Raw genomic sequence first — 219,229 nt, forward strand, 5'->3', positions numbered from 1 at the left:
GAACAGACCGATCTGGACGCCGCCAATGGCAAGCTGACCACTCTGATTGGTGCTGATGCCGGTAAGTCTGCCCGTACCATCGCCAATGAGGAGCTGGCTGCCCAGCTGATCCCTGAGAGCGCCAAGGAGTCTCTGAATACTCTGGCCGAGATCGCCGCTTGGATTCAGTCTCACCCCGATGACGCCTCTGCGATGAATCAGGCTATCACCGCCCTGCGGAACCTGGTTGGCACTCTGCCCGAGGGAGCTGTCAGCGACACCGTGGTTGCCTACATCAAGGAGTATACTGACGGCGCTATCGCCGCTCTGAACATCGGTGACTATGCCAAGGCTGCTGACCTGACTGCTGCTATTGGCCGCATCGCTGCTCTGGAGAAGGATACCCACACCCACGCTAACAAGGCTCTGCTCGACACCTACGATCAGACCAACGAGGATCTGAAGGACGCTGTTGCCAAGAAGCACAGCCACGCCAACAAGACCGAACTGGATAAGATCGTTGAGGGCGACAAGGCTAAGTGGGATGCTGCGGCTGCAAAGGCTCACGAGCACGCCAACAAGACCGAGCTGGACAAGATCGCTGAGGGCGACAAGGCTAATCTGGACGCTGTTGTTGCAGCTCTGACTGTCGGTACGTTCTGATCAGGGAATCCGGTAAACTGACCGAGGAGGGAGCGGCTTAGATGCCGCCCCTCCTTTTTCAATTAAAGGAGGTGTACAAATTGTCCCTATTCAACGTAAACCAGACGGTTGCCAGTAAAGCGCGGAATACATCTACGGTTCCGATCAAGGACAAACAATTCCTTATCGTAACTGATTCAGGTGACATCTTTTACGATTCTGACGGAACACGTGTTCAGTTGACGGATATCATCGTCCTGGACACAGAGTCACAACGTCTTGCGCTGACCTCACCGTTCGAGAAGTTCTACTTCGTGAAGGGATCTGGCGCTCTTTGGAGATATAACAGCAGCTCATGGGTCAAATGTTCCGGTGGTGGAAGTATGTCGGTTGACAAGGTGCTGTCTGTTGCGTCTTGGTCAGACAATAAACAAAATATTGAGATTTCTGGACTGACGGCAGATCAAAACGGCATCGTGGGCTTGTCTCAGAGTGTGTCCATGGAGGAAAGAGAGGCGGCAGAAACCGCCAGCCTTTATGTTTGTGGGCAGCAGGACGGTTCCTTTACTGTCGCCATTGGTGGAGACAAACCTACGTGTGATATCCCGATCACGGTTATTCTGTTCGGTTAAGGAGGGATGAGCTGTGAGCCAAACAACGACGAACTATGGGCTTATCCTGGAAGACGATTCTTCGACAAAATTTAAGGACTGGCGTGAAGCAATCAACGGTGCATCTAACTCCAACTTCATTAAGGTTGATGAGATTTTGGCGGAGAAAGGCGGCAAGAGCGTGAGTATTGAATGTACGCTGATCGCCAGCTCATGGGCAGGGGTAGATGCTCCGTTTACGCAAGAACTGGCCGTCACTAATCTTGGTGCTGCGCAAAACGGTAATATCTCGGTCGCTCATAGCGCAACTTTTGAGCAACGTGAGATGGCACGAGATGCCAAACTCTGCGTAACCGGGCAGTCTGATGGAAAGCTCATTATCTCAGCAGACGGTGAAATGCCCGATATTGATATCCCTGTGGTAATCACTCTCCTGGGATAAAAGAAAAGGAGGATTCAATATGCCTATTCTTGGCAATTTCCCCTCTGGTGGTGGAGGCGGAACAGGCGGTCTGACCCTGGCCGCTGTGACAGATATTCAGACCTTGGCCGCTGCCGGCAAGGTTTATGTGAAGTGGACTGACCCTGACGATCTGGTTGTGGCCGGCTCCACACTGGCAGCATGGGGCGGCACTCTGCTGGTGCGTAAGGCAGGTAGTGCCCCTGTAAGCCGTCGTGATGGTACGGTAGTTTTGGATAGCAAGACTCGCAATGCGTATCAGAACGAATACTTTTGCGATTCTGGCCTGACAGACGGTGTAACCTACTACTACAAGTTCTTTCCCTACACTACGCAGAGTTCCTATACGGATAGTGCGGACGACGAGTTCAGTAAGACGCCCGCTCCTGTGGCAGTTGGCGATGTGTCCAGCATGAGTGCTGTTGCCGCTGGTAATGGCAAGCTGGCACTGAAATGGAATGATCCTTCGGCTACCGTGGTGAACGACGGTGTAACGCTGGCGACTTGGGCGAAGACTACTGTGGTAGTTAAGGCGGGCGGTTATGCTACTGATCCCGACGATGCAGATGCGGCGTATCGGTTGGCGGTAACGACCCGCAATCAGTATGCCAGTAGCCCGTTGACTGTTACCGGCCTGCAAAACGGAGTGACCTATTATGTGTCGTTCTTCCCGACTTCTACAGATGGAGCGGTAAACACGGGCACTGCCAATCGTGTCACTGGCGTACCTAATCGGCTTGCGATCTCTACGGTTCCCAGTCAGAGTGGTAGCCTGACATATTCGGGCAATTCTCAAAGCCCGTCATGGAGCAACTATGATAGCTCCAAAATGACATTGGGTGGAGTTACAAGTGGCATTAACGCTGGAAGCTATAACGCCACCTTGACTCCCAAAGACGATTATTGCTGGTCTGACGGTAGCACATCTGCTAAGACGGTAAGCTGGACTATCGGTAAAGCGGCAGGCTCTTTGAGCCTGAGCGCGACGAGCGTAGTTCTGAATAGTTCAACAAAAAGCAAAACAGTCATCGTTACCCGTGCCGGCGACGGCGCAATTTCCGCACAAACCAGTGACGCCAGTGTTGCTACGGCTTCTGTCAGCGGGAACGTGGTGACTATCCAAAGCGTGAACGATAAGACTGGTACGGCGAAAATCACTATCAGTGTAGCCGCTGGTACAAACCATACTGCCCCTGGCAGTAAGACGGTCGCGGTGTCTGCGGAGTTCCTTCCTGCTGTCGGAACTGCATTGAACGACTGCTCTTGGGAAGATATCAGCAAGATCGCTGCAGCTGGTTTGGCAAGCACATACTGGTCAGTCGGCGCAACAAAGACCATTACCATCAACGGTACAGTTGGAACACTTTCTCTTTCCAACCTGTCTGTTGATGTTTTTATTTTGGGCTTTGACCACAACAGCTCTGTCGAGGGCAGCAACAGGATTCACTTCCAGATCGGTAAGATCAGCAGTAAGTTGATTGGCCTGATTGACAGTGGCTACAGTAACTATTATACCAATGGTGCAAAGTATTTCAATATGAACCATTGGGGCAACTATAACTATGGTGGCTGGGCTGGTTGTGACCTGCGTTACGATGTTTTGGGTAGTACCGATGTGCCTCCTTCTGGCTACGGTTCTACTGTAACTACATCCAGAGTTGGTTATAACGCAAGTGCCACTTGTGCTACAAACCCTGTTGCGAATACGCTGATGGCTGCGCTTCCTGCTGACCTGAGAGCGGTTATGAAGGGCGTTACCAAATACGCCGATGCCGTTGGCAACAGCTCCAATGTGGCTGCGAATGTCAAGGCATTCACCGACTATCTGTTCCTGCTGGCTGAGTTCGAGGTACAGGGCACTCGTTATTATGCTAACCAGTATGAGCAGAACTACCAGAAGCAGTACGCCTATTACTCTTCCGGTAACAGCAGGGTCATGTATAGACACAACGCTACCGGCTCTACGGCGTGGTGGTGGCTCCGTTCTGCTTATTGCAGCAACCTTTACAATTTCTGCTATGTGAGCACTGATGGCAGCGCCCTCGCTAGCACTGCGAGGTATGCGGCTGCGCTCGCGCCCGGCTTTGCTGTCTAATCCTCCGCAGAGTATCCCAATCCATATCCCGCCCATGAAAATGGGCGGGTTCCCCGATAGGACAGATAAGGTAACAGATACGGAGACAAAAAAACAAAAGCTGAGGCGGCGCTTTGCGCCGCCGACGCGATTTTTAGAAAAATGCCCTATAAAATGCTATCACTTAACAGTCTAAATACTGCATACAAAAGCTGAAAATAGCACTAAAATATTTATGTGCAGGTAAGTGGGAGGTTGAGTATGGCATCAAACAAACGTGTTTTCACGCTGCGTCTATCTGATGAGGTGTTTGATAAGATTGGTGCGCTGGCGACAAAACAGCATCGCTCCATGACAAACTACATAGAGTTTGTGCTTTTGAAACATCTGGAAGAAGTCGAAAAAGCGGAGGGAGCGATTACTGCAAATCAAACTAAGTCAGATGAATAGGGCAAAAGACCATTCACCAGAGAGGTAAAAGAATGTCTGTATTGAAAGCAAGGCGGACTACGAGTAAGGCTGAGTATGTCAATACTGCTAACCAAATCTATGTAGAAACGCTGAATTTTCTCACAAGGATGTCTGCACGGTATTCCAGACTTTTGGCCGAACCTGTGGCTAAGTTGGCTGGAGAAGTAGTGGATCATGCTGAGAAAGCGAACAGTATTTTCCCATCAGACGCTCAGAGAATTGAGTTACGCAAAGCGCATTTGCTGGAAGCAAGAGCTTCCTTAAAAGCACTGGATGTCAGACTTACGCATTGCTATCTCGTGATAATGCAGAACCCCGAGGGAGGTTTTACAACTTCTAAGGGAAATTCAGTATCTCCGAAGGAGGCAACGGAAAAGTTAGACAGAATGGCTGCAAGTCTTGGGGAAATGATTGACAACGAAGATGAGTTGATCAAAGGGACTCTGAAATCGTTAGGGCAAATCAAAAAGAGCTAAATCTTTATTGGGTGTATTTCTGAAAACGTGTCCTTGGTGTTTTCGCCGCCTTTGGCGGCGTGGTGGTGGCTCCGTTCTGCTAATTACAACAACAATAACAATTTCTGCAATGTGAACACTGATGGCAGCGCCAACAATAACAATGCAAGGAATGCGGCTGCGCTCGCGCCCGGATTTTGCGATGCGGGGTCACATGGAGTAACCGATAGGTGAAAGACGACCCTCGCAAAAGGAGAGATACTTCCCTGGGTGAAAATCCCTAAAACTGCCCTTTGACGACCTTACACGGACGCTGCTTGCATGGCGGGGTACTTGCGCTATCCTCGTTTCATGTGTCGGGTCAAAGTAGTTTAGATGGGTACACTTCAAGATGTTTTCAACTATCACGATATGTTCTTCTATGGGAGAAAATGTTGTACGGGTGTCCGTTGGAAACAGAGTACGCAAAACTTTGAGCTTCACTTATTTTCTGGAACAGCCAAGAGACGGCGTGAAGTTTTGGACGGTAAGTGGAAACAAAAGAAATGCGCACATTTCACCATTTCTGAGCGTGGAAAAGTGCGACCGATTGATGCCCCGCACATCGACGATCGGCAGATTCATAAGGTTTTTACAAATGAAGTCCTCATTCCCCTTTATCATCCGGGTATGATTTGCGACAACGGAGCCAGTCAGAGAGGTAAGGGACTACATTGGCATTTCCGTAGGGTAACACAACAGCTTGCATGGCATTACCGACGCTATGGAAGAGAAGGGGGCATATTCCTTCTTGACTTGAAGAGCTTCTTTCCGAATGCTAACAGAGATATCATCTATCGTCGGCATCAGCAAGTAATGTTTGACCCGCAGATTCGGGCAGTAGCAGACGCGATTATTGACTATGCGCCTTATGGCAATGCGCCTGGTAGAGGTATGCCTTTGGGCGTGGAGCCGAGCCAGCAGGAGATGGTGTCTCTTCCAAGTGCGATTGACAACTATATCAAATGCCAGCTTGGTCTTCACTGTGCCGGTCACTATATGGATGACTACTATGTTATTTACCATGATATTGAAGAACTGAAACAGATAGCAAGAGATATTGTTAAAAAGTTTGAGTCTTTCGGTATTAGGGTGAATAAGAAAAAGTGCAAAATCATTCCGCTTACAAAGCCGTTTAGGTTTTGTAAGGCTCGTTTCACATTGACGGAAACCGGAGCAATCAAGATCAATGGTAGCCGTGATGGTGTGAAGCGTGCAAGGCGTAAGTTGAAAATGTTCCATAGGGAATATCTTGCTGGCAGGAAAACACTTTTCGAGATAGATCAATATATGGAATGCCAGACTGCGTACTACAGGCATTTTGACGATCACGGCAGGTTGTTACGGTTGAGGCGGCTGCACTATGCCATGTTTAATCGGTATAGAGAGCAAGAACAACTAAAGAAGTCCGCGTAAAAAATAACTAACAGATTACACTCGAAGCAAGTCTTCGGGTGTTTTCTTATTTGGAGGTATATCACGGTGAACCACAATAGCTATATCACAGTAAAAAGAGCAAAGTTCAAGACTATTAGCGGCGAAGTAAATATCCCATACGGCACGAAGCTGGAAGTGGGTGGAAATGTTTTGCTGCACAACGGGAAACCGGTATGTGCCGTGTTCAGTGATTGCGCATATGAGTTCTTTGCGCAAAACGACGATGGACAAGGGCTTCTGCGTGGAAAACTCATTCAAACCATCAAGTCTACACTTGCAAAGCATGATGAGGCACATCAGGACAGATGGGATAAGATTTGGGATGATCCTCGCTGCCAGCAGTACAAGTGCAGTGATCGTGATGATTTTTGGCTTTGGAACCACGATTTCTATAATGCTGAAATCGAAGATCTGAAACATATCGCCAAGTTGATTGGTGCAAAGGAGGTCAAGTAATGTATCGGATTATCAAAATTGACGGGACGGAATTGGGTATTACCGATTCTGTCAACTACATTCGTTATGGTGATGGGGGATGTTTTACTACAGCAACTCGTAAAGATGCTATCGGTGTGGCATTCAAGAGCGTGGCCTATAACCTGGTTGGGCATGAAGATATTGAGGGTGCCGATACTGTCGTTGTCTCAGAGATCGACGGTGGGCAAGAACTCAAAAGCCATCAGACTACCATCGAAGGTCTGATTCGGACAATTTTGGAGGGCTGAGAGATGAAGGATAAACTGAGAGAAATGTATGAAAATGGCCTGCGCGGAATCGAACCCTCCATTTCAGCGAACGGCCTTCTGAAGGCCGTTGCGAATGGTTGGATCACGACCGAAGATGCAGTGGAAATCCTTGGCAGTGACAATGCCTTGGAAACTGTACGTGCAGCGAAACTCTTGGAAATTTCCAAGGCTTGCAACGCGGTCATCGTAGCCGGCGTAGACGTACCTATCGGGGATCGCCGTGACCACTTCAATCTGAAACTGGAGGATCAGAGCAATATCAACAACCTATTCCGCGTGGTTGAGCTGGGGGGTACTGAGTTCCCCTATCAGGCCGATGATGGAACCTGCACGGTGTATTCTGCTACCGAGATTGCTCAGATTTACGTTGCGGCTCAGACGCTGATTACTGGTCAGACGGCATATCACAATGCTCTCAAGAGCTATGTCAATGCCATGACTGACGCTGAGGAGATCGCTGCTGTGCAGTATGGTATGGATCTGCCCGAACCCTATGCTGCGGCTTTGTCTGAGAAGATGGCAGTAGCCCAGGCTCAGATGGAAGCTATCATGCAAAAGCTGGGCGGTGCCGCATGAGCAGCGTTGAGCTGATTGCGGAACTAACCGACATCTGCATTCGTCAGGCTGAGATCATTAAGGCACAAGCCTTTATGTTGGCACAGTTTGGCGCTGAGGTCAAAGAGGAAGAGGCGCTGCGGGAACAAAACCGGCTGAAAGAAATTGCCGGAGAATGGGAGTAAGATAAGCATGGAGCGAAAACGAATTGGGAAGTGGGTGCTTTCTGTTCTGCTCTGGTTTTGGACTGGCGGTGTGTATTTCTTCGGCGAGGTCATCTGGAAGACTTCTCAGGGTAGGCCAGAAACGATCAGCTGGACGATGTTTGCGTTGGCGATTATTCTGGCCGTCCCCCTGGAACGCTTCGGAGCAGAGCTTCCCTGGGGAATGCCGCTGGTAGGGCAGGCGTGTATCTGTGCTGCCGCGATTACAGCGTTAGAGTTCGTTACCGGACTTGTTTTGAATGTGTGGCTTGGTTTGGGAGTGTGGGATTACTCGCACTTGGCCGGGAACATCCTGGGACAAATCTGCCCGCAGTTTACTTTGCTGTGGCTCGTCCTATCCGTTGTGGGTATTGTCATACTGGACTGGATGAGGTATGCGGTAGAGGGTGGAGAGAAGCCCCGCTACACATAACAGAATAAAACAGCTATTTGCTAACCATTTTTAAGAGCCGTACCTAAAAAAAGGTGCGGCTCTTTCTTCATACGAAAAAGGAGGTGAGAGTTATGGGACGGAAGACGAGACAAAACAAGATCACCAGCCCGGAATTGATCGCCCAGATCAATCCGAAGAACATTCGGCTGATGAACGATTTTCTGGAATACCTGCGGAGTATCGGCAAGGCGGATTCCACCGTTAAGGCATATACGAGCGATTTGTATATTTTCTTCGTGTGGGTACTCCAAAATGCGGACAACAAGTATTTCCCGGAGATTAGCAAGCGTGACATCATCTCGTACCAAAACTGGCTGTTGCGGAACAACGAGAACTCTCCCGCCCGTGTGCGCCGGCTGAAGAGTACGTTGTCATCTTTGAGCAACTACATCGAAGCAATCTTGGATGACGAGCTTCCCAACTTCCGGTCAATCGTCCGCAAGATCGAGAACCCGGTAAATGAGCCGACCAGAGAGAAGACGGTGCTGACCGACGAACAGGCCGATCAACTCTTGGACTATCTGATGGAGCGCGGGCAGTACGAGAAAGCCTGCTGCTTCGCTTTGGCGCGGTATTCTGGACGGCGCAAGTCTGAGCTGACGCGATTCAAAGTGTCGTACTTCGACGACGAGAACATCATCTATGGCACGTTTTACAAAACGCCTGAGAAAGTCAGAACGAAGGGCAAGGGCGTCAATGGAAAAATGCTTACCTGCTATGTGCTGGCAAAGCCTTTCAAGCCCTACTTCGATGCGTGGATGGCGAAGCGGGCAGATCTGGGTATCGAAAGTGAGTGGCTGTTCCCTGACAGGGACGATCCTACGAAGACGGTGCCTATCTCTACACTGAACAGCTGGGCGGAGACCTTCTCCAATATTCTGGGTATCCCTGTGTATTGGCATAGTCTCCGGCACTTCTTTACGACTTCACTTGCCAAGGCAAACCTGCCCGATTCTGTGATCAAGACCATCATTGGATGGGAGAGCTTGGAAATGGTGGATATCTACAAGGATATCGACGATGAGGACGAAATCGGCAAGTATTGCATGAACGGTGAAATCGTCGGGCAGAAGCAAGCCGCGCTTTCTGATCTGTAAGGAGGTGCGAGATGAACGAACTGACAATTCATGACTACCTTCAAAAGAAGGGATTGAGTGAGTATGGGATCGCTGGGTTGATGGGCAACTTGTTTGCCGAAAGCGGCCTTAATCCTCGAAATTTGCAGAACAGTTATGAAAACGTCCTTGGCATGAATGACAATGCTTATGTAGCTGCTGTGGATAACGGTACCTACACAAATTTCGTGCAGGACAAGGCTGGTTTTGGCCTTGCTCAGTGGACGTTTTGGACTCGGAAGCAAGCCCTGCTGGATTTTGCTAAGGCGTCTGGAAAATCTATCGGCGATCTCATTATGCAGCTGGATTTTCTTTGGAAAGAGCTGTCCGGGAGCTACCCCGGCGTGCTGGCGGTGCTGCGGGCGGCAACCTCTGTATTGGAGGCTTCCAATGCCGTGCTACTGAACTTTGAGAAGCCGGCAAACCAGAGTAAGGATGTTCAGAAGAAGCGTGCTGAGTATGGGCAGCGGTACTATGACCAGTTTGCCTCACAGACTGCTCCTGCGTCCGACTCTGATTTGGAACAGTTCAGAAAACTCTTTCAGGAAATGAGAGCTGAACTGCAGGACAACGACTGCGGCCAGTGGAGCGCTGAGGCGCGGCAGTGGGCGTTGGATATGGGTTTGATTACCGGCAACGGGACTGTCATCAATGGTGAACCCAACTATATGTGGCAAGACCTTGTTACCCGTGAACAGTTCGTGACGGTGCTCTACCGTCTTGCTCAAATCATGGGGTCGCCGGCATGAAAAGTATCTACGGTTAGTAACGAAAATATCTGACCGTTCGGAAATAAAGAGGTGAACTTCAATGGTCGATATCAACAACATTGTATCCCGTGGTGGGTACCTGGTGGATGGCGTGACAGGAGAGAAAGTCCTGTTCTATGAGTGCGATCCCAGAAAAAACACGGAATGTAATCGTGAAATGTGTCGGGGTGGCGGGGCAGAGGATGAGGGTGGCTTCGGGTTCTGCTCTAAGACACTCGATCCGCGTTTCCGTAAAGACGGCGGTAAGGCTTGGTATGCTGTGCTGAAGACATCAGAGGACGGCGGCGAGCCTTACTGGGGCAGAGAATACGTGGAGGTGGTTTGAAGTGATGACAGTTCAAGAATGTATCCAGTACGTTGAAAGCCATCTGGAGATCCGCCCTGCGACGGATAACGGAGCTTATACCAGCGGAAGAACGATCAAGCCTGCTGGCTGCGTAAACCATTCTGTTGGCTGCGCCCAACCTTCTGTCGATGTGTTTTTCAACACGATGAACAAGTCCAGTGCGGGCTGGGGTGTTAATGCTCTCCTTGGTGACTTCCATAAGGGCGAAGGACGAATTATTCTCGCTTTGCAATGGAATGGTCGCCCGTGGGGATGCGGTTCCGGCAGTAAGGGTTCGTGGAATAACACGAAGGTGCAGTGGGAGATTTGCGAACCCGCAGGCCACACCTATGCTGGCGGCACGATGGTCGGATACGACGTGGCGAAAAACCAGGGCTATTTCGACCGGATGTGGAAAATGGTCGTGGCATGGAATGTCTATATGGTCAAGAAATTCGGATATCCGATTTCTGGAATCAGCGATCATGCAGAGTCATATCGTGCCGGCTACGGCTCTAACCATGGCGACGTGGGGCAGTGGTGGCCGAAGCATGGCAAGAGCATGGATGCTCTGCGGAAGGAAGTTCAGGAAATTCTCAATGGCGAAACGGAGGATGATGACATGGATGTAACACGTTTCAAAGAACTCTGGAGCGAAATGCGTAAGGAACTCCAGGACAATGACGCAAGCGCATACAGCGCAGAAGCACGCGAGTGGGCAACGAAGAATGGTCTGATCGCCGGTAATGGTACGACCGTCAGCGGCGAGCCGAATTGTATGTGGGGCGACATTTTGACCCGCGAGCAGTTCGTCACCGTTCTTTATCGTTGGACTCAGATGATGGGCAAGGCGTAAAATGACCATCTCGATCGAGCGTGGTAAGAAGAAAAGCAAGCCGAAATCGAAGAGGCCACGCCTTGGATTTACCAACTGGCTTGCTGTATGTATCATGATTTTCCTTGCCGCTGGATTGGCCGGCGGCTTTTACCTTGCTCGACTGAGTATCGTATATGGGTATACTGGGGCACTGGCTTGCTACACGGCAGCTTTTGCTCCGATAGGAACTGCCTGCAGTATTGTGCTCAGTAAAATTGTACACAAGAGCGAGGTAGAAAACTCTGGTGCTGATGGAGAAGGAATTAAATTCGCAACTGCTAAAGCACACAATTTTTGTGAGGACGGCATAGAGGGCAGCAAAGAAAGCCCTGCAATATAAAAAAGGAGGATAGAGTGCTATGGATTCTGAATGGGTACGACTGATTGTATCGGTGTTGTCTGGTCTTGCCGCAACTATCCCGCTGGCAATCCAGCTGGTGAAGTATGTGCGGAAAACGATCCAGGACAAAAACTGGCCGGAAGTTGTTAAGCTCGTTACCAGTTACATGGAACGCGCCGAGACGATGTTCGAGAAGGGTGCAGATCGGAAGGAATGGGTCATGGCTATGGTTAAGGCTTCTGCCGATACTGTAAATTATGATCTCGATATGGACAAGATTTCCGATCTGATTGACAGTCTGTGCGATATGAGCAAGATTGTCAACGGTACCTCCAATACGGCGCGATAAGCACTTTGGAGGGACATGACATGAACATGGGAGAGATCTTGGGATGGAGCGGAGGAACGCTCCTTTTGCTTATGACCTTTGTTCAGATTGCCCCGATCAAGGTAAATCCTTGGTCATGGTTGTCAAAGAAGATTGGCAGAGCAATCAACGGTGAGGTGTTGAATGAGATCGCCGACATCAAAAAGGAACAACGTGAGACACATGACAAGCTCGAAAAACATATTCAGGACGATGATGAGCGAGATGCGAGTATGCACCGTCAGCGTATTCTGCGGTTCAACATTGAGCTTATGAGGGGCGAGGACTTTACACATGAGTGTTTTAATGATATGCTCCTTGACATCGACGAGTATGAGAGATTCTGTGAAACACACCCCGGATATAAGAACAACCGAGCGGTCATGGCTATTGCCAACATTAAGCGAGTATACCAAGACCATGAGGAAAACGGTGGGTTCCTTGTATGAATGAAGAGGGGTACATTTCTGTACCCCTCTTTTTTTGCTAATAGTCTCTATTTGACATGGGTGGTATTGGTGTGTATAATATATAAGGTGTACACAAACCACGAAGCCTATCTGAGGTTTTAAGGTGTTACCACAAATTTTACCACATTTGACTATCACAAGATAAAACAAGATAAAAGCAAAATGGGTAAAAAAGTTTTGGATTTCATGCGAAATGTGAGATAATAAAGCATGATAAGGCAAGATAGAGCATACCGTGAATTGTTCCCCACCATGAAGCCCCTCGAGTGATGCGTTGCCGAAAAAGTGCTGTAATATCAAGGGTTTCCGGGTTTGGCATTGACTGCCAAAAGGCCGTTTGACCACACTTTGACCACACTTTTTTCGGATGACACAAAATTGAACTGAAATAGAGGCTAAACGGGCCCGTGATTTTGGTAATCACGAGCCCGTTTTTTTATTTGAAAAGTGACATTGACTGCCCGATTCCCTGAACGGACTCTGCCATTTTTTCTTGTGTCACATGTGTATATATATCCATGGTAGTGGATATTTCAGCGTGCCCCATGATCTGCTGAATGATCTTGTGATTGGGTTCCACCTCAAACATACGGGTACAGAACGTGTGCCGTAGATTATGAACAGTAAAGCGGGGGAGTAGGAGTGGGTCTCGGCCCTCGTGCGCTGCAATTTTGCTTTCCAGTTCATTGTAATCCCTGCTGATGCGTTCAATGGCTCTGTTCAAGCAGTGGGGATTAAGAAGATCGCCGGTCCTGTTCCGAAAGACAAAGTCAGTATAACCTCCGATTGAGGGACTTTCCTTGGGGTATATTTCATCCCAGATTTCAAAGTGGTTGCGGAGATATTCCTCAACCTCGGGCAGCATGGGAACGATACGGTTGCCTTTTGCAGTTTTCGGTGTTGTGATGTGGAACTGGCATTTGCCATCAATCTGCCGATAGATCAGGCTGTGGTTGACAGAGATGGCTTTCTTATCAAACCAGATGTCGTTCTTAGTGAGACCAACACACTCCGCAACGCGCAGGCCTGTCCCAAGCAGCGTTACAAAAACAGTCGCCCAATGATAATATGTAGGACTTGTGATAATGTAATTGAGGAAGGCGTGCTGCTCAGCTTTGGTTAAAGCAATTCTGGGCTTCGCATCATCTTCTTTCAATGCTCGGTACACTCCTTTGCTTGGGTTTTTGCGAATCAGATCATCATCAACCGCCATCTCCAGTGTGGGATGGATGAGGTTGTTGATCCCGTCAAGTGAGTTGGTTTTGAAACCGTTGTCCAGAAGTGCTTTATAAAGCTTCTGGACATCGCTCTTTCGGATATTACCGATGGGCTTTCGTGCCATATCTGTTTGCTGGATGTACTTTTCCCACATATACAGATAGTTGGATCGGGTAGACTCCTTGAGTTTACTTTTCGTAGGTGTCCAGAGTAAAGGCCGACCTGGTGTGGCCCAGGATGCCGGACAAGGTCTTGACGTCTACGCCGCTGGTCAGGGCATGGGTGGCGAAGGTATGCCCTTATTCTCGCTCATGCCCACCGCTCGTCCAATCGTTTTGATGCTGGGCCAGCACTGATGTGTCTTTCGGTTTTCACACCGTTTCAGAAAGCTATAGACCGCCAACTCTCCGTAGTCCAAGCCCAGTTGGAAGACTTCGTTGGGCAGAGAGAAAAAATTTCCGCGCCCACTGTACTTGCTGTACCTCATACACCACCTCCCACACGCTCGTTCACCCACTGGATGAACTGCTCCTTGGGCACCACCATCCGGTTGCCGATATGCAGCACCGGGAAACCCGGCTCATGCATCAGTTCATATCCCGACGATGGAGATACGCCCAGGACTTTTGCCACCGTTGCCGAGTTCAGGAACAGCGGCAGGTCATCATAGGATCTGTATTCGGATTCTTTCAATCAGCATCCTCCTCTTGATCGTCATAGGCATCGTCTGGATGCACCAGATGCAGGAACTCCTCCACGGAGTTGACCACCCCGGCGTCCTTCAGTTGCTGGTAGCGGATCAGGTCGCAGAGCATTCGGAAATTGACTTCCGCGCACTCCAACAGCTTATCCATCGCCACGATCTGTTGCTCCGCGCTGAGTGTTGTTGCTTTTTCTGGGCCTTGCAGATAAGCCTGCACCGCGTCCTCCTCCGGCATATCCTCGCCTAAGATTTCTCGCATTCCCTGAAGGACATAGTCCAGTGTTTCTCTCTCCGCGTTGGCGGTCAGGAAACTCAGAAGCTGTTTTTGCCTTGCGCCAAATAAATCCATCGTCATTACTCCTCTGTATATTTTGATCTGGGTTCCCCTGACTACGGCCAAGGTCAGGTTTCCGAGTGCCGGAAAATCACCCGCTACTTATCAGGACACTCACAGGCGGTTTGTAAACCAAAGAATAAAAAATATTTTGAAAAATTCTGCTCCCATCCATCATGGACAGGAGCGGAGCCTGGGAACAGTATAATTCAGAGAACAAAAACATCTGAGGGACTCTGTCAAATGACAGAGCCCCTCAGATGTTCGTGGAGCTTTTTCAGCCGCTTCGATACCGCCGCCTTGGACACGCCGTAGATCGTTCCGATCTCCTCCATAGTCAATCCCTGGCCATATCGGAGTTCGACAAGATCCCGGCTCTGAGTGCCAAGACCATCGACGGCTTTCCGCAGACATTCCAGCTGGAGGTTCCGGAACACCGTATCCTCCACGGGACGCCTGACACATTCCGAGCCGGACAGCACCGTTTCAGACTCACTTTTACTCAGGTGCCTTTGGTCCCGCTTATCCTGCGCCTGTTCCCGCTTCCAATCCTGCTTCATTCAGGAAGTCTGCGACCTCCTTTGGCACTGATACGTGCTGGCCACTATAGGTAATCACGACAGAGTAGTTCATTTGCATCCTTTCCACTTTCCACGGAAAGGCGCACACCCGCGCTGCCGGCACAGCGCCAAATACTGAAGATCTTTATGGAAGTTCCCTTCGTTCAGGGTGGTTGTGGTGCCCTACGAGGCCCATGAATGTCTGAGGTCCCACCGGGGTGTGGACCTCACCGGAAAGCTGCGAGTTTTCGGCTTTCGCCTAATTCTAATATAGAACAGATGTTTGTAAATGTCAATGCTGCATAAGTTGCTGGAGCCAGTCTGTGGGGGGCTTTCTTGTTTCATTCCCCCGCAGAATTTGAGATTTTTACAAATTCGTCTCTGTGAATAGAGCGTTCCAACTGCAGGATCTTGACCGCGGCGCAGCCCGCCCAGAAAATCATGAGGGAAAGGACTTTTGTATGATAGGCCGCTGCCCCTGGAACTGATCGCCGATATCGCAGCGTGGTGCGTCAGACGCGAGAGATCGTGATATTCTTTTGCCTTGCTGATGGGCAGCGCTCGTCTGTCTGATCGCTTGGAAGTGTAGAGCAATCAACGTATGTATGCTATCATTTTCTTCGAAACGATATCATTATCATTAAACTGGTCAATGATAGGATTATCCAGCGGCCGGGGCTCCTGTCAGTCCCAAGAGTTAAATATGATCTCCCCTACCATCTGCGGGTTCCAATAGCGGATCTGCTCCAGTTCCTCCGAACTCAACTCCCCGCACAGGCTGCGCCAGTCCTGATTCAATTCATCAAAACTCAGAAACCGCACCGGGCTTTCCGGCAGTTGGAGCCATTCCGGTTGCTGGGTCAGAACAAATCTGCCGGAAGTATCCCGCTGAGCAAAGGCCGCATAGGGATAATGGATGTTCTGCAAAACAAAGACAGACTGGTCGTATCTGCTGAGTTTGGCAGTATAGAAGTTCCTTACGGCTGTGTCCGTATCCACTTCTGTCACAGCTCCGCCGTTTTCCCAGGCCAATGCATGGCACATCCGGCGGAACGTTTTTTCATCCAGGAACAGAGGCGGATTTGTGTTTATGCTCCCAAATCCTGTAATCCCTCTTGGAAGTATCATTTCATCGTCCTTTGTTCGCAGTTTCTATTTGAACGGACAGCATTCTGTATCACATAGAGCGTTATCACGAATACCCAACTTTTATCAGCTCATCAGATCATCAATGCAGTTGCCGTTAAGGTCAAAAATTGCGGTATAAATTGCCACATAATCATCCTCCTCATCATTGATGTCCATACTGAACGCAATGCAGAGCAAGGGCGCGTCATACATATAGTTTTTCTCAAATGCGGCAATTTTCTGCTTAAACTGATAGGTCTCTGCCACAGTCCGGTAATCTGCCCGCATTGCTCTCTGAAAATTCTTCGGATCATCATCGTACCAATTTTTCAGGTATTCCATCATGAACTTCGTGGTTTTCTCAAATATCTCATACTTTTCAAGGTAATCATCAAACGGCATCCCGTTCAGCAAAATCTCGCTCATAGATACGATCCTCCTTTACACAAGAAACATCCCCTGAGCCTCCACCAGCTTCCGCAGGAGTTTTATGGCGGTCTGGTTTTCTTCTGTAATTTTCTTCAGCGTGACGATATTGTATACTTCGCCGGTCTCAATATGAAACACCATATCCAGTGTTGGGAACAAAAATCTCATGGTCCCAAAGGTCTTTTGAAACACCAAGTCAGACAGTTCATCCAGGTCACTGATAGATTCAATTGGGAACTCAAGGTAATACTCCTTTCGCTGTATCTCTTCAGGCCCATTTAATCTCCCACGCCGGACAATCCGTATCCGTGCTCCATGGCTGCATCACATACATGACCCAATTCATCCGCAAAACGCCGAATCTTTTGGAAGGACACGCCATATTGCTCAATCACGCTGTTTTCTTCTGTGCCATGTTCCTCAAGCCATTTTACGATGGACTGCGAAAAAGTCTTGATTGCCGGAACCTGATCCGCTTCAAGTTGGGTTTCCCTGTATGGATCAAATTGGTAATATTGTGTATAGTTTGTGAGTTCGTTTCTGGCATCGTACAGGAAACCGTCTATTCCTTTCGGTTCTGATACCATGTGATGTTTCATCGTTTTTCTGGGGCTCACCGACACAATCTCAAACGCATGGTTAAGGTCTTTGGCTGCAACTATCTCAAGTGCCACCCTTTCACTATCCTTTCTTTTCGTTATTTTGCAGGGTATCCCTTATCGGTCTTCTTCCGGCCAAACCGGCTTTTCCGGAATGCCGTCCTCGTTGATATAGTAGCCGTCTACGATGGTTCGTACACCGCCACCAAAACTCCAGCCGTTTTCCTCGATGAACATCAGGAACCGATCCAGGAACTGGTCCTCTGAAAGCTCCACCGGCACTTCCACGCACCCTTGGAACTCAAACTCCTTGCGGTGCGCTGTATTCATACCGTTCCGAGGAGGATGCTTCTCCGCTTCTGGCTCCATTGCAGCTTTATATTTCCGGTGTTTCATCGTCGGTTGCCTCCGTTTCTTCAAATGGCAGATGGATGGGATAGAGATCCAACACAAAATGCTCCTCATCAATTTTTGTATTGGGATGGCAGTCCGAGCAGCCAAAGGTCACATCCCCGATCCGGTGGGTGAAGTCCTCCGGGCAGCTGCCAAAGATGATGTACTGGCAGATGGGGTACTCCAAGACTCCATCTGCCATCGGCTCCGGCAGAAAAATCTCAAAGGGTTTTTCAATGTCCACCCCCAGGGAGTCCAGATACCGGGCCACCTCCGGATAGGCCGCCTTGACCCTGGCGCAGTAGTTTTGGCAGTAGGCACAATCACAGATGCTCTCAGGGCTGAGATTACGGTAATAGGCCCTTGTTTTTTCAAGTTCAGGCTTCATCACGGCTTCTTCCTCCTCACGAGGGCCTTCAAAAACTTCAAATAGTCGGCAAGCACGATTATCCCCATGACCAGAAAGAACCCCCTTATGAAAAGGCCTTGGCCCTCTATCACAAACACCAGCAGGAAAAGGCATGCAAGGCCGATCAGGTACAGAAGGGATACAAGGATCGTACAGACAATTCGGATTGCCCTGGATGTCTGCTCCGACTGGGCCGCATCGATCAGCTCTTGCAGCAAGGGATTTACCCACATGGAAAGTAGCACCTCCTCACACCAGGATCCAGTTCTGGCCGTCCGGCATTCGGCGGAAATTTCCCGGTATCCGTTCCAACACTTCCCCGGTATTATAATCCCGCACCAAAAGTTCCTCCCGGTAGTCCGGGTCCTCATACCAAACCGAAGTATACAGCCTGTTCCCTTCCAGAAACTCAAAAAACTCATGGTCCCCTATTGCAAAGTCCCGGTGTTCCGGCCAGATAATCTGAAACTGATTGTCATGGGCTGACCGCGTCAGCATAAGCGGTGATGCCTCCAGCATGAGATTGTAGCAGTCCGGCACGATAGAGAGAGGCAACACCACCAGCAGCTCAGTGGTTTCCGTTGCTTCATAAAAGGTTAGAATACGAATCTCTTCCTTTGGAAAATCTACCATCAGCAGTACCACCCGCCCATCGTGATACACCGGTCTTCCAAGATATTGTCCCGACTTTGTGCGTACCGGCTCATAGATCGTGCCCTCCGGGCAGTGGACCAGGACAAGCCGGTTTTTGTCGATGGGATGGCCGCTGCGGAACAGTTCCTCGGCCTCATATAAATCGTTGCTGGCATAGTCGGCGCCCCAGTACCATTCGCTGCTGCCAGGCAGCGGCTCCAGATTGGTGATCCCGTTTGTGATGATGCGTTTCATACACTGTCCTCCCAGGCTATGTGGCCATGTTTTGCCTAAGTGCCGAGATTATACCATAGCGAATGGAGGAAGTTCATGAAGATTCTCTTAAAGTTTTCTTGATTTACTGGAAGCAAAACGCCTCTTTTGTTTACAGCCCCGTAAATTTTGAGTCTCGTGAAGGATGGAATTGGCTTGACATTCTCTTGGTCAGAACCGCAATGCAGCAAGTCGGAAACAGAAAAGCCTCCCGCCTTTTACTGACCTGAGCCGGTCAGTAAAAGACGGGAGGTGTTTTTGACCACATTTTTAGCCACAGAGCGGTGTGGAACACATGGAAACAATGGCTTTAGAGAGTGACGGAAAGCAAATGTAACGGAACGGAAAGAGTATAAAATGGGCGGAAATTATGCAAAAAATCTTTCGGTATTTTATTGTTTTTAGCGCATCAGAAAGTGCGCCAACCTGTCGCTGCAGCTGTCCGAGCCGGCAATTCCCCTGTAAGCACGCGCTTGGGTTGATGTTTGAGGTGTTGGAGGAAAAGAACTTTGCGGTTGCGGAGATCCCGGTGGATATTGCAGACAAGCGGGCAAAACAGGCGGCGCGTACTGCTAAGAAAGAGTCTGGTGAGCCCCAGCCAGCTAAGCCGAAAAAGACCAATACAGCGGCGCAGAAGAAAAAACTCCAGCAGCAGTTGGAAGGCCTGAATCTGGCGGAACGCATGGTGAATGACCTGCTTTCTTCTGGTATTGCAACCCTTGCCGGCACATCTGCGCAGTCCTTTGAGAAGCTGGCGAAGGAATTGGGAAACTATTACCTGACCGGACCTCAGACGGCATTCCTGCGCATTGCACTGGCTGTACATATGATCCAGACTCACCCGGAGCAGGCAGACGAATACTATGCGCAGGCGCTTCGTGTGCTGGTCTCCCTGCATTCAACCATCAAAAAGTCCCGTGAGTTTTTGAACAGCAAACTGGAGGCAGGGAACTACTCTGCTGAGGATTCCATTTTGTACGAGGCACTTGGCGGTATCTGGCGGCTGGAGGATCTGAAGGCCATCGGTTCTTACAGAGAGAATGTAAAGCTAATTCAGCTGTCATTTGACGTGGCCTATGATGACCCGAAACGGGAGTATGTGGAACGGGGGTTCTGGCTGGATCTGGAACGGGGTGAGCTCTTCCAGACGCTGAATTACCGCCCCATTAAGGCCCTGAAATACGTGAAGGGTGAGGACAGCTGCTTCGATGTGGTAGAAATCCCGGTGCTGTATGAGTATCCGGGGGAGGTCTGTCCCCGGGTTCGCTGGGAGGGCTGTACCACACGGCCGCTGAGCGATTTGGAGCGCCCTGGTATCCCGGCGCTTGCCAAGGGGGACATTCCCAGCACGGTGAAGCTGGCAAAGAATCAGATGAAGAATACCCTGCTGCCCAAGTACATTCCGGCCATGATCCCGGTGGGACGTGTTGGCAGGGTAGAAGACGCCCTTGTTCTGGAAGACCCGGCAGGCAACCGAATTTTGATGCGAGACCGATATGAGGAAGGAACCGATCACGGTACCATTGGAAAGCTCGCTGTCCTGCCCACGAACATACCGGAGGGCAGCGCCCTGTTCGGACTTGTGTTTTACGATGAGACTGATCACAGGATCTGTCTGCACCCGTACAGCGTAGTAACGCCGGAGCAGATCATCCGGCTCCAGTATTGAGGGGGGTGGCGAAATGAATCTGCAGGCATTATATGACCTGAAGGACCGGCTGGAGCACGCTGCCATTGCGGGTACAGGACTGCTTCAGGAGGACTTTCGCCTGAAGAGGTCTGTTGAGGCTCTGGCCCCTCTAGCCGCCGCCAGCCCAGTGTTTGCCAAAATCGCTGCCGCCACGCAGTCGTTACTTGCGGCACCGGCTGAGGAGCGGGGCAGGAAACTGCTGGATGTACTTAGCCTCATAAATGCGGTTGTCTATACCCAGGGTACGGTAACGGTTCCTGGTGAGCTGCAACCGCTGGAAATACAAGGCGGCGCCTATGTCCAGGCCTCTTATGGTCAACTGCAGCCACTGCTCGCTGCACTGGGTGGAACGGGAAGCGGCCGAATGGCACAGATCAAGCGGTACTGGGAGGATCATCCCGAATATTTCCGGGATTTTCGGGTGCTCCCCTACGTGATTCGGACGCTGGGCGATCCGTACGGTGAATTGTGCGATTTAATCTCCCACATCCTGCAAAGCATGGGCTCCGATGTGCTTCCACTGCTGAAAGAGGGCTTTGACGGTAAGGGCAAGCGTGAGATGGTGCGGCGTGTTCAGCTGATTGAGGCCATTGCAGGGGCGCGGGAGAATGATTTCTACCTTTCTGAATTGGAAAGCGCAGAAAAAGAGGTGCGCTGCGCGCTGATCTATGCGCTGCGCCATGAGGAATCCAATGCGCAGAAACTGGTGGAGCTGTGCCAAACGGAACGATCCGGCCCCAAGAAGTACGCCCACTGGGCCCTTGCCAAGCTGGAGTCCGATATTGCCTGGGAATACTGGGAGACTCTGGCCCAAAAGGACCTGAAGCAGGCTGCCTCCTATATGACCTTAGGGAATATCCTTGGGGGGATGCTTTGTTGCGTCGGTCTAACTTAAAAAATAAAAAAATTTCTTTGTAAGAAAAGGCCTCTTTTTTGCGTTGTAAGTGTAAGCAGATAACAGTACTTTTCTTCCGTTGCAGAAAGGAGGTGTTTCTTTGAAAAAAAGCATTATTTCGTTTTTGTTAATCTCTATGTTCGCATTTACAATCATGGCCCCAAGTGTATTTGCGGCAGACGTTGATACTTATGCAATATCGGGTCGACTTTCCCTAAGAATTGAAGGGACAACGGCATACTGTGCTGGAAAGTATAGTAGTGGAAACAAAAATGATTATATTGAGATAGTGATCACATTAAAACAGGGAGAAAGGGAAATTAAGTCCTGGAGCGCCTCAGGGAGAGGAACTGCTACAGTTTCAAAGACTTATACTGTGCAAGCAAAGAAATCATATCAGTTAGTTTTATCTGCGAAGGTTAATGGCAAAGAAAAACCAAGTGTAACAGTAACGGCAACAGGTAAGTAATCAGCAGAAACAAACTCGCACACATGCGAATCTCAAGAGAGAACTCATCTTGAGAGGGTAATCGTTATCTGAGGATCCGTCTGTTTACTAACATGGTTTAACTTTGTAAGGATAGGAGGGGAAAGTATGTAAAAAGAAAGGTGTAAAAGTAATTTCCAAACAATAAGGAGGTCATATCTATGAAGAAAATTTTATCTGCAATTTTGACGTTGGCAGTAGTGCTCAGTGTATCCACTGTAGCATTTGCGGCCAATAACTGCGACGCTACGACAATGGACAACACTCCGGTTGAAGAGGGAGAAACCGCATTTTGGGGGCCGGAAATCACTTACGATTGTCCGGCACCTTTGTCGGAAGAGGTTCCGGAAGGAGAGAGTCTGCTTATTTCCGCTGAGGAGATCAAAACCATGAGCGAAAGTGAATTAGCTAACGCTCTGCATGAGAAAGCCCCTCAACTGACAGAAGAAGAAATTTCCCAGATTGTAAGCTACTACACCAGTGAGGATTTTGAAGCTGGGATTGCTCCCGTGTATGGCCTTTATGACCACCCAGAGTGGTATATCAAGCCTTACATTAAAAGCACAAGGAGAATGGTACAGTATGCGACCCAGTGGATCGGCATTGATGCATATAGATCTTCTGTGGGAATGACTAAGGGCAGATCGGAGACCAAGAGTATCACATTTTCTTTGGGATATACGGGAAGTGCAGAAATTAAAAAGGTAAAAAATGAGCTAAAAGCAAGTTTCAGCCACACATCGAGTGTAACTGTATCGGAGAGCCAAACCTGCCCGGCTTGGACAACGATGAATTGGCGTCCGTATACACTGTTTGATGAACAGACCTATTATGGAAAAATGAAGATTACCACTATTATTCCGAACCCGGGCGGTGTATACAAGAATGTATGGTATGACGAACATGAAGGCGTAAATAAGAAGTTGGTTTTGGATACCCATGAGGTATGGTCCAGAGAAAATAAGGCGAAGGATGTAAACGCCAGAACACCGCAGCCTCCGACGGGAAAACCCAATGTGTAAATGTGTAACTGCGCAATAAATCATTATTGTATTGTAACCGTCAAATCTCCCTGCGCATAAAAAGGCCGCCATCTCAGTGCCTGTGCATTGAGATGGCGGCCTGCAGTTCTATTATGATTTAGGACTTCTGCATTCCTGGGGTGCGTTCACCGGGAGGAAAGATTCGGCCCAGGCTTCATCCGTCTGGCTCATGTCAGGCGCGTTGTGCAGGAGCCAAACCAGGTAGCGGTAGGGATTCAGGTCGTTCTCCTTTGCGGTCTCAATCAGGCTGTAGATCACAGCGCTGGACTGGGCGCCGGCCGGGGTGTTGGAAAAGAGCCAGTTCTTCCGGCCCATGACGAATGGCTTAATGCTGCGCTCGGCACGGTTGTTGGAGAGTTCCAGCCTGCCGTCCTCCAGATAGCGTACCAGATAGGGCCACTGCTCCCGCAGATAGTGCAGTGCCTTGCCCAAGGCGGACTTGGGCGCCGTCTTGGCGCTGGTCTCATTTGCCCATGCCAACAGAGCGTCCAGAACCGGTTTCTCCAGTTCCAGCCGCTTGGTATAGCGCTCTTCCGGCGTCAGTTCCACGAGAGCCTGCTCCAACTGAAACAGCCTGGTGCAGTAACACTCGCCGGTGGCCGCCAGAGATTCCTGCCGTTTCTCTTTGGGCAGCGTTTGCAGCGCCTCGTCAAATTTTCGCCTGGCATGAGCCCAGCAGCCAACCACCCGGATATTCTCGGGCAGCTTGTGGTAGCCCTGGTAGCCGTCCGCGTGCAGCCAGCCGGAAAAGTCCTTGAGGAAGGCCGCCGCGTGCTCCGCCTTCCGGCTGGTCTGGTACTCATACAGGACAATGGGATACTCGGCGCAGCCGCTGGTCCGGTAGACCCACATGTAGGACTTGCTTGTAGAAGTCCTGTCCGGTTCCTTCAGCACCTGTAGCGTGGTCTCATCCCCGTGCAGCACGGTTTCCCGGCACAGCTTCCGGTGCAGGGCGTCATACACCGGCCGCAGCCAGGTGTCTGAGGCCTGCAGGATCCAGTTGGCCATCGTCTGCCGGGACAGCTTCAGCCCCTGCCGCTGGAACTCCTGCTCCAGACGGTACAGCGGCGCGTACATGACGANTCAACCAATATTTTCAGCTGCTCCATCCCACACGACGGATAGATATCCATTCTCACATTCCCGACATACAGCGTAGCGGAATGTTCTGCTTCGTTGCGGCATTCCTGCCTTGGAATCGGCACTTTTGCAAAGGCAACCCTGTCCTGTCCTTCCTGCTGTGCCATGCTGCCAGCAACAGACAGTACTTCTCGCTCCCAGCGATAATATGTAGTTGGTGTGATTCCCTGTTGCCTGCACCATTCCCGAACCGATCGCCCGCTGCTCCGGCATTCCTTGATTGCTGAAGCCCATTCCTGTAACTGTGCCTGGTGTTTCAACTCGATAGATGTCACTGCAAGACCCCCCGTACAAAATAGTGCTGGAACGTTCCGCTACGTTCCAGCACTATTATCTCATACATGTCTATCCGCCTGCTCCTTTGACGGTTACATTGTATTGTGCAGGATGTAGGAAAGGGGGCCTCTTACGAGTCGGTAAGAGGCCCCCTTTCCTTTGAGATAATGGTTTACTCGTCACACCATGTGCGAACGAGTAAACCATTATCCACTTATTTTCCTGTGTATGTTGTTGACTTCTACTTAACTTTATCATAGCTTGTCCTGTCCACTGAGGTGTTGGCACTTTCCAGTGGACAGGTTTGCAGAGAGTGACAGTAACGATTTTTGCAGCTGAGCTTGGCCGTGAACCTTCCGGCATTTTGAGGGTAGTTACACCCGACCCGAACATTTAGAAACGCTGCATGCCATCTTCATCAACAAATCCTTTTCAAAAAATCCGTCTATAACGAATTGAATGTGTGCTTCGTCATCGTACCATGTTATACAACTACTCTGTTTCTCATCGGCTGAAATATATAAGTGTCCAGGACATCCATTAACCGTAACATTTTCGACTTCCATGTTTTCTGCATCGATTAAAATTGCAGATCCCTCTTCAACTCGCACATATTCAAATCGGAGTATATCTCCTTCTTCATTTTCATAATGGAAACTAACTACACTTTTACCTGCTTCTAAGTGCTGTTAACTGCTGTAATGCCAATGGTTTTTAGAACAGATAAGAGTAGTTAAAAGTGGGTAAGTGTAGGTAATTCGTATATTATTTCTGTACCATTCATACAACCATATTCCTACACTTCTTGATGTGGTTGATTTTATTTCTACACCTATACTCCTACACTGAAAGCGAGCTTGGCAAGGTCTATTTTATTTTCTCAATCTCCTCTCGAAGCCAAGTAAATTCGCGGCGCGTGTAGACCTTTTCTGTGATGTCGGAGATCTTGTGACCTACCATATATTTGATGGCATACTCATCCACCCCATAGCGTTTTGCCATGGTCACAAAGTGGGTGCGACCATCGTGAGGACGGTGCTCGGGGTTTAGTTTCAATTCATCACGGATACGCTCGAAGGCTTTCTGATACCGAGCATAGGTCAACTCAAAGTTCTTCTTGTTTCGGTTGTTGGGGTCTGCCCAGTTAAGCAGATACGGGCTTCCGATTGCTTCTGCTTCTCGATATTTTTTGAGTACCAGGTCCTGAATACGGGAATGAATGGGGACAACACGATTCTCACCGGCATCCGTCTTCATGCCGCCTTGAAATGTCCAGCTCTCTAAATCCACATCCTTTAGTTCCAGTAGTCCCAGTTCCTGAGGGCGCCAGCCGGAGTAGCACTGGATAAGCAGGATGTCGATACCATGTTTCTCATCGATATTATTCCAGAGCAATTCCATTTCATCATCTGTAAAAGCGATATGCCCCTTCTTTACTTTCTGGATCTCTTTGACGGTTTCTTCCGTGAGGTTGAAGGTTCTGGAATAGTTTCGATCCACTAACTCATATTCCAACGCATAGTCCAGCATCATGTTAAACATGGATTTGATTTGGTTCTTCATGGTGGCTGTTGGATGCTGCTCTCTGCCTCGAACAGTGGCCACGCCCTCTTCCATGCAGCCTTTTACATGACGGGCTCGAATGTCCATAACTCGCATCTTGTAAACTGCCGAACAGTAAGGCCAGGCACTGGTCACCGCCTTTGTACTCTTGACGGTCTTTTCGTATTCTGGAAGCCACTTGTCATAGAGCTCCTGCATGGTGATGGCTGTTCCAAGGTCATATGGATTCTTGTTATATTCCACCAGAGCGGCATAGGCATCGTTATAGGTGGCGAAGTATGATTCCGGCTTGAGCGGTTTGCAAATGGGTCTGCCATTAGAAGTTTTCCCCACAGTTACCATGGCTCGGAATGGATTTCTCAAATTACGATTTTTGATCTCACTGATCTGACCAAAGCCATTCGGCAATCGCCGTCGCTTGTTGGATTTGCGAGGTCTTTTTATTTTTTCAGAAGGTTTCAGAGGATATCCGCAATGAGGACAGGCATTTGCCTTATCGCTCACTGGCAATTCGCACTCTGGGCATTGGGTCAGCATAGGTCATCCCTCTTTTTCAAGGCTTTAATTTCTCGGCGTTCGATTTTGTCAACGATACGGCCGCCTACCGCATGGAGTAGAAAAACGCTGCCCGCAAATAGTAGCGCACCCCAGGCTCGCTGATTTTTGTTGTACTCTTTTACGCCGCCCTGCATAGTATAGACTTCATGCAAATGCTTGGCTGGGTTCACGTGTTTCTTCATTGGGTGTCTCCTTTCGCAAGATTTACAGTGGGTTTTATGGAGGTGTTCTATATGAAATACATGACGAATGCACAAATCGACGAGCTTAATTTGCTTTTGGATAAGCATGGGGCGGCTTTGACAGCATTTTATAACGAAGGAATGAGACAAGGCGCCAAAAATGTGATTCATGGTATGATGATTGGCGCGGCGATTATTGCTGGCGTTCAGATCACAAGGGCAATCATCAGAGCACACAAGCAAAAGAACTAAATAGGAATTGGGGTCGCTTAATCAGCGGCTCCTTTTCTTTTTGCCCCTTGCGCCGCCCGCTCTAATCATATATGATAAGTGTACGAATTGTCAAGCATATTCCTACACAATATTTTTGATTAAGATTTGAGGGCTGGATATGGTGATGAACGAGTGCTCCGCCTGTCCCCGGTGCGGCGGACGGTTGAAATACTACGACAGCGTGCCCAGACTGGTACGGACGAAAGGGCGGCAAACCTCCAGAGTTCCCATGCGCCGCCTGCGGTGCTCCGGCTGCGGGGCAATCCACCGGGAACTGGGCGGTCTGTTCTTCCCCTACAAGCAGTACGAGGCCGAAGTGATATTCGGCGTACTGGAGGGGCTTATCACCTGCGAGACACTGGGGTTCGAGGATTACCCCTGCGAGATGACCATGCTCCGGTGGCTTTCGCAGAAAGCACAGCTCCTATTATGGAGAAATCCATAAGCGAAAGGAGTAAATGAGCATGAAACTGACACCTGTGGACCAGATACCGAAGACGAACGGCTATCACAAGCTGCAAGAGCTGATCGAGGAGTTTACGAACGGCGACGCTAAAATCGTAAAGGTGGAATTTAGCGAGACCGATTATAAATCCCCGGCGGTCTGCCGGTCTTGTCTGGCCGCGGCCATCAAGCGGTCGAAGCGTCCGGTCAAGGTATGGCGTCGTGGAAATGAGATATTCCTGAGCAGGGATGTTTGACAAAGGATCGAGCCACCGTAACAGGCGGCTCTTTTCTTTTTCGGACGCAGGAATTGCACAGCCCTTTATGGAGGTGATTTCAATGGACAAAATCAAAGCACTCAACACCAAAGTCATGGCAAAAGACTTCGGACGGGTAGGCTTGGGCACACTGGCCATTGTAGCCGGAGCATTTCTGTGGGGCAAGTTTTTGTACGGCAGAGGTGTGCGCGGCTGCCAACGCTGGATGTGCGAGACGTTTCCGGACGAATACGAAAGCATGACGGAAAAGGTCGCTGATATGCTGGAACAGGACCATTGAACAGGCCAAAACAGATTGAGCCGCTCTCGCGGCGGCTCTTTCTTTTGTCTCCGGCGGTTATATTTCTAATTTAGATTAGCCCGATTTAACCTAAGTTAGAAAACGGGCCCCGCAGATTTTGCAATTCCTATTATGGAAAGGAAACGGATAGATGCTGGTGGAAATCCAGCGGTGAGACACGAAGGCGTGCCGCCAAGTAATAACTTAATCAAAGATGGCACCCACCGGGCAACGGTTTTCGTTGGGCCGACCCTGAAGTCGTTTCCTTTTCTTTTTTCGCGCCGATTCAACAGGGGCCTTTATGGAGGTGAAGGTTATGAACACCAGGAAAATTCTTAGCGCGATCGGAACATTCGCGGTTGTGGGCGCGGTATCCACGGCAGGCGCGGCACTATGGACGAAGGTTCTGAACAGGAAGTTTCAAATGGTACAGCTCAAACTGACACACCCGAAGTCAGACAAAATCATATTCGTCGACTTCAAGAAGGCAAAGAGGGGCCGCTGACGCAGCGGCTCTTCTTTTTTTTTCATCCGCACAAAAGGCCGTCTCCTTTATGGAGACAAAACTTTTTAGGAGGTAATCAAGGATGAACAAGCAGAAATGGACAGAGAAGCCGGTCACCTGGGGCGGATATCTCAAACTCAGCGGCATTGTGACAGTCATCGGCGCGATTTTCAGCGCGGTGTATATCATTGCCATGTTTGAGCCGGCCTGGTGGATCGGGATTCGGAAGACGGTTGGAAAGACGTTCAACCATTGGGCCCGGAAAAGGAATCGTTTCTAAAGGGCGGGAGCCGCTGCAACAGGCGGCTCCTTTTCTTTTTCTTTCCACCGAGGTTGTTTTTACGAAAACGGGGCTGCGCCCTTAGAATAGCCGTTGAAAGGAGGCAGACGCCGATGAATGAACAAGAGTTCCATCCGGGCTCCGTCCCTGTGGCGGTGGTGGCCCGTGTTTATGGAAAAGACGCGTCCTGGGTGAGGGCCGGAATTATCTCCGGCTGGCTGCCCATCGGCAAGGCGACCCGGAACGGCAATCTGGTGGCCAGCATTGAGGAGATGGATTCCCGGTATGGCCGGATCAATTTCTACATCTCGCCAAAACGATTGTACGAGGAAACCGGATATTTCTGGAGAGGAGAACGACGATGAGAAATGACATGCGCCCGGAGCTTTCGCAGAAGAACCCCTACTGGATCGGCAAGCACCGCTACTACGAGCTGAAGCATTTCTGCCTGCAATACCCCATTTGGAAAAAGGCCCGACTGGCCCTGGATGGGCTGAGCAGGCGGCCGGCCGACCTCCAGGTCTTTGTGAGCTGCGGGCAGGCGAAGGGCGACCCAACAGAGCGGTGCGCCCAGTCCCGGATATTCTTCGGGGAGCGCATGGAGATGGTGGAGCAGGCGGCCATCGAGGCGGAGCCCGACCTCTACTCCTATCTGCTGCGGGGCGTGACCGAGGGGCTGTCCTACGATGCGCTGAAGATGAAGTATGATATTCCCTGCTGCCGGGACGTCTATTACGCCGCGTACAGACGGTTCTTCTGGCTGCTGAGCAAGAGGAGGGATTGAGGTTGCGGGTTGTGGACGTGGCTGTCCGGCAATGCTACCGGTTCAACTGCCCGAACTGCGGGAGCAGGCTGGAGGCCGACTGCGGCGATCTGGTGGACATCGGCGGAAAGACAAGCCGGTTCTGGTGCCCGGTCTGCCGGAAGGAGCGGTATGTTCCATGGAGTGCCCTAAGGAAACGGGTTGTGTACGAGGACAAGTCCGCGGAATAGGCAGGCTCCTTTATGGAGGTGAAATGCCATGAAGAAAACGATTTTGGAAAAGGTGGCGGACAACAAGTTCAATGCTGTGAAACAGTTAGTCCGATTCATTCGGGAAAATGACAAGAACCCGGGTGGATTTGAAGACTTATGGGAAAACAGTTTTGCGCTTGAGGACGAATTAGATGAAATCATACTTCGGATAGCGCACATCATCGAATTGGAAAAAGCATTAGAAGAATACGAAGAGTAAGGATTGGGCCTGCGGAAACGCGGGCTCTTTCCTTTTTGTATTTCGCAGAAACGGCAGCGGCTATTATGGAGGTGATACCATTATGACTTACAAGCAAATCGAGGCAAGCCGGGAGCTGAGGCTTTGGATCGGACAGGTGATCGTGTCCGCCGTTACGATGGCGGTCGCGTTGGCGTCCATTCCGGAGGTCAGGAACGCGGCTTCCACAAAGCTGGAACAGCTGAAATGGAAACTCAAATCCAGGAGCAAGGGCTGAGCAGGCCCTTTGCTTTCTATTTTCCATACGCAGCCGGCCGGAAAGCGTGTTAGAGTGATATCCTGAAAAATTCCCGGGTGGAAAATTTGAGAAAACAGCATTAAAGGAGGAATTGAATTTGGCGATTATTGCAGCGATCGCGGCGCTTTGCATTGGAATTTTGATTGGCATGTATCTGTTCCAGGATCGTCCGGTCGGCGACCTGCGGGTGGACCATTCCGATTTCGCGGACGAAGGCCCTCATTTATATCTTGAGCTGGATACGGATATACGAACCGTTATGCGGAAGAAACGGGTGGTCTTCCGGGTCAAGGTGGAGGACTTCCTGCCGCACGAATGACATAGGCCTTTATGGAGGTGTATTGTAATGAAGAAATTGAAACTCTGGATGACACAGTGGCTGGTCGATATCGGCTCCTGCTTGACGGAACTGGGAGACCGTATGATTTGGAAAGGGGTCGATATGGGCGACGACCTTCTCAGAGATGACGATGAATTGTTGAAATACGCGAAAAAGAAGGGGATCGTCCGATAACGGACGCCCCTTTCTTTTCATTTCGATATATACTTGTGCAACCAATCCGGCAAATCAGGATCGTCAATGGTCCAGGAGGTCTTTCGCCGTTCGGAATGGACCCATTCGTTTTCCCGACCATCGAAAATCCTTTTCCGTCCACATCTGTAAAGGACAATTTGGCCATCTTCCAGGCGATACTCATTCCAATAATAACTATGCGTGACACAGCCAGGTCTCTCTTGCGTAGCATAAATCGTCATGGGTATAAGCCATCCTTTCCGAAGAATAATAGTTCTTTTTATGAGTATAGCACCACAGCCCTGCGGCCGCAAGAGACATCGAACGCCGGGTACGCACGAATAACATCGGCTATTATGGAGCCAATTCTGATTTTTGAAAGGAGAAAAAGCATATGGCAGAGATTAAAACGTTGTTGGATGATGTGATCGAGACGGAGCTCGCGAATCTGCGGACCCTTCCGTCCGGAAACGAGGAGAGAGCGAAAGCGATCCGGGATCTGGCGGCGCTGCACAAGCTGCGTATCGAGGAGATCAGGGCCCAGGCCGACGTGGATGAGAAGTCCGAGCGGCGGGAGATGGACGGCAGACAGCGCAGGGAGGAGCTTGCCTGCAAAGATGCCGACCGCGCCCGCGAGGAGGAGCTTCAGAACCGTCAGCTTCGGGAGCAGAAGATCGACCGGTATATGCGCATTGCGGTGGCCGGCGTGGAACTGGTGTTGCCGCTGATGTTCTATGGCATCTGGATGAGACGGGGATTCAAGTTTGAGGAGTCCGGAGTTTACTCGTCCACCACGTTCAGGAATCTGTTCAGCCGTTTTCGGCCGACAAAGTAACGAATAGGCTCGAAAAGAAAATGAAGAGGCCGTGCAGACAGCACAGTCTCTTCGTTTTATCCGCATATTCGGCATGGTGTTTTATGGAGAAATCTGAATTTAAGGAGGTTTCGCAAATGAAAATGACAGAAGAATTGAAACGTTCAAAATTGATTCTACGCATTGGGCGTGCACGCCGCTTATATGACGCTGGGAAAAATGCAGAAGAAATTGCGGCGGTTATGCGAGAGCCCATCGCGTTGATGGAAAAATGGATCAATAACTTCAAAATCATTGACGAGAAAAGACGCACTCCAAACGGATAACTCCGCAATAGCAAGGGTCTGACGAAGACTCTTGCTTTTTTAGTCAGGGTCCCAACCGGAGCCCATGTCTTTGATTTGGTCTTCTCCTGTCCCCCAACTGGCGCTGATGTCGGGAAGAGCGCAATCATAGCAAACATTGGCGTCTGGGTATTGATCGTCGTAAACACCCTTATAATATTCTCGACTGAGCTTTCGTCTCACGGCGGCAACATCAAACTCTTTGCCGCATTCTATACAAACAGCCATATTCGCCCCTCCATACATAAAGGATGTTTCCATTTTACCATAGTCCTCGCCAAATTTACAAGGCGTTTTATGAGGAGAGAGCGCTCTTTACCTCAATATCAGCCGGAGCCGCAAGGCCCGGACGACTTAGGAGGTAATGCAAATGCGTAAGAAGGGTAAAAAGGTCATTCGGCCGGCAGGAGACGAACTGATGGACTACCTGAACCGGGGGTTCGCGATCTGCAACCGGTGCGGGGCGGTGATGGACCGGAGAGAAGACCCAAGAGGAGGTTGTGATATTTACGCCTGCCCGTCCTGCGGATGGGAGATTGACGAGATGGAGTACGAGTATGAGAGCGGAGATCCGATGGAGCTCGTACAGGATGAAAGAGGCGATGACTACCTGGTCTTCCGGAACGACATGCCGCCCGCCGGGTGCAGAGCGTGCGGAGGCCCATACCCCTACTGCAAGCCGTCGTGCAGAATGTTCGACGACTAAGCATGACCAACGTAGAGGAGGAGCCCTGTAACAGGGGCTTTTCCTCTTTTATATTTGGAGGCAGACATGCGCTATCACTACGAGAAGCCGCCCATTTATCTTTCCATGTACGGACAGCGCTACTGCTGCGACCATCCGGTCTATAACCACTGCACCCTGTTCCTTGTCGGCGAACGGGGCCTGGCGGTGATTCAGCAGCGGTACGACCCGGAGACGAAGCACACCTTCTGGGCCGAGGTAGACGAGTGGCTGACGGACCCATTATATCTGCACCCCCGGTTTCGGGCGTTCTTTGACCGCCGGGCCGGGACGGGTACGGACGGCCTCTACCCCACCGTGACCATCCGGCAGATCATGTGGGCGCTGAAGATGAAGCCCCTGCCCAAGCAGCCCTGGGAGACGGTCTTCGACCATACGCCGATTTGACAACCTCCTTTATGAGAAACCAACTGATTTTGAAAGGGGTTGCGGTTTATGAAAACATTCAAGAACAAGCTGTACGCTGTGGGGCTGATGCTCTGCGGGAGTGTTCCGACATTCCTGGAGCAGGACGCCACGGCGCTGGTATTTATCGGGATGATTGCAGTTCCGCTGTTCTTTGCAAAAGAAAACTGGATTTATTAAAGGGAACGGCCCAGACAAGGGCTTTTCCTTTTATTTTTGCGCTTATTTCGCAGCTCCTATTACGGAGAACGATGCTCGTAAAAGGAGGTAAAGGGGCATGGACGAAATGAGACTGGAATCGAAATTTACAACAGGACTTGTATCAAAAATCGCAAGGACCGTTGTGCGTAAGAAGCTGGGCTACGATATGGATATTCGGCTCAACCGGCTGCGGACAACGGTGGTTGATGAAAAGACACACGTACATCTGGACGTCGATCTGGAGCTCACAAAGGAAGAGCTTGACAAATTATTGAAGAGCATCGGGCTCTGAGGCAGAGGCCCCATAACAGGGGCTTTTGTCTTTCTTCCGCAGATTCCGCAGGTTCTATTGTGGAGAGGCATACAGCGAGCTACGAAGCGAGGGTGGTAGTAGGCAACGCAAGACGGAAACCCACCTGCCTCTCTTAGGTTTTCGCAGATTTTGCAATTCCTATTATGGAGAGGAAGTTAGCTCAATGGTAGAGCGCAGGCTGAAATGCCTGAGGCCGCCGGTTCGAGTCCGGCACTTTCTCTTTCGCTTTTGCATGGAGAAAAAAAACAAGTTTGGAAAGGAGTTTACCATGGAGAAACGGCCGCTGGACACGGAGCTTGAAGTTCTTTGGAGCGAGCACCTCGAAGACGATGTGTTCTCAGTACGCGCTTACAATGTTCTGGCGCATCGTCTCGGTCTTCGCACGTTAGGGGATATTTTGAATTTGACCCGCGACGACATTGCAAAGGCGAGGGGCGCGGGGAAAAAGACCCTGGACGACATTGCGAAGCTGGTTCGGTCGTGCGGATACGAACTGAACGGATTCACGGACGCCGGTCCGAACTGCAAAAAGTGCAAACAGAGGGATTTCCTGCGGCCGGCGCATCAGCACTTTCTCAAATTGGCAAGGGAGTTCAACCGCTCGTATCATCATCCCAAGGACCGCGCCTTTGTGTTTCCAAACCGGATTTCCGGAGAGACGGGCTGGGATATTGTAAAGCGGGCCATATTCGCCACCTATAACGTGTCGAGCATTGCCTCTCTGCCAGACGGGGCGCAGGCGAAAATCAATGAATTTGCGATGGGTCTCACGGATATTCTGTTCCAACAGCTGCGGGACCGGGCAAAAGAATACAAACGGAGCAATATTTGAAAGGAGAAAATGAGCATGGAAGTTAAAATTGTGGGCGAGATCAAGTTCAAGACCTGTACCCTCCCGGTGTATCGGGATTTGGACGAGCCCCTGTTCAAGGCGGGGGACGTCGCCGAGCTGATGGACTATGGGCCGAACAATATTTGGAACCTGACCAACCTTTGCGAAGAGGACGAGAGGCTGGTGCTGTCATCGGAAGTGGCGGGTCAACACCGGCGGGTGACGTTCCTCACCGAGAGCGGACTCTACAGCGTCCTTGCCCAGAGTCGGAAGCCGGTTGCCAGGGCGTGGCGGCGGGTCATTGCCGAGGAGCTGATTGCCCTGCGGCGGTCCCGTGGCAAAAATATCTCGGAGCAGTTCGAGGACTGGGACCACATGGCGGACACCATCTACTTTGACGAGGTGACCGGGCGGCTGATGCGGTCGGTGACCGTTCCCGGCGGGGACGTGGAGCAGGTTCCCTACGAGCCCTGACGCCATGAAAGCGGAAATTGGATACCCCGATGTGGTCATGGGGGATTTTATACAGGACCTTATCGGCGACATCGAGCATAACATGCGGCTTGCTCCGCCCAACGACCAGTATTTCGAGGAGCTCAGCATTCAGAAATTTACCCTGCAACAGCTGCTCCGGGAGATTGGCAGGCATGAAGGAGACTCTCCCACCGCCGTAGTAGCGAGATTTGTGGAGAGGATGTCTGCCACAGCAAAAGAGGACGACCCACGGTTCGTCTTTTCTATCTCCAGGGACGCGGCCCAGTCCATCCTGGACGGATTATATTTTGACTAAACAGAAAAGGAGAAACAATGACTGGAGAAGTTTACATTCATTATGGCGCGGACGCCTTCGACCCGAGCCATGGGTTTCCGGTGGTAAACACGAAATACTCCTGGGTAAAGCCCCACGGAGGTCTATGGGCATCGAGAAAACGTGCGTCCTACGGCTGGGCCAAATGGTGCGAGGAGAATTCCTTTCGGGATTGCGCCGCAGAACCCTCATTTCAGTTTATCATGCGAAATCCGGAAAAAGTAGCGGTCATTCATAATTTGAACGATCTGCGACAGCTTCCGATGGTGAGAGACGTTCCGCCCGGCATGTGGGAGGAAATTGACTTTGTGGAATGTCTGCGGCGAGGAATTGACGCTGTTGAACTCTGCTGGTATGGGGAGGAATACCAAGACCAGCGGGCCGATGATTTATATCTCGCTTTGTATGGGTGGGACTGTGACTCCATTGTGGTCCTCAACCCCGACGCAGTGATTCAGATTTAATACTCGAAAGGAGAAAACATCATGGTTAAGACCTATCTTGATATTCTGAGCGAGCGCGGCATCCGCCCCTTCCTGACCGACGAGGCTTTTGAGGAGCTCCAGAAGTTTGACTACAAGAGCCAGTACGCCATTCCCGGCCAGGTAATGCCGGTCTTCAAGCACCCCAACCAGCACAAGATCGAGCTGGGCAAGACCACCAATCTGATCGGCGACATGTGCTGGTACGGAGCCAGCGTGGAGGAGCTGGTGCGGTCCATCAAGTATGGCATGGTGGTGCTCGACGCGGACAAACGCCATTTGGACTGGAAGAAGGCCGCCGAGGACTTCGGTATTCAGGAGCTTCTCAAGGAATACCGCCGGTTCCGCCGCAAGCCCAAGCTGACAGAGCGGGAAAAAGCTTGTCATTACCGCTTATACCGGCTATGTTCTGGAGGGTACGGCCGGAAAGGTAGTGGATTTCGTGGAACAGGAGCTGGGTCATTCCATTCAGACGCCGGAGCCGCCCGCAGTCCCGGTTGTTGTGGAGGTGCGCCGGGCTTTGCAGGAGGAATTCTGCGAGATCTGCCGGAAGCACCACATCTTTGATTATATTTAAGGAGGATACGGACGTGAACGCAAAAACGACCCTGCTCCACGGAGCCGGGAAAGCGGTCAAAAAGGCGGCGCCGACGATATTGACCGTTGTCAGCGCGGCGGGGGTGGTGGCCACGGCGGCTCTGGCGGTCAGGGCCACACCCAAGGCCCTCAAGCGCATTGAGGCGGCAAAAGCGGTCAAAAAGGCGGAAAATGGCGGAAATTTGACCCGAATGGAGACGATAGGAGCCTGCTGGCAATGCTATGTACCGGCGGCGGCCACGGGAATCGCTGTAATCGGGTGTATTTTCGGAGCAAATGCCCTCAACCGGCGTCAGCAGGCGGCTCTGGTCAGCGCCTACGCCCTGGTCAGCCGGTCCTACAACGATTACCAGCGCAAGGTCAAGGAGCTCCACGGCGTAGACGCCCACCGGAGGATCATGGAAGCCTTGGCTGCCGAAAAGAGCAAAAAGCAGCCCATCTACGCGGGCACCCTGATCGGGTCGTCCTCTCTGGACTTTGAGGACGCCGGCGAGGAAGAGCGGCTATTCTACGACGCCATCTCGGAGCGGTATTTTCAGGCCACCATCAGCCAGGTGCTCCAGGCCGAATACCACCTCAACCGGAACTTTGCCCTGGGCGGAGGATTCATTACCCTGAACCAGTTTTACGAGTTCCTGGGCATCGAGCCGGTACCCGGCGGGGACGAGGTGGGCTGGATGGTTTCGGACGGGCTCTACTGGGTGGACTTTGACCACCAAAAGACCGTGGTAGACGACGGGCTCAACGGCGAGGTGGAGTGCTACATCATCGACGCACCCTTCCCGCCGGTAAGCGAGCGTGAATACGAGGACATGGAGCTCTGAGGGCTCCGCAGAAATTGCATCTCCTATTATGGAGAATCTATATTTAACAGGAGGTTTGACTTTATGGACTCGAAAACGATATTTAAGGTATTGTCCTTTGTAGGTATGGCCCTGGGCGGGATCGGCACACTGCTGTCCGCCTGGGCTGACGGAAGGGAGCAGGACGCGATTATCGAGGAGAAAATAAATGAAGCACTGGCCGCCCGTGAACATGGAGAAAAGGAAAGCGAGGAGCCCTGACCGGGGCTCTTTGCTTTTGCAGGAGCCGCTGTCCATGAACGAACAGGCGATCCTCTTTCTCATGGAGGTCCTGAACGGCTTTGAGGAGCCGCCAAGGTCCGACTGGCCCAGGCACGAGGCGGAGGAAGTCAGCTTTTCCCGCTGGGCGGTGGAGGAGCTGCTGCAACAGGTCTGGGGCCACCCGTGGACACTGGCCTCTGAGACGGTAGAGCGTTTCGCCGCGAAGCTGGGGCTATACGCCGAGACCTGCGTCACGGACCAGCAGCACCGGATCTTTCGGATCGCGGCCGAAACCGTGAGGGGATTCCTCGATGAGATCGAGAAGCTGGAGCGATGAAAACATTGATATTTATGAGAGGAGATGGCGTATTGAACAAACAAGCAATTTCAAACGCCCTGAAAGCGTTGCAGAAAACCGTGAAAAAGCACAGCCCGGAGATTTTGACGGGCATCGGCATCGCCGGGATGACCGCCGCCGCTGTGATGGCGGTCAAGGCCACCCCCAAGGCCCTGCGGATGGTGGACGAAAAGGAAATCCGGGACGGAAAGCGCCTGACCACCGGCGAGATCGTCAAGACCACCTGGAAATGTTATATTCCCCCGGTCGTCACCGGCGTATGCTCCGCGGCCTGCATCATCGGGGCCAGTTCCATCAGCGCACGGCGCAACGCGGCCCTGGTCACGGCCTACACCATTTCGGAGACCGCGTTGAAGGAGTACCGGGACAAGGCGGTTGAGGTGGTCGGCGTGAAGAAGGAGCAGGCCATCCGGGACGCGGTGGCCAAGGACAAGCTGGAGAAGGCCAATGTCAAAGAGCGGGAATTCATTTCCACCGGACGGGGCGAGACCCCCTGTTTCGACCCGCTGACCAACACCTGCTTCAAGTCGGACATCGAGAGCCTCCGCCGGGCGGAAAACACGCTGAACAAGCGGATGCGGGACGAGGTGAAGATCACCGTCAATGAGTTTCTGATGGAGATAGGCCTGGAGCCCTGCGACGACTCTATCGGAGAGACCATGGGGTGGGACATCGACAAGGGCTACATTGAGCTGGACTTCAGCTCCCAGCTGGTGGACGGCGTCCCTTATCTGGTGCTGGGGCACCGGGTCCCGCCGGTCTATCTGGGCTGGTGACATCCGCAGAAATTGCATCTCCTATTATGGAGAACCATCCAATGAACCTAACTTTATAAGGAGGAACTTGACATGGAAGAGATGAACGCAAGAGTGATGGAGAACGAGGTTATGGACGAGACCGTGGAGGTCGATGAGGCCGTTGACAGCGGAAACGCTGGCGCGCTGGTCGCAGGAATCGTCGGAGGCTTCCTGGCTTACGCCGTGATTGGCGGGGCGAAGAAGCTCTGGGGGTTTGCGGGCGCCAAGCTGGCCGAGCGGAAGGCTGCCAGAAAGGCCGGGACCGACGCGGTAGACGTCGAGTACACCGATGTCGAAGAGACTGCGGAGGATTCCGACGAGGGGAACTCTGAAAAGTAAGCAGAAGAGAGGTTCGCCGGGGGAGAGTACCTGTTTCAGGTGCTTTCCCTTTTTTGCTTTTGAAAGGAGAAAATTGCATCATGAGAGGTATTTTGAAAAACACCCTGTTGTTATTGGGCGGTATGGCGCTGGGGAGCCTGGCGACACGGAGAGCGATCCGGTATGCCGTGGAAAACAGGTACGACCGTGTGAAGTACGAAGAGCCCATCTTTGGGACCGGGGAGGACGCCGAGCAGGTGCTGGACGGGCTCAAGACCCTCATCAGCACCTACGGCAACGCAACGGCGGCGGATTTGTATGAGCTGGCCGGCATCCACGATTTCAAATACGAGATGACAAGGATTGGCTGGACCTCCGTGGACGGGGTGGAGATCGTCCAGACGGACGACGGCTATATCATCACACTCCCCCAGCCCAAGCCCATCACTTACAAGGAGGAACCGTAATGGCAGAGTATCCCAACAACTCCCACAGCGCAAGGGAGAGAACGGATTCTACCGCACCGGGAAAAGCGGAAAAGAAGCTGGAAAAGGTGGTGACCGGAGCGGCCAAGACCCGGAAGAAGAGTGAGGCCCGGAAATTCGTCAACATCTTTGTCCCGGAGGACGGGGAGAACGTCAAGTCCTATATCATGATGGACGTGATTATCCCCGGCATCAAGAACGCCATCGCCGACGTGATCAGCATTGTGCTCTTCGGCGACTCCGGGCGCATCGGCGGAAGCAGGAGCAAGCGGGACGGACGCTCCCGGCTCACCTACTGGGACGACAGGCGGGATGACCGCAGAGAGTACGGACGGCCCAGAGCTGCCGCGGGCTTTGAATATGACGACATTATATTTGAGACCCGCGGGGACGCCGAGCTGGTGCTGGATCAGCTGGAATCGGCCATCGCCAACTACGGCATCGCGTCAGTGGCCGACCTCTACGACCTGGCGGGCATCACCTGCCGCAATTACACGGCCAACCGCTATGGCTGGACGGATATTCAGTCGGCAAAGGTCATCCGGACCCGGGAAGGCTACACCTTGCAGCTTCCGAGGACGGTTCAGATCAACTAAAAGGAGGCCACAGCCATGTATGGATATTTGACCTCCAGCGGCTACAAGGGTCTGGTATGCGGCCGGTGGATGCTGTTCGCCACGGACACCGAGTATTACGAGTACATGAGAGAGCATGAGGAGGAGCGCCATGCGGATTAACGCGGATTCATTTGTAGGCGTCGGCATCTGCATTTTGGGGCTTGTGGGCGTGGGCTACGCCATCGGCGTCCACTCCAAAATGAAGGTGATGTGCGACCGGCTGGACACCAGCATCGACAACCTGGCCAACAACACCGAAATCGATATTCCCGCAAAGGTCATCGACCAGGCGGTTCAGAAGGCCGTAGAGCGGGAGTCCTATTCTGCGGTCAAGCGGGCCACGGAGGAGGTCGTGGCCGACGCGAAGCGGGAGATCGAGAGCCGGGTGGGCACGGCGGTAAAGGCCCAGTATGACGCGATTTCGGACGGTGTGGCAGACCAGATCGCCAAGAACGTCGCCCGGATCGACGAGAGCAAGCTCAAGAAGGAGGTCGTGCAGAAGGCCAAGGAGCAGATCGCCGAGAAATTCGACGACAAGCTGGACGACCTGCTGGAGGAGTTCAACGGAAATCTCCAGAACGTGGGGAAAATCTATAAATCTATTGCGAGATCATTTTCTAAGGAGGATATTTGACGATGAAAACCAATGAAATCATGAAATCTGTGAGCCTGACCTTCAACAAGGTGGGGTTCCAGCTTCAGAAGAAGAGCCCTGAAATCCTGGTTGCCGCCGGCGTGGTCGGCGTGGTGGTGAGCGCCGTCATGGCCTGCCAAGCCACTCCCAAGGCCCTCAAGGTGGCAGAGAAGACCCAGGACGACGTCGAACGGATTCAGAGCGCCGAGGATTCCGGCGTTACCCAGGCCGGAGAGACCTACACCAAGGAGGACGCCCGCGGCGACCGTATGCAGGTCTACGCCCACACCGGCTTCCAGTACATCAGGCTGTATGCCCCCGCCGTTCTGCTGGGCGCGGCGTCCATCACCTGCATCCTCACCAGCCACAAGCTCATGAGAAAGCGCAACATGGCGCTGGCGGCGGCCTATGCCACCCTGGACAAACACTTTAAGGATTACCGCGGCCGTGTGCTGGAGCGGTTCGGCGAGCAGGTGGAGAAGGAGCTGCGCTACAATATCAAGGCCAAGGAGATCGAGACCACGGTGGTGGACGAGAATGGTAAGGAGAAGAAGGTCAAGGAGACGGTGGACGTAGCCGCCGAGGGCTGGGACCCCTCCAAGTACAGCCCCTATGCCCGTATCTTTGACGAGGGCCACCCCGCCTACATGAAGGATGCCGAGCAGAACAAATTTTACCTGCTGGCCCTTCAGGCCCAGGCCAACGACCGGCTCAAGTCCCGCGGCCACCTGTTCCTCAACGAGGTCTATGAGATGCTGGGCTTCCGCCTGACCAAGGCCGGCGCCGTGGTGGGCTGGATCTATGACCCCAGAGAGCCCATGGGGGACAACTTTGTGGACTTCGGCATGTTCGAGGTGTGCCGCGAGAAGGCGGTGGACTTCGTGAACGGCTACGAGCGGTCCTTTATCCTGGACTTCAACGTGGTGGGCGACATCACCGACGCGCTGGCCACCCACCAGACGCTGTGAGGGCTGAGCCATGAAGAAATTTTTGGCGACCCTGCTGCTTGCAGCCGTAATGCTCACCGGAGCGTCCTTCTGTGTGGAGTATGAGCCTGCCGCCGCTTTGGAGCCGGTTGCCACCCCGGTCCATGCGGTTGCGGAACAGGTCAACCTGACGGAGAAACGGGCTGATATTCCTCAGCCTGTGGTCTCCAAGGCCCCTGTCGTCCAGCCGGAGGAACCGATGGAAGAGCCCAACGCCGTCACGCTGACCCAGGAGGAGATCGACCTGATCGCCCTCTGCGTGATGGCGGAGGCGGAAGGCGAGCCGGAGGAGGGCCAGCGGCTGGTTATCGACACCATTTTGAACCGGGTGGACGACCCCCGGTTTCCCGGCAATGTCCACGACGTGATTTATCAGAAGAACCAGTTTGCCGGCATGTATGGAGAGCGTATCGAGCGCTGCTATGTGAAGGAAGAGCTGGTTCAGCTGGTCCGGGAGGAGCTGGAGAACCGCACGAACAGCGAGGTGGTCTTCTTCCGGACTGGCCACTATCATTCCTACGGCGTCCCCCTGTTCCAGGTGGGGGCGCATTATTTTTCCAGTTATGAGTAAAGGAGGCGCGCATTATGAAAACCTGCATCAAAGCCCTGCTGTCCTACGCCCTGGCCACCGTATCGGGGCTCTGCCTGGTCGGCGGCGTCACCATTTTGTCCAGGAGGTAAGCGGTATGGAGGGATTTGCAAATCTGGTGTCCATGCTGGACTACGCGGTCAACACCAGAAGAAAACGCCACATCACCGGCGGGCTCCTGATCAGCGCGGCGCTGCTGTTCGGGGGCCTTGCCATTACCGTCATGAGCACTAAAGACGAAGAGGAGGACTACAATGAGTAAACTTGGCACAGCGCTGGCCTTTCTCGCAGGCGCCGCACTGGGGGGCGTTTCCGCATGGTATGTCGCCAAGACGCGGTACGACGAGCTTTCCGAGCAGGAGATTGACTCCGCCAAGCAGGCCTTTTATGCCAGGGAGCAGCAGCTGAAGGAGGAGATCGCCGCTCTGAAGGAGCATCTGGCCAAAGAGGACGAGCCGGAGGAGGCGCCCAAAACCGTTTTGGCGGCCAACAAGAACCAGGAGAAGGGCGACATCAACGACTACGCCAAGATGGTCAGCCGGGTTGGATATTCCCGCACCTCGGTGCCCCCGAAGCCGGAGCATGAGGTGGAGGCCCCCTATGTCATCTCCCCGAAGGAATTTGGGGAGATGGATGGCTACACCCAGATCAGCCTGACCTATTTTGACGACGGCATCCTCTCCGATGAGAATGGGGTCATCATCGACGAGCCGGAGGATATTGTTGGGGACGCCCTGAACCACTTCGGGGAGTACGAGGAGGATTCCGTCTTTGTCAGGAGCGACCCCAAGCGGTGCGACTACGAGATCCTGCGGGATCTGCGCAGCTACGCGGAGTTCCGCTCCACCCTTCCTCCGAAAATTTGAAAGGGAGGTCTGACGCTTGACCCGGGATGAACTGATTGACCAGTATTTTGACTGGATGTATCAGCTCGTGGTCGACGACCGATATTCTAACAAGTCCTATCGCAAGCTGTTTGCGCGGCTTTACGATACGGAATTCACCTATACGATTCCGATGGACGGCAACCGGGCCGAAGACGGCATCGACCTTAGATATCGGTTCGGTCGCGAGCAACTATATTCTGACGCCATGGTCGCGTCCTGCCTGGACGACCGCCCGTGCAGCATTCTGGAAATGATGATCGCCCTCGCCATCCGCTGCGAGGAGCACATCATGGATGACCCCGACGCCGGAGACCGGACGGGGCAGTGGTTCTGGAGTATGCTGGTGAGCCTGGGGCTCGGCTCCATGGACGACCGGAAGTTTGACCGATATTTTGTTGATCAGACGCTGGAGCGGTTCCTGGAACGCGGGTACGGACGCAACGGCGAAGGCGGGCTCTTTACCGTGGACAACGGCCGCGACATGCGGAACACGGAAATCTGGTATCAGATGAACTATTACCTGCGCGAAATCATCAGGGAGGGAGGCATTTAGCATGAGTAAAAAGGGAAAATTCGTGGATATCTGCACGCTGGAGGACTTGACGGCCCTGGTAAACCACAACTTCCAGGCCTTTGAGAAGCGGGTGGCCAAGCTGAGCCGTAAAAGCAGCATGTTGACCGTGCTCGCCGTTGCCGCAGTTGTGGGCGTTTACGCCCTGGCGGCGGAGAACCGGAAGCGGGAGGAACAGGTCTACCAGCTTTCGGTCCGTGTGAAAAAGCTGGAGTATGATAAAGGAGAGTAAGTGACCCGATGCTGGACTTCTTGATGATTTCAACGCGCAGCGGGAAACGCGGCATCATCGAGATCTATCCCAAGTTTATCATCAAGAAAAGTAGCGACCTCATGATCAGAGGCGGCGACTTCTATGCAATCTGGATTGACGAACGGGGTATGTGGTCGACTGATGAACAGGACGCGGTCGACTTGATCGACCGTGAGCTGGACCGATACGCAGAAGAAAACCGCACGCGCTTTGACGGCAACATTCGCGTCCTCCATATGTGGGACGCGGAAACTGGCATGATCGACACCTGGCACAAGTATTGCCAGAAGCAGATGAAAGACCAGTTCCATATGCTCGATGAAAAGCTGATATTCTCCAACACGAAAGTGACCAAGCGCGACTACGCCAGCAAGTCCCTCCCCTACCCCCTGGAGCCGGGGGAGACTCCGGCGTGGGAGCGTCTGGTCTCCACATTATATTCTCCCGAGGAGCGGCACAAGATCGAGTGGTGCATCGGGGCTATCGTTACCGGGGAGTCCAAGAAGCTGCAAAAGTTTCTGGTCTTCTACGGAGCGGTGGGCACCGGAAAGAGCACCATCATCAATGTGATCATGCAGCTCTTCGAGGGATACCACACCAGCTTCAGCGCCAAGGACCTGGGCTCCTCCAGCAACGCCTTTGCTCTGGAGGCCTTCCGCGCCAATCCGCTGGTGGCCATTCAGCATGACGGCGACCTCTCCCGCATCGAGGACAACACCCGCATCAATTCGCTGGTGTCCCACGAGATGATGACTGTCAACGAAAAGTTCCGCTCCGCCTACTCCAACCGCTTTAAGACCTTCCTCATCATGGGAACCAACAAGCCGGTCAAGATTACGGACGCGAAATCCGGTGTCATCCGAAGGCTGATCGACGTGACGCCCACCGGGGACAAGGTTCCGCCGGACGAGTACCGGAGGCTGACCCGGCAAATCCCCTTTGAGCTGGGCGGCATTGCCTATCACTGTCAGGAGGTCTATCTGGAGGACCCGGACTACTACAACGATTATATTCCCATCGCCATGATGGGGGCCTCCAATGACTTTTATAACTTCATCGTGGACTCCTATCATGTGTTCAAACGGGACGATGGCGTGTCCCTGAAGTCGGCCTGGGAGATGTATAAGGTCTACTGCGAGGACGCCAAGGTGCCCTACCCCGTCTCCCGCATGATATTTAAGGAGGAGCTGAAGAACTACTTCCGGTGTTACGAGGAGCGGTTCAGCATGGGGGACGGGTCCCGCGTTCGGAACTATTACAGCGGGTTTCGGACGGAAAAATTTGAGGAACAGGCGCCGGAGGACAAGCCGGTGTCGCCCCCTCACCCCACCATCGACTTTGTGGAGGGGCAGGCTTCGGCGTTTGACAAGGACTGCGCCGACTGCCCCGCCCAGTATGCAGGCGGAGAAGGCACGCCCCGTAACAAATGGGAGCGTGTCCGGACAAAGCTGTCCGCCCTGGACACCAGCAAGCTGCACTACGTCAAGCTCCCGGAAAACCACATCGTCATCGACTTTGATATTCCGGACGAGCAGGGCCAGAAGTCCTTTGAGCGGAATCTGGCCGAGGCGAGCAAGTGGCCGGCCACTTATGCGGAGGTAAGCAAGAGTGGCTGCGGCATCCACCTGCATTATATTTATTCCGGAGACCCGACGCGGCTCAGCCGGATTTACGACGACCACATCGAGGTCAAGGTCTTTACCGGCAACAGCTCCCTGCGCCGCAAGCTCTCCAAATGCAACAACCTGCCTATCGCTACGATAAGCTCTGGATTACCGTTGAAAGGAGAAAACAATGTGGTAAATTCCAAAGTCATTCAAAGCGAAAAAGGGCTTAGAGTTCAGATCAAGCGAAACCTCAATAAGGAAATCCATCCGGCTACTAAGCCCTCTATCGACTTTATCCACAAGATTCTGACGGACGCCTATGAGAGCGGTATGCCCTACGACGTCACCGATATGCGCAACGCGGTCCTGGCCTTCGCCGCCAACAGCACCAACCAGGCGGAATACTGCATCAAGCTGGTGAATAAGATGCCCTTCAAATCCGCCGAGGACGGGCAGGGGGTGAAAAACGACGAGGCCAAGCTGGTCTTTTATGATGTAGAGGTATTCCCCAATCTGTTCCTGGTGAACTGGAAGATCGAAGGCCCCGGTCAAACCGTGGTCCGGATGATCAACCCCAAGCCCACGGAGATCGAGGAGCTGATGAAGTTCCGTTTGGTGGGGTTCAACTGCCGCCGGTACGACAATCATATGTTGTACGCTCGGCTGATAGGTTACACCAACGAGCAGCTCTACAACCTGTCCCAGAAGATCATCAACAGCGAGAAGAAGGCCCGAAGCACCAACTGCTTCTTTGGGGAGGCCTACAACGTCTCTTATACGGACGTGTATGACTTCTGCTCGGTCAAGCAGAGCCTGAAGAAATGGGAGATCGAGCTGGGTCTTCATCACCAGGAGCTGGGTCTTCCCTGGGACCAGCCGGTTCCGGAGGAGATGTGGCAGAAGGTCGCGGAATACTGCGACAACGATGTCATTGCTACCGAGGCCGTCTTTAATGCCCGGAAAGCCGACTTTGTGGCCCGGGAGATCCTGGCGGACGTGGCCGGGATGACGGTGAATGACACCACCAACTCCCTCACCACCAGAATTATATTTGGCGGAAACAAGCGCCCCCAGGACCAGTTCAATTACCGGAATATGGGCGACACGACGCAGATCTATGACCCGAACCGGGACCTGCCCTTTACCATGGGAGAACCTGAGTTCGACGAGTTCACCGCCTTTGACAAAAAGGGACGCCCCATCTTCCCCGGATACAAATTCGAGGGCGGGAAGTCCCTCTATCGCGGTGAGGAGGTTGGCGAGGGCGGCTACGTCTATGCCGAGCCGGGTATGTACGGCGACATCGCCCTGCTGGACATTGCCTCCATGCACCCCTCCAGCATCATCGCGGAGGAGCTGTTCGGCCCCGAGTACACCAAGCGGTTCCAGGAGATCAAGGACGCCCGTGTGGAGATCAAGCACAAGAACTTTGAGAAGGCCCGGAAGATGCTGAACGGCGCACTGGCCAAGTATCTGACGGATGAGGGTTCGGCAGACGCTCTGGCCCAGGCACTGAAAATCGCCATCAACTCGGTCTATGGCCTGACCTCGGCCAACTTCGAGAATCCCTTCCGGGACAACCGGAACAAAGACAATATCGTCGCCAAGCGCGGCGCCCTGTTTATGGTCAACCTCAAGCACGAGGTCCAGAAACGGGGCTTTACTGTTGCCCACATCAAGACGGACTCCATTAAAATCCCGGACGCAACGCCGGCCATCATCGACTTTGTGATGAAGTACGGTGAGAAGTACGGCTATACCTTTGAGCACGAGGCTACCTACGACCGGATGTGCCTGGTGAACAACGCCGTTTACATCGCCAAGTACGCCACGGCGGAGAAATGCCAGCTGGCTTACGGCTATGTGCCCGGTGATATTCGGAAACACCCCGGCGAATGGAACGCCACCGGCACCCAGTTCCAGATCCCCTACGTGTTCAAGAAGCTGTTCTCCAGGGAAGAGATCGTGTTCGAGGATATGTGCGAGACCAAGTCGGTCACCACCGCACTGTACCTGGATACGAACGAGACCCTGCCGGATGTATCCGAGTATGAGAAAGAGCTTGAAACACTGCGGAAAAAATGGCCGGACAAAGAGGGACAGTACCCCATGGATTATGACGAGGTCGTTGCGGATCTGAAAGCCAAAATCGAACCGGGCCACAATTATATTTTCATCGGCAAGGTTGGCTCCTTTTGTCCTATGAAACCCGGCTGCAACGGCGGTCTGCTGCTGCGGGAGGTCGTGGACAAAAAGACCGGCGAAAAGAGCTATGCCTCTGCTGGCGGGGCCAAGGGCTACCGTTGGCTGGAGTCCGAGATGGTCAAGCATCTGGGTAAGGAAGACGGCATCGACCGGGGGTACTACGATGCCATGGTGGACGCCGCCGTTGCGGATATTTCCCAATACGGAGACTTCGAGTGGTTCGTATCCGACGACCCCTATGTGAAAGCGGACGATGACACGCCACCCTGGTTCGGCCCCGGGGAGCCCTATGGCGATGACGCTACCGCCTTTGATGTGAGGTGAAGACGATGAGCATCGTGCTGATTATATTCTGGTTCGACGTTCTGGCCGCGTTCATCTGCGCCGCCACCGAACGGTTCTTCCTATGCGGCGTCAATGTTGTGTTGGCGGTTTTGCTGGCTTTCATGGCCATGGTTTATGAGGGACGTCTGCTGAACCGCGTCAAGAAGCTGGAAGAGGAAGTCGCACTGCTCCGCAGGGGCACGATTATCTGCGAACACCTTTCCCAAATCAACGATAAATGAAGGAGAGTTTTATTATGGCTAACCCCGGAGTGAATGAGAACCTTGTGATCGAGAACGCCCGCCTGCTCTTCCGGAACTTCTCCGGCAGAGAGAGCAAGTACAACCGCGCTGGACGGCGGAACTTCTGCGTCTACATCGAAGATGCCGCAGACGCCCAGAAGCTGATCGATGACGGCTGGAATGTCCGTGTTCGTCCGCCCCGTGAGGATGGCGAGGAACCCCGCTATTATATTCAGGTGGCGGTCAGCTTTGAGAACATTCCGCCCACGGTCTACATGATTACCAAGCGCAAGAAGGTAAAGCTGGATGAGGAGTCCATCGACACCCTCGACTTCGCGGAGATCCGCAATGTGGACCTGACCATCCGCCCCTACAACTGGGTGATTCAGGAGGGCACCAAGAACGAGAAGAGCGGCGTTAAGGCCTACCTGCGTTCGCTGTACGTGGTCATCGAAGAGGATGAGTTCGCCGAGAAGTACGCCGGCGACGAGTATCCGGAGGAGTAAGACCAATGTGGGGGCGTCGGTGAATAAGGAGATAGCCGGCGCCCTCTCCTATTTTTGAAAGGAGAAAAACCATGGCAAATGAGGTAAATTGCCGCATGATATTTAAGGAGGGTGTGGAATGAAGCCATTCTGGAAAAATTCCCGGAAGAAGAAAACGAAGAACCCTTCCACGCCTCCCCAGCAGAAACCGAGAACACGGGCAAAACCGAAGTCCATGGAGGAACCGTGGAAACCTCCCATGGCTGTTCCGCCCAAAGCGATGGGGCAAGAAAGAACACCCATCACACAGATGCTGGAATCGGCTCGTCCCGTCCGGAAAGAGTACATTCCAGCCAGGCCGTCGACGCGAAAGAGCGAGTATTATCACGAGTTTCGCTCCAATTTTCAGCAGCTGCTTTCTCCAAAATGTCGCCCGATTGATATTTGGAGGGATTTCATCGTCATGGTGGCCTGCGCAATGTCCAATACCGTGGATAAAGCCCATTATGATGAGCGGGAGAAACGGTATCTGGAAATCATCAACAAATACGAAGAATCTCAGCAGCATATTTTCCCCAAACTCTATGCCGCTGTGGTCCTGGCTCTGGATGAAAACCCGGAACAGGACTTTCTCGGCGAGATGTTTATGGATCTGCACCTCGACTATGAGGAGCTGAAACAGATATTTACGCCATACCACGTGTGCCAACTGATGGCGGACATCACGATGGACGACCTTGTTGAGCAGATTGACAAGCAGGGCTATGTTTCCATCAATGACTGCTGCTGTGGAGCAGGAGCAAATCTAATTGCCGCAATCAATTCCGCCCGACGCAAATTGGAAGATGCGGGCCTGAACTTTCAGAACCACATTCTGATCATCGGGCAGGACATCGAGGAACTGGTGGCGCTAATGTGTTATATTCAGATCTCCCTGCTCGGGGTCGCTGGCTATATCAAGGTCGGAAACGCCCTTACGGAGCCAATGACCCCTGGCGACAGCATGGAAAATTACTGGTTCACGCCTATGTATTTTTCTGACGTATGGCACACAAGAAGAACCATTCGGACGTTTATGGATTTATTTAAGGAGGATGCGACATGAATAAATGGCCAAGATGCGAGGACTGCGTGCGCGACAATTACCTTAGAGCGCCCGTCTGTCAAACCTGCGTTGCCGGAAGCAATTTTTTGCCCCGGGGACGCAGCAAGATTTACTACGAGTCTGTCCAGGAGATGAATCAGCCGCCGGCAGCTTATCGCGCTATAGTTCAGGCCTTGCGGAGGTTTGACGATAGCGCTCTTGTTCCGGAGATTCTGGACGTGATGTTCAACGAGCCAGCCACTATCGTCTTCTGGGCCGATGGCACCAAGACTGTGGTCAAAGCCGTTTACGACGAGTTCGATCCGGAGAAGGGGCTTGCTATGGCGATTGCGAAGAAAGCTCTCGGCAACAAGGGCAACTACTACAATGTCATTGCAAAGTGGACGGACGAGTATCTTGAGAAAGAGGACAAGTGATGCCCCGTGGCCATTCAGTTATATGACTACCAGCTCGAAGCTCTGAATCGGATGAAAAACGGCTGTATCCTCTGCGGCGGGGTTGGTTCGGGGAAGTCCCGGACCGGCCTCGCTTATTACTATGTGCAAGAGGGCGGCAAAGTGGGTACGGACGAGTATATTCCGATGAAGAATCCCAGAGACCTCTACATCATCACCACTGCACGAAAACGGGACACCTGTGAATGGCAGGGCGATTTGGCTCCGTTCCTGCTCTCCCCCACTCCGGAGGCCAACTACTACAAAAACAAAGTGGTCATCGACTCCTGGAACAACATTGGTAAGTACGTTGACGTCAAGGACGCCTTCTTTATCTTTGATGAACAGCGGGTGGTGGGGTATGGCGCCTGGACCAAGGCATTCCTCAAAATCGTAAAGTCGAATGACTGGCTTCTGCTCTCGGCCACGCCTGGCGATACCTGGCAGGATTATATTCCGGTCTTCATCGCCAACGGGTTCTACCGCAACAAGACCGACTTTGTGGACCAGCATGTGATCTACGATTGGAGGGCCAAATACCCGAAGGTTGACGGCTACCGCAATACCGGAAGGCTAATCCGGCTTCGGGACAGGATTCTGGTCAACATGGATTTCAAGCGGCAGACAGTATCCCATCATGAGGACATCCGGGTTTCGTATGATATTTCCAGGTATAAGGACATCATGCGGACGCGATGGAATCCCTGGGAGGACAGGCCCATTGAAACCGCAGCCGAACTCTGCATGGCGCTTCGCCGGGTGACCAATTCGGATGAATCCCGGTCTGTTGCGATACTGGAAATCATGGAGGACCATCCCAGGGCCATCATCTTTTATAGCTACGACTATGAGCTGGATATTTTGCGTTCACTGGGGTATCCGGAGGGTACGGAGGTTGCGGAGTGGAACGGTCACAAGCACCAGGAAATCCCTACCGGAAAAAAGTGGGTGTACCTCGTCCAGTACACCGCCGGCTGCGAGGGTTGGAACTGCATCACCACGGACACTATTATATTCTACTCGCAGCAGTATTCCTACAAGGTTGCTACGCAGGCGGCCGGACGGATTGACCGGCTGAATACGCCCTACCGGGATCTCAACTACTACCACCTGAAGAGCTTTTCCGGGATTGACCTCGCCATCAGCAAGGCTCTGTCCAAGAAGAAGAACTTCAACGAGGGCAAGTTTGTCGGTTGGGCCACAAAGCCGTTGGAGGTGAACCCCAAGAGTCATGAACAGGAAAGACGTCGCAGAGCTGCTTAACCGCAGGCGGAGACAAATTCTCGTTCACAGCATCATCTATTACAAAATGGACGATAACCTCATTTCGGATAGCGCTTGGTCGGCATGGGCTACGGAACTGGAAGAGCTTCAGAAGAAGTATCCCGACATCGCCGCCAAGGTTCCCTATGCAGAAGAATTCAAAGACTTCGACCACTCGACTGGTATGAACCTGCCTTTGGATGACCCCTGGGCCGTCAATAAGGCCCGACAGCTGCTTGCAATGAAGGACAGAGGATTCTGCATCCAATGTGAGCAGCTTGAAATTAAACTCTAAAAGGAGAAAGACGATGAATGACGAAAATAAATTTGCGTCAGACCATAGCGATGTTGAAAGTCGCGTTTTCGCTTTTCGCAGTTGCATGGAGCCTGCTCTGCATCTGTTTCCGGAGAACATCGTTGAGAGGTTGAAAAGCGACGGCTTCTTTACGGCCCCGGCCAGCACCAAATACCATGGAGCATACGAGGGCGGTCTATTCGAGCACAGTCTGAATGTGACCAACTCTCTGGTAGAACTCACAAAGCAGAATAGCCTGGCGTGGGGACGCCCGGAATCGCCTTACATCATCGGCATGTTCCATGATATTTGCAAGCAGGATCAATACCGGCATCCGGTTGACGCGACTTTCTATGGTGGCGGTGCCCCGATCCCTCTTGTTGATGAAAGCAAGTGGGAGTACGACCCCGATGCGGTTCTCAAAGGGCACGGGGAGAAGTCGGTGATGCTGCTTTCCCAGCATTTGTCCCTTACCATGGAAGAAATCCTGTGCATCCGTTATCACATGGGCGCCTTTGTAGACCAGAAAGAGTGGAACGACTACACAAGGGCAATTCATGCGTATCCGAACGTCCTCTGGACGCATACAGCAGACATGCTTGCGGCGCACATCCTGGAAGTTGACAAGTGACCATACCTTATTATATTCTGTCTCGAAAGAGGTGAAAGGAATGCTTGGTGCGATTATTGGGGACATTGTTGGCTCCAGATTTGAACGGCACAACCACAAGTCCAAGGACTTTGATCTATTCACAGACCGGTGCCGGTTTACAGATGATACAGCCATGACGGTGGCGGTCGCCAAAGCTCTGCTGGAGTGCAAAGGCGACTATACCGAGCTCAGTGATCATACGGTTCGGTGTATGCAGGAGATTGGGCGAAAGTACCCCAATGCCGGGTACGGACAGATATTCTACCTCTGGCTCCACCATAAGAACCCGGGGCCCTACCGGAGCTACGGAAACGGCTCCGCCATGCGGGTAAGCCCGGTGGCTTATGTTGCCAAAACGGAAAAAGAATGTATCCAACTTGCCAAGGCAGTAACGCAGGTCAGTCACGATCATCCAGAGGGGATAAAAGGCGCGGAGGCTGCGGCTTTGGCTACTTGGGGTGCGATGCGTGGAATTCCAAAAGGAGCAATCCGGGCGCACATCGAGGAGTGGTATTATATTTTGGATTTCACTATTGATGAGATCCGGCCTAAATACCGCTTTGACGCAAGCTGCCAGGGATCTGCCCCTCAAGCAATCGAGGCATTTTTGGAGTCGGAAAATTTTGAAGATACCATCCGCATCGCGGTCTCCCTCGGTGGGGACAGCGACACGATTGCGGCCATTGCCGGCGGGATCGCGGGAGCCTATTACGGCGTCCCGAACGACCTTAGACTGAAAGCAATAGAGTATCTGCCGGCAGAGTTCATTGATATTCTGGAAGACTTTGAGAAAAACTATTGTTGAAACGCAAATCGGGGCCACCCTCATCTTCGGAGGTGGCCTTTTCTTATTATTAGGAGGCACTGCCAATGGATAAAAAGCAGCTACAAGAGTTTATCAGCGCCATTGGGTCGATTGCGGAAACGGCCCTTCTCTTTTATCGGAGCACCCTGGCGGCGAAAGCAACCCCGGAAGAGGCTATGCGGTTGACCCAGGCCTTTATCGCGGCCATATTTTACGGCAACAAAAACAGCAGCTCCACTCCGGAGCAATGAAAGGAGAACATTATGACGATTCAGGGGTGGGTTTTCTTTGGGATTCTTGCTCTCTTTATTCTTTCGTTTGGCATCTTTGGCGCAATTATATTTGAAAAGATTGTCTGGAAGGTCCTCAGCGTTGTAGCAGCCATGCTCCTCATCATCGGACTCTTTGCCGGGATGCGCTGGTATTATCAGAATACCGCCAGCGGTCAACGGGCAATGACTGACCAGAAAAGTGAACTGGACAACGGGCTCGAACGGACGGTGACGATTTATACGGCAGATGGTGAGATCATTGCACAGTACACTGGGAAAATTGACATTGAGGGCAATGACGGCGGCTACGTCCTCTTTGACTATGAGGGGAAGCGCTACACCTACTATAACTGCTTTGTGGAGTCTATTGCGGACATTAAGTAGGGTACGGACGAAAAATTATATTTAAGAGGTAAGACTATGGCTGGATTGAATTGTGAAATCAGATGGGAAACCCGGCTCTGTGAGGTAGATGGCGAGCTTGGATATTTCCATTGCTGGGAGCATTGGTCCAATGTGATAGATGCGAGTCCGCTGCGGGGTGGTCATCCCGGAGGCCAGATTGGGCAAGTCTATGGAATTGTCGAGTTTAAGGACGGCGTCCGGCGGATCGACCCTGCAAAAATCAAGTTCTGCGACGACGAAAACGCTATTCTGGCGGAGATGGAGAAACACAATCGCGCCGGTAAATTGGAGGGTCAGTAATGAAAGTTTGTATTTTATCGAATGATGACCCCGCGGCCTTTCAAAGCTCGATCAATGCTTTTATCGCTGACAAAAAGGTCATCGACATCAAGTATCAGAGCATGAACCTGACGCTCAAGTTTACGAATGGGGTTCCTTCGGAATCAATCATCGTGGATCGTGCGCTCATCATCTATGAAGAATGAGCAGATAGCGGCAGTTCGTTGCAAATGCGGACGCCCGGCACATATTTGGCATTCACGGGATGGATATTTATGCGGGTGCATCAATCCGGACTGCGCCATCTCTTTAGAGAGGTCACAGAAGTCCAGAGCGGAATCGATCCAAAAGTGGAATGCAAAGATGAAAGGAGAATCTCATGAATAACGAACGGCATCCCTGCCGGTATATCGATTGTACGTTGGAACATGACGGCTCCTGGGTAGACGGAAAGTGGTATGAATGGGAAGATATTTACGGCAACCGTGAAGTCGCTCGAATGAAACTCGACGCCATGGACCACTTTTATCCTAATACCAAAATCATCAAGGAAGAAAATGTCCGTCGTTACAGAGAGATTATGGAAGGAGAAAACTGATGTTCGTTGTGAGAGACTGGACGCGAAACCCTTCTTACACCATGGTAAGCAACGACGTTAAAGACGTCCGCGATATTGTTATCGGCATTACCGGAGATGAAACGATTGGCGACCATGTGCTTCTTCATCTTGGACATATGATTTTTGGACAATTTTTAGTATGGGGTCCGCTTGTCATCAGGTGCGTTCCGGATGAAGATGCTCAGTCATTATATTTGAAAGGAGAAAACGATGCTGATCATTAAGACAGCGGAAGACCGAGAACGCTGCACGTCTTGTTATGGCAACATCATCGTTGAGTTGACCATGGAAGAAGTCGTTGCCCTGTTCTCAGGAGCAACGCTCGGCGATCCGAACTTTAATGAATATGGGATATTCATTCGATTAGAAGGCTCCACGCCTGTTTGAAAGGAGAAACTAATGGGTATTAAGTTTGAAGGTCAGGTCTTAAAATTTGGCACCGTGGATAAATGCAATAGAAAATTTGCCCCGGACTGCAAGATCACGTTCCCCGAGAAAATCCCGGTAGCCTACAACTTCGATATGGATGAAATAATCGGACATGCTGATATTTCCAAGGTGGAGGACGGACTCAAAGGCGTGGTATCATTGTTCGATACGAATATTCTCCCTGGAAACGAGTATTTCGTTGGCGGATATTATACCAGGATCAAGACGCATGTGGAGGATCGCATCACCGTCATCGATTCTGGTAGATTGGTCAGCATGAGTATCGTTCCAGAGCATAATGTCGCTGATGAAAATTTGAAAGTTAGGAGAGTTGGACCCAATGCTGAAAATTGAAAACACTGAGGTTCTGGGCTGGGAGCACGCCATTCGTGGAATGCGCAATCCTTTGAACAGTTGGGCAAAGAGTGATAGCGGCTCATGTGTGTCCACTCAGGCGGTGGAAGAAGGATGGTTTGAAGTCGGCCCGAACGACCTCGATTTGATGAAGCGCCTTCGTAACGCCGGCACAGACCACCGGAAGTTCATGCGGATGATAACGGTCTATGTAGACATGATTGGCCCTTTGTACTGGTGGAAGGAGTTCGATACCTACAAGGTGGGGACGGTGGCCAATTCCTGCTCCACAATGCACAAGATTACATCAAAAGAGTTTACACTGGATGATTTCAGCTGCGAGCATCTTTTTGATTCGGTCAACGGAGAAGACACCGATTGCTGGATTCGTTCTGGAGATATATCCGGCGTATTGGAGCCAATCAATGTTCTTGATGTCACCATTATGATGCTGAATAAAGCTCGAATTTTATATTTGTACTATCAAAAAAAGGCATTAAATGGGGATCAATTTGCTAAAGATCATGTCAAAGAGTATTGGTGGCAGATGATCCAGCTCCTCCCCTCCTCCTACAACCAGCGGCGGACAGTCATGCTCAACTATGAGGTGCTGGCCAACATCTACAAGAGCCGGCGGAACCACAAGCTGGATGAGTGGCACACCTTCTGCGACTGGATCGAGGGTTTGCCGTACAGTGAGCTGATTACTGGCCCCAGCTTGAAAGATATCCCCATTAGTAATGAGATCATGGAAGAGGCGAAACGAAGAGTCCATGAGGAACTGAATGCACAGTTCGATCATTTCTGTAAATTACATGAGGGTTGAATGATGAATAAGGAACAGAAGTGGGTCGAAAAGCACCCCATAACGTGGCTTTTGATGCAGAAAATAGGGGAGTTTCTGTGGTTCTTTGCCAAGTTCTCTGTCTGTATGCTTTTGTGGTGGGCGATACACCTCTGATTGACACTCTTCGGCCAAGCATGGTATGATGAACTTGGATAAGCCAAATCGACTATGCGCAAAAAGTGCAGCTCCTATTATGGAAGGAGGTTGTTAAGTTATGGCTGAACGCAACAATTCTCACCTTCTGGATGGTGGTGATGATCCCATGGGCATGACAGACAACCAGTATAAGGGTATGCTTCTGGACCAGTTGGAAGACTGGCAGGAAGTCCTGGATCTGGCAATCAAGGCCGGGAACACCGAAATCCAGGAAAAGGTCGAGAAACAGATTCGCAAAATCAATGAAAAGCTGAAGTTCTAAACCTCGACCAAAGGGAGAGCCTACGGAAATGTGGGCTCTCTTCTTTTATATTTGAAAGGGGTCGATCGGATGGAAAAAATACTTCGACTAAACGAACAAGATATTATCCAGGCACTTGCAGACCACTTCAATGTGGATCGCGCCAAAGTAAACCTGACGGTCAAAATTAGGACAGAGGGATATGGCCCGACCGAGCATCAGTTTCCGGAAGTGAGCGCTGTTATCAAGGAGGGTTGAGCATGGACATTCCAGGAATACGATGCTTGACCTGCATTCACATCAAAGTTTGCTCGCTGAAACCCACCCTGCTCATGTATGAAATGATGGCGAAAGAAATGGGCATATCTCTGCACTGTCCAAACTATATTGATATTTCACGGCTTCGCCCGGAGAAAGGACAAAAAGATGACGCTTCATGAAAAAGTAGTCCTATCGGCTTACACCGGCATTTTGATGTGCGACTTTTCCGAAGTGCACAAGTACATCGAAAAACTCCTCGGCAGGCCGGTCTGGACGCATGAACTGGCCAGCGAGGCTCTGTGGTCCGAAATTAAGGAGAAAGCGAAGCCTGATTTTCACAAAATCATCGAGCCATAGGAGGGGTTCCAATGCGAAAGCTCTATGTTTGCGATCGTAAGCGATGCGGCGACCGGTGTCACTATCCTGATTGCCGGCATACCACTGATATTTCCCATGCACTCAATGCTCCAACCTTCCCCAACGGCTTTGAGAAGGTGAAGCACAACGGCAACGTCTATTTTGTAGAGAGGGAGGATTGATATTTTGACCTTTAAGGAATTCACAGCCTGGTGCAATGAACGAGCCTGTGACGGACGGTGGGGCATGGTAGAGGCAATGGTCTGCATCGACCTGATGGCGGAAATCCGAAAACTATCCTTCTGGAAAAGGGAAAAATTTTGGCGGGAGCTGTATGAAAAGCGTATTTTGGATGAAATTGTCGAGCCAATCAACCAAAAGATCATCATCGACCAACTCGCCGCCAGAATACCGCATACTGACCAAGCAATCACACACGAAAAGGAGCATTCTACCATGACAATCAATGAATACCAGGCGCTTGCGCTGCGCACGGAGTCACGCATCACCACCGACCCCGTCCCTTATATTCGCGTTCTGGAAGGGCTTATGGGCCTGAACGGAGAGGCCGGCGAGGCCATTGACCTGATGAAGAAAGTGCAGTTCCAAGGCCACGAGTTCGACCGGGAGCACATGGCCAAAGAACTGGGCGACATTGCCTGGTATCTGGCTGTCAGCGCTGACGCCATTGGCTACGACCTGGAGAGCATCCTGCAAATGAATGTGGACAAACTCAGGACGCGGTATCCGGACGGTTTCAGCACGGAGCAGAGCCTGCATCGCAGCGCCAATGATATTTAGGAGGCACCGCCATGAGCATCCAAGATGACTACCTGTTTGTCCGGTTTGACAAATACTGCAAAACCTGCAAGCATGAGAAGCTGGAGGAAAACGAACCGCCCTGCGACGAGTGTCTGGAGCATCCAGTAAACCTGCACTCGCATAAACCCGTTTGCTACGAGGGTACGGATGAATGAGGAGGCTGTGCGCTATGAAACTGCGATTCATTGGGGAAGATGGTTCCATGGGTCTGAAAAACGGCGAAGCCTATGACGCCCGCATTTATATTCGAGGGAAGTTCCTTTGGGTGGAATGGAAGGTCGGGCGTTTCATGACTCGTTCCTGCCCTTACTCCTCTACGAAGGTATTTGCCCAGAATTGGGACCTGGCATACACCACTTAAAACACAGGAGGGCAATATGGCACAAAAGCGAATCAGGATGGTTCAGCGTGATATTTTGAACGATCGGCTGCGGCTTCTCTACGACGACGGAACGCAAGGTGTTCTGGAGTATGGGGAAGCCGTTTCCCGTTCCAAGGCGCCTGCCATCATCAAACCGAACGACTTTGTTGGGCTGACGCTCAAGCAGGCCAAACTGAAACTTGGCATCAAGAATTGAGGTGCGGCCCGTGAGTTACCAATACGATTTATATTTACAAAAGCACAAGGCCAACGTGAAAAAGGGTTTTGACTGGCTTCAGACTAACATGCCCTGGCTCTTTGAGGGGAAACCGGACGCTGCTTGGCAGACCGAGTTCGAGCATGATGCGTCCAAATCAAAGCCGGATGAGTACGAGGCCTATGACGCTTATTTCTATGGAGGCAACCGCTCCTATGCTGTTGTCCAGGCGTTCCAAAGAGCCTGGCTCCTGCACATCCACCGCAATCCCCATCACTGGCAGCACTGGGTTCTAATCAACGATGACCCCGGTGAAGGCGAAGTCCTGCTGGAGATGCCTTACAATTATATTATTGAGATGATCTGCGACTGGTGGGCCTTCAGCTGGGCGGAAGGTAATCTGAGCGAGATCTTCTCGTGGTATGATGAACATAAGGACTATATCAAACTGAACCCGAAGACCCGCGAAACCGTGGAAGATATTCTCTGGGAACTCCGGGGCCGGCTTGGATTTAATGTCCTTGCTCATCATGGCGTCAAAGGTCAGAAGTGGGGCGTTCGTAATGGGCCGCCGTATCCGCTTGATAAAACCGGGAAGTCTGATACAATAGTGACAAAAACCATCAAAGGACACACTGCTCCTTCTAAGCGAGATGAACCGGACAGTGTTGTCGACCATGTTACTTCTGACAGTAGCGTTAAAACTCGTGCCTTTTATGACGGCGATGGTTGGAAAGTAAAGGAGATACACACAACCGATCACGGAAACCCAAAACACCATTCGTATGGAAGTCATGGCGAGCACATTCATTATTATGAGTGGGATCGTGAAACCGGAAAACGAATTAGTAGCACTCAGGAAGAGATACCGGAGGATTTAAGGAAGGAGAATGATGATATTTTATGACTTTAGAAGAGTTTGTAGCGATTCTGAGCGATGAGTATGCCACGGCCGAGTTTGAGTATAATGGACAACAATGTGGCGTAGAGCCGCAAACTCAGGATTCAGAGACCACTTATACTATGTGGTATGGCGAGGTGTGGAAAGACTACGACAACATTGACGATCTTCTTTCGGACGACTTCTTCGATGGACGCCCCCTTCGTGATATTTTCGATTCGGTTGACGTGCAGTTCTAACTCATGATTTAACGAGCATTAGTCTGAACCGGAAGGTGAAAAGGAGTTCGCATGGTTAAAAAGTATGACAAAGTCCGCCTGAAGGACGGAAGGACAGCAACCATTGTCGAGGTCTTGGAGGAAGGCGTTGCCTATCTGGCCGATATTGACTTACCCGGTCCTGATTGGGATACGGAGGAGATTCGCCAGGAAGACATCGAAGAGGATTGATATTTGAACGCTATGAAAGTACGCTGGAAAGGCGAAACCGAGTTCCTGATGCTTACACACGATAAAGTTTATACCGTTCTTGGCATGGAAAAGGGTTGGTATAGGCTGGTCGACGACAGCGGTGAAGATTATCTGTACCCTCCTGAGAACTTCGAGATCGTGGAAGAGTAATTATATTTATGAGCCTTTAGAGTTCTAAGCCCACAGGAAAGGAGAAAAACTGTGATAACAATTCAAGGGCAATACAACACTGCTATTTGCTACACCAATGAGCTGGAAGGAGCGGCTCGGGAGCAGATTCAAGCTGTTTGTGACCGGCCTGAGTTTGCAGGCTGTAAAATCCGCATTATGCCCGATGTCCATGCGGGTAAAGGCTGTACCATCGGCACCACTATGACCATTCAGGACAAGATCGTCCCCGGTATGGTAGGCGTGGATATTGGCTGTGGTATGGAAACTGTGGAACTGGCCGAACGCGAGATTGACTTCGCCAAGCTGGATGCGCTGATTCGGGAGAAGATTCCCTACGGCCGAGAAATCCGCGATATTCCCCATCCTCTCAATTCGGAAATCGACTTGACCCAGCTCCGTTGTGCCGACCAGGTCAATCTTGACCGAGCAGTTCACAGCATCGGCTCTTTGGGAGGCGGTAACCACTTTATTGAGGTAGACCAAGCCGGGGACGGGCGGCTGTTTCTCGTGATTCACTCCGGGAGCCGACATCTCGGAACGGAAGTGGCCGACTATTATCAAAACGAAGGCCGCCTGGCACTCTGGGGCGGAGCCCGTCATCAGATTCAGGAGACCATTGCCCAGTTGAAAGCGGAGGGGCGTTTCCAGGAAATTCAGAAGACCATTACGGCGCTGAAGAAAGAGCACGTGTTGGATATTCCGAAAGACCTGGCCTATGTGGAGGGTAAGTTGTTCGACGACTACATCCACGACATGAAGTTGACCCAGCGCTTCGCCGTTCTGAACCGAAAAGCTATGGCGGACATCATCGTGTCCGGGATGGGATTCACGATTACGGACGAATTCACCACCATCCATAATTATATTGATACGGACGCCATGATCCTTCGCAAAGGCTCCGTTTCTGCCAAAGCTGGCGAAAAGCTGCTCATCCCCATCAACATGCGTGACGGAAGCCTGATCTGCATTGGCAAGGGAAATGAAGAGTGGAACTGCTCCGCTCCGCATGGCGCGGGAAGACTGATGAGCCGGCGAGCTGCGCTCAATACGTTGTCTATGGAAACCTTCCGGTCGGAAATGGAAGGCATCTATACGACCTGTGTGGTGCCGGATACGTTGGACGAATCTCCCATGGCGTATAAGGGCATGGATGAGATTATCGCACAAATCGGCCCCACAGCGGACATTGTGGAGCGTATTCGCCCGGTCTACAACTTCAAAGCCTCGGATTAAACAAAATACGAAAAAAAAGAATGCCTCGAATTGTGTAACAGCAGTTCGGGGCATTTATATTTTCTGGAAAGGAGCGACATGAAAGGGATTTATCAGAGTGTGCCCGACTGCATCGCTTGTATGAATTTGGGGTGGGCTCCCGAAGGAGCCTGTTCGGGATGCCTCAGATTGGCAAAAGAGCGCGCCGAAGAGGTTGATATTTTACAGCTCGGCGTTGGTCTCTTCGCAGACAAGGCCGTTATCAAGAAAACGAACGGAGCACTGGCAACCGTTCCGATGAGTGAACTCACCATTATCGATTGATATTTTGAAAAGGAGAAAACACCATGAACGAAATGAATGCAAATGCGGTCGAAACCAAGGAACCCGAGAACGCTACGGCATCTACCCCTCCGAAGATCATTGCCGTGGACTTCGACGGCTGTCTTGCGGTCAACAAGTGGCCGGAGGTGGGAGAGCCCATCTGGAAGAACATCAATCGGCTGAAAGAGGAGCAGGCCAACGGTACCAAGGTCATCCTCTGGACCAACCGTGTCGGCGAGCCCCTGGAGAAGGCTGTGGGCTTCTGCAAGGAGCATGATATTCACTTGGACGCAGTCAACGAGAACCTGCCTGAGATCGTCGAGGCCTTTGGCGGGGACTGCCGGAAGGTCTTTGCCAATGAGTATTGGGATGACCGGGCGGTGCTGATGGACGAAGAGGAAAACCGCTGGGCCTCTCAGGAGGTCGAGATGGCCTGTCAGCGGGAAAAAGAGGCTTCGGAGGATACGGATGACTGGGCCTATGGCGTGGCCTGCTACAAGAGCGCTCTGAGGGCCTACGAGTGCCTTTACAGGGATGGTCACAGCGGTTTCAGCATCCAGATCACCAAGAGCATTCTGAACCGTCTGATTGACGGCAAGTGCCTGACGCCCATTGAGGACACTCCTGATATTTGGAGCGACATCACCGGTGAGTGCAACTGGAAAGAAGGATATCAGGAGTACCAGTGCAAGCGCATGTCCTCCCTGTTCAAGGAGGTTGCTCCGGATGGCACAGCCACCTATTCCGATGCCGAACGGGTCTGCGGCATAAACATCAATGCTCCGAATGCGGCCTTTAGCAATGGCTTCATGACCCGGCTCGTGGATAAGATCTTCCCCATCACCATGCCCTATCTGCCTGCCGGCAAGAAGTATCGCGTGTTTTCGGAGGACTTCCTGGTCGATCCTAAGAACGGCGACTACGATACGGTTGGCTACCATTATATTCTTACGCCCGATGACAAGAAGGTGGAGCTTAACCGCTACTTCAAGGAAGAGGACGGAAAGATGGTCCAGATTGAAAAGGCCGAGTATGAGGAGCGGAAGGCGAAGCGGGTGACCAAGAAATGAAAAATGGTTGGGATGATATTCTAAGGTTCATCTTCAACTCGGTCGCTGTTCTGGCCATCCTCGGCGTTCTATTCCTTGTAAAACTTCTGTTCGACTTTTTGAGGTGGATTATATGAAAAATTTCGACACTGTGCTGGTAGGATTCGACCACAGCCACGGCGACCCTGCGGTATTGATCGTTGGGAGAAAAGCTCCGGGCGATAATGTCCGGATTATCAATCAGTTCCAAGGCAAAGAGGCGGAAGAGCTGTACCGGAAACTGGTCGGAGAGGAGGATAAAAATGATTGAGAAAAGACTGGGTAAAATTGACTTTGTCGAGTTTGGTAGTATGAAAGATTACCCGTTTCAGCTGGGGCTCCAACTCGGTTTCTCGATGTCTGGCAGTGGCGTCATGGATGGTGGCAAATACACTGTAAACATGTCTCCAGACTGCCACTGGGAAATTGGAACTCGTCATACCAATCTTGCGGAATCCCTCGACCGCGTGGCAAAAATCCTCAATGATGCGAAGGTGAATTATATTTCCGAGCTGTTGGGGAAGCCCGTTGAAGTAACTTTGGAAGATGGTATGTTCAAGGAATTCCGGATTCTTACGGAGGTCCTTTGATATTTTGAAGGGAGGACACATGAAACGCATTTACGTTGGCACACTCTTGTGCATTATTTTGTCGTTGGGACTTTTGACCGGATGTGACCAAGGCGTCGCTCGCTCTCTCGGTGGCGATATGACATTAGAACTTGAACCCGGGCAAAAACTGGAGATGATCACTTGGAAAGAGGATTCCTTGTGGTATTTGACCAGACCCATGCGGGATGACGAGGAGCCTGAAACCCACACGTTTCAGCAATCGTCTGAATTCGGCGTGTTTGAGGGGACCGTAACCATCGTCGAATCTGTTGTCGAAGGAGAAAACGCATCATGACTATTTATGTTTCAGGAAGACAATCGGGCAAAACCACATTTCTGATTCGGCAATCCGCAGATACAGGCGCGGTCATTGTGGCGCCGACCTGCCAGATGGCGAGATACATCGATAGTATGGCTCGCGACCTTGGTTTGCAGATTCCTCCGCCCGTTACTGTCGCCGATTGGATTCGAGGCCTGGTTCGTCAGCCTAAAGACCATGACAAAACCTACCTGGTGGATGAGCTGCAAATGGCTCTACATCAACTGAATGTCAAAGCGGCAACGATTGATAGAAATTATGAGGAGATGGTTCGTATGTTTGGAGTAAAGGAAACCTGCTGCACCAGATGCAGCCATAGGGACGTGTGCCAGTACAAGTCGGAGTATCTGGCGGCACAAACTGCTGTGGATGAGGTGAGCGTCCGCCGGCCCTCGAAGGATGACGAGTCTATCAGGAGCATTCGCCTGCATGATATTCCCTGGATCGAGCCGGTGGAGCTGAAATGCAGGTACTTTCATCAGAACACAGGAGCAGTTCGATAAGCTGAATTTGGGAGGAAGACCCGATGCTTGAGAAAACACTGATTGATCTTGCACATCGTCATTTTAAGATTATGTGGCGATATGAAGCGATGACCAACTCTATCATTATCCACGTGGAAAAACAATATGGTCAACAACGATATCAACAAAATTACCGAATCACGTTTGAAGAGATCGGCTGTTCCGGTGGATTTGAGTTGTCTATGATCGTGCTTCTTAATCGCATGGCCGATACAATAAACCGGGCGATCGAAGCAACGGACGATTCGGTTTGATATTTTGAAAGGAGAAGCCAATTTATGAACAAAAAAGTGATGCGCCATAAGGCGATCTGCGACGAGTTGAACAGCTTGTACGAAAGGAAGAACCATGACTACGGCGACAGCTTCCATCAGACCTTTGTAGAGGAGGGGCTGGCTATGACCCGTATCCGGTTGGGGGACAAGTTCTCCCGGTTTAAGACCCTCTCCCGCCTCTCTGCAAATGACGCCGGTCAGCAGCAGGTTACGGACGAATCCATTCGGGACACCCTGATGGATCTGGCCAACTACGCCATCATGACCATTCTGGAGATGGATGAGGAGAAAGGGATGGAAACGCCCGATCCCAATGCTGCCTCTATGGCGATTGGTGCTTGCTCAGCCCGCAGTGATATTCGGGCCGGTCTTCGCTGAAACCAACGGAATGATGGGAGACAGCTATGCAGGTCAAGAAAGCCGGAGGAAAGGTGTACGGGGCCGTACTTACCGCAGCGGAGAAGAAAGCCATGGACTTGGAGATCCAGCGGGAGCTGGCAGAGTACGACCGAAAGCATATCGCCGAGATCGACGCGACTATTTTATGGGTGCTGCATGAGCAATTCGGGTTCGGGGCTCAGCGGCTCCGAACTTATTACGACGCCTTCCACGACCGTATCAAAGAATTGGTCAGCCGCTATGAGATGGAGGACCAGGATGATATTTGGCTCTGCACTCAGATGCTGAAGAGAATCGGCGTCGATGTGGAGGCGTGGCACAAGGAGAGTGAGCATGGGACTTGATGATTTTGGAAGAACAGTACGGAACATCCGCTTAGTCAGGGCGCTCCTGCTCTATGACATGGCAAAGGACCTTGATATTTCACCGGCTGAGCTGTCTGCCATCGAGTGCGGGAGAAAACCTGTTCCCGATTGGTTCGTCTCCAAGCTGCAAGAAAAATACGGCATCAGCGACATGCACGCTCAATCGCTTATCAAATTTATGAAGGAACGGGGTGACAGTGATTGTCCTGGAACGACCGAAAAAACGCAGAGGGATATTCTGACCCGACCGCCTATCAGGCCCTGAAGAACATTGAGACCGAGGAGGAACGGTTCCACAAGCTGCTCCATATGATCTTTGATATTTGCGCTTTGTCGGACTTCGAGATCGAGGGGCGGATCGTTCTTGTGGATAAGCGTTCCGGAAAGGTTTGGAGGTGAGTGGAATGGGTCTATCAAGATTGGCGAAGAAATGCCAAGCGTGTCCGTACGTATCCACCTGCGACCATAAGCGAATGGAGGCGCTTGGATATTTACCACTGCCGGAAGCAAATGTTGAAGTGAAGGTAGATTTGTCAGCCACACCAACAGCGGAACTGGTTGATCAGTTGAGTCGAGCCGTACAGATTCCAAAACACGCATTACGTGGAGGTCGAGTATGACACTTGAACAGACTTTGGAAACGGTCGCCAAGATACAGAAGGCCTGGGACGCCTTGGCTCTATCGATATCGGATGCGGCCGAAGCATTTGCAAAGATGTGGGAGGAGGTCTTCTCCAGCCCTGATATTTGGCCCGGACGGAAGTCTGTCCCGCCGAAAAAGTACGGCATGTCTCTGCTCAAAAAGCGTCCGTACCAGGCGTTTCCGGCTTATCATTACCACCCCATTGCCCCTCGAAACAGGCCTTACCAGCGGCGTTCCTATTGAGAATGAGGCTGGATATTTCTAATCTAAGATAGAAAACAGGCTAACTTAGAATAGAATTCGTCCGTACACGGCTTGAAAATCTCTGCCCAGATGGTCAAAAGCTGCTACTATTACTGTTAGTAGCAGGTCATTTTGCTGGCCACTTTTGGTCTGTAAAACTGGCCATTTGCCCACTTTGGGTTCGGATTTTGCGAAAATTTGGAGGTTGGATAGCCGTGTACGGACGGAAAATTGGTGAAAAACTGGCCATTTGCCCACTTTTTGCCCACTTTTATTTCAAAAGTGGCCAGGCTGAAACCCTTGCGCCCCAAGGGTTTGCGGGTTTTCTGGCCACTTGCCCACTTTTTTTCTTAATTAAATGCGAAAAAAATATTAAAAATTATATATAAGTGGAAGAAAAAAGTGGCCAACTGGCCAGCAAGGGCAAAATAGTGAGTTTTGAGGCTGTTTCGAGCCGTTTTCACAAGATGACGTGACTGCAAAGTTCACTCTTCCATTTCACGATGCATTGTGATATACTGAATCCGCCACACAATCGTATAAAGAATTATTCGGCTACGGAGAACACATCTTGGCAACAAGTGTCTTCTCTCTATACTCATGCGCCCGTAGCCGGGTAACGAGATTGTGTGGCAACAATGAGAGATGCGCTTTAGTTGCAGAGTGCGTCTCTTCATTGGGGCGCACTCTTTTATTTTGCCCAAAGGAGGGAAGGTTGATGGGAAGATCTAACAAACCGAATCCTAATATTGGCGGGAAGCTCGGACTTGTCGCCGGAATCGTTAGTGCTGTGACTCCAGTTGCGATTGAGTTTATAGACCGAATCCCCAGAAAAGACGAAACGGAGCCCTCTGAAGAATTGATATCCATGCCGGAGCTCTGTTCCAAAAAGTTCCCTTTGAAACTGGACGAAGCTAAAGAACTTATAGAGGGCCACGGTCTGAAAGCGCTGCCTATCGAAGTTCGCATCAGAGATGCGCATGTTAGATACAAGGATTGTTTTGACCTTCAGGTCGTTGCCTGCAATAAAAAGGCCAACTCAAAACTTAAGCCTGGAGAGGTTGTTATTATCCAGTATGTGACTCGTGAGGTAATCGATGAGAGTCTACGGATATTTGAAGAAGCTGAGCGGCAAAAAGCCACCTTGAAGCAAGAAAGAGCCGATAGGCGGGCCGAGAAATGGGAGCACATAAAAACCCATGCTGGTGATACTGCCGTCAAAGCAAAGGCCGGCGTTGAGAAGATCATTCGTCGCGACAACAAAAAGAAAGAGCTTGACAAGGAGGATTCTTATGAGTAGTGGAAAGAAACGCAGCGGCGGCGGATTGCTGCTGGACCTTATCCTGACCATCTGCACGGGAGGTCTTTGGCTGATCTGGATTCTGATTCGGTATCTGCGGAACAACAGCTGATGGAAAACAAATTGATATTCTGCGTTTAGCCGAGGTGCCTACGGGTGTCTCGGCTGTTTTTGTTTTCGCAGGAAAAACCGTCGCCTTTATGAGGAGGCGATGTTATGAAACCGAACATGAATGACTCGACCCGACTACTGATAACGTTTACCACTTCGATGGCGGCGGCGATTGGATCATGCGCCGGAGCCACGATCTGGCAATCGTTTGGCAAACCAAAGGTCGAGGAGATTGCCGAGAAGAATAGCAAGCCAAAACGGAAAATAGGATTTAGTATCGATTAAAGATTAGAGCCGCCAGCCGCGGCTCTTTTCTTTTTGCCCAAATTGATATTTTAAGGCTGTTTTTCTTTCCGCGAAAAAAACAGACTCTTTTATGGAGAGGAGAGAGATATGTCGCGCATATCTTGTTCTTTCTATCACTTTTATCGGAAAGGAGGCCGTTCGATGGCCCGAAGCGCAAGACTGGAAAGCGGTTTTCAAGACCGGCTCATCAGCACGCTGAAAGCACGATTCCCTGGCTGCATGATATTTAAGATGGACCAGCGCCAGGGCATTCCCGACCTGTTGATTCTTTACGGCGAGAAATGGGCCTCCCTTGAATGCAAGAGATCTAACAAAGCCAAGAGACAGCCGAACCAGGAATATTACGTTGGGAAGATGAACGAGATGTCGTTCTCCAGATTCATCTCCCCGGAGAACAAGGAGGAAGTGTTGGATGAACTTTGTAAAGCATTCCAACCTTGAGGGTCAACATGCTTTTCTTGGCGCGAGCACCTATCACTGGATCAACTACACGGAAGAGAAGGTGGCCGACGCCTACGCCAAGTATCGTGCGGCCCAGCGCGGCACAGTCCTTCACTCTTTTGCCGCCCAGTGCATCAAGCTGGGTCAGCGGCTACCCAAGTCGCAAAAGACATTGAACATGTATGTCAACGATGCAATCGGTTACAAGATGACGCCGGAACAGATCCTCTACTATTCCCCGAACTGCTTCGGCACCGCTGACGCGATTTCATTTCGAGGCGACATGCTCCGGATTCATGATTTGAAAACTGGAGAAAGTCCGACACACATGGAACAGCTGATGATTTATGCGGCGCTCTTTTGCTTGGAGTATAACTACAAGCCGAACGAGATTCAAATGGAGCTTCGTATTTATCAGAATGACGGAATCATTTGTCACCAGCCCACGATCGAAGATATTTTCCCCATCATGGACCGGATCATAACCTTCGATAAAATCATCAACAGTATCAAAGAGGAGGAGTAAGCCATGAACCCCATCGCGGAAGATATTTTGATGCACTATGGCGTCAAGCGGCGCTCTGGGCGCTACCCCTGGGGTTCTGGTGAAAACCCCTATCAGCATGGCGGCGACTTTCTGGCCAGAGTGGAAGAACTCGAAGCCATGGGAAAGAGCCAAAAAGAAATTGCCGAAGAACTGAAGATGTCCACTACTGACCTTCGTATGCAGGTTCGGGTGGCAAAGCATGAGCGACGGGCTCTCCAGGCGGAACGGGCCAAGTCCCTTCGTGAAGAAGGAAAGACTCTCGATGAGATTGCCAAAATCATGGGGTACAACAACGACTCCTCGGTTCGTGCGCTTCTCAATGAAAACACCGCCAGCAACAAGAACAAGGCCCTTGCTACCGCCGAGGCATTGAAGAAAGAGCTGGCAGTAAAAGGGGCTCTTGATGTTGGCGAGGGCGTAGAGCAGCAGCTTGGCGTCTCGAAAGGAGTTCTTCAGGAAGCTCTGTTCATTTTGGAAACAGAAGGTTATAACCGATATGGCGTTGGAGTCCCTCAGGTGAACGATCCCAAGAAGCGGACAATCACTCCGGTTATTTCGGTTCCCGACATCGAGCAGAGAGACGCCTACCAGAACCTCGACATCATCAAGTCGGTGGGCGACTATCACTCTTCGGATGGAGGCGCATCCTGGGATAAGCGCGAGTATCCGGCAAGCATCGATTCAAGCCGAGTCAAGGTGCTCTATGGGGATGAGGGCGGCTCGAACAAGGACGGAGTCATTGAAATTCGTCGTGGCGTTGCAGACCTTGACCTGGGAAACGCTCACTATGCGCAGGTACGCATTCTTGTGGATGGGACGCATTACCTCAAGGGCATGGCCATGTATTCTGATGACATGCCGGAGGGGTGTGACATCGTGTTTAACACGAACAAGCACTCCGGAACGCCCAAGATGGATGTATTCAAAAAGATTCAGGATGACCCAGACAATCCTTTCGGCGCATTCATCAAGGCCAACGGTCAGAGCTACTACCCCGACCCGAATGGCAAGTACACAGACCCGATTACCGGCGAGAAAAAATCTTTGTCGGCCATCAATAAGCTGAAGGAGGAGGGTGACTGGGACAAGATGAGTAAGAACTTGTCCTCCCAGTTCCTATCCAAGCAGCCCATCAAACTGATCCAGAAGCAGTTGGATTTGACCTATGCCGATGCGGCCGATGAATTCGCCGAGATTTGCTCTCTGAACAACCCGACTATCAAGCGGAAGCTTCTTATGGACTTTGCAGATGAATGTGATTCTGCCGTCGTCCATCTGAAAGCGGCCGCCCTCCCCCGGCAGAGCACACAGGTCATCCTGCCTATCACAGCAATGAAGGAAACGGAAATCTATGCCCCCAACTATCGTAACGGTGAGAAAGTTGTGCTGATCCGCTACCCTCATGGCGGAACCTTTGAAATTCCGGAGTTGACGGTCAACAACAAGAATCAGTCGGCCATCTCCGTTCTCGGCAAGAACATCAGGGATGCGGTCGGCATCAACCCGAAGGTGGCGGAACGGCTGTCCGGCGCGGACTTTGATGGCGACCAGGTTGTTGTCATTCCTGTTGGCGGAAAGGTTTCTGTAAAATCTACCCCCGCCCTGGAGGGGTTGAAAGGTTTCGACCCTAAAACGGAATACTCCACCGAGGGGAAGACCGGTATCCGGCTTCTCTCAAAAGAAGCCACCCAGATCGAGATGGGGAAGATTTCCAACCTCATCACCGATATGACCTTAAAAGGGGCCCCCACCGAGGACATCACGAAAGCTGTCAGACACAGCATGGTCGTCATCGATGCGGCAAAGCACAAACTCGACTACAAGCGTTCGGAGATTGAAAACGACATCCCCACCCTTCGTAAGCGGTGGCAGGGTTACACTGACCCCGAAACCGGCAAAGAGAAAGGTGGTGCCTCCACCCTGCTTTCCAGGCGCAAGCAGACCGTCGATGTTCCCGAGCGTCAGGGCAGTGGACGCATTGACCGGGAGACTGGCGAAGTCGTCTATAAGGAGTCTGGTCGAACCTATATAGACCCTAAGACTGGGAAAACAGTTCAGGCCACGACGAAGATCAAGTTGCTGGAGAAAACCAAGGATGTTCGCACCTTGTCCTCTGGCACCGTTCAGGAAGATGCCTATGCCGACTATGCCAATCGTATGAAAGCACTCGCCAACCAGGCGAGACTTGAGTATCTGGATACGCCGACATTGGTACGGAACGCCAGCGCAGCAAAAACATATGCGCCTGAAGTCGCAAGGCTGACCAGTGCACTGAAGACTGCGCAGCTTAACGCCCCTAAGGAACGTGAGGCCCAGCGCATCGCCAATGCTCAGGTAAAGGCCAAGGTTCAGGCGAACAATGTCACCGACAAAGACGAAATCTCTAAGATTCGTCGTGCAGCGATCAGTGACGCTCGCGTTTCCACTGGTGCAAGCGGAAAAGGAACGCGCATTACGATCTCCGATGGAGAATGGGAAGCAATCCAAGCTGGCGCGATCTCTGATACAACCTTGAAAGAGATTCTTCGTTACTCTGATCCCGATGTCGTCCGGGAGCGCGCAACCCCAAGAGCATCGACGCAGCTGTCTGAAGCTCGTGTCAATCGCATTAAAGCGATGGCCAATTCTGGAAGCACCAACTCCGAAATTGCAGATGCTTTGGGCATTTCGCCTTCTGTCGTTTCCAAGTATCTCAATGAGTAAGAAAGGAAGTGAGAGCGAATGGAAATGTGTATGCTTACTACTACCGATAACCCCTACGACCCTTTTACACAGTATGAAGCGTGGTATCGGTTCGACGAAGACAACGGCTATCATTCCTGCGCTTTCTTAGCGCGCATCGCCCGTACTTCCGATCAGCTCTCTGACAAGGAGAACCAGGAAGAAATCGAGCGAGCAATCAACGATATCATCAAGTACGACCCCCTGGGCATCTATAAAAAGGTCAAGAAGATTGTGCAATCCGAGCCTGCCGTGACCGCATGATGGTAAACCGATGGTAGCCATTGGGAAAGAAACGTTCTCTCATCAGGAGTGCGTTTCTTTTTGTCATTTATGGGACAAATTCAACCCACCGGCTGCGGATCACGGCCTCGAACTCATTCAAAGGGTATAGGGGGTCCCTCCGAAATGGCACCCCCTCTGCATCGCGTTGGTCTTTGAAAATTCTCCGGGGGATATTTTTGAAAAATGGGTTCGGTTTGGGGCGGCGTTTGAACAAGCCCGCAAGACGAGCACTCACTGGCAAGGACTCTTTTTATCTGGTTGGAACCTCCTTTTTCCTCCAGAGGCATTGCATTACCTCCAATGTCATTTTTCTCCACTTGCCGGCGGATCGTTTGTGCGGGCTTCTTCAAATGCCGCCCTGAACTACCCATAAACACATGGAAAACAAAACAGAAGTTATGGAGAGGGGGCGTCAAGCGTGGCAAAACCCATCAAGTCTTCCGGCAGTCAGGCAGGGAAACGCCGCGCCGCCTTGACGCCGGAGGGCCGCGAGAACCAACTGATCGACCTGGCGGTATCTCTTGTGGAAAAGCGGCTGCTGGAAGGGACCGCCTCCTCTCAGGAGGTCACCACCATCCTGAAGCTGGGGACCACGAGGGCCCGCCTTGAGAATGAGCGGCTGGCCAAGGAGGTGGAGCTGGTCCAGGCCAAGACCGAGGCTTATAAATCCGGAGTCCGGATGGATGAGCTTTACGAGAAGGCCATGGCCGCGTTCAAGCGATACAGCGGACAGGAGGAGGACGAGGATGAGTATTAGGTGCTACTCCGAGCTGATCCAACTCCCCACCTTCCTGGACCGCTATCAGTACCTCCGTCTGGATGGCGTTGTCGGAGAGGAGACCTTCGGCTTTGACCGGTATATGAATCAGGCTTTTTACAAGTCGCCGGAGTGGCGGCGGGTGCGTGACGCGGTGATCGCCCGGGACCTGGGGTGTGATTTGGGTGTGGCCGGACGGGAGATATTCCGCCGTCCCATCATTCACCACATGAACCCCATCAGTCCAAAGGACATCCGGGATCGGGTGGAGATGATCCTCGACCCGGAGTACCTGATCACCACCATCCACGAAACTCATCTGGCCATTCACTACGGCGATGAGAACCTGCTGCTTCCGGAGCCGGTCGTACGAAGGCCCAACGACACCTGCCTCTGGAAAATGTAGAAAAGAGGGACGACACTCCGCCCTTCTTTTCCGGCTTGCTAAGTCTTGATCTTGGCTTTCCCGTGACCGTTGTTCCGCTGGAAATGCGGACTGTGACAACCTTCACGCTTCCGGCCTGACTTTTGGACTTAGCAGCTTTTGCGCTTAACCGTTTCATGTCGTTTCTACCTCCTTTCGCAGGGATGAATCAATCATGTGGCCCAGGAGCGGCATGGAACGGGCGCACCTTATGACAACACAACTTTTCGCTATAAGCAAGGAGGCGGCGCCATGGAAGGTAATCCGGGAAGGGCACCCAGGCTCGTGGGAGTCGTGGTGAACTGCCTCGACCTGACCATCCGTAAAAGCCCCGGCAATGAGGCGGAGGTCACAGGACATCTATCGGTCCTGACCGAAGTTCTGGTCGATATGGACAAGTCAACGGAGGACTTCTACCGGGTGCTCGCCAGAAACGGCGTCGCCGGGTTCTGTCCGAAGAAGTACGTGGCGATCCGCCGGTAAGGAGAGTGCTATGGAGATCACAGAAAGCGTCCTGACATCTGTCAAGAAACTGCTGGGGATCGACGAAGGCTACACGCACTTTGACGCCGACATTGTAATGCACATCAACAGCGTGTTTTCGATTCTGACACAGATGGGGGTCGGGCCGGCAAACGGATTCTCCATTACGGGGAAAGACGAAGGCTGGTCCGATTTCATTTCTGGCGGGGCCGTCCTGCCCCTGGTCAAATCTTATGTCGGCCTGAAGGTGCGCCTGCTGTTTGACCCGCCCCTCAGCTCTGCGGCCGTCGAGTCTATGAACCGGCAGATCAGCGAGTTTGAGTGGCGGCTTTTCGTTGCGGCAGACCCAGTCGAACCCACCAGCGGGAAGGAGGAACTTCAAAATGGAGCATGATGCATTACTGCACTACGGAATCAAAGGAATGAAGTGGGGCGTGCGCCGTTACCAGAACAAGGACGGTTCGCTGACCCCCAAAGGAGAGGCGCGCTACGACCGTGACAAGCGGGAGAACGCGGCCAAGAAGAAGGAAAACCGGATTGACCTCTCCCAGCCTGATCCGAAGCGCTGGGCAAAGGAGGACCTGGAGCGCACCAAGCGCACCGTGGACGCCAGCGCCAACCTGGCCAAGGAGCTGAAGAAGCTGGACGAGAGCACCACTTCCAAGCCGACACCAAAGCGGATGGACCTGTCCAAGATGAGCGACAAGGAGATGCGGGATCAGATTAACCGGGAGCTGCTGGAACGGCAGTATAACCAGCTGTTCGCGGAAGTGCCTGCCGCTCAGGTCTCCAAGGGCCGCGAAGCGCTCAAGACCACGCTGGAAGTTGCCGGCAGCGTTCTGGCCATTGGCAGCAGCGCACTGGGCATCGCGTTGGCCATCAAGGAACTGAAGGGCTGAGGTGAGTCGGTATGGAGCTGCGCCACCACGGCATTTTGGGCCAGAAATGGGGCGTGCGCAACGGCCCGCCCTATCCATTGAGCGGCGGTGACTATACTCCGTCCCAGCGGAAGGCCATTTCCAACAAACGCAAAAGCGGCAACAGCATCTACAACAAGAAGCACTTCGATGAGGTGCTGAAGGTTGATAAGACCACGCTGAGCACGCTGTCCTATGATAAGGACCGGACCAAGAACGCCGATATGTTCTACGCCACCCACCATGCTCTGGATAAACACCAGTACAACGCCCTGTTCAACCGGCCGATTCCCCAGACGGTCTATGATAAGGATGGAAAGGCGATCGGCACAGGTTCGTTCATGAAGTACCGGATCGACAATTCCCTCAAGACCGACCTGAAGGTGGCCAGCGAGGATTCCGGAGCCAAGGTCTTTATGGACCTCTATAAGAAGGACCGGGATTTCTACAACTTTGTCACTGACCGGGAGCGGATGCAGGGGTACTTTGTAAACGACAAGTACAAGTTCAAGGGCTACCGCGAAGCAGCGGCCGTCCTTGGGAAGATGCGGGAGCCGGACTACAAGCCGACCTCCGATGACCTTCAGACCGTGTACCGGATGTTCAACTACGTCATCCCCTATGACGGTCAGGGCGACAGCCGAAAGGGACGCGATATGTATAACCAGCGCACCAAGTTCTTCCATGCGTGCAAGGAGGCCGGTTATGGCGCAGTTCTGGACACGAACGACGCCATATACGGCGGGTTCAAGGCCAAGTCACCCATTATCGTGTTCGATATGGAGCAGGTGGTCCCGAAAGACGTCTACCGCACAAATCTGACGGATCAGAAGTTTTCCACTCTGGTCCTGGTCGGCCGGAAGCTGCTGGGCTTGTAACGGGAGGCGGGTGCGTACATGTTATCCAACACCGCCGTCCCCCGTTATTATGGAGCATTTCGGGACGCCGTTCTCCGAGGGGATATTCACGTCTGCAAGGAAGTGGCGATGGAGATGTGGCGGATCGACCGCCTGATCGAGTCACCGGGATATTACTACGATGACCGGGCGGTGGAGGGATGGATTGAGTTCTGCGAGAACGAGCTGACCCTAACTGATGGCTCCGACCTGCATCTTCTGGATACCTTCAAGCTCTGGGGCGAACAGGTGTTTGGATGGTACTATTTCGACGACCGCTCTGTCTATGTGCCGAACCCGGATGGACGGGGCGGCCGGTATGTGACGAAGCGGGTCAAGCAGCGGCTGACCAAGAAGCAGTACCTCATTGTGGGAAGAGGCGCGGCCAAGTCCCTCTACGACTCCTGCATCCAGGCCTATTTCTGTGTGGTGGACGGCTCGACGACCCATCAGATCACGACGGCCCCCACCATGAAGCAGGCGGAGGAGATCGTCAACCCCATCAAGACCGCCATCACCAGAGCGAGAGGCCCTGTGTTTCAGTTCATGACCGAGGGTTCCTTGCAGAACACCACCGGCTCCAGAGCCAACCGCGTCAAGCTGGCCTCTACAAAGAAGGGGATCGAGAACTTCATCTCCGGCTCCCTGGTGGAGGTCCGTCCCATGTCGGTGGACAAGCTCCAGGGACTCCGCTGCAAAGTGGCCACGGTGGATGAGTGGCTTTCTTCGGCGGACGCCCGGGAGGATGTCATCGGTGCCATTGAGCAGGGCGCATCCAAGCTGGACGACTACCTGATCATCGCCACCAGCTCCGAGGGCACGGTCCGAAACGGAGCGGGCGATACCATCAAAATGGAGCTGATGAACATTCTTCAGGGTATCGGCCCTCCCCAGGAGCACGTGTCCATCTGGTGGTACAAGCTGGACTCCGTGGAAGAGGTCGCCTATCCGGGCATGTGGATCAAGGCAAACCCCAATCTGGGAAAGACCGTGACCTACGAGACCTACCAGAAGGACGTTGACCGGGCAGAAACGGCCCCCGCCACCCGCAACGATATGCTGGCAAAGCGGTTCGGGCTGCCCATGGAGGGCTACACCTACTACTTCACCTATGAGGAGACTCTCCCCCATCGCCGGCAGAGATTTTGGCAGATGCCCTGCTCCCTGGGGGCAGACCTTTCCCAGGGCGACGACTTCTGCTCCTTTACCTTCCTGTTTCCTCTTCGGGATGGCTCCTTTGGCGTCAAGACCCGAAACTACATCACATCGCTGACCCTGCACAAGCTGCCGGCGGCCATGCGGGTGAAGTATGAGGACTTCATGGCGGAGGGGAGCCTGATCGTCATGGAGGGTACTGTTCTGGACATGATGCAGGTCTACGATGACCTGGACGAGCACATCATCAACCGGGGCTATGACGTGCGCTGCTTTGGCTACGACCCATACAACGCCCAGGAGTTCATCAAGCGGTGGACAGATGAAAACGGCCCCTTCGGCGTAGAAGTGGTCCGACAGGGTTCCCGGACGGAATCTGTCCCTCTGGGCGAGCTGAAAAAGCTGGCCGGAGAGCGTATGCTGCTCTTTGACGAGGAGCTGCTCACCTTCTCCATGGGAAATTGCATCACCATGGAGGACACCAATGGAAACCGGAAGCTGCTGAAGAAACGGTCCGACCAGAAAATCGACGCTGTGGCGGCCATGATGGATGCGTATGTGGCCTATAAGCACAATCCAGAAGCATTTGAATAAAAAAGGGGGGGGGGTACTATGAAGCCCTATGAAAAGCCTCTCTCCCCGCAGGAGTACCTGATGCACTACGGTGTCAAGGGTATGAAATGGGGCGTAAGACGCTACCAGAACTACGACGGTTCTTACACCCGCAAGGGTCTGGAACGGTATCGCAAAGCGGAGTCGGACTACGAAACCGCTAAGTCGAAAGCAGACGAAACCAGGGCCGCCTACAAATCCGGTCAAGCTACCCGTCAGCAGGTCAAGGATGCCAAGAGCGCTGTTAAGACCGAGAAGCGTAAAATGGAAAACGCTTATGAAAAGCTGAAAACCGACAAACTGGCCGATGAAGGAAAGAAGCTTTACCAGAGTGGAAAAACTATTTCGGGAAACACCCAAGCGACCTATTTGGCCGAGGGCGTTATCATTGCTGGAAGCACCGTGGTGTCCAGACTTCTCGCGAACCAACTGAACAACCAGGAGGTTGCCAATATTGCCGCATCGACCATCGCGATCGGCGGAACGATTGTCAATGGTTTACTGGCGGCAAAGACGAGCAGGGAGAACAAACGGCTGAGAGCGTACTACGCCCACTAAGCGAAGGAGGAAAAGTATGGGTCCTTACGACAAACCTTTTTCTCCCCAAGAATACCTGATGCACTACGGCGTCAAGGGTATGAAATGGGGCGTACGTCGTTACCAGAACAAGGATGGTACATTGACAAAAGCCGGAAAAGAACGGTATAGTCAGAACCAGCAGGACGGGGTTGATTCTTTTCTGAAGAGTGTGGGTTCCAAAAAGGTTTCCGAATTGACCGGTTCTGTAAATGAAGATCTCGCAATCCAGGCGGTTACATATGTTTCCGCATTTGCCGCTGTTCTCGCCGTGAAAGCGGTACAAAACCGAATGCTGCGGAAAGGCCGGATGAAAGAGCTGGATAGGCTCAACCGGGAGAAGGATATTAAAGACTTTGACGAGTGCCCCCGCCTCCCCCGGAAGATGAAAGCGGAAGAGAGCGTCAAAGTAACCAATCCGGATTATCCTGATTTGGGCACCACCATGAATTGCACCTTCTGCACAACCGCCATGGCCCTTCGAGAGAAGGGATATGACGTGCAGGCGACAAAAGTCAGTGATGGATTCTTTTCTGATGACTTTTTCAAAGCCACTTTCAATTCCCCTGAGGTCAAAATGGGAAGGAAAAAGTCGGGGCAAGCCGTTCTCGATACGCTTTCGCAGACCGGCGACGGGTCCTATGGCAATCTGACCGTGGCTTGGAAACTCGGGGGTAAGCATAGTCTTTTCTGGAAGAATGAGGGCGGCAGAACTCGAATCTATGACGGTCAGAGCGGAGAAGAGATTACTCAATCTCCGTCGAAAACCAGATCGTTCATGGACTTTGTCAATCTGAAAACCATCACATATAACCGCCTTGATAATTGCGAGCCAACCACCTATGCCTTGGCCGCGGTTGAACGACCTAAAAAGATGTAAAGAGGGAGGATAAACATGACCGTAAAGGAAGCCATTGTTATTTTCGCAAAGCAGTTCCCCGATAAGGCGGTTGTCGGGTATTGGGACAAGCCGAATGGCATCGTTCTTAACACCCAGTCTATCACAGCGGGACTGACAGCCCCTGCCCAGTATCTCGTCACAGACGATGGACAGATTTATGGGACCAACCCCATGAGAAGCAACCTCAGTCCTGGAGACATGAAGAAACTGTAATCCCATGGACCATGCCGCAGACTCTTAACCGGGTCTGCGGATTTTTTTATGCCCAAAATTCAACACACAGAGCAACGACATAATTTCATCAAGCGCGGACTGGAGGTGAGAGATTATGGAAATTGCATTTGGTTCCAGGCTGAAACATGCCTGGAACGCTTTTTTGGGTAACGAAACCTTTGGGTTCCGATACCCGCTTGGCCCAAGCTCCTCCTACCGTCCGGACCGGCCCATTTTCAGCCGGGGCAATGAGCGGTCCATCATCACATCGGTCTACAACCGGATCGCGCTGGACGCGTCCTCCATCGCCATCCAGCACGCGAGGCTGGATGAGGACGGGCGGTTTACCGAGGTGATCGACTCCTCGCTGAATTCCTGCTTGTCCCTGGAGGCGAATCTGGACCAGACCGGACGGGCCTTTATCCAGGACGTGGTCATGTCCATGCTGGACGAGGGCTGCGTGGCCATCGTGCCCACGGACACCGATATCGACCCGGAAAACGGCTCCTACAAAATCGAGAAGCTGCGGGTCGGCAAGGTCCTGGAATGGTATCCACAGCACGTAAAGCTGCGGGTCTATAACGAGCAGCGGGGTGAAAAGCAGGACATCATCCTGCCCAAGAGCACAGTGGCCCTGGTGGAGAACCCGTTCTTCGCAATCATGAACGAGCCCAACTCCACCATGCAGCGGCTGATCCGGAAGCTGAACATTCTGGACGCCATCGACGAACAGAGCGGCTCCGGAAAGCTCAATCTGATCATCCAGCTCCCCTACGTCATCAAGACGGAAGCGAGACGTCAACAGGCGGAAAAACGCCGTAGAGATATTGAGGAACAGTTGTCCGGCTCCAAGTATGGCGTCGCTTACACCGACGGCACGGAGCATGTGGTGCAGCTGAACCGGCCCATCGACAACAATCTGATGTCCCAGATTGAATACCTGACGAGTATGCTTTACAGCCAGTTGGGAATCACCCAGGGGATATTGGACGGCACTGCTGATGACCGGACGAAGCTGAACTACGACAACCGGACCATCGAACCCATCCTGTCCGCCATTGTTGACGAAATGAAGAGGAAATTCCTCACCAAAACTGCTCGGTCACAGAAGCAGTCGATCCTGTTCTTCAGAGACCCGTTCAGGCTGGTGCCCATCAACGACATCGCCGAAATCGCCGACAAGATGACTCGCAATGAGATCATGACCTCCAACGAGATCCGGCAGAAGATCGGTATGAAGCCGTCGAAGGACCCCAAGGCGGACGAGCTCCGGAACAGTAACCTAAGCGCCCCGAAAGGGGAGGGCGAACAGCCACCATCTGAATCCGAAGGAGGAAATGTTCAAAATGGATCTGAAGTTTGACTTTAGTGGCTGGGCTACCCGAAACGATCTTGTCTGCGCTGATGGGCGAACCATTCGCCACAACGCATTCGAGCATTGCGACGGGAAGACGGTTCCTCTTGTTTGGAACCACCAGCACAACGAACCCACCAACATCCTGGGCCACGCCCTCTTGGAGAACCGCAAGGACGGCGTCTATGCATACTGCACGTTCAACGAGAGTGAGAGCGGCAAAGCGGCCAAGGAGCTGGTGCAGCACGGGGACATTGTGTCCCTCTCCATCTATGCCAATGGGCTCCAGCAGACGCCGAACAAGGACGTCATGCACGGCGACATCCGCGAGGTCAGCCTGGTAGTGGCCGGTGCGAATCCCGGCGCCTTCATTGACTTCGTGGACATGGCTCATGGGGAAGGCGGTGAGCAGGAGATGATCCTGTCCGCTTACGAGCCTATTTCCCTGTACCGTCCCGATGAGAAGCCCCCGCTGATCCACAAGGCCGATACCAAGGAGAAGCCTGATGACAAGCCCAACGCGGGCGAAGACGGGGACAAACCTAAGGATGGCGATAAGTCCAAGGGCAAAGAGAAGCCCGAGGACGAGGAGACCATCGAGGATGTTGTCAACACCATGAACGAGAAGCAGAAGAAGGTCATGTACGCTTTGATTGCTGCCGCCGCGGAGCAGGTGAACGACAACGCCGAGGATGACGAGGAAGAGGACCCCGATGACCCCGACAACAAATCCGACAAATCTAAGGGAGGAAACAAGACCATGAAGCACAATGTGTTCGACACTGAAGACACTCAGGACACCGTTCTGAGCCACTCCGACTGCGCTGACATTCTTGCTCTGGCCAAGAGCAGCAGCGTGGGTAGCCTTCGGACTGCTCTGAAGATCTACGCTGATCAGAACGAACTCAAGCACGGCATCGACAACATCGAGAGCCTGTTCCCCGACTACAAGGATCTGCGCCCCGGCGCTCCTGAGCGGGTCGCTCGTGACCAGGGCTGGGTGAGCGTTGTCATGCGCAAGGTTCACAAGAGCCCCATCAGCCGCATCCGCACCCGCCAGGCGGACACCCGCAAGGACAGTATCCGGGCCCACGGCTATCAGAAGGGCAAGCGTAAGCAGCTCTCCGGCAACATGAACGTCATCACCCGGACCACCGATCCCCAGACCGTGTACCGCACCGATGCCCTGCACCGGGACGACATCATCGACATCACCGATTTCGATGTGGTGGAGTACCAGTACGCCGTTATGCGGGAGAACATCAATGAAGATGTCGCTACCGCCATCATGGTGGGCGATGGCCGTGAGCCGGATGATGAGATGAAGATTTCCGAGGATCACATCCGCTCCATTTGGAACGACAACGACCTCTACACCATCCACTACGACGTGGACATCGAGGCCGCCAAGGCCGAGCTCCAGGGCAGCAAGACCAGCATGAGCTTCGGCGAGAACTATATCTATGCTGAGGCAGTCATCGCCGCCGCCCTCTATGCCCGTGAGAAGTACAAGGGCACCGGCACCCCCGATTTCTTCTGCACGCCCCATATGGTCAACGTGATGCTGCTGGCCCGGGACATGAACGGCCGCCGCATTTACACCTCCAAGGCCGACCTGGCCGCCGCCCTGAATGTGGGCGAGCTCTACACTGCCGAGCAGTTTGAGGGTCTGGTGCGCATGGATGACGAGGGCCACAAGCACAAGCTGCTGGGCATCTTCGTCAACCTGACCGACTACACCGTGGGCTCCACCAAGGGCGGCGAGATCGCCCGGTTCGACCAGTTCGACATCGACTTCAACCAGCAGAAGTACCTGATCGAGACCCGGCTGTCCGGTGCTCTGACCCGCGTCTACTCCGCCATCGCTCTGGAGGAGCCCGTGGCTGCCTTCGCCTCCGGCGGTACTGGCGGCGATGGCGGCGGGGCCGGCACTCCCTGAGGAGAAGATTCAAAATGGCGAAATTTTATGGATCGGTAGGCTATGCTGAGACCATTCAGACCGCGCCTGGCGTGCATGAGGAGCAGATCGTTGAGTATCCGTACTACGGCGATTTGACCCGGAATGCACGCCAGCTTCAGTCTGGGGAGTCGCTCAACGATGACATCAATGTCGCGAACGAGATCAGCATAGTCGCCGATCCGTTCGCCAGGGAGAATTTCCACAAAATGCGGTATGTGACGTTCATGGGGGCGAAGTGGAAAATTTCAAGGGTCGAGGTGGGTTATCCGCGGCTGATCCTGACCATCGGAGGGCTGTACTATGAATAGGCGTTATGAGCTCCAGGCGGTTCTGGAGGGCATTCTCGGCTCCGGGAATGTGTATTTCCAGCCGCCGGAGAACCTGAAGATGCGGTATGACTGCATCGTCTATGAGCGGAGCGAAATCGAAACTGTCCATGCGGACAACGCCCCTTATCGCCTGCTGGACCACTACCAGGTGACGGTCATCTACAAGAACCCGGACAGCGACCTCCCTCACCGCCTCGCCATGCTGCCCATGTGCACCCATGACCGCCATTTTACAGCGGACAACCTGAACCACGATATTTTCAACCTGTACTATTAAAGGAGGAAATCCGAAATGAGTAGAATCGTATGGGACAAGACCGGTGAGCGTTTTTACGAAACCGGTGTTGATCGCGCTGTCCTTTACCCCATCAGCTCCGCCGGCCTTTACAACAAGGGCGTGCCCTGGAACGGCATCACCGGCATCACCGAGAGCCCTTCCGGCGCGGAGCCCAACAACCTCTATGCCGACAACATCAAGTACCTGGTGCTGGTGGGCGCTGAGGACTTCGGCCTGACCGTCGAGTGCTACACCTACCCCGATGAGTGGGAGGAGTGCGACGGCTCCGCCGAGATCGCCCCCGGTGTGGTCGCCGGCCAGCAGAACCGCAAGGTCTTCGGCCTGAGCTACCGCACCAAGCTGGGCAACGATGTGGACGGTCAGGACCACGGCTACAAGCTGCACCTGGTCTACGGCGGCCTGGCCTCTCCCTCTGAGCGGGGCTATCAGACTGTCAACGACTCCCCCGAGCCCATCAACCCCAGCTGGGAGATCACCACCACTCCCGTGGACGTTCCCGGCTACAAGCCCACTGCCCGCCTGATCATCACCTCCACCAAGGTCGATCCCGCCAAGCTGAAGGCCCTGGAGGACATCCTGTACGGCACCGAGGATCAGGACGCCCGCCTGCCTCTGCCTGAGGAGGTCATTCAGCTGCTCAAGCCTTCCGTGGCTGTGACCGCCTCTCCTGAGAGTGCCGACGCCACCCTGTTCGGCAAGAAGGTGTCCGACCTTCAGACCAATGTCGCGGTGGGCGCGGACAGCATCACCGGTACGCTGAAGAACGTGACCGGCTACACCGAGTTCAGCAGCAAGCCCGCCGAGCAGTCCGGCCATTACCTGGCCCTGAAGTTCGACGTGACTCCGACTGACGCCGTCACCACCGTGGAGCTGGTGGGCGGCACCAAGGGCCCCGTGACCCTGGACGCCGACAAGAATATCGTCCTGCTGATCAAGAACAACACCCAGAGCGTCAAGGTGACCTCCACCAAGGACGGTTCCTCCGTCACCAAGACCTACGCGCTGACCAACCTGACCCTGGAATCCTAACCACCCCAACCCAAAAGCGGGGCTCTCTTCTGATATGTACCCAGAATTCTGGACACATAAAAAATTGAATTAGGTGCACATGGATGCCTCTCTGAATTTTGTAGGAGGCATCCATTTTGTTTTCTCTTGGATTCTTTCGTTGTTGTAGTAATTTATGTAGCCGTCAACAGCCTTGGCAAATGTTTCAAAAGAGGAATACTCTTTTTCATGCCCGTAGAACATCTCGTTTTTCATCCGTCCAAAGAAGGTCTCCATGATGCAATTGTCGTAACAGTTGCCCTTCCTTGACATGGATTGAATGATTTTGTGATCTTTAAGTGCCTGCCTGAAGTACACGTGCTGGTACTGCCACCCTTGATCAGAGTGAAAGATCAGGCCATCTACAGAGGGAAACTTCGTAAAGGCGCCGGCCAACATTCTCTGGATCTGTTCCATATTGGCACTTTGAGATAAATCATAAGAAATGATTTCGTTTGTGTTCATGTCGAGTATAGGAGAGAGATAACACTTCCCCCACGAAAAACCGAACTGAGATACATCGGTAGTCCATTTTTGCATAGGAGCTGTCGTGCTGAAATCCCGGTCAAGGATATTCTCAGCAACCTTGCCGACCTCGCCCTTGTAGGAATGATACTTTTCCTTTGGGCGCTTTCCTGCCAACCCCATAGTGTGCATAAGCCGTTGTACCCGCTTATGATTGACCTTGTGGCCGCGCTTTATCAGTTCCTGATATACTCTTCGCACACCGTAGCGGCCTTTATGCTGTGAGAAAATGTCTTTGATTTCATCTGCCAAGCAATGGTTTCGAACAGCAACTTGATCGGCCTTGCTCAACTCAAAATAATAGGTAGACCGTGCCATCTGCATAGATTTCAACAGATATTTCAATTGGTATCCTTTTTCACGCAGCTCTTTGATGATCGCTGCTTTCTCGCCTTGAGTTGCGCTGCGTGCCTCTCTTCTCTCAAGGCGATCTCTTTTTTTATAACTTCATTCTCCGCCTTTATATACTCGTTTTCTGCCCGAAGCCGGATCAATTCTTCTCGTTCGGATTCATTCAGTGGCCTTGCTTCTTCCTTTTTCATTTGGGGTACCCCTTTACTTGGACGACCTTTTTTCATTTCTACCAGGCCATTATACCCCTTTGTTTTATAGTTTTGAACCCATTGATACAATAGTCTATCTTGAATACCGGCCTCGATTGCCACTGACACACAGGATTTTCCGGACATTACTTGGGATACTAGTTCCAGCCGTTCTTCTGGTGTCCAGTTCCTGTTGAAATTTTTGTGTTTCAGTGCTTCTGGACCGCGGCTATCCTCTGCTCTTACCCATAGTCTCACTTTATCCCGAAAGGATTTATCGCTAACACCTTCCGGCGTTTCTGGCCATTTTCCTTCTCGATACAGTTCTACACATTTCCTTTTGTACTCATATGTGTACCGCATAATAATACCCCCTTTACTGGGTGTCCAGTAAAGGGGGTACATATCATTCACCGAGGGCTCCGCTTTCTTTTTATTTTTGAAAGGAGAAAACTGCAATGCTGAAGAAAACCATGACTTACGAGGACTACAACGGTGTTCCCCGCACCGAGGACTTTTACTTCAATCTGACCCCCGCTGAGGTGACGGAGATGGAGCTTTCCGTGGATGGCGGTCTGGTGGAGATGATCAACCGCGTGGTCGCGGCCCAGGACGGAAAGCAGATCATCAACGTGTTCAAGGACATCATCCTGCGGGCCTATGGCGAAAAGTCCCCCGACGGCAAGCGTTTCGTCAAGAATCAGGAGATCCGGGACGCCTTCGCCCAGACCAACGCGTACAGCGACCTGTTCATGGAGCTGGCCACCGACGCCAAAGCCGCGGCCGCATTCGTCAACGGCGTCATCCAGCAGCCGAAGAAGGCCCCCGCGCCCGCCCCGCAGAACTGAGTTTGAACAGGGGGCCGGAGATGCTGGAACTTGTGGTGCCTAAATCAGAGCAGTATGACGACGACAGCGGCTGCTTTATTACGACCAAGGAACAGACCCTTCGTCTGGAGCACTCTCTGGTCTCCCTTTCAAAATGGGAGGCGAAGTGGCACAAGCCGTACCTGTCCACCAAGTCGAAGACGGTGGAGGAGCAGATCGACTACGTCCGCTGCATGACCCTGACCCAGAATGTTGACCCCAATGTCTATACCGCCATTACACCCCAGCTGCTGGCGGTGGTCAAGGACTACATCGAGGACTCCATGACGGCCACCACCTTCTCGAAGGAACAGAGAGGCCGCCGGGGGAGGGAAATCGTGACGGCGGAGATCATCTACTACTGGATGATCTCCCACCAAATCCCCTTCGAGTGCCAGAAGTGGCATTTGAACCGGCTGATGACGCTCATCAACGTATGCAGCGCCAAGACTGGCCCGCAGAAGAAGATGAGCCAGAAGGATATTTTCGCACAAAACCGCGCCCTGAACGCGGCGCGAAGGAAGAGAGGAAACACAAGGGGGTGACGCCATGTATGAAGAACGGATCTGGAGATTCCTGAAGGGGAAGCTGCTTTCCGACTGCGGAGCCGCCGGACTGATGGGAAACCTCTACGCCGAAAGCGGGCTGAACCCCGTCAATCTCCAGAACACCCATGAGAGGAAGCTGGGGCTCTCGGACAAGGAATACACCCAGCAGGTGGATTTCGGACTTTACGCCGACTTTGTCCATGACGGAGCGGGTTACGGCCTTGCCCAGTGGACCTTCTGGAGCCGGAAGCAGAACCTGCTGGCCTTTGCCAAAAGCAGGGAGAAGAGCATCGGCGATCTGGAGACGCAGCTGGAGTTCCTGTGGAAGGAGCTGACGGAAAGCTACGCCTCCCTGGCGCAGATGCTGATGTCTGCCAGTTCTGTCCGGGCTGCCTCCGACGCGGTCCTGCTCCAGTTTGAACGCCCGGCCGACCAGAGTGAGACGGCCAAAGCCCGCCGGGCTGCCTACGGGCAGAAGTATTACGACCAATTTGCAGGAAAGGAGGCGGCCGCCATGAGCAACAGTCCATTGGTCTCCTACACAAAGCTGTCCCCTAACCATTCCGGTAGGCGCAAGCACGCCATCGATACCATCTCCATCCACTGTATGGCCGGTGATTTGACGGTGGAGAGCTGCGGAAACCTGTTCGCCAGCCCAAGCCGGAAGGCCAGCAGCAATTACGGGATCGGGAGCGACGGCCGGATCGGACTCTATGTGGAGGAATGCAATCGCTCCTGGTGCACCTCCTCCAGCTCCAACGACAACCGGGCCATTACCATCGAGGTGGCGAACAACGGGGGAGCCAACCAGGGATGGCCGGTATCTGACGCGGCTTATCGGTCCCTGATCGCCCTCCTGGTGGACATCTGCCAGAGAAACGGGGTTAAACGGCTGCTCTGGAAGGGGGACAAGTCGCTGATCGGGCAGGTGGATAAGCAGAACATGACCGTCCACCGCTGGTTTGCGGCAAAGGCGTGCCCAGGGGACTGGCTTTACAGCCGCCACGGGCAGATCGCCGATGAGGTAAATGCAAAACTGTCTGAGGAGGACGAGGATATGGACCAGACAAAATTCAATGAGATGTTCTCCGCCGCCATGACGGATTATCTCAAAGGTCTTCAGAACAACAACTGCGGCGACTGGTCCCAGGAAGCGCGGGGCTGGTGTATAAGCGTCGGGCTGTTTGCCGGAAACGGAACCGCAGTGGACGGAAAGCCGAACATGATGTGGCCGTCCGGGCTGACCCGTGAACAGGCCGCCCAGCTCTTCTACCGGCTTGCGAAGATGGTGGGGCTTGCGTGATGAGAAATCGTACAAGCCGAACCAGAGGCAAAGCTGGAAGAAAGCCGGACCTGTCGCAGTTTTCAAAATGGATGATCGCCGACATTCGTCCCCTGCTGTGGGTCGTGACTGTCGGCGGTTTTTTACTGGCCTTTTACTGTGTCTACAAGGGATACACCGGCGCGCTTCCGTGGATCGGCGCTATGGTGGGGCTCCCCTGGGGCGCCCATGGCATGGTGTGCAGCTTTTATCTGAACCTGTGCAAATCCGACCACCGGGAGGGCGGCATCACCTTTGAAACGGCAAAGGCCGCCAATTTCAACACCAATGTTTCACAGACGCCGGTAGGCTCCGTGGAGAGCCCGGCAATTTAAGGAGGAGTATCGATGACTGCGGAAATCATTTCCTCGCTGCTGATGCTTGTTGGCGGAATCACCATCCTGACCAACATCATCGTGCAGGTGGTCAAGAGCATCACCTGGGACAAAATTCCCACAAACTTGGTTGCGCTGTTCGTATCAGAGGCGCTGACGCTGGCCCTGGGAGGGGCCTATGCCTCGGTAAAGGGCATCGACATCGCCTGGTACATGGTGGCGGCCGCCATCGTGGTGGGGCTGATGTCCGCCTATGCGGCCATGTTCGGCTTCGATAAATTCAAGGAAGCCATCGAGGGCTGGAAACAGAAAAGCTGATCTTGAAGGAGGTGGCCGAACGTGATCCATTTCAGACATACGGGGGATTTCTCGAAGCTGACCCGGTTTATGGAACGGGCAAAGGAGGCCGTCCGTCTCGGCGATCTGAACAAGTATGGCCGGGCGGGGGTGGCGGCCCTCTCGTCCGCAACCCCGGTTGACTCCGGAGAAACGGCCGCCTCCTGGTATTACGAGATTACCAACAAGAACAACACCATCACCATCTCGTTTCACAATTCCAACATTCAAAATGGAGTCCCCATCGCCATCCTTCTCCAATACGGGCATGGCACGGGGACCGGAGGCTGGGTACAGGGAAGAGATTACATCAACCCTGCGATCCAGCCTATTTTTGACCAGATAGCAGAATACGCCTGGAAGGAGGTGACTCGGTCATGAGCAGGACGATCGACGAGAGAATCGTTGAAATGCGGTTTGATAACCGGCAGTTCGAGCAGAACGTGCAGACCAGCCTGTCTACGCTGGACAAACTCAAGCGGGGACTGGACCTGGACAACGCCGCCAAGAGCCTTGACGGGCTTGGGGACGCGGCGAAGCGGTGCGACATGTCCGTCCTCGGCAAGTCTGTGGAGACGGTCCAGGCCAAATTTTCGGCGTTCCAGGTCGTCGCCATGACGACTCTTTCCAACATCACCAATTCGGCGGTGAACACGGGAAAGCGGCTCGTGTCCGCCCTGACAATCGACCCCATTAAAACGGGTTTTCAGGAGTATGAGACCCAGATCGGGGCGGTGCAGACCATCCTGGCCAACACCCAGCACGAGGGGACCAACCTCCAGCAGGTGAACCGGGCCCTGGATGAGCTGAATACCTACGCGGATAAGACCATCTACAACTTTACCGAGATGACCCGGAACATCGGCACGTTCACCGCGGCCGGCGCCAACCTGCGGACCTCGGTGGACTCCATCAAGGGTATCGCTAACCTGGCGGCCATTTCGGGCTCCACCTCCCAGCAGGCATCCACAGCCATGTACCAGCTCTCCCAGGCCCTGGCCGCAGGCAAGGTCTCCCTGATGGACTGGAACTCTGTGGTCAACGCCGGTATGGGCGGCAAGGTGTTCCAGGACGCCCTGGTGCGCACCTCCGAGCTGCTGGGCACCGGCGCGCAGAACGCCATCAATATGTACGGCTCCTTCCGGGAATCCCTCACCAGAGGCGAGTGGCTCACCACAGAGGTGCTTACCGAGACCCTGAAGCAGTTTGCCGGCGCGTACAGCGAGGCCGACCTGATCCAGCAGGGATTCTCGGAGGCCCAGGCCCGGGACATCGCCCAAATGGCGAAGACGGCGGAGGACGCCGCCACCAAGGTCAAGACCTTTACCCAGCTCTGGGACACCCTGAAGGAGAGCGCTCAGTCCGGCTGGACCACCACATGGGAAATCCTGGTTGGCGACTTTGAGGAAGCCAAGGAAGTGCTGACCGAGGTGTCCGACGCCATTGGCGGCGTGATCAGCGAGACCTCCCAGGCGAGAAACGAATTACTCAGCGGCGGTCTCAGCTCCGGCTGGAAGCAGCTGCTGGACCAGGGCATCGCCGATGAGGGCGGGTTCATTGAGTCCATCCAGGAGGTGGCCCGAGAGAGCGGCGACGCCTTTGACAAGCTGGTGGCCGACTCGGAGAGCTTCAGTGACGCGCTGAAGCAGGGGCTGACGGACGGGGTCGTATCCTCCGAGACCCTGACGCAGGCGGTCCATAACCTGCGGGAGAAGATGACCGGCATGTCCCAGGAGGAGCGCAAGGCGGCCGGATACACCGCGGAGATGATCGAGCAGATTGAAGCCCTGGACAAGGGACTTCAAAATGGTTCGGTCTCCATGGAGGAGTTTACGGAAAAGATCCTGCGCCCCTCCGGACGGGAAAACCTGATCCAGGCGGTCTGGAATGCGGCTAAGGGCCTGGTCAGCGTCATTACCCCCATCAAGGACGCATTCCGCGAAATCTTTCCGCCCGCAACCGCCGACCAGCTGTACTCTCTTACGGAGACTCTCCGCAGCTTTTCTGAGTGGCTGACCCTCTCCGAGGAGACGGCGGACAAGCTGGGGCGCACCTTCAAGGGGCTTTTCTCGGTGCTGGACCTGGTGCGGCAGGGCGCTCTGGCGATTTTCAACGCTTTGGCGCCTCTGGGCAGCGGAGCCGGTTCCCTGGCTGACGGCATTCTCACCATAACCGCAGGGATCGGAGATTTCCTGGTCGGCATCAACGAGGCGGCCAAGCAGGGAGAGTTCTTTGGAACGGTGGCCCAGACGGTCGCCTCGGCGCTGGAGTTTGTTGTGTCCGGGATCGAGCGACTGACCGGATTTCTCGCCGACGCCTTTGCTGCCCCAGGCCTGGAATCCTTCCAGGCGCTTTTGGGACGCATCCAGACCCGCATTGGGCAGGTCATCGACGTGGTGAGCGGCCTGGGCGGCGGGGTCAGCGACGCGGCGGATACTATGGATTCCGCCCTGGAAAACAGCAAATTCCTGCAAATGCTCCAGACCATTTTCAACGGCGCAAAGACCCTGGTCTCTGGCATCATCGGCGTATTCGGCGGCCTTGCCGGCGCACTGGTGGAGAGCCTGAGCAACGCGAATTTCAGCGGCGTCATCGACCTGCTGAACGGCGTCTCCCTGGGTGCTATCGCCCTGGGCATTAAGAAGTTCCTGGACTCCTTCCGGGAGGTCACAGACAGCGTCGGCAGCATCAAGGAGGGCGTGATCGGGATTCTGGACGGCGTAAAGGGCTGTTTCCAGGCCTGGCAGAATGACGTCAACGCCAAGGCCCTGCTGAAGATCGCGGCCGCTGTCGCGGTGCTGTCCGCATCCATTCTCACCATTTCCCTGATCGACAGTGAAAAGCTGACGGCGTCCCTGGGGGCCATCACGGTGCTCTTTACCGAGCTGATGGCGGCCATGGCGGTGTTCGGAAAGCTGGACCTGAATGTCCGCGGAACAATGAAGCGCTCCACGGCAATGATCGCCCTCTCCTCCTCGGTCCTGATTCTGGCCTCCGCGCTGAAAAGCATTGCCACGCTGGAACCGGAACAGATGGCGGCGGGGCTTGCGGGCATCGCCGGACTTATGGCTGCCCTGGTGGCAGCCGCGAAGGTGCTGGGCTCCGGTTCAAGCTCCATCATCAAGGGTTCTGCCCAGATGGTGGTCTTTGCCGCGGCAATCAAAATACTGGCCTCGGCCTGCGCCGACCTGGCCCAGCTGGACCTTGCCGGACTGGCAAAGGGTCTGATCGGCGTCGGTGTGCTGCTGGCAGAGGTATCGCTCTTCATGAACGCGGCCAAGTTCAGCGGAAGGTCGGTGGTCACTGCCTCGGGCGTTCTGGTACTGGCCGGCGCTATGAAGGTGCTGGCCTCGGCCTGCAAAGACTTTGCCCAGATGGGTGTTGGCGAGCTGGTCAAGGGGCTGAGCGCCATCGGCGCGGTCCTGCTGGAGATCACGGCCTTTACCAAGCTGGCCGGAAGCGCCAAGGGGCTGATCACCACCGGAGCCGCCATGATCGAGATTGGCGCGGCCATGAAGATATTTGCCTCCGCTATGGCGGACTTCGGACGGATGTCTCTGGCAGAGATCGGCAAGGGCTTGCTGGCTATGGGCGGAGCCCTGGCAGAGGTGGCTGTGGCCATGCGCTTTATGCCCCGGAACATGGTAACCATGGGGGCGGGCTTGATCGCGGTGGGAGCCGCGCTGAACATCATTGCCGACGCCATGCGGTCCATGGGCGGCATGAGCTGGGAGGCTGTCGCAAAGAGCCTGGTCACCATGGGCGGGGCTCTGGTCGAGCTGGCCGTTGGTCTGAACTTCATGAACGGCACGTTGGGCGGTTCCGCCGCCATGCTGGTGGCTGCCGCCGCGCTGGCAGTGCTGACGCCGGTGCTGGTTACGCTGGGCAGCATGAGCTGGGAAGCCATTGCCAAGGGGCTGGTCACGGTGGCCGGCGCCTTTGCCGTCATCGGAACGGCCGGCGCACTGCTCACTCCGCTGCTGCCGACGATTCTTGGCCTGGGCGGCGCCTTCGCTCTGATCGGCGTTGGTGTTGCCGGCGTTGGGGCAGGTCTGCTCCTTGTCGGAACCGGCCTATCCGCCATTGCGGTGGGCATTACGGCCCTGGCAACCTCCCTTGGAGCGGGCGTAGCCATTATCGTGGCCGGCCTGACCTCTATCATCACGGGCATCGCGGCGCTGATCCCGGCCATTGCGGAGAAGCTGGGTGAGGCGGTGGTGGCCTTTGCACAGGTCATTACGAATGGCGCTCCTGCCATTGGCGAGGCCGTCAAGACCCTTGTCCTCACCATGGTGGACGTTCTGGTGGAGTGTGTCCCGGCCATCGCCGAGGGCGCTCTGGAGCTGGTTGCCGGGGTGCTGGACGCCCTGGTGGCCTATACGCCCCAGATCGTGGACTCCATCATGCAGTTCCTGATCGCGGTGATCGACGGGCTGGCCCGCAACATGCCCACCCTGATCCAGTCGGTGGTGGACCTGCTGATGTCCTTCTTCTCCGGCATCGTATCGGCGCTGGGAAGCATCGACACCGACGCGCTGCTGAAGGGCATCGCCGGAATCGGCCTGCTGAGCGGCATTATGGTGGCGCTGGGCGCTCTGGCCGGACTGATCCCCTCCGCCATGGTGGGTGTGCTTGGTCTGGGCGTTGTCATCGCAGAGCTGGCCATTGTTCTGGCGGCGGTGGGCGCGCTGGCGCAGATCCCCGGCCTGGAGTGGCTCATCAGCGAGGGTGGTCAGCTCTTGCAGACCATCGGGAACGCCATTGGTGGCTTTATCGGCGGCATCGTGGGCGGATTTATGAGCGGGGTATCCGGCTCCTTCCCCCAGATCGGCATGGACCTGGCCGCCTTTATGACCAACATACAGCCCTTTATCGACGGGGCAAGAGGTATCGACCCGGCCATGCTGGAGGGCGTCAAGGCCCTCACCGGGGCGATCATGCTGATTACGGCGGCCGATTTGCTGGAGGGTCTGACCTCCTGGCTCACCGGCGGCTCGTCCCTTTCCACCTTTGCCGAGGAGCTGGTGCCCTTCGGCGAGGCTATGAAGAAATTCTCCCACAGCATTACCGGACTGGACGGCGACCTGGTCAGCACGGCGGCAATCGCTGGAAAGACACTGGCTGAGATGGCCGCGATCCTGCCCAACAGCGGCGGCATCGCGGGATTCTTTGCCGGAGAAAACGACATGGGGACCTTCGGCGACCAGCTTGTGGGCTTCGGCGGCTCCATGATGAAGTTTGCCGCAAGCATCAAGGGGTTGGACACCGACGCGGTTCAAAATGCTGCTATCGCCGGTAAGGCCATGGCGGAGCTGGCTGCCACCCTCCCCAACACAGGAGGGGCGGTGGGCTTCTTTGCCGGCAACAACGACATGGACGACTTCGGCGAACAGCTCGTACCCTTCGGAGCGGCCATCAAAGCCTATTCCGACGCGGTCAAGGGGCTTGATGTGGAGGCGGTCACCAATTCCGCCATTGCCGGACAGGCCATGTCGGAGCTGGCGGCTACTTTGCCCAACACCGGCGGAGCCATAGCCTTCTTCGCTGGCGACAACGACCTTGCCACCTTCGGCGAGCAGCTGGTGTCCTTCGGGGCGTCCATCAAAAGCTATGCCCAGGAGGTGACGGGGCTGGATACCGACGCGGTCGCCAGCTCGGCGGTCGCCGGACAGACCCTGGTGGAGTTGGCAAACACCTTGCCCAACACCGGGGGCCTGGTGGCCTTCTTCACAGGCGACAACGACCTTGAGACCTTCGGGGAACAGCTGGTGCCCTTTGGGGAGGCGATGAAGGCCTACTCCGACAGCGTGACCGGCATGGACAGCGCAGCCGTAACCGCCTCCGCCACTGCGGCGAAGGCCCTTGCGGAGCTGCAAGCCTCGCTGCCCAATATTGGCGGCGTGGTGGATTTCTTTACCGGCGGCAACGACCTGGAGACCTTCGCAAACGGCCTTCTCCCCTTTGGAGAGGGCATGAAGGCCTATGCCGACGCGGTGAGCGGAATGGACGCGGGGGCGGTTTCCGCCTCCATTATCGCCGCCCAGGCCCTGGCAGAGCTCCAGGCATCTCTTCCCCATGTGGGAGGGGTGATGAACTTCTTTACCGGGGGCAACGATCTTGGCCTGTTCGCAGAGGGGATTCTCTCCTTCGGCGAGGCCATGAATTCCTACGGAAACGCCGTATCCGGCATCGATGCCGGGGCGGTATCCGCCTCCGCTACTGCGGCTCAGGCGCTGTCCCGGCTCCAGGCGTCCCTCCCCAATGTAGGCGGCATCATGGAATTCTTCACCGGCGGGAATGACCTTGGGAAATTTTCCGAGGGCATCATCCCCTTCGGCGAAGCGATGAAAGCCTACGGCGAGTCGGTGGCCGGCATCGACTCCAGCGCGGTAGAGGCCTCTGCCACTGCCGCTCAATCCCTGGCAGAGCTCCAGGCGGCCCTTCCCCAGGTGGGCGGGCTTATGGAGTTCTTTACCGGCGGCAATGACCTTGGGGTATTCTCGGAGGGCATCGTGCCCTTTGGGGCCGCTATGAAGTCCTATGCCGAAGCGGTTTCCGGCATCAACGCCGACGCGGTCACGGCCTCCGCTGTGGCGGCCCAGGCGCTGGCACAGCTGCAAACCGACCTGCCCAATGTGAGCGGGGTCATGGCATTCTTCAACGGAGGCAACGACCTTGGAACCTTTGCCGCCGGCATCGTACCCTTCGGCGCGGCCATGAAGTCCTATGGGGACGCCGTGGCCGACATCAACACCGGAGCCATCACCGCCTCGGCCATTGCCGCCCAGTCTCTGGCGCGGCTGCAAGAGGCCCTTCCCCTGGTAGGCGGTGTGATGGAATTCTTCAACGGAAGCCAGGACCTGGCCGCTTTTGCGGCGGGCATCATCCCCTTCGGCGCGGCCATGAAATCCTACGGCGACGCTGTGGCGGATATTCGGCCGGAAGCGGTGGAAAGCTCCGCCTCCGCCGGAATGGCCCTGGTGGAGCTGGCAAAGGCCCTTCCCAACACGGGCGGCCTGCTGTCCTTCTTTACCGGAGGGACCGACCTGGCCGCCTTTGGCGATGACCTGACGCTGTTTGGCGCGGATCTTTCCGCCTATGCGGAGGCCATCAGCAATGTGAAGGCGGACGCGGTGACGGCCTCGGCCAACGCAGCGGAAGCGCTCTCCAATCTCGCCTCCGGCCTGCCGGACAGCAGTCTGTTTGACAAGTGGTTCGGCGGAGACCAGACGCTGGCCTCCTTTGGCGGGGATATTTCCAAGTTCGGCGCGGCCATGAAGGACTATTACGGCCAAATCTCCGGCATCGACACCGGGCGGATGGCCGACGTGGTCGCACAGGTATGGAGCCTGCTGGAGCTGGCTGAGGGGGCCGCAGGGGTCAACACCAGCGGTCTGACCGGCTTTGCCGACAGCATGAGGAAGATGGGAGACGCCGGCATCTCCGGCTTTACCAGCGCTTTCTACAACTGCGGCGACACGGTCAACAAAGCCGTGTCCAGTATGCTGTCCACCGTCAGCGGCGCCGTCCTCTCCAACCTCCCCGTGACAAACGGGGCCATGGAGACGGTGGTCCAGTCGCTGGCGAACATTGTGGACGGGAAGGTCCCGGCCATCCGGACATCGACATCGGATATGATGCGGACCATGGAAGCATCCATCACGGCCCACTCCAGAACGGTGGGGGACGCGATGAGGACGGTGCTCTCCACCGCCGTATCCAACATCAACCGCATGAAGCCGGAGTTCGAGACCGCCGGAAAGAACGCCGGGCAGGGCTTTATCAACGGCATCAACTCCAAGCTGGGCGGCGCAAGGTCCGCCGGCCGAAGCCTGGGCCTGGCCGCTCTGGAAGCGGCAAAGAAGGCGCTGGACAGCCACTCCCCCTCCCGGGAATTCATCCATCTGGGCGAAAACGTGGGCGAGGGTCTGGCCATCGGCGTCAACAACAGCATCGTCCCTGCCGCACAGGCCGCCTCCGGCATGATCGACGAGGTGATCGCCGTCAGCGAGAAGGGCGTCGATGCCTTTGAGGATTGGATCAACGAGAAGCAGTATTACGGCGAGCTGAGCCTGATGGACGAGCTGGCCGGATGGGAAAACCTCCAAAAGAAGTACAGGGCCGGCAGTGAGGAGCGGATGAAGATCGACCGGGAGGTCTATCGGGTTCAAAATGAACTGGTTTCCGCCACCTACCAGGCCTCCCTGGACTGGATCGAGGAGGAGAAGTATTACAAGCGCCTGAGCACCGAGGAGGAGCTGGCCGCCTATGAGCGGATGCAGGCCCGGTATCTGGAGGGCAGCAAGGAACGGATGGAGCTGGACCGGAAGGTCTTCACCCTCCGCAACCAGCTTGTGGACGAGTCCTATCAGAACTCCATGGACTGGATCGAGGAGGAAAAGTATTACAACCGTCTGAGCCTGGCCGACGAGCTGGCCGCCTACAAGCGGGTCCAGAGCCGGTACGCCAAGGGCACCGAGGAGCGGAAGAAGCTGGACCGGGAGGTCTACCGGCTGGAGCAGGAAATCTACGAGGCCCAGCAGCAGTACATCGCCGACGTGCAGAGCGTTCAGGAGTCTGCCAACCAGCGGCGCATCCAGCTGGAGGAGGCCTATGCCAACAAGGTCAAGTCCATCAACGAGCAGCTGGAACGGGACATCGAATCCCTGAACCAGCAGTATCAGGACGCGGTGGAGTCCCGGACCAAGAGCCTGTACCAGTCCTACGGCCTCTTTGACGAGGTCGCGAAGAAGGAAGCGGTCAGCAGTGAAACGCTGATGCAGAATCTGGAGGGTCAGGTCCAGGAGTTTGGCGAGTGGCAGGATATTCTGGGTCAGCTCTCCGCCAGGGGCGTTGACTCGGACCTGATCGCGGAGCTTCAGGAGATGGGGCCCTCTGCCATCGAAGAGATCCGGGCGCTGAACTCCATGAGCGATGACGAGCTGGAGAAGTATGTCTCCCTCTGGTCCATCAAGCACGCCCAGGCCCGTGACCAGGCGACCTCGGAACTGGAGGGGCTTCGGGTGGAGACCCAGGAGCAGATCGCGCAGCTCCGGGCGGACGCGGCGGTGGAGCTGGAGGAGTACCGGCTGACCTGGCAGAGCGAAATGGCCCAGCTGGAGGAGGATACCAGCCGTCAGCTGGCCTCCCTCCGGCAGGAATTCTCGGAAAATGTGGGCCTGATCAAGCGGGACACGGAAGCCAAGATGACGGAAATGACCGAGGCGGCCCGGAAAATCCTGTCGGAAGCCGGGTGGACGGAGACGGGGCAGCAAATTCCCGCCGGCCTCGCCCAGGGCGTGGCCCAGTCCAAATCCACCTTTATCGACGAGCTGACCAGCATGGCGCTGGCGGGCGTGGAGGCGGTGAAGAGCACGCTGGAGATCAACTCTCCCTCCCGGGTCTTCCGGGAGCTGGGGTCCTTCACCGGCCTTGGCTTTGTCAGCGGACTGGCCGGCTATGCCGAAAGGTCCTTTGCCGCCGGCGCAGACATGGCGGACTCCGCCGTGGACGGCCTTTCCGGCGCCATTGCCGGACTCCCCGACCTGCTGAGCGGCGAGGCGGAGATGCGGCCCACCATACGCCCGGTGCTGGACCTGTCTGACCTCACCGGGGCCTCGACCCAGATCGACAGCCTGTTCTACCCCCTGCGGTCCATCCGCCTGGCGGGACAGGCCAGCCTGGCGTTCCAAAACGCCTCCGGGGAGAACCGGATGCCGGTCAAGGTAGACAACGACGACATCATTGAGGAGCTTCGCACCCTGCGCAGTGAAATGGCAGAGATGACGGAGCGCATGGAGCGGATGCGGGTCGTGCTGGACACCGGCACTCTGGTCGGTGAGATGGCGGGACCCATGGACAACGCCCTTGGACAGAGGGCGACACGGAGAGGAAGGGGGAACTGAGCCGTGTATCATTCCATCACCATTGGCGGGAAAAACACCTGGGATGACTGGCGGCTGGTCCCCGCCTCCCGGCCCGTGTTCAATCCGCCGGCCCAGAAGGTGAAGACGCTGGAAATCCCCGGCGGGGATGGGGTCATCGACTTGTCCCAATCCCTGACCGGGTATCCGGTGTACCAAAACCGGACGGGCTCTATCGAGTTTATCGTGATGAACGACTTCAAGCCCTGGCACATGGCCTATTCCGACATCATGGACTATCTGCACGGGCAGAAGCTGCGGGCAGTGCTGGAGGATGACCCGGAGTATTTTTACGAGGGGCGGTTCACCGTCAACGTCTGGAAGTCGGAGAAGGACTGGTCGCGCATCACCATCGACTATGACGTGGGGCCCTACAAGTGGTCAGTCCTGTCCTCCACGGACGACTGGCTGTGGGACCCCTTCAACTTTCAAAATGGCGTCATCCGCCCCGCCGTGTTCAAGGACATCGCGGTGACGACGGAGGTCCGGGCGGTGAAGCTGGCGGCGCTGCTGTTCGGGCGGGCCCCGGTGTGCCCCGTGTTCCGGGTGAGCAGCTCGGATAAGCGGGGAGTACACATCCGCTTTATCAACCCCACGCTGGGACTGGACGAGACCAAGCTCCTCCCCGACGGGGTCATCCAGTTCCCGGAGTTTGTGTTCTTCGGCGACCTGGGCGCCACGCTGGAGCTGTGGTGCGACACGGGAACGGGGTCCGTCTCCGTGGACTTCAGACAGGGGAGGTTGTGACCCATGTATAGCATTTATGCAGACGGCATGTGCATTTACAACGACGTCTTTTCCCTGGACAACATGAAGGTGGTCAACCCCAAGCTGACTCTGGAGGACAGCGCCGCCGGGTCTCTGGAGATGACCCTTCCGCCCACCAACGCGGCCTACGACACCATCGTCCGCATGGTCACAGATATTTCCGTGAAGAAGAACGGGGAAGAAATCTGGGCGGGACGGGCCCTGTCGGAGAGCCGGGACTTCTGGAACAACCGGGTGCTCTACTGCGAGGGGGAGCTGGCCTTCTTCAACGACTCGGTCCAGCCGCCGGCGGAGTATGCCGGGAAATCGGTCCGGGAGTACCTCGACCAGCTCATCGCCGTCCACAACGGGCAGGTGGGTGAGAACCGCCGGTTCGCCATCGGGGCGGTGACGGTGGTGGACGAGGCCTTCCCCACCTATTACACCAACTATGGCAAGACCCTGGAGTCACTCAACGCCCTGGTGGAAGCCTATGGCGGCCATCTCCGGGTGCGCAAGGCGGACGGGGTGCGGTATCTGGACTATCTGAAGGACTACCCGGACACATGCAGCCAGGTGATCCAGTTCGGGTCCAACCTGCTGGACTTTGTCCGGAACTGGGACTCCGCCGAGTACGCCACGGCCATCGTCCCTCTGGGAAACCGGCTGGACGACAGTCCCATCGAGGCGCTGGACGCCTATCTGACGGTGGAGAGCGTGAACGGCGGAAGCCTGTACGTCCAATCGGACGAGGCAGTGGCGAGCCATGGCTGGATCGCGAAGACGGTGAACTGGGACGATGTGAGCGACCCCCAGGTGCTGCTGGAGAAGGCCAGGGAGTATCTGGCGGACCTTCAGTTTGACAACCTGGAGCTGGAGCTTTCCGCCCTGGACCTGCACTATCTGGACGTGGAGACCGAGGCGGTGAAGCTGCTGGACGAGATCCGGGTCATCTCCCGCCCCCACGGGCTGGACCGGCTCTTCCCGGTGACCAGGCTGGAGATCCCGCTGGATGCCCCGGAGAACACCCAGTTCAAAATGGGGGATTCGGTACAGGTGAGCCTTACCAGCGTGAGCAACCAGACCAACGCCGCCGTGCTGGACAAGATCGAAAATCTCCCCAAGGCCCACAACATCCTCAAGGAGGCCCAGGAGAACGCCACCCACATCATGAACATGGCCACCACGGGCTACATCACCATCACGAGGGACGAGCACGGCTCGGACACCCTCTATATTTCCAACGTCCGGGACTACACCAAGGCTGACAAGCTCTGGAAGTGGAACATGAACGGCCTGGGCTACTCCAACGACGGGGGAAAGACCTTCGGGCTGGCCATCACCATGGACGGGGCCATCGTGGCCGACTACATCACAGCGGGGGTGCTGAACGGCAACGTGCTCCGGGTGGGCGTCATCCGGGACTACAACTCCAACGTGATCCTGGACCTGGACAAGGGCACCCTGACCATGAAGAAGGGCTCCATCAACATCGGAAACGGAAACTTCACCGTGGACGAGCAGGGCAACCTCTACGCACGGCGGGGCACCTTCGCGGGGACGCTGGCAGGAGCCAAGGGGACCTTCGGCGGCACAGTGCAGGCGGAGGACTTTTTGGACAAGTACGGCAACAGCATGATGGACCTGGCCAAAGAGAAGTTTACCGCCGGATATCTGGACCTGTACGGCCTGACCGTCACCAACAAGAACACCGGGGCGGTCACCTTCGCCGTGGGGCCGACGGGCCTTATTACCATCAACGGCCAGGTGACCATGGGGGCCGGGAGCACCATCAATTGGGCCCAGGTGAGCAATCAGAACATTCAATCCAATCCGGCGTATTCTATGGCCAATCAAGCTTACAACCTGGCGGATGAAGCCTATGATTATGCCGATACCGCGTATTCCAGGGCCGAACGGGCTTATAAGTTGGCTAATTCCATTGAGATGCCGGGGTACATCAAGAGCACCTACATCGACCAGACCACGATCCGTTCCCCGGTCATCGAGGGCGGAGAGTTCTACGGCGAGGAATTCAACATCATCGCCGGGGGCGACTTCGGAAGCTTCAACCTCTACGGTCCTTTCGGGAGCAGCCGTTACCACATGCTGGCCATCGAATATTTCGAGGGTAACGCCCCTCTCATCAACATTTACAGCCCCTGCGGCGGATACATCACCATTGGCCAGAGCCGCAACGGGATCGTCTACTTCAAGGGGGTCGTGGATTTCAGCGCCGCAGACGTCCAAGGTCTGGATTTAGGAACAGGAGCATGACACAGCCATGAAGAAAATGTTAAAAAATTCCGAAGTGTTTGAGCGGCTCCACTCGCTCAAGCCACTGCTGTCCCGGCGGGATCGGATCGGTTACATCGCCGCCCGGAACTACCGCTTTCTCTCCAACTCCCTGGTGGAATATGAGACCATCCGCCTCAGCCTGATCGAGAAGTACGGAGAGGAAGGGAAGGATGAACGGGGACAGCCCACCTTTGTCCTCAAAATGGAGTCCCCCAATTTCAAGACGTTCTGTGACGAGCTGGCTCCCTTCAACGAGATGACCCATGAGGTGGAGCTGATGACCGCCAAGTACAGCGAAGCGGAGGGGAACCTGACGGGGGAGGAAATTTTGGCCATCGACTGGATGCTGGAAGATTAGGAGGTGGTCCGATTTGGCCGACATCAGCAGTTTTTTGAAGAAGATTTTGGAGGCGATCTACGGTGAGGAGGTGCGGGGTTCCATCCACGACGCCCTTGCCGCCATGAATAAGGAGTCCTCCAGCGCGATGGAGTTTGCGGCTACGGCCAAGGACTCTGCCGCCGCCTCCGCGGAAAAAGCCAAGAACGAGGCGGACACCGCCGGGCAGAAGGCGGCTGAAGCCCTGGACTCCGCCGGGAAAGCCGCCCAGTCTGAAACCAACGCCAAAGCCTCGGAGACTGCGGCGGAGGGGTACGCGGACCTCGCCGTTGACGCAGCGGAACGGGCCGGAACCTCGGAGGAGAACGCCAAGGCCTCGGAGCAGACGGCTCTGCAACAGGCCAGAGAGGCGGAGGAGTCCAAGAACGCCGCTGCTCTCAGCGAGGCCGAAGCCAAGGCGGCAGAAGAGCGGGCTAAGGAGGTCCGCAATCAGGTGGAGACCCTGGGTGCCCAAGCCACGGCAGACGCCGCAGCGGCTCAGGAAGCCAGGACCGCCACAGAGGCGGCGCGGGACGCGGCCAAGGTTAGTGAAACCAACGCAAAGGCCTCGGAGACCAAGGCGGAAGACGCCAAAGCGGGCGCGGAAGCGGCGAAGGAAGCCGCCCTGTCCGCCCAGGAGAGCGCCGAGGAGGACGCCCTGACCGCCGCCCAGTCCAAGGAGGACGCAGAAGCGGCCAGGACAGCCGCAGAACAGGCCAAGACCGACGCCCTTGACAGCGCCGCAGAGGCCGCCGGAAGCGCCGCCAAAGCGGAGCAGTACAGCGGCAAGCCGCCCAAGCCTCAAAATGGAACCTGGTGGATCTGGGACGCGGAAACAGGGGCCTATTACGACAGCCAAATCAGCTGTGAGCTGCAAGGCCCCATCGGCGTGGGCATCCAGGACATCCGGCTGACCAAGGGCGACCACTCGCCGGGCACCACGGATATTTACACGGTGCATATGACAGACGGGTCTACCTACACCATTTCGGTCTACAACGGCCTGAACGGTACGGGCGCCGGCGACGTATTGGGTATCTCCTTCGACCTGGTCATCCCCGCCGAGGGGTGGTCGGAGGGGAGCGTCACCATTGCGGACGAGCGGCTTTTGGCCCTGGGCACCCACAAGTATTTCCTCAGCGCGGACGAAGCCTGTAAGGAGGAGTTCCTTGACTGCAATGTGCAGCCCAAGAACATCACCACCTCGGGCTTTCTCACCCTGACCTGCGACACAGAGCCGGCGGCGGACCTGACGGTCAACCTGATTCGGCTGGAGCTGTCGGGGAACGGGGCCATTCAGTGAGCAAGGAGGCGAAGCCCATGGAGATCGCAGTGAAAGCAACCTATGCCCATCTGGTCAAGGACGAGAGTTTGGTACAGAACTCCGACAAGCTTTATATTGTGGAGTTCCACTTTGATCAGAGTTGGGATGGTTATGCCAAATCGGCTGTCTTTGAAGCCGGCGGCGTACAGCAGCCGCCTGTGGCGTTGACGGATGACCGATGCATTATTCCGGCCGAGTGTTTGAAGCGGGCCGGAATCAATCTAAAAATCGGAGTTTCCGGCATTAAGGATGGGGTTCAGAAAGACACGGTATGGTGTCTGGCCAGCAAGATCATGTACGCGCTTGACCCCACGCAACTGATGCCGCCCACCCACATCGACGGAGACGTGAAGGCCCAGATCCTTGAGGTCATCCGGGAAAATACTGCTACAGATGCAGAGGTTCAGGAAGTCCTCGACAATGCATTCCAGTCCTCCTGGATACCTCCCGAAAATCCTGAGGCTCCGGACAATACCGCCACTAACGAAGAGGTGGAGTCAATTCTCGATGATGTTTTCGGCGAAGAGCCGTAAACAAATATTTTTAAGGAGGACATATTTATGTCTAAGCACACTACTCTCGAACAGCTGAAGCTTCTGGCTCAGCGCACCAAGAGCGAAATCAGCAAGGTCGAATCCAAGTCCCTGGTAGGCGTTAAGGTCAACGGCGTTGCCCTGGCCATCGCCGACAAGATGGTGGACATTCTGATTGCTTCTGGTGCTACCAACGGCACTCTGTCTGTTGCCGGCAAGGATGTTGCGGTGACGGGTCTGGCGGCCCTGGCCTACAAGGCTCAGATCTCTGAGGCCGATCTGGATACCGCTCTGAAGGCTGTGCTGGACGGCAAGGCTTCCGGCGCCGATCTGGCCACTCTGATCGGTAAGGATGCTGGTAAGAGCGCCCGCGCCATCGCCAACGAGGAGCTGGCTGCTCAGCTGATCCCCGAGGGCGCCAAGGAGGCCCTGGATACTCTGACTGAGATTGCTCAGTGGATTCAGAATCACCCCGATGACGCTTCCGCGATGAATGCCGCCATCACCAAGCTGAACGGTATCGTTGCCGGTATTGGTGGTGACGAGGACGAGTACGCCACCGTGATGACCGCCATTGAGGGCAAGATCACTGCCGCGCTGAAGGACATTGCCTCCGGTGCGACCAAGGTGGAGAAGTCCGAGGTCAACGGTAACATCAAGATCAATGGCCAGGAGACCGTGGTCTACACCCACCCTGCCGTTGAGGCTGTCGGTGCCGGCTTCAAGAAGGTCGGTAAGGACAATCAGGGTCATGTGGTGCTGGGCGACGACGTGACCAAGGAGGATATCGTTGCTCTCGGTATCCCCGCACAGGACACCACCTATCAGCCTGCTACCAGCCAGGCAAACGGTCTGATGTCCAAGGAGGACAAGGCCAAGCTGGACAGCATTGAGGTTGCGGCCGATGAGGAAGTCAATCAGATGCTGGATGAGGTCTTTGGCGCCGCTGTGGGTGCCTGATAACCGCGGAGGGGGATGGGGTATTCCTGTCCCCCCTCTTATTTTTTCGGAAAGGAGCTCTAACATGGCAGAGAACAAAGCCACAACCTTAGAGCAGTTGCGGGCTCTGGCAGAAAGGGGAAAACTCGATACCCTGAACCGCGTCGACCAGCTTTTAGAGTCGATCATTCCTCTGCTGGAGGGCGCACAGCATAGCGGTACTACCGTTACTCTGCCGGCCGAGAACTGGAGCGGCAGAGCTCAGACTGTAAAGGACAACATCCTTTTGGCTGACGAAAAATACTGGTATATTGTGTGCGCTGACGCGGATTGCTTTATGGCAGTCAGCGAGACTGGCGTGAAAGCTGACAATATCACCGTTAACGGTCAGGTCACCTTTCACTGCGAGGTAACTCCAACGGAAAATCTGACCATTTATATTTTGCGACTGGAGGTCGAGCAGAATAATGAGTAATGCAAACGTCGGCAAGGTCTTTAACATGACCGGCGGCAGCGGCGGAGGCGGTACTCTGAGGCTGGAGACCCTGACAATTACCAAGCCGCCCCAAAAGACCACCTACAAGTCCGGAGAGTCCTTTGACCCCACGGGCATGGTCGTTACCGCGGGCTATGGGTATGGTCTCACTTCGGATGTGACTGGATATTCCGTGTCCCCCCAAGTCCTTACGGATGGGGTGACGGAGGTGGTTATCACCTATACCGAAGGCCGCATCACTAAGACGGCAAGTGTACCGGTTACTGTGCAGAAGGTGCTGGTATCCATTGCCGTTACCAACAACCCCTCCAAGATGGTCTATCACTATCTGGAGGAATTTGCCCCTGCGGGAATGGTGGTCACTGCCAAATTCTCGGATGACTCTACGGAGGAGGTTTCGGGATACACCTATCCCAAGACCGCTTTCTCTACTTTGGGGAGCCGTCCGGTGGAGATCGGTTATACCTATGAGGGTGTGACCAAGACCGCCAGCTTGAATGTTACAGTCAACCCCATTGAGGTGGCTGTCCCTGTTCAAAATGGAGTCCTTACCTATGACGGGACTGGAAAAACTCCGTCCTGGACTGGGTATGATCCGTCGAAGATGACCATTTCCGGCACGACCAACGGCGTGAACGCTGGGTCCTATTCCGCACGGTTTAATCTGTCGTATGGATATCAGTTCCTCGGCGGCTTGGACGAGGTCACGGTTGAGTGGATCATTGACCGGGCGGTCATCGCTTCTCTTCCGGTGCAGAACAATGTACTGGCGGCCAACGGCAAACCGCAGGCTCCCACCTGGGCCAACTACGACATCGGTCAGTTGACCATTGGCGGAGACCGATCTGGAACTGACGCAGGCGATTACAAAGCCACATTTACTCCTACCGCCAACTACAAGTGGTGGGACGGTTCCATTGAGGCCAAGGAGGTCAAGTGGACCATCACCAGCGTTATTGTACCCATTCCTACGCAGAAGGGCTCGCCGACCTATACGGGAGCGCCCCAGACACCGGAATGGGATAACTTTGACCAGGTGAATTCCAAAGTGCAGGTGACCGCACAGACCAATGCCGGCACCCACTCTGCCACATTTATTCTTCTGAATGGCATGTGGTCGGACGGTTCTACGACCAATAAAACCGTTCAGTGGAGCATCGGCCGAGCTTCCATCGCCAAGGTTCCCGCCCAGAGCGGAGCTTTGAAGTATGATGGGGACCCCAAAACTCCGGTGTGGGACGCCAATTATGATCCGAGCAAAATGACGGTATCTGTAGAGGCGAAGGTCAACGCCGGCACAGGGTACACTGCCGCCTTTACACCGGATTCCAACCATCAGTGGTGGGATGGCACGGTGGACGCCAAGACAGCTACCTGGGCTATCGGCAAGGGCGATCAGGTCGTATCTGTAAGTCCGACAAGTGTGACGCTGAATACCGGCGCCCGAAGCGCCAAGTTTACCGTGACCCGAAAGGGCGACGGCGTGATCTCTGCCGTTTCCAATAATGTTGGTGTGGCTACGATCGGTAACATCAATCAGCAGACCGGCGAGGTTACGGTGAACAGTGTAAATAACATCACCGGCACGACTACAATTATTGTTAAAGTAGCTGCGGGAGCCAACTATCTGGCTGGGGCCGATAAGCAGGTAGCAGTCAATGCCCAGTTCGTGACCATCTACGGCGTGGAATGGGACTGGACCAGCAGCGGCCCCACCAAGGGTAAGCGCACCGACGGAGCGGCGGGCTTTGGGGACCCCAACCCGGCGGTGAACAACGGCTCCGGCTCCTCGCCCTTTGACGACTTGTACCCGTGGAAGGACATGACCAAGGTCACCCGGACGGGCGGCGTGATGGTCAAGGAGCCCAAGTATTGGTTCAAATGGACCAAGACCGGGAAGAAGCTGAAGCTCCAGATCGCCGACGGCCCCGTGGAAGGGTTCCATGTTGACCCGGTGAATATGGACCGTGGGGACGGCCTTGGAGAGCTGGACCTCTCCTACATCGCCCGGTATCACTGCGCCAGCGGCACCTACAAGTCGGAGACCAACAAGGCCCAGCAGGTGAACATCACCCGGAGCACGGCACGAACCCAGATCCACAACCTGGGGGCCAACATCTGGCAGCTGGACTTTGCCCAGATGTGGTATGTAAACATGCTGTTTCTGGTGGAGTTCGCGGATTGGAACGGCGAGCGGATCGGCCGGGGCTGCTCGGCCAGCAATTCCAAGGAGAACAACGGGCGTACGGACGCCATGCAGTACCACACCGGTACTACGGCGGCCAATCGGGATACTTACGGTTTCACACAGTACCGGAACATCGAGGGCTGGTGGGACAATGTGTACGACTGGATGGACGGCTGCTATTACAATGGCAACGGCCTGAACGTCATCAAGAATCCCAATCAGTTCAGCGACAGTGCCAACGGCGTGCTTGTCGGTAAGCCGGTTGCTGGTTACCCGAAGGACTTCGCCATCCCGACCCAAAGCGGGCTGGAGTGGGCGCTGTATCCCTCTGAGGCTGGCGGCAGTACCACCACATATGTCCCGGATGGCTGGAATTTCAGCGGTGGTCTCCCGTGCCTGCTCCGCGGCGGTTACTATTACCGGAACCAGAGTCACGGGCCGTTCTACGTGGGCTGCGGCAGTGCGTCGGGCACGTACTCCTACATCGGCTGTCGCCTCCAGGAACGCCCGCCGAAGGCGGCGTGACCATTCCCCTGGGGAGGAGGGGGTTTGGGGTGAGGGGACCGCAGTCCCTTCCCCCAAGCTCCGGCCTTCCACGCATTTCAAAATGGAGCGGAAGGGCTCCTTTTCACCTTAATAAGAACAACATTTGAAACCGCTCTTCTTTGGTAAGAGGAGAGCGCGGGGTCGACTTTGCAGCAGACGATGTCCCGGATAACTGGAATTTCAACGGTAGTAACCCGTGCCTGCACCACGGCGGTAACTATAACCAGAACCAGAATCACGGGCCGTTCTACGTGAACTACAACAGTGCGTCGAACACGAACTCCAACATCGGCTGTCGCCTTCTTGAAGCAGACGCAGGCCATTGGGCCTGTCGGGTATGGCTGAACCTCCTATCGGTAGTCAGGGTTCCTCACCCTTTCTATTACGCAGAGTTGACCGCGCAGCACTTGCTGACGATGAGCCGTCAGGACACAGCCTGGTACACTTCGGGCCGGGTTTCGCCCCGGAACCACCCGCGGCGATGGAACGGCTGTGAGGCTACAAGGAGGATATTATCCCTGATGAAACGAGTGAGAGTTTACCAACAAATCCTTTCGGAAGACAATCTGCGCCTGGCCATCCGGGAAGCCAACCGGGGACACCGGCGCAACGGCGACCACAGCCTGAACAAGAAGGTCCTGGAGATCGAGGCGAATATGGATGCGTATGTGGCGGAGCTGCGCAGGTTCATTGAGGACCTGGTGAGCGGGGACGCGCACATGCACCCGCCGCTGAAACGGCGGCGCTGGGACCGGAACGCGGACAGCGGAAAGGGCAAATGGCGGGACATCAACGAGCCGCTTTTGTGGCCGGACCAGTATGTCCACCATGCGGTGTTACAGCCCATGATCCCGCACATCATGCGGAGCATGGACAAATACTGCATCGCAAGCGTGCCGGGACGGGGAAATTCCTACGGGGTCAAGGCGATCAAGAAGTGGATGAACGGCGACGCCGCCGGCACACGGTACGGTGCGGAATGCGACATCTACCACTGCTTTGAGGAGCTGGACCCGCCGTATGTCATCCAGGCACTGAAACGGCTGTTCAAGGACCGGGAGACCCTCTGGCTGTGCGACGCCCTGATGGAATACGGCGTACTTATCGGCGCGTTCTTCTCCGCCTGGTTCCTGCACCTGGTACTCCAGCCGCTGGACCTGATGATCCACCAAAGGGAGTACGGCGTCAGCCACTACCTGCGGCAGATGGACAACTTCACCATCTTCGCCTCCAGCAAGCGGAAATTGCGGAAGCTGATCCGGGATATTCAGGCGTGGCTGGCCGACGTGGGACTAAAGCTGAAAGACAACTGGCAGGTCTTTCGGATCGGCTTTACCCCAAGGGTGGAGAAGGCCAGAGAGCAGCTGCCCGAGGCCAAACAGCGCCGAAGACGGCCGAGGATTCCGTCGGCGCTGGGCTACCGGTTCGGGCACGGTTACACCATCCTCCGAAAGCACAACCTGTTTCGGCTCAAGCAGTCGCTGCATTTATATTACTACCGAAGGGATCGAAACCGGGTCATCTCGTTTAAGCGGGCCTCCGGCCTGATCTCACGGCTTGGGCAGCTCCGAAAGTGCGATTGTCAACGGATTTTGGAGCGGTATTACCAGCCGAAGACCATGTTCGATCTTAAGAAAGTCGTCCGAAAAGAGTGCAGACGGCTTCAGAAATTATATCCGCCCTACCAGGCGGCGTGAAAGGAGCGGCACCATGAAAGTACAAGGGATGGTTGACCCCGGCAGTTTTACCGTGGAGCGCATTCCCGGAAGCGGAAGAAGCCTTGTACGGCTTTTCCAGAACGTGACGCCTGTCCAGACCGAGGACTTCACCGGATATGAGTACGACGAGTACCATGTGGAGGTGGAGACCTGGGACGGCATCGCGGCAAACGTGCGGGAGAACTACGAGACGTTCCTGAGAAAGGGAGTAGACAACGAGATCGACCGCAGCAATCGGGCACTGTATTCCGCACAAGTGGATACGGATGCCATGAACGTGGACCAGGAATTCCGTCTGACTCTGCTGGAGCTGGGTCTGACGGAGCTGGATATTTAAGAAAGGGGAAAACTACTATGTTGTACCGAACTTTGAAGCGCATGATCGAGAGAGGCCAGACGGCGGGTATCGAGACGAAGCTCGATATTTTCTATGCCGCCGACAAAATCAGCGAGAGCGAGTATCAGGAACTGCTCGGGATGCTGAGTCCCAAAGCCTAAGCTTTCCAAATTTGCCTGCTTTGAAGGAGGTTGGATGATGGCGGAAGAAAAGAAACCCACCTTTGTCGAGGTGGGTGATCGGTTAACATGATCAGCTATATCGAGTACCTGAACATACCTATCGCTTTAGGTCTGGCTATTATCGGCGTTTTTTTGATCATGCAGATCGTTGGCGAAATTTTGGAGTTTAAGGGGAAAGTCGTTCCCGAGTTCATTAAGATCAGGAAATATTTTGCTCGGAAGAAGCAGGAACGGCAGACCATGCGAGAAATGTCCGCGACGATTCACGATGTGGAGACCGTGTTGAACAGCGTGGAATCCCATTACAGCGAAGATAATATCGCCAAGCGTGACGCCTGGATGAAATGGGTAAATGATAGAGCAGTGGTGTATGATCAGTCCATTGAGGTTCTGAAAGAAGAAATGGATAAGAACACCGAAATCACCATGTCTCTCTACATTGAAAGCAAGCGCAGTTCGATCATAAGTTTTGCCTCGTACTGCGTTTGCCCCGATAATCCTGTGACCAGGGAGCAGTTTAAGCGAGTCTTTCGGATCTATGCGGAATATGAGGAGATCATCAAAGACAACGATCTTCAAAATGGAGAAGTAGACATCGCTATTCGCATCATTCGAGAAGCGTACGAAAACCACTTGAGAAACGGGTCATTTGTCGAGGATGTGCGTGGATACTGATGCGAGCGGATCTGGCCTCTGCTCCTGTATCTAAAGCGGCAGAACGGTGTAAAAAGAGGTGTAGGAGAGTCGATTATTCCTCGATTACTCCTACACCTTGACCGTTTTTGCCTTGGGGTTACGGGATAATTGGTTTTTATAATGAATTTCAATATTATTGGAAAACTCTATTGAAGACTCTGTTTCTACATATCCCTGAGGTAAATCCAGGATTTTATACAAAGGCATTTCAATAGAATCTTGGTCTCCAAAGAATCTATAAATAACATATGTTTCATACCACTCTGTAACCCATTCAACTATAGCAGCTCTAACTGTTGGACTAAAAATCATCAACGTTCCCAGAGAGAGTGAACATGCGAGCGCAATACTGGCTGCTATGTTTAAGATTTTTTTCCAGCGAGGACGTTTATGCCTCTTTGCCCATCTATTTGGATTGTAAACCATACTTTCCATCTCTCGGATAAAGCGAGAAGATACATTAACCTGTTCATGTTCAAAAAGTTCTTGAGAAAACTCTTTTTCTGCAGCTTCTAGTAGAATATCTCTTAATATAGAATTTTCCTTGTTTTCTGTCATTTTATGTATCCCTCCTCTCTCAATTTTTTTATGAGTATTGTCCGACCCCGATGAATACGAACGTTAACAGCCGTTTCTGTTAATGCAAGAGCTTTCGAGATTTCCCTTGTGCTGCGTTCTTCTATAAATCGCATTTCCAGCACTGCCCGATATGTATCAGGCATCGACTGTATAACTTCTATAATTGACCGTTCGTCATTTTCTGCAAACCTATCATCGTTTCCGATTATAGCATCTTCAAAAGGTAATTCCTGCTTTTTTCTTCTCAAAATCGTTATAGCTTCATTTTTTACTATAACAACGAGATACGCCCCATATTTATTACTTGGTAAACTCGAAATTCTATGAAAATTATTTACAACTCGTACCCATGCGTTCTGGACAACATCTTCTGCTGTATATCCGTCATCTGGAAAATACCGTTTTGCCACCCGTAGCATAGCACTTCCATACTGATTATATAATGCCGCAAAAAGTTCTCTATCATTGTCACTTTCCAGCATTGATAAAAAGATCAACAAAAACCACCACCTCCTGTCTTTTAACGAAAAACTTTATTCTCTTGAAAAATGCTCCGCAAGACCACACCTCAGTACATCGCTTATGGTGTCCATGATACGCTGGATCGTATCACAAGCATCATCAAACGAGACATCTTTTGCGTAGTCAAAATCTCTCTGATATTTTTTCCAAAAACCTTGAAGCTGTTCGCTGGAGCGGATCTCGGTAATAATATCCGGATAGAGGTTGAGGACTTTTTGGCTGCCTCGCTTATTGGCTGTGCGCTCAAGGGCCTGAAGCAGTGTTTGTGAATCACACTCAGAACCCCGCAGAGAATATAGAATATGTATGTCATAAAAATCTCTTGGGCGCGTGTTGGCAATACTGCGGGACAATACGGTTTCAATTTTCTCTGCCAATACGGTTTCAAGGTTGTAGGCAAGGATACTGATGGAACGGTCGTCAAACAGCAAAGAAAAAGTGTATTCGATTTCTCGTGGGGTGATAATGTCTCCGGTCGTCACATCTACAGTCAAAGGGACACTGATTGGCGGATAATTTGCTTTCAGCGAAACCCGAATCCCTGGATAATCATCACCTTCGCGGATGTCGGCAATATCCACCAATTCAAAGCGTACATCATCGGCAACCTCCACAGCACAGATTTCTTCAAAAATCCTTCGGATGGCTTCATGTGTCAGAGTGAAGCCTTTGATCGTGGTATCCAAATCCATGGTGGCCCGTGTGTCAAGGCCGACGATTGCGGAAATGAGGAAGCCGCCTTTCAAAATAAAATTCTGCTTATATGCTGAGAGCGAGATCCGCTCCAGCAATCTCTCTAACATATAGTTTTGCATGACCAACTGAGCGGAAATCTTTTTCTCGGCGGCTTTCTTTTTGATAAAAGCCTTTAGCTGCATCGGATTTTTTGTGATCATAATAGTATCTCCATGTATCGAAGCACCTTGGGTTTTACACGCAGCTGCTCTGCGTACTTCATCAATTTATAAATATCCTTCTCTTTTGACACAGCGTATTTTTTCATCGCTGTGCTTACGATCTGGATGTCGCTCCCGCTGCCGCGAAGAATATCACATATCGTTCTTTCAAGGTCATAAACTTGGAGCGGATTGCCGCAAGGAGAGGGCAATTCCATAACGCCCAGCGAATAATTCTCTGCCACAACGCGTTTGACAAGAATATTTTCCTCTTTCAAGGAGCGTGAGTTGTAGCCTTTGGGAAAGGTCATGGTGTATTGTGCCGGGGTGCGGTCAGAATAACCGTGCAGGTACAATGCAGTATCGTGCGAATAGATTCCGCGCCCGTATCTTAGCTGTAACAGGTAAAAATCGTCTTCCCATGCGTCAGTGCGTACATATAAACCACGTCCGAAACGATAAATCACACCACTGTCTACAAGTTCCTGTAAAATGCTGCGGTGTAGTCCAGCGGAGGTTACCTGCTCCGTGGTAATTGTCCCATTTGGTGATGCATTTAGAAGTGTTTTAATCCGTTCACGATCTGTCATAGGCTTTAGCTCCTTTTTATATCTGACAGTGACACATTATATTATATAAAAATAATGTGCAGATGTCAAGGACGAGCGATACAACGGCACATTATTTTTTGATAAAGGAATGTGCCGTTGTTGAGATGGTGATGCGTTCAATATGAAGTGTTGGTTTTGTGAAAAAGATTCACTTCTCTTTCCGTCTCACCGCACTACATAACGAGGAATGCCGGCGAGCCGCCAGCAAAGCGGCAAAAGCTACCGAGAGCAGCTTTATCAAAGGTATGGTATGATTTTTTGAAAAACTTTTCTCTTTCATTTAGTATTTGCTGCTAAAAACGTAGTATATGGTGAGGCTGGAAGGAAGGTGGCGCAATGACCGATGATGAAATAATAATAGACCTGTTTTTCGAGTGTGACCAGCAGGGCATACAGAACTAAATGTTAATTTGCGTTGCTTGTGGTAGCAGGATGTTTTGAGTATAATAAAAATGACTTAAAGAGGAGTTGAACTATATGTTTGGAGATAATTTGAAAAAAGTACGAAAAGAAAAGGGGCTTTCTCAAGAGGCTCTTGCAGAGAAAATAAATGTTGTGCGACAGACTATCTCAAAATGGGAAAAAGGGCTGTCAATTCCAGATGGGGATATGCTTATAAAATTATCTCAAGTTTTGGAGGTGCCTGTGGAAACTTTACTCGGGAGCAAAGTTCCATTGGAAAATACAAACGCTGTTAATCAAGCGATACAATTTCAAATAATAAATAGCCTTTTAGAAAATTCTCAACGAGAAGGTGCTAAAATGTCTGGAATAATGATATTTGGCGCTTTCATTTCGCTGATAGGCGCATTTTTCTCTGTTGCTTTAATGACGTTGGCTAGCCGTCCGGCTCGTCATAGTCCGTGAGCTCGTCGCCGTAGTCCTTCTGGGGCGCGGCGGCTTTCTGCTGTTTGGGGCGCAGCACCTTGAAATAGAACGCCGCTCCGCCGCCCACCAGGGCCACGGCCAGCACCGCCAGGAGCATCCCTGTGTTGCTACCCGTTTCCGGCTCGGCCTCCTCCGGGGCAGGCTCCTGGGTTTCCGTGGGCTCCGGCTCCGGCTCAACGCCCACGCACTTACTCATATTGACAGAGCAGACGGCGCAATCCGTATTGACGGCCCCCGCCTTGCATTTTTCAGAGCAGGAGCACACCGCCTGTTCCACGCCAGCGGCCTCCGCCGCAGCCAGCAGATCGGCCTCGTCCACAACGCTGAAAAAGTAGGTTTCGTACTGTTCGCCCTCTTCGTCCACGGGCTTGTCATAGTCAATGACGATAGCCCTCCAGGGAGGAACCGTCAATAATTTCTTTGTAGGCCGCCATCTGCTCCCGCACCGTGAGCTGCGGAAAGGCAAAGACTTTGTGCTCGTCGGGAATGTCCTCGATCCCGTGGTAGTGCTCGATGAATTGACCGCCGTTGTTCAAAACATAGCCTCCAGGGGCAAAGTGGCCGTCCTCTTCAAGCCGAATATCCCGCCCGTATGCCTCATAGTCAAAATAATTCAGCAGGTGCTCCGGCACGTCAATGGCCTCCATGTCCTCCACATAGATGCGGCCCAGGGTTTCATCGTCCTCGACACCGGGGTAAAACTCATAGCAATCCAGGTTTTGCACCAGATTGATGAGATCGGCCACGCTGGAAGTATGTTCGCCGCTGTCAATGACGGCCTCAAATTTCTCCAGTTCGCCCTGATCCAGCTCGGAGAGCAGACAGGCCAGATAATTGAGCTCGTCCAGGTTTTCATATTCTGTGAGATAGTCGTAAAGCCCCAGCACATCACCGTCAAAGCTGGTTATGAAAAATTCCTCATAACGTACCCCATCCACACCGATCCGCTTCAAAAGGGCCTGCACCTCCTCGGTGGTAGTAGGAAATTTCAAGGTTTCGCCAACCAGCTCGCCCTCGTTGTACTTTCCCAGGTTGGTGATGTAGGCTTCAAACAGGGACGCCATCAGCGGCGGCCCTGGCCCTTGACGGTCAGGATGCCCTCAAGGGTAGTCGCGGTAATCCCCAGGCGCTGGGCCACGGCAATATCATTTTTCATGGCCTCGGTCACGGAATGGCCGCACACCACCAACACACGGGAGCGCCGGAGCAGATCGCGGCCCATGTCGATGCCGTTCTTGTGCTCCTCCGGTACCGCGTCATTGAGGAACAACGGCAGATAGAGCATAGGGCAGATGGGGGAATAGCCCGCATCGTAGACCACGCGGCAGTAATGCGCCGCCTGCTCCATATCCACCGCAGGATCACCGCGCCACGCAGCGGTGATATAAGCAAGGGATCGTTTCATCTTCAACACCTCCGATATTTAATAGGTAGTTAAACCCTAAACGAACCAACCATGCTCGTAAATAGGCGCAGGCACCAGGCGTTCATAAGCAGCAGAAAAATCTGCCCGCCCAGCATCCGACACCAGGATTTCCAGATGTTTGATGTGGTTTGGCTTGCCCCCATCGCAAAAGCGACTGGTGCAGTATAGTCGAACGCGCCGGCCAGGTTGCAGAACAGGACCCACAGTGCCATAAGCGCGAACACGCGGACCATTCCGGGGAAAAGGGGAACTATGTCCTGTTCGATGGCTCCGACCGCGCCCAGCATAAGGAAAAACAGGACGAAGGCGATCACGCCGCACACGGTTTTGAACTTAGACATTTAAGCCACCCCCCCCGCAGAACTGAACGCCGGTTTCGACCAGGGCGCCCAGGGAAACGGTCAGGTCCCGCGCTCCGTAGGGCGCACCCTTGATCCCGTACAGTTTCGCCGCGTCTTTGCAGTTCAGGACTTCATATTGCAGTTGGGCGAAGATGTGCTGTTCCAGGTCCTTCCCCTTGTCCGGGTCGTAGTTCTCGACGGCGCGGATCATGCGGATCGCTAACTGCTGGAAGACGTCTTTGTCGTCCAGGCCGGCGGCACTGATCAGACGCCGGTTCTTGTTGATGGTCCACCAGATACAGCCCAGATGTGTTTCGACCAGGGCGTTTCGATCCTGGGTGGTAATCGTCCACTTCAAGGCTGTTCACCCCCTTCTGGTAATGGCCCATAGCCATTTTGTAGTCTGGTAGGTGTAGGCGAACCGATTCACCGCGCGGCCTTTCCATTCGTAGGCGGTTCCGGCTGGTTTGGTCAGCATACCGAAGGCATAGGCGACCAGGCTTTTCAGCGTTTTCATTTGTTGCCCCCGTTCTTCGCCGGCATTTCGGCGGACTGTTTATTCCCTTTCTTTTTCAGGGGAAGGGTAATCCCCAGTTTCGCGGCGCACGTCCGGCCGTAACCGACTTCGCGGAAAAACGGGTCCTTCAATCGGCGGCCACAGCGCCCACAGGTATCAGACATTTGCGTTTCCATCTTTCTTTCGTCCACGGCGGCGAAGGCCCTCCTGGACCCGCTTCTGGGCCAGTTCCGGGTCATACGCCGGGCGGAAGTTCTTGTCCAGGGTGACGCCGTCCTGGCCGCGCTTCAACTCGGTATAGACGGTGGTTCGCGACACGCCGATCTTCTGGGCGATTTCGCCGGCGATCGCCCCGTTCGCATACATGGAAGCGATCGTCTTTCGGTCGTCGAACTCGATCGTTTTGAACTGTCTTGCCACGTTTTCACCTTCTTTCTTTTCCTTTGGCGGCGTCACCAAAGGTTTTTGTCGGGGTCCCCGTTGGTCTGCTCAATGTCCGGGTTGTAGATTACAGTGACGACGTCTTCGTAATGCTTCGCGGCCACAATCTCGACTTCCCACAGGACATTCCACGTCGCGACCTTGCAGATCAAATCGACCGCAAAGTCAGCCATGACGACTTCGCCGTCCGTAGACACCAGGTAGAACTTCTTCACGTCCAGACCAGCGGTCTTCACGACGATATTTTCAAGCATTTTCCGAACGGTCATTTTCTTCATAACCAGGACCCCCACATAAAAAAATTAGACTGTGCGAAGGCCGTTGACCTTTGCACAATCTAATATTAAATCCCGCCAAGACACTGTCTGTGGGACATTGATGTTGAGATTTTTACAATGATATGGTAAAATAATATATTCGTGAGAGAAGCGCCGAAAATGAAGTGTCTTTTCCGGCGTATACGCATATCCTGTCAGTGAGGAACCATTCCGAGAGGAGTTTTGTCTGCATGAAGATCGTGGTCTTGGCCGGTGGCCTGAGTCCCGAACGCAACGTATCCCTGTCCTCCGGCGTGATGGTGGCGGAGGCTCTGCGGAGCCGCGGCCACCGGGTGGCCCTGGTGGATCTGTACTTTGGCCTGGAGAACTGGGAGGGAACGCCGGAGGAGGTCTACGACGCCCCGGCACCCGAGAAGTGGCGGAGGGTAGATCACACCGCTCCCGACCTGGAGGCTGTGAAGGCCAAGCGGAAGTGGAAGAGCGAGAGCCAGTTCGGTCCGGGTGTGCTGGAGCTGTGCGCCGGTGCCGACGCCGTCTTTCTGGCCCTCCACGGCGCCTGCGGTGAGGACGGCCGGGTGCAGGCCGCCCTGGACCTCATGGGTATCCCCTATACCGGCTCCGGCCACCTGGGCAGCGCCATCGCCATGGATAAGGATCTGACCAAGCGCCTGTGCGCCCAGGTTGGTGTGGCCACACCCCAGTGGAAGCTACTGGAGTACACCGAGGGGGAGATCCCCGCTCTGAGCCAGAGCCTGGAGCTTCCCTTGGTGGTGAAGCCTATGGACTCCGGCTCCTCCATTGGGGTGTCTATCGCCCACAGCCGTGCCGAGCTCACGGCGGCACTCACCGCCGGGCTGAACTTCGGTGGCCGGGTCATTGTGGAACAGTATGTCTCTGGCCGGGAGATCCAGGTGGGTGTGCTGGAGGAGAAGGCCCTGCCCTCCATCGAGATCATTCCCAAGCAGGGCTTTTACGACTATGAAAACAAGTATCAGCCCGGGGCGGCGGTGGAGGTCTGTCCGGCGCCGGTGGACCCGAAGCTGGAGGCCCTGCTGGAGGAGACGGCCCAGAAGGTCCATACCCTGATTGGGCTGGCGGTCTATTCCCGCAGTGATTTTATTGTGGATGCCCAGGGAAAGCCCTGGTTTTTGGAGATCAATACCCTGCCCGGCATGACTCCCACCAGCCTTTTGCCACAGGAGGCGGCGGCGGTTGGCATTGATTATCCCGCCCTGTGTGAGCGCATCCTCACAGCATCCCTGGAAGCCCGGAAGGCCGGACGTTGAGGGACGGAGAGAAGAAAAGGAGAAGGTCATACTATGGAGCCCATTACCATACGAGAGATCATCGCGGCCGTGGACGGCAAGCTTCTGGGAGAATTTACCGTACTTGACCAGACGGTGACCCATGTCTTTACCGACAGTCGGAAGCCCGATCCCGGTGCCCTTTTCATCCCCCTGGTGGGGGAGCGCTTTGACGGCCACGCATTCATCAACGACGCCCTGGAGGGCGGTGCGGCCGGCTGCTTCACCCAGCGGGAGCGGGAGAGCTACCTGCCGGGCAAGTTCTATATCAAGGTGAACAGCACCCAGAAGGCCCTCCGGGACCTGGCCCGGTGGTACAAGAAGCGGTTTGACATCCCCTTCGTGGCCATCACCGGCAGCGTGGGCAAGACCACCACCAAGGACATGGTGGCGGCGGTGCTGGGAGAGCGGTTCAAGGTCCTCAAGACGGAGGGCAACTTCAACAACGAGGTGGGTCTGCCCCTCACCCTGCTGCGCCTGAACAGCACCCACGAGATCTGTGTGCTGGAGATGGGCATGAACCACTTTGGGGAGATCGAGTACCTCAGTGCCATCGTGGAGCCCGACGTGGCCGTCATCACCAATATCGGAGACTCCCACATCGAGAATCTGGGTTCCCGGGAGAACATCCTCAAGGCCAAGTGCGAGATCTTTTCCCACATGGACCCGGAGAAGGGCTTCGTGATCCTCAACGGAGACGACCCCCTCCTCTCCGGCCTGCGGCCCACCCTGGCTTTCGATACGGTGTCGGTGGGTACGGCAGAGGGTCTGGAATACCGGGCCACAGACGTGTCGGCGGACGGGGAGAAGAGCGTCTGCTGCCATGTGACCACGCCCAGCACCGATTTTGACGCCCAGATCCCCGCCCTGGGCAGCCACATGCTCTATCCCACCCTCACCGCCACAGCGGTGGCAGAGCACTTCGGTATGACGTGCGAGGAGATTGCCCGGGGTATCCTGCGCTTCGCCCCCACCAAGATGCGCATGAACATCCTCAAGCGTGGCAACGGCATTACCATTCTCAACGACACCTACAACGCCAATCCCCAGTCCATGCGGGCGGCAGTGGAGGTGCTGGCCAAGACCGGTTCCGGCTACAAGATTGCCGTGCTGGGCGATATGTTCGAGCTGGGGCCCTTTGCCCCCAACCTCCACGCCGGGGTGGGTGCCTATCTGGCCAAGGCGGGCATTGACTGCCTGCTGGCGCTGGGTGAGCTGGCCCAGCACATTTATAAAGCCGCCCAGGAGGCCGATGTGGCGGAGTCCTTCTGGTGTCTGACCAAGGAGGAGGCCAAACCCATCCTGGAACAGCTGGTGCGGCCGGACGCCACCATTTTGGTAAAAGCCTCCCGAGGCATGGCCTTTGAAGAGCTGGTGGACTACCTTAAGTCCATCACCGAAGAGCCGTAAGGGAAACGAAAAGCCGTGCCGCAACAGCGGCACGGCTTTTGGGGGATACTTCAGCCGAAGAGCTCGGCCAGGCGCTCGTCAAAGGGTGGATGGATGACGCCCTTTTCGGTGACGATACCGGTGAGAAGCTGGTGGGGGGTCACATCGAAGGCGGGGTTGTAGACCCCTACGCCCTCCGGTGCCGTCTGCACCCCGGCAAAGTGGGTGACCTCGTTGGGGTCCCGCTGCTCGATGACGATGTGCTTCCCGTCTGGGATAGACATATCGATTGTGGAAGAGGGCAGTACGGTGTAGAAGGGGATGCCGTGGTAGTTGGCCAACACCGCCACACCGTAGGTGCCGATCTTGTTGGCAAAGTCGCCATTGCGGGCCATACGGTCGCAGCCCAGAAAGACCATATCGATCTTGCCCTGGGCCATGAGAGAGGCCGCCATATTGTCGGTGATGAGAGTGGCGGGGATACCGTCCTTCACCAGCTCCCAGGCGGTGAGCCGGGCGCCCTGGAGCAGAGGCCGGGTCTCATCGCAGTAGACCATCTCCACGTTCCCCTTGGCGTGGGCGGCCCGCACGACCCCCAATGCGGTTCCGTAACCGCCGGTAGCGATGGCGCCGGCATTGCAGTGGGTGAGGATCCGGGCGCCGGGGTGCACCAGCTCGGCGCCGTACCGGCCGATCTTCCGGTTCATGGCGATGTCCTCGCGGTGGATGGCTTCGGCCTCACGGGTGAGGATCGGGATGGCTTCGGCGCTGCAGCCCGCGGCGGAGAGGGTGAGCCGCATCCGGTCCAGGGACCAGAAGAGGTTCACCGCCGTGGGGCGGCTGGCGGCCAGATCTCTCATGGCCTGATCCATGCTTGCCCGGAAGTCCTCGGGGGTCTGGTCCCGGAACTCCATGGCGGCCAGACACACGGCGTAGGCCGCGGCGATGCCGATGGCCGGGGCGCCCCGGACCACCAGGCGCCGGATGGCGTCTACCACCTTCCGGTAGTCGGTGTAGTTGTCCCAGACTTCCTCCGTGGGGAGCCTGGTCTGATCGAGAAGGGCAAGGGAATCCCCCTGCCAGCGAATGGCGTCCATGGAGCATGGCCTCCTTATCTCAGCAAGTTTTTACATGTTCATCATACCACATCGTGGAGCGGGAGTAAACGAATGATAGACATATCCGTGTCAAGCGTGAGTAAAGAATTTGAAGTGGGCCGGAAGATCCTGGACGGGGTCACCTTCCAGGTAGACACCGGGGAGCGGGTGGGCCTGCTGGGCAAGAATGGGGCGGGTAAGACCACCCTGTTCCGCATCCTCACCGGAGAGCTGGAGCCCGATGAAGGCCAGGTGTCGGTGGCTTCGGGCAAACGGGTGGGGCTCATCTCCCAGATCCCGGTGTACCCCGATGGCTATACGGTGGAGATGGTGTTGCGGGCGGCCTTCCAGCGGTTGAAGGACATGGAGCGGGAGATGGAGAGCCTCACCGCCCGGATGGCGGCGGGGGAGAGCGACCCCGCCCTCCTGCGCCGGTACGACGCCCTGGCCGCTGCCTTCGAGTCCGGCGGCGGCTACGACGTGGAGACTCCCCTCAACAAGGTGTGCAACGGCCTGGACATCTCCGCCGACATGCGTGAGCGTCCCTTCGCCGACCTCTCCGGCGGTGAGAAGACCCGGGTGAATCTGGGCCGTCTCATCCTGGAGGACACCGACGTGCTGCTGCTGGATGAGCCCACCAACCATCTGGACCTGCGCTGCACCGAGTGGCTGGAGGACTACCTCTCCCGGTTCAAGGGCACCGTCCTTACCATCTCCCACGACCGCTGGTTCCTGGACAAAGTGGTGAACCGGGTTATCGAGCTGGAGAACGGCAAGGCCGAGTTCTATGCCGGCAATTACAGCTACTATGTGGAGGAGAAGGAGCGCCGCTATCAGGAGAAGCTCAAGCAGTACGAGAAGGAGCAGGCCAAGATCGAGCAGCTCCAGGCGGCGGCGGACAAGATGCACCTGTGGGCCTTCATGGGAAACGACAAGCTCCATAAGCGTGCCTTCTCCATGGAAAAGCGCATCGAGCGCCTGCGCAAGACGGACAAGCCCCGAAAGGACCGGAAGCTGGAGATCCGTTTCGGTGAGCGGGAGTTCCGGGGAGACGAGGTCATGGTCATCAAGGACCTGAAGAAGTCCTTTGGGGACCGGACCCTCTTCGAGCATGTGGACCTGGAGGTGGTGGGAGGCGAGCGTATCGCCCTGCTGGGGGACAACGGAACCGGCAAGTCCACCCTCATCAAGATGATCATGGGGGAGGAGGTCCCCGACGGGGGCAAGATCCGGCTGGGACCCACGGTGAAGATCGGCTACCTGCCCCAGATCATCCATTTTGACCGGCCCGACCGGAACCTGGTGGACACCATGCTTTACGCCCAGAACTGCTCCACCCAAGAGGCCCGGGACCGGCTGGCTGCCTTTGACTTCCGGGGGGAGGACGTGTTCAAGAGCGTCTCTACCCTCTCCGGCGGCGAGCAGTCCCGGCTGCGGCTGTGCATGCTCATGGACAACAAGATCAACCTCCTCATCCTGGACGAGCCCACCAACCACCTGGACCTCAACTCCCGGGAGTGGATCGAGGAGGCGGTGGCTGACTATACAGGCAACCTCCTCTTTGTCTCCCACGACCGGTACTTCATCAACCAGTTTGCCACCCGGATCTGGATGCTGGAGGATGGCAAGATTACCGACTTTGAGGGGACCTTTGCCGAGTACCGGGCCTGGAAGGAGAAGAAACTGCCGGTGCCGCCCCCGAAAAAGGAGGAGGCTCCGGTGAAGAAGGAGAAGCCCAAGCGCACCGGCGGCACCAAAATGCTGGAAAAGGAGGTGGCCGCCGCCGAGCGGGAGGTCACCAAGGCAGAGGAGCGGATGTACGACCTTACCCAGGAGATCGAGGCTTCCAGCAGCGACTATTTGAAGCTCACTGAGCTCTATGAGCAGCGGGAGGCCCTGGAGGAGGAGATCGCCCATCTCTACGCCGTCTGGGAGCGGCTGAGCGCCGAGCTGGAGGAGGCGAAGGCGGAGTGAATACAAAGCCATACCGGCCCTATCAGGGCGGCGGACTTTGGGGCAGGACAGTGACCTTCCTGGGATTCCTGCTGCTGGTGTTTCCTCTGGTGATGTTCCTGCTTGCCCCCTTCAGCCTGCAAAAATTCGCCGCCTTCCCAGCGGCGGGGGGCGTCTACCTGATCCTCTACGGCCTCACCGCACGGTGCCCCATCACCACGGGCCGGGTGCTGCGCCGTATCCTGCTGGCGCTGCTGGCCCTAGCCGTGGTCGCCTTTGCCGCCCTGGAGGCGGTGGTGCTCACCGGGGCCCGGACGGAGATCGCTCGGGGGGAGGAGGAGCCGGAGGTCATGGTCATCTTCGGCTGCCAGGTGAAGCCCTGGGGCCCCTCGGAGCTCCTACAGGACCGGCTGGACACCGCCCTTACCTACCTGGAGGACCACCCGGACATGACGGTGGTAGTCTCCGGGGGACAGGGCCCTGATGAGCCCATGAGCGAGGCCCAGTGCATGTACGACTATCTGGTGGAGCACGGCGTAGACGGGGAGAACATCGTGCTGGAGGACAACTCCGGCAACACCTGGGAGAACATTCAATATACCTTGGAGTTGTTCCAGGACGGTACGGTGGAGCCCACAGGGAAGATCCTGGCCGTCTCCAACGGCTTCCACCTCGCCCGCATCCGGCTGCTGTGGAGCCGGAAGTGGGAGGGGACCTACACCCTCTCCACCCTGGCCGCGCCCTCCAGCCATCTGCCCTCCCGGCTGTCCATGTACCTCCGGGAGCCCTTCGCCCTGGTCAAGTCCTGGCTGCTGGACCGGTAGCATAAAACCCACGTTGAGGAGCACGCTATGCTGGAAGAGAAACTCAAGGCATTGGAAAATCAATACGCCGAGGTGGAGGCCCGGCTGGCCGCGCCGGAGACCTATGACGCCCCGGCCCGGGTGGCCCGGCTCAACAAGGAGCAGCGGGAGCTGGAGCCGGTGGTGACCACCTACCGGGCCTGCGTAAAGCGCCGGCAGGACCTCCATGAAGCGGAAAGTCTCCTGTCCGACCCGGACATGAAGGAGCTGGCCCAGGAGGAATACACCGCCGCCAAGGCCGACATCGAGGCGCTGGAAGAAAAGCTGAAGATCCTGCTGCTGCCACGGGACCCGAACGATGATAAGAATGTCATCGTGGAGATCCGGGCCGGGGTAGGCGGCGAGGAGGCGGCCCTCTTTGCCCACTCTCTTTATCGCATGTACTCCATGTACGCCGAGTCCCGTCACTGGCATGTGGAGGTGGACTCGGTAAACGAGACCGAGCTGGGCGGCGTGAAGGAGATCTGCTTCACCATCGACGGGGACGGGGCGTACAGCCGCCTGAAGTTTGAAAGCGGCGTCCACCGGGTCCAGCGGGTACCCGAGACCGAGTCGGGGGGCCGCATCCACACCTCCACCGCTACGGTGGCGGTGCTGCCCGAGGTGGATGAGGTGGATTTTGAACTCAACCCCGCCGACATCGAGATGCAGGTCTTCCGGTCCTCAGGCGCCGGCGGCCAGCACGTAAATAAGACCTCCTCCGCCGTGCGGCTCATCCATAAGCCCACCGGCACGGTAGTGGAGTGCCAGCAGGAGCGCAGTCAGTTCCAGAACCGGGACAAGGCCATGCAGCTGCTGCGGTCCCGTCTCTACGAGGAGAAGGTCCGGGAGCAGGAGGAATCGGTGACGGCGGAGCGCCGGAGCCAGGTGGGCACCGGCATGCGCAACGAGCGTATCCGCACCTACAACTTTCCGCAGGGCCGGGTCACCGACCACCGCATCGGCCTGACCCTCTACCAGATCGACGCCATCATGGATGGGGACCTGGACGAGGTCATCGACGGTCTCGTTACCGCCGACCAGGCCGAGCGCATGAAAGCCAGTCAAGAGGAATAAAAGGAGATCGAAGACCATGGAAATGCTGATCCATTTCAACGCCCTGCCCCAGGGCCTGACCCTGGACGCTGTGAAGTCCGACCTGGCCCTCCTGTTGGAGGACGACGGCTGGCTCACCGGCTCCGGCGAGCATCATATCGAGCTGGAGCTGGAGGATGAGAAGGCCAACCCCAAATACGGCATCCTCACGGTAAAGGGTTATCTGCAAAAGGCCAAATTTGCCCCGGACACCACCATTGAGCTGGCGGGGGTACCGGTGGGCATCTACGAGTGACGGAGGGAACGCATCATGAAGACGGCCATTTCCATCGTGAATATCGTGTTCGGCGCGGTCCTCATCGCCGCCGGTGTGGTGAGTCTGGTGCTCACCTGCCGGGAGAGAGGCCGGGAGCTGTGGCGCTGAACGGAAGAGATCGAGGCGAAGAAGCATGAAGACAGAGAAACTGACCGCTGCTGATGTGGAACAGGCCGCGGCCATCCTGGCTCGGGGCGGACTGCTGGGCATCCCAACCGAGACGGTGTACGGCCTGGGGGCCAACGGCCTGGACCCCGAGGCGGTGGCGCATATTTTTGAGGCCAAGGGCCGGCCCCAGGACAATCCCCTCATCCTCCATGTCCCGTCGGCGGAGTGGCTGGAGCGGTACTGTCAGCACATTCCCAACGCCGCCTATACCCTGGCGGAGCGGTTCTGGCCGGGCCCCCTTACCATGATCTTGGAGCGCAAACCGGTGGTGCCCGACGTAGTCACCGCCGGGCTGGACACCGTGGGCATGCGCTGCCCCGCCCACCCGGTGTGCCGGGCCATCATCGCCGCCGCCGGTGTGCCGGTGGCGGCCCCGTCGGGGAACACCTCCGGCCGCCCCAGCCCCACCAACATGGCCGACATGCTGGAGGACATGGAGGGGAAGATCGACGGCATTGTGGACGGCGGCCCCTGCTCCGTGGGAGTGGAGTCCACCATCATTGACCTCACCGAGCAGCCCCCCCGGCTGCTGCGGCCCGGCGGCGTTACCCTGGAAGAGCTCCGGGACGCTCTTGGGGAGGTGGCTGTGGATCCGGCGGTCACCCGCCTTATGGGGGCTGGGGAGCATCCCAGAGCCCCCGGTATGAAGTACCGCCACTACGCCCCAAAGGCCCCTGTCACCGTGGTGAAGGGCGATGCGGCAGCCACTGCCGCCTACATCCAGGCCCACCTGGGGGAGGGCGAGGGCGTGGTCTGCTTCGACGAGTACGCCGACCTGTATGCCGGTCACACTGTGGAAAAGCTGGGGCCGACGGCGGATAAGGCCGCCCAGGCCCGCAATGTCTTTGACGCCCTCCGGGCCTTCGATGATACCAATGTCACCGCCATCTGGTCCCAGTGCCCTGATGAGGGGGGCATCGGCCTGGCCATCTCCAACCGCCTCAACAAGGCGGCGGGTTTCCACATCATCGACCTGACCTGAAGCCGTAGACGAAGCGGCGAAAATGGTGTATGATACCGGAGGGAGGAGGGAGCGCCATGCAGATGCTCCTGGTGCTTTTGATCCTGATTGTCCTGGCCATTCTGGTGGTTCTGGATGTCCGGCAGAAGCTGGACCTGGGTCATCCGGTGTTTGTGCTGCTGACGGCACTGGGGTACTTTTGCTCCGTGGTATGGACGGCGGCGCTGGCGCTGCTGGCCCTCATTGAGACCCTGGACGGCGGTTCCCTGCTGGTGTGGGTACAGGTGGCCCTGTCCACCTTACCCGGTACCCTGTTTGGACTTTATGTCCTCCTGCGAGCCAACCTCACTCCCATGCACCGGAAGAAGGACACACCGGCCCGGCGGGCAGTCCGTCTGCTGGATGACGGTCTCATCATCGGCCTGCCCCTCCAGATCGTGGTGGTGGGCGGCTATGTGCTGGCCGCAGTGGGACTCCACAGCATGTTCCAGGGCCCCCTGTGGATGCTGCCTTTTTATCCCCTGGTGCTGGCGGTCCTGTGGCCAATGCTGCACCTGGTGTTCCATGTGGCCATCGTGGCCATCGTTTTGGACCCGCTCATCCTGCTGGCCGCCATCCTCATCGGCCTGCTGTGGGCCGTTCAGGTCATTTTCCTGGTCCACGGCTCAATCCGGGGCTGTCTGACCGCGAAAAAAAGCGCCGGGTCCTTGGCGGCCCACACTTTGCTGAGTTTTGTTCCGGTGGTCAACCTGGTGCTGGCCATTCGGCTGCGCTGTACATTGAGAAAAGCGGATGTGTCCGCAGAGGAGGTCCGGATATGAAGATCATCGGTATCACCGGCCCCACCGGGGCGGGCAAGACCACGGCACTAAAGGCACTTACGTCTCTGGGTGCCTGTATCATTGACGCCGACGCGGTGTACCACCGCCTGCTGGAGGAGAGCGCCCCCTTGCGGGAGGCCCTCATCGATCGCTTTGGAGATATCTACGATCAATCGGGCAAGATAGACCGGAAGAAGCTTGGCAATGTGGTTTTTACGGACCCTGCCGCCCTGTCCGAGCTCAACGTCATCACCCACCGGTTCGTAGGGGAGGCCATTGACCATCTCTTGACGGGGGCGGGGGAGTCCGGCTGCCCCGCGGCCGCCATCGACGCCATCGCCCTCGTTGAAAGCGGATTGGGTGAGCGGTGTGACGCTGTGGTGGGAGTCATCGCCCCGGCGGAGGTACGCATCCGGCGCATTATGGCCCGTGAGGGTATTTCCGAGGAGTACGCCCGCAAGCGGGTGAGCGCCCAGAAGGGGGAGGACTTCTTCCGGGCAAACTGCGACTATGTGCTGGAAAACACGGAGGACGACACACCCGAGACCTTCGGGGAACGGGCTTTGGTCCTCTTTACTGAAATCTTAGATCATTGAATAGGAGGTTATTCCCATGGAAGAGAAAAAGAATGCCGGCGATCTGCGCCGGGATGCCATCCTGTACCGGCCCAAGAACGGCTGGGATCGGATCAGCGCCGCCCAGGAGGCGGAGCTGAAGAGCTACTGCGAGGACTATAAGAAGTTTCTGGACAACAGCATGACCGAGCGGGAGGCGGTGGAGAGCGCCATCGCCCTGGCCGAGGCAAAAGGCTTTAAGCCCTTTGTCCGGGGTATGGCTCTGAAGGCCGGCGACAAGGTCTACCGCTCCAACCGGGGCAAGGCCATCATGCTGGCTGTAGTGGGTTCTGAGTCTCTGGACCAGGGCGCTAATATCTGCGCCGCCCACATCGACTCCCCCCGCCTGGACCTGAAGCCCAACCCCCTCTATGAGGACGCTGAGCTGGCCTTCTTCAAGACCCATTACTACGGCGGCATCCGCAAGTATCAGTGGGTGACCATCCCCCTGGAGCTCCACGGTGTGGTGGCTCTGAAGGACGGCTCCACCGTGAAGGTGGTGGTGGGTCCCGCCGCCGGCGACCCCATCTTTACCATTGACGACCTGCTGCCCCACCTGGGCGCCGAGCAGGCCAAGAAGCCCCTGAGCGAGGCCATCCCCGGCGAGAGCCTCAACGTCCTCATCGGCAGCCGTCCCTTCGCCGGTGACGAGGGCTCTGACCGGGTGAAGCTGGCCATCATGGATATCCTGAACCAGAAGTACGGCATCGTGGAGGAGGACTTCATCTCCGCCGAGCTGGAGGTGGTCCCCGCCTTCCGTGCCTCCGATGTTGGCTTCGACCGCTCCCTCATCGGCGCCTACGGACACGATGACCGGGTGTGCGGCTACGCTGCCCTGGCCGGCCTGCTGGACCTGGAGAAGGTCCCCGCCAAGACCGCCGTGTGCATGCTGGCGGACAAGGAGGAGATCGGCTCTGAGGGTGTTAGCGGCATGCAGTCTGCCGCCTTTGATACCTTCATGTCCGACCTGTGCGACACCCAGGATGTGAAGCTGAAGGCCTGCTATGAGAAGTCCTTCTGCCTCTCCGCCGACGTGACCGCCGCTTTTGACCCCAACTTCCCCGAGGTCTATGAGAAGCGCAACAGCGCCAAGGCCAACTACGGCATCGGCCTGGCCAAGTATACCGGTGCCCGTGGCAAGTCCGGTTCCTCCGATGCCTCTGCCGAGGTGGTGGCCAAGATCCGGGCCGTGCTGGACAGCGCCGATGTGGTGTGGCAGATGGCCGAGCTGGGCAAGGTGGACGCCGGCGGCGGCGGCACCGTGGCCTGCTATATGGCCAACCGGGACATTGATACCCTGGATGCCGGCGTGCCTGTGCTGAGCATGCACGCTCCCTTCGAGACCGTTTCCAAGCTGGACTGCTATATGACCTACGCGGCCATGAAGGCGGTCTACCTGTCCAAGTAAGATTTTTAAAAGAAAAGCGCCCCGTTTCCCGCTATTGCGGGAAACGGGGCGCTTTTTGTTCAGCGGAGATAGAGAGCGGCGAACCGCTCCAGGATCACGGCCAATTCCGCGCGTGTAGCTGTTCCGCCGGGGACCAGAGTGGTCTGGGTTCGGCCGGTGAGCAAGCCGGTATCCACCGCCCAGGCCATGGCGGTCCTGGCGTAGGAGCTGATCTGGGCGGCGTCGGTGTAGCCGGAAAGACTGGCCCTGCCGGAAGTGTCGTAGTTCTGATATTGAGCGTACCGGTAGAGCAGAGCGGCCAGCTGCTCCCGGGTGACCGGGTCCTCCGGCCCAAAACGGCCGTCGTCATAGCCCAGGACGATCCCTTCCTCCGCTGCCCAGGCCACTGCCTGGGTGTACCAGGTGCCTGCCTCCACGTCGGGAAAGGAGGGGGCTTCGGCCTCGGGGGTGCCTGCCAGACGGTGGAGGATGGTGGCTACCATGCTCCGGCTGATGGGCAGATCGGGGGAGAAGAGGTTGGAAGCGGTGCCGGTCATCCAGCCCTGTTCGTGGACATAGGCCACAGCTGCGGCATACCAGGCGCCGGAGGAGACGTCGGCAAAGGGACTGTCGTCCAGCTGGGAGACGGCGCTTTCGATAAGGACGGCGCCCCTGTCCTGGGAGAGCTCCCAGAAGCCGATACCCTGGAGGTCCAGTTCACGAGCCAGGGCGGCTTTTTCGGCCATGGACTCCGGGTCGTCATAGGAGAGAAAGCTGCCCTTGCCGTAGAGGTAGGGGACCCGGGCCTCGGCGTGCCGGAGCTGCCGGTAGGACGGGTCGGAGAGGTAGGTGGCTACCAGCGTGTCATAGGGAATGGAGCGGGCGGTGGTAAAGGTGCTGTAAAGCCCGTTTTGACTGCCGCTCACGCCGTCATAGCGGTAGCCGTAAAGAGGCATGCCCAGTACCAGCTTGTCGGCAGGGACGCCGCTTTCCAGATAGGCCTCCACGCTGCTCTGGTGGTGGGGGGCTGAGCCGGAAGGCGTATAGAGGGGGGCGTTGAAGTCGGCGTACTTGTCCCAGGGGCCGTGGATATCATAGGCCATGAGGAAGATGTGGTCCACGATCTCGGCCACAGCCGTTGGCTGGATATTGCTGAGATACCATTCTCCAGCGGCGCCGGCGATGGTGAGCTGATACGCTTTTCTGTCCCGTTTGCCCTGACGGTCCAGTTCCTGACGGATGGCCCGGAGGAGCAGGGTGAAGTTCTGTTTGTCCTGGGGGCGGTGGTTGGTGCCGGCGGTGCCGCCGGAGACAGGGTACTCCCAGTCCAGATCGATGCCGTCCAGATCATAGTGGGAGAGAAGCTCCACGCAGCTCTGGGCAAAGTCGGCCCGCCCGGCGGCGGTGGAGGCCACGTCGGAGAAATGGGCGGAGTAGTCCCACCCACCAACCGACAGGATGAGCTTCAGATGTGGATATTCCTCCCGAAGTGCCCGGAGATCGGCAAAGTTTTTCTCGTCCTGTGTGGGATTGTCTAGCGCCAGAGTACCGGCATCCGGGTCGATCATGGCAAAGGCATAGTTGATATGGGTCAGCTGCTGGGCCGGGATGTCGGATGCCTGGTATCCCTGGTAGGATGACCAGCCGGCGTAGTAGCCCACCACGGTGCTCTGGGGATAGGTGTATGTATCGATGTCGGCCCCTGCGCCAGAGGGGGCTGCACTCACCGGCGGGCGCAGCAGCAGAAGCGCGGCACAAAGAAGAAAGGTGCGCCGCAGAAAAGGTTTTGGAAAAGACATAAAGCGCTCCTTTTTAGCGGATATATGTACATATTGTATCTAAAATAGAGCGTGTAGACAAGAAAAGGATCTTGCCAGATGTTCCGGTATCTGGATATCAAAAAAACACGCCGCCTGACCCATATGGGTCAGGCGGCGTGCACTATGGTCTCTTAGCGGACGCAGGAGGCATCAGAAAGGCACTCCACGGCGTTGTAGCCGGCGTCAAAGGCCTTGGCATTGGACTCGTTGAACTTAGACTTGCCCTTTTTCTCGAACATGTGGTTCATGGCGGCGATGGCGGCATCCTTTGTGAAGTCGCCCATGAGCTTGACAACAGCGCCGGTCATGACCACGTTGGCGCCCTTGGGGTTACCAAGGGAGGTGGCGATCTCCGTGCAGTTGACGTGGACGTAGGTCACATCCTGTCTGGCGTCGTCAGGAATGGTGACGGTATCGCCCACCAGCACGGTGCCGCCGGGCGCCACGATGGGGAGGAACATGTGGAGGGAGGGCTCATTCATGGCCAGCAGCAGGTCGGGCTGCTCCTGGGAGGGATTGTAGATGTAGTTTTCTGCGCAGTACTTCACCGTACAGTTGGCAGTGCCGCCGCGCATGGCGGAGCCGTAGGAGGGGACCCAAGTGACGTTCAGGCCCTCGGTAGCGGCGATATCGGAAATGATGAGACCCACAGTCAGGACACCCTGTCCGCCGGAGCCAGCAAATACGATCTCTCTCACTTCTGCTCCTCTCCTCTCTTCTTGAACTCACCGATGGGGTAATAGGCGATCAGTTCCTTTTCAATGCGCTCCATAGCCTTGACCGGGGTGAGACCCCAGTTGATGGGGCAGGGAGAGAGGACCTCCACGATGGAGTAGCCCTCGTGATTGAGCTGAGCCTGGAGGGCATTTTTGATGTACCCCTTGAGCTTGTTGATGTTGGCGGGGTTGGTGACGGTGCCGCGGGCGGCATAGGCGGCTCCGGGGAACTCCCGGGCCACGATCTCCGGGAAGCGGATGGGGTAACCGGTAACGGAGCAGTCACGGCCATAGATGGAGGTGGAGGTCTTCTGGCCCTCCATGGTGGTCAGGGACATCTGGCCGCCGGTCATACCAAAGTTGGTATTGTTGATGACGATGACGGTGATGTTCTCATTGCGGTAGGCAGCGTTGAAGGTCTCAGCGATGCCGATGTTGTAGGCGTCGCCGTCGCCCTGATAGGAAACCACCAGGGTGTCGGGGCTCACACGCTTCATGCCGGTGGCCACTGCGCCGGCGCGGCCGTGGCAGCAGTGGAGACGGTCACACTCCAGACCGGCGCCCAGGTTGGAGGAGCAGCCCACGCCGATGGGGAAGATGATGTTGTCCAGCTGGTCCAGCTCTTCCAGAGCCTCCATGATCAGACGGCTGACAATGCCATGTCCACAGCCGGGACAAAAGTCCATGGGTTTGTCCACAAGGGCAGGGACCTTTCTTTCACGGGTAGCGGCCATATCAATAGACCTCCTTTACTTCGCCGTTCTTGATCCGGTGATAATCGGCCTTGATGCTGCGGATGGGGGGCGTGTTATACACGTATGTAAGGGCGTAGGCGGGAATGTTGCGGTCCTTGTGGGTCTTTTTGATGTAGAGGGCGGCGTCGTCCACCAGTTGGCCGGTGGCATTTTCCTCCACAGTGATGACGCCCTTGCAGGCGGGGTTGATCTTGGCAAAGGCCTTTTCCGGGAAGGGCCAGGCGGTGATGGGACGGATGAGGCCAACCTTCTCGCCTTCGGCCCGCAGCTCACGGATGGCGCCCAGAGTGGCCCGGCCAGGAACACCGTAGGCCACGAAGACGTAATCGGCATCCTCGACGCCTTCGTCGAACCAACGCTGCTCGTTCTCCTTAATGGCGGCATACTTCTCACGCAGCTCCACGGCCTCCTTGCGGGAGTCACGCTCAAAGATGCCGATCTTCTTGTAGTCGTACTTGCCGGTGAGGGCCCAGGGGGTCCGCTTGGTCTCCACGAAATCGGGGAGGGTGACCGGCTCCATCATCTGGCCCAGCGTGCCCTCGCCCATCATGACCACGACGATGCGGTACTTCTCGGAGAGCTCATAGGCAGGCTCCATGAGGTCCACGAACTCCTGCACGGAGGAGGGGCAGAGGACGATGCAGCGGTAGTCGCCCTGGCCGCCGCCGCGGGTCTCACGGTTGTAGTCGCACTGGGCGGTAAAGAGGGTGCCCAGACCGTTGCCGTAGCGGACCTGGGTGATGACCACAGCGGGGAGACCCTCGTCACACAGGGTGGAGATGCCCTCCTGCTTGAGGGAGATACCCGGGCCAGAGGAGGCGGTGAGGGCCCGCACGCCGCAGGCGGAGGCGCCGATGACCATGTTGATGCCGGCCAGCTCGCTCTCAGCCTGGACGAAGGAACCGCCGACCTCGGCCATGCGCCAGGACAGATATTCCATGATCTCGCTGGAAGGGGTGATGGGATAGCCAGCGTAGAAGCGCGCGCCCGCCCGGACGGCGGCCTCTGCGATGGCCTCGTTGCCTTTCATCATTTCAGCCATGTCGTATATACTCCTTTCCGCTCACTCAGCCCAGGACGTGGAACACGCCGTCGGGACACACGGTGTAACAGATGCCGCAGCCGATGCAGGCTTCGTCGTCAATCTGCACAGGGTAATACCCGGCATCGTTGAGCTCAGTCGACTTGCTGATGCACTTTTTTGGACAGTTGTGGATGCAAAGGCCGCATTCCTTGCACCGCGCCCGGTTGATTTCGACCTTCATCTGGGTCCCTCCATTCACATTTTGTTCCGTAGAATAGAACCTTGTTCCGATATTTAGAGCATACACCCGCCGCATGCCCATGTCAATACCTCCCGGAAGGAAAATTTAGCAGATGTCAAAATTGTTTCGATGTGTGGAACAGCTTGACACCGATTTGGAAGTGTAGTTTAATTATGGTTGAAAATTGTGCGCGTTTAGGGAGGAATGTCGTGTGTCTGACATTATTCAGTCGGTAGATCGGGCTCTGGAGGTCATGATTTATCTGTACCATGAGGGGAAGGAGACCAGCATCACCAAGATCGCGGCGGACCTGGGGGTCTACAAGAGTACAGTCTATCGTACACTGGTCACACTGGAGAACCGGGGCTTCGTCCGCAAAAACCCGGAGACGGAGAGATACTGGTTGGGGAACCGTTTGTTTGTCCTGGGGAAGGGCGTAGAAAACCGGATGGGACTGCCGGAGATCGTACGGCCTTATGCAAAAAAGCTTTATGACGCCTATTGCGAGGTAGTCAACGTCTCCATTCTGGAACGGAATCCGGATGACGTCTACCGCAGCGTCATCATTCTGAAGGAGGAGAGTGACCGGCAGGTCCTCACCGTCAACCCGCCGGTGGGCTCCAGCAGCGAGTGCTACTGTTCTTCGGTGGGCAAATGCCTGTTGGCATACGGCGCCGACATTGACCTTGGTGTCTATGAGACCCACCCGATGCGTCCTCACACCGATCATACCATCACCACAGTGGCGGCACTGCGGTCGGAGCTGGCAAAGGTTCGGGATCGTGGCTACGCCATGGACCACGAGGAGCTGGAATATGGTCTGACGTGTATTGGTGCGCCTATCTTGAACCAAAAGGGGGAGGCAGTGGCAGCCATCAGTCTTTCCGGTCCCACCAGCCGCATGCTCTCCGGCGATATTGAGGAGAGAGTCGAAGCGGTCAAGCGAATTGCACGGGAAATTTCCAGTAACTTTTGACACCCAATTATTGTTCCGCCACATGGGACACATGTTATGAACGTATAAAAAATCGTTGTGATTTTGTACAAAAAGCATGCTTGACTTTTCCAGGGAATGGGGGTATGCTCAACAGCGTAATGGGAAGAAGCGCCGCGCGTTTCTTTCTTTCCGACAATATCAGAACGTTGTTCTATTAAACGGAACAACAAAGAAAGGCGAGGGACGGAATATGAAGATCCTGGTCATCAATCCGGGCGGCACTTCCACGAAGATCGCGGTTTTTGAGGACGACAAACAGCTCTTCAAGGCCAATATCACCCATACGGCAGAGGACCTGAAGCCCTTTCACAAGGTATTCGATCAATTCAGCTATCGGAAGGAGCTGATCCTGCGGGCGGTCACAGAGCAGGGCATCGAGCTGAAGGAACTCTCAGCCGTAGCTGGCCGGGGCGGCCTGATGGAACCCATTCCGGGCGGCACTTACGCGGTCAATGACCGTATGGTGGAGGATATGCGCAACGCGGTACATGGAGAACATCCCTCCAATCTGGGCTCTGTGCTGGCCAATGAGATTGGCGATGAGCTGGGGATTCCTTCTTTCGTGGTAGACCCCGTCTCTGTGGATGAACTCATGCCCATAGCCAGGATTTCCGGTATCTCTGATCTGGAGCGGCCAAGCTGGTTCCACGCCCTCAACCACAAGGCGGTGGCCCGGTGGGCGGCCGAGCGGATGGGGAAGCCCTATGAGGAGTGCGACCTCATCGTGGCCCATCTGGGCTCCGGCAACTCCATCGTGGCCCACAAGCATGGCCAGATGATCGATGGCAGCGGTGGCCGGACCAATGGTCCCTTCTCTCCCGAGAGAAGCGGCGGCCTCCCCACCTATCCTCTAGTAGAACTATGTTATTCTGGGAAATACACCCATGAGGAGATGGTGGCAAAGCTCAGCTCGGTGGGCGGCATGTACGATTATCTGGGCACCAAGGACGCCCAGGAGGTGGAGCGCCGCATGGCCGAAGGCGATGAGAAGGCCAAGCTGGTCTATGAGGCCTATGTCTATGCCATTGCCAAGGAGATCTGCTCTTACGCCGCCGCCTTCGAGGGAAAAGTGGACCGTATTGTGCTCACCGGCGGCATTGCCCACTCCGATTATGTGGTCCGCGAGGTGGGACGTATGACTGCCTTCCTGGCCCCCATGGAAGTGGTGGCTGGCGAGTTTGAGATGGAGGCGCTGGCTCTGGGAGCTCTGCGGGTGCTCCGCGGAGAGGAGACAGCAAAGGTCTATCAATGAGCGCATAGCTCCCAACCGTCGTCTGCCTCCTGTGAGGAAGCAGGTGGGAAAGGAAGGATAACATGGAGAAAGAGGGCGGCCATCTTGTCTCAACCCGAATGTAGTACCAAGCGCGAACCGAGCGTAGGAATGTCCCTTGCGGTGTTCCTGATCGCCATGGGTATCATGCTCTTCGGACTGGTGATCTTTGAACTGGACATTCATATCGTTATGCTGGTGGCCTTGGCCTTTGCCTGCATCGTCTCGGTTCCGCTTGGATACAGCTTTGATGATCTGCTGGATTGCATGAAGAAAACACTGGGCCAGTCCATGTCAGCCATGGTCATCTTCATCTTTATTGGCCTCATCATTGCGGCCTGGATCTTCTCCGGAACGGTGCCGGCGCTGATCTATTACGGGCTGCATTACATCACGCCCAAGATGTTTCTCCCTGTGGGCCTCCTGCTGTGCAGCCTGACCTCCATGTCCATCGGTACCTCCTGGGGGACAGTGGGGACCATGGGATTGGCTATGATGGGAATCGGAGCCGGAATGGGGATTCCGGCCGGACTGACCGCCGGTATGATTCTGTGCGGCGCCTCCTTCGGCGATAAGATGTCCCCAATCTCTGATACGACCAACCTGGCGCCGGCAGCGGCGGGGACGACCCTGCAGCGACATATCAGCAGCATGTGGATGACCACTCTGCCGGCCTATATTATTGTCTTCGTGATCTTTACCATCGTTGGCTTTTTCTATCAGGATGGGCAGATAGATTACGGCACCATCAATACTTTTATCGACACGATTGGAACAACGTTCCATATTTCCCCCATTCTTCTGCTGCCCGTCGTGGTCCTGCTGGTGCTCAACATCCGGCAGTTCCCCGCCATACCGGGTATGGCCATTGGCACGCTGCTGGCGGTCATTCTGGCTGTGGTGGTGCAGGGGGTCAGCGTCCGGGATGTCATTTCCGGCCTGAACTACGGTTACACCGCCTCCACCGGAGTGGAGATGGTGGACACCCTGCTCCAGCGGGGCGGAATCCAGAGCATGATGTATACCTTTTCGCTGGCCTGCATCGCCATCTCCTTCGGCGGTGTCATGGAGCGGGTAGGATATTTGCACAAAGTCGTAGGGCTGGTGGTCTCCAAAGTCAAGTCAGACAAGATGATGGTGCCGCTGGTCATTGGGTCGGCCACCGTAGGCACCATGGTCATGGGCGAGGTTTACCTCACATTGGTGCTCAACGGCAACCTGTTCCGGGAGACCTTTAAGGAGCGTGGACTGCGCCCTGAGATGCTCTCCCGTCTGCTGGAGGAGGGTGGCACCTTGACCCAGGTCTTTGTCCCCTGGTCCACCACAAGCATGTTTATCATGGCAACCCTGGGCGTGTCCACCGCTGAGTACTGGAAATTCGCCCTGTTGCACTATATCAATCCGTTGCTTTCGATTTTACTTTGTTTCGTTGGATATGGCGTACTGTATGTAAATAAACCTTGCCGCTGGGACAAGAGGTGCGGCCCTGTTGTGGAGGAGTCATGATATGCTGAAAAATTTTGATGAGGTCCTTGAGAAAGTGCGTTCCATTGAGCCCTTTACCGTCAGTGTAGCCGCAGCTGCCGACAAGGAGCTGCTCCAGGCGGTCAAAACGGCCTCGGATCTGGGATTTGTGCGCCCGGTGCTGGTAGGAAACCCCAAGGCGGTAGGCAGCATCTGTGAAGAGATCGGCCTCAAGCCCTTGGATATTCTGGCAGCCGACGGGGAAGAAGAGGCGGTTGCCACCGCTGTCAAGGCTGTGCGCGAGGGTGGGGCTCAGGTTCTGATGAAGGGACTGGTGAACACCAGCATCTACATGAGGGGGATTCTCAATAAGGAGCACGGCCTGCGTACGGGACGGCTGCTTTCCATGATGGCCGTATACGAGGCGCCCGGCTACCACAAGCTGGTCTACTGCAGCGACAGCGGCATCAACGTGGCACCTAATCTGGAGCAGAAAAAGGATATTTTGAAAAATATTCTTCTGGCCACCAAGTCCATCGGACTGGAGACCCCTAAGGTGGCCGCATTGACCGCCAATGAGATGGTGGACCCGAAGATTCAGTCCACGGTGGATGCCGCCGGACTGGTGGAGTATGTGGCCAGCGGCGCCCTGGGGCCGGATCTGCCCTGCATCATCGAGGGGCCCATTGCCTTTGACGTGGCCTTCGATCCCCACGCCGCGGCCCATAAGAAGATCGACAGCAAGATCACCGGTGAGACCGATATCGTGATCTTCCCCAACATGGAGGCGGGGAATATCATGGGCAAATCCTGGATTCATCTGTGCAAGTGCCGCTGGGCGGGCATCGTGCTGGGCGCCACCCACCCGGTGATCCTGGGGTCCAGAGCGGATACGCCGGAGATCAAGCTCAATTCTATCGCGCTGGCCTGCCTGGCCGCACGGAGCTGAGAGACTAATCCGCGATCGAGGCAGGAAAGGGGGAGGATGTGAGCAGCGAGATGTTGATTCAGTTTCCAAAGCTGGAGCTCCAACTTGAGGAAGTGGACCGGATTTCCATCCCACCCATGTACCGGATCATGCAGAAGTATGATGACCAGCAGATTCTGGATGCCTCAGGGCATCTGCGCAGGAAGCTGGAAGCTTCGGTCCCTCACCGGGAGCGGCTGCGCGGCAAGCGGCTGGCACTGACGGTGGGCAGCCGGGGCATTCCTGACCTTGACAAGCTGGTCCGTACCATCTGTGATACCTGCAAGGCGTGGGGGGCGGAGCCCTTTATCGTCCCCGCCATGGGGAGCCACGGCGGTTCTACGGCGGAGGGTCAGCGAAAGATCCTGGAGGAGTATGGGATTACCGCAGAGACCATGGGGGTACCGGTGTGTTCAAGCATGGCGACGGTGCGGTATGGAACGCTGGAAGACGGAACGCCTCTCTACTGCGACAAGAACGCCTGGGAGGCGGACGGGGTAATCCTGTTCAACAAAGTCAAGCCTCACACTGATTTTCGCGGAAAACATGAGAGCGGACTGGGTAAGATGGTGGCCATCGGTCTGGCCAAGGAAAAGGGCGCGTCCATGTTTCACACCAAGCCTTTAAATCGTTTCCCGGAGTACATACCAAAGGTGACGGAGCTTTTTATGGCGACTGGGAAGGTGGCTTTCGGTGTGGGCGTAGTCCAGAATGCCTACGACCGGATCTGCCGGATCGAGGCCTGTGGGAGCGATGACATTTTGGAGATGGATGCGCGGCTGCAGGCCTTCGCCAAGACACAGCTGCCCCGGTTCAAATTTGATCGCTGTGATGTGCTGGTCGTAGATGAGATCGGAAAGGACATCAGCGGCAGCGGCATGGACCCCAACATCACGGGGCGGAACGATTCGGGAGATTTCCCTGGAGTCCTGGATCTGCAGAGGCTGGTAGTGCTCGGTATCACAGAAGCGTCCTGTCACAATGGCTGCGGCATCAATTTATGTGACTTGACGGTTCGGAGGTGCCTCAATGAGATCGATTGGCACGCCACCTGGCTCAACAATGTGGCTGCATCCATGCTCAGCAGAGGACAAATCCCCATCTATTGTAGAGACGGATCGGGATGCTGTACGCACCGCCATACGCACCTGTGTGGGGATAGACTTCCATCATCCCAGAGTAGCCCGCATCAAAAACACACTGCATATGTCTGAGATTCTGGTTTCAGCTGACCTGTATCAGGACATCAAAGACAGAGAGGACGTCGTTTTGGTCTCCGGTCCGGAGGAGATGGCTTTCGACGCCAATGGCTTCTTACGCAAAGATATCTGGGGTCAGGAGGTAGCTGACCCATAAAATCAGGACATCTGTCCAGAGAGTGAGGAGTTTTTAATGAGTCACGCCGAAAAACAAAGCGCCAAACTGAGTGTACGCCAACTAACCATTATCTTCTTCCTTGGCCTGGGCTATACCATCGTCTACGCAACCCCCTTTATCCAGTACGTGTTCTATGATTCACTGGTCGCTACATTGGGCTGTACCCAGCAGCAGCTGGGATACCTCATCACCATCTTCGGTATCGGCAACCTGTTGGCACCGTTTGGTGGTATGCTCAGCGATAAATTCAACACAAAGAAGATCTACCTGCTGTCAGTAGGTATCATCTGTGTGCTGAACGTCCTGTTTATACTCAATATGACGTACAGCTTTGCCCTCATCATCTGGGCCGGCTTTGCCTTCTTTGCTCTGTTCCTCTATTTCCCCGCTCATACCAAGCTGGTTCGTCTGGTGGGCAGCGAGAATCAGCAGGGCACCATCTTCGGCTTTACCGAGTCCTTCTGCGGTATTACCAACGTTATCGTGAACTTCATTGCCCTTTTCCTGTTTGCGAAGTTCGCCAACGATACCTTCGGCACCAACGGCCTCAAGGCCGCCATCATCGGCTACGCTGTACTGGGTGCGCTCTCCCTGATCATCCTGGCCATTCTGGTCCCCGATCCCGGCAAGCCTACCCCTGAAAGCGGCGGCGAGAGCAACATCAACTCCAAGATGACCATTGAGGATTGGGTGAGCATCGTACTCAACCCCAGAACTTGGATGTCTGGTATCGCCGTCTTCACCACCTACACCATGTACTGCACCCTCTCCTACTACACCCCCTATTTCAGTAATGTTCTGGGTGTCTCTCTGGCCGGAACCGGCGCCATCGCCATCATCCGGCAGTACGGTACCCGCTTCATCGGCGCTCCTGTGGGCGGCTGGCTGGGCGATAAGATCCACTCGGTTTCCAAGGTAGTTGGTGTCTCCCTGGCGGCGGCTGTGGTGATTGTGCTTGTCTTCATGCTCGTGCCTGTTGGTACCAGCGCGGCGGTGCTCACGGCGCTCACACTGTGTGCCGGCGTGCTCACCTATATGGCCCGCGGCTGTATGTTCGCCGTTCCCTCGGAGCTGAAGATCCCCAGAAAGTATGCCGGTACCACCTCCGGTGTGGTGTGTGCCATCGGCTACTGCCCCGACCTCTTTATCTTCGTCCTCTTCGGTTACTGGCTGGATAAGTACGGCAATGCCGGCTATCAGAACATCTTCATCTATGCGGCTGTCATCATGGCCATCGGCGTGGTGAACGCCATTATCACGCAGATCTATAAGAAAAAGGTCCTCGGGAAAGAATCCGCTCAGGACGCGGCTTGACCGCACCACACAGAAAGGGGTAAAACAGCAATGAAACAAGAATTTATCGACGCGCTCATCGGTATCTGCGGCAAGGATTACGTCTACTATTCCAAGGAGGATGTGTCCGGCTATCTCTATGACGAGACGGAGGAGTTTGTCCGTCCCAAGGCCTGTGAGGATTGCCTGGTGGTCCGCCCCGGCACTTACGAGGAGGTCTCCAAGATCCTCCAGTGGGCCAATGAGACCAAGACCCCCATCATCCCCCGTGGCGGCGGCACCGGCGCCTGCGGCGCGGCCATTCCCACCATTCCCTCCGTTATCATGTCCATGGAGCGTTTCAAGGACATCGTGGAGGTGGATGAGACCAACATGATGATCACCTGCCAGACCGGTGTTACCCTGGCCAAGCTGAATGAGTACCTCAATGAGAATATCCACGCTCTGTACTTCCCCTGCCACCCCGGTGACGAGGGTGCCCAGGTGGGCGGCATGTGCATCGAGAACGCCGGCGGTGTCCGGGCTGTAAAGCACGGCATCATGCGCAGCTACGTCAAGGGCATGAAGGTCTGCCTGCCCAACGGCGAGATCGTCCAGTTCGGCGGCAAGCTGGTGAAGAACAACATGGGCTATGACCTGATGCACCTGCTGGTTGGCTCTGAGGGCACCCTGGCCGTGGTGCTGGAGGCCACCCTGAAGCTCTATCCCCGCCTGGATTACACCGGCGCCCTGGTGTGCTCCTTTAAGGACACCGAGTCCGCCGTCAAGTCGGTGGGCGAGGTCCAGAAGGCGGGCATCATCCCCCTGGCCGTGGAGTATATGGACCGCGATATTGCCCTGGAGACCGCCAAGCGCATCAATAAGACCTGGCCCATGAATGACGAGGGCTGCGTGGACCTTATCTACATGGTGGAGGAAGCCACTGAGGACGCCCTCTATACGACTGCCGGCACCATTGCCGAGATCTGTGAGAACAACGGCGCTGTGGGCTCCGTCATTGCGGAAAACGAGAAGGAGCAGCGCAACATCCTGGAGATCCGCTCCGACATCTATGAGGTGTTCAAGCCTGAGTTCGTGGACTCCCTGGACACCGCTGTCCCTGTGGCCCATATCGGCGATCTGCTCCGGGATATCGAGGCCATTGCCGAGAAGTACGGCACCCGCAGCCCGCGCTTTGGCCACGTGGCCGACGGCAACTTCCACAATTTCATTCTGATGGTGGACGGCAAGGTGCCCGAGTGGGCCGACGATATGCGCCGGGACATCTACAAGGCCGCTCTGAAGTATGGCGGAACCGTTACTGCCGAGCACGGTACCGGTAAGACCCGGAAGCCTTACATGGAGCTGCAGTATACCCCCCATGTGCTGGAGATCATGCGCAACATCAAGCGTGCCTTTGACCCCAACAACATTCTCAACCCCGGCGTCATCGTGGATCTGTAAAAACGGCAATCCATATACTTAACGACTTGACAACGACGGTATAAAAATGTGCCCGACCGCGAAAAGCGGTCGGGCACATTTTGCTGTGAGACATGTTTTGCATGGGAACGTTAAGGGGAGCAAGCGGGCCCCATGTTGGCGGCAAGATCTTCATAGAAGCAAAAACAATCTTTTCCGCTGTGCTTGCTGTGGTAGAGGGCAATATCCGCATGATGAAGGTAGTCCAAGTAACTGGTGCTGTCGTTGTGTACATAGGTAAGGCCAATACTGCTGGTGAGGGAGTTCTCCGGAATGGCGCGCAAATCGTCCAGCAGTTTTTTCAAACGATTTTCTACGATAGGCCTTGGTATGTCGCCCCGGATGTAGACCAGAAACTCATCACCGCCAAGCCGACCCACAGTATCCTCCTGGCGGAACGTGGAGAGCAGGGTTTTGGCCACCAGCTTCAGGGCCTTGTCTCCCTCCAGGTGGCCATGCTGGTCATTGATGCGTTTGAAGTTGTCGATGTCCAGGAGCATCAGGATGCCGCAGGTATCTTTGCAAGAATTGGTCATGCTGCCTGAGACCACCCGCTCGAAGGCGGCCCGATTATAGGTATGGGTCAGCGGGTCCCGGCGGGCGGCCTCTTCCTGAGCCGCCTCACGCTCTATCTCTGAGTTGATGTCTTTGAGGTAGAGCAGGGCGTAGACATTCTTGGTGGTCTCCTCCTGGAAGAGACAGATGTTCAATTCTACCCAGTGCAGGTCGCCGGAGACCGGGCGGCGGTAGCGCAGCCGATCACTGGTCCTGCCCTGAGAGAGACGCTCGGTCCAGGCGGATGCATCCAGGTAGCTATCCAGAATGGAGTATTGCTCTTTGGGAAGGTAGGCCGCGAGCTTGTCCTGAAGCACGCTGATAAAGTGGCGGGAGGTAGTGCGGTAGTCCTGATGGTACGGGCGCCAAACTCCACCCACCGACATGAGCTGACCGCTCTCAAGATCCACCTCGGCATAGGCGATGGTGTCAGACAGTAAGGCCTGATAAAAACGGTGGACGCGCATGAATTCCAGCTCGAGAACACGGGTGGAACCAATGGGCTCTACAATGACGATGATGGTGTCCAGGTCTTTCTGTTCCTTGCTCAGGTGCTGCAGGGTGAGCTTGAACCATTCATAGGTTCCGCTCTTGGAGCGCAGCAGGAGCTCCAGCTGTTTGCGTTTGTCTTTGATGCGGAGACGGAAAAAGGAGGAACGGAATTCATCGGCAAAGTGCGGATGGACGGTGCCGTCCTGAATCCAACATTGCGGGAAGCCGGACTGATGGGTGGAATCCCCCATCATAAGGGAACGTTTGGTCTGGAAAAAGATAGAGTGAGTGGTCTCATTGTACTCAAAAATATCTCTTGCGTAGATTTCCGGAAGAAATTGGGGACGGTCAATATCGCTGATGATGCGGTGGTAACCTTTTAGACAAATCATACCGTCCTCGTCTGGCATACGCAACCCGGTACAGCGGACCAGGACCTCTCCCTTTTGGGGATGCCGCCATGTGTACTCCAGCTGGATGGTATGGTAGGTCTGGATCATACGGTCCACAGATTCATCTACGTAGTGGTAGTAGCCCTCGTTGATCCTGGTGTACCAGAACTGGTAGCACTCTTCCGGGGTAGGGATGTTTTCGACGCCGAGGACCCGGAACATGGTGTCGTTGGCCAGCATCTCACAGTAGCTTCGGTCGGGAGAAATTCGAATGATCCACAGGCCGACGTTAAGGGCATCCATGATATCGTAATTTTGGGAACGAAGCATGGCCTGATAGCGGACTTCGTTGCGATCCCGGCGGATCCGGTCGACCAGGAAATTGGCGAGGACCCGGACTTGGGTGTCATCGTGAATGGCATATCGGGGATTATCCACACCGATAAAGCCAATGGTTTTATCCCCGTCACGCAGCGGAACTGCGATGAGTCGCTGGATATCCTGAAAATGGAGAACTTCCCACTCGTCGGGGCTGGTGTCCTTGATGGTATCCAGATTATAGATGATGACGGACTGCTCCAAATCAAAATGAGCTATCCACCGTTTCAGGACCTTCTCCGGAATACCCTGGAGATGCTCCATTTGCGGGGTGACATGTTCCATACACCATTCAAAGGTGTTGTTCCAGCAGCCTGCTTTCGCCGGACAGGGCTCAAAGAGGTAGGCACGGTCTGCCTGATAGAATTCTCCTACCGCGGCCAATACCTGCTCGACGGCCTCTTTAAAATCGGAAAATTCTGTAAGCGTTTTGGTGTAGCCGACAATTCGCTTCGCAAATTCCAATTGCTCTCGGGTGCTCTGACTCACCACCTCCCGCTTGGTGATGTCAGAGGCGACCTCCAATCGCAGGCGTTTTCCCTTATATGGGATGATTTTATCCTTCAGAAGGAAATGGCGGCCACAGTATTCGTTTTCGTTTTCCCAGATATAGAAGGAATCCTGATTGAGTTTATCGTTGGTGCAGAATGGGCAGGGGGCGTCCAGCCCCTGGAGGGCCTTGTAGCATTTTCTGCCCTGGTAGTGCTGGATACCGAAGAGACGCTGTCCCGCTGGATTTAAATAGTAGAGCTCGTAGGTGTCCATATCGCTGACGTAGAAAATGTCATTTTCTGCGGCGAGGACAAGATTTGAAAACTCCTGTTCAGTTCCATCTATCAAGGGCGGATGATTGAAGGAGGGACGATCTTTCCGATAATTTTGTTCCGCTGCCGTCCTGGTGCTGAAGGCGGTGCTGGTCGGGTCCAGGTAGAGGGCTTCCAACTCGGACACGGTGCAGGGACGGGCAAACAGGAAACCCTGCAGCAGATCCGGATGCAGCTCCTCCAGTGTGTGCAGTTCATCTTCGGTCTCGATACCCTCACAGCACACACGGATCTGGCAGCTGTCGGCCAGTTCCAGCATGTTGCTTAAAAGCCGATAGTTGTAGGCGCTGTGCTGGATGTTGTTGACAAAACAGCGGTCGATCTTGATCTCGTCAATCTCCATTTCCTTGAGGCGGCTGAGGCTGGAATATCCGGTGCCGAAGTCATCCACAGAGATTTCGATGCCGTGATCCTTCCACTGGCGGAAGATGGAGTTGATATGGGGATAGTCCATGAGCTGCATGCTCTCGGTGAGCTCGATGGTCAGAGCATTTCCAGGCAGGCCGCTGCGTTTCAGTACCTGAAGCACGTCAGAGACGATGGAGTTCTCCAGCAGCTGTGTATAGGACATATTTATACTGATATGGAAGTCTGGAATCTTTTTACGCCAGTGCCTGCACTGCGTCAACGCAGTTTCCAGTACCCACAGCCCGATGGGGCAGATGAGCTTGGTCTGCTCCAGAATGGGGACAAATTCTGTGGGAGACACGGGACCACGCCGGGGGGAGGTATATCGCAGCAGGCATTCCGCACCATAGAGCGAATAAAAGAGGGAGCGGACCTGCGGCTGATAAACGAGGGAAAACCCGGAAAAACCGGACTGAATACTCCACTCCAGGTCCTCTTTCAGCTCCAGAGTGACGATCTGACGTTCGTAGTCCTCAGCGGAGAAAAACCAAAGCCTGTTTTTTCCATGAACCTTTGCGTAGTCCAGAGCACTTTCCGCATATTGGTAAAGGGCGGTCGGATCGGTGACCGGATATTCCCGAAAAGCTACACAACCGCCTGACAGAGTACACTGACCATCCATGCGCTTCTGCATTTGAGAAAAAACAGAGGAGACGTCGTCGCGGTTGCGGTAAGGAAGCAGAACGACAAAACAATCTCCATTGACCCGATAAAGCGGTCGCGTCCCATATGTAACGTCTTCCAAAGCCTCTGCTACATTTTTAAGGACAGCATCACCGGCATAGCGTCCCTGCTTGAGGTTGATGGACTTGAGATCGTCGACGCCGACAACAAGTAAGAAACCATCTGCTCCGGAAGACAATGTCAGGCTGATTTCTTCCTTAAGACCCTCCATATGGAAGGAGCCGGCGTAGTAATCGATCTGCCGACCATTTTTGTTGCCGGAGATGTGACCGGCAATCCAACGTGAATGCCCAAATTCATCCAGCTTGCAGTTGCTGCGGCTGGTGACCCAGACTACATCCCCATTTTTGCGCGTCAAACGGTATTGGAGATCGTGGGTAAGAAGAAGGTCTTCCTTTGTCAGGCGGAAGAACTCTTTGAGCTTGGGAACGTCGGGGGCATATACAATTTTTATCCAATCCTCGATGGAACAGCAGCCGTGCGCATCCTGAGAAATGTCGTAAAGATCACCGAGAAACCCGGAAAAACAGATCCGGCCAGTGACCAGATCTGCAAAAAAATAGTATCCTTCCGCAGCATTTCCCAAAAAACTCCATAAGGTGCGATAGAGCCCCAGCTCATTTTGCAAATCTGCTTCCATGGGTCCTATTCCAGCTTTCCTGTCTGATGCGGCAAAACAGCGCCTTGTTGACTATGCCGACCAACATATTTTAGTTCCAATATATCAGATTTTAGAGAAAGGTCAAGGGACATTTCCAAAATCATACAAAGCGAGGAGCCTGACCATTGTGGACAGACTCCTCGCTTGCTGATTCCATCAGGCTCACTGATAGAGGGGATATTTGGCGCACATAGCGGCCACCGTCTCCCGGATGGAGTCGGCCTTGGCGTCAAAATCGGTGGCGGCCTGCCAGATGAGGGAGCCGATGACCTTCATCTCTTCCTCACCGAAGCCGCGGGTGGTGACAGCGGGGGTGCCCACCCGGATGCCGCTGGTGACAAAGGGCTTCTCGGGATCGTTGGGGATGGCGTTCTTGTTGACGGTGATGTGGACCTCGTCCAGCCGCTTTTCCAGTTCCTTGCCGGTGATGTGGGCCTTGCGCAGATCCACCAGCATCAGGTGGTTGTCGGTGCCGCCGGAGACCAGGTCGAAGCCGGCGTCGGTGAGGGACTGAGCCAGCACGGCGGCGTTTTTGACGATGCGGCCCTGATAGTCTTTGAATTCGGGCTTGAGGGCTTCACCGAAGGCCACTGCCTTAGCCGCGATGATGTGGAGGAGAGGACCGCCCTGAGAGCCGGGGAAGATGGCGGAGTCGATCTTCTTGGCCAGCTCCTCCTTGCAGAGGATCATGCCGCCACGGGGACCGCGGAGGGTCTTGTGGGTGGTGGTGGTGACCACATCGGCGTAAGGGACAGGGGAGGGGTGGAGCCCGGCGGCAACCAGGCCGGCGATGTGGGCCATGTCCACGAACAGGTAGGCGCCCACCTCGTGGGCGATGTCGGCAAAGGCCTTGAAGTCGATGATTCGGGGGTAGGCGGAGGCGCCGGCAATGATCATCTTGGGTTTATGCTGCCGGGCAAGGTCGCGCACCTGGTCATAGTCGATGTAGCCCTTGTCGTTGAGACCATAGGAAATCATATGATAGTTCTTACCGGAGAAGTTTACGGGAGAACCGTGGGTGAGGTGGCCGCCGTTGCCCAGATCCATACCAAGCACGGTGTCGCCGTGCTCGCACAGAGCCTGATAAACCGCGTAATTGGCCTGGGCGCCGGAGTGGGGCTGGACGTTGGCATGGTCGGCGCCGAAGAGCTTGCAAGCCCGGTCCCGGGCGATGTTTTCGGTGACGTCCACCTCCTGGCAGCCGCCGTAGTAGCGCTTGCCGGGATAGCCCTCGGCGTACTTGTTGGTGAGCACCGTGCCCATGGCCACCAGCACCGCCTCGCTGACGATGTTCTCAGAGGCGATGAGCTCAATGTTCCGCCGCTGCCGGGCCAGCTCGGCCGCCACAGTGGCGCCCACTTCCGGGTCGCTGGCGGTGAGGAAGTCGATCATTTCTTGTACCATTGCCGTCGCACCTCTCATCAAGTAAGTAGTGTGTCAAAGTGACATGAAAATATTATACCGGAACCTTCGGAGAAATACAACTGTCATTCTTGGAAAAACACAGTCGCATATTGCCTTTCTTTATGGTATGATAACAGAGACCGGCGGCTTGCCGCCGGCAGTACGGCATGGAAAGGAATGGCCGACATGACAAAAAAAGAGCGGGCCAGAGCCATTGTGGAGGAGCTCAAGGTCCTTTATCCGGAGGGAATCTGCTCCCTCAACTATCCTAAGCCTTATGAATTGCTGTTTTCTGTCCGGTTGGCGGCCCAATGCACCGACGAGCGGGTCAATATGGTGACTCCGGCCCTCTTCGCACGGTTCCCAACCCTGGAGTCATTGGCCCAGGCCGACGTCTCCGAGGTGGAGGAGTACATCCACTCCACCGGCTTTTTCCGGGCCAAGGCCCGTGATATTGTGGCCGCTTCCCAAATGATGCTGGAGCAATTCGGCGGCAAGGTGCCTGACAACATGGAGGACCTGCTGAAGCTGCCGGGCGTGGGCCGCAAGACGGCCAATCTTATTTTGGGAGACGTCTATCACGTTCCCGGCGTGGTGGTGGCGGACACGCACTGCATCCGCATTTCCGGCAAGCTTGGGCTCACCGACGGCACTAAGGACCCGGCCAAGGTGGAGACGCAGCTCCGGAAGATTCTGCCGCCGGAGGAGTCCAACGACTTTTGCCATCGGCTGGTGCTCCATGGGCGGGCGGTGTGTACGGCGCGGAAGCCGGACTGCCAGAACTGTACCCTGCGGCCCTGGTGCGACTTTTTCCAGAAGGGGACGAAGTGACATGGAGCTGATAGACCTGGAAACCTGGACCCGCAAAGAACATTTCCAATTCTTTTCCGGGCTTTCTTTTCCATTTTATAATGTAACCAGCACCCTGGATGTGACCGAGTTCTATCCATGGGTCAAGGAACGGAAATACTCCTTTTATTACAGTCTCATCTATGCCACCATGACAGTGATGAACGGCCTGCCCGATTACCTCTATAAAATCCGGGGTGGGCAGGTGGTGAAGCACGACCATCTGGACCCCAGTTTTGTGGTCATGGATGGGAACACCCATCTGCTGAAGATTGTGACGGTGCCCTTCGGCGGCAGCCTGGAGGAGTTTTGCGACCGGTGTGTCCGGTATGAAGCGGTCCAGAAGTCGCCCTTCCCACCGGCGGAATCGGAGGCCAGAGACGATCTGGTTTATATTTCCTGCCTGCCATGGATGAGCTTTACCAGTCTTACCAACGAGATGGACATCAACCCGGATGACTCCATTCCCAGAGTGGCCTGGGGAAAGTTTGAAAAGCGGGAAGGGAGACTCCTGCTGCCCTACGCGGTGCAGCTCAATCACCGCCTTCTGGATGGCTGGCACCTGAGCCAGCTGGTGAACGGTGTCCAGACCTGGATCGATCAACGGTGAAACAGGAAGACCCGCGGCTTACACCGCGGGTCTGAGCCTGTCGACAAAGTCGACAGGCTCTCTCAAAAATGCAGGCATTTTTTCGAAAAGATGCAGGCCGCTGCATCGTACTCGCTTCGCTCGCACGTTTGCGGCCTGAGCAGTGTTTTTTCCGAGGCACATGTCCCCGGAAAAAACAGACTGTACTTGATTCCGTCGTCTGCGGACGACGGAACTCTGCGAGGCTCTTGCACAAAATCTGACGTATATGCCCTTTTTCGACAACCTGAGACCCGCGGCTTACACCGCGGGTCTTCCTGTTCCGTTTAAAAGTCAGGCCCCTTGATCTCTTCCCAGTAGCGTTTGGCCGCCTGTTCCGCCTTGTTCTCGGCGTAGGTGTAGTACCGGGTGCCCAGAAGACTGTCGGGGAGGTACTGCTGCCGCACCCAGTGGTGGGGGAAGTCGTGGGGGTAGAGATAGCCCTGCTCCCGCTCCATGCCGGCGGAGTCGGCGTGCTTGTTCTGGAGATGCCGGGGGTAGTCTCCGGTCTTGCCCGCGCGCACGTCTGCCAGGGCGGCGTCAAAGGCGATGTGGGCGGAGTTGGACTTGGGGCTGGTGGCCATGAGTACCGCCGCGTCCCCAAGGGGGATGCGGGCCTCGGGAAGGCCCAGCATGTTGGCGGCGTCCACGCAGGCCTTGACGATGGGGATGATCTGGGGATAGGCCAGTCCCACGTCCTCACAGGCGATGACCATGAGCCGGCGGCAGGCGGAGATCAGGTCCCCGGCCTCCAGCAGCCGGGCCAGGTAGTGGCAGGCGGCGTCCGGGTCGGAGCCGCGGATGGACTTCTGAAGAGCGGAGAGAATATCATAGTGGTCGTCGCCCTCCCGGTCGTACCGCATGGCGGAGCGCTGGGCCACCACCTGGGCGTCGGCCAGGGTCACCCGCAGTCCCCCATTTTCCCGGCGGGCGGTGTTCATAAGGAGTTCCACCGCATTCATGGCCTTGCGTACATCGCCGCCGCAGGCCGAGGCGATGACCTCCCGCACGCCGTCCTCGCAGGAGAGCTCCGCCCCCAGCCGATCGGCCATGATGGCCATGCCCCGGTCGATAGCGGGAAGGACGTCGGCGGGCTCCACCGGCTTGAACTCAAAGACGGTGGACCGACTGAGCACGGCGTTGTAGACATAGAAGTAGGGGTTTTCTGTGGTGGAGGCGATGAGGGTGACGTCCCCCTTCTCGATGACTTCCAGCAGGGACTGCTGCTGCTTTTTGTTAAAGTACTGGATCTCATCCAGATAGAGGAGGATGCCGTTGGGGGCCAGCATGGTGCCCACGTCGGCCAGTACGTCCTTCACATCGGAGAGGGAGCCGGTGGTGGCGTTGATCCGCCGCAGGGCCCGGTTGGTCCGGGCGGCGATGAGATTGGCCACGGTGGTTTTGCCGGTGCCGGAGGGACCGTAAAAGACCAGGTTGGGGATGTTTCCGCTCTCGATGATGCGCCGCAGCAGCCCGTCCGGGCCCAGGATGTGCCGCTGGCCCACCACCTCGTCCAGGCTGGTGGGGCGGATCTCGTCCGCCAGAGGCCGGTACGCCATAAAAAGACCTCCCGAAAAAAGAATGGAGGGGAATGTTCCCCTCCATTCTAACAGATGTTCGAATCGGCGTAAAGGGTTTAGAGGAAATCGGTCTCCAGCCCTGTTTTCCGGCAGCCTTCTGGAGCATAGCGCCAGTGGCCCAGTCGGCCGTCGGTGATAAAATAGGTGAGGGGCGGCGGAGTGGGCTCCGGGGACAGTCGGTCGATAATAAGGAGCTTGATCTTCATACGCTCGGGAAGAATGGACTTGAGAAAGACGGAGACCCGGTCCCCTTCGTGCAGGTCCTCCCGGGGCTCGGCCAGGCCGGACAGGTTGGGAAAGAGCTCCACGAAGGCGCCGTAATCCTTGATGCCCCGGACCCAGCCTGCCACTGTCATGCCAGGGGTGAGACGGCGGGCGTTTTCCTCCCATGTGCCCAGCAGCTCCCGGTGGGTGAGCCGCACCCGGCCCAGGGTGGGGTCGGTGTCCACCACGGCGGCGAAGATCTCCTGCCCCACAGTAAAGCGGCAGGCAGGGTGGGGGATGCGGGAGACCGAGATCTGCTCCAGACCGATCATGGATACCAGGCCGCAGCCCATATCCACAAAGGCGCCGAAGGGCTCCAAGTGAGTGACGGTGCAGGGAATGACCATGCCGGGCCGCAGCCTGGCCATGAGAGCTTCCCGGGCCAGCGACTGAGCGCGGCGGCGGGAGAGGAGGAGCCGGGGGCCCTCGGGTCCCTCCATGACCCCCTCTACCAGAAAGCACACCGGCTTGCCCACCCGGGAGAGGATGGCGATGTCCCGGACGGTGCCCTCGGCCACACCCACGGCGGTCTCCAGCCGGGGGATCACCCCGATGAAGGGCCCCAGAGCCACGGTAAGATCGTGCTCCGGGGAGCAGGAGAGGGCCATGCCCTCCAGGATCTGGTCCCGGTCCCGGGCGGAGAGCAGCCCGGACAGAGAGGAACAGGCGGCCTGGTTCTCCGGCGTCTCCAGGCGTCTGCCCTCGGGAAGAAAACGGCTGAGCATCCCGATCATTCCTTTCTATGGTCCCGTTTTTTGCGGATAAGTCACTATATGCGCCGGGAAAGCCGGAATTGACAGGAATGGCCCGGCAACCTATAATAAAATAATTGTAATCTGCGAGAAGGAGGCGCCCACCATGGATGTGCGTCTGGGTGATGTTTTGGAGATGAAAAAGCCCCACCCCTGCGGCAGCAAGGAGTGGCTGGTGCTACGGGTGGGGATGGATTTCCGGCTCCGCTGCCAGGGCTGCGGCCACGAGGTCATGCTGCCCCGGAGCAAGGCGGAGAAGAACATCAAAAAGATCCTGCGGGAGGAGGAGCAGCCGTGAAGAAATACTGGAGCCGCCGGATCCGGGATATGGTCCCCTATGTACCGGGGGAGCAGCCCAAGGACCGGGTCTTTATCAAGCTCAACACCAATGAGAATCCCTATCCACCGTCCCCCAAGGCTTTGGAAGCCCTGCGGGAGGCAGCGGACGACCGGCTGCGGCTCTACCCTGACCCGGAGTGCGCCGCCCTCCGAGCCGCCATCGCCGCCGCTCATGGCCTCTCCCCGGAGCAGGTCTTTGCCGGCAACGGCTCCGACGAGGTGCTGGCCTTCTGTTTCCAGGCCTTCTTTGACCCCGACCGGCCGGTGTGCTTTGCCGACATCACCTACACCTTCTACGCCGTCTATGCCGAATATTTCGGCCTCACCCCCCGGCTCATCCCTCTGGGGGAGGACTTCTCCCTGCCGGTGACTGCCTTCTGTGCCGGGGACAGCGGCGGTGTGGTGGTGGCCACCCCAAACGCCCCCACGGGCCTGGAGGTGCCTCGGGCGGATCTGATCCGCATTCTGGAGTCCAACCCCCAGGCGGTGGTCCTGGTGGACGAGGCGTACATCGATTTCGGCGGTACCTCCGCCGACAACCTTGTGGACCAGTACGACAATCTGGTGGTGGTCCGCACCCTCTCCAAGGGACACGGTCTGGCCGGCATGCGAGTGGGCTACGCCCTGGGCCACCCCGACCTGATGGCCGCCCTCCAGTGTGTCCGGGATTCCATCAATTCCTACACCGTGGACCGGGCGGCACAGGCGGCTGCGGCAGCTTCCATCGCCGACACGGCCTATTTTGAAGCTCAGGCGGCCAAGGTATCCGCTACCCGGGACCGGGCGGCGGCGCAGCTGCGGGCGCTGGGCTTTGACGTCACCGATTCCAAGGCAAACTTCCTGTTTGCCCATCACCCCAAAGTTGCCGCCAAGACCCTGCTGGATGGCCTGCGGGAGCGGGGTGTTCTGGTGCGCTGGTTTGACCGGCCCAGGATCTCCGACCATCTTCGCATCAGCGTGGGCACGGATGCGGAGATGGATGCCCTTTATGACGCCCTAAAAGAATTGACGGAGGAATAATTGTGAGATACGAAGGCGATATTTACCGGCCGCCGGGAGAATGGAAGAGCTACCTTCTCCAGGCCACAGTGGGCTGTTCCAACAACACCTGTACCTTCTGCAACATGTACCGGGACAAGCGGTTCCACATCCGGCCGATGGCCGATATTCTGGAGGATATCCGCATGGCCAAGGCCTATTATGGAGATGTGCGGCGGGTCTTCCTCTGCGATGGCGACGCTATCATCATGCGCACCAATGATCTGATCACCATTCTGGATACGCTTTATGACACTTTCCCCTCTCTGGAGAAGGTGACCACCTATGCTGGTCCCCGGAGCACCCTCACCAAAACCCCGGAGGAGCTGAAGCTCCTGCGGGAGCACGGCTTGGCCCGGGCCTACCTGGGGGTGGAGACGGGGAGCGACGAGCTCCTGCGGAAGGTGAAAAAGGGCGTGGGCGCCCAGCAGATGCTGGAGGCGGGGGTCCGGCTCCGGGAGGCGGGCATGGACCTGTGGGTCATGATCCTGCTGGGGCTGGGCGGCCGGGAAGGCAGCGAACAGCACATCCTGGACACCGCCGCCATGATGAACGAGATGAAGCCCCGGCACCTCTCCGCCCTCACCCTGACCCTCTACCCGGGTACCGAGCTCTATGCTGACTACCGGGCGGGAAAGTTCAAGCCCATCACCCCCATGGACAGCCTGCGTGAGGCCAGGCTCCTCATCGAAAAGCTGGAAGTGGACCCCCTGCATTTCACCTGTGACCACGCCTCCAACTACGTGCCCCTGAAAGGGAGCCTGCCGGAGGATAAGGAACAATTCCTGGCCCGGCTGGACCTGGCCCTGGAGAGCGGTGCCGGCATGCGTCCCGAGTGGAGCCGGGGCTTTTGAGACCTGGGGAAAGTATTCCTTTACTTCCTGCTGTAAAGTTGCTATAATATATCTGTTAGGCCGACTCATTGAAAGAGCGGCCTTCCCACAATTTGATATTCATCCGCACAGGTGCAGCGACGCAGCTGCTGAAAAGGGAAGTCCGGTGCAAATCCGGCGCAGTCTTACCTCTACTGTGAGCGCGGACGAGGGCGTGAACCACCCATTGGCCCAAGGGGCTGAGAAGGGACGCCTGAGGAGGAAGCGTGAGCCAGGAGACCTGCCGTGCGGAGCGATCGTGTTGCTCTTAGGTGGAGAGGACCAGACCAGTGCCGTTGACGGGCCCTTTCCATATAGGAGAGGGCTCGTTTTATGTCTCAAAAGCCCCAGGAGGTGGATGATTTGAGCGATTTCGAACACTATATCTCCGTGGGGCGGGAGCGGCTTCGGTGCGGCTATACCACCGGTACCTGCGCGGCGGCGGCAGCCAGAGGGGCGGCGGAGCTCCTCCTCAGCGGCCAGCTCCCTCCGGCGGTGCGTATCGACACCCCAGCGGGCATTTCGGTGGAGGTCGAGCTGCTGGAGCCGTCCTCCGGCACGGATTGGGCCTCCTGCGCCGTCCGGAAGGACGGGGGAGACGACCCCGACGCCACCCACGGCACCCTCATCTTCGCCCGGGTGGAGCGGAGCGCCACCCAAGGTATTACCATTGACGGCGGGGAAGGGGTGGGCCGGGTCACCAGGCCCGGTCTGGACCAGCCCGTGGGGGCTGCCGCCATCAACCATGTCCCCCGGCAGATGATCGAACAGCAGGTGTCTGCTGCCATGGCGGCTCACGGCAGTGATGGCGGTCTGAAGGTGGTGATCTCCGCCCCCGAGGGGGAGCGGCTGGCCCAAAAGACCTTCAATCCCCGGCTGGGCATCGTGGGGGGTATCTCCATCCTGGGCACCTCCGGCATCGTCCGGCCCATGAGCGAGGCCGCCCTCATCGACTCCCTCCGGCTGGAGCAGGACATGCTGGCTGCTGCCGGGGCGACGGACATTGTAGTCACCCCCGGCAATTACGGGGAAACCTTCGCCCGGGAGGTGCTGGGCCTGGGGCTGGGCCGCTGGTGTACCTGCTCCAACTACATCGGCGAGGCTATCGACCACGCCGCCGGACTGGGCTTCCGCAGCCTGCTGCTGGTGGGCCACGTGGGCAAGCTGTGCAAGGTGGCCGCCGGAGTGATGAACACCCACTCCCGGGTGGCCGACGGCCGGCGGGAGACCTTGTGTACCCACGCCGCCCTGTGCGGTGGGGACCGGGCCACGGTGGAGACCCTCTACCGCACCATCACCACCGACGACGCCGTGGCCATTCTGGACGGGGCTGGACTGCGGGAGGCGGTCATGGCCTCCCTGACCCAGGCCCTGGACGAACAACTCAAACGCCGGGCGGGGGCGAAGATGGCCATTGAGGCCATCTTCTTCTCCAACCGCTATGGAATTCTGGGAAAGACGGCAGGAGCCGACCGGCTGGCCGCCCTCCACCCCATCTCATCGTGAAAGGAAGTTGTGACCATGATCCACTTCATCGGCGCAGGCCCAGGAGCCGCCGACCTCATCACCGTCCGGGGAGCCAAGCTCCTGGGGGAGGCCGACGTCATCATCTACGCCGGGAGCCTGGTGAACCCCGCCCTGCTGGACTATAAGAAGGAGAGCTGCATCGTCTACGACAGCGCCTCCATGACCCTGGAGGCCGTCATCGACGTCATGAAGGACGCTGAGGCCAAGGGCTGGAACACCGTCCGCCTCCACACCGGCGACCCCTCCCTCTACGGCGCCATCCGGGAGCAGATGGACCTGCTGGACGAGCTGGGCCTCTCTTACGACGTGACTCCCGGCGTCTCCTCCTTCTCCGGAGCCGCTGCCGCCCTGGAGGCCGAGTACACCCTCCCCGACGTGTCCCAGAGCGTCATCATCACCCGCATGGCGGGCCGCACTCCGGTGCCCGAGGGGGAGAAGCTCTCCAAAATGGCCTCCCACGGCTGCACCATGGTCCTCTTCCTCTCCACCGGCCTGTTGGAGGAGGTGGAGAAGGAGCTGATGGAAGGCGGCTACGCCCCCGACACTCCCGCTGCCATCGTCTACAAGGCCACCTGGCCGGAGCAGGCGGTCTACCGCTGCACCGTGTCCACCCTGGCTGCTACTGCAAAGGAGCACAACGTCACCAAGACCGCCCTCATCACTGTGGGCGGCTTCCTGGGGGACAAGTACGACCGCTCCAAGCTCTATGATCCTACCTTTACCCACGGCTACCGAGAGGCCAGCAAGTGAGGATCGCCCTCACCGCCTTTACCCGCCGGGGGACCGGACTGGCTGGAAAGCTGTCCCATGATCTGGCGGAGATCGGCCACAGCTGCGCCCTGGCGGTGCCGGAGCGGCTGTCGCCGGAGACGGGGCTCCCCGGCTACGGGAGCCTGGGGGAGTGGGCCGGGGAACGGTTCGCCGACACCGACGCCCTCCTCTTCGTAGGGGCTAGTGGTATTGCCGTCCGGGCCATCGCCCCCTATGTGAAGGATAAATTTACCGACCCCGCCGTGGTGTCGGTGGACGAGGCGGGACGCTTTGTTGTGCCCCTCCTCTCCGGCCACGTGGGGGGTGCCAATGACCTGGCCCGGCTGGTGGCCCGGCTCATTGGCGGCACGGCGGTGGTGTCCACCGCCACCGATGTGAACGGCCGCTTCGCCGTGGACCAGTGGGCTAGGGAGCAAGGATTTTTCCTTGACGGTCGTGAGGGGGCCAAGCGGGTGTCCGCCGCCCTGCTTGCAGGGGTTTCCGTAGGGCTGTCAAGTGATTTTCCTGTCCAGGGAGGGCTGCCTCAAGGAGTGGTGGAGGGACCGGCGGAGGCCGGCATCGCCCTCACCCTGGACCCGGAAAAGGAACCCTTTTCCCACACCGTCCGCCTCATCCCGCCGGTGCTCCACCTGGGCATCGGCTGCCGCCGGGGGACGGCGGCGGAGACCATCGCGGCGGCGGTGGAGCGAGTCTTTGCTGACCACCACCTCTCCCTCAAGGGGGTGGATGCCGTGTGCTCCATCGACCTCAAGAAGGATGAGCCCGGCCTGCTGGCCTTCAGCCAGAGTCTGGGACTCCCCCTCACCACCTACTCGGCCGAGGAGCTCTCGGCGGTGCCGGGGGATTTCACCCCATCCCCCTTTGTGAAGGGGGTCACCGGGGTGGACAACGTGTGTGAGCGCGCCGCCGTCCGGCGGGGCGGCACCCTGATCGTACCAAAACAGGCGGGTGAGGGGGTCACCGTGGCGGTGAGCCAGGTCCCCATTACCATCCGCTTTTCTGAAAAAGGAGATTGATTCATGCGAGTGACAGTCGTGGGCCTGGGGCCCGGCGCAGGCCGGGACCTGACGGGCCGTGCCCGGGAGGCTCTGGAGCGGGCCGACCTCATCGTGGGCTATACCGCCTATATCGCCCTCATCCGCGAGGAGTTCCCCGAGAAAGAGATGATGTCCACCGGTATGCGCCGGGAGGTGGACCGCTGCCGTGCGGCGGTGGAGGCGGCGGCGTCCGGCCGGGATGTGGCCATGGTGTGCTCCGGCGACTCCGGCATCTACGGCATGGCGGGCCTCATCTATGAGGTGGCCCAGGAGTATCCCCCCATCGAGATCGAGGTGGTGCCCGGCATCACCGCCGCCTGTGGCGGCGCCGCCGTGCTGGGCGCCCCGCTGACCCATGACTTTGCCGTGGTCTCCCTCTCCGATTTGCTGACCCCCTGGGACAAGATCGCCCTGCGGCTGGAGTGCGCCGCCAGGGGCGACTTCGTCCTGTGCCTCTACAATCCCGCCAGCCACAGCCGCCCCGACCATCTGAAGCGGGCCTGCGACATCCTGATGGCGGCGGGGAAGTCCCCGGACACCATCTGCGGCTATGTGCAGAACATCGGCCGGGAGGGGGAGCGAGGGACCATCACCACCCTGGGCGCTCTGCGGGACACCCAGGTGGACATGTTCACCACCGTTTTCATCGGCAGCAGCCAGACCAAGCTGCTGGGCGGCAAAATGGTGACCCCCAGAGGCTACCTCCAGCGGGAGGGCTGAGGATGAAGGTCCTGCTCTTCGGCGGCACCGGCGAGGGCCGGGCGCTGGCCGAGTGGATGCTCGCCCGGGGGCTGGACGCCACGGTGTGCGTGGCCACCGAGTACGGCGAGACCCTTTTGCCGGAGGGGGTGAAGGTCCACGTGGGGCGGCTGGACGCCGGTGAGATGGCGGCCCTGATGGCCGACGGCTACACCCTGGTCATCGATGCCACCCACCCCTACGCCGTGGAGGTCACGGAGAACATCCGGGCGGCCTCGGAGCGGACGGGGCTGCCTTACCTGCGGCTGCTGCGGCAGTCCGACGGGGAGGACCTGTGCCACAAGGCGGAAAACATGGCCGCGGCGGCGGAGATGCTGGAACGGCTGCCGGGAAACGTGCTCCTCACCACAGGGAGCAAGGAGCTGGACCACTTTGCCCGGCCGGGCCTCCGGGAGCGCTGCTTTCCCCGGGTGCTGCCCATGGCGGACTCCCTGGAGCGGTGCCTGGCGCTTGGCTTTCCGCCCAGGAACATCATCTGCATGCAGGGGCCCTTCACCAGGGAGATGAATATGGCCACCCTGCATCAGTTCCACATCGATACCCTGGTGACCAAGGACACCGGGGGCTACGGCGGCTTCCGGGCCAAGGCGGAGGCCGCCAAAGAGGCGGGCTGTGTCCTCCTGGTGGTGGAGCGGCCCCGGAACGAGACGGGGCTCACCTTGGAAGAGATCCAGCGTCGGCTGTTGGGGGAGGAAGCGGTATGAAGATCTATCTCATCGGCGTGGGCATGGGCAACCCGGACACCCTGACCCTGGCGGCCCGGAAGGCCATCGACGCCTGTCCGGTGCTCATCGGCGCGCCCCGTCTCCTGGAGCCCTGGGGAGAGGGCCACACCTGCGTGCCCCTCATCGCCGCCGACGACATCGCCCGCCGCATCGGGGAGGAGCGGGAGAACGTGGCCGTCCTCCTCTCCGGCGACACCGGCTTTTACAGCGGGGCCAAAAAGCTCTGGAAGCTGCTGGAGGGCCGTGAGGTGGAGACCATCCCCGGCATCTCCTCCCTCTCCTACTTCTGCGCCCGGCTATGTACCACCTGGCAGGACGCCCACATCGTCAGCGCCCACGGCCGCAGCCACAACGCCGTGGGGGAGATCCAGAGAAATGCCAAGACCTTCGCCCTCACCGGCGGAGCCACCAAGGCGGAGGATATCTGTAAGGAGCTGACCCGCCGTGGCCTGGGCGAGATCCGGGTGGCGGTGGGGGAGCGGCTGAGCTACCCCGATGAGCGCATCGTCACCGGCACTGCGGCAGAGCTGGCGGAGGAGACCTTTGCCGACCTCTCCGTGCTGCTGGCGGAGAACCCCGAGCCGGTGGGCCGGCCCTGGAACAGCCCCGGCCTTCCCGACGAGGTCTTCCAGCGGGGAGCCGTTCCCATGACCAAGGAGGAGGTCCGGGCTATCTCCGTGTGTAAGCTGCGGCTCCAGCCCCACCACGTGGTGTGGGACGTGGGAGCGGGCACCGGCTCGGTCTCTCTGGAGTGCGCCCTGGCCTGTCCCGCCGGACAGGTCTTTGCCATTGAGAAAAACCCCGAGGCGGTGGCCCTCCTGGAGGAGAACAAGGCCCGCCTGGGGGCGTCCAACCTCACCGTCGTCTCCGGCACCGCGCCGGAGGCCCTGGAGGGCCTGCCTGTCCCCGACCGGGTCTTCCTGGGCGGGACCTCAGGGAACATGGACGACATTCTGATGATGATATTCGACAAAAATCCTGCCGCCCGGGTGGTGTGCACCGCCGTCACCCTGGAGACGGTGGGGGAGGCCGCCCGGCTCTTCGCCCCTCTGGCGGAGGCAGATATGGTGCAGCTGTCGGTGACCCGGACCCGAAAGGCGGGGCGGTATCACCTGATGGACGCCCAGAACCCGGTGTGGATCTTCAGCGGGGAGGGGAAGGGCCATGACGCGTAAGGTGCCCCGCCTCCTCCTCTGCGCCCCGGCCAGCGGCGGCGGCAAGACCACTGTCACCTGTGCCCTCCTCCAGGCCCTGGTGGACCGGGGAGCGGCCCCGGTGGCCTACAAGTGCGGTCCAGACTACATCGACCCCATGTTCCACAGCGAGGTCATCGGCGCCAAGAGCCGCAATCTGGACCTCTTCCTCATGGGGGAGGCCGCCGTCCGCCGGAGTTTGCTGGAGAACACCCCTGACGCTTCCACGGCGGTCATCGAGGGGGTCATGGGCTACTACGACGGCATCGCCACGTCCTCCCAGGCCAGCGCCTATGACCTGGCCCGGACCACGGAGACCCCGGCGGTGCTGGTGGCCGACGCCCGGGGACGGGCCCTCACCGCCGCCGCCCTGGTGAAGGGCATGGCGTCCTTCCGGCCCGATGCCAATATTCAGGGCGTCATCCTCAACCGCTGCCCCCCCATGATGTATGGCCGGCTGAAGGAGACCATTGAGACGGAGACCGGCGTGCGGGTGTACGGCTATCTCCCCAACCTGCCGGAGGTGGCGCTGGAAAGCCGCCACCTGGGCCTGGTCACCGCCGCCGAGGTGGGAGATCTGAGACAGAAGCTCCACCGCATGGCGGAGCAGGCGGAAAAGACCATCGACATCGACGGCCTGCTGGCCCTGGCGGCATCGGCGCCCGCTCTGGAGGCGCCGGAACGGCCCGAGGTGCCCATTTACCGGGAAAGGCCGGTCATCGCCCTGGCCCGGGACAAGGCCTTCTGCTTCTACTACGCCGACGGTCTGGCTGAGCTGGTGCGCCAGGGGGCGGAGCTGAAGGAGTTCTCCCCGCTGGAGGACGAGAGATTGCCGGAGGGCTGCTCCGGCCTCTACCTGGGGGGTGGTTACCCGGAGGTCTACGCCGAGAAGTTGGCCCGGAACACCGCCCTTTTGGGCGAAATCCGGGAAAAGATCCTCCACGGCCTGCCCACGGTGGCTGAGTGCGGCGGCTTCCTCTATTTGCAAAAGACGCTCTCCGACGCCGACGGGCGCTATGACTGGGAGATGGCAGGCGTCTTCTCCGGAAAGGCCGCCAACACCGGCAAGTTGAGCCGGTTCGGCTATATCGGGATGACTGCCCGCACTGACGGGCTGCTGTGCGGGGCGGGGGAGACCCTCTCCGCCCACGAGTTCCACTACTGGGACAGCACCACAGCCGGGAGCGACTTCCGGGCCCAGAAGCCCCTGAGCGACCGGGGCTGGGACTGCGCCTGGCACACCCCCACCCTGTATGCGGGCTTTCCCCATGTGCATTTCAGCGGCTGCCCCCAGGCCGCACGGCGGTTCGTGGAGGCGTGCGCACGCTATCAAAGGGAGGAATAAGGTATGGACTTGCAGGAGATCGTGGCCGGGATCGGACCGGTGGATGAGAAGGCTATGGCGGAGGCCCAGCGGCGCTGGGATTCCATCGCCCACCCCCTGAACAGCCTGGGCATGCTGGAGCGGGACATCATCCGCATCGCCGGCATCACCGGCGACCCCAACGTAGACCTCTCCAAGAAGGCGGTGGTGGCCATGTGCGCCGACAACGGCGTGGTGGCCGAGGGGGTCACCCAGACCGGCCAGGACGTCACCGCCATCGTCACCGAGAACATGTCCAAGGGGGACACCTCCGTGTGCTGCATGGCCCGGGTGGCGGGAGCGCAGGTCATCCCGGTGGACATCGGCGTGGCCCGGCCGGTGGTGGGGGAGCATATCCGCCAATGCTGCATCCGCCGGGGCACCGCCAACATGACCAAGGGTCCCGCCATGACCCAGGAGGAGGCCGAGCGGGCCGTCCTCACCGGCGTGGAGCTGGTGGGTGAGCTGAAAGAGCAGGGGGTCCGCCTCCTGGCCACCGGCGAGATGGGCATCGGCAACACCACCACCTCCAGCGCCATCGTCTCGGTGCTGCTGGGGAAGGACCCGGCGGAGGTCACCGGCCGTGGGGCGGGCCTTACCTCGGAGGGTCTGGAGCGGAAGATCCACGCCATCGAGACTGCCATCGCCGTCAACCGGCCCGATCCCGCTGACGGCCTAGACGTCCTCCACAAGGTGGGCGGCCTGGACATCGCCGGCCTGGCCGGCATCTTCCTGGGAGGTGCCTACTACCGCATTCCCGTGCTGGTGGACGGCTTCATCTCCTCCGCCGCGGCGTTGACGGCGGCGGCCATCTGCCCGGCCTGTAAAAAATACATGCTGGCCAGCCACGCCTCCAACGAGCCCGCCGGGCGCATGGTGCTGGAGGCCCTGGGGTTGGAGCCTTTCCTCTACGCCGGCATGTGCCTGGGCGAGGGCACCGGCGCGGTGGCCGTCATGCCCCTGCTGGAGATGGGCGCCGCGGTCTACCGGGAGATGTGCACCTTTGAGGGCACCGATATCGAGGCCTACGAGCACCTTACTTAAAATAAGAAAAAGGGAGGACGCCCCATGCTGATCCTGGTCTCCGGCGGCTCCGCCAGTGGAAAATCCAAATACGCGGAGGACCTGGTGGTACAGGCGCCGCCGGGGGAGCGGATCTACGTGGCCACCATGCAGGTCTGGGACGAGGAGAGCCGTCGCCGGGTGGAGCGCCACCGGGCCATGCGGGCGGGAAAGGGTTTCCGCACCGAGGAGCGGCCCGTCCATCTCGACCACATGCCGGTGCCCACTGGGTCGGTGGTCCTTCTGGAGGACCTCTCTAACCTGACCGCCAACGAGTGGTTCGGGCCGGAGGGCCGGGAGGGTGCCGAGGAGCGGGTCCTCGCCGGCCTCCGCAAGCTGAAGACGGAGAGCGCCTGCACGGTGGTGGTCACCAATGAGCTCTTCTCCGACGGCGTCACCTATGACAAAGAGACGGCGGACTACCTCTCCGCCCTGGCCCGGCTCAATGTAGCTGTGGCGGCGGAGGCCGGCCAGGTCTATGAGGTGATCTGCGGCATCCCAGTCTGCTGGAAGGGAGCGTAAAGACATGTTCCGTTCATTGTGCATTGCCGTGGCCATGTACTCCAAGCTCCCTACCCCCAGGGTGGACTGGGACAAGAAGAGCCTCTCCTGGGCCATGTGCTTTTTTCCGGTGGTTGGGGTGGTCATCGCCCTGCTGCTGGGTATCTGGCTGGGGCTCTGCGCATGGCTGGACTTTGGGCCCTTTCTACGGTCTGCTGTGGCTCTTCTTCTGCCCATTGCGGTGAGCGGGGCCATCCACCTGGACGGTTTCTGTGACACCTCCGACGCCCTCGGTTCCCACCAGAGCCGGGAGAAGAAGCTGGAGATCCTGAAGGACTCCCACACCGGGGCCTTTGCCATCATCTGCTGCTGCCTCTACCTCATCCTATTCTTTTCTATCTGGTGCGAGGTGGAGCCGGTGGGGCGGACTCTGTGGGTGCTGGCCCTGGGTCCCGTCCTGTCCCGGAGCCTTTCGGGGCTGGCCGCCGTGAGCTGGCCCAACGCCCGGGGCAGCGGTCTCCTGGCCACCTTCATCCAGCCCATGGACGCCGTCAAGGCCCGGGGGGTGCTGCTGGTGTGGGTGGCGGTGAGCGCCGCCGCCATGATCGCCCTGGACCCGGTCACCGGTATTGCTGCCGTGGCAGGAGCCGGGCTCTCCTTCCTCTATTATTTTGTCATGTCCCGTCGGCAGTTCGGCGGCATCACCGGAGATCTGGCGGGCTTTTTCCTCCAGGTCTGTGAGTGCGCCATGGTCCTCGCGGTGGTCCTGGCGCAGCGTCTGGAGGCATTGTTATGATCCTGCTCATCGGCGGCGCTGGCCAGGGAAAGCTGGCCTACGCCCTGGAAAAGACCGGATTCAGCCCTGAAGATGTGGCCTATGACCCTATATCGGCCAGGACAAAACCCATCTTTGACGGGCTGGCGGCCTGGGTCCGTGCCCACCCCGGCGAGGGGCTTGGGGACCTGCTGGAGGCAAATCCCGGCGTGGTCATCCTCTGTGACGAGGTGGGCTGCGGCGTGGTGCCGGTGGACCCGGCAGAGCGGGCCTGGCGGGAGGAGGTGGGCCGGCTGTGCTGTGATTTGGCGCAAAAGGCCCAGCGGGTGGAGCGGATCTTCTGCGGTCTGAGCATGGTATTGAAGGGGGAAGGAACATGGAAGTGATCCTGGTACGCCACGGCATCACCCAGGGGAATAAGGAAAAGCGCTTCGTGGGGCGGCTGGATGTGCCCTTGGCGCCGGAGGGGGAGGCCATGGCCCGGGAGACGGCTCCCCTCATGCCGAAGGTGGAGCACCTCTATGTAAGCCCCATGCTCCGGTGCCGCCAGACGGCGGACCTGCTGTGGCCCGACGTGCCCCGGACCTTTGTGGAGGACCTGCGGGAGACCGATTTCGGCATTTTCGAGGGGAAAAACCACGCCGAGCTCCAGGACGACCCCGCCTACCAGCGGTGGCTCGCCGGCGAGATGGTGGTGGGGGAGCCGGCAGAGGACTGTGCCCGCCGGGGCGCCCGGGCCCTGGCCTTTGTGGGGAAGGACGCCGCTGAGCACGGCTATGAGCACGTGGGCGTGGTGTCCCACGGCGGCCTTCTGATGGGCATGCTCACCCTCTGCGGCCGTCCGGCCCGGAAAGGTTTTTACGACTGGTACCCCCAGAACTGCGGCGGCTACCGGGGGGAGCTCACCCTGGACCCCCTGGAGTACCACGTCACCGGCACCGTGGGGAGGACCAAGGCATGACCCTTACCATGCGGCTTTTTTCCCTGCTTTTGGGTTTCTGTCTGGACCTGCTCTTCGGCGACCCCCACTGGATGCCCCACCCGGTACGGGCCATGGGTGCCCTCATCGCCGGGCTGGAAAGGCCCCTGCGGGCGGTCTTTCCCAAGACCGCAAAGGGGGAACTGATCGCTGGCGTTTTTTTGGTGGTGCTGACGGCTGGCATCTCCACGGCCGCGGCGGTGCTGCTGCTGTGGCTGTGCGCCCAGATCCACCCCTGGCTGGCCTTCGCCGCCGAGACCCTGCTATGCTATCAGCTTCTGGCGGCCCGGTCCCTCCGGGATGAGAGCGTGAAGGTCTACAAGGCCCTCCGGGACGGCACTCTGGACGACGCCCGGAAGGCGGTCTCCATGATCGTGGGCCGGGACACCGACCGGCTGGACGAGACCGGGGTGGCCAAGGCGGCGGTGGAGACGGTGGCGGAGAACGCCTCCGACGGCGTCATCGCCCCCTTGCTGTTCCTGGCCATCGGCGGCGCGCCTTTGGGCGTGCTCTATAAATCCATCAATACCATGGACTCTATGGTGGGCTACAAAAACGATCAATACCTGTATTTCGGCCGGGCGGCGGCCAAGCTGGACGATGTGGTGAACTTCATCCCCGCCCGGCTGGCTGGTATCCTGCTGTGCCTGGCGGCCCGGCCCGCCGGCTTTGACGGCAGAAACGCCTGGAAGATCTTTTGGCGGGATCGGAAGAACCACAAGAGCCCCAACTCCGCCCACACCGAGGCGGCGGCAGCGGGGGCACTGGACGTGCAGCTGGCGGGCAGCAACTACTATTTCGGGAAGCTGGTGGTCAAGCCCACCATCGGCGATCCCCTGCGGCCGGTGGAGCCTGCGGACATCCTGCGGTGTAATCGGCTTATGTACGCCGGGACCTTCCTGGCCATGGTGCTCTTCTGCGGACTGCCCCTGGTGCTGAGTCTGACGCTGTGACCTCTTGGAAAAGGAGGACGACCATTTGAAGGAATATACCCATGGCGGCGACATCGTGGGCGCCCGTGAGATCTGGAAGGGAGAACTGCTGGACTTCTCCGCCAATCTCAACCCTCTGGGCATGCCGGAGTCGGTGCGGAAGGCGGTGGAAGAGGCGGTGGGGGAGGCCATCCACTACCCCGATCCCCTGTGCCGGGCGCTGTGCGCTGCCATTGCCCGGCGGGACAATGTGACGCCGGAGCATATCCTCTGCGGCAACGGCGCCGCCGACCTGGTCTTCCGGCTGGCCTTCTCCCAGCGCCCCCGGCGGGTGCTGGTCACCGCCCCAACCTTTTCCGAGTACCAGGACGCTGTTCAGGCCGCCGGCGGGGAGGTAGTCTACCACCGCCTGACACCAGAGAACAACTTTGACCTCACCGGGGCGGTGCTGGACGAACTGAACGACGAGTTGGCCATGGCCTTTTTCTGCACCCCAAACAACCCTACCGGACGTCTCATCGACCGGGACCTGATGCTGCGCATCCTGGAGCGGTGCCGGGAGAAAAATATCCGGGTGGTGGTGGACGAGTGCTTCCTCTCTCTGTCCGACCCGGGCGAGCGGATGAGTCTGGCGGGAGAGCTTGAAAGCTTCTCCAACCTGGTGCTGCTCCGGGCCTTCACCAAGAGCTATGCCATGCCGGGACTGCGACTGGGCTACTGCCTGAGCGCTGATACCACTTTGCTGGACGGGCTCTCCCGGTGCGCCCAGCCCTGGAGCGTCTCCGGACCCGCCCAGGCGGCGGGCCTGGCCGCCCTGGCCGAGCCGGAGTACCCAGCCCGGGCCCGGCAGCTCATCGCTGTGGAGCGGTCCTGGCTCATCGACGCCCTCCAGAAGTTGGGACTCCGGGTTTTCCCCAGTCAGGTCAACTACATCCTATTCCGCGCACCCGGGGTAGACGATCTAAAGGAGCGGCTGCTGGCCCACGGCGTGCTCATCCGCTCCTGTGCCAACTATGTGGGTCTGGGCAGCGACTATTACCGGGTGGCGGTGCGGCCCCACCGGGAGAACGAAGAGCTCATCAGAGCCATGAAGGAGGTGCTGTAAGTGGCCAAGACGATTATGATTCAGGGTACCGCCTCCAACGCGGGAAAGAGCCTGCTGGCGGCAGGGCTGTGCCGGGTGTTCCGGCAGGACGGGCTGAAGGTGGCACCCTTCAAGTCCCAGAATATGGCCCTCAACTCCTTCATCACTGCCGATGGCTTTGAGATGGGCCGGGCCCAGGTGGTCCAGGCCTACTGCGCCGGGGTGGCCCCCGATGTGCGGATGAACCCTATCCTCCTGAAGCCGACCAACGATACCGGGAGCCAGGTCATTGTGAACGGCGTCCCCCGGGGCACCATGGGCGCGGTGGACTACTTCCGCTACAAAAAGGCCCTCATCCCCGATATCATGGAGGCCTTCCACGGCCTCTCCGCCGAGTATGACGTCATCGTCATCGAGGGTGCGGGGAGCCCGGCGGAGATCAACCTGAAGCAGGATGACTTCGTCAATATGGGCATGGCCAAATTGGCCAATGCTCCGGTGCTGCTGGCGGGGGATATTGACCGTGGGGGCGTCTTCGCCTCCCTCTATGGTACGGTAAAGCTGCTGGAGCCCGACGAGCAGGCCAGGATCAAGGGGCTTATCATCAACAAGTTCCGGGGTGACGTGGAGATCCTACGACCCGGACTCACCACCCTGGAGGAGCTCACCGGCAAGCCGGTGCTGGGCGTGGTGCCCATGCTGGACGTGGACATCGACGACGAGGATTCCCTCTCCTCCAAGCTCACTGGAGGGGAGCGGGTGGGACGGCTGGATATCGCCGTCATCCGCCTGCCCCGGCTCTCCAACTTCACCGACTTCAACCCTCTGGAGCGGATGGAGGGGGTGACGGTGCGGTATGTCTCCAACCCTGGCGAGTTGGGCCGCCCCGACCTCATTATCCTCCCCGGTACCAAGAGCACCATGGATGACCTCAAGTGGATGCGCCAGAACGGCCTGGAGGCCCTGGTGCTCAAGCACGCCGCTCGGGGCGGCGCGGTGGTAGGTATTTGCGGCGGCTACCAGATGCTGGGCCGGGTCCTCTCCGACCCCGACGGGGTGGAGAGCGGCGGCACCATGGCGGGCATGGGCTTGTTGCCCACCGAGACCGTCTTCCTGGGAGAGAAGACCCGCACCCGGGTCAGCGGCGCTTTCCGCCGGGGTGAGGGGATCTTCGCCTCTCTGAGCGGAGTGCCCTTCCACGGCTACGAGATCCACATGGGGGAGACCACCTACCTGGAGGACGCCGGTCCTCTCTCGCGGCTCACCTGCCTGGACGGAACGGAGAAGCCGGACGGCGCCGCCCGGGGGAACGTGTGGGGCAGCTATGTCCACGGCATCTTTGATGCCGGGACCTTTGCCCAGGAGCTGGTCAACGCCCTGCTCACCGCCAAGGGGCTCTCTCCCGACGCCGCGGCGGTGGACTGGGAGACCTATCAGGAGGAGCAGTACGACAAGCTGGCGGCGGGCGTCCGGGCCAGTCTGGATATGGACCGGGTCTACCGGATTCTGAATGGCGAGGAATGAGCATATGAAAGTAGAATTGCAGCGGGTGGCCCCGGCGGAGATCGAGGCCCGGAGCATGGAGATCATCCAGTCGGAGCTGGGGGACCGGACCTTCCCGGCGGAGGTTCTGCCGGTGGTGAAGCGGGTCATCCACACCACGGCGGACTTTGACTACGCCGACAATCTGGTCTTTTCCACCGGCGCGGTGGAGAAGGGTATCGCCGCCATCAAGGGCGGCTGCACCATCGTCACCGACACCCAGATGGCCCGGTCGGGCATCAACAAGCGGGTGCTGGAGAAGTTCGGCGGAGAGGCGGTGTGCTTCATGTCCGACCCCGACGTGGCCGCCGAGGCCAAGGAGCGGGGCGTCACCCGGGCGGCGGTCTCCATGGAGCGGGCCGCCAGGCTGGACCGTACCCTGATCCTGGCCCTGGGCAACGCTCCCACCGCCCTGGTCCGGGCCTGTGAGCTGCTGGAGGAGGGAGCCATGAAGCCCGCCCTCATCATCGGCGCTCCGGTGGGCTTTGTGAACGTGGTGGAGAGCAAGGAGCTGCTCCTCACCGAGAATGTGCCTTATATCGTGGCCAGGGGGCGGAAGGGCGGCAGCAACGTGGCCGCCGCCATCTGCAACGCCATGCTGTACCTGGCTTCAGGCAATGCCCGGGAGTGACCGGAGAGGGGAGACCACAATGACAGAGAAAGCGGTTTTGGTGGTGTCCTTCGGCACCACCCACCTGGATACCCTGGAAAAGACCATCCAGCCCATCGAGTGGGACATCGCCGGGCGGATGCCCGGCCGGGTCCAGCGCCGGGCCTTCACCAGCGGTATGATCCTGCGCCGTCTGGCCGACCGGGAGGGGCTGCACATCGATGACGTGCCCCAGTCCCTGGAGCGGCTGGCGGGGGAGGGCTGTACCGACGTGGTGCTCCAGCCCACCCACATCATGAACGGGGATGAGTTCGACAAGCTGTGCGCCCAGGCCGAGCCCTTCCGGGCAAGATTTGCCCGCATGGCTTTTGGCCGGCCCCTCCTCACCACGCTGGAGGACTACCGGGACCTGGCTGCCGCCCTCACGGAGATTCTTCCCGAGGCGGAGGCGGACACCGCCCACGTTTTTATGGGCCACGGCACCGAGCACTTTGCCAACGCTGCCTACTGCCAGCTGGAGTATATGCTCCACGACAGCGGCCGGACCGACGCGGTGCTGGGCACCGTGGAGGGCTATCCCGGCCTGGAGGAGGTCTTCCGGCGGCTGGGAGAGCGGAAAACGGTGCAGAAGGTGGTCCTCCACCCCCTGATGGTGGTGGCGGGAGACCACGCCAAGAACGACCTGGCCGGCGACGAGCCGGAGAGCTGGAAGAGCCAGCTGCTGGAGCGGGGCTACCAGGTGTCCTGTGAGCTGAAGGGCCTGGGGGAGTACCCCCAGATCCGCGCTCTCTTCGTCCGCCACGCCCTGGAGGCGGCGGAGGACCGTTGAGTCCGGGCCTGTGCCCGTTCTCATATACCGTACAGGGTGTCCCACGGGGACCTAACAGGGAAGCTGGGTGAAAATCCCGCGCAGTCCCGCTGCCGTGAGAGGGGAGCCGCCCCGCAGAGCTGCCACTGGGCCGGAGAAAAGGCCCGGGAAGGCGCGGGGAAGGCGGTGAGCCTTGAGCCGGAAGACCTGCCCTGACGTATCCGCCCTGCGAGAGACAGGGAAAAGGAGAGATCCCGATGAAGCAACGCAACTACACCAACGTGAGGCTCCTGGCGGCCATGGTGGCCGTGCTGGGCCTCAGCACCCTCAGCGCCTCGGCCATGCACATCGCCGAAGGCTACCTGCCCAAGACCTGGGCCTTTGGCTGGATGGCCGTCTGCGTCCCCTTTGTGGTGGCCGGCTTTCTGTCCATCCGGAAGAAGGTGGAGCGCAGCCCCAAGGCAAAGGTCCTGCTGGCCATGTGCGGCGCCTTCGCCTTCGTCCTCTCGGCGCTGAAGATCCCCTCGGTCACCGGCTCCTGCTCCCACCCCACCGGCGTGGGCCTGGGCGCCATCCTCTTCGGGCCTACCGCCACCACCATCCTTGGCCTCATCGTTCTGCTGTTCCAGGCCCTGCTGCTGGCCCACGGCGGCCTCACCACCCTGGGCGCCAACCTCTTCTCCATGGCCATCGTAGGGCCCATCGTGTCCTGGGCGGTCTATCAGGCCCTTAAGAAGGCGGGGGCCAAGCCGGCGGTGGCCGTGTTCTGCGCCGCCGCCCTGGGCGACCTGCTGACCTACGTGACCACCTCCTTCCAGCTGGGCGTGGTCTACGGGAACGTGGCGGAGTATCTCACCATCTTCGCCGTGACCCAGATCCCCCTGGCCATCGCCGAGGGCCTCCTCACCGTGGTGGTCTTCAACGTGCTGGAGAAGTATTCCGCCGCCGAGCTCCGTGAGCTCGCCGTGCTGTAAGGAGGGGACGAACATGAAGGTATGGCAGAAAAACCTGATCCTCATCGGCCTTGTGATTTTGCTGGCGGCCTTCCCGCTGTGGTACTGCCGGGATGCCGAGTTCGGCGGCGCCGACGGCATGGCGGGGGAGCTCATCGAGGAGAGCAACCCCGACTATGAGCCCTGGTTCCAGCCCATCTTTGAGCCGGCCAGCGGCGAGGTGGAGTCCCTCCTCTTCGCCCTCCAGGCCGCCATCGGCTCCGGCATCGTCTGCTTCGTGCTGGGCCGGGTGACCGCCAAAAAACCGGAGGACCAGAAGAAGGTGTAACCATGGGGACGGACCGATATGCCTATCTCTCCCGCCTCAGGCGGGTGGACCCGGTGGCCAAGGTATGGGTCTCCCTGGCGGTGCTCCTCCTCTGCCTCTTCAGTGAGAGCATCGGCGTGGGCCTGGTGACCCTGTCCGCCATGAGCGTCCTCAATGTAGCCCTGGGGGGGCAGCGGCCCGGCACCGTCCTCCACTTCATGAAGGTGCCCCTGGCCTTCCTGGTCATCGGCTGCCTCACCATCGTCATCCGGCCCATCCCGGCGGAGGAGCCGGCCCTGTGGGCAGTGTGGCTCTTCGGCCGGTTCCGCTGGGGGATCACCCAGACCTACCTCCACATAGGGCTCATGGTCTTCTGTAAGGCCATGGGCGCCATCTCGGCCATGTATTTTCTGGCCCTCAATACCCCCATGACCGACCTCATTCTGGCCCTGGAGCGGCTCCACGTTCCCAAGCTGCTGGTGGAGCTCATGGAGCTCATCTACCGCTTCATCTTCGTCCTCATGGACACCGCCGGGCGCATCCGGGTGGCCCAGGAGTCCCGGCTGGGGTACGGCAACTTCCGCAAGAGCCTGGACCACATGGGGGACCTGGTGTCCCTGGTGTTCCTCCGGGCCTGGCGGAAGGGGGACAAGGTCTATACCGCCCTGGAATCCCGGGGCTATGACGGCAGTCTCACCACCCTGTCCGCCGCCTATACCGGCGGCGGGCAGGTGTATGCCTGGGGGGCGGCGGCAGCCGCCCTCCAGGTGGTGACCCTGCTGCTGGAAAGGAGGCTCCTCCTGTGAGCTATGCCATCGAGGCCAAGGACCTCTACTATACCTATGAGGACGGGACCGTGGCCCTGAATCACATCTCCCTCCGGGCGGAGCAGGGGAAGATCACCGGCATCCTGGGGGCCAACGGGGCTGGAAAATCAACCCTCTTCCTCAACCTCAACGGCGTCCTCACCCCCAAGGAGGGGACGGTGACGGTGAACGGGAAACCCGCGGTCTACGACCGCAAGGGCATCCGGGAGATCCGCCGCCAGGTGGGCATCGTCTTCCAGGACCCGGACGATCAGCTCTTCTCCGCCGATGTCTACCGGGATATCTCCTTCGGGGGTGTGAATCTGGGCCTGCCCGAGGAAGAGGTACGCCGCCGGGTGGAGGCGGCCATGGAGCGCACCGGGGTGAGTGCCCTCCGGGACAAGCCCACCCACGCCCTGTCCTTCGGGCAGAAGAAGCGGGTGGCCATCGCCGGCGTGCTGGTGATGGAGCCCAGCGTCATGATTTTGGATGAGCCCACCGCCGGACTGGACCCCCAGGGGGTCAGCGACATCATGCACCTCTTGACCGAACTGCGGGACGGCCTGGGCATGACCATCCTTATCGCCACCCACGACATGGACATCGTCCCCCTCTACTGTGATTACACCTACCTCCTGGGCGGGGGCAGGGTAATCCTGGAGGGGACGCCGGAGGCGCTCTTCGCCCAGCCCGAGGAGCTGCGGAAAAACAACCTGCGCCTGCCCCGGATCGCCCACCTCATGGAGATCCTGCGGGAGCGGGACGGGCTGGACACCACCCCCACCGCCGCCACCATCAGCGCGGCCCGGCGGGAGATCAATCGACTGTTACAGGAGAAGTGAAAGCATGGAGAGAGGAAAGCTGTACGGTGTAGGCGTGGGCCCCGGGGACCCGGAGCTGGTGACCAAAAAGGCGGAGCGGGTCCTGCGGGAGGCCGATATTGTGGCCGTCCCCGACAAGGGCGCGGGGGAGAAGACCGCCCTCAACATCGTCCGCGATATCGTGGCAGGGAAAGAGCTTCTCTACTGCCCCACCCCCATGGTGCGGGACCGGGCGGTGCTGGACGGCTGCTACGAGCAGATCGCCAATGACATCTGTGTCCTGCTGGACGAGGGCAAGAACGTGGCCTTCATTACCCTGGGGGACCCCACGGTATACTCCACCTATATCTACGTCCACAAGAAGGTCCTCTCCCGGGGCTACGAGGCTGAGCTCATCCCCGGCGTGCCCTCCTTCTGCGCCGTGGCTGCCCGGCTCAACACCTCTCTCTGTGAGGGGGCGGAGCGGCTCCTCATCGTCCCCGCTTCCCACGACGCCGCCGACTGTCTGGACATCCGGGCCAATAAGGTCTTTATGAAGGCGGGCAAGGCCATTGGGGAACTCCAGACCCAATTGGCCGAGCGGGGCATGCTGGAGCATGCCTCCCTGGTGGCCAACTGCGGCATGGAGGGGGAGCTGGTCTGTCCCCACTTTGCCGATATGTCCGACGGCACCGGCTATTTTTCCATCGTTCTGGTCAAGGAATGAGACCCATCAAAAAGGAAGTGAGACCCAAATGGTCATCATGATGTCAGGTCTGGATTACTCTCTGGCCCCCATCGAGCTCCGGGAGCAGCTCTCCTTCACCAAGGCCCAGGTGGGGGCGCTGGTGGAGCGCATCCGCTCGGAGGTGGAGGGGGTGCTGGGCTGCGTCCTCCTCTCCACCTGCAACCGCACCGAGCTCTATCTCTCCTGCGAGAAAGGGCGGGAGCTCCAGCCCGGGGAGGTGCTCTGCGCCGCCGTGGGCCTGAGCTATGCCCCCTTCGCCCGGGCCTTTGTCACCCGCCGGGGCAGCGACGCCGCCCGCCACCTGATGGAGGTCTCCGGCGGGCTCCAGTCCCAGATCTGGGGGGAGGACCAGATCCTCTCCCAGGTCAAGGGGGCCATCGCCATCGCCCGGGAGGAGGGTGCCGCCGACCCGGTGCTGGAGACCCTCTTCCGCAACGCCGTGGCCGCCGGCAAGGAGATCAAGACCAAGGTCCGCCTCACCGGCGTGGCCACCTCCGCCGCCGCCCGGGCCGTGGAGGTGCTCAGGGGCCAGATGGGCTCCCTGGTGGGGAAGAAGGCCCTGGTCATCGGCAACGGGGAAATGGGCCGGCTGTCGGCTACCCTCCTGCGGGAGGCCGGCTGCGCCGTCACCGTCACCCTGCGGACCTACCGCCATGGGGAGACCGTGGTGCCCGCCGGCTGCGGCGTGGTTCCCTACGACGACCGCCTCTCTGCTATGGAGGGGATGGACATCGTCCTCTCCGCCACCACCAGTCCCCACTATACCGTCACGGCGGAGCAGGTGAGCCAGCTGGGCTGCCGACCGTCCTATGTGGTGGACCTGGCCATGCCCCGGGACGTGGACGCAGCGGTGGGGGACCTGCCGGAGGTCCGGCTCTACAACGTGGATACCCTGGGGGCCGAGCGGCACCAGGGGGAGGTCCCCGCTGAGGCCCTGGACATTTTGGACGACTATATGGGCCGGTTCTATGAGTGGAACAACTACCGGAAATGCCTGCCCGCCATCGAGGACCTGAAGACGGCCATCACCGAGCGGGTCCTCACCTACCCGGAGGTGGAGGAGGACCTGGACGCCGAAGATCTCATCGAGCTGGCGGTGGGACGGGCGGTGGACCTCCTCACCGGCGGGCTCAAGGAGCATATCAGCCCGGAGGATCTGGAGCGGTGCGTGGGCAAGATCAAGGTCCACACCGCCGTCAAGAGCCGGGAGAGGGAGGGCAGCCATGACCGAAAACGCATCCCGTTTCCCGCTATTTGTTGACCTCACCGGCAGGCGCTGCGTCATCGTGGGGGGCGGCGCCATTGCCCAGCGCCGTGCGGCAGTGCTGGCCCGCTTCGGGGCAGCGGTCACCGTCATCGCCCCCACCTGGATCGGGGACGCCCCCGGCGTGGACTGGCAGGCGCGGCCCTATGCCCCCGGCGATCTGAAGGGGGCCTTTCTGGCGGTGGCCGCAACGAATGACCGGTCGGTGAACCGGCAGGTGGGGGAGGAGGCCCGGGCATTGGGCATCCCCGTCACCGTGGCCGACTGCCGGGAGGAGTGTACCTTCTTTTTTCCCGCCGTCTGTGAAGGCGGCGGCGTGACCGCGGGGCTCATCTCCCGGCACGGCACCGACCACCACCGGGCGGCTAAGGCCGCCAAGGCAGTGCGTCAGGCATTGGAGGGATTGGATTGAAGAAGCTGAGAGCGGGGAGTCGGGAGAGCCGGCTGGCCGTCATCCAGACCGAGCTGGTCATGGAGGCCATCCGGACACAGGACCCCGACTGTGAAATAGAACTGGTTACCATGAAGACCACCGGAGACAAGATCCTGGACCGCACCCTGGACAAGGTGGGGGGCAAGGGCCTTTTCGTGAAGGAGCTGGACGCCGCCCTGCTGGACGGGCGGGTGGACTTCACCGTACACAGCTGCAAAGACCTGCCCATGGATTTGGATCCCCGTCTCCCCCTGGCGGGCTTCTCCCGCCGGGCCGACCCCCGGGACGTGTTGGTGCTGCCCGAGGGAGTCACCGAGCTGGACCCAGAAAAGCCCATCGGCTGCGCCAGCGCCCGCCGGGCCCTTCAACTTAAGAAGTTGTTTCCGGGCCAGCCCATCGCCCCCGTCCGGGGCAATGTGATCACCCGGCTGGCCAAGCTGGACAGCGGACAGTATGCCGCCCTGGTCCTGGCTGCCGCCGGGCTCAAGCGGCTGGACCTGGAGGGGCGGATCACACGCTATTTCTCCACCGATGAGATGATCCCCGCCGCCGGACAGGGCATTCTGGCCGTCCAGGTGCGCTCGGGGGAGGACACCGATTATCTCGCCGCCTTCCTGGACCGGGACGGCACCGACTGCGCCACGGCGGAGCGGGCCTTTGTCCGGCGGCTGGACGGCGGCTGCTCCTCCCCAGTGGCGGCCTTTGCCACAGTGGAGGGGGATACCCTTACCCTCCGGGGCATGGACATTACATCGGTGGGTGAGCCCATTTTCGACACCATCACCGGCCCGCGCAGCCAGGGGGAGGCCCTGGGCATCGCGCTGGCCGACCGGATCAGGGAGGGAACGGCATGTACGGCAAGGTGACACTGGTGGGGGCGGGTCCCGGAGACCCTGGACTCCTCACCGTCAAGGGCCGGGAGGCCCTGCTGGCGGCACAGGTGGTGGTCTATGACCGCCTGGTGAGTCCCGCCATCCTGGCGCTCATGCCGGAGGAGGCGGAGCAGATCAACGTGGGCAAGGAGGCCAGCCGCCATCCCGTCCCCCAGGATCAGATCAACCGCATCCTGCTGGAAAAGGCCCTGGAGGGCAAGAATGTGGTGCGGCTCAAGGGGGGAGACCCCTTCCTCTTCGGCCGGGGCGGCGAGGAGTTGGAGCTTCTGCTGGAGCACGGCGTCCCCTTTGAGGAGGTGCCCGGCATCACCTCGGCCATCGCCGTGCCCGCCTACGGCGGCATCCCGGTGACCCATCGGGACTTCACCTCCTCCCTCCACATCGTCACCGGCCACGCCCGGGCGGGCAAGGCCCTGGACATTGACTTCGAGGCCCTGGTCCGCACCAAGGGGACCCTGGTCTTCCTCATGGGGGTGAGCAGCCTCCCCGACATCTGCGAGGGGCTCTTGAAGGCGGGCATGGACCCGGACACCCCCGCCGCCATCGTGGAGCGGGGCACCACCCCCGCCCAGCGGCGGCTGGACGCCACCGTGTCCACCCTGGCCCAAACGGCGGCAGAGGGGAAGGTGGAGAGCCCGGCCATCAGCATCGTGGGCCAGGTCTGCTCTCTGGCCAAGGACTTTGACTGGTTCGACGCCCTGCCCCTGAAGGGGAAGCGCGTCGTGGTCACCCGCCCCAAAGAGCGGGTGGGCACCCTGGCGGGTCGCCTGCGGAAGCTGGGGGCCGACGTCTTTGAGTACCCCTGCATCCGGACGGAGCCCATCACCCCCTGTCCCGCCATGGAGCAGGCGGTGGAACACCTGGCCGACTACGAATGGCTGGCCTTCACCAGCCCCGCCGGGGTGGAGGCCTTCTGGGCCATGGCCCAGGCCAAGGGCTGGGACGCCCGCGTCCTGGCTGGGGTCAAGCTGGCCGCCATCGGTACCGGTACCGACAAGGCTCTCCTGGGCCACGGACTCCGGGCTGACTACATCCCCGAGGTTTACGACGCCGCCCACCTGGGGACGGGCTTGGCCGCCTTGGCCAAGGGAAAGGTGCTCCTCCTCCGGGCGGAGTGGGGCTCTCCCGCCTTGACGGAGGCCCTGGAAGGGAGTAACATTTCCTATGACGACATCCACTGCTACACCACCTCCTATGAGAGCGAGCACGCCGCCGCCCTCCGGGACCTGGTGGCGGCGGGTCAGGTGGACCTGGTCACCTTCACCAGCGCCTCTACGGTGAAGGGCTTCGTGTCCTCGGTGGGGGAGCTGGACTTCTCCGGCCTCACCGGGGCCTGCATCGGGGCGCAGACCGCCGCCGAGGCGGCAAAGCACGGCATCCCCACCATTGTGGCGGAGCGGGCCACCATGGACGCTCTGGTCAATATCATTATCAAAGAAGGTCAGACAAATGGAACTCATTAACCGGCCCCGCAGACTGCGGCAGAACGACTCCATCCGGCGGCTGTGCCGGGAGACCCGACTCTCCCCGGACAGCCTCATCTATCCCATCTTCGTGGACGAGACCCTGAAGGGCAAGCGGGCCATCCCCGCCCTGGACGGCCAGTTCCACTACGGCCTGGACGCCGTGTGCGAGGCGGTGGAGGAGTGCATCCAGGCGGGCGTGGGCCGGTGTATCCTCTTCGGCCTGCCCGCCCACAAGGACGCCGTGGGCTCCTCCGCCTGGGATGAGCACGGCGTGGTCCAGGAGGCCATCCGCACCATCAAGGCCAAATACCCCGACTTCTATGTCATCACCGACGTGTGCATGTGCGAGTACACCGACCACGGCCACTGCGGCATCCTCTGCGGCCACGAGGTGGACAACGACAAGACGCTGGAGGTCCTGGCCAAGACCGCACTCTCCCACGCCCAGGCCGGCGCCGACATGGTGGCGCCCTCCGACATGATGGACGGCCGTATCGCCGCCATCCGGGCCATTCTGGATGAGCACGGCCTCCAGAACGTGCCCATCATGTCCTACTCCGCCAAGTACGCCTCCGCCTTCTACGGCCCCTTCCGGGAGGCCGCCGGCTCCGCCCCCTCCTTCGGGGACCGGAAGGGTTACCAGATGGACCCCCACAACCGCCGAGAGGCGCTGAAGGAGTGCGCTCTGGATGTGGAGGAGGGCGCCGACATCCTCATGGTGAAGCCCGCCCTCAGCTACCTGGACGTGATCCGGGAGTGCTCCGATGCCTTCGACCTGCCCATGTGCGCCTACTCCGTCTCCGGCGAATACGCCATGATCAAGGCCGCCGGCGCGGCGGGGCTCATCGACGAGTACAGGGTCATGTGCGAGAGCGCTCTCTCCGTGTTCCGGGCGGGCGCCGACATGCTCATCACCTACTACGCCAAGGAACTGGCTCAGGCCATGAAGAAGGGGGATATCGGCTGATGGAGCGCTCTCAGGAACTCTTTGACCGGGCCCAAAAGGTCCTCCCCGGCGGCGTCAACTCCCCGGTCCGGGCTTTTCGGGCAGTGGATCTGTGCCCCCGGTTCATTACCAAGGCCCAGGGCGCCTATATCTACGACGCCAACGGCAAGTCCTACATTGACTACGTCTGCTCCTGGGGTCCCATGATCCTGGGCCATGACCACCCGGTGGTCCGGGAGGCGGTGGAGAAGGCCGTGAAGGACGGCCTCTCCTTCGGCGCTCCCACCGAACGGGAGGTGGAGATGGCCGAGCTCATGACCGAGCTGGTCCCCAACATCGAGATGGTCCGCATGGTGAACTCGGGCACCGAGGCCGTCATGTCTGCCATCCGCCTGGCCCGGGGTGCCACCGGCCGGGACAAGATCATCAAGTTTGAGGGCTGCTACCACGGCCACTCCGACTGCCTGTTGGTGAATGCCGGCTCCTCCGCCCTGGCGGGAGGGCACCCCTCCTCCGCCGGCGTCCCCGAGGACATTGTCAAGCACACCCTCACTGCCCAGTTCAACCGCCTGGACACAGTGGAGGCCCTGCTGAACGAGTACCCCGGCCAGGTGGCCTGCGTCATCGTGGAGCCGGTGGCCGCCAACATGGGCGTGGTGGCTCCCGCCCCCGGTTTCCTGGAGGGCCTCCGTGCTCTGTGCGACAAGTCGGGCGCCCTCCTCATCTTCGACGAGGTTATCACCGGCTTCCGCCTGGCTCTGGGCGGTGCCCAGGAATACTTTGGGGTGAAGGCTGATCTGGTCACTTTTGGCAAGATCATCGGCGGCGGTATGCCGGTGGGCGCCTACTGCGGCAGCCGTGCCCTTATGGAGCAGGTGGCGCCCTGCGGCCCGGTGTACCAGGCGGGCACCCTCTCGGGCAACCCCGTGGCCATGGCCGCCGGTCTAGCCCAACTCCGGTACCTGAAGGCCCATCCTGAGGTCTACGACTACATCGGTACTCTGGCCAAGGAGCTGGCCGACGGCATGCGGGAGGCGGCGGAGCGGCACCACGCCGGTGTGGCCGTCAACCAGATCGGTTCCCTGGCGGCCCCCTTCTTCACCCCCAACGCCGTCACCACCTTTGTGGACGCCAAGGGCAGCGACGTGGGCCGGTACGCCCGCTACTTCAAGGGCATGCTGGAGCGGGGCGTCTACCTGGCCCCTGCCCAGTTCGAGGCTATGTTCGTCTCCGCCGCCCATACACGGCAGGACCTGGCCCGGACCCTGGAGGCCGTGGACGAGGCTCTGGCCGAGCTGTAAGTTTTTATATAGTCTATCCCCGGGGCTGCACAGCAGTCCCAGGGATATTTTTTTGCAATTTGTGCCCTTGAACGTACAGATACCACGCGATAACAACGTGCCCTGTACACGTTGAATCGTAACCGTCAAAGGAGCAGGCGGATAGACATGTATGAGATAATAGTGCTGGAACGTAGCGGAACGTTCCAGCACTATTTTGTACGGGGGGTCTTGCAGTGACATCTATCGAGTTGAAACACCAGGCACAGTTACAGGAATGGGCTTCAGCAATCAAGGCCTGCCGGAGCAGTGGGCTGTCGGTAGGCCAATGGTGCCAGGAGAATGGAATCGCGGTATCCACCTATTTCTCCTGGCAGAGGAAGGTGTTCCAGGCCCTGAAAGAAGTCCAGGAGGTAACCTTTGCAGAGGCGCCAATCATGGAGCGTTCCCAGCTCTCCGGGCATATCGTAGCCGCTATGGAGGTAAGCGGTGTGCGGATCCAGGTCTATGGGGGAGCGGATGAGGCCACACTGCTGGCGATCCTCCGGGCAGCAAAGTCATGCTGAACGATTTTAGTTGCAGCTGTCCGGTGTACATCGCCTGCGGATACACAGACCTGCGGCGGGGCATTGATGGACTGGCCACTCTGGTAAAGAGCCAGTTCCAGATGGACCCGTTTCAGCGGGCGCTGTTTCTGTTCTGCGGGCGGCGGCGGGACCGGCTCAAGGCGCTGTACTGGGAGGGAGACGGCTTTTTACTGCTGTATAAGCGTCTGGAGAGCGGCAGTTTCCAATGGCCCCGGAGTACGAAGGAAGTGCAGACCCTGACGCCTCAACAGTACCGCTGGCTGATGGAGGGACTGAAGACAGAGCAGCCCAAGGCAAACAAAGCAGTGAGCGGCCTGAGCGTGATCTGATACCGGAAAGCATTGAAAATGCTGGCTTTTTAACCTGTTTTATGGTATCATTTTCTCATGGAAAACGAGAAGAAGACTGCCGCAAGCACCCCGGAAATGGTGACCATCTCACGGGCGGAATATGAAGAATTGAAGCTCCAGAACCAATGGCTTCTGGAGCAGCTTGGTCTTGCAAAAAAACGGCAGTTTGGCACATCCTCAGAGCGGCTCCAGGAGGGCCTAATGGACCAACTGTCTCTCATGGCAAATGAGGCGGAGGCCTACGCCTATGGGACGAAAAATGCCACAGCGGAACAGGTGGCGGTGAAGGCCCATGCCCGCAAGCGGCACAGCGGCAATGTACTGGATATCGTGCCGGAGGGAACCCCTACGGAAGTGGTGGAGCACCGCCTTTGCGAAGAAGAGCGCACCTGTGATACCTGCGGTGCCGTGATGGAGGAGATTGGGAAAGAGGTGCACCGGAGCCTGAAGATGGAGCCGGCCCGGTTCTGGATCCGGGAGGATGTGTACTACACCTACGCCTGCAAGCAGTGCGAGGCGGAAACAGGCGAAGGCAATCTCCGGAAAACACCCAAACAGCCGACGCTCTGCCCAGGCAGCTTCGCCTCACCAGAGGCGGTAGCCCATATCATGACGCAGAAGTTTGTCATGTACTCACCGCTGTACCGCCTGGAGCAGGAGTTTCAGCGGCAGGGGCTGAAGCTGTCCCGGCAGACGATGGCCAACTGGATCCTGCAGGCCTCGGACACCTGGCTGCGGCCGGTGTATGACGCCCTGCACCGGAAGCTGTGCCGGGAAACCGTGCTGCACGGGGATGAGACCACGCTGCAGGTGCTGAAGGAGCCGGGCAGGACCTCTACGAGCAAGTCCTATATGTGGGTCTACCGGACCAGCGGCTGCGCCGAGTATCCCATTGTCCTGTATGAGTACCAGACCAGCCGGAAGGCGGAGCACGCGGCGGCCTTCCTCAAGGACTTCTCCGGCTGGCTGCACGCAGACGGCTACCAGGGCTACCACAAGCTGCCCGAGAATATCCGGGTGGTGGGCTGCTGGGCTCATGCCAGGCGAAAATTTGACGAGGCGCTGCAAACGCTGCCCAAAGAGAAACGGCAGGAATCTCTGGCGGCCACCGGCGAGTGTTACTGCACCAGGCTGTTNTTTCAAACAAGCCCTAGCCTTTGCCGTCTCTACTATCGAGTATACAATGGCACTGGATTCTGCACCCTTCACGCTGTCACAAAACAGCCAGTTCTTTCGGCCCGCAACAAATGGACGGATCGCATTTTCGGCCAAGTTGTTAGAGATAGGAACCTCAGGAGAATCTAAAAACGCCGTCAGTTGGTGCTCCTGGTTCAGCGAATAGCGGACTGCGTCCTCCAGCTTGCTGCCTTTTTCGGGGTGTACCGTTTTTAGCCAGCAAAAATACTCCTCCAGAAGGGGACGAACCACATTCTGGCGGTATTCATTGCGTGTTTTCGGTAATATATAGCTCGTTTTGCCATCCAGGGTGAACAGCTTGGTACAATACCGGTATCCCACTGCCGCTTTGCTCGTTTTCACAGTTGCTCCGTCCGGCATAGCTTCCCGCCATTTTCTCCTGGCGTGGGCCCAACAGCCGCAATGGGTAACATTTGCAACCTGGTTGTACCCAGCATAACCATCCGTCACCAGATAGCCGTTAAAACCTTTTAGAAAGTTTGCGGGCCGTTTTCCACTACGGTCTGGCTGGTACTCAAAGATTCGGATGGGCTTTTTGCTGCCTTCCCCGCTGGCGTATACCCACATCCGGGACTCAGAGGCTGCGGCTTTGCCATCCTCTTTCAAAACCTGCACAGTGGTTTCATCCGCGTGGATCACGGTGTCTTCCAGCAAGGCCTGCTTCATATGCCGGTACAGAGGTTTCAGCCAGGTTTGGGTACACTGGATCACCCAGTTGGCCAGTGTGCGCGGCTCAACTCCACTCCCTGTCTGGCCCAGATCTTCTCCTGGCGGACCAAAGGAAGCCCGTCCACATATTTCTTAATTATGACGTCAGCCACGGTAGAGGGAGAAGCCAGAGAATGCTTCATCAGGGCAGCAGGCGCCTGTGCGGTCAGGATATGGGCAAAGCCGGTGTCCTTTTCGCACTTGTCACAGGCGTAGGTACAGCTGTAGTATTCCAAAATTTTTTCTTGCTGCGGAATAATAATCAATTCCCGGCGAACCAGCTTCTTACCAATCAGCCGGAACGTACCACCACACTTGCTGCAGTTCAACTTGGATTCCGGCAGCTGGAGTATAATCTCCTCTACAGGGAGATTTTTTGCCAGTTCAGCAATTGTGCGCTTTTTCTTTCGGGCATGCGCCTTTACCGTAAAGGTCTCCTCGGTGGGTTCTTCTGCCTTGTGGTCCTGCACCTGTTCCGCTTCATTAAACAGACAAATCTGGTCTTCGCTTAAAACATAGGCCTTTTTCTCGCTGGACTGTCCGAAACGGGCACGCTGAGCGTTGAGAAGGATCTCATTCATATGATCCAACTTCTTTTTCAGGTTATCAATCTCGGCCTGCTGTTGCCGGATGGTTGTCTGGAGTTCTGCCTCACTCCTCGGCCACTGAAATCGTCCATTGGACAGACGCTTGTATAGCAGAATACCTTTCCAGAGAAGATGATCCTTCCACCATTCCAACCGGAGACTTTGACAGGGAAGGGCGGACATATACCCTTCTGGATATTCTGAAAAACGATCAGACGGAGACAGATACAAAGGAGCATATCGAGGTTATCACGCGGGACATGGACACCAAGGATATGGCCGAGATCATCCAACTTCTGGAGCCAGAGCTGGAAATCACCACCGAGGACGGCTAATGTCCGTCATCCGGGAGAATGTGATGGACAGTCAGGCTAGCCAAACGGCTGCTTCCGATTGCCCATCAGCGCACCGTCCTTTCTATGGTTTCGGCCAGCTCCAGCCCGTTTTTCAGGCGGAAGCGGAGTCGCTCATTGCTTTCCACGATGATTGTTTCAACGAGCTCACCGAACAACTCTGCGTCAAAGCTGTCAAGGAAGTCCGGGCCATCGTCCAGGATTTCCATCAGCTCTCTTGTTTGGGCGATGGTGTTGTCGCCATCGACGGCCAGAAGACGCTCCTTTTTCAGCTTTACAGCGCTGAGCTGCTCGGCCAACTCATTGCTCTGGGATATAAAAATGTCAGGATCAATGAGGCCCTGTTGTTTCAGCGTGGCCAACATTTGATTCTGACTGGTAAGATCGGATATTTGCTTGTTGAGTTCAATGACATCCAGGCTCCAGAGCATCCGGCGGTTGCGGATGGCTTGGAGCGAAGTGGTCATCTCCGTAAGGATTGGTTCGCCATGGTGCTTGAGGTTATAGTATAGCTGGAGAAAAGCCTCCTCGATTTTGGCTTCCTGAATTTGCGCCATACTGCATTCATGATTACTTTGGTTGTGTTTGCGACATATCCAATAAGGAGTAGCTCTGCATACTTTCCTGCCAAAGTAGGTACCGCAATTTCCACATACAATTTTGCGAGCAAAAATGTGCTTGTCGCGGGACCGCTTGGAAATCCTATCTCCTTTTTTACGAAATAATATCTGAGCCTTGTCAAATGTGTTTTGATCGATGATGGGAGGATGGCTTTCAGATATATAGTATTGATCTTTGCTCCCCAGATTCCTTTTTTTCTTGATAGGCAATGTGTCAGTTGCATAGTATTTTTGGAGGAGGGAATTTCCGGCATATCTCTCGTTTTGAAGGATATAGCAGATGGTGGTATATTGCCAATATGGAGTTCCATCTCGGGTTGGTATTCCCAGCTTAGTGATTTCTGCCGCAATGTCTGCTGTACTCTGTCCAGATAGGTATCGGGCAAAGATCATGCGGATGATTTCTGCTTCAGACTCCTCGATTTCGAGTTTTCCTTCCCTAAGACGATATCCAAACGGTGCTTTGCATGTAATAAACTCCCCGCTTTGCATTCTCTGCTGATAGCTCCACCGCATATTGCCGGAGATGGATTCGCTCTCGGCCTGGGCGAAGGAGGCGAAGAGCGCAGTCATCATTTCGCCGGACATCGTCGCAGTGTCAATGTTCTCTTTCTCAAAGTAGACGCCGACACCGAGTGATTTCAGCTCTCTGATGGTTTCCAGGCATTCCTTGGTATTGCGGGCAAAGCGGGAGATGGATTTTACCAGCACCCTGTCGATCAGCCCTCTGCGGCAATCTGCCAAGAGCCGCTGGAAGTCCTCACGCTTTTCAGCCGATGTCCCAGTGATACCCTCATCTGCGTATATGTCTACCATTCTCCAGTTTTCCTTGCTGGAGATCAGGTCACTGTAGTGACGGTTCTGGGCGGCGAAGGAGTTGAGCTGGTCATCAGAGGCGGAGCTGACACGGGCGTATGCCGCAACCCGCAATTTGGCGTTTTGGGGCTTTTCGGTTGCCTCGATGGTGATGACCCGGTATTGCTTTTCCCGAAGCGCCATGCTGCCGTCGGTCATCAGCTTTTCCGCCATGTCAGTTCACCTCCTTTTTTGCAACACAAACTAGGGATGAGCAAAACGTACGTTTTGCAAAATCCAGCCACAGCATATAGTATGCTCTTTGTTCTCTGCATTCTATATATAGTATGCTTCCGAGAGCAAATAGGAGTTTTGCTCATCCCTAGCAACACAAACAATACCACAACACCTTTGAAATAGCTATTGAAAAGAGTGCGATTTCAGAAAGAAAGGATAATGTCCGCACCGGTCTGCGCGGCAATTCTAGCCAAAATTTTGCGGGCCTCTCTTTCTGTGGTTTTCTTCTGCTCTATCAGCGCGCGGAGCAGTTGGGCAATGCCGCACAAATCGATATTTGTCATCTCGTTTCCTCGCTTTCGTGGATTTGTTTTTGATAACAGAAATATGGGACCCGATCAGGGAGTTTGAGGAGAAAAGGAAGAGGAGTGTAGAGGGGGAAAGATGAAGAACTCAGAGAAACGGAGGTTGAGAAGAAGAGGATGTACTGTGATCAGATCCCATATTTCTGCTATCAAAAGAAAAACAGAGGGCCGCTCCCAAAGGTCAGGTGAGCGAGTGTAGGTTCCGAGTCTGGAGCGGCCCTTTGTTTCTTGATGCTACTTAGTCGCCTGTATTCGACACTACTTCCCCAGGCAGGGCGGCAACTTGAACTGTGCTGGCGCACATCATGGGACTCTCACCCCTCCGAGGATCTCTCCGAGCCGCGTAAGCAGAAGTATCATTGTATGCAGCGTGGCGGAGGTGGCTGGCGGCAGGACTCCGGCCACACCCAGAGCGATCAGCGCGCCGCTGAAGCCGATGACGAAGCGGTAGTTGGAGTGGATGCGCGCCATCAGCGCCATGGCGAGGCGTCGCAGTTCTACCAGTTCCTAAAGGCTGTCGGCAGCGATGGTGATGTCCGCGATCTCCCGGGCGATGGCGGCACCGTCGCTGATGGCGATGCCCGCGTCCGCCTCGGACAAGGCCGGCGAGTCGTTGATACCGTCGCCCACCATCAGGACAGTATGCCCCTCCCGGCGGAGCCGGGCCACATACTCCGCTTTGTCTGCCGGAAGGACTCCGGCGCGGAAGTCGTCCACTCCCACCTGGGCGGCAATGGCTGCGGCGGTGCGGTAACAGTCGCCGATGAGTATATCGGTGCTGGCGATGCCGTGGGACACCAGATACTCCACCTTGGAGTGGTACGCCTCATGTCGCAAACCACGAAGCTCGACTTCCTCCGCAATAGTTCCTACACAAACAACGCCGCCTGCGATTGGAAACTGGGATGGAATCTCTGGCAAGTGGATACCTAATTGACGGTGGCCTCACCTTCAAATACCGTTCAGCCCACGGGGATAATGCCGCTTGCTTGGACCTCTGTGGCATTTGCTGGCAGGATTGGGGCGTAGGGAACAGCACCTGACCTGAGCTGTGCGCAACCAGACACGATCCCCATTCAGGAACATACATTGGGGCAGATCAGCAACATTTTTTCTTGTCCACTCCTCCGTTGGTTTTTCTGTAACCTCGGCGGATAAAAAACCAAAGGAAGCTTGTATAAACTGTTTGCGAGGGCGGGAGACAAGATTCTCAGGCCTATTTTAAATAATAATAGAGGAAGGAGTTTAGGCGGGACCAGGAACTCTCATCCCAGTCGCTGTCCATAGCCAGATGGAAGTGAGAGGTTCCGTCTAGTGCGCCAGTCATATCAAGCACTGTTTCTGTGTTTTCATACCGGGGAGCCAGAGTTAAAACGCCGGCCGATGTTCGGCCAAGTTCCCGTGCCTTAGCCAAACGGTACCGACCATTGGCCCCGGCAAATCCCGGCAGCAGCTGATCCGCTGCAGTACGCATCCCTTCCGGATCTTTTGAGAAGCTGCTTCTCTCCCTCAATAGGCGGCCCAGATCTGCCATTTGCTCTGTCCAGGAAGCGGCTGTGACACTCCCGGAATCCCGCCAGAGAAACCAGAGGTACTCGCTCAAGGGGGCACGATACAGAGACCGGCCCTGCTGCTCCAGCGTTTCCAGCACCCCGTCGTTCAGAGCAAACAGCGTAAGGGGTTCTCCCACCGCGGCTAGAGGCTGGCTCTTGACAGGGATGCTCCCGATTTGCGAGGCCAGCGCATTCAGACTGTCCCAATCTGGAATATCGTGTGGACTTAGTGCGCTGCGCTGCTCAGGCGGGGCACACAGTATGAGATCTCCTGTCAATACAGCCCGGAACAACAGATCGGGGTCTGGAACATGTTCCGGCAAGGTTTCCAGTTCCGGGGAAACCAGGGTCACCCGCCCTAGTCCCCGGTTGGCAAGCACTGCCTCTACTGCCCACGGGTACTGGCCGTCGGCCTCCGCGCCTTGAGTGGAGGGAATCAGCATCTGAAAGGGATCGGATTCCTTCTCCGCTGCGTTCAGAATACCACCCAGTAATGCGGGGAAGGGAAGGTACTCTTTGGAACTGGTCTCCCCCCGGCCCAAAACCAGGGAAGTGCCGCCCAGAGGCATGGGATGGGTTTCCACATTCCATACCATTTCAGCATATTTCCTAAGATATGTGGTAAACGGCGGCAGATCCAAAACATATAAAGGGCCGTGGTTTGATTCTGGGGTATCAACGACTTTGGTAGAGCAGTGTTCCACAGCTGTGAGCTTAAAGTGATCCGGCAGTGGCTGAGAGGAACGGCTTTCCAGACTCTGGAGAAATGCCTCGATGCGAGTAATAACGCCTACTGGTGAGAAGTGCTCATCCACTTCGATGTGCAGATAGGGTTTTTCGCCCATCTCCTTCCGGAACAGATAGGAGAGCATCGTATGCTCCACTGATGGAGAAGCAGGGAGAGACTGTGAGCCGATCTCCAAATTCCTGGCGGAAAGCGGCCACGATGCCGGGGTTATAGGCCACACCGCCCTGGAGCACAATATGGTGTCCTACTGGCTTGCTCCCAACTACTTTGTGGAGATAATTTCGGACAATGGACTGGCACAAACCGGCTGCGACCTCTGCCTGGGTGGCTCCCTGTGCCTGGGCAGATAGGATAGCGGTCTCGATAAACACGGTGCATCGCTCTCCCAATTCCACAGGGGCCTTTGCAGTAAGTGCCAGGCGGCCGAAGTCCTTCAAAGGGATGTTCATGCGTGCGGCCTGCTCCTCCACAAAGGAGCCGGTTCCGGCAGCACAGATTTTGTTCATTTGAAAGTCTGCAACCTGCCCATTCTGAAGGGAGATGTATTTAGAATCTTGACCGCCGATCTCAAAGACGGTATCTGCTTTGGGCATACATTGGATGGCAGTTCTTGCCTGGGCTGTAATCTCATCTCGCACGGCATCCGCACCGATGAGCCGGCCGATCCGCTCTCGTCCGGAGCCAGTGACGCCAACTGCCAGAAGGGGAATCCGCCCAAAACGGGAGCGGATATTCTCCAGGCCCTTTCGCACCGCAGCCTCCGGGTCTCCGGCGGTGCGAAGATACTGGAAGTCCACCAGTTCTCCGAATTGATCCGTGAGAACCAGGTCTGTGCTGGTAGAACCTACATCAATGCCCAAAGCGCAGCCCTGTGGTGGGATATGGCCGGAAACAGGCGGATCAGATACAAAAACCTTGGGATCAGGCCCCAGTGGCTGACGACGGTGCAGCCGGTCTTCCGTGTTTGAATCCTGCCCACACAGAGAGGCCAGTAGTTCTCCCATGGAACAGGTGCCTGCCTCCTGAGCAGCCAGCGCAGCCCCGGCGGCGCCGGCGTAGAGGAAATTCTTCGGTAAAATCAATTCTTCTTCCGTGAGACCAAAAACATCCCGAATAGCCCGAAGAACCCCCGCATTGTAGCCAACTCCGCCGCATAAAGCCACAGGCTTCTCCACAGAAAGTCCCCGCACAATGACTGCTTTATAGTTGCGGACCATTGCGTAGCAGAGCCCCAGCAGAATGTCAGGAGTATCCTCATACGCCGTGAGGAGAAACGGCGCGGCCAGATTACGGTCTGACATTCGATAGCAACGCGCACGCCAGTGCTGCCAACGCTCCCGATGACTATCGCTCAGGAAAAATCCAATGGAGCAGCCATTGAAACTCCTCTCTAAGCGGGCTTGAAGCTGCACTCCCGCTTCAGAGAAGAAGCAATCCCTGACAAACTCGTTGAGGTCAACCGCACCGGCCACGATCCGTTCATCCAGACAGACGCACTGCTCCAAAGGGCAGGGATGATGGCGTCTGAAGTTGATACAGTATTGGCACTCCGTGTCCTCGTTGGAATATTGGAAACCGGGAGAATACCGGCCGTGACCTCTGGGCTTGAAATTGGGCGGGGTCATCATCTGCCGTTCCAGATGGAACAGCGGTGTATCCCGCATGAAATAGCGTGTCATAGGGGATGTACTCCTTTCAGTAAAACGAAAAAGCGCCGGAGTCTTATTTCTAAAACTCCGGCGCCTGAATATTACATGATCGGTTCCTGGCTGTAGGGTTCCATGGGGTGCTGATCCTGCTCTCTTATGCGCTCCAGGGCATCGGGAGCTGCAATGGCAATTTGCTCCTGAACGCCCCGGATGCACTTTTCCTGCTCAGCAGTCAAGTCAAAACCAGCGTCCAAGGTGTCGGAGCAGCAGCGGTAGATTTCGATAAGCTGTTCCTGATTGAAGATTTGCTGTTTGGAAATGAGGCCGGCGCGGATGGCGAAGTCCTGCTTAGCACCTACATAGTTTTCCTGAAAGTAATTGCCCTGGTTGAGACCTGTGCGGTCAAAGCTCCAGTCCCATGTGACGAATTGGACGCCAAGCCGGGTGGGATGGGCAGCCAACACGGCTCCGTTGAAGTCAGCCAGCAGACGGTAGTCACCGGTCAGACTTTGGGCTTGCAGGAGCGGAGCCTGTTCCAGCAGCGTCATGTACTCCCGCACGGTGCAGGCCAGATCGGTGGCTCGCTCACAGGCTCGTTCCCGTTCCGGCGTCGCTACATCCTCCTGCCAGTAGCGAACGCCTCCGTCCGCTGTGATCCGGCAAAGGGGGAGACCATCCCACTCCACAGGAAGCAATTCATCCTGTTCCGGCTGCGGAGTGAATCCCTCACGGTGGAGAGCGGTGCGAAGCTCCTGAAAAAACTGTTCTCGGTTCATTTACTACCTCCTGATATTTAGTGCCCTTTTTGAAATTGCCTGAAAACGAAAAAGGGCGCCAACCTATTGGTCCATCACGACCAACAAATTGACGCCCCCAAACTTTGTGTATTCTATTGGCAGAAAAATAGCGCCCTTTTTGAAAATTGATGCTTCAAAAAGGGCGCTACATGGTTTCTGGTGTTGCCAACCTTCGAGAAGAGGGGGTTCGAATCCCACCAGTTAGGGGGAAACAGCGGTTGGCATCTATGGAATCATCCGTAAATTTTCGAGCTGAAAAAGCCCGGAAACGGTTGATGCCACTGGCTTTTCGCCAGTGGCATCTATACCGTTTTGATTTTATGGTGGACCCAATCGGGATCGAACCGACGACCTTACGGATGCGAACCGTACGCTCTCCCAGCTGAGCTATGGGCCCATATATCTGTCACGGTTGACTGCCAAGCGAGTTACCGGACCAAATATATGATGGTATGAAGTTTTAATAAAAGAGGATGCGAACCGGATGGGAGCCATGTGAGCCACCGGCCCCAAAAAGGGGGCATATAACTGGCCCGCATGCTCTCCCAACTGCGCTACAGGCCCAGATGTAATTTTTTTGACGAAAAAGGTAATGCCGACAAACGCATTAAAGAAAATGAATCATAGGCAGAACGCCTCAAGATACTGACTCAACGGACAATATTATAGCATAATTCTAAGTTTTGTAAAGCCTTTTTTTGAAAAGCAGAAATACGGGATTGATAAATCGAGGAAAGTGTAGTACAATACCCTATACCGGCTTTGCCGGACCCGGTCGTGGTCCGGCGCGGAGCAAGGCCGCACTAGTTGGGGAGATAGCGGTGCCCTGTACCTGCAACCCGCTACAGCAGGGATGAATCCCGGTCCCCGGAGCTGCGATGTGTCGTCTGCCCCAGGTAAGCGGCGATGATAGATTGGTCCTGCGCAACGGAAACCCGTGAACCATGTCAGGCGGGGAACCGAGCAGCATTAAGCGGATCCTTCCGTGTGCCGCAGGGTTGCCGTTCTTGAGTTGGCTACCTGGGTTACGGACATAGCGTAGTATTCAAAGACCGGTGTGCGGTCTTGTTCTGCGTCGGAAGAAGTCGGATAAGAGAGGGAGGGGCACGGCGCAACCGCGTCCCTCTCTTGCTGTTTTGGGAGGGATGGACGTTGTATCAGGCACTCTACCGGAAGTGGCGGCCCCGCACCTTTGACGATGTGGTGGGCCAGACACATATCACAGAAACGCTGAAGCGGCAGGTGGCTACCGGCCGCCTCTCCCATGCGTACCTATTCACCGGCACTCGGGGCACCGGCAAGACGACCTGCGCCAAAATTCTGGCCAGGGCCGTCAACTGTGAGCACCCCGTGGACGGAAACCCCTGCAACCAGTGCGATGCCTGCCGGGGGATCGAAAACGGCTCTATCCTGGATGTGCTTGAGCTGGACGCTGCCTCCAACAACGGTGTGGACCAGGTCCGTGCCCTCCGGGACGAGGCCGTCTATACTCCTGCCGCCGTCCGCAAGCGGGTCTACATCGTGGACGAGGTCCACATGCTCTCTACCGCTGCCTTCAACGCGCTATTGAAGATTTTGGAGGAGCCTCCTGAGCACCTCATGTTTATTCTGGCAACTACCGAGCTCCACAAGGTTCCTGCCACCATTAAATCCCGCTGCCAGCAGTTCTCCTTCCAGCGCATCCTGCCCGGCGATATCGCCGCCCGTCTCCACTATGTGGCGGGGCAGGAAGGGATCCAGCTCACCACAGAAGGGGCATCGTTGCTGGCCCGGCTGGCCGACGGGGGACTGCGGGATGCTCTGTCCTTGTTGGACCAGTGTGCCGGCACCGACGGGCCGGTGGACGAGGGGCGCATCCTGGATGCCCTGGGCCTGGCGGGCAATCTGGAGTCGGCAAAGCTCATGGGTATGGTGGCCAAGCGGGATACGCAAGGAGCCCTGGAGGATCTGGCCCGGCTGTACAGCGGCGGTAAAGATGTCTCTACGGTACTGGGAGAGCTGTCCGCCCTGACCAGGGACTTGCTCATCCGAAAGACAGCTCCACGGTCGGGAAGCGCGCTCCTCAGCGGAAACTGGGATGAGACTACCATGCGGGGGCTTTCTGAACACTTTACCGCCCCCCGGCTGGTTTGGATACTGACAGTACTCCAGGGGGTTCTGGCCGACCTGCCCCGGAGCAGCAACCGGCGTACGGATGCCGAACTTTGCCTGATGCGGCTGTGCGACGAACGTCTGGACGAGAGCGTCCAGGCCCTCTCTGCCCGGCTGGACCGAGTGGAGCAGCAGCTCTCGGCCGGTGTGCCTATGATGCAAGTGCAAAGTGTTTCCACATTACAGAAAACCGAGTCTGAGCATTTAGAAAAATCGTTGGACACCATCTGCATGCAAGTAGAAACACCTGCCGGAGAAAAGGCTGCTGCGCAAGTCTCGAAGACGCCGGCTGAGGTGGAAGAGACCCCGACCGCACCGGTGAAAACGGAGCCCCCAAGTGCCTCGATTCAGCAGCAGACGACAGCGGTTCCAGCGGCGGCTGGAACAACTGACGATGGGAGTTTCTGGCGGGCACTGGCCCCGGCGTTACGGGACAAAGTGCCCCGGAACGCCTGGTCTTTCCTGGGAAATAGCAGTATGGTCCAGGGCCATCTGGAACCCGGGGTCCTCACACTGTGGGTGGACGACGAGCTGGTGAAGGGTGTAGTGAGCCGTCCGGCGGTGCTGGAGGCAATCCGGGTTCTGGCCCAAGCCAAACTGGGCGAGGCGGTGCGGGTACAGGCCAGGGTAGGGAAGTCCTCTGCCGGGGCGTCTGTGTCCACCCATGACAATCTGGACGATCTGCTGGCCATGGGCCGGCGGTTTAATAACATTACCATCAAGGAGTGACGAACAATGGCAAAGGGATTTGGCAGCCGCGGCATGGGCGGCATGGGCGGCGGCATCAACATGAATATGATCAAGCAGGCCCAGAAGATGCAGCAGGACATGCAGAGAATGCAGGCTGAGCTGGAGAACAAGGAGTATACTGCCCAGGCCGGCGGCGGGGTGGTCTCTGCTACGGTGAGCGGCAAGCATGAGCTTAAGGCCATCGCCATCGACCCCGAGGCTGTGGACCCTGACGACGTGGAAATGCTCCAGGATCTCATCGTGGCAGCAGTGAACGAGGCCATGCGCGCTGCCTCCTCTGATGCGGCCTCCGCTATGGGCCAGATCACCGGAGGTCTCAACCTGCCGTTCTAAGGAGGGCCGCACCATGAAACTCCCCGGCGTGGGGATGCGCACCGTCAAAACGGCAGTGGCTGTTATGCTCTCATACCTGGTCTTTGTGCCCTTTGGGCTCCTTTATCGCACGGAACTGGGCGGTATCCTGGGACAGATCGGCCCTATGTACGCCTGTATCGCCTGTGTGGTGTGCATGCAGAGCTCGTTGGGGCAGACCATGCAGCAGGGGATATCCCGATTCATCGGGGTGGCTGTGGGCGGTGCTCTGGGCGTGCTGGCCTTGTCCTTAGGGGAAATTGCCAGGCAGCCTCTCGTTAAGACCGTCATTTTGGGACTGGTCTGTGTGGCCGGGATTTGGGTGTGCCTGCTCATTCAGCGGCCCACCGCCTGTGGTATGGCCTGCATTGTGCCCTGTGTCATTCTGATCAACGATATGACAGGTGTGGAGCGCTATTATTACGCTGCCGCGCGGATCATTGAGACGGTGGTTGGGGTGGCCATTGCCTTTGGGGTCAACGCTGTGCTCCCAGATCACCGGCTGGAGCAGAAACAGGCGGATGATGGCTCAGACACAAACAAAAAGGGAACATAACAAAAAGCTCCGGATCTCAATGATCCGGAGCTTTTTTCTGTACTTTTTTTCAGGCTGCTTCTTGAGGCGCCCGGAACATAGCCAGGAAAATGATGACCAGCATGCCGCAGCAGAGGAGAATGGCCTGTTCGGCCAGCACGCCGGTGGCCCAGACGCCCAAGGCGCCGCCCAGCAGGAAGCAAAGGATGATGCCGTAGTACTGGAAACTGCGCTTCAGGGCAGTGGTGTCTCGGCCACGGAGACCGTGGTAAAGCAGTTCAGTGCCGCTGCGCAGGTTACCGGTGCACATGGTGGTGGCCAGTGCGTTGCCACGGATTTTACGAAAAGCCTCCACCTGCATGGCACAGACGAAGGAGACAGCGGCGTTGACGGCGCTGTCCCACGGCCCCTGAGGAAGAAAGGCTGTGACCAGAAGAATGAGGGCCTCCAATGCTACCACCGCCTGCCGCCAGTGGAGTGAGCGGGAGACACGGAAATGGTCCCGGATCAGTTCAGCCACCACGATACCCAGAGCGAAGGACAGGATGGGGGGCAGATAGCGGGGGAGGGCGGTCAGGTCGCCCTGGGCCAGCCGTATGGCCAGCAGCACCAGGTTGCCGGTCTGAGCGTTGGAAAAGACGCCCCCCCGGGTAAAGTAGGTATAGGCGTCCAGAAAGCCGCCGCCTACGGTGAGCAGGGCACCCAGGGAGTAGGCTTCAGACATTTGGATGGAGCGTTCTGTCATGACGGGGTCCTCCCGGCGTTCCGGCCCAGGGGGACCACGCCCGCGTAGGTCTCGGGACAGACCTCCCAAATCTTGGCCTGCAGCTTTTTCAGATCTTCAAAAGCTTCGGGCCGTTTCCGCGGGTCCCGGAGAAGGGCGGAAGGGTGGTACATGGCCATCATGTGGACCCCGGCCTTCTCGAACCACTGACCATGCTCCCGGGTGATCTTAAAATCCTCCCGGATCAGCCGTATGGCGGCGATGCGGCCCAGACAGACGATGATCTTGGGCCGGATCAGGGCCACCTGGTTGCGGAGGTAGCCGATGCAGGCCTCGATCTCGGTATTGAGGGGGTCGCGGTTTTGTGGGGGACGGCACTTGACCATGTTGCCGATGAAATAGCGGGAGCGGTCCAGGTCGATGATGGAGAGCATCTCGTCCAGAAATTGTCCGGCCCGGCCCACAAAGGGACGGCCGGTGAGATCTTCCTGCTCGCCGGGGCCCTCGCCGATGAACATGAGGTCGGCGGTGCGGAGCCCCTCGCCAAAGACCACGTGGTGTCTTGTTTCGCACAGAGAACAGTTCCGGCAGCCGCTGCAGGCGGCCTCCAGATCGGTCCAGTTGAGCATCGTTCAAACGCCTCTTTTCTTGGTGGGGAATAGAACGCATAAGCAGTATAGCATAAAATCACGTAGACAAAAACCTGTTTCCACAGAAAAATTAGGAGTTGACATTTTGCGGAAAAGCGCATATACTACGTCCAACAAAGGCGATGAACGAGACCGCCCCCTGTGAGGGCCGCCAGAGAATCCGGGTCACCGACTGAGAGCCCGGTCCGGCAGGATGGGGAGGCGCAACACTCCGCGAGCCGGGGATTCGAGCCTGCTGTGGGCAGGGGAGGGTTCCACGTGTTCCCGCGTTAAGGGAGACAAGGGGCCGTTTCAAGGGTGAAGCGGCAAACTTTGGGTGGTACCGCGGATTTTTTCGTCCCGAAGCTGTTGTAAACAGCTCCGGGGCGTTTTTTTATTTTTTTGACGGTAAAACACCCCTAAAAACAGCTGAAAGGACGTGAACGGTATGGAATTCATCACTGGAACCAAAAGAAACGGGGGACTGGCGTATAACGGCCTCCTGGAGGGTGGACGGCGAAACCAGACCGTTCAGGTCTCTGGCATGGTCCACGTGAAGCAGTCTGTGGGCGGCGGACTCACCTTCCTGAAGCTGCGGCTGCGGGACGGCCTGCTCCAATGTGTGTGCGGCGGCCTGGACCTCTCAGAGGTCCCGGAGGAGGCTGCCGTCACGGTGACGGGTACTCTACGTGAAGAGCCCCGGGCTCCTGGCGGCGTGGAGCTGGCGGCGGAGTCGGTGGAGGTCCTCTCCCGGCCGGCGGAGCCCATGCCGGTGCCGGTGGCTAAAGCCAAGCTCAATATCAACCTGGACACCGAGCTGGGCCTGCGGCCGGTGCTGCTGCGGCACCTGCGGGAGCGCAGTGTCTTCCGTGTCCAGGCCGCTTTGAGCCGGGCCTTTCGGGAGTATCTCCAGAGAGAGGGTTTTACCGAGGTCCACACCCCCAAGATCGTCCACGCCGGGGCGGAGGGCGGCTCCAACATCTTCCGCCTGGACTACTTCGGCCGCAAGGCCTTCCTGGCCCAGTCCCCCCAGTTCTACAAGCAGACCATGGTGGGGGTTTTTGAGCGGGTCTATGAGGTGGCCCCCGTTTTCCGGGCGGAGAAGCACTCCACCGCCCGCCACCTCAACGAGTACACCTCCATGGACTTCGAGATGGGCTTCATCCAATCCTTCGCCGACGTGATGGAGGTGGAGACCGGTTTCCTCCGGTACGCCGTGGATCTGTTGAAGCGAGAGTACGCCGACGACATCACACGGCTGAAGCTGACTGTGCCCGAGGTGGACCAGATTCCCGCCGTCCGCTTCGATGAGGCAAAGCGCCTGGCGGCGGAGAAGTACGGCTACAAGATCCGGGACCCCTACGACCTGGAGCCCGAGGAGGAGCACGCCATCGGTCGCTACGCCCGGGAGGAGTGGGGCAGCGACTTTGTCTTTGTCACCCACTACCCCGGCAAGAAGAGGCCCTTCTACGCCATGGACGATCCCGACGATTCCCGATACACCCTCTCCTTCGACCTCCTCTTCCGGGGACTGGAGGTCACCACCGGCGGCCAGCGCATCCACGACTACGGCCAGCAGGTGGCCAAGATGGAGCGCCTGGGCATGGACCCGGCGGAGTTCGAGAGCTATCTCATGATCCACAAGCACGGCATGCCGCCCCACGGCGGCCTGGGCATCGGCCTGGAGCGGCTGACCATGCAGCTGTGCGGCCTGGACAACGTGCGCTACGCCAGCCTGTTCCCCCGGAACCTGAGCCGGCTCGAACCGTAAGGATGGAGGTTTTACAATGAAAATTACAGAAGAGATGGTGGATTATGTCTCCCTCCTGGCCCGGCTGAAGCTGCCCCGGGAGGAGAAGAAGCGCATGACCGGCGAGCTGGAGCAGATTCTGGCCTATATGGACGTGCTGGACGGCCTGGACACCAGCGGCGTGGAGCCCATGAGCCACGTCTTCCCCCTGAAGAACGTGCTGCGGAGCGACGAGGTAGTGCCCTCCGGGGACCGGGCGGCGCTGCTCTCCAACGCCCCGGTGCCCGACGAAGAGGCCTTCCTGGTGCCCAAGACGGTGGAGTAAGGAGGAGCGGACATGGAACTTTGGGAATATACCGCCCTGGAGCTGGGCGGACTCATTCAGAAGGGAGAGGTCTCTCCCACCCAGGCCGCCCGGGCCGCCCTGGATCGGATGGCGGCGGAGCAGGACCGGAACAACGCCTTCGTCACCTGCCTGGACGGAGAGGAAGTCCTGGCCCAGGCCGCCGAGGTGGAAAAACGCCTGGCGGCGGGTGAGCAGCTTTCCCCCTTGGCCGGTGTGCCCATGGCCCTGAAGGACAACATCTGCACCAAGGGGGTGCGCACCACCTGCGCCTCCAAAATCCTGGGGGACTTCACCTCTCCCTATGACGCCACCGCTGCGGAGAAGCTCAAGGCAGCCGGCGGGGTGCTGCTGGGCAAGCTGAACATGGACGAGTTTGCCATGGGCTCCACCTCGGAGACATCTTATTACGGCGCCACCCGGAACCCCTGGGACCTGGACCGCGCCCCCGGCGGCTCCTCCGGCGGAGCCGCCGCCGCCGTGGCGGCGGGGGAGTGCTGGTACGCCATCGGCTCCGACACCGGCGGCTCCATCCGCCAGCCCGCCTCCTACTGCGGCATTACCGGATTGAAGCCCACCTACGGCTCCGTGAGCCGCTACGGCCTCATCGCCTACGCCTCCTCCCTGGACCAGCTGGGCCCTCTGGCCAGGTCCGCCGATGACTGTGCCGCCGTGCTGGAGCTGATGGCCGGCAAGGACCGCCGGGATGGCACCAGCCTGGATACCGATTGGAGCGGCCTGACCCAAAGCCTCACCGGGGACCTGCGGGGCCTGCGGGTGGGCCTGCCCAACCACTGCTTCGGTGAGGGACTGGATCAGGAGGTCCGAGCCGCCGTCCTGGCTGCCGCCGACGTGCTCAAGGCCCGTGGGGCCGCCGTGGAGGAGTTCTCCTTCCCCATGATGAAGTATGTGGTGCCCACCTACTATATCATCGCCGCCGCCGAGGCCAGCTCCAACTTGTCCCGGTTCGACGGCGTCAAATACGGCTGGCGGGCGGAGGGCTACGAGGACCTCACCGACCTCTACGAGAAGACCCGCACCCAGGGCTTCGGCGCCGAGGTCAAACGCCGCATCCTGCTGGGCACCTTCGTCCTCTCCGCTGGTTACTACGACGCCTACTATAAGAAGGCTCTCCAGGTGAAGGCCCTCATCAAGAAGGCCTACGACGAGGCCTTTGAGAAGTACGACCTCCTCCTCACCCCGGTGGCTCCCACCACCGCCCCCAAGCTGGGGGAGAGTCTGGGCGACCCCTTGAAGATGTACCTCTCCGACATCTACACTGTGCCCCTGAACCTGGCCGGTCTGCCGGGGCTGTCCATGCCCTGCGGCTTTGACGGCCAGGGGCTGCCCATCGGGGCCCAGCTCATCGGCCCCGCCCTGGGGGAGGCCAAGGTGCTGAACGCGGCGCATGCCTTCCAGCTGGACACCGATTATCACAGACAAAGCCCCGCCAGAAAGGAGGCGCAGGCCAAATGACCTGGGAAACTGTCATCGGTCTGGAGACCCACGTGGAGCTCTCCACCAAGACCAAGATCTTCTGCTCCTGCACCACCGAGTTCGGCGGTGCCCCCAACACCCACTGCTGCCCGGTGTGCATGGGCATGCCCGGCACCCTGCCGGTGGTCAACGAGAAGGTGCTGGAGTACGCCGTGAAGGTGGGCCTGGCCCTGGACGGGGAGATCACCCGGTCCTGCCGGTTCGACCGGAAAAACTACTTCTACCCCGACCTCCCGAAGGCCTACCAGATCTCCCAGCTCTATCTCCCCATCGTCCGCAACGGCAAGCTCACCATCCACACCGAGTCCGGCGGGGAGAAGACCATCCGCATCCACGAGCTCCACATGGAGGAGGACGCCGGTAAGCTGGTCCACGACCCCTGGATCGACCAGACCCGCTGTGACTACAACCGCTGCGGTGTCCCTCTCATCGAGATCGTCACCGAGCCTGACTTCCGCTCCGGGGAGGAGGTCATCGCTTATCTGGAGAAGCTGCGCTCCACCCTCCAGTACCTGGGGGTCTCCGACTGCAAGATGCAGGAGGGCTCCCTACGCTGCGACGTGAACCTGTCGGTGCGACCCGCCGGGGTCACGGAGCTGGGTACCCGCACCGAGATGAAGAACCTCAACTCCTTCAAGGCCATTGCCCGCTCCATCGAGTACGAGGCCAGACGGCAGATCGAGCTCATTGAAGAGGGCAAGCGGGTGGTCCAGGAGACCCGCCGCTGGGACGAGAACAAGGACGCCACCTTCGCCATGCGCTCCAAGGAGAACGCCCAGGACTACCGCTACTTCCCCGAGCCCGATATCCCACCCCTGGAGATCGGTGAGGACTACCTGGAGCGGCTCCGGAAGGAGCAGCCCGAGATGGCCGAGGCCAGGATGGCCCGGTACCAGGCGGATTGGGGCCTGCCCGTCTACGATACCCAGATGCTCACCAGTCAGAAAGCCCTGGCAGAATTCTTCGAGGCCACAGTGGCCCTGGGAGCGCCCCCCAAGCAGGCTGCCAACTGGATCATGGGCGAGGTCCTCCGGCGGCTGTCCGCCGACGGGCTGGAGGCCAAAGACATGGTCTTCACCCCCAAGACCCTGGCCCGGCTCATAGAGCTGGTCCAGACCGGCTCCCTCAACCGCAACACCGCCGTCAAGGTCTTTGACGCTGTCTTTTCCGACGACGCCGACGTGGACGCCTACGTGAAGGAGCACGGCCTGGAGCAGGTCTCCGATGCCGGATTGGTGGGGAGCGTGGTGGACAAGGTCCTCGCCGCCAACCCCAAGTCCATTCAGGACTTCAAGTCCGGCAAGGAGAAGGCCTTCGGCTTCCTAGTGGGACAGGTCATGCGGGAGCTCAAGGGTCAGGCCTCCCCCCAGGTGGTCAACCAGACCCTGCGGGAGAATCTGGAACAGATGTAATAAGAAACGGGTGCGGCGCCTCTCGGGAGAGAGGCGCCGCTTTTCTGTCCGAACAGGACGGGAAGTGCCCTTGCGCGGGGACTGGTTTCATGCTATGCTACAAAATAAGAGAGAACATTTGCCCATAGCTGAGAGGAGAAGCGTAAATGAGATACCTCCGTTCCGTTTTTGCCCTGGTTCTGAGCGCGGTCCTGCTTTTGGGGAGCGGCGCCGCATGGGCCGCTGCCCCGGAGGAACCGGGGGATTTGACAATCCTGTTTACCCACGATACCCATGACCACTTCCTGCCCGCAGCCAATGAGGAGGGTGGGGAGTACGGCGGCTATATCCGGCTGGCTACCTTATTAAAGGAACAGCGTCAGGCGGCAGCGGAGCAGAGCAGGGCGGTGGTCACCCTGGACGGGGGCGATTTTTCTATGGGCTCCCTCTTCCAGACCATCTACACCACCGCTGCCCCGGAGCTCCGTGCCCTGGGAGCCATGGGGTATGACGTGACCACCCTGGGCAACCACGAGTTTGACTACCGTCAGCAGGGGCTGGCCGACATGCTCAATGCGGCCAAAGAGAGTGGCGATCCTCTGCCCGCCATCGTCCAGGCCAACTATACTCAGCCCATGGACCACGACAGCGGCTACGCGGTGGTCCAGGCTTTGGAGAATTACCTGGTGACCGATTACACCGTGATCGAGCGGGACGGGCTGCGGGTGGCCGTCTTTGGGGTGCTGGGTGAGGACGCTAATGACTGCGCCCCCATGTCTGGCATGGAGCTTGAACCCATCGCCGACGCCGCCAAGCGGGTGGTTGCCGAGATCAAAGAGAAGGAAGACCCCGACTATATCATCTGTCTCTCCCACAGCGGTACCGACGGGACGGGGAAGGGAGAGGACTATGCGCTGGCCAAGGCGGTGGACGGCATCGATGTCATTATCTCCGGCCACACCCACACTACCATAGAGACTCCCATCCAGGTAAACGGTACCCTTGTCGTCTCCTGCGGAGAGTACACCCAGAATTTGGGCGTGCTGACGGTGTCCAAGGCGGAGGGGAAGACGGAGTTGGTGGACTATCAACTCCTACCTGTGGATGAGACTGTGGCCAATGACCCGGCCATGACTGCCCTGGCCCGGAGCTTCCAGCGGACGGTGGACGAGACCTACCTCTCCGGCTACGGCCTCACCTTCGATGAGGTCCTCTGCGAGAACTCCTATAATTTCACGCCTATCAGCCAGTTCGGGGCTGTCCAGGAGGAGGATACCCTGGGCAATCTCATTGCCGACTCCTATGTCTACGCCGTCAAAGAGGCGGAAGGGGAGAACTACGTGCCGGTGGACTTTGCTGTGGTGGCATCCGGAGTCATCCGGGCCTCCCTGGCCAAGGGAGACATTACCGTCTCCGATGCCTTTGATGTCTCCTCTCTGGGCTCCGGCGCCGACGGCACCCCGGGCTATCCTCTGGTGGGAGTCTATATCACAGGAAAGGAACTGAAGGATGCCTTCGAGGTGGATGCCTCGGTAACGCCTCTCATGTCGGCGGCCCAGCTCTACGGCTCCGGCATGAAATGGTCCTTCAATACCCACCGGATGATTTTTGACAAGGTCACCGACTGTGCCCAGATCCTGCCCGACGGAACGGAGGTCCCCATCCAGGATGACAAGCTCTACCGAGTGGTCACCGGCCTCTACTCCGGCCAGATGCTGGGTACGGTGAACGGCAAGAGCTTTGGCCTTCTGACCATCACCCCCAGAGACGAAAAGGGTCAGCCCATCGAAAACCTGGAGGACTATATCATCCATGGTCCTGGTGGAACGGAGGTCAAGGAGTGGTATGCTCTGGCCTCTTACCTTCAGAGCATGGGCACGGTGGACAGCCGCTATGCTGCCCCCGAAGGCCGAAAGACGGTGTCCCGCTCCTGGAACCCCATCGAATTGGTGCGCAGCCCGGGCTGGATCACTCTTGCAGCTATGGCATTGGCAGTGCTGGTGGTGGCCATCATCGCCCTGCTGGTGACCAAACCGCTCCGCCGCCGCAGCCGCCGGGGTTACCGAGCCTACCGGGGCCGCCGCCGGAGGTAAACAATAAAAATCCGTGAACTGATCTGGAAAGGTTGCTCCGCGAGGAGGAATGAGAACAGTTTTTGGAGTCAACAACAAATTGAGGACAGACTGAAGTCAACCAGCCTGTCCTCTTTTCGTACTTGGACAATGTGACGTATATGCTGGGAACAAAGGGCTTTACCTGTCTGTGAAAAACCTTTATCAAGTAGGTTTGGATTCTGCGCATCGCTTAAAACTCCTTCGATAGGCCAGGGCACAAACGGCGGTAAGGAGCAGACACAACAGCTCGGAGCATAGGGTGGACAGCCAGATGCCGGTATCCCCAAAGAGGACAGAGAGGGTGAGCAGGGAGGCGGCCATAAGCACCAGACTCCTGCCGAAGGAAATGGAGAGGGCGAAGGCGGGCCGCTCTACGGCGGTGAAAAAGGCTGCGGTTACCACATTGAGGCCCATGGGCAGAAAAGAGAAGGCATACAGGCCTAGGGCGGAGATAGAGTAGCTGAACATGGGGCTTTCATGCTCCAAGAAGAAACCCACGATGGCCCCGTCTCCTATCTCCACCAGGAAGAAGAAGACCACTGAGAGGGTCAGGGCCAGGGTGATGCCGTATCGGAGGAGACGATGGCAGACGGAGCGTTCCTTTGCTCCCAGGTGGAAGCTGACCAGTGGCTGTATACCTTGGGCGATGCCGGTCATGGTCATGAGCACCAGGGTGTTGACATAGCTGATGATGGTGTAGGGGGTGAGGCCGTTCTCACCGATGACCCTGAGGATGACATGGTTGAAGAGAAAGATGACCAGACCGCTGGAGAGCTCGTTGAGCCCTTCGGAGAGGCCCAGGGGCAGGATGCGCCGGTAGGCGGAGAGCTCCCAGCGGAAGGGTTGGAACCGGAGCCGCCGCCGATGGGTGAGAAAGTAGCCGGTAAAGACCGCCGTGGAGGTCACCTGGGCCAGACCGGTGGCGAAGGCGGCTCCCCATACCCCCCAGTGGAAGACCAGCACAAAGAGGGCGTCGAGAGCCACGTTCATGAGGGCGCAGGAGATGACCCCCACGGTGCTGATATGAGGGGTACCGTTGGCCTTCACCTGGACCTCCAGGTTGTAAGAGACGGTGAAAAAGACGGCGAAGACGGCGATGGTACCCACGTATTCCTTCACATATACCAGAGTGTCCGGGGTAGCCCCCAGAAACCGGGCAACTGTATCCAAATTGAGAAGGACCAGCACGGTGAGCAGGAGACTAGCGGCCCCAGTCACCGCCAGGTTCTGGTTGAAGTAGCCTCTGGCCCGCTCCAGGTCCCCCTGGCCCAGGGCTATGGAGATGACGGTGGAGGTACCGGTGGCCAACAGAATGCCCACCATAAAAATAAAGGAAGTGAAGGGCATGGAGAGATTGACCGCTCGCAGGGCGACTTCTCCTACTCCTCTGGACACAAAGACCCCGTCCACCATGGTATAGAGAGAAAAGATCCACATGGAGACGATGGATGGGACGACGAACTTGAAAAAACGCTTTACTAGGTCCATAATGAGATGACCTCCCAGAATCGTATCGGCGCCTGTAAGCACATGATAAACCCTCGGAATATCCGAAGGTCAAGACCCAGGAGGAAAAAAGATGAGAGACCTCTATCAGATCCATGAGCTGGCCAAGCTCTTCGGGTTGCACCCGGACACCCTGCGCTATTATGAGGAAAAAGGCCTCCTCCACCCAGAGCGGCGGGAGAATGGCTATCGGGTCTACCATATCCAGGACATCTGCGCGCTGAATATCATCCGGGCCCAGCGGGAGCTTGGGGTGCCAGTGGAGGAGATCGGAGCCTATCTGGACCGGCGGAGCGTAGCGGAAACCCTGTCCTTTCTGGACCGACAGGAGGAGCTGCTGGAGCGGAAGATGGCGGAACTGATGGAGATGCGGGGGGAGAACCGGGACCGCCGTGCCCGGCTGCTCCGCTACCAGGACGTGGAGACCGAGGTGGTGACCTGCCGGACCATGCCGGAGCGCCCCTGCGTCATCCTCCAGGAGGACGTGATTCTGGAGAAGGAGATCGACTTTCTCCTCAAAAAGCTGGAAAAGCGTCACAGCAATACCATCAAGATCATGGGCAAGCAGACCATGGGTGCCCTCCTGGACAGGAAGTCCATGCGACCGGGGGACTACAAGCATTTTTCCTTCGTTTTTTTCCTCACCGGGCCGGACCAGGAGCGGGACACGGTCCTCCCGGCAGGGGAGTACGCCAGTCTCTTCTACCGTGGCTCCTACGAGCATCTGGAGGAACACTGCCAGACCCTCTTCCGTGGGGTGGCGGCGCTGGGTCTGGAGCTGGACGGCGCCCCCCTGGAGCTCTACCGCATCGACGCCCACGACACGGACCTGGAGGAGGAGTATCTCACCGAGCTCCAGGTGAAGGTGAAGCGGGCATAACAAAGCGGCGACTCCGACTTGGGTCGGAGTCGCCGCTTTGTTCGTCATAGAAGATCGCCAAACATCCGCCGGCTGCGGTCGTCGTCGGTAATGGTGCGGTCCCGTCCGTGGTAGAGGAGCAGCCCCACCACTGCCAGCACGCCGGCCAGGAGGTAGTCCAGAGCGCCCATGCCGCCGGGGGAGAAGGGAAGGATCAGGTTGAGAGTGAGGAAAAGGGAGGCGATGATCCCCAATACCGCCGTCACCCTGCCGCCGGGCATGGAGACGGGCCGCCGGAGCTCGGGGTGGGTCCGGCGCAGCCGCAGCACGGCAAAGAGGGTGGTCACCCACATGATGATGGTGGCCAGAGAGGCGGTGTTGATGAGGGGGAGGAAGAAGAGCTTGCCCAGGAAAGGTGCAAAGAGAACCAGGGCTACCGAGGCCCAGATGCAGCGGGTGGGGGTGCCGTATTTTGGGTGGAGACGGCAGAACCAGCGGCTCACCAGGTCGGAGCCGGCCAGGCCGTAGATCATCTGGGCGGCGGAATAGAGGGTGGAGTTCATGACGCCCACGGCGCCCACAAAGGCGGTGAGCAGCAACAGGACCCGCACCACCGGCATGCCGGTGATGTCTACCAGAATGTCGGCAAAGGGGGCGGTGGTTTCCACGGCCTCCCGCCAGGGCATATTTCCGGCCACGGCGGTGGACACCAGACATAATAGGCCGGTGACCAGTACCAGGCAGACGATGAGGGCCAAGCCCGCCTTTCGGGCAGCCTTGCCCTCGGCGTCGGCGGCGGCCTTGGCCACTGTCTCCCATCCGGCTACCGAGAAGACCAGCAGAGAGAGAAGGGACATGGAGCCGGTGAAATCAAAGTCCAGTCCGCCGTCGGAGGCATAGATCTCCGGGTCAAAGTGGGCGAAGGCGGCGATGAGTCCAATCAGGCACATAAAGAGGAGGACCACCGTGGCGATTTTGGCCAGGGCGGCGCATACGTTGGCGCCCCGGTATTGGATATAGAGAATGATTCCAGCCAGGAGGAACTGGATGAGGACATTGGGCAGGGTGACGGCATAGCCGCCGGCGGTGTAGAGAAGCCCGGCCTGGCCCAGTATGGGGAAGAGCTCGTCCAGTAAGGCAACGGCGGCCAGGTCCACCCAGCAGAAGACGATGGTGTTCATCATGACCCCGGCCCAGCCCACCAGGAAGCCGCCGCGGCACCCGAAGGCGGCGGTGGCGTAGACCGTCTCACCGCCGGGAAGGGGGAGCATGGGGATGGCCTCCATATAGGCGAAGGCGAAGGGAAACTCCACCGCCATGCAGAGGAGAAAGGCCACCGCCAGATTGAGGGGGCCTCGTGCGGTTTCCAGCCAGGTTCCGGTGAGGAGAAGCCAGGAGGTTCCCAGCATGCACCCCACCCCCATGGCCACCAGGCCGAAGAAGCTGATGGAACCTCGCTTGGCCGTACCGTTCATGGGCGGCCTCCTTTCTTATTTCCGGCGCTTTTTGGGAAAATAGGCGGACACCATGGCGGCCACCTCGTCCAGCCACTGCTTCCGCTGTTCCGGGGTGCTTCCGGCCACCGGACGGAAGAGGCAGCGGTCAAAGGCGGGCAGCGCCAGAAGTCCAAAGACGCAGTTCTGCCAGATGCGCTGGAGCGGATCGCCATAGACGGCGTCCTCCACCGGCGCGGGAGTGTTGGAGGTGTTGAAGACCAGGGCGGCTTTGGCCTTCAGCAGGGGGGCGGACTCCTCCCCAGCCTTGGGCAGGGTGTAGGCGGTCCCTTCCCGCAGCACCCGGTCCAGCCAGCCGGTGAGAACGGCGGGGGGCTGGCCCCACCAGTTGGGGTGGACCACCACGATGCCGTCGGCCTGCTTCAGCTCCTCCTGGTACCGGAAGACCAGTGGGTCCTGAGAGGGCAGACCGGCAACCTCATCAGCGGGCATCACCGGGTCGAAGCCCTCGGCGCACAGGTCGTGGAGCCACACCCCGTAGCCGTTGGCCCGGAGGGCATCGACGGCAATCTGGGCCATGGCGGCGTTGAGACTGTCCCCGTTGGGGTGTGCCAGCAGGACCAGCACCTGTCCGGCATCTGTCTTGGGCTCGGCCTGCTCCGCTTTCGGCTCCGGCTGGGGAACGGGCTCCTCCGACTGAGGAGCGGCAGCCTCGGCCCGAGTCTCAGGGACCGGCTCCACATTGACCTCCGGGACAGGGGCGGCGGGGGGCTCGGGCTCTGCCGGTGTCTCCACGGGGACGGTCACCGCCTGAGGCTCCTCCGCCCGCCAGGTGAAGCGGTCGGGGGCGCCCACCAGGATCTTGGCCGAGCAGGGGGGCATGACGACCCAGGTCCGGCCGCCGTCATTGTGGTAGATCTCGTCGCCGTTGAGCACGTCCTGGAGCACCGGCTCGTTGTGGCGGAACTCCAGGCCGAACTCCTGGTGGGAGAGGTTGAAGAGGACGTAGATCCGCTGCTCCGGGGTGGCGCAGCGGAAGACCAGCTGCTCATTTTTGATGACCACATTCTCATAGTCTCCCACGGCCAGGGCAGGGAAGGCCCGGCGGATGCGGGAGAGGGCAGAGAGGTGGCGGCACAGGTCCTGGTCCCGCTGTTCCATGTCGGCAAGCTCTAGGCAGGGCCGCAGCACTACGTCGGAGTGGGGGGTACGCTTCCCCTCCACGGCCCACTCGCCGCCGTAGTAGATGGAGGGTACGCCGGGCATGGTATAGAGGAGGGTGTAGACGTTCTCCAGCAGGGCGGGGTCGGTGAGGGTGCTGGCTAGCCGGTCCACGTCGTGGTTTTCGGTGAAGTTGTAGAGGCACAGTCCCCGGTAGATGCCACCGGGTCCAAACTGGCGGTTGAGGGAGTGGGCGATCTCGAAGTAGTTCTTGGAGTTGTGGGCCGACCAGTTGCCCTTCCAGCACTCGTAGTTGGTCACCGAGTCCAGCATCTCCGGATTGGCCCAGCGGGCGTAGTCCCCGTGGATGATCTCGCCCATGAGCCAGAATTCCGGGTCCCGGGATTTTGTATAATGCTTCAGGGCCCGGAAGAAGTCGAAGTCCACGCAGTCGGCGGCATCCAGCCGGAGCCCGTCGATGTGGAAACGGTCCATCCACATGCCCACGGCCCCCAGCAGGTGATCCCGGACCTCGGGGTTTTTCAGGTTGAGCTTCACCAGCTCATAGTGGCCGCCCCAGGACTCGTACCAGAAGGGGTCCCCCATGGGGGAGCCCCCGCCGAAGTTCAGGTTCTGGAACCAGCCGCAGTAGTGGGAGGCCTGGCCCTTCTCCTGCACATCGCGGAAGGCCCAGAAGCCCCGGCCTACGTGGTTAAAGACGCCGTCCAGCACCACCCGGATGCCATTCTCGTGGAGGGTGTCACACAGGGCGGCGAAGGAGTCCACGTCTCCCAGGCGGCAGTCGATCTGGTAGTAGTCGGTGGTGTCGTAGCCGTGCTTCACCGACTGGCACACCGGCCCCAGATAGAGGGCGTTCACGCCCAGCTCCTTGAGGTGGGGAATCCACTCCCGCAGCTTTTCCAGCCGCTGAACCGGTTCCCCGCCAGGGTTGTACTCGGGACAGCCGCAGAAGCCCAGGGGATAGATATGGTAAAAGACGGCGCTGTTGATCCAGTGCTCCATGTGTCGTTCGCTCCTATCTTTGCCCGGAATGGGCCGGTTAGGCCGGTAGAGCCGGCTCATACAGTATACCACAGGGAGCCGGATTTGGCGAGGTGACAGTTCCGCTTTGGAGAGAAAAAAGGTCCGTGCTTGACGGGTGTGGTATAATATCGACAGTTGCCGCACAAGTGCGGCAGGATACCGTGTATCCAGGCGTTTTGTGAACAAAACGCCTGCTGTTGATGTTACACCTTTATGGTATCATCATAGAAAAACCCACCCAAGGAGGTTGTTTTTATGGTCACACTGGGACAGCGCATGGAGGAGCTGCGCAACGAGCGGGGGCTGAGCCGCCCCGCCCTCTCCGCCGCTCTGGGTTTCCCCAAGAACGCCGCCGAGAAGTTTGAGACGGGACGGCAGACCCCCACCAAGGAGCAGCAGGAGAAGATCGCTGCCTATTTCGGGGTGTCCGTCTTCTATCTCCGGGGGGAGAGCAGCGACCGCACCCGTCAGGAGGACTGGATGGACGCCGCCGCCTTCACCGACGAGGAGCCGGTCTTTGTGCCCAAGCCCGCCCCCAAGCCCCCCAAGCACAAGGCGACAGAGCCGGTCCAGGGCGGTATGCTGGACGCCATGCTGGCCAGCAAGGGCGTGCAGGATCTGCTGCGGGGCATGGTGCTGGATGTGCTCAAGTCTCCCGAGGGCCAGGCCATCATCGCCCAGGCGGTGCGGAAGGAACTCAAAAAGTGAGGCGGCGGACACATGCACAATGAACTGACCCAAAAGGACCTCCAGATGATGAAGGAGGAGATGGACTACCGCCGGATCACCCTGCGGCCCCAGCTCCTGGAGGCGGTGAAGGAGGCCCGGGGCTTCGGCGACCTGAGCGAAAACTTTGAGTACAAGGCCGCCAAGCAGGAGAAAAACCGCAACGAGGGCCGTATCCGCTTTCTGGAGAATATGATCAAGACGGCGGTGGTGGTGTCGGACGCCTCGGCGGAGGACGCCGTTGGCCTCTATGACAAGGTGACCGTCTACATCGAGGAGGACGACGAGACTGAGACCTACCAGGTGGTCACCACCATGCGGCAGGACGCCCTCCACGGCCTCATCAGCAAGGAGTCCCCGGTGGGAAAGGCCCTGCTGGGTAAAAAGGCCGGCGACCGTGTCCACATTCAGGTCAACGACAGCTATGGCTACGACGTGGTCATCCGGAACATCGAAAAGGCCCAGGACGATGGCTCCGTCCCCCTCAACAGCTATTAAAAAAGACCGCGTGTCCCTTGAACTGCCCCAGATTGTGCGGACAGTACAAAAAAGAGCCCTTAGTAGGAAAGATTAAGTTTTAAGCGGAGAGGCGTCGCGCCAGCGGCGCCTCTCCAGTTTTTAACTGGATGCGCTCATGGTTATAGAAGTAAATATAGCGGTCAATCATCTCATTGGCTTCGGAAAAGGTCGCCGGTTTGTGGCGGTAAATACATTCTGTTTTGAGGATAGAGAAGAAATTTTCCGCCATGGCGTTGTCGTACGGGTTTCCTTTCCTTGACATGGATGGTGTGATTCCGTATGCTTGAGTCAGATTGAAGTATGCTGCAGAGGTGTACTGAAATCCTTGGTCGCTGTGGAGCTGCAACTCCGCAGCGACCCTCTTTTTCTCCTGTTTCATTGCCAGATGAACGGTATCCAGAACCAAATTCACTGTCTGCTGGGTTCCAGTCTTGTAGGCGATGATGCTGTTGTCATAGAGGTCCCGGATTATGGAAAGGTACAGCACACCCTGCCTGGTGTGGATGTAGGAGATGTCTGTTACCCATTTGCTGTTAGGTTTGTCCGCATGGAACTCCCTGTTCAGCAGATTCCTGTATTTGTGTGCCTGCCGCCCCATCTGCTGCCATTTCCTGCGGCGGCGGATCTCCGAGAGCAGATCATATTTCTTCATGATTCGCAGCACAGTTTTGGGATTGCAGAAGATATTCCGGCTTTTCAGCCACAGCCACATCCGCCGGTAGCCGTAGGTGCGGAAGCTGCGTTCCCGCTGCTGTGCGATGAGCCCCGCAAGAGCCGCATCCTTTTCTGGCTTGCCTAGGCGATGGACAAAAGCATAGTAGCCGCTTCTGGACACTCCAAAGAATTTGCACATGACTGCCACTGGATACTCTGTCCTGTGACGATAGATGATATGATACTTTACCTTTGCTCTCACTTCCTTTCTGTGAAGCGCAGAAAATCCCGCAGTAGTTTATTTTCCATGCGAAGCCGTTGGATCTCACAGGCCTGCTCTGCCACAACGTCTCCTGGCGCAGCATCTTTTCTCGGCCGTCCTTTCGGTCGTGGGCGGATTCCGGCTTCCAGTTTTCGTTCTTTACGGCGCTCACGCTCAAGTAGTCTTTTTACCACCTGCTTATTCCGGAAGCCATAGTATTCTGCGACTTCCCGCTGTGTTTTCCCCTCTGCCAACATGGCCTTGATCTCTGGTAAAAGCATTTGAACGTGTGTGTAATTTCGTTTCTTCATGACAAAACCCCCTGATGTAGTCTATTTTCCTACATCAGGGGGGCTTTTGTCACTGTCCGTTTTTACTGGATCTGTTCACCTATTCTGGGACACGCGGTCTTTTCTTATGCTTCTGGGGTATGTTTTGTAAGGAGCCGCCGGTAGGTCATGTCGATGCCGAAGGCACCCAGGGGAGCGGTGACCAGGATGGCCAGCACGACCACGGTCAGTACCAGCTGTCCGCAGGGAAGCCCCATGGACAGGGGCACCGAGCCGATGGCAGCCTGGACGGTGGCCTTGGGGGTGTAGGCGATCATGGAGAAGAGCCGCTCACGGAGGGGAAGGCCGGTACCCAGCAGGCAGGCGAAGACCCCGATCATGCGGAAGACCAGGCAGCCCAGAATAACCACCAGGGCGGCGGCGCCGGCGGAGCGGGCGTAGGAGATGTCCACAGTGGCGCCCACCAGTACAAAGAGTAGGATCTCAGAGGCTACCCACAGCTTGGAGTACTTGGCGGCCAGGCGCTGGGCCACCTCGGGCCGGGTCCGCTGGAGGGCGATGCCGCAGCTCATGACGGCCAGCAGGCCGGAGAAGGGGATGATACCTTTGATTTCGTTCTCCAGGGCCACGAAGAGGAAGGAGAGGCTGAGGAGGACCACTACCTTGGCGGAGTCCCGGACGTGGAACCGGCGGTAGAAGGCGCCGAAGAGAACCCCGGCCACGGCGCCGAAGGCCAGGCCGGTGACCACCGAGACGGGCACCTGGAGAAAGGTGGCGGGGGAGAGGGTGCCCCCCTGGGCAAGGCCGGTGAAGGAGGTGAAGAGGACGATGACGAAGACGTCATCCACCGATGCCCCGGCCAGGATGAGCTGGGGGATGCTGTGGTCGATGCCATAGTCCTCCTCCATGAGCTTGAGCATCCGGGGGACCACCACGGCGGGGGAGACGGCGGCCACCACGGCTCCCATGATGGCGGCGTCCAGCAGGGAGATGTTCAGGAGGGTGGGGGCCAGCAGAAGCATGCCCGCTACCTCGAAGCAGGCGGGGACGAAGCACATAAGGACGGCGGGGCGGCCCACACGTTTGAGGTCGTCCACCTGGAGGGAGAGGCCGGCCCGGGTGAGGATGATGATGAGGGCCAGCTGCCTGAGGTCGGCGGAGATGCCTAAGATGGAGTCATCCAGCAGGTCCAGAACGTAGGGGCCAAGCAGGATGCCGGTGAGCAGCATTCCCAGAAGGCTGGGCAGCCGGAGCCGGCTGAAGAACCAGCCCAGGGTCATGCCGACAAGGAAAATGAGGGCGAGACTGGTGAGCATGGTGAGGTTCCTCCTTCGTTTGTGGCGCAGGAGCGCAAAAAAAGCTGATGCTCCTGCAAAGAAATTGCAGAAGTCATCAGCTTTTCAGCGGTTCAGGCCGTGGCCAGGGGAGCACTTCATTCCCCGGGGCAGCCCTTCAGGGCCGCCTTGCAGGCCATATCATAGCCCGAAAGAAGGCGCTTGTCAAGAGGGGAAATCCATTACCACAGGGACCAGCCCTGATCCTCCCGGCTCTCCAGCACGTCCAGAGCACCGCACAGCAGGTCGGCGGCATCGGCACGAGTCAGGGTGTCGGAGAGGGCGAGGGCGCCGTCGGCGTTGGTCTGGAGGACCCCGGCGGTTTCGAGATTTACCGCAGCCTGGCAGGCCCAGGCGGGGGCCACGTCATAGTCAGTGTACATGGTGGTGACGGCGGCGTCGGTGACCTGGAGCATTCGGTCCAGAAGCACGACGGCCTCCGCCCGGGTGATGGTGCGCTCAGGGTCAAAGACCACACCGTCGGCGCTGACCACACCCTGGACATAGCCCGACTTCAGGGCGGAGGACACATAGCCCTTGGCCCAGGTGGGAATGGTGTCGTCATCGGCAAAGCCGGTACGGGTGACCCCTTCCAGGGCATCCAACCCCATAGTGTGCATGGCCAGAGTCACAAACTCCTCCCGGCTCACGGGCAGGTCGGGCTGGAAGAAGTAGGTGCCGCCCACGCACTCACCGATGAGGACGCCCTCCTCAGCCAGCCGCAGAGCGGAGCGGTAGGCGCTCACCCCATCCATGTCGGCGTAGGTGACCTTGGTGTTGGCCTTTTCGATCTTCACCTTCACGGTGGCGGGCTCGGAGGTATTGCCAACGGCGTCCACCGCTACATAGGTGAAGGAGTCCTTGCCGGTCTTGTTCTCATAGGGGGTGTAGGTGAAGGTGGCGGAGCCATCCTCCGGAAGGGTGACGGCGCCCCGCGCGGGCTTGTCCACCAGGCGGAAGGTGAGCAGGTCGCCCTCCGGGTCCACGGCGGAGAACTGGCCCTGAGCGGCCACGTTCTTATAGGTGCTCAGCTCCAGGTCCCGGGAGATAGGGGCGGCGTTCTCAGCGGTGAGCAGATAGAGATCCACCGTCACATCCTCACCGGAGGAGCCGTCGGCAAAGACAGGGGTGAAGGAAAAGCTGGTGGTGGCCGTGGTGGGGGAGGCGTTGGGGGTGAAAGCCATGCCGGAGACGGCCTCCATGGCAACGGCCTCACCCACGGCCAGATCGATGCCTCCTAAGGTGAGCACGCCGGCGTTGGAGTCGGGCAGGGCAGTGAGCACGATGGAGTCCAGGGCCTCATCGCTGTTTTCTACCAGAAAATCGTCGGCGGAGAAGGTGAAGACCTCCTGAGGAGTGCCGTTCTTGGCAAAGGTGGCCACGGCGGGGGCCTCTGCCTCCGGGCTGAGCAGCTGGGCGGAGACAGGCAGGACCATGAGCACGGAGAGGGTGACCATCAGGAGCAGCAGCACCCCCCGGCGCAGGGAACGGGGACAGTTCAAAACAAAGACCTCCTTCAATGACACAGGGTCAGGGTGTGGTCTTAGTTTGGACGCTTGCCGTGAGATTATTCCAGCCTAGCAGGAAGAAAGGCCCTTTTTCTCACTCCAGCTGACTGCGGTCCCGGAGCCAGCTGGGCAGGGAGCGCATCTTGATGCCGGAGACGATGCCCATACAGGCATAAAGGGTGATGATGGAGGAGCCGCCGTAGCTGAAGAAGGGAAGGGTGAGGCCCACCACCGGGAAGACATAGAGGCACATGCCGATGTTGATGACGGTCTGAAGGAGGAGCATGGCGGCGTAGCCCATGGCGATGTAAGCAGACATGGGGCTGCTGGCCCGCCGGGCAACCCAAATGCAGCGCAGGATGATGGCGGTGAGCAGGAGCATCACTGCCACACAGCCGATAAGCCCCAGCTCCTCGCCGCACACGGCGAAGATCTCATCGGTGTAGCGGGCGGGGAGAGATTCCGAAGAGGTGCTCTGGGTCTGGGTGCCCTGGAGGTAGCCCTGGCCGAAGACGCCGCCGCTGCCGATGGACAGGATGCTGCGGGTCTGCTGCCAGCCGGCCACCTGGGTCTGCTCATAGAGGGTGTCGGGGTTGCCCAGGATGTGGTCGATGACCACGGTGAAGCGGTTTTGGATGTAGCTAGGGATATGAGACCACGCCAGCGCCATCCCGCCCACAGAACCGGCCAGGCCCAGCAGGAACCAGCGCTTTTTGACGCCGGCGGTCCAGGCCATGATGACAAAGAGACCCAGGTAGACCAGCACCATGCCGAAGTCCCCGGAGACCTTGGCGATGAGCCCGGCCATGAAGAGGGTGTGGCCCGCCAGCTGGATCACGGAGGTGAAGCGGCTGATGCCCCAGTCCTGGAGCTTGCGGCACTGGAGGGCCAGCAGGAGGACAAAAAAGACCTTGGCCACCTCGGCGGGCTGGATGTTCACCGGCAGGAAGGGAAAGGCCAGCCAGGAGTTGTTGCCGGTGGTCTCAGCACCTACACCGAAGGGGGTTTTGAGCAGGAGGATGATAAAGACGTTGAAGCCGAGCATCCACTTCCAGCTCTTTTCGGTGAAGAGCTCCACGTCCACAAAGGACATGATGAAGTAGGCCACCACACCAAGAAGGATGGAGATGATCTGGATGGGGACATAACGGATGCCGTCCTGCCCCAAATAGCGGGTAGCGCTATAGATGAGAATCACTCCGAAGAGGGAGGCGGCCAAGATGAGCGCAAGGAGGACCATGTCCGCCTTGCGGAAAAATTCTTTGACCCAGTCGGTGAGCCACACGGGCTGTGAACACTCCTTTTCAGTGCCTCCGGGCATATGTCCCGGAAGACGGCGGGAAAATGGTAGGAAACAATCCTATTGTACCACTCTGGGCAGATTTCGTAAACAGGTTTTACAGCGGTGTTTTTTTGTGCTATAATCAACCGGATATCATGTATGGGCATGCAGGCCCAGAGGAGAGGAGGGGGATCCATTGGAGCATGTGACCAACAGCCCGTCGGAGACCGAGGCGTTGGGGGAGTCCCTGGCTGGACAGTTGGAGCCGGGGACGGTCATCGCCTTTACCGGCGACCTGGGGGCGGGAAAGACCGCCTTTGTCCGGGGGCTGGCCCGGGGCCTTGGGGTGCGGGAGCGGGTGACAAGTCCCACCTTTACCATTGTCAACGAGTATGAAGGGGGCAGGCTCCCTCTGTTCCACTTCGACATGTACCGTCTGGGCAGCGCCGACGAGCTTTTCGATATTGGCTGGGAGGACTACCTGGCCCGTGGGGGCGTATGTGCTGTGGAGTGGAGCGAGAACATCTCCGACGCTCTGGACAACGACTGCCTCCGGGTGGATATCCGCCGGGGCGAGAACGACGATCAGCGAATCATCACCATCGGAGGGGGGAATTTGGATTGAAGATCTTGGCTTTGGAGTCCTCCGCCGTGGCGTGCTCTGTGGCGGTATGCGAGGATGAGAAACTGATTGCCCAGACTTTTCAGCACAGCGGCCTTACTCACAGCCGGACCCTTCTGCCCATGTGCGGAGATTTGCTGAAAAACTGCGGCCTCACCCTGTCGGAGATGGACGTGATTGCCGTGGCGGCGGGCCCGGGCTCCTTTACCGGGCTGCGCATTGGCGTGGCGGCGGCCAAGGGCCTGGCCTGGCCAGAGGACAAGCCCTGCGCTGGCGTCTCCACTCTGGAGGCCATGGCCTGGAGCCTGGCCCACGTGGAAGGGGATATCTGTCCCGTCATGGACGCCCGGCGCAATCAGGTCTACAACGCCCGCTTCCAGGCAGGCGGCGGGAGCCTTACCCGCCTGTGCCCCGACCGGGCCATCTCCATTGAGGAACTGGCCGGTGAACTGGCGGAACGGAAAAAAACACAAATACTGGTTGGAGACGGCGCAGTACTGTGTTATAATGAATTAACCAAGCGGGGCCTGCCGGTGGAGCTGGCGCCGCCTCACCTGCGCCTCCAAAGCGCGTGGGGGGTGGCCCGGGGCGCCCTGGAGTTGGCACGGAGGGACAGCCTGGTGACGGCTGCTGCCTTAGCACCTGTTTACCACCGACTCTCCCAGGCCGAACGGGAACGGCTGGCCAAAGAAAAAGAAATGACCATGAAAAACGATAAAGGGGAAGAACGACATGGATAAAATGGTACATATTTTTGACCACCCTCTGATCCAGCACAAGCTGGCCATCCTCCGGGATGAGCGCACCGGCGTCAAGGAGTTTAGAGAGATCGTCTCCGAGATCGCCACCCTCATGTGCTATGAGGCTACCCGGGACCTGCCCACTGAGGAGGTCACCATCAAGACCCCTGTGGCCACCGGTACCTTCCGCACCCTGGCTGGCAAGAAGCTGGCCATCGTCCCTGTCCTCCGTGCCGGTCTGGGCATGGTGGATGGTATCCTGACTCTGATCCCCTCCGCCAAGGTGGGTCACATCGGCCTGTACCGTGACCCCGACACTCTGGAGCCGGTGGAGTACTACTGCAAGATGCCCACTGACATCTCCGAGCGGGATGTCATCATCCTGGACCCCATGCTGGCCACCGGCGGCTCCGCCTCCGCCGCCATCCAGTTCATCAAGAACTACGATGTCAAGCACATCAAGCTCATGAACATCATCGCCGCCCCCGAGGGTGTGGAGCGTGTCCGCAAGGATCACCCCGATGTGGAGATCTACTGCGCCGCCCTGGATGAGAAGCTCAACGAGCACGGCTACATCGTCCCCGGCCTGGGCGATGCCGGCGACCGGATCTTCGGCACCAAGTAAATGGAGTGTAAGTCTGTCTATGAGACGGCGCGGCTGGCCTTGCGGCTGGCCGCGCCGTCCCTTACACCTGCCCTGACCGACTACTATTGCCGGAACCGGACCTTCTTCTCCGCCTTTGACCCGGAGCGGGAGGAGGACTTCTTTACAGAGACAAGCCAGCGTGCTTCTCTGGAAAAGGATGCGGCCCTGGCGGAGGAGGATCGGGGCTACCGGTTCTATCTTTTTTTAAAGGAGAAGCCGGAGACCATCATCGGCATGGTAGGGCTCAACAACCTGGTCCGTGGGGCTTTCCAGTCCTGCCATCTGGGCTATAAGCTGGATGGGGCGCACCTCTGTCAGGGCTATATGACCGAGGCGGTGAATGCCGTCGCCGGTATCGCCTTTGACGATTTGGGGCTCCATCGTATCGAGGCCAACATTATGCCCCGGAACAAGGCCTCCCTCCGGGTGGCGGAAAAGGCCGGTTTTTACAACGAGGGCCTGGCCCTCAAATACCTGAAGATCAACGGCGTGTGGGAGGACCACATCCATATGGTCCTTCGCAGTGAACTATATTGCCAGGAGGGGAAGGCCTAGAAGCCACTGGAGGGGTGAGGTGTGCGAAAGCTGGTCTATCACATTGTGAACATCCTGTCCATGTGCGGCTGGATTCTGTTTGTGATTACTGTGATTCCCGGCATATTGGCACACAACTCCTATGCCAGTGAGTTTTATTTTTCCGTCAGCCAGATCAGTATCAGTGGCGCGCTCCTTCTGAGCATGGCCAAAATGATTCTGAAGGACGGAACTCAAAAAATAGAGCGGCCTGGCATGTGGTTTTTCATCGCGCTTATCTGCGTTATAAATAGTATAGGTGGAATCCTGGTTCTGCTACGACGATAAACTGCCTCCGGCATAGCCGGGGGCAGTTTTTATCATGGCACCGTATTCTGTGGGTGAGGCGCAGCGCTGTGGCATGACCTCCCAGGCTCTGGGGATTGCAAGACAGGGCCTGGTTTGTTATACTTGAAAGAAAGCCGCGCCGGTGGGCGGGGCAGGAGCCACGGACAAAGGAGTATGACATGAAAAAGCGAGTACTGGCGGTCACGGGGGCAGCGGGTGTGCTGCTGTGTGCCTCTGTGGCCCTGGCTGTGGGCGGCGGATCGGACGATCCGCTGGTGAGCAAAAGCTATATAGACGGGACTTATACCACCCAGACGGTGACCCAGGCGGAGAGCCGCATCGCCCAGCGCCACGACAGCCTGTATGCTGATGCCGAGGCCAAGCTGAAAGCTAAGCACGAGGCCTATCTGACGCAGCTCAGCGGC

Annotated in this window: 275 protein-coding genes, 2 tRNA genes, 1 other RNA gene, 5 pseudogenes and 3 riboswitches (2 of these 286 only partly in view); of the genes and pseudogenes, 222 read left to right on the forward strand and 61 right to left on the reverse strand. The window is 57.1% G+C overall.

The window, feature by feature from the left end:
- The 20 genes from E0E29_RS08990 to E0E29_RS09075 form a co-directional block, all read left to right on the forward strand.
- Positions 1-642 carry the 3' portion of a hypothetical protein gene (locus E0E29_RS08990; RefSeq protein WP_130849590.1) on the forward strand. Its footprint begins 450 nt before the window's first position, so only the last 642 of its 1,092 coding nucleotides appear in the window; its start codon lies off the left edge, out of view; the stop codon is at positions 640-642.
- Positions 643-722: 80 nt separating this feature from the next.
- Positions 723-1,253 carry a hypothetical protein gene (locus E0E29_RS08995; RefSeq protein WP_130849591.1) on the forward strand — a complete coding sequence of 177 codons (531 nt, stop codon included), beginning with the start codon at positions 723-725 and terminating at the stop codon, positions 1,251-1,253.
- 13 nt (positions 1,254-1,266) lie between these two features.
- The gene (locus tag E0E29_RS09000; RefSeq protein WP_130849592.1) at positions 1,267-1,674 is read left to right on the forward strand and encodes a hypothetical protein; all 408 of its coding nucleotides are present in this window, start codon (positions 1,267-1,269) and stop codon (positions 1,672-1,674) included.
- Positions 1,675-1,693: 19 nt separating this feature from the next.
- A complete protein-coding gene (locus tag E0E29_RS09005) occupies positions 1,694-3,787 on the forward strand; it encodes a DUF6273 domain-containing protein (protein WP_130849593.1) in 2,094 nt (697 codons plus the stop codon).
- A 240-nt stretch (positions 3,788-4,027) separates the two neighbouring features.
- Positions 4,028-4,216 carry an Arc family DNA-binding protein gene (locus tag E0E29_RS09010; RefSeq protein ID WP_130849594.1) on the forward strand — a complete coding sequence of 63 codons (189 nt, stop codon included), beginning with the start codon at positions 4,028-4,030 and terminating at the stop codon, positions 4,214-4,216.
- A 32-nt stretch (positions 4,217-4,248) separates the two neighbouring features.
- Positions 4,249-4,713 (forward strand): hypothetical protein, encoded by a 465-nt coding sequence (locus E0E29_RS09015; protein ID WP_130849595.1) that lies wholly within the window; start codon positions 4,249-4,251, stop codon positions 4,711-4,713.
- Positions 4,714-4,749: 36 nt separating this feature from the next.
- Positions 4,750-4,926 (forward strand): DUF6273 domain-containing protein, encoded by a 177-nt coding sequence (locus tag E0E29_RS19235; RefSeq protein ID WP_423202453.1) that lies wholly within the window; start codon positions 4,750-4,752, stop codon positions 4,924-4,926.
- Positions 4,927-5,067: 141 nt separating this feature from the next.
- On the forward strand, positions 5,068-6,147 hold the full coding sequence (locus tag E0E29_RS09020) for a reverse transcriptase domain-containing protein (RefSeq protein ID WP_242622438.1): 1,080 nt from the start codon (positions 5,068-5,070) through the stop codon (positions 6,145-6,147).
- Positions 6,148-6,213: 66 nt separating this feature from the next.
- Complete coding sequence (locus E0E29_RS09025) at positions 6,214-6,624, forward strand: isoaspartyl peptidase (RefSeq protein WP_130849596.1); 411 nt, start codon at positions 6,214-6,216, stop codon at positions 6,622-6,624.
- On the forward strand, positions 6,624-6,893 hold the full coding sequence (locus E0E29_RS09030; protein WP_130849597.1) for a hypothetical protein: 270 nt from the start codon (positions 6,624-6,626) through the stop codon (positions 6,891-6,893). Before E0E29_RS09025 ends, E0E29_RS09030 begins: the two co-directional genes overlap by 1 nt.
- 3 nt (positions 6,894-6,896) lie before the next feature.
- Positions 6,897-7,490: a DUF4376 domain-containing protein gene (locus E0E29_RS09035; protein ID WP_130849598.1), complete on the forward strand. Its 594-nt coding sequence runs from the start codon at positions 6,897-6,899 to the stop codon at positions 7,488-7,490.
- Complete coding sequence (locus tag E0E29_RS18115; protein ID WP_165449851.1) at positions 7,487-7,654, forward strand: hypothetical protein; 168 nt, start codon at positions 7,487-7,489, stop codon at positions 7,652-7,654. The genes E0E29_RS09035 and E0E29_RS18115 overlap by 4 nt, the downstream gene beginning before the upstream one ends.
- A 7-nt stretch (positions 7,655-7,661) precedes the next feature.
- Entirely contained in the window at positions 7,662-8,105 is a 444-nt protein-coding gene (locus E0E29_RS09040) for a putative ABC transporter permease (protein ID WP_130849599.1), read from the forward strand.
- Between the two features lie 92 nt (positions 8,106-8,197).
- Positions 8,198-9,223, forward strand: a complete 1,026-nt coding sequence (locus E0E29_RS09045) for a tyrosine-type recombinase/integrase (RefSeq protein WP_130849600.1) — start codon at positions 8,198-8,200, stop codon at positions 9,221-9,223.
- A gap of 11 nt (positions 9,224-9,234) precedes the next feature.
- Positions 9,235-9,990 (forward strand): phage tail tip lysozyme, encoded by a 756-nt coding sequence (locus tag E0E29_RS09050; RefSeq protein ID WP_130849601.1) that lies wholly within the window; start codon positions 9,235-9,237, stop codon positions 9,988-9,990.
- A 61-nt stretch (positions 9,991-10,051) separates the two neighbouring features.
- Positions 10,052-10,336 (forward strand): hypothetical protein, encoded by a 285-nt coding sequence (locus E0E29_RS09055; RefSeq protein ID WP_130849602.1) that lies wholly within the window; start codon positions 10,052-10,054, stop codon positions 10,334-10,336.
- A 4-nt stretch (positions 10,337-10,340) separates the two neighbouring features.
- Positions 10,341-11,192, forward strand: a complete 852-nt coding sequence (locus E0E29_RS09060; RefSeq protein WP_130849603.1) for an N-acetylmuramoyl-L-alanine amidase — start codon at positions 10,341-10,343, stop codon at positions 11,190-11,192.
- Position 11,193: 1 nt separating this feature from the next.
- Entirely contained in the window at positions 11,194-11,553 is a 360-nt protein-coding gene (locus E0E29_RS09065) for a hypothetical protein (RefSeq protein WP_130849604.1), read from the forward strand.
- 19 nt (positions 11,554-11,572) lie between these two features.
- The gene (locus tag E0E29_RS09070) at positions 11,573-11,902 is read left to right on the forward strand and encodes a hypothetical protein (protein ID WP_130849605.1); all 330 of its coding nucleotides are present in this window, start codon (positions 11,573-11,575) and stop codon (positions 11,900-11,902) included.
- Between the two features lie 20 nt (positions 11,903-11,922).
- Positions 11,923-12,369: a hypothetical protein gene (locus tag E0E29_RS09075; protein ID WP_130849606.1), complete on the forward strand. Its 447-nt coding sequence runs from the start codon at positions 11,923-11,925 to the stop codon at positions 12,367-12,369.
- A 457-nt stretch (positions 12,370-12,826) separates the two neighbouring features.
- Here E0E29_RS09075 and E0E29_RS09080 read toward each other — a convergent pair whose 3' ends face one another.
- The 12 genes and pseudogenes from E0E29_RS09080 to E0E29_RS09140 all read right to left on the reverse strand — a co-directional run bounded on the left by E0E29_RS09080 (position 12,827) and on the right by E0E29_RS09140 (position 19,051).
- Positions 12,827-13,732, reverse strand: a complete 906-nt coding sequence (locus E0E29_RS09080) for a site-specific integrase (RefSeq protein ID WP_165449852.1) — start codon at positions 13,730-13,732, stop codon at positions 12,827-12,829.
- A gap of 177 nt (positions 13,733-13,909) precedes the next feature.
- Positions 13,910-14,095: pseudogene (locus E0E29_RS18700) on the reverse strand (helix-turn-helix domain-containing protein); the annotation flags it as partial.
- Entirely contained in the window at positions 14,092-14,301 is a 210-nt protein-coding gene (locus tag E0E29_RS09095; protein WP_130849608.1) for a helix-turn-helix transcriptional regulator, read from the reverse strand. The pseudogene E0E29_RS18700 and the gene E0E29_RS09095, both read right to left, overlap by 4 nt.
- Positions 14,298-14,660: a hypothetical protein gene (locus E0E29_RS09100; RefSeq protein ID WP_130849609.1), complete on the reverse strand. Its 363-nt coding sequence runs from the start codon at positions 14,658-14,660 to the stop codon at positions 14,298-14,300. The genes E0E29_RS09095 and E0E29_RS09100 overlap by 4 nt, the downstream gene beginning before the upstream one ends.
- 224 nt (positions 14,661-14,884) lie before the next feature.
- Positions 14,885-15,205, reverse strand: coding sequence for a sigma-70 family RNA polymerase sigma factor (locus E0E29_RS09105; RefSeq protein WP_130849610.1), 321 nt, complete (start codon positions 15,203-15,205; stop codon positions 14,885-14,887).
- Positions 15,206-15,889: 684 nt separating this feature from the next.
- Positions 15,890-16,333: a hypothetical protein gene (locus E0E29_RS09110; RefSeq protein ID WP_130849611.1), complete on the reverse strand. Its 444-nt coding sequence runs from the start codon at positions 16,331-16,333 to the stop codon at positions 15,890-15,892.
- 84 nt (positions 16,334-16,417) lie between these two features.
- The gene (locus tag E0E29_RS09115; protein WP_130849612.1) at positions 16,418-16,759 is read right to left on the reverse strand and encodes a hypothetical protein; all 342 of its coding nucleotides are present in this window, start codon (positions 16,757-16,759) and stop codon (positions 16,418-16,420) included.
- Positions 16,760-17,040: 281 nt separating this feature from the next.
- On the reverse strand, positions 17,041-17,436 hold the full coding sequence (locus E0E29_RS09120) for a hypothetical protein (RefSeq protein WP_130849613.1): 396 nt from the start codon (positions 17,434-17,436) through the stop codon (positions 17,041-17,043).
- 42 nt (positions 17,437-17,478) lie between these two features.
- Positions 17,479-17,757 carry a YggL 50S ribosome-binding family protein gene (locus E0E29_RS09125; RefSeq protein WP_242622439.1) on the reverse strand — a complete coding sequence of 93 codons (279 nt, stop codon included), beginning with the start codon at positions 17,755-17,757 and terminating at the stop codon, positions 17,479-17,481.
- Complete coding sequence (locus tag E0E29_RS09130; protein WP_130849614.1) at positions 17,738-18,145, reverse strand: hypothetical protein; 408 nt, start codon at positions 18,143-18,145, stop codon at positions 17,738-17,740. The genes E0E29_RS09125 and E0E29_RS09130 overlap by 20 nt, the downstream gene beginning before the upstream one ends.
- The gene (locus tag E0E29_RS09135; RefSeq protein WP_130849615.1) at positions 18,142-18,396 is read right to left on the reverse strand and encodes a hypothetical protein; all 255 of its coding nucleotides are present in this window, start codon (positions 18,394-18,396) and stop codon (positions 18,142-18,144) included. The genes E0E29_RS09130 and E0E29_RS09135 overlap by 4 nt, the downstream gene beginning before the upstream one ends.
- Before the next feature lie 16 nt (positions 18,397-18,412).
- A complete protein-coding gene (locus tag E0E29_RS09140; protein WP_130849616.1) occupies positions 18,413-19,051 on the reverse strand; it encodes a hypothetical protein in 639 nt (212 codons plus the stop codon).
- A gap of 388 nt (positions 19,052-19,439) precedes the next feature.
- On the opposite strand from E0E29_RS09140, the pseudogene E0E29_RS19240 reads away from it, so the two are divergent.
- From E0E29_RS19240 to E0E29_RS09160, 5 genes and pseudogenes are all read left to right on the forward strand, one after another.
- Positions 19,440-19,550, forward strand: a pseudogene (locus E0E29_RS19240) (SWIM zinc finger family protein); the annotation flags it as partial.
- Positions 19,551-20,738, forward strand: coding sequence for a hypothetical protein (locus tag E0E29_RS09145; protein ID WP_242622440.1), 1,188 nt, complete (start codon positions 19,551-19,553; stop codon positions 20,736-20,738).
- Between the two features lie 13 nt (positions 20,739-20,751).
- A complete protein-coding gene (locus E0E29_RS09150; protein WP_130849618.1) occupies positions 20,752-21,654 on the forward strand; it encodes a hypothetical protein in 903 nt (300 codons plus the stop codon).
- A 100-nt stretch (positions 21,655-21,754) separates the two neighbouring features.
- Positions 21,755-22,123, forward strand: coding sequence for a hypothetical protein (locus E0E29_RS09155; protein WP_130849619.1), 369 nt, complete (start codon positions 21,755-21,757; stop codon positions 22,121-22,123).
- Positions 22,124-22,302: 179 nt separating this feature from the next.
- Positions 22,303-23,163 carry a hypothetical protein gene (locus tag E0E29_RS09160; RefSeq protein ID WP_130849620.1) on the forward strand — a complete coding sequence of 287 codons (861 nt, stop codon included), beginning with the start codon at positions 22,303-22,305 and terminating at the stop codon, positions 23,161-23,163.
- A 111-nt stretch (positions 23,164-23,274) separates the two neighbouring features.
- On the opposite strand, the gene tnpC (E0E29_RS09165) is transcribed toward E0E29_RS09160, so the two are convergent.
- From tnpC (E0E29_RS09165) to E0E29_RS09185, 5 genes and pseudogenes are all read right to left on the reverse strand, one after another.
- Positions 23,275-24,261 (reverse strand): IS66 family transposase, encoded by a 987-nt coding sequence (tnpC, locus tag E0E29_RS09165; protein ID WP_130849621.1) that lies wholly within the window; start codon positions 24,259-24,261, stop codon positions 23,275-23,277.
- Positions 24,210-24,599, reverse strand: coding sequence for an IS66 family insertion sequence element accessory protein TnpA (gene tnpA, locus E0E29_RS19245; protein ID WP_130849622.1), 390 nt, complete (start codon positions 24,597-24,599; stop codon positions 24,210-24,212). Before tnpA (E0E29_RS19245) ends, tnpC (E0E29_RS09165) begins: the two co-directional genes overlap by 52 nt.
- A 375-nt stretch (positions 24,600-24,974) precedes the next feature.
- Positions 24,975-25,268: pseudogene (locus E0E29_RS19250) on the reverse strand (DUF4367 domain-containing protein); the annotation flags it as partial.
- A gap of 199 nt (positions 25,269-25,467) precedes the next feature.
- Positions 25,468-26,700 (reverse strand): tyrosine-type recombinase/integrase, encoded by a 1,233-nt coding sequence (locus E0E29_RS09180; protein ID WP_130849623.1) that lies wholly within the window; start codon positions 26,698-26,700, stop codon positions 25,468-25,470.
- The gene (locus E0E29_RS09185) at positions 26,694-26,903 is read right to left on the reverse strand and encodes a hypothetical protein (RefSeq protein WP_024723753.1); all 210 of its coding nucleotides are present in this window, start codon (positions 26,901-26,903) and stop codon (positions 26,694-26,696) included. The genes E0E29_RS09180 and E0E29_RS09185 overlap by 7 nt, the downstream gene beginning before the upstream one ends.
- Before the next feature lie 51 nt (positions 26,904-26,954).
- Between E0E29_RS09185 and E0E29_RS09190 the strand changes: the two genes are divergently transcribed.
- From E0E29_RS09190 to E0E29_RS09255, 15 genes are all read left to right on the forward strand, one after another.
- Positions 26,955-27,155, forward strand: coding sequence for a hypothetical protein (locus E0E29_RS09190; RefSeq protein ID WP_024723752.1), 201 nt, complete (start codon positions 26,955-26,957; stop codon positions 27,153-27,155).
- Between the two features lie 139 nt (positions 27,156-27,294).
- Positions 27,295-27,621: a DUF6431 domain-containing protein gene (locus E0E29_RS09195; RefSeq protein ID WP_024723751.1), complete on the forward strand. Its 327-nt coding sequence runs from the start codon at positions 27,295-27,297 to the stop codon at positions 27,619-27,621.
- Between the two features lie 19 nt (positions 27,622-27,640).
- A complete protein-coding gene (locus E0E29_RS09200; RefSeq protein ID WP_130849624.1) occupies positions 27,641-27,877 on the forward strand; it encodes a hypothetical protein in 237 nt (78 codons plus the stop codon).
- An 82-nt stretch (positions 27,878-27,959) separates the two neighbouring features.
- Entirely contained in the window at positions 27,960-28,178 is a 219-nt protein-coding gene (locus E0E29_RS09205; protein WP_130849625.1) for a hypothetical protein, read from the forward strand.
- Between the two features lie 301 nt (positions 28,179-28,479).
- Positions 28,480-28,683, forward strand: coding sequence for a hypothetical protein (locus E0E29_RS09210; protein WP_207303595.1), 204 nt, complete (start codon positions 28,480-28,482; stop codon positions 28,681-28,683).
- An 82-nt stretch (positions 28,684-28,765) separates the two neighbouring features.
- The gene (locus E0E29_RS09215) at positions 28,766-28,963 is read left to right on the forward strand and encodes a hypothetical protein (RefSeq protein ID WP_024723747.1); all 198 of its coding nucleotides are present in this window, start codon (positions 28,766-28,768) and stop codon (positions 28,961-28,963) included.
- A gap of 113 nt (positions 28,964-29,076) precedes the next feature.
- Positions 29,077-29,328 carry a hypothetical protein gene (locus tag E0E29_RS09220; protein WP_024723746.1) on the forward strand — a complete coding sequence of 84 codons (252 nt, stop codon included), beginning with the start codon at positions 29,077-29,079 and terminating at the stop codon, positions 29,326-29,328.
- The gene (locus E0E29_RS09225) at positions 29,325-29,747 is read left to right on the forward strand and encodes a hypothetical protein (RefSeq protein WP_130849627.1); all 423 of its coding nucleotides are present in this window, start codon (positions 29,325-29,327) and stop codon (positions 29,745-29,747) included. The genes E0E29_RS09220 and E0E29_RS09225 overlap by 4 nt, the downstream gene beginning before the upstream one ends.
- A gap of 11 nt (positions 29,748-29,758) precedes the next feature.
- Entirely contained in the window at positions 29,759-29,956 is a 198-nt protein-coding gene (locus E0E29_RS09230; RefSeq protein WP_334260280.1) for a DNA-directed RNA polymerase, read from the forward strand.
- A gap of 28 nt (positions 29,957-29,984) precedes the next feature.
- On the forward strand, positions 29,985-30,197 hold the full coding sequence (locus E0E29_RS09235; RefSeq protein ID WP_024723743.1) for a hypothetical protein: 213 nt from the start codon (positions 29,985-29,987) through the stop codon (positions 30,195-30,197).
- A gap of 82 nt (positions 30,198-30,279) precedes the next feature.
- On the forward strand, positions 30,280-30,453 hold the full coding sequence (locus E0E29_RS18120) for a hypothetical protein (protein ID WP_165449853.1): 174 nt from the start codon (positions 30,280-30,282) through the stop codon (positions 30,451-30,453).
- Between the two features lie 118 nt (positions 30,454-30,571).
- The gene (locus E0E29_RS09240) at positions 30,572-30,793 is read left to right on the forward strand and encodes a beta-lactamase induction signal transducer protein (RefSeq protein WP_130849628.1); all 222 of its coding nucleotides are present in this window, start codon (positions 30,572-30,574) and stop codon (positions 30,791-30,793) included.
- Between the two features lie 27 nt (positions 30,794-30,820).
- Positions 30,821-30,988: a hypothetical protein gene (locus tag E0E29_RS18125; RefSeq protein WP_165449854.1), complete on the forward strand. Its 168-nt coding sequence runs from the start codon at positions 30,821-30,823 to the stop codon at positions 30,986-30,988.
- Positions 30,989-31,382: 394 nt separating this feature from the next.
- Positions 31,383-31,823 carry a hypothetical protein gene (locus E0E29_RS09250; protein ID WP_130849630.1) on the forward strand — a complete coding sequence of 147 codons (441 nt, stop codon included), beginning with the start codon at positions 31,383-31,385 and terminating at the stop codon, positions 31,821-31,823.
- A gap of 116 nt (positions 31,824-31,939) precedes the next feature.
- A complete protein-coding gene (locus E0E29_RS09255; RefSeq protein ID WP_130849631.1) occupies positions 31,940-32,128 on the forward strand; it encodes a hypothetical protein in 189 nt (62 codons plus the stop codon).
- 39 nt (positions 32,129-32,167) lie between these two features.
- Here the strand turns inward: E0E29_RS09255 and E0E29_RS09260 are convergent, their stop codons facing one another.
- Positions 32,168-32,374, reverse strand: coding sequence for a hypothetical protein (locus tag E0E29_RS09260; RefSeq protein WP_024723739.1), 207 nt, complete (start codon positions 32,372-32,374; stop codon positions 32,168-32,170).
- Between the two features lie 142 nt (positions 32,375-32,516).
- Here E0E29_RS09260 and E0E29_RS09265 point away from each other — a divergent pair, with 142 nt between their 5' ends.
- The 90 genes from E0E29_RS09265 to E0E29_RS18720 all read left to right on the forward strand — a co-directional run bounded on the left by E0E29_RS09265 (position 32,517) and on the right by E0E29_RS18720 (position 84,285).
- Entirely contained in the window at positions 32,517-32,852 is a 336-nt protein-coding gene (locus E0E29_RS09265; RefSeq protein ID WP_130850836.1) for a hypothetical protein, read from the forward strand.
- A 66-nt stretch (positions 32,853-32,918) separates the two neighbouring features.
- Positions 32,919-33,278: a hypothetical protein gene (locus E0E29_RS09270; protein ID WP_024723736.1), complete on the forward strand. Its 360-nt coding sequence runs from the start codon at positions 32,919-32,921 to the stop codon at positions 33,276-33,278.
- A 48-nt stretch (positions 33,279-33,326) separates the two neighbouring features.
- Positions 33,327-33,476: a hypothetical protein gene (locus E0E29_RS18130; protein ID WP_165449855.1), complete on the forward strand. Its 150-nt coding sequence runs from the start codon at positions 33,327-33,329 to the stop codon at positions 33,474-33,476.
- A 97-nt stretch (positions 33,477-33,573) separates the two neighbouring features.
- A complete protein-coding gene (locus tag E0E29_RS09275) occupies positions 33,574-33,789 on the forward strand; it encodes a hypothetical protein (protein WP_024723735.1) in 216 nt (71 codons plus the stop codon).
- 170 nt (positions 33,790-33,959) lie between these two features.
- Positions 33,960-34,030, forward strand: a tRNA-OTHER gene (locus E0E29_RS09280).
- A 48-nt stretch (positions 34,031-34,078) separates the two neighbouring features.
- A complete protein-coding gene (locus tag E0E29_RS09285) occupies positions 34,079-34,642 on the forward strand; it encodes a DNA-directed RNA polymerase subunit alpha C-terminal domain-containing protein (protein WP_165449856.1) in 564 nt (187 codons plus the stop codon).
- 15 nt (positions 34,643-34,657) lie between these two features.
- Complete coding sequence (locus E0E29_RS09290; protein ID WP_195309248.1) at positions 34,658-35,116, forward strand: BRO-N domain-containing protein; 459 nt, start codon at positions 34,658-34,660, stop codon at positions 35,114-35,116.
- Between the two features lie 4 nt (positions 35,117-35,120).
- A complete protein-coding gene (locus tag E0E29_RS09295) occupies positions 35,121-35,432 on the forward strand; it encodes a hypothetical protein (RefSeq protein WP_024723732.1) in 312 nt (103 codons plus the stop codon).
- 17 nt (positions 35,433-35,449) lie between these two features.
- Positions 35,450-35,914 (forward strand): hypothetical protein, encoded by a 465-nt coding sequence (locus E0E29_RS09300; protein ID WP_130849634.1) that lies wholly within the window; start codon positions 35,450-35,452, stop codon positions 35,912-35,914.
- A 21-nt stretch (positions 35,915-35,935) separates the two neighbouring features.
- Positions 35,936-36,499 (forward strand): hypothetical protein, encoded by a 564-nt coding sequence (locus E0E29_RS09305; RefSeq protein WP_130849635.1) that lies wholly within the window; start codon positions 35,936-35,938, stop codon positions 36,497-36,499.
- Positions 36,500-36,522: 23 nt separating this feature from the next.
- Positions 36,523-37,353: a DUF6353 family protein gene (locus tag E0E29_RS09310; protein WP_130849636.1), complete on the forward strand. Its 831-nt coding sequence runs from the start codon at positions 36,523-36,525 to the stop codon at positions 37,351-37,353.
- Between the two features lie 63 nt (positions 37,354-37,416).
- Positions 37,417-37,593 (forward strand): hypothetical protein, encoded by a 177-nt coding sequence (locus tag E0E29_RS18135; protein ID WP_165449857.1) that lies wholly within the window; start codon positions 37,417-37,419, stop codon positions 37,591-37,593.
- Positions 37,594-37,627: 34 nt separating this feature from the next.
- A complete protein-coding gene (locus tag E0E29_RS09315) occupies positions 37,628-37,930 on the forward strand; it encodes a hypothetical protein (RefSeq protein WP_130849637.1) in 303 nt (100 codons plus the stop codon).
- A gap of 32 nt (positions 37,931-37,962) precedes the next feature.
- Positions 37,963-38,727 (forward strand): DUF6353 family protein, encoded by a 765-nt coding sequence (locus E0E29_RS09320; RefSeq protein ID WP_119345235.1) that lies wholly within the window; start codon positions 37,963-37,965, stop codon positions 38,725-38,727.
- A 72-nt stretch (positions 38,728-38,799) separates the two neighbouring features.
- A complete protein-coding gene (locus E0E29_RS09325; RefSeq protein WP_024723726.1) occupies positions 38,800-39,087 on the forward strand; it encodes a hypothetical protein in 288 nt (95 codons plus the stop codon).
- 80 nt (positions 39,088-39,167) lie between these two features.
- Complete coding sequence (locus E0E29_RS09330) at positions 39,168-39,533, forward strand: hypothetical protein (protein WP_130849638.1); 366 nt, start codon at positions 39,168-39,170, stop codon at positions 39,531-39,533.
- Positions 39,533-40,147: a hypothetical protein gene (locus E0E29_RS09335; RefSeq protein ID WP_130849639.1), complete on the forward strand. Its 615-nt coding sequence runs from the start codon at positions 39,533-39,535 to the stop codon at positions 40,145-40,147. Before E0E29_RS09330 ends, E0E29_RS09335 begins: the two co-directional genes overlap by 1 nt.
- Before the next feature lie 15 nt (positions 40,148-40,162).
- Positions 40,163-40,288 (forward strand): hypothetical protein, encoded by a 126-nt coding sequence (locus tag E0E29_RS19025; protein WP_262669935.1) that lies wholly within the window; start codon positions 40,163-40,165, stop codon positions 40,286-40,288.
- Positions 40,278-40,802, forward strand: coding sequence for a hypothetical protein (locus E0E29_RS09340; protein WP_024723723.1), 525 nt, complete (start codon positions 40,278-40,280; stop codon positions 40,800-40,802). Before E0E29_RS19025 ends, E0E29_RS09340 begins: the two co-directional genes overlap by 11 nt.
- Positions 40,803-40,804: 2 nt before the next feature.
- Positions 40,805-41,770, forward strand: coding sequence for a DUF6353 family protein (locus E0E29_RS09345; RefSeq protein WP_130849640.1), 966 nt, complete (start codon positions 40,805-40,807; stop codon positions 41,768-41,770).
- 10 nt (positions 41,771-41,780) lie between these two features.
- Positions 41,781-42,359: a cell wall hydrolase gene (locus E0E29_RS09350; RefSeq protein WP_242622441.1), complete on the forward strand. Its 579-nt coding sequence runs from the start codon at positions 41,781-41,783 to the stop codon at positions 42,357-42,359.
- 115 nt (positions 42,360-42,474) lie between these two features.
- Entirely contained in the window at positions 42,475-42,639 is a 165-nt protein-coding gene (locus E0E29_RS09355; protein ID WP_024723720.1) for a hypothetical protein, read from the forward strand.
- Positions 42,632-43,243: a hypothetical protein gene (locus E0E29_RS09360; protein ID WP_024723719.1), complete on the forward strand. Its 612-nt coding sequence runs from the start codon at positions 42,632-42,634 to the stop codon at positions 43,241-43,243. Before E0E29_RS09355 ends, E0E29_RS09360 begins: the two co-directional genes overlap by 8 nt.
- Positions 43,244-43,259: 16 nt before the next feature.
- Positions 43,260-43,817 carry a hypothetical protein gene (locus tag E0E29_RS09365; protein WP_024723718.1) on the forward strand — a complete coding sequence of 186 codons (558 nt, stop codon included), beginning with the start codon at positions 43,260-43,262 and terminating at the stop codon, positions 43,815-43,817.
- Between the two features lies 1 nt (position 43,818).
- A complete protein-coding gene (locus tag E0E29_RS09370) occupies positions 43,819-44,067 on the forward strand; it encodes a hypothetical protein (RefSeq protein WP_119345237.1) in 249 nt (82 codons plus the stop codon).
- An 8-nt stretch (positions 44,068-44,075) separates the two neighbouring features.
- Positions 44,076-48,224: a DUF5906 domain-containing protein gene (locus tag E0E29_RS09375; protein WP_130849641.1), complete on the forward strand. Its 4,149-nt coding sequence runs from the start codon at positions 44,076-44,078 to the stop codon at positions 48,222-48,224.
- 5 nt (positions 48,225-48,229) lie between these two features.
- A complete protein-coding gene (locus E0E29_RS09380; protein WP_130849642.1) occupies positions 48,230-48,466 on the forward strand; it encodes a hypothetical protein in 237 nt (78 codons plus the stop codon).
- 14 nt (positions 48,467-48,480) lie between these two features.
- The gene (locus tag E0E29_RS09385) at positions 48,481-48,972 is read left to right on the forward strand and encodes a hypothetical protein (RefSeq protein ID WP_130849643.1); all 492 of its coding nucleotides are present in this window, start codon (positions 48,481-48,483) and stop codon (positions 48,970-48,972) included.
- A 118-nt stretch (positions 48,973-49,090) separates the two neighbouring features.
- Positions 49,091-50,056 carry an N-6 DNA methylase gene (locus E0E29_RS09390; RefSeq protein ID WP_130849644.1) on the forward strand — a complete coding sequence of 322 codons (966 nt, stop codon included), beginning with the start codon at positions 49,091-49,093 and terminating at the stop codon, positions 50,054-50,056.
- Positions 50,053-50,472, forward strand: coding sequence for a hypothetical protein (locus tag E0E29_RS09395; protein WP_130849645.1), 420 nt, complete (start codon positions 50,053-50,055; stop codon positions 50,470-50,472). Before E0E29_RS09390 ends, E0E29_RS09395 begins: the two co-directional genes overlap by 4 nt.
- A gap of 6 nt (positions 50,473-50,478) precedes the next feature.
- The gene (locus tag E0E29_RS09400; RefSeq protein WP_024723711.1) at positions 50,479-51,753 is read left to right on the forward strand and encodes a DEAD/DEAH box helicase family protein; all 1,275 of its coding nucleotides are present in this window, start codon (positions 50,479-50,481) and stop codon (positions 51,751-51,753) included.
- On the forward strand, positions 51,722-52,048 hold the full coding sequence (locus E0E29_RS18705; protein ID WP_242622442.1) for a DNA ligase LigA-related protein: 327 nt from the start codon (positions 51,722-51,724) through the stop codon (positions 52,046-52,048). The genes E0E29_RS09400 and E0E29_RS18705 overlap by 32 nt, the downstream gene beginning before the upstream one ends.
- 13 nt (positions 52,049-52,061) lie before the next feature.
- Positions 52,062-52,679, forward strand: coding sequence for a hypothetical protein (locus E0E29_RS09405; protein WP_130849646.1), 618 nt, complete (start codon positions 52,062-52,064; stop codon positions 52,677-52,679).
- Between the two features lie 40 nt (positions 52,680-52,719).
- Positions 52,720-53,505 (forward strand): ADP-ribosylglycohydrolase family protein, encoded by a 786-nt coding sequence (locus tag E0E29_RS09410; protein WP_130849647.1) that lies wholly within the window; start codon positions 52,720-52,722, stop codon positions 53,503-53,505.
- Positions 53,506-53,570: 65 nt separating this feature from the next.
- A complete protein-coding gene (locus E0E29_RS09415) occupies positions 53,571-53,756 on the forward strand; it encodes a hypothetical protein (protein WP_130849648.1) in 186 nt (61 codons plus the stop codon).
- Positions 53,757-53,768: 12 nt separating this feature from the next.
- On the forward strand, positions 53,769-54,161 hold the full coding sequence (locus E0E29_RS09420) for a hypothetical protein (RefSeq protein WP_130849649.1): 393 nt from the start codon (positions 53,769-53,771) through the stop codon (positions 54,159-54,161).
- A 36-nt stretch (positions 54,162-54,197) separates the two neighbouring features.
- Positions 54,198-54,482, forward strand: coding sequence for a hypothetical protein (locus E0E29_RS09425; protein WP_130849650.1), 285 nt, complete (start codon positions 54,198-54,200; stop codon positions 54,480-54,482).
- The gene (locus tag E0E29_RS09430) at positions 54,482-54,667 is read left to right on the forward strand and encodes a hypothetical protein (RefSeq protein ID WP_024723704.1); all 186 of its coding nucleotides are present in this window, start codon (positions 54,482-54,484) and stop codon (positions 54,665-54,667) included. Before E0E29_RS09425 ends, E0E29_RS09430 begins: the two co-directional genes overlap by 1 nt.
- Before the next feature lie 173 nt (positions 54,668-54,840).
- On the forward strand, positions 54,841-55,059 hold the full coding sequence (locus E0E29_RS09435) for a hypothetical protein (RefSeq protein WP_130849651.1): 219 nt from the start codon (positions 54,841-54,843) through the stop codon (positions 55,057-55,059).
- Positions 55,059-55,304, forward strand: coding sequence for a hypothetical protein (locus E0E29_RS09440; RefSeq protein WP_130849652.1), 246 nt, complete (start codon positions 55,059-55,061; stop codon positions 55,302-55,304). The genes E0E29_RS09435 and E0E29_RS09440 overlap by 1 nt, the downstream gene beginning before the upstream one ends.
- Complete coding sequence (locus E0E29_RS18140; protein ID WP_155857021.1) at positions 55,291-55,467, forward strand: hypothetical protein; 177 nt, start codon at positions 55,291-55,293, stop codon at positions 55,465-55,467. The genes E0E29_RS09440 and E0E29_RS18140 overlap by 14 nt, the downstream gene beginning before the upstream one ends.
- 12 nt (positions 55,468-55,479) lie before the next feature.
- On the forward strand, positions 55,480-55,863 hold the full coding sequence (locus tag E0E29_RS09445) for a hypothetical protein (protein WP_130849653.1): 384 nt from the start codon (positions 55,480-55,482) through the stop codon (positions 55,861-55,863).
- Positions 55,850-56,689, forward strand: a complete 840-nt coding sequence (locus E0E29_RS09450) for a hypothetical protein (RefSeq protein ID WP_242622443.1) — start codon at positions 55,850-55,852, stop codon at positions 56,687-56,689. Before E0E29_RS09445 ends, E0E29_RS09450 begins: the two co-directional genes overlap by 14 nt.
- A gap of 235 nt (positions 56,690-56,924) precedes the next feature.
- Entirely contained in the window at positions 56,925-57,128 is a 204-nt protein-coding gene (locus tag E0E29_RS09455) for a hypothetical protein (protein WP_009258481.1), read from the forward strand.
- A gap of 69 nt (positions 57,129-57,197) precedes the next feature.
- On the forward strand, positions 57,198-57,365 hold the full coding sequence (locus tag E0E29_RS18145) for a hypothetical protein (protein WP_165449858.1): 168 nt from the start codon (positions 57,198-57,200) through the stop codon (positions 57,363-57,365).
- 2 nt (positions 57,366-57,367) lie between these two features.
- Positions 57,368-57,547 carry a hypothetical protein gene (locus tag E0E29_RS09460; protein ID WP_130849654.1) on the forward strand — a complete coding sequence of 60 codons (180 nt, stop codon included), beginning with the start codon at positions 57,368-57,370 and terminating at the stop codon, positions 57,545-57,547.
- On the forward strand, positions 57,534-57,725 hold the full coding sequence (locus tag E0E29_RS09465; RefSeq protein WP_024723697.1) for a DUF7736 domain-containing protein: 192 nt from the start codon (positions 57,534-57,536) through the stop codon (positions 57,723-57,725). The genes E0E29_RS09460 and E0E29_RS09465 overlap by 14 nt, the downstream gene beginning before the upstream one ends.
- Before the next feature lie 11 nt (positions 57,726-57,736).
- On the forward strand, positions 57,737-57,907 hold the full coding sequence (locus E0E29_RS18150; protein WP_165449859.1) for a hypothetical protein: 171 nt from the start codon (positions 57,737-57,739) through the stop codon (positions 57,905-57,907).
- Positions 57,908-57,911: 4 nt separating this feature from the next.
- Positions 57,912-58,526 carry a nucleoside triphosphate pyrophosphohydrolase family protein gene (locus E0E29_RS18710; RefSeq protein WP_242622444.1) on the forward strand — a complete coding sequence of 205 codons (615 nt, stop codon included), beginning with the start codon at positions 57,912-57,914 and terminating at the stop codon, positions 58,524-58,526.
- Between the two features lie 11 nt (positions 58,527-58,537).
- Positions 58,538-58,702 carry a hypothetical protein gene (locus tag E0E29_RS18155; RefSeq protein WP_165449802.1) on the forward strand — a complete coding sequence of 55 codons (165 nt, stop codon included), beginning with the start codon at positions 58,538-58,540 and terminating at the stop codon, positions 58,700-58,702.
- Between the two features lie 14 nt (positions 58,703-58,716).
- Entirely contained in the window at positions 58,717-58,908 is a 192-nt protein-coding gene (locus E0E29_RS09475) for a hypothetical protein (RefSeq protein ID WP_130849655.1), read from the forward strand.
- Positions 58,909-58,924: 16 nt separating this feature from the next.
- On the forward strand, positions 58,925-59,125 hold the full coding sequence (locus E0E29_RS09480; RefSeq protein WP_024723694.1) for a hypothetical protein: 201 nt from the start codon (positions 58,925-58,927) through the stop codon (positions 59,123-59,125).
- A 10-nt stretch (positions 59,126-59,135) separates the two neighbouring features.
- Positions 59,136-60,032 carry a DUF5662 family protein gene (locus E0E29_RS18715; protein WP_242622445.1) on the forward strand — a complete coding sequence of 299 codons (897 nt, stop codon included), beginning with the start codon at positions 59,136-59,138 and terminating at the stop codon, positions 60,030-60,032.
- Positions 60,029-60,265 carry a hypothetical protein gene (locus E0E29_RS09490; protein ID WP_130849656.1) on the forward strand — a complete coding sequence of 79 codons (237 nt, stop codon included), beginning with the start codon at positions 60,029-60,031 and terminating at the stop codon, positions 60,263-60,265. The genes E0E29_RS18715 and E0E29_RS09490 overlap by 4 nt, the downstream gene beginning before the upstream one ends.
- Before the next feature lie 51 nt (positions 60,266-60,316).
- Positions 60,317-60,475, forward strand: a complete 159-nt coding sequence (locus E0E29_RS18160) for a hypothetical protein (protein WP_165449860.1) — start codon at positions 60,317-60,319, stop codon at positions 60,473-60,475.
- A 3-nt stretch (positions 60,476-60,478) separates the two neighbouring features.
- Complete coding sequence (locus E0E29_RS18165; RefSeq protein WP_165449803.1) at positions 60,479-60,646, forward strand: hypothetical protein; 168 nt, start codon at positions 60,479-60,481, stop codon at positions 60,644-60,646.
- A gap of 51 nt (positions 60,647-60,697) precedes the next feature.
- Positions 60,698-61,900, forward strand: coding sequence for an RtcB family protein (locus E0E29_RS09495; RefSeq protein WP_130849657.1), 1,203 nt, complete (start codon positions 60,698-60,700; stop codon positions 61,898-61,900).
- A gap of 78 nt (positions 61,901-61,978) precedes the next feature.
- Positions 61,979-62,203 (forward strand): hypothetical protein, encoded by a 225-nt coding sequence (locus E0E29_RS09500; RefSeq protein WP_130849658.1) that lies wholly within the window; start codon positions 61,979-61,981, stop codon positions 62,201-62,203.
- Between the two features lie 23 nt (positions 62,204-62,226).
- The gene (locus tag E0E29_RS09505; protein WP_130849659.1) at positions 62,227-63,273 is read left to right on the forward strand and encodes a hypothetical protein; all 1,047 of its coding nucleotides are present in this window, start codon (positions 62,227-62,229) and stop codon (positions 63,271-63,273) included.
- Between the two features lie 112 nt (positions 63,274-63,385).
- Positions 63,386-63,562 carry a hypothetical protein gene (locus E0E29_RS18175; RefSeq protein ID WP_165449861.1) on the forward strand — a complete coding sequence of 59 codons (177 nt, stop codon included), beginning with the start codon at positions 63,386-63,388 and terminating at the stop codon, positions 63,560-63,562.
- On the forward strand, positions 63,555-63,881 hold the full coding sequence (locus tag E0E29_RS09510) for a hypothetical protein (protein WP_130849660.1): 327 nt from the start codon (positions 63,555-63,557) through the stop codon (positions 63,879-63,881). Before E0E29_RS18175 ends, E0E29_RS09510 begins: the two co-directional genes overlap by 8 nt.
- Positions 63,882-63,900: 19 nt before the next feature.
- On the forward strand, positions 63,901-64,197 hold the full coding sequence (locus E0E29_RS09515; RefSeq protein ID WP_130849661.1) for a hypothetical protein: 297 nt from the start codon (positions 63,901-63,903) through the stop codon (positions 64,195-64,197).
- Positions 64,194-64,724, forward strand: coding sequence for a hypothetical protein (locus E0E29_RS09520; RefSeq protein WP_130849662.1), 531 nt, complete (start codon positions 64,194-64,196; stop codon positions 64,722-64,724). The genes E0E29_RS09515 and E0E29_RS09520 overlap by 4 nt, the downstream gene beginning before the upstream one ends.
- A 23-nt stretch (positions 64,725-64,747) precedes the next feature.
- Positions 64,748-64,999, forward strand: a complete 252-nt coding sequence (locus tag E0E29_RS09525; RefSeq protein ID WP_130849663.1) for a hypothetical protein — start codon at positions 64,748-64,750, stop codon at positions 64,997-64,999.
- 24 nt (positions 65,000-65,023) lie between these two features.
- A complete protein-coding gene (locus E0E29_RS09530) occupies positions 65,024-65,398 on the forward strand; it encodes a nucleotide modification associated domain-containing protein (RefSeq protein WP_024723685.1) in 375 nt (124 codons plus the stop codon).
- 26 nt (positions 65,399-65,424) lie between these two features.
- The gene (locus E0E29_RS09535) at positions 65,425-65,763 is read left to right on the forward strand and encodes a hypothetical protein (RefSeq protein ID WP_024723684.1); all 339 of its coding nucleotides are present in this window, start codon (positions 65,425-65,427) and stop codon (positions 65,761-65,763) included.
- Positions 65,753-66,049, forward strand: a complete 297-nt coding sequence (locus tag E0E29_RS18180) for a helix-turn-helix domain-containing protein (protein ID WP_165449804.1) — start codon at positions 65,753-65,755, stop codon at positions 66,047-66,049. Before E0E29_RS09535 ends, E0E29_RS18180 begins: the two co-directional genes overlap by 11 nt.
- A gap of 351 nt (positions 66,050-66,400) precedes the next feature.
- Complete coding sequence (locus E0E29_RS09545) at positions 66,401-66,670, forward strand: hypothetical protein (RefSeq protein ID WP_130849664.1); 270 nt, start codon at positions 66,401-66,403, stop codon at positions 66,668-66,670.
- Between the two features lie 215 nt (positions 66,671-66,885).
- Complete coding sequence (locus E0E29_RS18185) at positions 66,886-67,059, forward strand: hypothetical protein (RefSeq protein WP_165449862.1); 174 nt, start codon at positions 66,886-66,888, stop codon at positions 67,057-67,059.
- A gap of 329 nt (positions 67,060-67,388) precedes the next feature.
- Positions 67,389-67,970 (forward strand): hypothetical protein, encoded by a 582-nt coding sequence (locus E0E29_RS09550; RefSeq protein ID WP_024723681.1) that lies wholly within the window; start codon positions 67,389-67,391, stop codon positions 67,968-67,970.
- 216 nt (positions 67,971-68,186) lie between these two features.
- Positions 68,187-68,366 carry a hypothetical protein gene (locus E0E29_RS09555; protein ID WP_130849665.1) on the forward strand — a complete coding sequence of 60 codons (180 nt, stop codon included), beginning with the start codon at positions 68,187-68,189 and terminating at the stop codon, positions 68,364-68,366.
- A gap of 162 nt (positions 68,367-68,528) precedes the next feature.
- A complete protein-coding gene (locus E0E29_RS09560; protein ID WP_034565728.1) occupies positions 68,529-68,828 on the forward strand; it encodes a hypothetical protein in 300 nt (99 codons plus the stop codon).
- Positions 68,800-69,354, forward strand: a complete 555-nt coding sequence (locus E0E29_RS09565) for a DUF2800 domain-containing protein (protein ID WP_119345244.1) — start codon at positions 68,800-68,802, stop codon at positions 69,352-69,354. The genes E0E29_RS09560 and E0E29_RS09565 overlap by 29 nt, the downstream gene beginning before the upstream one ends.
- 3 nt (positions 69,355-69,357) lie before the next feature.
- The gene (locus tag E0E29_RS09570; protein WP_130849666.1) at positions 69,358-72,078 is read left to right on the forward strand and encodes a winged helix-turn-helix transcriptional regulator; all 2,721 of its coding nucleotides are present in this window, start codon (positions 69,358-69,360) and stop codon (positions 72,076-72,078) included.
- Positions 72,079-72,096: 18 nt separating this feature from the next.
- Positions 72,097-72,360, forward strand: a complete 264-nt coding sequence (locus tag E0E29_RS09575) for a hypothetical protein (RefSeq protein ID WP_024723676.1) — start codon at positions 72,097-72,099, stop codon at positions 72,358-72,360.
- Between the two features lie 439 nt (positions 72,361-72,799).
- Positions 72,800-73,138 (forward strand): hypothetical protein, encoded by a 339-nt coding sequence (locus E0E29_RS09580; RefSeq protein ID WP_024723675.1) that lies wholly within the window; start codon positions 72,800-72,802, stop codon positions 73,136-73,138.
- Complete coding sequence (locus tag E0E29_RS09585; protein ID WP_130849667.1) at positions 73,128-73,544, forward strand: hypothetical protein; 417 nt, start codon at positions 73,128-73,130, stop codon at positions 73,542-73,544. Before E0E29_RS09580 ends, E0E29_RS09585 begins: the two co-directional genes overlap by 11 nt.
- Positions 73,545-73,814: 270 nt before the next feature.
- A complete protein-coding gene (locus E0E29_RS09590; RefSeq protein ID WP_130849668.1) occupies positions 73,815-74,045 on the forward strand; it encodes an SH3 domain-containing protein in 231 nt (76 codons plus the stop codon).
- Between the two features lie 10 nt (positions 74,046-74,055).
- Complete coding sequence (locus E0E29_RS09595; protein WP_130849669.1) at positions 74,056-74,439, forward strand: phage head-tail connector protein; 384 nt, start codon at positions 74,056-74,058, stop codon at positions 74,437-74,439.
- Positions 74,429-74,944: a DUF7211 domain-containing protein gene (locus E0E29_RS09600; RefSeq protein ID WP_024723671.1), complete on the forward strand. Its 516-nt coding sequence runs from the start codon at positions 74,429-74,431 to the stop codon at positions 74,942-74,944. The genes E0E29_RS09595 and E0E29_RS09600 overlap by 11 nt, the downstream gene beginning before the upstream one ends.
- An 11-nt stretch (positions 74,945-74,955) precedes the next feature.
- Complete coding sequence (locus E0E29_RS09605) at positions 74,956-75,840, forward strand: hypothetical protein (protein ID WP_130849670.1); 885 nt, start codon at positions 74,956-74,958, stop codon at positions 75,838-75,840.
- 18 nt (positions 75,841-75,858) lie between these two features.
- The gene (locus tag E0E29_RS09610) at positions 75,859-77,607 is read left to right on the forward strand and encodes a terminase TerL endonuclease subunit (protein ID WP_130849671.1); all 1,749 of its coding nucleotides are present in this window, start codon (positions 75,859-75,861) and stop codon (positions 77,605-77,607) included.
- Positions 77,608-77,625: 18 nt separating this feature from the next.
- The gene (locus E0E29_RS09615) at positions 77,626-78,183 is read left to right on the forward strand and encodes a DUF7211 domain-containing protein (protein ID WP_119345248.1); all 558 of its coding nucleotides are present in this window, start codon (positions 77,626-77,628) and stop codon (positions 78,181-78,183) included.
- A 16-nt stretch (positions 78,184-78,199) separates the two neighbouring features.
- Positions 78,200-79,081 (forward strand): DUF7211 domain-containing protein, encoded by an 882-nt coding sequence (locus tag E0E29_RS09620; RefSeq protein ID WP_130849672.1) that lies wholly within the window; start codon positions 78,200-78,202, stop codon positions 79,079-79,081.
- 15 nt (positions 79,082-79,096) lie between these two features.
- Positions 79,097-79,315, forward strand: a complete 219-nt coding sequence (locus tag E0E29_RS09625) for a hypothetical protein (protein ID WP_024723666.1) — start codon at positions 79,097-79,099, stop codon at positions 79,313-79,315.
- 115 nt (positions 79,316-79,430) lie between these two features.
- Complete coding sequence (locus E0E29_RS09630; RefSeq protein WP_024723665.1) at positions 79,431-80,678, forward strand: phage portal protein; 1,248 nt, start codon at positions 79,431-79,433, stop codon at positions 80,676-80,678.
- Positions 80,662-82,608: an HK97 family phage prohead protease gene (locus tag E0E29_RS09635; RefSeq protein WP_130849673.1), complete on the forward strand. Its 1,947-nt coding sequence runs from the start codon at positions 80,662-80,664 to the stop codon at positions 82,606-82,608. Before E0E29_RS09630 ends, E0E29_RS09635 begins: the two co-directional genes overlap by 17 nt.
- Positions 82,609-82,622: 14 nt before the next feature.
- Positions 82,623-82,937, forward strand: coding sequence for a DUF7253 family protein (locus E0E29_RS09640; protein WP_130849674.1), 315 nt, complete (start codon positions 82,623-82,625; stop codon positions 82,935-82,937).
- Positions 82,930-83,235 carry a hypothetical protein gene (locus tag E0E29_RS09645; RefSeq protein ID WP_130849675.1) on the forward strand — a complete coding sequence of 102 codons (306 nt, stop codon included), beginning with the start codon at positions 82,930-82,932 and terminating at the stop codon, positions 83,233-83,235. Before E0E29_RS09640 ends, E0E29_RS09645 begins: the two co-directional genes overlap by 8 nt.
- A gap of 15 nt (positions 83,236-83,250) precedes the next feature.
- Positions 83,251-84,285: a hypothetical protein gene (locus E0E29_RS18720; protein WP_242622446.1), complete on the forward strand. Its 1,035-nt coding sequence runs from the start codon at positions 83,251-83,253 to the stop codon at positions 84,283-84,285.
- 69 nt (positions 84,286-84,354) lie between these two features.
- Here the strand turns inward: E0E29_RS18720 and E0E29_RS09660 are convergent, their stop codons facing one another.
- Both E0E29_RS09660 and E0E29_RS09665 read right to left on the reverse strand, forming a co-directional pair.
- Positions 84,355-85,206 carry an IS3 family transposase gene (locus E0E29_RS09660; protein WP_117460204.1) on the reverse strand — a complete coding sequence of 284 codons (852 nt, stop codon included), beginning with the start codon at positions 85,204-85,206 and terminating at the stop codon, positions 84,355-84,357.
- A complete protein-coding gene (locus E0E29_RS09665; protein ID WP_009261600.1) occupies positions 85,170-85,733 on the reverse strand; it encodes a helix-turn-helix domain-containing protein in 564 nt (187 codons plus the stop codon). The genes E0E29_RS09660 and E0E29_RS09665 overlap by 37 nt, the downstream gene beginning before the upstream one ends.
- Before the next feature lie 95 nt (positions 85,734-85,828).
- Here E0E29_RS09665 and E0E29_RS09670 point away from each other — a divergent pair, with 95 nt between their 5' ends.
- The 19 genes from E0E29_RS09670 (at position 85,829) to E0E29_RS09760 (ending at position 111,058) form a co-directional block, all read left to right on the forward strand.
- Positions 85,829-86,218, forward strand: a complete 390-nt coding sequence (locus E0E29_RS09670) for a hypothetical protein (protein ID WP_024723661.1) — start codon at positions 85,829-85,831, stop codon at positions 86,216-86,218.
- A gap of 20 nt (positions 86,219-86,238) precedes the next feature.
- The gene (locus E0E29_RS09675) at positions 86,239-86,781 is read left to right on the forward strand and encodes a hypothetical protein (protein WP_024723660.1); all 543 of its coding nucleotides are present in this window, start codon (positions 86,239-86,241) and stop codon (positions 86,779-86,781) included.
- A 4-nt stretch (positions 86,782-86,785) separates the two neighbouring features.
- Complete coding sequence (locus tag E0E29_RS18190) at positions 86,786-88,087, forward strand: phage tail tip lysozyme (protein ID WP_165449863.1); 1,302 nt, start codon at positions 86,786-86,788, stop codon at positions 88,085-88,087.
- Positions 88,087-88,440 carry a hypothetical protein gene (locus E0E29_RS09690; RefSeq protein ID WP_024723658.1) on the forward strand — a complete coding sequence of 118 codons (354 nt, stop codon included), beginning with the start codon at positions 88,087-88,089 and terminating at the stop codon, positions 88,438-88,440. Before E0E29_RS18190 ends, E0E29_RS09690 begins: the two co-directional genes overlap by 1 nt.
- Before the next feature lie 12 nt (positions 88,441-88,452).
- Positions 88,453-88,758: a hypothetical protein gene (locus E0E29_RS09695; RefSeq protein WP_024723657.1), complete on the forward strand. Its 306-nt coding sequence runs from the start codon at positions 88,453-88,455 to the stop codon at positions 88,756-88,758.
- Between the two features lie 21 nt (positions 88,759-88,779).
- Complete coding sequence (locus E0E29_RS09700; protein ID WP_024723656.1) at positions 88,780-89,157, forward strand: HK97 gp10 family phage protein; 378 nt, start codon at positions 88,780-88,782, stop codon at positions 89,155-89,157.
- The gene (locus E0E29_RS09705) at positions 89,154-98,681 is read left to right on the forward strand and encodes a tape measure protein (RefSeq protein ID WP_130849676.1); all 9,528 of its coding nucleotides are present in this window, start codon (positions 89,154-89,156) and stop codon (positions 98,679-98,681) included. The genes E0E29_RS09700 and E0E29_RS09705 overlap by 4 nt, the downstream gene beginning before the upstream one ends.
- Before the next feature lie 3 nt (positions 98,682-98,684).
- On the forward strand, positions 98,685-99,446 hold the full coding sequence (locus E0E29_RS09710) for a phage tail family protein (RefSeq protein WP_130849677.1): 762 nt from the start codon (positions 98,685-98,687) through the stop codon (positions 99,444-99,446).
- A gap of 3 nt (positions 99,447-99,449) precedes the next feature.
- Entirely contained in the window at positions 99,450-101,723 is a 2,274-nt protein-coding gene (locus E0E29_RS09715; protein WP_130849678.1) for a phage tail protein, read from the forward strand.
- Positions 101,724-101,730: 7 nt separating this feature from the next.
- Positions 101,731-102,102: a hypothetical protein gene (locus tag E0E29_RS09720; RefSeq protein WP_024723652.1), complete on the forward strand. Its 372-nt coding sequence runs from the start codon at positions 101,731-101,733 to the stop codon at positions 102,100-102,102.
- Between the two features lie 13 nt (positions 102,103-102,115).
- Positions 102,116-103,423 (forward strand): hypothetical protein, encoded by a 1,308-nt coding sequence (locus E0E29_RS09725; RefSeq protein WP_130849679.1) that lies wholly within the window; start codon positions 102,116-102,118, stop codon positions 103,421-103,423.
- Positions 103,424-103,440: 17 nt separating this feature from the next.
- Complete coding sequence (locus E0E29_RS09730) at positions 103,441-103,977, forward strand: hypothetical protein (protein ID WP_130849680.1); 537 nt, start codon at positions 103,441-103,443, stop codon at positions 103,975-103,977.
- A gap of 27 nt (positions 103,978-104,004) precedes the next feature.
- A complete protein-coding gene (locus tag E0E29_RS09735; RefSeq protein WP_130849681.1) occupies positions 104,005-104,937 on the forward strand; it encodes a hypothetical protein in 933 nt (310 codons plus the stop codon).
- A 64-nt stretch (positions 104,938-105,001) separates the two neighbouring features.
- Entirely contained in the window at positions 105,002-105,391 is a 390-nt protein-coding gene (locus tag E0E29_RS09740) for a hypothetical protein (RefSeq protein ID WP_024723648.1), read from the forward strand.
- On the forward strand, positions 105,384-108,125 hold the full coding sequence (locus E0E29_RS09745; RefSeq protein ID WP_130849682.1) for a bacterial Ig-like domain-containing protein: 2,742 nt from the start codon (positions 105,384-105,386) through the stop codon (positions 108,123-108,125). Before E0E29_RS09740 ends, E0E29_RS09745 begins: the two co-directional genes overlap by 8 nt.
- A gap of 542 nt (positions 108,126-108,667) precedes the next feature.
- The gene (locus tag E0E29_RS09750; RefSeq protein WP_130849683.1) at positions 108,668-109,843 is read left to right on the forward strand and encodes an RNA-directed DNA polymerase; all 1,176 of its coding nucleotides are present in this window, start codon (positions 108,668-108,670) and stop codon (positions 109,841-109,843) included.
- 13 nt (positions 109,844-109,856) lie between these two features.
- Positions 109,857-110,201: a hypothetical protein gene (locus tag E0E29_RS09755; RefSeq protein ID WP_130849684.1), complete on the forward strand. Its 345-nt coding sequence runs from the start codon at positions 109,857-109,859 to the stop codon at positions 110,199-110,201.
- 17 nt (positions 110,202-110,218) lie between these two features.
- Positions 110,219-110,362 (forward strand): hypothetical protein, encoded by a 144-nt coding sequence (locus E0E29_RS18195; RefSeq protein ID WP_165449864.1) that lies wholly within the window; start codon positions 110,219-110,221, stop codon positions 110,360-110,362.
- Positions 110,363-110,449: 87 nt separating this feature from the next.
- Complete coding sequence (locus tag E0E29_RS09760) at positions 110,450-111,058, forward strand: hypothetical protein (protein ID WP_130849685.1); 609 nt, start codon at positions 110,450-110,452, stop codon at positions 111,056-111,058.
- 90 nt (positions 111,059-111,148) lie between these two features.
- On the opposite strand, the gene E0E29_RS09765 is transcribed toward E0E29_RS09760, so the two are convergent.
- From E0E29_RS09765 to E0E29_RS09780, 4 genes are read right to left on the reverse strand one after another with little or no spacing between them, the layout of a single operon-like run.
- Positions 111,149-111,637 (reverse strand): hypothetical protein, encoded by a 489-nt coding sequence (locus E0E29_RS09765; RefSeq protein WP_130849686.1) that lies wholly within the window; start codon positions 111,635-111,637, stop codon positions 111,149-111,151.
- On the reverse strand, positions 111,634-112,158 hold the full coding sequence (locus E0E29_RS09770) for an RNA polymerase sigma factor (protein WP_130849687.1): 525 nt from the start codon (positions 112,156-112,158) through the stop codon (positions 111,634-111,636). Before E0E29_RS09770 ends, E0E29_RS09765 begins: the two co-directional genes overlap by 4 nt.
- Before the next feature lie 33 nt (positions 112,159-112,191).
- On the reverse strand, positions 112,192-113,076 hold the full coding sequence (locus tag E0E29_RS09775) for a nucleotidyl transferase AbiEii/AbiGii toxin family protein (RefSeq protein WP_130849688.1): 885 nt from the start codon (positions 113,074-113,076) through the stop codon (positions 112,192-112,194).
- On the reverse strand, positions 113,073-113,666 hold the full coding sequence (locus tag E0E29_RS09780; RefSeq protein WP_130849689.1) for a type IV toxin-antitoxin system AbiEi family antitoxin domain-containing protein: 594 nt from the start codon (positions 113,664-113,666) through the stop codon (positions 113,073-113,075). Before E0E29_RS09780 ends, E0E29_RS09775 begins: the two co-directional genes overlap by 4 nt.
- A gap of 498 nt (positions 113,667-114,164) precedes the next feature.
- Here E0E29_RS09780 and E0E29_RS09785 point away from each other — a divergent pair, with 498 nt between their 5' ends.
- Entirely contained in the window at positions 114,165-114,554 is a 390-nt protein-coding gene (locus E0E29_RS09785) for a helix-turn-helix domain-containing protein (protein WP_130849690.1), read from the forward strand.
- Here E0E29_RS09785 and E0E29_RS09790 read toward each other — a convergent pair.
- From E0E29_RS09790 to E0E29_RS09825, 9 genes are read right to left on the reverse strand one after another with little or no spacing between them, the layout of a single operon-like run.
- Positions 114,526-114,987 (reverse strand): CD1107 family mobile element protein, encoded by a 462-nt coding sequence (locus E0E29_RS09790; protein ID WP_479723854.1) that lies wholly within the window; start codon positions 114,985-114,987, stop codon positions 114,526-114,528. The genes E0E29_RS09785 and E0E29_RS09790 overlap by 29 nt on opposite strands.
- A complete protein-coding gene (locus tag E0E29_RS09795; RefSeq protein WP_130849691.1) occupies positions 114,953-115,639 on the reverse strand; it encodes an antirestriction protein ArdA in 687 nt (228 codons plus the stop codon). Before E0E29_RS09795 ends, E0E29_RS09790 begins: the two co-directional genes overlap by 35 nt.
- Positions 115,639-115,980 carry a DUF7768 domain-containing protein gene (locus E0E29_RS09800; protein WP_087272945.1) on the reverse strand — a complete coding sequence of 114 codons (342 nt, stop codon included), beginning with the start codon at positions 115,978-115,980 and terminating at the stop codon, positions 115,639-115,641. The genes E0E29_RS09795 and E0E29_RS09800 overlap by 1 nt, the downstream gene beginning before the upstream one ends.
- A gap of 29 nt (positions 115,981-116,009) precedes the next feature.
- Positions 116,010-116,342 carry a hypothetical protein gene (locus E0E29_RS09805; protein WP_130849692.1) on the reverse strand — a complete coding sequence of 111 codons (333 nt, stop codon included), beginning with the start codon at positions 116,340-116,342 and terminating at the stop codon, positions 116,010-116,012.
- Positions 116,335-116,700, reverse strand: a complete 366-nt coding sequence (locus E0E29_RS09810; protein WP_130849693.1) for a hypothetical protein — start codon at positions 116,698-116,700, stop codon at positions 116,335-116,337. The genes E0E29_RS09805 and E0E29_RS09810 overlap by 8 nt, the downstream gene beginning before the upstream one ends.
- Before the next feature lie 6 nt (positions 116,701-116,706).
- Positions 116,707-116,859 carry a hypothetical protein gene (locus E0E29_RS18200; RefSeq protein WP_165449865.1) on the reverse strand — a complete coding sequence of 51 codons (153 nt, stop codon included), beginning with the start codon at positions 116,857-116,859 and terminating at the stop codon, positions 116,707-116,709.
- Positions 116,856-117,050, reverse strand: a complete 195-nt coding sequence (locus E0E29_RS09815; protein WP_130849694.1) for a DUF6011 domain-containing protein — start codon at positions 117,048-117,050, stop codon at positions 116,856-116,858. The genes E0E29_RS18200 and E0E29_RS09815 overlap by 4 nt, the downstream gene beginning before the upstream one ends.
- Positions 117,016-117,279, reverse strand: coding sequence for a helix-turn-helix domain-containing protein (locus E0E29_RS09820; RefSeq protein ID WP_130849695.1), 264 nt, complete (start codon positions 117,277-117,279; stop codon positions 117,016-117,018). The genes E0E29_RS09815 and E0E29_RS09820 overlap by 35 nt, the downstream gene beginning before the upstream one ends.
- 32 nt (positions 117,280-117,311) lie before the next feature.
- Entirely contained in the window at positions 117,312-117,578 is a 267-nt protein-coding gene (locus E0E29_RS09825) for a hypothetical protein (RefSeq protein WP_130849696.1), read from the reverse strand.
- Positions 117,579-117,808: 230 nt separating this feature from the next.
- Here E0E29_RS09825 and E0E29_RS09830 point away from each other — a divergent pair, with 230 nt between their 5' ends.
- Positions 117,809-118,864, forward strand: coding sequence for a D-alanine--D-alanine ligase family protein (locus E0E29_RS09830; protein ID WP_130849697.1), 1,056 nt, complete (start codon positions 117,809-117,811; stop codon positions 118,862-118,864).
- 33 nt (positions 118,865-118,897) lie between these two features.
- Entirely contained in the window at positions 118,898-120,292 is a 1,395-nt protein-coding gene (locus E0E29_RS09835; protein ID WP_130849698.1) for a UDP-N-acetylmuramoyl-tripeptide--D-alanyl-D-alanine ligase, read from the forward strand.
- A 50-nt stretch (positions 120,293-120,342) separates the two neighbouring features.
- On the opposite strand, the gene mtnA is transcribed toward E0E29_RS09835, so the two are convergent.
- Complete coding sequence (gene mtnA / locus E0E29_RS09840) at positions 120,343-121,368, reverse strand: S-methyl-5-thioribose-1-phosphate isomerase (RefSeq protein ID WP_130849699.1); 1,026 nt, start codon at positions 121,366-121,368, stop codon at positions 120,343-120,345.
- 72 nt (positions 121,369-121,440) lie between these two features.
- On the opposite strand from mtnA, the gene abc-f reads away from it, so the two are divergent.
- The 8 genes from abc-f (at position 121,441) to E0E29_RS09880 (ending at position 129,507) form a co-directional block, all read left to right on the forward strand.
- A complete protein-coding gene (gene abc-f / locus E0E29_RS09845) occupies positions 121,441-123,342 on the forward strand; it encodes a ribosomal protection-like ABC-F family protein (RefSeq protein WP_130849700.1) in 1,902 nt (633 codons plus the stop codon).
- Positions 123,339-124,145: a YdcF family protein gene (locus E0E29_RS09850; RefSeq protein ID WP_242622447.1), complete on the forward strand. Its 807-nt coding sequence runs from the start codon at positions 123,339-123,341 to the stop codon at positions 124,143-124,145. The genes abc-f and E0E29_RS09850 overlap by 4 nt, the downstream gene beginning before the upstream one ends.
- Before the next feature lie 30 nt (positions 124,146-124,175).
- Positions 124,176-125,240: a peptide chain release factor 1 gene (gene prfA / locus E0E29_RS09855; protein WP_130850842.1), complete on the forward strand. Its 1,065-nt coding sequence runs from the start codon at positions 124,176-124,178 to the stop codon at positions 125,238-125,240.
- Positions 125,241-125,256: 16 nt separating this feature from the next.
- On the forward strand, positions 125,257-125,514 hold the full coding sequence (locus E0E29_RS09860; protein ID WP_130849701.1) for a hypothetical protein: 258 nt from the start codon (positions 125,257-125,259) through the stop codon (positions 125,512-125,514).
- 154 nt (positions 125,515-125,668) lie between these two features.
- Positions 125,669-126,685 (forward strand): L-threonylcarbamoyladenylate synthase, encoded by a 1,017-nt coding sequence (locus E0E29_RS09865; protein ID WP_130849702.1) that lies wholly within the window; start codon positions 125,669-125,671, stop codon positions 126,683-126,685.
- A 56-nt stretch (positions 126,686-126,741) separates the two neighbouring features.
- Positions 126,742-127,485 (forward strand): hypothetical protein, encoded by a 744-nt coding sequence (locus E0E29_RS09870; protein ID WP_130849703.1) that lies wholly within the window; start codon positions 126,742-126,744, stop codon positions 127,483-127,485.
- A complete protein-coding gene (gene coaE / locus E0E29_RS09875) occupies positions 127,482-128,081 on the forward strand; it encodes a dephospho-CoA kinase (RefSeq protein WP_130849704.1) in 600 nt (199 codons plus the stop codon). The genes E0E29_RS09870 and coaE overlap by 4 nt, the downstream gene beginning before the upstream one ends.
- 16 nt (positions 128,082-128,097) lie before the next feature.
- Positions 128,098-129,507, forward strand: a complete 1,410-nt coding sequence (locus E0E29_RS09880) for an aminopeptidase (protein ID WP_130849705.1) — start codon at positions 128,098-128,100, stop codon at positions 129,505-129,507.
- A gap of 59 nt (positions 129,508-129,566) precedes the next feature.
- Here the strand turns inward: E0E29_RS09880 and E0E29_RS09885 are convergent, their stop codons facing one another.
- The 5 genes from E0E29_RS09885 to E0E29_RS09905 form a co-directional block, all read right to left on the reverse strand.
- On the reverse strand, positions 129,567-131,285 hold the full coding sequence (locus E0E29_RS09885) for a glycosyl hydrolase family 18 protein (RefSeq protein ID WP_130849706.1): 1,719 nt from the start codon (positions 131,283-131,285) through the stop codon (positions 129,567-129,569).
- 152 nt (positions 131,286-131,437) lie between these two features.
- Positions 131,438-132,004, reverse strand: coding sequence for a 2-oxoacid:acceptor oxidoreductase family protein (locus E0E29_RS09890; RefSeq protein WP_130849707.1), 567 nt, complete (start codon positions 132,002-132,004; stop codon positions 131,438-131,440).
- A complete protein-coding gene (locus tag E0E29_RS09895) occupies positions 132,001-132,756 on the reverse strand; it encodes a thiamine pyrophosphate-dependent enzyme (protein ID WP_130849708.1) in 756 nt (251 codons plus the stop codon). The genes E0E29_RS09890 and E0E29_RS09895 overlap by 4 nt, the downstream gene beginning before the upstream one ends.
- A gap of 1 nt (position 132,757) precedes the next feature.
- Positions 132,758-133,819, reverse strand: coding sequence for a 3-methyl-2-oxobutanoate dehydrogenase subunit beta (locus E0E29_RS09900; protein ID WP_130849709.1), 1,062 nt, complete (start codon positions 133,817-133,819; stop codon positions 132,758-132,760).
- Between the two features lie 25 nt (positions 133,820-133,844).
- Positions 133,845-134,042, reverse strand: a complete 198-nt coding sequence (locus E0E29_RS09905; RefSeq protein WP_130849710.1) for a 4Fe-4S dicluster domain-containing protein — start codon at positions 134,040-134,042, stop codon at positions 133,845-133,847.
- Positions 134,043-134,253: 211 nt separating this feature from the next.
- Between E0E29_RS09905 and E0E29_RS09910 the strand changes: the two genes are divergently transcribed.
- The 7 genes from E0E29_RS09910 (at position 134,254) to E0E29_RS09940 (ending at position 142,853) form a co-directional block, all read left to right on the forward strand.
- Positions 134,254-135,018 (forward strand): IclR family transcriptional regulator, encoded by a 765-nt coding sequence (locus E0E29_RS09910; protein ID WP_130849711.1) that lies wholly within the window; start codon positions 134,254-134,256, stop codon positions 135,016-135,018.
- A gap of 211 nt (positions 135,019-135,229) precedes the next feature.
- Complete coding sequence (gene buk / locus E0E29_RS09915) at positions 135,230-136,291, forward strand: butyrate kinase (RefSeq protein ID WP_130849712.1); 1,062 nt, start codon at positions 135,230-135,232, stop codon at positions 136,289-136,291.
- A gap of 84 nt (positions 136,292-136,375) precedes the next feature.
- Entirely contained in the window at positions 136,376-137,815 is a 1,440-nt protein-coding gene (nhaC, locus tag E0E29_RS09920) for a Na+/H+ antiporter NhaC (RefSeq protein ID WP_278045152.1), read from the forward strand.
- A 1-nt stretch (position 137,816) separates the two neighbouring features.
- Positions 137,817-138,722, forward strand: a complete 906-nt coding sequence (locus E0E29_RS09925; protein ID WP_130849714.1) for a phosphate acyltransferase — start codon at positions 137,817-137,819, stop codon at positions 138,720-138,722.
- A 38-nt stretch (positions 138,723-138,760) separates the two neighbouring features.
- Entirely contained in the window at positions 138,761-139,954 is a 1,194-nt protein-coding gene (locus E0E29_RS09930) for a nickel pincer cofactor-dependent isomerase, group 22 (protein WP_130849715.1), read from the forward strand.
- Between the two features lie 178 nt (positions 139,955-140,132).
- The gene (locus E0E29_RS09935) at positions 140,133-141,431 is read left to right on the forward strand and encodes an MFS transporter (protein ID WP_130849716.1); all 1,299 of its coding nucleotides are present in this window, start codon (positions 140,133-140,135) and stop codon (positions 141,429-141,431) included.
- A 30-nt stretch (positions 141,432-141,461) separates the two neighbouring features.
- Positions 141,462-142,853: an FAD-binding oxidoreductase gene (locus tag E0E29_RS09940; protein WP_130849717.1), complete on the forward strand. Its 1,392-nt coding sequence runs from the start codon at positions 141,462-141,464 to the stop codon at positions 142,851-142,853.
- 110 nt (positions 142,854-142,963) lie between these two features.
- Here the strand turns inward: E0E29_RS09940 and E0E29_RS09945 are convergent, their stop codons facing one another.
- Positions 142,964-146,962, reverse strand: coding sequence for an EAL domain-containing protein (locus E0E29_RS09945; protein ID WP_165449866.1), 3,999 nt, complete (start codon positions 146,960-146,962; stop codon positions 142,964-142,966).
- A 15-nt stretch (positions 146,963-146,977) separates the two neighbouring features.
- On the opposite strand from E0E29_RS09945, the gene E0E29_RS18205 reads away from it, so the two are divergent.
- Entirely contained in the window at positions 146,978-147,202 is a 225-nt protein-coding gene (locus E0E29_RS18205) for a hypothetical protein (protein WP_165449867.1), read from the forward strand.
- A gap of 225 nt (positions 147,203-147,427) precedes the next feature.
- Here the strand turns inward: E0E29_RS18205 and E0E29_RS09950 are convergent, their stop codons facing one another.
- The gene (locus E0E29_RS09950) at positions 147,428-148,669 is read right to left on the reverse strand and encodes a serine hydroxymethyltransferase (protein WP_130849719.1); all 1,242 of its coding nucleotides are present in this window, start codon (positions 148,667-148,669) and stop codon (positions 147,428-147,430) included.
- A 186-nt stretch (positions 148,670-148,855) separates the two neighbouring features.
- On the opposite strand from E0E29_RS09950, the gene nth reads away from it, so the two are divergent.
- Positions 148,856-149,500: an endonuclease III gene (nth, locus tag E0E29_RS09955; protein ID WP_130849720.1), complete on the forward strand. Its 645-nt coding sequence runs from the start codon at positions 148,856-148,858 to the stop codon at positions 149,498-149,500.
- 1 nt (position 149,501) lies between these two features.
- Positions 149,502-150,128, forward strand: coding sequence for a chloramphenicol acetyltransferase (locus E0E29_RS09960; protein ID WP_130849721.1), 627 nt, complete (start codon positions 149,502-149,504; stop codon positions 150,126-150,128).
- Positions 150,129-150,433: 305 nt separating this feature from the next.
- Here E0E29_RS09960 and E0E29_RS09965 read toward each other — a convergent pair whose 3' ends face one another.
- Together E0E29_RS09965 and E0E29_RS09970 are read right to left on the reverse strand one after the other, a co-directional pair.
- Positions 150,434-151,705: a replication-associated recombination protein A gene (locus E0E29_RS09965; RefSeq protein ID WP_130849722.1), complete on the reverse strand. Its 1,272-nt coding sequence runs from the start codon at positions 151,703-151,705 to the stop codon at positions 150,434-150,436.
- 77 nt (positions 151,706-151,782) lie between these two features.
- On the reverse strand, positions 151,783-152,715 hold the full coding sequence (locus E0E29_RS09970) for a S1 RNA-binding domain-containing protein (protein WP_242622448.1): 933 nt from the start codon (positions 152,713-152,715) through the stop codon (positions 151,783-151,785).
- Positions 152,716-152,848: 133 nt separating this feature from the next.
- Here E0E29_RS09970 and E0E29_RS09975 point away from each other — a divergent pair, with 133 nt between their 5' ends.
- The 34 genes from E0E29_RS09975 (at position 152,849) to tnpC (E0E29_RS10140) (ending at position 182,797) form a co-directional block, all read left to right on the forward strand.
- Positions 152,849-153,040, forward strand: a complete 192-nt coding sequence (locus tag E0E29_RS09975; protein ID WP_130849724.1) for a DUF951 domain-containing protein — start codon at positions 152,849-152,851, stop codon at positions 153,038-153,040.
- Positions 153,037-154,101, forward strand: coding sequence for a histidinol-phosphate transaminase (hisC, locus tag E0E29_RS09980; RefSeq protein WP_130849725.1), 1,065 nt, complete (start codon positions 153,037-153,039; stop codon positions 154,099-154,101). Before E0E29_RS09975 ends, hisC begins: the two co-directional genes overlap by 4 nt.
- Before the next feature lie 2 nt (positions 154,102-154,103).
- On the forward strand, positions 154,104-154,973 hold the full coding sequence (locus tag E0E29_RS09985) for a radical SAM protein (protein ID WP_130849726.1): 870 nt from the start codon (positions 154,104-154,106) through the stop codon (positions 154,971-154,973).
- 91 nt (positions 154,974-155,064) lie between these two features.
- Positions 155,065-155,254, forward strand: a riboswitch (cobalamin riboswitch).
- A gap of 100 nt (positions 155,255-155,354) precedes the next feature.
- Entirely contained in the window at positions 155,355-156,497 is a 1,143-nt protein-coding gene (gene cbiD, locus E0E29_RS09990) for a cobalt-precorrin-5B (C(1))-methyltransferase CbiD (protein WP_242622449.1), read from the forward strand.
- Positions 156,498-156,512: 15 nt separating this feature from the next.
- On the forward strand, positions 156,513-157,268 hold the full coding sequence (gene cobM, locus E0E29_RS09995) for a precorrin-4 C(11)-methyltransferase (protein WP_130849728.1): 756 nt from the start codon (positions 156,513-156,515) through the stop codon (positions 157,266-157,268).
- Positions 157,265-158,305, forward strand: a complete 1,041-nt coding sequence (locus E0E29_RS10000; RefSeq protein WP_130849729.1) for a cobalt-precorrin 5A hydrolase — start codon at positions 157,265-157,267, stop codon at positions 158,303-158,305. The genes cobM and E0E29_RS10000 overlap by 4 nt, the downstream gene beginning before the upstream one ends.
- Before the next feature lie 3 nt (positions 158,306-158,308).
- Entirely contained in the window at positions 158,309-159,046 is a 738-nt protein-coding gene (gene cobJ, locus E0E29_RS10005) for a precorrin-3B C(17)-methyltransferase (RefSeq protein ID WP_130849730.1), read from the forward strand.
- A gap of 2 nt (positions 159,047-159,048) precedes the next feature.
- Entirely contained in the window at positions 159,049-159,789 is a 741-nt protein-coding gene (cobK, locus tag E0E29_RS10010; RefSeq protein WP_130849731.1) for a precorrin-6A reductase, read from the forward strand.
- Positions 159,786-160,985, forward strand: coding sequence for a precorrin-6y C5,15-methyltransferase (decarboxylating) subunit CbiE (cbiE, locus tag E0E29_RS10015; protein WP_130849732.1), 1,200 nt, complete (start codon positions 159,786-159,788; stop codon positions 160,983-160,985). Before cobK ends, cbiE begins: the two co-directional genes overlap by 4 nt.
- The gene (locus E0E29_RS10020; RefSeq protein WP_130849733.1) at positions 160,975-162,348 is read left to right on the forward strand and encodes a cobyrinic acid a,c-diamide synthase CobB; all 1,374 of its coding nucleotides are present in this window, start codon (positions 160,975-160,977) and stop codon (positions 162,346-162,348) included. Before cbiE ends, E0E29_RS10020 begins: the two co-directional genes overlap by 11 nt.
- A gap of 3 nt (positions 162,349-162,351) precedes the next feature.
- A complete protein-coding gene (cobT, locus tag E0E29_RS10025) occupies positions 162,352-163,410 on the forward strand; it encodes a nicotinate-nucleotide--dimethylbenzimidazole phosphoribosyltransferase (protein WP_130849734.1) in 1,059 nt (352 codons plus the stop codon).
- A 24-nt stretch (positions 163,411-163,434) separates the two neighbouring features.
- Positions 163,435-163,950, forward strand: a complete 516-nt coding sequence (locus E0E29_RS10030; RefSeq protein WP_130849735.1) for a bifunctional adenosylcobinamide kinase/adenosylcobinamide-phosphate guanylyltransferase — start codon at positions 163,435-163,437, stop codon at positions 163,948-163,950.
- A 4-nt stretch (positions 163,951-163,954) separates the two neighbouring features.
- Positions 163,955-164,725, forward strand: coding sequence for an adenosylcobinamide-GDP ribazoletransferase (locus E0E29_RS10035; protein ID WP_130849736.1), 771 nt, complete (start codon positions 163,955-163,957; stop codon positions 164,723-164,725).
- Positions 164,722-165,090, forward strand: a complete 369-nt coding sequence (locus tag E0E29_RS10040) for a bifunctional adenosylcobinamide kinase/adenosylcobinamide-phosphate guanylyltransferase (protein WP_130849737.1) — start codon at positions 164,722-164,724, stop codon at positions 165,088-165,090. The genes E0E29_RS10035 and E0E29_RS10040 overlap by 4 nt, the downstream gene beginning before the upstream one ends.
- Complete coding sequence (locus tag E0E29_RS10045) at positions 165,081-165,665, forward strand: histidine phosphatase family protein (protein WP_130849738.1); 585 nt, start codon at positions 165,081-165,083, stop codon at positions 165,663-165,665. Before E0E29_RS10040 ends, E0E29_RS10045 begins: the two co-directional genes overlap by 10 nt.
- The gene (gene cbiB, locus E0E29_RS10050; RefSeq protein ID WP_130849739.1) at positions 165,662-166,636 is read left to right on the forward strand and encodes an adenosylcobinamide-phosphate synthase CbiB; all 975 of its coding nucleotides are present in this window, start codon (positions 165,662-165,664) and stop codon (positions 166,634-166,636) included. Before E0E29_RS10045 ends, cbiB begins: the two co-directional genes overlap by 4 nt.
- A gap of 25 nt (positions 166,637-166,661) precedes the next feature.
- Positions 166,662-167,720 (forward strand): threonine-phosphate decarboxylase CobD, encoded by a 1,059-nt coding sequence (cobD, locus tag E0E29_RS10055; protein WP_130849740.1) that lies wholly within the window; start codon positions 166,662-166,664, stop codon positions 167,718-167,720.
- Positions 167,721-169,223 carry a cobyric acid synthase gene (locus E0E29_RS10060; protein ID WP_130849741.1) on the forward strand — a complete coding sequence of 501 codons (1,503 nt, stop codon included), beginning with the start codon at positions 167,721-167,723 and terminating at the stop codon, positions 169,221-169,223.
- Positions 169,224-169,227: 4 nt separating this feature from the next.
- Positions 169,228-169,872: a precorrin-8X methylmutase gene (locus tag E0E29_RS10065; RefSeq protein WP_130849742.1), complete on the forward strand. Its 645-nt coding sequence runs from the start codon at positions 169,228-169,230 to the stop codon at positions 169,870-169,872.
- A 19-nt stretch (positions 169,873-169,891) separates the two neighbouring features.
- The gene (locus E0E29_RS10070) at positions 169,892-170,680 is read left to right on the forward strand and encodes a sirohydrochlorin cobaltochelatase (RefSeq protein ID WP_130849743.1); all 789 of its coding nucleotides are present in this window, start codon (positions 169,892-169,894) and stop codon (positions 170,678-170,680) included.
- A gap of 17 nt (positions 170,681-170,697) precedes the next feature.
- Positions 170,698-170,888, forward strand: a riboswitch (cobalamin riboswitch).
- A gap of 28 nt (positions 170,889-170,916) precedes the next feature.
- A complete protein-coding gene (locus E0E29_RS10075; RefSeq protein ID WP_130849744.1) occupies positions 170,917-171,633 on the forward strand; it encodes an energy-coupling factor ABC transporter permease in 717 nt (238 codons plus the stop codon).
- 13 nt (positions 171,634-171,646) lie between these two features.
- Positions 171,647-171,940, forward strand: a complete 294-nt coding sequence (locus E0E29_RS10080) for an energy-coupling factor ABC transporter substrate-binding protein (protein WP_130849745.1) — start codon at positions 171,647-171,649, stop codon at positions 171,938-171,940.
- Positions 171,941-171,942: 2 nt separating this feature from the next.
- Complete coding sequence (cbiQ, locus tag E0E29_RS10085; protein WP_130849746.1) at positions 171,943-172,725, forward strand: cobalt ECF transporter T component CbiQ; 783 nt, start codon at positions 171,943-171,945, stop codon at positions 172,723-172,725.
- Positions 172,722-173,567 carry an ATP-binding cassette domain-containing protein gene (locus E0E29_RS10090; protein ID WP_130849747.1) on the forward strand — a complete coding sequence of 282 codons (846 nt, stop codon included), beginning with the start codon at positions 172,722-172,724 and terminating at the stop codon, positions 173,565-173,567. The genes cbiQ and E0E29_RS10090 overlap by 4 nt, the downstream gene beginning before the upstream one ends.
- A 4-nt stretch (positions 173,568-173,571) precedes the next feature.
- Entirely contained in the window at positions 173,572-174,252 is a 681-nt protein-coding gene (gene cobI, locus E0E29_RS10095) for a precorrin-2 C(20)-methyltransferase (protein ID WP_130849748.1), read from the forward strand.
- Positions 174,253-174,280: 28 nt separating this feature from the next.
- Positions 174,281-175,534, forward strand: coding sequence for a glutamyl-tRNA reductase (gene hemA, locus E0E29_RS10100; RefSeq protein ID WP_130849749.1), 1,254 nt, complete (start codon positions 174,281-174,283; stop codon positions 175,532-175,534).
- Entirely contained in the window at positions 175,497-175,949 is a 453-nt protein-coding gene (locus E0E29_RS18725) for a precorrin-2 dehydrogenase/sirohydrochlorin ferrochelatase family protein (RefSeq protein WP_130849750.1), read from the forward strand. The genes hemA and E0E29_RS18725 overlap by 38 nt, the downstream gene beginning before the upstream one ends.
- Entirely contained in the window at positions 175,946-176,836 is an 891-nt protein-coding gene (hemC, locus tag E0E29_RS10110) for a hydroxymethylbilane synthase (protein ID WP_130849751.1), read from the forward strand. The genes E0E29_RS18725 and hemC overlap by 4 nt, the downstream gene beginning before the upstream one ends.
- On the forward strand, positions 176,821-178,326 hold the full coding sequence (gene cobA, locus E0E29_RS10115) for a uroporphyrinogen-III C-methyltransferase (RefSeq protein WP_130849752.1): 1,506 nt from the start codon (positions 176,821-176,823) through the stop codon (positions 178,324-178,326). The genes hemC and cobA overlap by 16 nt, the downstream gene beginning before the upstream one ends.
- Positions 178,313-179,296, forward strand: coding sequence for a porphobilinogen synthase (hemB, locus tag E0E29_RS10120; protein WP_130849753.1), 984 nt, complete (start codon positions 178,313-178,315; stop codon positions 179,294-179,296). Before cobA ends, hemB begins: the two co-directional genes overlap by 14 nt.
- Positions 179,296-180,576: a glutamate-1-semialdehyde 2,1-aminomutase gene (gene hemL / locus E0E29_RS10125; protein ID WP_130849754.1), complete on the forward strand. Its 1,281-nt coding sequence runs from the start codon at positions 179,296-179,298 to the stop codon at positions 180,574-180,576. The genes hemB and hemL overlap by 1 nt, the downstream gene beginning before the upstream one ends.
- Before the next feature lie 215 nt (positions 180,577-180,791).
- Positions 180,792-181,121, forward strand: coding sequence for an IS66 family insertion sequence element accessory protein TnpA (tnpA, locus tag E0E29_RS10130; protein ID WP_130849755.1), 330 nt, complete (start codon positions 180,792-180,794; stop codon positions 181,119-181,121).
- Entirely contained in the window at positions 181,115-181,471 is a 357-nt protein-coding gene (gene tnpB, locus E0E29_RS10135) for an IS66 family insertion sequence element accessory protein TnpB (protein ID WP_130849756.1), read from the forward strand. The genes tnpA (E0E29_RS10130) and tnpB overlap by 7 nt, the downstream gene beginning before the upstream one ends.
- A 96-nt stretch (positions 181,472-181,567) precedes the next feature.
- Positions 181,568-182,797, forward strand: coding sequence for an IS66 family transposase (tnpC, locus tag E0E29_RS10140; protein WP_423202454.1), 1,230 nt, complete (start codon positions 181,568-181,570; stop codon positions 182,795-182,797).
- On the opposite strand, the pseudogene tnpC (E0E29_RS19255) reads toward tnpC (E0E29_RS10140), so the two are convergent.
- The 8 genes and pseudogenes from tnpC (E0E29_RS19255) to E0E29_RS10175 form a co-directional block, all read right to left on the reverse strand.
- Positions 182,702-184,167: pseudogene (gene tnpC / locus E0E29_RS19255) on the reverse strand (IS66 family transposase); the annotation flags it as partial. The gene tnpC (E0E29_RS10140) and the pseudogene tnpC (E0E29_RS19255) overlap by 96 nt on opposite strands.
- A 217-nt stretch (positions 184,168-184,384) precedes the next feature.
- Complete coding sequence (locus E0E29_RS10155) at positions 184,385-185,986, reverse strand: recombinase family protein (RefSeq protein ID WP_130849759.1); 1,602 nt, start codon at positions 185,984-185,986, stop codon at positions 184,385-184,387.
- 206 nt (positions 185,987-186,192) lie between these two features.
- The gene (locus E0E29_RS18210) at positions 186,193-186,333 is read right to left on the reverse strand and encodes a hypothetical protein (RefSeq protein WP_006575254.1); all 141 of its coding nucleotides are present in this window, start codon (positions 186,331-186,333) and stop codon (positions 186,193-186,195) included.
- Positions 186,334-186,657: 324 nt separating this feature from the next.
- Positions 186,658-187,191: pseudogene (locus E0E29_RS10160) on the reverse strand (HAD-IC family P-type ATPase); the annotation flags it as partial.
- Positions 187,192-187,570: 379 nt separating this feature from the next.
- Positions 187,571-188,779 (reverse strand): hypothetical protein, encoded by a 1,209-nt coding sequence (locus E0E29_RS18730; RefSeq protein WP_242622450.1) that lies wholly within the window; start codon positions 188,777-188,779, stop codon positions 187,571-187,573.
- Complete coding sequence (locus tag E0E29_RS18735) at positions 188,715-190,334, reverse strand: acyl-CoA dehydratase activase (protein ID WP_242622451.1); 1,620 nt, start codon at positions 190,332-190,334, stop codon at positions 188,715-188,717. Before E0E29_RS18735 ends, E0E29_RS18730 begins: the two co-directional genes overlap by 65 nt.
- A gap of 71 nt (positions 190,335-190,405) precedes the next feature.
- Entirely contained in the window at positions 190,406-191,080 is a 675-nt protein-coding gene (locus tag E0E29_RS10170; RefSeq protein WP_207303596.1) for a hypothetical protein, read from the reverse strand.
- Between the two features lie 342 nt (positions 191,081-191,422).
- Positions 191,423-191,498 (reverse strand) — tRNA-Ala (locus E0E29_RS10175).
- 401 nt (positions 191,499-191,899) lie between these two features.
- Here E0E29_RS10175 and ffs point away from each other — a divergent pair.
- From ffs to E0E29_RS10195, 4 genes are all read left to right on the forward strand, one after another.
- Positions 191,900-192,164, forward strand: an RNA gene (ffs, locus tag E0E29_RS10180) — signal recognition particle sRNA large type.
- An 89-nt stretch (positions 192,165-192,253) separates the two neighbouring features.
- Positions 192,254-193,981 (forward strand): DNA polymerase III subunit gamma/tau, encoded by a 1,728-nt coding sequence (gene dnaX, locus E0E29_RS10185; RefSeq protein ID WP_130849760.1) that lies wholly within the window; start codon positions 192,254-192,256, stop codon positions 193,979-193,981.
- A gap of 6 nt (positions 193,982-193,987) precedes the next feature.
- Positions 193,988-194,335: a YbaB/EbfC family nucleoid-associated protein gene (locus tag E0E29_RS10190; RefSeq protein WP_130849761.1), complete on the forward strand. Its 348-nt coding sequence runs from the start codon at positions 193,988-193,990 to the stop codon at positions 194,333-194,335.
- 13 nt (positions 194,336-194,348) lie between these two features.
- Positions 194,349-194,909, forward strand: a complete 561-nt coding sequence (locus E0E29_RS10195; protein ID WP_165449868.1) for an FUSC family protein — start codon at positions 194,349-194,351, stop codon at positions 194,907-194,909.
- Between the two features lie 49 nt (positions 194,910-194,958).
- Here E0E29_RS10195 and E0E29_RS10200 read toward each other — a convergent pair whose 3' ends face one another.
- Positions 194,959-195,633, reverse strand: a complete 675-nt coding sequence (locus tag E0E29_RS10200) for a YoaK family protein (RefSeq protein ID WP_242622452.1) — start codon at positions 195,631-195,633, stop codon at positions 194,959-194,961.
- Positions 195,630-196,241 carry a uracil-DNA glycosylase gene (locus E0E29_RS10205; protein WP_130849763.1) on the reverse strand — a complete coding sequence of 204 codons (612 nt, stop codon included), beginning with the start codon at positions 196,239-196,241 and terminating at the stop codon, positions 195,630-195,632. Before E0E29_RS10205 ends, E0E29_RS10200 begins: the two co-directional genes overlap by 4 nt.
- A gap of 448 nt (positions 196,242-196,689) precedes the next feature.
- On the opposite strand from E0E29_RS10205, the gene aspS reads away from it, so the two are divergent.
- The 5 genes from aspS to E0E29_RS10230 all read left to right on the forward strand — a co-directional run bounded on the left by aspS (position 196,690) and on the right by E0E29_RS10230 (position 203,315).
- A complete protein-coding gene (gene aspS, locus E0E29_RS10210; protein WP_130849764.1) occupies positions 196,690-198,012 on the forward strand; it encodes an aspartate--tRNA(Asn) ligase in 1,323 nt (440 codons plus the stop codon).
- Between the two features lie 16 nt (positions 198,013-198,028).
- A complete protein-coding gene (gatC, locus tag E0E29_RS10215) occupies positions 198,029-198,316 on the forward strand; it encodes an Asp-tRNA(Asn)/Glu-tRNA(Gln) amidotransferase subunit GatC (protein ID WP_130849765.1) in 288 nt (95 codons plus the stop codon).
- A gap of 12 nt (positions 198,317-198,328) precedes the next feature.
- Complete coding sequence (gatA, locus tag E0E29_RS10220) at positions 198,329-199,810, forward strand: Asp-tRNA(Asn)/Glu-tRNA(Gln) amidotransferase subunit GatA (RefSeq protein WP_130849766.1); 1,482 nt, start codon at positions 198,329-198,331, stop codon at positions 199,808-199,810.
- The gene (gene gatB, locus E0E29_RS10225; RefSeq protein ID WP_130849767.1) at positions 199,807-201,243 is read left to right on the forward strand and encodes an Asp-tRNA(Asn)/Glu-tRNA(Gln) amidotransferase subunit GatB; all 1,437 of its coding nucleotides are present in this window, start codon (positions 199,807-199,809) and stop codon (positions 201,241-201,243) included. Before gatA ends, gatB begins: the two co-directional genes overlap by 4 nt.
- A gap of 146 nt (positions 201,244-201,389) precedes the next feature.
- A complete protein-coding gene (locus E0E29_RS10230; RefSeq protein ID WP_130849768.1) occupies positions 201,390-203,315 on the forward strand; it encodes a bifunctional metallophosphatase/5'-nucleotidase in 1,926 nt (641 codons plus the stop codon).
- 183 nt (positions 203,316-203,498) lie between these two features.
- On the opposite strand, the gene E0E29_RS10235 is transcribed toward E0E29_RS10230, so the two are convergent.
- On the reverse strand, positions 203,499-204,824 hold the full coding sequence (locus E0E29_RS10235) for an MATE family efflux transporter (RefSeq protein WP_130849769.1): 1,326 nt from the start codon (positions 204,822-204,824) through the stop codon (positions 203,499-203,501).
- A gap of 91 nt (positions 204,825-204,915) precedes the next feature.
- Here E0E29_RS10235 and E0E29_RS10240 point away from each other — a divergent pair, with 91 nt between their 5' ends.
- Positions 204,916-205,722 carry a MerR family transcriptional regulator gene (locus E0E29_RS10240; protein ID WP_130849770.1) on the forward strand — a complete coding sequence of 269 codons (807 nt, stop codon included), beginning with the start codon at positions 204,916-204,918 and terminating at the stop codon, positions 205,720-205,722.
- A gap of 44 nt (positions 205,723-205,766) precedes the next feature.
- Here the strand turns inward: E0E29_RS10240 and E0E29_RS10245 are convergent, their stop codons facing one another.
- The gene (locus E0E29_RS10245; RefSeq protein ID WP_130849771.1) at positions 205,767-207,176 is read right to left on the reverse strand and encodes an APC family permease; all 1,410 of its coding nucleotides are present in this window, start codon (positions 207,174-207,176) and stop codon (positions 205,767-205,769) included.
- Positions 207,177-207,191: 15 nt separating this feature from the next.
- Positions 207,192-209,339: an alpha-amylase family glycosyl hydrolase gene (locus E0E29_RS10250; RefSeq protein WP_130849772.1), complete on the reverse strand. Its 2,148-nt coding sequence runs from the start codon at positions 209,337-209,339 to the stop codon at positions 207,192-207,194.
- 276 nt (positions 209,340-209,615) lie between these two features.
- Here E0E29_RS10250 and E0E29_RS10255 point away from each other — a divergent pair, with 276 nt between their 5' ends.
- Entirely contained in the window at positions 209,616-210,068 is a 453-nt protein-coding gene (locus E0E29_RS10255) for a helix-turn-helix domain-containing protein (RefSeq protein WP_130849773.1), read from the forward strand.
- Between the two features lie 12 nt (positions 210,069-210,080).
- The gene (locus tag E0E29_RS10260) at positions 210,081-210,584 is read left to right on the forward strand and encodes a GreA/GreB family elongation factor (protein WP_130849774.1); all 504 of its coding nucleotides are present in this window, start codon (positions 210,081-210,083) and stop codon (positions 210,582-210,584) included.
- A gap of 79 nt (positions 210,585-210,663) precedes the next feature.
- On the opposite strand, the gene E0E29_RS10265 is transcribed toward E0E29_RS10260, so the two are convergent.
- The 5 genes from E0E29_RS10265 to E0E29_RS10285 all read right to left on the reverse strand — a co-directional run bounded on the left by E0E29_RS10265 (position 210,664) and on the right by E0E29_RS10285 (position 215,938).
- Complete coding sequence (locus tag E0E29_RS10265) at positions 210,664-211,521, reverse strand: IS3 family transposase (RefSeq protein WP_130848459.1); 858 nt, start codon at positions 211,519-211,521, stop codon at positions 210,664-210,666.
- Positions 211,518-211,832, reverse strand: coding sequence for an imidazolonepropionase (locus E0E29_RS10270; protein WP_130848458.1), 315 nt, complete (start codon positions 211,830-211,832; stop codon positions 211,518-211,520). The genes E0E29_RS10265 and E0E29_RS10270 overlap by 4 nt, the downstream gene beginning before the upstream one ends.
- 104 nt (positions 211,833-211,936) lie before the next feature.
- On the reverse strand, positions 211,937-213,127 hold the full coding sequence (locus tag E0E29_RS10275; protein ID WP_130849775.1) for a cation:proton antiporter: 1,191 nt from the start codon (positions 213,125-213,127) through the stop codon (positions 211,937-211,939).
- 60 nt (positions 213,128-213,187) lie between these two features.
- Positions 213,188-213,260: riboswitch (Fluoride riboswitch) on the reverse strand.
- Positions 213,261-213,327: 67 nt separating this feature from the next.
- Entirely contained in the window at positions 213,328-214,647 is a 1,320-nt protein-coding gene (locus E0E29_RS10280; protein WP_242622453.1) for an S-layer homology domain-containing protein, read from the reverse strand.
- Positions 214,648-214,747: 100 nt separating this feature from the next.
- On the reverse strand, positions 214,748-215,938 hold the full coding sequence (locus E0E29_RS10285; protein ID WP_242622454.1) for an FtsW/RodA/SpoVE family cell cycle protein: 1,191 nt from the start codon (positions 215,936-215,938) through the stop codon (positions 214,748-214,750).
- A gap of 193 nt (positions 215,939-216,131) precedes the next feature.
- Here E0E29_RS10285 and tsaE point away from each other — a divergent pair, with 193 nt between their 5' ends.
- The 6 genes from tsaE to E0E29_RS10315 form a co-directional block, all read left to right on the forward strand.
- Complete coding sequence (tsaE, locus tag E0E29_RS10290; RefSeq protein ID WP_130849777.1) at positions 216,132-216,560, forward strand: tRNA (adenosine(37)-N6)-threonylcarbamoyltransferase complex ATPase subunit type 1 TsaE; 429 nt, start codon at positions 216,132-216,134, stop codon at positions 216,558-216,560.
- Positions 216,557-217,297, forward strand: coding sequence for a tRNA (adenosine(37)-N6)-threonylcarbamoyltransferase complex dimerization subunit type 1 TsaB (tsaB, locus tag E0E29_RS10295; RefSeq protein ID WP_130849778.1), 741 nt, complete (start codon positions 216,557-216,559; stop codon positions 217,295-217,297). Before tsaE ends, tsaB begins: the two co-directional genes overlap by 4 nt.
- Entirely contained in the window at positions 217,290-217,922 is a 633-nt protein-coding gene (gene upp, locus E0E29_RS10300) for a uracil phosphoribosyltransferase (protein WP_130849779.1), read from the forward strand. The genes tsaB and upp overlap by 8 nt, the downstream gene beginning before the upstream one ends.
- Positions 217,923-218,498, forward strand: a complete 576-nt coding sequence (locus E0E29_RS10305) for a GNAT family N-acetyltransferase (RefSeq protein ID WP_130849780.1) — start codon at positions 217,923-217,925, stop codon at positions 218,496-218,498. It abuts the gene before it with no gap.
- A gap of 21 nt (positions 218,499-218,519) precedes the next feature.
- Positions 218,520-218,804, forward strand: a complete 285-nt coding sequence (locus E0E29_RS10310) for a hypothetical protein (protein ID WP_130849781.1) — start codon at positions 218,520-218,522, stop codon at positions 218,802-218,804.
- Between the two features lie 179 nt (positions 218,805-218,983).
- Positions 218,984-219,229: the start of an S-layer homology domain-containing protein gene (locus E0E29_RS10315; protein WP_130849782.1), read on the forward strand. The gene runs 900 nt beyond the window's last position; the window shows 246 of its 1,146 coding nt (coding positions 1-246); its start codon is at positions 218,984-218,986; its stop codon lies off the right edge, out of view.

This window comes from Intestinimonas timonensis (assembly GCF_900626145.1).
Lineage (GTDB): Bacteria > Bacillota > Clostridia > Oscillospirales > Oscillospiraceae > Intestinimonas > Intestinimonas aquisgranensis.

Coding starts and splice junctions, on each gene's coding strand:
- E0E29_RS09005 (WP_130849593.1), top strand. CDS start 1,694: ATGCCTATTCTTGGCAATTTCCCCTCTGGTGGTGGAGGCGGAACAGGC.
- E0E29_RS09010 (WP_130849594.1), top strand. CDS start 4,028: ATGGCATCAAACAAACGTGTTTTCACGCTGCGTCTATCTGATGAGGTG.
- E0E29_RS09015 (WP_130849595.1), top strand. CDS start 4,249: ATGTCTGTATTGAAAGCAAGGCGGACTACGAGTAAGGCTGAGTATGTC.
- E0E29_RS09020 (WP_242622438.1), top strand. CDS start 5,068: ATGGGTACACTTCAAGATGTTTTCAACTATCACGATATGTTCTTCTAT.
- E0E29_RS09030 (WP_130849597.1), top strand. CDS start 6,624: ATGTATCGGATTATCAAAATTGACGGGACGGAATTGGGTATTACCGAT.
- E0E29_RS09035 (WP_130849598.1), top strand. CDS start 6,897: ATGAAGGATAAACTGAGAGAAATGTATGAAAATGGCCTGCGCGGAATC.
- E0E29_RS18115 (WP_165449851.1), top strand. CDS start 7,487: ATGAGCAGCGTTGAGCTGATTGCGGAACTAACCGACATCTGCATTCGT.
- E0E29_RS09040 (WP_130849599.1), top strand. CDS start 7,662: ATGGAGCGAAAACGAATTGGGAAGTGGGTGCTTTCTGTTCTGCTCTGG.
- E0E29_RS09045 (WP_130849600.1), top strand. CDS start 8,198: ATGGGACGGAAGACGAGACAAAACAAGATCACCAGCCCGGAATTGATC.
- E0E29_RS09050 (WP_130849601.1), top strand. CDS start 9,235: ATGAACGAACTGACAATTCATGACTACCTTCAAAAGAAGGGATTGAGT.
- E0E29_RS09055 (WP_130849602.1), top strand. CDS start 10,052: ATGGTCGATATCAACAACATTGTATCCCGTGGTGGGTACCTGGTGGAT.
- E0E29_RS09060 (WP_130849603.1), top strand. CDS start 10,341: ATGACAGTTCAAGAATGTATCCAGTACGTTGAAAGCCATCTGGAGATC.
- E0E29_RS09065 (WP_130849604.1), top strand. CDS start 11,194: ATGACCATCTCGATCGAGCGTGGTAAGAAGAAAAGCAAGCCGAAATCG.
- E0E29_RS09070 (WP_130849605.1), top strand. CDS start 11,573: ATGGATTCTGAATGGGTACGACTGATTGTATCGGTGTTGTCTGGTCTT.
- E0E29_RS09075 (WP_130849606.1), top strand. CDS start 11,923: ATGAACATGGGAGAGATCTTGGGATGGAGCGGAGGAACGCTCCTTTTG.
- E0E29_RS09080 (WP_165449852.1), bottom strand. CDS start 13,732: ATGGCACGAAAGCCCATCGGTAATATCCGAAAGAGCGATGTCCAGAAG.
- E0E29_RS09100 (WP_130849609.1), bottom strand. CDS start 14,660: ATGGATTTATTTGGCGCAAGGCAAAAACAGCTTCTGAGTTTCCTGACC.
- E0E29_RS09105 (WP_130849610.1), bottom strand. CDS start 15,205: ATGAAGCAGGATTGGAAGCGGGAACAGGCGCAGGATAAGCGGGACCAA.
- E0E29_RS09110 (WP_130849611.1), bottom strand. CDS start 16,333: ATGATACTTCCAAGAGGGATTACAGGATTTGGGAGCATAAACACAAAT.
- E0E29_RS09115 (WP_130849612.1), bottom strand. CDS start 16,759: ATGAGCGAGATTTTGCTGAACGGGATGCCGTTTGATGATTACCTTGAA.
- E0E29_RS09125 (WP_242622439.1), bottom strand. CDS start 17,757: ATGAAACACCGGAAATATAAAGCTGCAATGGAGCCAGAAGCGGAGAAG.
- E0E29_RS09135 (WP_130849615.1), bottom strand. CDS start 18,396: ATGTGGGTAAATCCCTTGCTGCAAGAGCTGATCGATGCGGCCCAGTCG.
- E0E29_RS09140 (WP_130849616.1), bottom strand. CDS start 19,051: ATGAAACGCATCATCACAAACGGGATCACCAATCTGGAGCCGCTGCCT.
- E0E29_RS09145 (WP_242622440.1), top strand. CDS start 19,551: ATGTTTGAGGTGTTGGAGGAAAAGAACTTTGCGGTTGCGGAGATCCCG.
- E0E29_RS09150 (WP_130849618.1), top strand. CDS start 20,752: ATGAATCTGCAGGCATTATATGACCTGAAGGACCGGCTGGAGCACGCT.
- E0E29_RS09160 (WP_130849620.1), top strand. CDS start 22,303: ATGAAGAAAATTTTATCTGCAATTTTGACGTTGGCAGTAGTGCTCAGT.
- tnpC (WP_130849621.1), bottom strand. CDS start 24,261: ATGTACGCGCCGCTGTACCGTCTGGAGCAGGAGTTCCAGCGGCAGGGG.
- E0E29_RS09180 (WP_130849623.1), bottom strand. CDS start 26,700: ATGCTGACCCAATGCCCAGAGTGCGAATTGCCAGTGAGCGATAAGGCA.
- E0E29_RS09185 (WP_024723753.1), bottom strand. CDS start 26,903: ATGAAGAAACACGTGAACCCAGCCAAGCATTTGCATGAAGTCTATACT.
- E0E29_RS09190 (WP_024723752.1), top strand. CDS start 26,955: ATGAAATACATGACGAATGCACAAATCGACGAGCTTAATTTGCTTTTG.
- E0E29_RS09195 (WP_024723751.1), top strand. CDS start 27,295: ATGGTGATGAACGAGTGCTCCGCCTGTCCCCGGTGCGGCGGACGGTTG.
- E0E29_RS09200 (WP_130849624.1), top strand. CDS start 27,641: ATGAAACTGACACCTGTGGACCAGATACCGAAGACGAACGGCTATCAC.
- E0E29_RS09205 (WP_130849625.1), top strand. CDS start 27,960: ATGGACAAAATCAAAGCACTCAACACCAAAGTCATGGCAAAAGACTTC.
- E0E29_RS09210 (WP_207303595.1), top strand. CDS start 28,480: ATGGAGGTGAAGGTTATGAACACCAGGAAAATTCTTAGCGCGATCGGA.
- E0E29_RS09215 (WP_024723747.1), top strand. CDS start 28,766: ATGAACAAGCAGAAATGGACAGAGAAGCCGGTCACCTGGGGCGGATAT.
- E0E29_RS09220 (WP_024723746.1), top strand. CDS start 29,077: ATGAATGAACAAGAGTTCCATCCGGGCTCCGTCCCTGTGGCGGTGGTG.
- E0E29_RS09225 (WP_130849627.1), top strand. CDS start 29,325: ATGAGAAATGACATGCGCCCGGAGCTTTCGCAGAAGAACCCCTACTGG.
- E0E29_RS09235 (WP_024723743.1), top strand. CDS start 29,985: ATGAAGAAAACGATTTTGGAAAAGGTGGCGGACAACAAGTTCAATGCT.
- E0E29_RS18120 (WP_165449853.1), top strand. CDS start 30,280: ATGACTTACAAGCAAATCGAGGCAAGCCGGGAGCTGAGGCTTTGGATC.
- E0E29_RS18125 (WP_165449854.1), top strand. CDS start 30,821: ATGAAGAAATTGAAACTCTGGATGACACAGTGGCTGGTCGATATCGGC.
- E0E29_RS09250 (WP_130849630.1), top strand. CDS start 31,383: ATGGCAGAGATTAAAACGTTGTTGGATGATGTGATCGAGACGGAGCTC.
- E0E29_RS09255 (WP_130849631.1), top strand. CDS start 31,940: ATGAAAATGACAGAAGAATTGAAACGTTCAAAATTGATTCTACGCATT.
- E0E29_RS09260 (WP_024723739.1), bottom strand. CDS start 32,374: ATGGCTGTTTGTATAGAATGCGGCAAAGAGTTTGATGTTGCCGCCGTG.
- E0E29_RS09265 (WP_130850836.1), top strand. CDS start 32,517: ATGCGTAAGAAGGGTAAAAAGGTCATTCGGCCGGCAGGAGACGAACTG.
- E0E29_RS09270 (WP_024723736.1), top strand. CDS start 32,919: ATGCGCTATCACTACGAGAAGCCGCCCATTTATCTTTCCATGTACGGA.
- E0E29_RS18130 (WP_165449855.1), top strand. CDS start 33,327: ATGAAAACATTCAAGAACAAGCTGTACGCTGTGGGGCTGATGCTCTGC.
- E0E29_RS09275 (WP_024723735.1), top strand. CDS start 33,574: ATGGACGAAATGAGACTGGAATCGAAATTTACAACAGGACTTGTATCA.
- E0E29_RS09285 (WP_165449856.1), top strand. CDS start 34,079: ATGGAGAAACGGCCGCTGGACACGGAGCTTGAAGTTCTTTGGAGCGAG.
- E0E29_RS09290 (WP_195309248.1), top strand. CDS start 34,658: ATGGAAGTTAAAATTGTGGGCGAGATCAAGTTCAAGACCTGTACCCTC.
- E0E29_RS09295 (WP_024723732.1), top strand. CDS start 35,121: ATGAAAGCGGAAATTGGATACCCCGATGTGGTCATGGGGGATTTTATA.
- E0E29_RS09300 (WP_130849634.1), top strand. CDS start 35,450: ATGACTGGAGAAGTTTACATTCATTATGGCGCGGACGCCTTCGACCCG.
- E0E29_RS09305 (WP_130849635.1), top strand. CDS start 35,936: ATGGTTAAGACCTATCTTGATATTCTGAGCGAGCGCGGCATCCGCCCC.
- E0E29_RS18135 (WP_165449857.1), top strand. CDS start 37,417: ATGGACTCGAAAACGATATTTAAGGTATTGTCCTTTGTAGGTATGGCC.
- E0E29_RS09315 (WP_130849637.1), top strand. CDS start 37,628: ATGAACGAACAGGCGATCCTCTTTCTCATGGAGGTCCTGAACGGCTTT.
- E0E29_RS09325 (WP_024723726.1), top strand. CDS start 38,800: ATGGAAGAGATGAACGCAAGAGTGATGGAGAACGAGGTTATGGACGAG.
- E0E29_RS09330 (WP_130849638.1), top strand. CDS start 39,168: ATGAGAGGTATTTTGAAAAACACCCTGTTGTTATTGGGCGGTATGGCG.
- E0E29_RS09335 (WP_130849639.1), top strand. CDS start 39,533: ATGGCAGAGTATCCCAACAACTCCCACAGCGCAAGGGAGAGAACGGAT.
- E0E29_RS19025 (WP_262669935.1), top strand. CDS start 40,163: ATGTATGGATATTTGACCTCCAGCGGCTACAAGGGTCTGGTATGCGGC.
- E0E29_RS09340 (WP_024723723.1), top strand. CDS start 40,278: ATGCGGATTAACGCGGATTCATTTGTAGGCGTCGGCATCTGCATTTTG.
- E0E29_RS09345 (WP_130849640.1), top strand. CDS start 40,805: ATGAAAACCAATGAAATCATGAAATCTGTGAGCCTGACCTTCAACAAG.
- E0E29_RS09350 (WP_242622441.1), top strand. CDS start 41,781: ATGAAGAAATTTTTGGCGACCCTGCTGCTTGCAGCCGTAATGCTCACC.
- E0E29_RS09355 (WP_024723720.1), top strand. CDS start 42,475: ATGGAGGGATTTGCAAATCTGGTGTCCATGCTGGACTACGCGGTCAAC.
- E0E29_RS09360 (WP_024723719.1), top strand. CDS start 42,632: ATGAGTAAACTTGGCACAGCGCTGGCCTTTCTCGCAGGCGCCGCACTG.
- E0E29_RS09370 (WP_119345237.1), top strand. CDS start 43,819: ATGAGTAAAAAGGGAAAATTCGTGGATATCTGCACGCTGGAGGACTTG.
- E0E29_RS09375 (WP_130849641.1), top strand. CDS start 44,076: ATGCTGGACTTCTTGATGATTTCAACGCGCAGCGGGAAACGCGGCATC.
- E0E29_RS09380 (WP_130849642.1), top strand. CDS start 48,230: ATGAGCATCGTGCTGATTATATTCTGGTTCGACGTTCTGGCCGCGTTC.
- E0E29_RS09385 (WP_130849643.1), top strand. CDS start 48,481: ATGGCTAACCCCGGAGTGAATGAGAACCTTGTGATCGAGAACGCCCGC.
- E0E29_RS09390 (WP_130849644.1), top strand. CDS start 49,091: ATGAAGCCATTCTGGAAAAATTCCCGGAAGAAGAAAACGAAGAACCCT.
- E0E29_RS09395 (WP_130849645.1), top strand. CDS start 50,053: ATGAATAAATGGCCAAGATGCGAGGACTGCGTGCGCGACAATTACCTT.
- E0E29_RS18705 (WP_242622442.1), top strand. CDS start 51,722: ATGAACAGGAAAGACGTCGCAGAGCTGCTTAACCGCAGGCGGAGACAA.
- E0E29_RS09405 (WP_130849646.1), top strand. CDS start 52,062: ATGAATGACGAAAATAAATTTGCGTCAGACCATAGCGATGTTGAAAGT.
- E0E29_RS09410 (WP_130849647.1), top strand. CDS start 52,720: ATGCTTGGTGCGATTATTGGGGACATTGTTGGCTCCAGATTTGAACGG.
- E0E29_RS09415 (WP_130849648.1), top strand. CDS start 53,571: ATGGATAAAAAGCAGCTACAAGAGTTTATCAGCGCCATTGGGTCGATT.
- E0E29_RS09420 (WP_130849649.1), top strand. CDS start 53,769: ATGACGATTCAGGGGTGGGTTTTCTTTGGGATTCTTGCTCTCTTTATT.
- E0E29_RS09425 (WP_130849650.1), top strand. CDS start 54,198: ATGGCTGGATTGAATTGTGAAATCAGATGGGAAACCCGGCTCTGTGAG.
- E0E29_RS09430 (WP_024723704.1), top strand. CDS start 54,482: ATGAAAGTTTGTATTTTATCGAATGATGACCCCGCGGCCTTTCAAAGC.
- E0E29_RS09435 (WP_130849651.1), top strand. CDS start 54,841: ATGAATAACGAACGGCATCCCTGCCGGTATATCGATTGTACGTTGGAA.
- E0E29_RS09440 (WP_130849652.1), top strand. CDS start 55,059: ATGTTCGTTGTGAGAGACTGGACGCGAAACCCTTCTTACACCATGGTA.
- E0E29_RS18140 (WP_155857021.1), top strand. CDS start 55,291: ATGCTGATCATTAAGACAGCGGAAGACCGAGAACGCTGCACGTCTTGT.
- E0E29_RS09445 (WP_130849653.1), top strand. CDS start 55,480: ATGGGTATTAAGTTTGAAGGTCAGGTCTTAAAATTTGGCACCGTGGAT.
- E0E29_RS09450 (WP_242622443.1), top strand. CDS start 55,850: ATGCTGAAAATTGAAAACACTGAGGTTCTGGGCTGGGAGCACGCCATT.
- E0E29_RS09455 (WP_009258481.1), top strand. CDS start 56,925: ATGGCTGAACGCAACAATTCTCACCTTCTGGATGGTGGTGATGATCCC.
- E0E29_RS18145 (WP_165449858.1), top strand. CDS start 57,198: ATGGAAAAAATACTTCGACTAAACGAACAAGATATTATCCAGGCACTT.
- E0E29_RS09460 (WP_130849654.1), top strand. CDS start 57,368: ATGGACATTCCAGGAATACGATGCTTGACCTGCATTCACATCAAAGTT.
- E0E29_RS09465 (WP_024723697.1), top strand. CDS start 57,534: ATGACGCTTCATGAAAAAGTAGTCCTATCGGCTTACACCGGCATTTTG.
- E0E29_RS18150 (WP_165449859.1), top strand. CDS start 57,737: ATGCGAAAGCTCTATGTTTGCGATCGTAAGCGATGCGGCGACCGGTGT.
- E0E29_RS18155 (WP_165449802.1), top strand. CDS start 58,538: ATGAGCATCCAAGATGACTACCTGTTTGTCCGGTTTGACAAATACTGC.
- E0E29_RS09475 (WP_130849655.1), top strand. CDS start 58,717: ATGAAACTGCGATTCATTGGGGAAGATGGTTCCATGGGTCTGAAAAAC.
- E0E29_RS09480 (WP_024723694.1), top strand. CDS start 58,925: ATGGCACAAAAGCGAATCAGGATGGTTCAGCGTGATATTTTGAACGAT.
- E0E29_RS09490 (WP_130849656.1), top strand. CDS start 60,029: ATGACTTTAGAAGAGTTTGTAGCGATTCTGAGCGATGAGTATGCCACG.
- E0E29_RS18160 (WP_165449860.1), top strand. CDS start 60,317: ATGGTTAAAAAGTATGACAAAGTCCGCCTGAAGGACGGAAGGACAGCA.
- E0E29_RS09500 (WP_130849658.1), top strand. CDS start 61,979: ATGAAAGGGATTTATCAGAGTGTGCCCGACTGCATCGCTTGTATGAAT.
- E0E29_RS09505 (WP_130849659.1), top strand. CDS start 62,227: ATGAACGAAATGAATGCAAATGCGGTCGAAACCAAGGAACCCGAGAAC.
- E0E29_RS18175 (WP_165449861.1), top strand. CDS start 63,386: ATGAAAAATTTCGACACTGTGCTGGTAGGATTCGACCACAGCCACGGC.
- E0E29_RS09510 (WP_130849660.1), top strand. CDS start 63,555: ATGATTGAGAAAAGACTGGGTAAAATTGACTTTGTCGAGTTTGGTAGT.
- E0E29_RS09515 (WP_130849661.1), top strand. CDS start 63,901: ATGAAACGCATTTACGTTGGCACACTCTTGTGCATTATTTTGTCGTTG.
- E0E29_RS09520 (WP_130849662.1), top strand. CDS start 64,194: ATGACTATTTATGTTTCAGGAAGACAATCGGGCAAAACCACATTTCTG.
- E0E29_RS09525 (WP_130849663.1), top strand. CDS start 64,748: ATGCTTGAGAAAACACTGATTGATCTTGCACATCGTCATTTTAAGATT.
- E0E29_RS09530 (WP_024723685.1), top strand. CDS start 65,024: ATGAACAAAAAAGTGATGCGCCATAAGGCGATCTGCGACGAGTTGAAC.
- E0E29_RS09535 (WP_024723684.1), top strand. CDS start 65,425: ATGCAGGTCAAGAAAGCCGGAGGAAAGGTGTACGGGGCCGTACTTACC.
- E0E29_RS18180 (WP_165449804.1), top strand. CDS start 65,753: ATGGGACTTGATGATTTTGGAAGAACAGTACGGAACATCCGCTTAGTC.
- E0E29_RS09545 (WP_130849664.1), top strand. CDS start 66,401: ATGACACTTGAACAGACTTTGGAAACGGTCGCCAAGATACAGAAGGCC.
- E0E29_RS09550 (WP_024723681.1), top strand. CDS start 67,389: ATGGGAAGATCTAACAAACCGAATCCTAATATTGGCGGGAAGCTCGGA.
- E0E29_RS09555 (WP_130849665.1), top strand. CDS start 68,187: ATGAAACCGAACATGAATGACTCGACCCGACTACTGATAACGTTTACC.
- E0E29_RS09560 (WP_034565728.1), top strand. CDS start 68,529: ATGGCCCGAAGCGCAAGACTGGAAAGCGGTTTTCAAGACCGGCTCATC.
- E0E29_RS09565 (WP_119345244.1), top strand. CDS start 68,800: ATGAACTTTGTAAAGCATTCCAACCTTGAGGGTCAACATGCTTTTCTT.
- E0E29_RS09570 (WP_130849666.1), top strand. CDS start 69,358: ATGAACCCCATCGCGGAAGATATTTTGATGCACTATGGCGTCAAGCGG.
- E0E29_RS09575 (WP_024723676.1), top strand. CDS start 72,097: ATGGAAATGTGTATGCTTACTACTACCGATAACCCCTACGACCCTTTT.
- E0E29_RS09585 (WP_130849667.1), top strand. CDS start 73,128: ATGAGTATTAGGTGCTACTCCGAGCTGATCCAACTCCCCACCTTCCTG.
- E0E29_RS09590 (WP_130849668.1), top strand. CDS start 73,815: ATGGAAGGTAATCCGGGAAGGGCACCCAGGCTCGTGGGAGTCGTGGTG.
- E0E29_RS09595 (WP_130849669.1), top strand. CDS start 74,056: ATGGAGATCACAGAAAGCGTCCTGACATCTGTCAAGAAACTGCTGGGG.
- E0E29_RS09600 (WP_024723671.1), top strand. CDS start 74,429: ATGGAGCATGATGCATTACTGCACTACGGAATCAAAGGAATGAAGTGG.
- E0E29_RS09605 (WP_130849670.1), top strand. CDS start 74,956: ATGGAGCTGCGCCACCACGGCATTTTGGGCCAGAAATGGGGCGTGCGC.
- E0E29_RS09610 (WP_130849671.1), top strand. CDS start 75,859: ATGTTATCCAACACCGCCGTCCCCCGTTATTATGGAGCATTTCGGGAC.
- E0E29_RS09615 (WP_119345248.1), top strand. CDS start 77,626: ATGAAGCCCTATGAAAAGCCTCTCTCCCCGCAGGAGTACCTGATGCAC.
- E0E29_RS09620 (WP_130849672.1), top strand. CDS start 78,200: ATGGGTCCTTACGACAAACCTTTTTCTCCCCAAGAATACCTGATGCAC.
- E0E29_RS09625 (WP_024723666.1), top strand. CDS start 79,097: ATGACCGTAAAGGAAGCCATTGTTATTTTCGCAAAGCAGTTCCCCGAT.
- E0E29_RS09630 (WP_024723665.1), top strand. CDS start 79,431: ATGGAAATTGCATTTGGTTCCAGGCTGAAACATGCCTGGAACGCTTTT.
- E0E29_RS09635 (WP_130849673.1), top strand. CDS start 80,662: ATGGATCTGAAGTTTGACTTTAGTGGCTGGGCTACCCGAAACGATCTT.
- E0E29_RS09640 (WP_130849674.1), top strand. CDS start 82,623: ATGGCGAAATTTTATGGATCGGTAGGCTATGCTGAGACCATTCAGACC.
- E0E29_RS09645 (WP_130849675.1), top strand. CDS start 82,930: ATGAATAGGCGTTATGAGCTCCAGGCGGTTCTGGAGGGCATTCTCGGC.
- E0E29_RS18720 (WP_242622446.1), top strand. CDS start 83,251: ATGAGTAGAATCGTATGGGACAAGACCGGTGAGCGTTTTTACGAAACC.
- E0E29_RS09665 (WP_009261600.1), bottom strand. CDS start 85,733: ATGCGGTACACATATGAGTACAAAAGGAAATGTGTAGAACTGTATCGA.
- E0E29_RS09670 (WP_024723661.1), top strand. CDS start 85,829: ATGCTGAAGAAAACCATGACTTACGAGGACTACAACGGTGTTCCCCGC.
- E0E29_RS09675 (WP_024723660.1), top strand. CDS start 86,239: ATGCTGGAACTTGTGGTGCCTAAATCAGAGCAGTATGACGACGACAGC.
- E0E29_RS18190 (WP_165449863.1), top strand. CDS start 86,786: ATGTATGAAGAACGGATCTGGAGATTCCTGAAGGGGAAGCTGCTTTCC.
- E0E29_RS09690 (WP_024723658.1), top strand. CDS start 88,087: ATGAGAAATCGTACAAGCCGAACCAGAGGCAAAGCTGGAAGAAAGCCG.
- E0E29_RS09695 (WP_024723657.1), top strand. CDS start 88,453: ATGACTGCGGAAATCATTTCCTCGCTGCTGATGCTTGTTGGCGGAATC.
- E0E29_RS09705 (WP_130849676.1), top strand. CDS start 89,154: ATGAGCAGGACGATCGACGAGAGAATCGTTGAAATGCGGTTTGATAAC.
- E0E29_RS09715 (WP_130849678.1), top strand. CDS start 99,450: ATGTATAGCATTTATGCAGACGGCATGTGCATTTACAACGACGTCTTT.
- E0E29_RS09720 (WP_024723652.1), top strand. CDS start 101,731: ATGAAGAAAATGTTAAAAAATTCCGAAGTGTTTGAGCGGCTCCACTCG.
- E0E29_RS09730 (WP_130849680.1), top strand. CDS start 103,441: ATGGAGATCGCAGTGAAAGCAACCTATGCCCATCTGGTCAAGGACGAG.
- E0E29_RS09735 (WP_130849681.1), top strand. CDS start 104,005: ATGTCTAAGCACACTACTCTCGAACAGCTGAAGCTTCTGGCTCAGCGC.
- E0E29_RS09740 (WP_024723648.1), top strand. CDS start 105,002: ATGGCAGAGAACAAAGCCACAACCTTAGAGCAGTTGCGGGCTCTGGCA.
- E0E29_RS09745 (WP_130849682.1), top strand. CDS start 105,384: ATGAGTAATGCAAACGTCGGCAAGGTCTTTAACATGACCGGCGGCAGC.
- E0E29_RS09750 (WP_130849683.1), top strand. CDS start 108,668: ATGAAACGAGTGAGAGTTTACCAACAAATCCTTTCGGAAGACAATCTG.
- E0E29_RS09755 (WP_130849684.1), top strand. CDS start 109,857: ATGAAAGTACAAGGGATGGTTGACCCCGGCAGTTTTACCGTGGAGCGC.
- E0E29_RS18195 (WP_165449864.1), top strand. CDS start 110,219: ATGTTGTACCGAACTTTGAAGCGCATGATCGAGAGAGGCCAGACGGCG.
- E0E29_RS09760 (WP_130849685.1), top strand. CDS start 110,450: ATGATCAGCTATATCGAGTACCTGAACATACCTATCGCTTTAGGTCTG.
- E0E29_RS09765 (WP_130849686.1), bottom strand. CDS start 111,637: ATGACAGAAAACAAGGAAAATTCTATATTAAGAGATATTCTACTAGAA.
- E0E29_RS09775 (WP_130849688.1), bottom strand. CDS start 113,076: ATGATCACAAAAAATCCGATGCAGCTAAAGGCTTTTATCAAAAAGAAA.
- E0E29_RS09780 (WP_130849689.1), bottom strand. CDS start 113,666: ATGACAGATCGTGAACGGATTAAAACACTTCTAAATGCATCACCAAAT.
- E0E29_RS09785 (WP_130849690.1), top strand. CDS start 114,165: ATGTTTGGAGATAATTTGAAAAAAGTACGAAAAGAAAAGGGGCTTTCT.
- E0E29_RS09795 (WP_130849691.1), bottom strand. CDS start 115,639: ATGGCGTCCCTGTTTGAAGCCTACATCACCAACCTGGGAAAGTACAAC.
- E0E29_RS09800 (WP_087272945.1), bottom strand. CDS start 115,980: ATGAAACGATCCCTTGCTTATATCACCGCTGCGTGGCGCGGTGATCCT.
- E0E29_RS09805 (WP_130849692.1), bottom strand. CDS start 116,342: ATGTCTAAGTTCAAAACCGTGTGCGGCGTGATCGCCTTCGTCCTGTTT.
- E0E29_RS18200 (WP_165449865.1), bottom strand. CDS start 116,859: ATGAAAACGCTGAAAAGCCTGGTCGCCTATGCCTTCGGTATGCTGACC.
- E0E29_RS09825 (WP_130849696.1), bottom strand. CDS start 117,578: ATGAAGAAAATGACCGTTCGGAAAATGCTTGAAAATATCGTCGTGAAG.
- E0E29_RS09830 (WP_130849697.1), top strand. CDS start 117,809: ATGAAGATCGTGGTCTTGGCCGGTGGCCTGAGTCCCGAACGCAACGTA.
- E0E29_RS09835 (WP_130849698.1), top strand. CDS start 118,898: ATGGAGCCCATTACCATACGAGAGATCATCGCGGCCGTGGACGGCAAG.
- mtnA (WP_130849699.1), bottom strand. CDS start 121,368: ATGGACGCCATTCGCTGGCAGGGGGATTCCCTTGCCCTTCTCGATCAG.
- abc-f (WP_130849700.1), top strand. CDS start 121,441: ATGATAGACATATCCGTGTCAAGCGTGAGTAAAGAATTTGAAGTGGGC.
- E0E29_RS09860 (WP_130849701.1), top strand. CDS start 125,257: ATGGAAATGCTGATCCATTTCAACGCCCTGCCCCAGGGCCTGACCCTG.
- E0E29_RS09865 (WP_130849702.1), top strand. CDS start 125,669: ATGAAGACAGAGAAACTGACCGCTGCTGATGTGGAACAGGCCGCGGCC.
- E0E29_RS09870 (WP_130849703.1), top strand. CDS start 126,742: ATGCAGATGCTCCTGGTGCTTTTGATCCTGATTGTCCTGGCCATTCTG.
- coaE (WP_130849704.1), top strand. CDS start 127,482: ATGAAGATCATCGGTATCACCGGCCCCACCGGGGCGGGCAAGACCACG.
- E0E29_RS09880 (WP_130849705.1), top strand. CDS start 128,098: ATGGAAGAGAAAAAGAATGCCGGCGATCTGCGCCGGGATGCCATCCTG.
- E0E29_RS09885 (WP_130849706.1), bottom strand. CDS start 131,285: ATGTCTTTTCCAAAACCTTTTCTGCGGCGCACCTTTCTTCTTTGTGCC.
- E0E29_RS09895 (WP_130849708.1), bottom strand. CDS start 132,756: ATGGCCGCTACCCGTGAAAGAAAGGTCCCTGCCCTTGTGGACAAACCC.
- E0E29_RS09900 (WP_130849709.1), bottom strand. CDS start 133,819: ATGGCTGAAATGATGAAAGGCAACGAGGCCATCGCAGAGGCCGCCGTC.
- E0E29_RS09905 (WP_130849710.1), bottom strand. CDS start 134,042: ATGAAGGTCGAAATCAACCGGGCGCGGTGCAAGGAATGCGGCCTTTGC.
- buk (WP_130849712.1), top strand. CDS start 135,230: ATGAAGATCCTGGTCATCAATCCGGGCGGCACTTCCACGAAGATCGCG.
- E0E29_RS09925 (WP_130849714.1), top strand. CDS start 137,817: ATGCTGAAAAATTTTGATGAGGTCCTTGAGAAAGTGCGTTCCATTGAG.
- E0E29_RS09935 (WP_130849716.1), top strand. CDS start 140,133: ATGAGTCACGCCGAAAAACAAAGCGCCAAACTGAGTGTACGCCAACTA.
- E0E29_RS09940 (WP_130849717.1), top strand. CDS start 141,462: ATGAAACAAGAATTTATCGACGCGCTCATCGGTATCTGCGGCAAGGAT.
- E0E29_RS09950 (WP_130849719.1), bottom strand. CDS start 148,669: ATGGTACAAGAAATGATCGACTTCCTCACCGCCAGCGACCCGGAAGTG.
- nth (WP_130849720.1), top strand. CDS start 148,856: ATGACAAAAAAAGAGCGGGCCAGAGCCATTGTGGAGGAGCTCAAGGTC.
- E0E29_RS09960 (WP_130849721.1), top strand. CDS start 149,502: ATGGAGCTGATAGACCTGGAAACCTGGACCCGCAAAGAACATTTCCAA.
- E0E29_RS09965 (WP_130849722.1), bottom strand. CDS start 151,705: ATGGCGTACCGGCCTCTGGCGGACGAGATCCGCCCCACCAGCCTGGAC.
- E0E29_RS09970 (WP_242622448.1), bottom strand. CDS start 152,715: ATGCTCAGCCGTTTTCTTCCCGAGGGCAGACGCCTGGAGACGCCGGAG.
- E0E29_RS09975 (WP_130849724.1), top strand. CDS start 152,849: ATGGATGTGCGTCTGGGTGATGTTTTGGAGATGAAAAAGCCCCACCCC.
- cobM (WP_130849728.1), top strand. CDS start 156,513: ATGATCCACTTCATCGGCGCAGGCCCAGGAGCCGCCGACCTCATCACC.
- cobJ (WP_130849730.1), top strand. CDS start 158,309: ATGCGAGTGACAGTCGTGGGCCTGGGGCCCGGCGCAGGCCGGGACCTG.
- cobK (WP_130849731.1), top strand. CDS start 159,049: ATGAAGGTCCTGCTCTTCGGCGGCACCGGCGAGGGCCGGGCGCTGGCC.
- cbiE (WP_130849732.1), top strand. CDS start 159,786: ATGAAGATCTATCTCATCGGCGTGGGCATGGGCAACCCGGACACCCTG.
- E0E29_RS10020 (WP_130849733.1), top strand. CDS start 160,975: ATGACGCGTAAGGTGCCCCGCCTCCTCCTCTGCGCCCCGGCCAGCGGC.
- cobT (WP_130849734.1), top strand. CDS start 162,352: ATGGACTTGCAGGAGATCGTGGCCGGGATCGGACCGGTGGATGAGAAG.
- E0E29_RS10030 (WP_130849735.1), top strand. CDS start 163,435: ATGCTGATCCTGGTCTCCGGCGGCTCCGCCAGTGGAAAATCCAAATAC.
- E0E29_RS10035 (WP_130849736.1), top strand. CDS start 163,955: ATGTTCCGTTCATTGTGCATTGCCGTGGCCATGTACTCCAAGCTCCCT.
- E0E29_RS10040 (WP_130849737.1), top strand. CDS start 164,722: ATGATCCTGCTCATCGGCGGCGCTGGCCAGGGAAAGCTGGCCTACGCC.
- E0E29_RS10045 (WP_130849738.1), top strand. CDS start 165,081: ATGGAAGTGATCCTGGTACGCCACGGCATCACCCAGGGGAATAAGGAA.
- cbiB (WP_130849739.1), top strand. CDS start 165,662: ATGACCCTTACCATGCGGCTTTTTTCCCTGCTTTTGGGTTTCTGTCTG.
- E0E29_RS10065 (WP_130849742.1), top strand. CDS start 169,228: ATGAAAGTAGAATTGCAGCGGGTGGCCCCGGCGGAGATCGAGGCCCGG.
- E0E29_RS10070 (WP_130849743.1), top strand. CDS start 169,892: ATGACAGAGAAAGCGGTTTTGGTGGTGTCCTTCGGCACCACCCACCTG.
- E0E29_RS10075 (WP_130849744.1), top strand. CDS start 170,917: ATGAAGCAACGCAACTACACCAACGTGAGGCTCCTGGCGGCCATGGTG.
- E0E29_RS10080 (WP_130849745.1), top strand. CDS start 171,647: ATGAAGGTATGGCAGAAAAACCTGATCCTCATCGGCCTTGTGATTTTG.
- cbiQ (WP_130849746.1), top strand. CDS start 171,943: ATGGGGACGGACCGATATGCCTATCTCTCCCGCCTCAGGCGGGTGGAC.
- cobI (WP_130849748.1), top strand. CDS start 173,572: ATGGAGAGAGGAAAGCTGTACGGTGTAGGCGTGGGCCCCGGGGACCCG.
- hemA (WP_130849749.1), top strand. CDS start 174,281: ATGGTCATCATGATGTCAGGTCTGGATTACTCTCTGGCCCCCATCGAG.
- E0E29_RS18725 (WP_130849750.1), top strand. CDS start 175,497: ATGACCGAAAACGCATCCCGTTTCCCGCTATTTGTTGACCTCACCGGC.
- cobA (WP_130849752.1), top strand. CDS start 176,821: ATGTACGGCAAGGTGACACTGGTGGGGGCGGGTCCCGGAGACCCTGGA.
- hemB (WP_130849753.1), top strand. CDS start 178,313: ATGGAACTCATTAACCGGCCCCGCAGACTGCGGCAGAACGACTCCATC.
- hemL (WP_130849754.1), top strand. CDS start 179,296: ATGGAGCGCTCTCAGGAACTCTTTGACCGGGCCCAAAAGGTCCTCCCC.
- tnpB (WP_130849756.1), top strand. CDS start 181,115: ATGCTGAACGATTTTAGTTGCAGCTGTCCGGTGTACATCGCCTGCGGA.
- E0E29_RS10155 (WP_130849759.1), bottom strand. CDS start 185,986: ATGGCGGAAAAGCTGATGACCGACGGCAGCATGGCGCTTCGGGAAAAG.
- E0E29_RS18210 (WP_006575254.1), bottom strand. CDS start 186,333: ATGACAAATATCGATTTGTGCGGCATTGCCCAACTGCTCCGCGCGCTG.
- E0E29_RS18730 (WP_242622450.1), bottom strand. CDS start 188,779: ATGCTCTCCTATCTGTTCCGGAAGGAGATGGGCGAAAAACCCTATCTG.
- E0E29_RS18735 (WP_242622451.1), bottom strand. CDS start 190,334: ATGACACGCTATTTCATGCGGGATACACCGCTGTTCCATCTGGAACGG.
- E0E29_RS10170 (WP_207303596.1), bottom strand. CDS start 191,080: ATGAACCGAGAACAGTTTTTTCAGGAGCTTCGCACCGCTCTCCACCGT.
- E0E29_RS10190 (WP_130849761.1), top strand. CDS start 193,988: ATGGCAAAGGGATTTGGCAGCCGCGGCATGGGCGGCATGGGCGGCGGC.
- E0E29_RS10195 (WP_165449868.1), top strand. CDS start 194,349: ATGAAACTCCCCGGCGTGGGGATGCGCACCGTCAAAACGGCAGTGGCT.
- E0E29_RS10200 (WP_242622452.1), bottom strand. CDS start 195,633: ATGACAGAACGCTCCATCCAAATGTCTGAAGCCTACTCCCTGGGTGCC.
- E0E29_RS10205 (WP_130849763.1), bottom strand. CDS start 196,241: ATGCTCAACTGGACCGATCTGGAGGCCGCCTGCAGCGGCTGCCGGAAC.
- aspS (WP_130849764.1), top strand. CDS start 196,690: ATGGAATTCATCACTGGAACCAAAAGAAACGGGGGACTGGCGTATAAC.
- gatC (WP_130849765.1), top strand. CDS start 198,029: ATGAAAATTACAGAAGAGATGGTGGATTATGTCTCCCTCCTGGCCCGG.
- gatA (WP_130849766.1), top strand. CDS start 198,329: ATGGAACTTTGGGAATATACCGCCCTGGAGCTGGGCGGACTCATTCAG.
- gatB (WP_130849767.1), top strand. CDS start 199,807: ATGACCTGGGAAACTGTCATCGGTCTGGAGACCCACGTGGAGCTCTCC.
- E0E29_RS10230 (WP_130849768.1), top strand. CDS start 201,390: ATGAGATACCTCCGTTCCGTTTTTGCCCTGGTTCTGAGCGCGGTCCTG.
- E0E29_RS10235 (WP_130849769.1), bottom strand. CDS start 204,824: ATGGACCTAGTAAAGCGTTTTTTCAAGTTCGTCGTCCCATCCATCGTC.
- E0E29_RS10240 (WP_130849770.1), top strand. CDS start 204,916: ATGAGAGACCTCTATCAGATCCATGAGCTGGCCAAGCTCTTCGGGTTG.
- E0E29_RS10245 (WP_130849771.1), bottom strand. CDS start 207,176: ATGAACGGTACGGCCAAGCGAGGTTCCATCAGCTTCTTCGGCCTGGTG.
- E0E29_RS10250 (WP_130849772.1), bottom strand. CDS start 209,339: ATGGAGCACTGGATCAACAGCGCCGTCTTTTACCATATCTATCCCCTG.
- E0E29_RS10255 (WP_130849773.1), top strand. CDS start 209,616: ATGGTCACACTGGGACAGCGCATGGAGGAGCTGCGCAACGAGCGGGGG.
- E0E29_RS10260 (WP_130849774.1), top strand. CDS start 210,081: ATGCACAATGAACTGACCCAAAAGGACCTCCAGATGATGAAGGAGGAG.
- E0E29_RS10270 (WP_130848458.1), bottom strand. CDS start 211,832: ATGAAGAAACGAAATTACACACACGTTCAAATGCTTTTACCAGAGATC.
- E0E29_RS10275 (WP_130849775.1), bottom strand. CDS start 213,127: ATGCTCACCAGTCTCGCCCTCATTTTCCTTGTCGGCATGACCCTGGGC.
- upp (WP_130849779.1), top strand. CDS start 217,290: ATGGATAAAATGGTACATATTTTTGACCACCCTCTGATCCAGCACAAG.
- E0E29_RS10305 (WP_130849780.1), top strand. CDS start 217,923: ATGGAGTGTAAGTCTGTCTATGAGACGGCGCGGCTGGCCTTGCGGCTG.